Origin of the sequence: Gottfriedia sp. NPDC058432, assembly GCF_042721555.1 — a bacterium.
Taxonomy (GTDB): Bacteria; Bacillota; Bacilli; order Bacillales; family Bacillaceae_G; genus Gottfriedia.
On the sequence record NZ_JBHXLC010000007.1, the window covers coordinates 1 to 203501 of the forward strand.

General features: G+C 32.6%; 174 protein-coding genes, 3 pseudogenes, 2 riboswitches and 1 other annotated feature. Of the genes and pseudogenes, 129 read left to right on the forward strand and 48 right to left on the reverse strand.

Going from position 1 to position 203501, the window contains the following annotated elements; translation table 11 throughout:
* Positions 1–186 precede the first annotated feature (186 nt).
* The 3 genes from ACFWM3_RS08820 to ACFWM3_RS08830 all read right to left on the reverse strand — a co-directional run bounded on the left by ACFWM3_RS08820 (position 187) and on the right by ACFWM3_RS08830 (position 3303).
* The gene (locus ACFWM3_RS08820; RefSeq protein ID WP_390311093.1) at positions 187–606 is read right to left on the reverse strand and encodes a hypothetical protein; all 420 of its coding nucleotides are present in this window, start codon (positions 604–606) and stop codon (positions 187–189) included.
* A 433-nt stretch (positions 607–1039) separates the two neighbouring features.
* Positions 1040–1339, reverse strand: a complete 300-nt coding sequence (locus ACFWM3_RS08825; RefSeq protein ID WP_056474613.1) for a hypothetical protein — start codon at positions 1337–1339, stop codon at positions 1040–1042.
* A gap of 122 nt (positions 1340–1461) precedes the next feature.
* Positions 1462–3303, reverse strand: a complete 1842-nt coding sequence (locus ACFWM3_RS08830; protein WP_390311094.1) for a terpene cyclase/mutase family protein — start codon at positions 3301–3303, stop codon at positions 1462–1464.
* Positions 3304–3701: 398 nt separating this feature from the next.
* Here ACFWM3_RS08830 and ACFWM3_RS08835 point away from each other — a divergent pair, with 398 nt between their 5' ends.
* The 12 genes from ACFWM3_RS08835 to ACFWM3_RS08890 all read left to right on the forward strand — a co-directional run bounded on the left by ACFWM3_RS08835 (position 3702) and on the right by ACFWM3_RS08890 (position 18672).
* Entirely contained in the window at positions 3702–5036 is a 1335-nt protein-coding gene (locus ACFWM3_RS08835) for an aspartate aminotransferase family protein (RefSeq protein ID WP_390311095.1), read from the forward strand.
* On the forward strand, positions 5033–5731 hold the full coding sequence (locus ACFWM3_RS08840) for a CoA transferase subunit A (protein WP_390311096.1): 699 nt from the start codon (positions 5033–5035) through the stop codon (positions 5729–5731). Before ACFWM3_RS08835 ends, ACFWM3_RS08840 begins: the two co-directional genes overlap by 4 nt.
* Complete coding sequence (locus tag ACFWM3_RS08845; protein WP_056474604.1) at positions 5716–6378, forward strand: 3-oxoacid CoA-transferase subunit B; 663 nt, start codon at positions 5716–5718, stop codon at positions 6376–6378. Before ACFWM3_RS08840 ends, ACFWM3_RS08845 begins: the two co-directional genes overlap by 16 nt.
* 15 nt (positions 6379–6393) lie before the next feature.
* Positions 6394–7707 carry a peptidase gene (locus tag ACFWM3_RS08850; RefSeq protein WP_056474602.1) on the forward strand — a complete coding sequence of 438 codons (1314 nt, stop codon included), beginning with the start codon at positions 6394–6396 and terminating at the stop codon, positions 7705–7707.
* Positions 7685–8548 (forward strand): putative beta-lysine N-acetyltransferase, encoded by an 864-nt coding sequence (gene ablB / locus ACFWM3_RS08855; protein WP_390311097.1) that lies wholly within the window; start codon positions 7685–7687, stop codon positions 8546–8548. Before ACFWM3_RS08850 ends, ablB begins: the two co-directional genes overlap by 23 nt.
* 65 nt (positions 8549–8613) lie before the next feature.
* On the forward strand, positions 8614–10002 hold the full coding sequence (locus ACFWM3_RS08860) for a sigma-54 interaction domain-containing protein (protein WP_056474770.1): 1389 nt from the start codon (positions 8614–8616) through the stop codon (positions 10000–10002).
* 253 nt (positions 10003–10255) lie between these two features.
* Entirely contained in the window at positions 10256–11686 is a 1431-nt protein-coding gene (kamA, locus tag ACFWM3_RS08865) for a lysine 2,3-aminomutase (RefSeq protein WP_335407250.1), read from the forward strand.
* Entirely contained in the window at positions 11686–11964 is a 279-nt protein-coding gene (locus ACFWM3_RS08870) for a YokU family protein (protein WP_056474767.1), read from the forward strand. The genes kamA and ACFWM3_RS08870 overlap by 1 nt, the downstream gene beginning before the upstream one ends.
* 179 nt (positions 11965–12143) lie before the next feature.
* On the forward strand, positions 12144–13565 hold the full coding sequence (locus ACFWM3_RS08875; RefSeq protein WP_056474764.1) for an amino acid permease: 1422 nt from the start codon (positions 12144–12146) through the stop codon (positions 13563–13565).
* A 467-nt stretch (positions 13566–14032) separates the two neighbouring features.
* Positions 14033–14866 (forward strand): BglG family transcription antiterminator LicT, encoded by an 834-nt coding sequence (gene licT / locus ACFWM3_RS08880; protein WP_056474594.1) that lies wholly within the window; start codon positions 14033–14035, stop codon positions 14864–14866.
* A 409-nt stretch (positions 14867–15275) separates the two neighbouring features.
* Positions 15276–17138: a beta-glucoside-specific PTS transporter subunit IIABC gene (locus ACFWM3_RS08885; RefSeq protein ID WP_390311098.1), complete on the forward strand. Its 1863-nt coding sequence runs from the start codon at positions 15276–15278 to the stop codon at positions 17136–17138.
* Positions 17139–17229: 91 nt separating this feature from the next.
* The gene (locus ACFWM3_RS08890; RefSeq protein WP_056474588.1) at positions 17230–18672 is read left to right on the forward strand and encodes a glycoside hydrolase family 1 protein; all 1443 of its coding nucleotides are present in this window, start codon (positions 17230–17232) and stop codon (positions 18670–18672) included.
* Between the two features lie 86 nt (positions 18673–18758).
* On the opposite strand, the gene ACFWM3_RS08895 is transcribed toward ACFWM3_RS08890, so the two are convergent.
* Positions 18759–20192 carry an APC family permease gene (locus ACFWM3_RS08895; RefSeq protein WP_390311099.1) on the reverse strand — a complete coding sequence of 478 codons (1434 nt, stop codon included), beginning with the start codon at positions 20190–20192 and terminating at the stop codon, positions 18759–18761.
* A 529-nt stretch (positions 20193–20721) separates the two neighbouring features.
* Between ACFWM3_RS08895 and ACFWM3_RS08900 the strand changes: the two genes are divergently transcribed.
* The 5 genes from ACFWM3_RS08900 to ACFWM3_RS08920 all read left to right on the forward strand — a co-directional run bounded on the left by ACFWM3_RS08900 (position 20722) and on the right by ACFWM3_RS08920 (position 26725).
* Complete coding sequence (locus tag ACFWM3_RS08900; RefSeq protein WP_390311100.1) at positions 20722–22059, forward strand: APC family permease; 1338 nt, start codon at positions 20722–20724, stop codon at positions 22057–22059.
* Positions 22060–22426: 367 nt separating this feature from the next.
* Positions 22427–23719 (forward strand): Glu/Leu/Phe/Val family dehydrogenase, encoded by a 1293-nt coding sequence (locus tag ACFWM3_RS08905; RefSeq protein WP_390311101.1) that lies wholly within the window; start codon positions 22427–22429, stop codon positions 23717–23719.
* 20 nt (positions 23720–23739) lie between these two features.
* Positions 23740–24024, forward strand: coding sequence for an SAV0927 family protein (locus tag ACFWM3_RS08910; RefSeq protein ID WP_056474574.1), 285 nt, complete (start codon positions 23740–23742; stop codon positions 24022–24024).
* 106 nt (positions 24025–24130) lie between these two features.
* Entirely contained in the window at positions 24131–24379 is a 249-nt protein-coding gene (locus tag ACFWM3_RS08915; RefSeq protein ID WP_056474572.1) for a biotin/lipoyl attachment domain-containing protein, read from the forward strand.
* Between the two features lie 213 nt (positions 24380–24592).
* Positions 24593–26725: a sigma 54-interacting transcriptional regulator gene (locus ACFWM3_RS08920; RefSeq protein ID WP_390311102.1), complete on the forward strand. Its 2133-nt coding sequence runs from the start codon at positions 24593–24595 to the stop codon at positions 26723–26725.
* Between the two features lie 24 nt (positions 26726–26749).
* Here ACFWM3_RS08920 and ACFWM3_RS08925 read toward each other — a convergent pair whose 3' ends face one another.
* On the reverse strand, positions 26750–26884 hold the full coding sequence (locus tag ACFWM3_RS08925; protein WP_286131749.1) for a hypothetical protein: 135 nt from the start codon (positions 26882–26884) through the stop codon (positions 26750–26752).
* A gap of 262 nt (positions 26885–27146) precedes the next feature.
* Between ACFWM3_RS08925 and ACFWM3_RS08930 the strand changes: the two genes are divergently transcribed.
* The 6 genes from ACFWM3_RS08930 to ACFWM3_RS08955 all read left to right on the forward strand — a co-directional run bounded on the left by ACFWM3_RS08930 (position 27147) and on the right by ACFWM3_RS08955 (position 35518).
* On the forward strand, positions 27147–28640 hold the full coding sequence (locus ACFWM3_RS08930; protein ID WP_390311103.1) for an aldehyde dehydrogenase family protein: 1494 nt from the start codon (positions 27147–27149) through the stop codon (positions 28638–28640).
* A gap of 71 nt (positions 28641–28711) precedes the next feature.
* Positions 28712–30082, forward strand: coding sequence for a putrescine aminotransferase (locus ACFWM3_RS08935; protein ID WP_390311104.1), 1371 nt, complete (start codon positions 28712–28714; stop codon positions 30080–30082).
* An 84-nt stretch (positions 30083–30166) separates the two neighbouring features.
* The gene (gene gabT, locus ACFWM3_RS08940) at positions 30167–31537 is read left to right on the forward strand and encodes a 4-aminobutyrate--2-oxoglutarate transaminase (RefSeq protein ID WP_390311105.1); all 1371 of its coding nucleotides are present in this window, start codon (positions 30167–30169) and stop codon (positions 31535–31537) included.
* Entirely contained in the window at positions 31534–32991 is a 1458-nt protein-coding gene (locus ACFWM3_RS08945) for an NAD-dependent succinate-semialdehyde dehydrogenase (protein WP_056474559.1), read from the forward strand. The genes gabT and ACFWM3_RS08945 overlap by 4 nt, the downstream gene beginning before the upstream one ends.
* 111 nt (positions 32992–33102) lie before the next feature.
* Positions 33103–34287, forward strand: a complete 1185-nt coding sequence (locus tag ACFWM3_RS08950) for a CaiB/BaiF CoA transferase family protein (RefSeq protein WP_390311106.1) — start codon at positions 33103–33105, stop codon at positions 34285–34287.
* A gap of 13 nt (positions 34288–34300) precedes the next feature.
* Complete coding sequence (locus ACFWM3_RS08955; RefSeq protein WP_390311107.1) at positions 34301–35518, forward strand: acyl-CoA dehydrogenase family protein; 1218 nt, start codon at positions 34301–34303, stop codon at positions 35516–35518.
* Positions 35519–35578: 60 nt separating this feature from the next.
* Here the strand turns inward: ACFWM3_RS08955 and ACFWM3_RS08960 are convergent, their stop codons facing one another.
* On the reverse strand, positions 35579–35929 hold the full coding sequence (locus tag ACFWM3_RS08960) for a PH domain-containing protein (protein ID WP_390311108.1): 351 nt from the start codon (positions 35927–35929) through the stop codon (positions 35579–35581).
* Between the two features lie 315 nt (positions 35930–36244).
* On the opposite strand from ACFWM3_RS08960, the gene ACFWM3_RS08965 reads away from it, so the two are divergent.
* The 6 genes from ACFWM3_RS08965 to ACFWM3_RS08990 all read left to right on the forward strand — a co-directional run bounded on the left by ACFWM3_RS08965 (position 36245) and on the right by ACFWM3_RS08990 (position 42904).
* The gene (locus ACFWM3_RS08965; protein WP_390311109.1) at positions 36245–36790 is read left to right on the forward strand and encodes a hypothetical protein; all 546 of its coding nucleotides are present in this window, start codon (positions 36245–36247) and stop codon (positions 36788–36790) included.
* A 463-nt stretch (positions 36791–37253) separates the two neighbouring features.
* The gene (locus tag ACFWM3_RS08970; RefSeq protein WP_390311110.1) at positions 37254–39191 is read left to right on the forward strand and encodes a BglG family transcription antiterminator; all 1938 of its coding nucleotides are present in this window, start codon (positions 37254–37256) and stop codon (positions 39189–39191) included.
* A gap of 144 nt (positions 39192–39335) precedes the next feature.
* On the forward strand, positions 39336–39662 hold the full coding sequence (locus ACFWM3_RS08975) for a PTS lactose/cellobiose transporter subunit IIA (RefSeq protein ID WP_056476237.1): 327 nt from the start codon (positions 39336–39338) through the stop codon (positions 39660–39662).
* 83 nt (positions 39663–39745) lie between these two features.
* A complete protein-coding gene (locus ACFWM3_RS08980; protein ID WP_056476240.1) occupies positions 39746–40054 on the forward strand; it encodes a PTS sugar transporter subunit IIB in 309 nt (102 codons plus the stop codon).
* Between the two features lie 174 nt (positions 40055–40228).
* Complete coding sequence (locus ACFWM3_RS08985; protein WP_390311111.1) at positions 40229–41527, forward strand: PTS sugar transporter subunit IIC; 1299 nt, start codon at positions 40229–40231, stop codon at positions 41525–41527.
* A gap of 285 nt (positions 41528–41812) precedes the next feature.
* Positions 41813–42904 carry a DUF871 domain-containing protein gene (locus ACFWM3_RS08990; RefSeq protein ID WP_390311112.1) on the forward strand — a complete coding sequence of 364 codons (1092 nt, stop codon included), beginning with the start codon at positions 41813–41815 and terminating at the stop codon, positions 42902–42904.
* A gap of 301 nt (positions 42905–43205) precedes the next feature.
* Here the strand turns inward: ACFWM3_RS08990 and ACFWM3_RS08995 are convergent, their stop codons facing one another.
* Entirely contained in the window at positions 43206–44255 is a 1050-nt protein-coding gene (locus tag ACFWM3_RS08995; protein WP_056476251.1) for an NAD(P)/FAD-dependent oxidoreductase, read from the reverse strand.
* Positions 44256–44457: 202 nt separating this feature from the next.
* On the opposite strand from ACFWM3_RS08995, the gene ACFWM3_RS09000 reads away from it, so the two are divergent.
* The 4 genes from ACFWM3_RS09000 (at position 44458) to ACFWM3_RS09015 (ending at position 48385) form a co-directional block, all read left to right on the forward strand.
* Positions 44458–45303 (forward strand): ABC transporter ATP-binding protein, encoded by an 846-nt coding sequence (locus tag ACFWM3_RS09000; RefSeq protein ID WP_390311113.1) that lies wholly within the window; start codon positions 44458–44460, stop codon positions 45301–45303.
* Positions 45254–46174: an iron-hydroxamate ABC transporter substrate-binding protein gene (locus ACFWM3_RS09005; protein ID WP_390311114.1), complete on the forward strand. Its 921-nt coding sequence runs from the start codon at positions 45254–45256 to the stop codon at positions 46172–46174. Before ACFWM3_RS09000 ends, ACFWM3_RS09005 begins: the two co-directional genes overlap by 50 nt.
* A 193-nt stretch (positions 46175–46367) precedes the next feature.
* Positions 46368–47378: a FecCD family ABC transporter permease gene (locus tag ACFWM3_RS09010; RefSeq protein WP_390311115.1), complete on the forward strand. Its 1011-nt coding sequence runs from the start codon at positions 46368–46370 to the stop codon at positions 47376–47378.
* Positions 47375–48385 (forward strand): FecCD family ABC transporter permease, encoded by a 1011-nt coding sequence (locus tag ACFWM3_RS09015; protein ID WP_390311116.1) that lies wholly within the window; start codon positions 47375–47377, stop codon positions 48383–48385. The genes ACFWM3_RS09010 and ACFWM3_RS09015 overlap by 4 nt, the downstream gene beginning before the upstream one ends.
* Before the next feature lie 61 nt (positions 48386–48446).
* On the opposite strand, the gene ACFWM3_RS09020 is transcribed toward ACFWM3_RS09015, so the two are convergent.
* The 3 genes from ACFWM3_RS09020 to ACFWM3_RS09030 form a co-directional block, all read right to left on the reverse strand.
* Complete coding sequence (locus ACFWM3_RS09020) at positions 48447–49034, reverse strand: xanthine phosphoribosyltransferase (RefSeq protein ID WP_390311117.1); 588 nt, start codon at positions 49032–49034, stop codon at positions 48447–48449.
* A 101-nt stretch (positions 49035–49135) separates the two neighbouring features.
* A riboswitch (purine riboswitch) is annotated at positions 49136–49237 on the reverse strand.
* A 72-nt stretch (positions 49238–49309) separates the two neighbouring features.
* Complete coding sequence (locus tag ACFWM3_RS09025) at positions 49310–49876, reverse strand: HD-GYP domain-containing protein (RefSeq protein ID WP_390311118.1); 567 nt, start codon at positions 49874–49876, stop codon at positions 49310–49312.
* A gap of 34 nt (positions 49877–49910) precedes the next feature.
* On the reverse strand, positions 49911–51344 hold the full coding sequence (locus ACFWM3_RS09030; RefSeq protein ID WP_390311119.1) for a BglG family transcription antiterminator: 1434 nt from the start codon (positions 51342–51344) through the stop codon (positions 49911–49913).
* A gap of 387 nt (positions 51345–51731) precedes the next feature.
* Between ACFWM3_RS09030 and ACFWM3_RS09035 the strand changes: the two genes are divergently transcribed.
* From ACFWM3_RS09035 to ACFWM3_RS09060, 6 genes are all read left to right on the forward strand, one after another.
* Complete coding sequence (locus ACFWM3_RS09035) at positions 51732–52214, forward strand: hypothetical protein (protein ID WP_390311120.1); 483 nt, start codon at positions 51732–51734, stop codon at positions 52212–52214.
* A gap of 281 nt (positions 52215–52495) precedes the next feature.
* On the forward strand, positions 52496–52714 hold the full coding sequence (locus ACFWM3_RS09040) for a heterocycloanthracin/sonorensin family bacteriocin (protein ID WP_056476277.1): 219 nt from the start codon (positions 52496–52498) through the stop codon (positions 52712–52714).
* A 173-nt stretch (positions 52715–52887) separates the two neighbouring features.
* Positions 52888–54834, forward strand: a complete 1947-nt coding sequence (locus ACFWM3_RS09045) for a putative thiazole-containing bacteriocin maturation protein (protein WP_390311121.1) — start codon at positions 52888–52890, stop codon at positions 54832–54834.
* Entirely contained in the window at positions 54831–56774 is a 1944-nt protein-coding gene (locus ACFWM3_RS09050; RefSeq protein ID WP_390311122.1) for a TOMM precursor leader peptide-binding protein, read from the forward strand. Before ACFWM3_RS09045 ends, ACFWM3_RS09050 begins: the two co-directional genes overlap by 4 nt.
* A 24-nt stretch (positions 56775–56798) precedes the next feature.
* Positions 56799–58373 carry a SagB family peptide dehydrogenase gene (locus tag ACFWM3_RS09055; RefSeq protein ID WP_390311123.1) on the forward strand — a complete coding sequence of 525 codons (1575 nt, stop codon included), beginning with the start codon at positions 56799–56801 and terminating at the stop codon, positions 58371–58373.
* 1301 nt (positions 58374–59674) lie between these two features.
* Positions 59675–60454 (forward strand): M15 family metallopeptidase, encoded by a 780-nt coding sequence (locus ACFWM3_RS09060; RefSeq protein WP_390311217.1) that lies wholly within the window; start codon positions 59675–59677, stop codon positions 60452–60454.
* A gap of 49 nt (positions 60455–60503) precedes the next feature.
* On the opposite strand, the gene ACFWM3_RS09065 is transcribed toward ACFWM3_RS09060, so the two are convergent.
* On the reverse strand, positions 60504–61724 hold the full coding sequence (locus ACFWM3_RS09065; RefSeq protein ID WP_390311124.1) for a helix-turn-helix domain-containing protein: 1221 nt from the start codon (positions 61722–61724) through the stop codon (positions 60504–60506).
* Between the two features lie 425 nt (positions 61725–62149).
* Between ACFWM3_RS09065 and ACFWM3_RS09070 the strand changes: the two genes are divergently transcribed.
* Positions 62150–66304: a S8 family serine peptidase gene (locus ACFWM3_RS09070; protein ID WP_390311125.1), complete on the forward strand. Its 4155-nt coding sequence runs from the start codon at positions 62150–62152 to the stop codon at positions 66302–66304.
* Here the strand turns inward: ACFWM3_RS09070 and ACFWM3_RS09075 are convergent.
* The 4 genes from ACFWM3_RS09075 to ACFWM3_RS09090 all read right to left on the reverse strand — a co-directional run bounded on the left by ACFWM3_RS09075 (position 66297) and on the right by ACFWM3_RS09090 (position 70224).
* On the reverse strand, positions 66297–66476 hold the full coding sequence (locus ACFWM3_RS09075) for a hypothetical protein (RefSeq protein WP_390311126.1): 180 nt from the start codon (positions 66474–66476) through the stop codon (positions 66297–66299). The genes ACFWM3_RS09070 and ACFWM3_RS09075 overlap by 8 nt on opposite strands.
* Before the next feature lie 96 nt (positions 66477–66572).
* Positions 66573–68594: an acyltransferase family protein gene (locus tag ACFWM3_RS09080; protein ID WP_390311127.1), complete on the reverse strand. Its 2022-nt coding sequence runs from the start codon at positions 68592–68594 to the stop codon at positions 66573–66575.
* A gap of 247 nt (positions 68595–68841) precedes the next feature.
* Positions 68842–69714: an anti-sigma-V factor RsiV gene (gene rsiV / locus ACFWM3_RS09085; RefSeq protein WP_390311128.1), complete on the reverse strand. Its 873-nt coding sequence runs from the start codon at positions 69712–69714 to the stop codon at positions 68842–68844.
* Positions 69715–69738: 24 nt separating this feature from the next.
* On the reverse strand, positions 69739–70224 hold the full coding sequence (locus ACFWM3_RS09090; RefSeq protein WP_029715399.1) for an RNA polymerase sigma factor SigV: 486 nt from the start codon (positions 70222–70224) through the stop codon (positions 69739–69741).
* 442 nt (positions 70225–70666) lie between these two features.
* Between ACFWM3_RS09090 and ACFWM3_RS09095 the strand changes: the two genes are divergently transcribed.
* The gene (locus tag ACFWM3_RS09095) at positions 70667–71233 is read left to right on the forward strand and encodes a GNAT family N-acetyltransferase (protein WP_390311129.1); all 567 of its coding nucleotides are present in this window, start codon (positions 70667–70669) and stop codon (positions 71231–71233) included.
* Positions 71234–71330: 97 nt separating this feature from the next.
* Here the strand turns inward: ACFWM3_RS09095 and ACFWM3_RS09100 are convergent, their stop codons facing one another.
* The gene (locus tag ACFWM3_RS09100) at positions 71331–72626 is read right to left on the reverse strand and encodes a polysaccharide deacetylase family protein (protein WP_056476305.1); all 1296 of its coding nucleotides are present in this window, start codon (positions 72624–72626) and stop codon (positions 71331–71333) included.
* Positions 72627–73200: 574 nt separating this feature from the next.
* On the opposite strand from ACFWM3_RS09100, the gene ACFWM3_RS09105 reads away from it, so the two are divergent.
* From ACFWM3_RS09105 to ACFWM3_RS09125, 5 genes are all read left to right on the forward strand, one after another.
* On the forward strand, positions 73201–73956 hold the full coding sequence (locus tag ACFWM3_RS09105) for a DUF2087 domain-containing protein (protein WP_390311130.1): 756 nt from the start codon (positions 73201–73203) through the stop codon (positions 73954–73956).
* Positions 73957–73976: 20 nt separating this feature from the next.
* On the forward strand, positions 73977–74345 hold the full coding sequence (locus ACFWM3_RS09110) for a GIY-YIG nuclease family protein (RefSeq protein ID WP_390311131.1): 369 nt from the start codon (positions 73977–73979) through the stop codon (positions 74343–74345).
* A 59-nt stretch (positions 74346–74404) separates the two neighbouring features.
* Positions 74405–75733, forward strand: coding sequence for an MATE family efflux transporter (locus ACFWM3_RS09115; protein ID WP_390311218.1), 1329 nt, complete (start codon positions 74405–74407; stop codon positions 75731–75733).
* Positions 75734–76028: 295 nt separating this feature from the next.
* Complete coding sequence (locus ACFWM3_RS09120; protein WP_056476313.1) at positions 76029–77360, forward strand: cytochrome ubiquinol oxidase subunit I; 1332 nt, start codon at positions 76029–76031, stop codon at positions 77358–77360.
* Positions 77361–77438: 78 nt separating this feature from the next.
* Positions 77439–78455: a cytochrome d ubiquinol oxidase subunit II gene (locus ACFWM3_RS09125; RefSeq protein ID WP_390311132.1), complete on the forward strand. Its 1017-nt coding sequence runs from the start codon at positions 77439–77441 to the stop codon at positions 78453–78455.
* 193 nt (positions 78456–78648) lie between these two features.
* Here the strand turns inward: ACFWM3_RS09125 and ACFWM3_RS09130 are convergent, their stop codons facing one another.
* The 5 genes from ACFWM3_RS09130 to ACFWM3_RS24990 all read right to left on the reverse strand — a co-directional run bounded on the left by ACFWM3_RS09130 (position 78649) and on the right by ACFWM3_RS24990 (position 82216).
* On the reverse strand, positions 78649–78858 hold the full coding sequence (locus ACFWM3_RS09130) for a hypothetical protein (protein WP_390311133.1): 210 nt from the start codon (positions 78856–78858) through the stop codon (positions 78649–78651).
* An 80-nt stretch (positions 78859–78938) separates the two neighbouring features.
* Entirely contained in the window at positions 78939–79592 is a 654-nt protein-coding gene (locus ACFWM3_RS09135; RefSeq protein ID WP_056476318.1) for an amino acid ABC transporter ATP-binding protein, read from the reverse strand.
* A gap of 13 nt (positions 79593–79605) precedes the next feature.
* Entirely contained in the window at positions 79606–80247 is a 642-nt protein-coding gene (locus tag ACFWM3_RS09140; protein ID WP_056476320.1) for an amino acid ABC transporter permease, read from the reverse strand.
* Between the two features lie 16 nt (positions 80248–80263).
* On the reverse strand, positions 80264–81040 hold the full coding sequence (locus tag ACFWM3_RS09145) for an amino acid ABC transporter substrate-binding protein (RefSeq protein WP_390311134.1): 777 nt from the start codon (positions 81038–81040) through the stop codon (positions 80264–80266).
* A 65-nt stretch (positions 81041–81105) separates the two neighbouring features.
* Positions 81106–81367, reverse strand: a binding site (T-box leader).
* A gap of 744 nt (positions 81368–82111) precedes the next feature.
* Positions 82112–82216, reverse strand: a complete 105-nt coding sequence (locus tag ACFWM3_RS24990) for a putative holin-like toxin (protein WP_483295410.1) — start codon at positions 82214–82216, stop codon at positions 82112–82114.
* A gap of 291 nt (positions 82217–82507) precedes the next feature.
* Between ACFWM3_RS24990 and ACFWM3_RS09150 the strand changes: the two genes are divergently transcribed.
* The 3 genes from ACFWM3_RS09150 to ACFWM3_RS09160 all read left to right on the forward strand — a co-directional run bounded on the left by ACFWM3_RS09150 (position 82508) and on the right by ACFWM3_RS09160 (position 84943).
* Positions 82508–83389, forward strand: coding sequence for a radical SAM/SPASM domain-containing protein (locus ACFWM3_RS09150; protein ID WP_335408653.1), 882 nt, complete (start codon positions 82508–82510; stop codon positions 83387–83389).
* Positions 83390–83522: 133 nt separating this feature from the next.
* Entirely contained in the window at positions 83523–84137 is a 615-nt protein-coding gene (locus ACFWM3_RS09155) for an acetate uptake transporter (RefSeq protein ID WP_056476328.1), read from the forward strand.
* 170 nt (positions 84138–84307) lie between these two features.
* The gene (locus tag ACFWM3_RS09160; protein ID WP_056476331.1) at positions 84308–84943 is read left to right on the forward strand and encodes an FMN-dependent NADH-azoreductase; all 636 of its coding nucleotides are present in this window, start codon (positions 84308–84310) and stop codon (positions 84941–84943) included.
* Between the two features lie 60 nt (positions 84944–85003).
* Here the strand turns inward: ACFWM3_RS09160 and ACFWM3_RS09165 are convergent, their stop codons facing one another.
* Positions 85004–86230, reverse strand: coding sequence for an ATP-binding protein (locus ACFWM3_RS09165; RefSeq protein WP_390311135.1), 1227 nt, complete (start codon positions 86228–86230; stop codon positions 85004–85006).
* Between the two features lie 188 nt (positions 86231–86418).
* Complete coding sequence (locus tag ACFWM3_RS09170; protein WP_390311136.1) at positions 86419–87564, reverse strand: metallophosphoesterase; 1146 nt, start codon at positions 87562–87564, stop codon at positions 86419–86421.
* Positions 87565–87797: 233 nt separating this feature from the next.
* Here ACFWM3_RS09170 and ACFWM3_RS09175 point away from each other — a divergent pair, with 233 nt between their 5' ends.
* A complete protein-coding gene (locus tag ACFWM3_RS09175) occupies positions 87798–89072 on the forward strand; it encodes an ATP-binding protein (RefSeq protein ID WP_390311137.1) in 1275 nt (424 codons plus the stop codon).
* Between the two features lie 82 nt (positions 89073–89154).
* On the opposite strand, the gene ACFWM3_RS09180 is transcribed toward ACFWM3_RS09175, so the two are convergent.
* Entirely contained in the window at positions 89155–89931 is a 777-nt protein-coding gene (locus tag ACFWM3_RS09180; RefSeq protein WP_390311138.1) for a methyltransferase domain-containing protein, read from the reverse strand.
* 144 nt (positions 89932–90075) lie between these two features.
* On the opposite strand from ACFWM3_RS09180, the gene ACFWM3_RS09185 reads away from it, so the two are divergent.
* Entirely contained in the window at positions 90076–90396 is a 321-nt protein-coding gene (locus ACFWM3_RS09185; RefSeq protein WP_056476347.1) for a hypothetical protein, read from the forward strand.
* Positions 90397–90468: 72 nt separating this feature from the next.
* Positions 90469–91146 (forward strand): Dph6-related ATP pyrophosphatase, encoded by a 678-nt coding sequence (locus tag ACFWM3_RS09190; RefSeq protein ID WP_390311139.1) that lies wholly within the window; start codon positions 90469–90471, stop codon positions 91144–91146.
* A 258-nt stretch (positions 91147–91404) separates the two neighbouring features.
* Here the strand turns inward: ACFWM3_RS09190 and ACFWM3_RS09195 are convergent, their stop codons facing one another.
* Positions 91405–92394 (reverse strand): NAD-dependent epimerase/dehydratase family protein, encoded by a 990-nt coding sequence (locus ACFWM3_RS09195; protein WP_390311140.1) that lies wholly within the window; start codon positions 92392–92394, stop codon positions 91405–91407.
* 20 nt (positions 92395–92414) lie between these two features.
* Entirely contained in the window at positions 92415–92786 is a 372-nt protein-coding gene (locus ACFWM3_RS09200) for a DUF2500 domain-containing protein (protein WP_390311141.1), read from the reverse strand.
* Between the two features lie 649 nt (positions 92787–93435).
* Between ACFWM3_RS09200 and ACFWM3_RS09205 the strand changes: the two genes are divergently transcribed.
* The 3 genes from ACFWM3_RS09205 (at position 93436) to pheA (ending at position 96070) form a co-directional block, all read left to right on the forward strand.
* Complete coding sequence (locus tag ACFWM3_RS09205) at positions 93436–93873, forward strand: galactokinase (RefSeq protein ID WP_390311142.1); 438 nt, start codon at positions 93436–93438, stop codon at positions 93871–93873.
* 258 nt (positions 93874–94131) lie between these two features.
* On the forward strand, positions 94132–95118 hold the full coding sequence (locus tag ACFWM3_RS09210; protein ID WP_390311143.1) for a LacI family DNA-binding transcriptional regulator: 987 nt from the start codon (positions 94132–94134) through the stop codon (positions 95116–95118).
* Between the two features lie 103 nt (positions 95119–95221).
* Positions 95222–96070 carry a prephenate dehydratase gene (gene pheA / locus ACFWM3_RS09215; RefSeq protein WP_056476366.1) on the forward strand — a complete coding sequence of 283 codons (849 nt, stop codon included), beginning with the start codon at positions 95222–95224 and terminating at the stop codon, positions 96068–96070.
* Between the two features lie 49 nt (positions 96071–96119).
* On the opposite strand, the gene ACFWM3_RS09220 is transcribed toward pheA, so the two are convergent.
* Together ACFWM3_RS09220 and ACFWM3_RS09225 are read right to left on the reverse strand one after the other, a co-directional pair.
* Positions 96120–96395, reverse strand: coding sequence for a hypothetical protein (locus tag ACFWM3_RS09220; RefSeq protein WP_390311144.1), 276 nt, complete (start codon positions 96393–96395; stop codon positions 96120–96122).
* Between the two features lie 125 nt (positions 96396–96520).
* Positions 96521–97942 carry a sigma-54 interaction domain-containing protein gene (locus ACFWM3_RS09225; protein WP_056476372.1) on the reverse strand — a complete coding sequence of 474 codons (1422 nt, stop codon included), beginning with the start codon at positions 97940–97942 and terminating at the stop codon, positions 96521–96523.
* Positions 97943–98272: 330 nt separating this feature from the next.
* Here ACFWM3_RS09225 and ACFWM3_RS09230 point away from each other — a divergent pair, with 330 nt between their 5' ends.
* From ACFWM3_RS09230 to ACFWM3_RS09240, 3 genes are all read left to right on the forward strand, one after another.
* Entirely contained in the window at positions 98273–99484 is a 1212-nt protein-coding gene (locus ACFWM3_RS09230) for an ornithine--oxo-acid transaminase (protein WP_056476375.1), read from the forward strand.
* A gap of 14 nt (positions 99485–99498) precedes the next feature.
* Positions 99499–100785: a Glu/Leu/Phe/Val family dehydrogenase gene (locus ACFWM3_RS09235; RefSeq protein WP_056476377.1), complete on the forward strand. Its 1287-nt coding sequence runs from the start codon at positions 99499–99501 to the stop codon at positions 100783–100785.
* Positions 100786–101051: 266 nt separating this feature from the next.
* Positions 101052–102458: an amino acid permease gene (locus tag ACFWM3_RS09240; RefSeq protein ID WP_056476380.1), complete on the forward strand. Its 1407-nt coding sequence runs from the start codon at positions 101052–101054 to the stop codon at positions 102456–102458.
* Positions 102459–103036: 578 nt separating this feature from the next.
* On the opposite strand, the gene opp4A is transcribed toward ACFWM3_RS09240, so the two are convergent.
* The 7 genes from opp4A to ACFWM3_RS09275 all read right to left on the reverse strand — a co-directional run bounded on the left by opp4A (position 103037) and on the right by ACFWM3_RS09275 (position 110174).
* A complete protein-coding gene (opp4A, locus tag ACFWM3_RS09245; RefSeq protein ID WP_390311145.1) occupies positions 103037–104815 on the reverse strand; it encodes an oligopeptide ABC transporter substrate-binding protein in 1779 nt (592 codons plus the stop codon).
* A gap of 24 nt (positions 104816–104839) precedes the next feature.
* The gene (locus ACFWM3_RS09250) at positions 104840–105745 is read right to left on the reverse strand and encodes an ABC transporter permease (RefSeq protein WP_390311146.1); all 906 of its coding nucleotides are present in this window, start codon (positions 105743–105745) and stop codon (positions 104840–104842) included.
* 14 nt (positions 105746–105759) lie between these two features.
* Positions 105760–106725 carry an oligopeptide ABC transporter permease gene (opp4B, locus tag ACFWM3_RS09255; protein WP_390311147.1) on the reverse strand — a complete coding sequence of 322 codons (966 nt, stop codon included), beginning with the start codon at positions 106723–106725 and terminating at the stop codon, positions 105760–105762.
* A 15-nt stretch (positions 106726–106740) separates the two neighbouring features.
* Positions 106741–107667 carry an ABC transporter ATP-binding protein gene (locus ACFWM3_RS09260; protein ID WP_390311148.1) on the reverse strand — a complete coding sequence of 309 codons (927 nt, stop codon included), beginning with the start codon at positions 107665–107667 and terminating at the stop codon, positions 106741–106743.
* Positions 107648–108673: an ABC transporter ATP-binding protein gene (locus ACFWM3_RS09265; protein ID WP_056476395.1), complete on the reverse strand. Its 1026-nt coding sequence runs from the start codon at positions 108671–108673 to the stop codon at positions 107648–107650. The genes ACFWM3_RS09260 and ACFWM3_RS09265 overlap by 20 nt, the downstream gene beginning before the upstream one ends.
* Before the next feature lie 556 nt (positions 108674–109229).
* The gene (locus tag ACFWM3_RS09270; RefSeq protein WP_483867261.1) at positions 109230–109667 is read right to left on the reverse strand and encodes a Dps family protein; all 438 of its coding nucleotides are present in this window, start codon (positions 109665–109667) and stop codon (positions 109230–109232) included.
* 351 nt (positions 109668–110018) lie between these two features.
* The gene (locus ACFWM3_RS09275; RefSeq protein WP_390311149.1) at positions 110019–110174 is read right to left on the reverse strand and encodes a hypothetical protein; all 156 of its coding nucleotides are present in this window, start codon (positions 110172–110174) and stop codon (positions 110019–110021) included.
* A gap of 546 nt (positions 110175–110720) precedes the next feature.
* On the opposite strand from ACFWM3_RS09275, the gene ACFWM3_RS09280 reads away from it, so the two are divergent.
* Entirely contained in the window at positions 110721–112802 is a 2082-nt protein-coding gene (locus tag ACFWM3_RS09280) for a WxL domain-containing protein (protein WP_390311150.1), read from the forward strand.
* A gap of 132 nt (positions 112803–112934) precedes the next feature.
* Here the strand turns inward: ACFWM3_RS09280 and thiT are convergent, their stop codons facing one another.
* Positions 112935–113516 (reverse strand): energy-coupled thiamine transporter ThiT, encoded by a 582-nt coding sequence (gene thiT, locus ACFWM3_RS09285; protein ID WP_390311151.1) that lies wholly within the window; start codon positions 113514–113516, stop codon positions 112935–112937.
* A 118-nt stretch (positions 113517–113634) separates the two neighbouring features.
* Positions 113635–113739: riboswitch (TPP riboswitch) on the reverse strand.
* Positions 113740–114079: 340 nt separating this feature from the next.
* On the opposite strand from thiT, the gene ACFWM3_RS09290 reads away from it, so the two are divergent.
* The 3 genes from ACFWM3_RS09290 to ACFWM3_RS09300 are packed head-to-tail and all read left to right on the forward strand — an operon-like array spanning position 114080 to position 116008.
* On the forward strand, positions 114080–114556 hold the full coding sequence (locus tag ACFWM3_RS09290) for a low molecular weight protein-tyrosine-phosphatase (protein ID WP_098428186.1): 477 nt from the start codon (positions 114080–114082) through the stop codon (positions 114554–114556).
* A gap of 13 nt (positions 114557–114569) precedes the next feature.
* Entirely contained in the window at positions 114570–115109 is a 540-nt protein-coding gene (locus ACFWM3_RS09295; protein WP_056476408.1) for a hypothetical protein, read from the forward strand.
* Positions 115110–115126: 17 nt separating this feature from the next.
* Complete coding sequence (locus ACFWM3_RS09300) at positions 115127–116008, forward strand: YihY/virulence factor BrkB family protein (protein ID WP_390311152.1); 882 nt, start codon at positions 115127–115129, stop codon at positions 116006–116008.
* Positions 116009–116316: 308 nt separating this feature from the next.
* On the opposite strand, the gene ACFWM3_RS09305 is transcribed toward ACFWM3_RS09300, so the two are convergent.
* Complete coding sequence (locus ACFWM3_RS09305) at positions 116317–118236, reverse strand: heavy metal translocating P-type ATPase (RefSeq protein ID WP_390311153.1); 1920 nt, start codon at positions 118234–118236, stop codon at positions 116317–116319.
* A gap of 490 nt (positions 118237–118726) precedes the next feature.
* On the opposite strand from ACFWM3_RS09305, the gene ACFWM3_RS09310 reads away from it, so the two are divergent.
* The 6 genes and pseudogenes from ACFWM3_RS09310 to ACFWM3_RS09335 all read left to right on the forward strand — a co-directional run bounded on the left by ACFWM3_RS09310 (position 118727) and on the right by ACFWM3_RS09335 (position 124150).
* Positions 118727–119887: a C40 family peptidase gene (locus ACFWM3_RS09310; protein WP_390311154.1), complete on the forward strand. Its 1161-nt coding sequence runs from the start codon at positions 118727–118729 to the stop codon at positions 119885–119887.
* 161 nt (positions 119888–120048) lie between these two features.
* A complete protein-coding gene (locus ACFWM3_RS09315; RefSeq protein ID WP_390311155.1) occupies positions 120049–120993 on the forward strand; it encodes a DMT family transporter in 945 nt (314 codons plus the stop codon).
* Between the two features lie 149 nt (positions 120994–121142).
* Positions 121143–121253: pseudogene (locus tag ACFWM3_RS09320) on the forward strand (carbohydrate ABC transporter permease); the annotation flags it as partial.
* Positions 121254–121268: 15 nt separating this feature from the next.
* Entirely contained in the window at positions 121269–122543 is a 1275-nt protein-coding gene (locus tag ACFWM3_RS09325; protein ID WP_390311156.1) for an ABC transporter substrate-binding protein, read from the forward strand.
* Between the two features lie 215 nt (positions 122544–122758).
* Positions 122759–123649 (forward strand): hypothetical protein, encoded by an 891-nt coding sequence (locus tag ACFWM3_RS09330; protein WP_390311157.1) that lies wholly within the window; start codon positions 122759–122761, stop codon positions 123647–123649.
* A 156-nt stretch (positions 123650–123805) separates the two neighbouring features.
* On the forward strand, positions 123806–124150 hold the full coding sequence (locus ACFWM3_RS09335) for a DUF805 domain-containing protein (RefSeq protein WP_390311158.1): 345 nt from the start codon (positions 123806–123808) through the stop codon (positions 124148–124150).
* A 22-nt stretch (positions 124151–124172) separates the two neighbouring features.
* On the opposite strand, the gene ACFWM3_RS09340 is transcribed toward ACFWM3_RS09335, so the two are convergent.
* Positions 124173–124568: a VanZ family protein gene (locus tag ACFWM3_RS09340; protein WP_390311159.1), complete on the reverse strand. Its 396-nt coding sequence runs from the start codon at positions 124566–124568 to the stop codon at positions 124173–124175.
* Positions 124569–124828: 260 nt separating this feature from the next.
* On the opposite strand from ACFWM3_RS09340, the gene ACFWM3_RS09345 reads away from it, so the two are divergent.
* The gene (locus ACFWM3_RS09345; RefSeq protein WP_390311160.1) at positions 124829–125173 is read left to right on the forward strand and encodes a DUF805 domain-containing protein; all 345 of its coding nucleotides are present in this window, start codon (positions 124829–124831) and stop codon (positions 125171–125173) included.
* A 143-nt stretch (positions 125174–125316) separates the two neighbouring features.
* On the opposite strand, the gene ACFWM3_RS09350 is transcribed toward ACFWM3_RS09345, so the two are convergent.
* On the reverse strand, positions 125317–125661 hold the full coding sequence (locus ACFWM3_RS09350) for a hypothetical protein (RefSeq protein WP_390311161.1): 345 nt from the start codon (positions 125659–125661) through the stop codon (positions 125317–125319).
* Positions 125662–125900: 239 nt separating this feature from the next.
* On the opposite strand from ACFWM3_RS09350, the pseudogene ACFWM3_RS09355 reads away from it, so the two are divergent.
* From ACFWM3_RS09355 to ACFWM3_RS09380, 6 genes and pseudogenes are all read left to right on the forward strand, one after another.
* Positions 125901–126103: pseudogene (locus tag ACFWM3_RS09355) on the forward strand (DUF805 domain-containing protein); the annotation flags it as partial.
* Positions 126104–126219: 116 nt separating this feature from the next.
* On the forward strand, positions 126220–127161 hold the full coding sequence (locus ACFWM3_RS09360; RefSeq protein ID WP_390311162.1) for a YiiX/YebB-like N1pC/P60 family cysteine hydrolase: 942 nt from the start codon (positions 126220–126222) through the stop codon (positions 127159–127161).
* An 18-nt stretch (positions 127162–127179) separates the two neighbouring features.
* The gene (locus tag ACFWM3_RS09365) at positions 127180–128373 is read left to right on the forward strand and encodes a hypothetical protein (protein WP_390311163.1); all 1194 of its coding nucleotides are present in this window, start codon (positions 127180–127182) and stop codon (positions 128371–128373) included.
* A gap of 232 nt (positions 128374–128605) precedes the next feature.
* Positions 128606–129541, forward strand: a complete 936-nt coding sequence (locus ACFWM3_RS09370) for a carbohydrate ABC transporter permease (protein ID WP_390311164.1) — start codon at positions 128606–128608, stop codon at positions 129539–129541.
* Positions 129541–130371, forward strand: a complete 831-nt coding sequence (locus ACFWM3_RS09375; protein ID WP_390311165.1) for a carbohydrate ABC transporter permease — start codon at positions 129541–129543, stop codon at positions 130369–130371. The genes ACFWM3_RS09370 and ACFWM3_RS09375 overlap by 1 nt, the downstream gene beginning before the upstream one ends.
* A gap of 129 nt (positions 130372–130500) precedes the next feature.
* Positions 130501–131772, forward strand: coding sequence for an ABC transporter substrate-binding protein (locus ACFWM3_RS09380; protein WP_390311166.1), 1272 nt, complete (start codon positions 130501–130503; stop codon positions 131770–131772).
* An 80-nt stretch (positions 131773–131852) separates the two neighbouring features.
* Here ACFWM3_RS09380 and ACFWM3_RS09385 read toward each other — a convergent pair whose 3' ends face one another.
* From ACFWM3_RS09385 to ACFWM3_RS09395, 3 genes are read right to left on the reverse strand one after another with little or no spacing between them, the layout of a single operon-like run.
* Positions 131853–132032, reverse strand: coding sequence for a hypothetical protein (locus ACFWM3_RS09385; protein WP_390311167.1), 180 nt, complete (start codon positions 132030–132032; stop codon positions 131853–131855).
* Between the two features lie 16 nt (positions 132033–132048).
* Positions 132049–132474 (reverse strand): hypothetical protein, encoded by a 426-nt coding sequence (locus tag ACFWM3_RS09390; protein WP_390311168.1) that lies wholly within the window; start codon positions 132472–132474, stop codon positions 132049–132051.
* A 21-nt stretch (positions 132475–132495) separates the two neighbouring features.
* Complete coding sequence (locus ACFWM3_RS09395; RefSeq protein WP_390311169.1) at positions 132496–133398, reverse strand: DUF6973 domain-containing protein; 903 nt, start codon at positions 133396–133398, stop codon at positions 132496–132498.
* Between the two features lie 248 nt (positions 133399–133646).
* On the opposite strand from ACFWM3_RS09395, the gene ACFWM3_RS09400 reads away from it, so the two are divergent.
* The 3 genes from ACFWM3_RS09400 (at position 133647) to ACFWM3_RS09410 (ending at position 138069) form a co-directional block, all read left to right on the forward strand.
* Entirely contained in the window at positions 133647–135476 is a 1830-nt protein-coding gene (locus ACFWM3_RS09400) for a sensor histidine kinase (RefSeq protein ID WP_390311170.1), read from the forward strand.
* Complete coding sequence (locus tag ACFWM3_RS09405) at positions 135454–137001, forward strand: response regulator transcription factor (protein WP_390311171.1); 1548 nt, start codon at positions 135454–135456, stop codon at positions 136999–137001. Before ACFWM3_RS09400 ends, ACFWM3_RS09405 begins: the two co-directional genes overlap by 23 nt.
* Positions 137002–137103: 102 nt before the next feature.
* Positions 137104–138069, forward strand: a complete 966-nt coding sequence (locus ACFWM3_RS09410) for a phosphotransferase enzyme family protein (RefSeq protein WP_390311172.1) — start codon at positions 137104–137106, stop codon at positions 138067–138069.
* A 78-nt stretch (positions 138070–138147) separates the two neighbouring features.
* Here ACFWM3_RS09410 and ACFWM3_RS09415 read toward each other — a convergent pair whose 3' ends face one another.
* Positions 138148–139101, reverse strand: a complete 954-nt coding sequence (locus ACFWM3_RS09415) for a PstS family phosphate ABC transporter substrate-binding protein (RefSeq protein ID WP_390311173.1) — start codon at positions 139099–139101, stop codon at positions 138148–138150.
* 172 nt (positions 139102–139273) lie between these two features.
* Between ACFWM3_RS09415 and ACFWM3_RS09420 the strand changes: the two genes are divergently transcribed.
* On the forward strand, positions 139274–139960 hold the full coding sequence (locus ACFWM3_RS09420; RefSeq protein ID WP_390311174.1) for a winged helix-turn-helix domain-containing protein: 687 nt from the start codon (positions 139274–139276) through the stop codon (positions 139958–139960).
* Positions 139961–140501: 541 nt separating this feature from the next.
* On the opposite strand, the gene ACFWM3_RS09425 is transcribed toward ACFWM3_RS09420, so the two are convergent.
* The gene (locus tag ACFWM3_RS09425) at positions 140502–140660 is read right to left on the reverse strand and encodes a BH0509 family protein (protein ID WP_390311175.1); all 159 of its coding nucleotides are present in this window, start codon (positions 140658–140660) and stop codon (positions 140502–140504) included.
* A gap of 417 nt (positions 140661–141077) precedes the next feature.
* On the opposite strand from ACFWM3_RS09425, the gene ACFWM3_RS09430 reads away from it, so the two are divergent.
* The 6 genes from ACFWM3_RS09430 (at position 141078) to ACFWM3_RS09455 (ending at position 146792) form a co-directional block, all read left to right on the forward strand.
* A complete protein-coding gene (locus ACFWM3_RS09430; protein WP_390311219.1) occupies positions 141078–141221 on the forward strand; it encodes a Wzz/FepE/Etk N-terminal domain-containing protein in 144 nt (47 codons plus the stop codon).
* 309 nt (positions 141222–141530) lie between these two features.
* Positions 141531–142406: a UTP--glucose-1-phosphate uridylyltransferase GalU gene (galU, locus tag ACFWM3_RS09435; protein ID WP_390311176.1), complete on the forward strand. Its 876-nt coding sequence runs from the start codon at positions 141531–141533 to the stop codon at positions 142404–142406.
* A gap of 31 nt (positions 142407–142437) precedes the next feature.
* Positions 142438–142635, forward strand: coding sequence for a hypothetical protein (locus ACFWM3_RS09440; protein WP_390311177.1), 198 nt, complete (start codon positions 142438–142440; stop codon positions 142633–142635).
* Between the two features lie 151 nt (positions 142636–142786).
* Complete coding sequence (locus ACFWM3_RS09445; protein ID WP_390311178.1) at positions 142787–145084, forward strand: glycosyltransferase family 2 protein; 2298 nt, start codon at positions 142787–142789, stop codon at positions 145082–145084.
* 9 nt (positions 145085–145093) lie between these two features.
* Positions 145094–146665 (forward strand): chitinase, encoded by a 1572-nt coding sequence (locus tag ACFWM3_RS09450; protein WP_390311179.1) that lies wholly within the window; start codon positions 145094–145096, stop codon positions 146663–146665.
* 13 nt (positions 146666–146678) lie between these two features.
* Positions 146679–146792 (forward strand): hypothetical protein, encoded by a 114-nt coding sequence (locus ACFWM3_RS09455; protein ID WP_390311220.1) that lies wholly within the window; start codon positions 146679–146681, stop codon positions 146790–146792.
* Between the two features lie 528 nt (positions 146793–147320).
* Here the strand turns inward: ACFWM3_RS09455 and ACFWM3_RS09460 are convergent.
* The gene (locus tag ACFWM3_RS09460; protein ID WP_172795377.1) at positions 147321–147470 is read right to left on the reverse strand and encodes a BH0509 family protein; all 150 of its coding nucleotides are present in this window, start codon (positions 147468–147470) and stop codon (positions 147321–147323) included.
* Positions 147471–147908: 438 nt separating this feature from the next.
* Between ACFWM3_RS09460 and ACFWM3_RS09465 the strand changes: the two genes are divergently transcribed.
* From ACFWM3_RS09465 to ACFWM3_RS09600, 28 genes are all read left to right on the forward strand, one after another.
* Positions 147909–148628, forward strand: a complete 720-nt coding sequence (locus tag ACFWM3_RS09465; RefSeq protein ID WP_390311180.1) for a YveK family protein — start codon at positions 147909–147911, stop codon at positions 148626–148628.
* 1 nt (position 148629) lies between these two features.
* On the forward strand, positions 148630–149325 hold the full coding sequence (locus tag ACFWM3_RS09470; protein WP_390311181.1) for a CpsD/CapB family tyrosine-protein kinase: 696 nt from the start codon (positions 148630–148632) through the stop codon (positions 149323–149325).
* Entirely contained in the window at positions 149322–150095 is a 774-nt protein-coding gene (locus ACFWM3_RS09475) for a tyrosine-protein phosphatase (RefSeq protein WP_390311182.1), read from the forward strand. Before ACFWM3_RS09470 ends, ACFWM3_RS09475 begins: the two co-directional genes overlap by 4 nt.
* Positions 150096–150436: 341 nt before the next feature.
* Positions 150437–151312, forward strand: a complete 876-nt coding sequence (gene galU, locus ACFWM3_RS09480) for a UTP--glucose-1-phosphate uridylyltransferase GalU (RefSeq protein WP_390311183.1) — start codon at positions 150437–150439, stop codon at positions 151310–151312.
* Between the two features lie 24 nt (positions 151313–151336).
* Positions 151337–152008, forward strand: a complete 672-nt coding sequence (locus ACFWM3_RS09485) for a sugar transferase (protein ID WP_390311221.1) — start codon at positions 151337–151339, stop codon at positions 152006–152008.
* Positions 152009–152023: 15 nt separating this feature from the next.
* Positions 152024–152962 carry a GDP-L-fucose synthase gene (gene fcl / locus ACFWM3_RS09490; protein ID WP_390311184.1) on the forward strand — a complete coding sequence of 313 codons (939 nt, stop codon included), beginning with the start codon at positions 152024–152026 and terminating at the stop codon, positions 152960–152962.
* A gap of 27 nt (positions 152963–152989) precedes the next feature.
* The gene (gene gmd, locus ACFWM3_RS09495; protein ID WP_390311222.1) at positions 152990–154069 is read left to right on the forward strand and encodes a GDP-mannose 4,6-dehydratase; all 1080 of its coding nucleotides are present in this window, start codon (positions 152990–152992) and stop codon (positions 154067–154069) included.
* A gap of 2 nt (positions 154070–154071) precedes the next feature.
* Complete coding sequence (locus ACFWM3_RS09500; RefSeq protein ID WP_390311185.1) at positions 154072–155241, forward strand: glycosyltransferase family 4 protein; 1170 nt, start codon at positions 154072–154074, stop codon at positions 155239–155241.
* Between the two features lie 177 nt (positions 155242–155418).
* Positions 155419–156096 carry a CatB-related O-acetyltransferase gene (locus ACFWM3_RS09505; RefSeq protein ID WP_390311186.1) on the forward strand — a complete coding sequence of 226 codons (678 nt, stop codon included), beginning with the start codon at positions 155419–155421 and terminating at the stop codon, positions 156094–156096.
* Complete coding sequence (locus tag ACFWM3_RS09510) at positions 156074–157456, forward strand: oligosaccharide flippase family protein (protein WP_390311187.1); 1383 nt, start codon at positions 156074–156076, stop codon at positions 157454–157456. The genes ACFWM3_RS09505 and ACFWM3_RS09510 overlap by 23 nt, the downstream gene beginning before the upstream one ends.
* A gap of 134 nt (positions 157457–157590) precedes the next feature.
* A complete protein-coding gene (locus ACFWM3_RS09515) occupies positions 157591–158922 on the forward strand; it encodes an O-antigen ligase family protein (RefSeq protein WP_390311188.1) in 1332 nt (443 codons plus the stop codon).
* Positions 158919–159827: a glycosyltransferase family 2 protein gene (locus ACFWM3_RS09520; protein WP_390311189.1), complete on the forward strand. Its 909-nt coding sequence runs from the start codon at positions 158919–158921 to the stop codon at positions 159825–159827. Before ACFWM3_RS09515 ends, ACFWM3_RS09520 begins: the two co-directional genes overlap by 4 nt.
* Before the next feature lie 33 nt (positions 159828–159860).
* Positions 159861–160778 carry a glycosyltransferase family 2 protein gene (locus tag ACFWM3_RS09525; protein ID WP_390311190.1) on the forward strand — a complete coding sequence of 306 codons (918 nt, stop codon included), beginning with the start codon at positions 159861–159863 and terminating at the stop codon, positions 160776–160778.
* A gap of 165 nt (positions 160779–160943) precedes the next feature.
* Positions 160944–162140 carry a glycosyltransferase family 4 protein gene (locus ACFWM3_RS09530; RefSeq protein ID WP_390311191.1) on the forward strand — a complete coding sequence of 399 codons (1197 nt, stop codon included), beginning with the start codon at positions 160944–160946 and terminating at the stop codon, positions 162138–162140.
* Entirely contained in the window at positions 162130–162930 is an 801-nt protein-coding gene (locus ACFWM3_RS09535; protein ID WP_390311192.1) for a WecB/TagA/CpsF family glycosyltransferase, read from the forward strand. The genes ACFWM3_RS09530 and ACFWM3_RS09535 overlap by 11 nt, the downstream gene beginning before the upstream one ends.
* 12 nt (positions 162931–162942) lie before the next feature.
* Entirely contained in the window at positions 162943–164061 is a 1119-nt protein-coding gene (locus ACFWM3_RS09540) for a glycosyltransferase family 4 protein (protein ID WP_390311193.1), read from the forward strand.
* 64 nt (positions 164062–164125) lie between these two features.
* Positions 164126–165454, forward strand: coding sequence for a UDP-glucose dehydrogenase family protein (locus ACFWM3_RS09545; protein WP_390311194.1), 1329 nt, complete (start codon positions 164126–164128; stop codon positions 165452–165454).
* A gap of 79 nt (positions 165455–165533) precedes the next feature.
* Positions 165534–166907: a sugar phosphate nucleotidyltransferase gene (locus ACFWM3_RS09550; RefSeq protein WP_390311195.1), complete on the forward strand. Its 1374-nt coding sequence runs from the start codon at positions 165534–165536 to the stop codon at positions 166905–166907.
* Positions 166908–166925: 18 nt separating this feature from the next.
* Positions 166926–168002: a glycosyltransferase gene (locus ACFWM3_RS09555; protein WP_390311196.1), complete on the forward strand. Its 1077-nt coding sequence runs from the start codon at positions 166926–166928 to the stop codon at positions 168000–168002.
* Between the two features lie 53 nt (positions 168003–168055).
* Positions 168056–169021, forward strand: a complete 966-nt coding sequence (gene manA, locus ACFWM3_RS09560) for a mannose-6-phosphate isomerase, class I (RefSeq protein WP_390311197.1) — start codon at positions 168056–168058, stop codon at positions 169019–169021.
* Between the two features lie 66 nt (positions 169022–169087).
* The gene (locus ACFWM3_RS09565; protein WP_390311198.1) at positions 169088–170818 is read left to right on the forward strand and encodes a phospho-sugar mutase; all 1731 of its coding nucleotides are present in this window, start codon (positions 169088–169090) and stop codon (positions 170816–170818) included.
* Positions 170819–170997: 179 nt separating this feature from the next.
* Positions 170998–171951: a polyisoprenyl-teichoic acid--peptidoglycan teichoic acid transferase TagU gene (tagU, locus tag ACFWM3_RS09570; RefSeq protein ID WP_390311199.1), complete on the forward strand. Its 954-nt coding sequence runs from the start codon at positions 170998–171000 to the stop codon at positions 171949–171951.
* Positions 171952–172178: 227 nt separating this feature from the next.
* Positions 172179–173057 (forward strand): glucose-1-phosphate thymidylyltransferase RfbA, encoded by an 879-nt coding sequence (gene rfbA / locus ACFWM3_RS09575; protein WP_390311223.1) that lies wholly within the window; start codon positions 172179–172181, stop codon positions 173055–173057.
* 18 nt (positions 173058–173075) lie between these two features.
* Positions 173076–173636 carry a dTDP-4-dehydrorhamnose 3,5-epimerase gene (rfbC, locus tag ACFWM3_RS09580; RefSeq protein ID WP_390311200.1) on the forward strand — a complete coding sequence of 187 codons (561 nt, stop codon included), beginning with the start codon at positions 173076–173078 and terminating at the stop codon, positions 173634–173636.
* A 5-nt stretch (positions 173637–173641) separates the two neighbouring features.
* Positions 173642–174502 (forward strand): dTDP-4-dehydrorhamnose reductase, encoded by an 861-nt coding sequence (rfbD, locus tag ACFWM3_RS09585; RefSeq protein WP_390311201.1) that lies wholly within the window; start codon positions 173642–173644, stop codon positions 174500–174502.
* Between the two features lie 3 nt (positions 174503–174505).
* On the forward strand, positions 174506–175516 hold the full coding sequence (rfbB, locus tag ACFWM3_RS09590) for a dTDP-glucose 4,6-dehydratase (protein ID WP_390311202.1): 1011 nt from the start codon (positions 174506–174508) through the stop codon (positions 175514–175516).
* 491 nt (positions 175517–176007) lie between these two features.
* Positions 176008–177144, forward strand: a complete 1137-nt coding sequence (locus ACFWM3_RS09595) for a glycosyltransferase family 2 protein (RefSeq protein WP_082459297.1) — start codon at positions 176008–176010, stop codon at positions 177142–177144.
* A 1-nt stretch (position 177145) separates the two neighbouring features.
* Complete coding sequence (locus tag ACFWM3_RS09600; protein WP_390311203.1) at positions 177146–179326, forward strand: CDP-glycerol glycerophosphotransferase family protein; 2181 nt, start codon at positions 177146–177148, stop codon at positions 179324–179326.
* Positions 179327–179362: 36 nt separating this feature from the next.
* Here ACFWM3_RS09600 and ACFWM3_RS09605 read toward each other — a convergent pair whose 3' ends face one another.
* Positions 179363–180850, reverse strand: a complete 1488-nt coding sequence (locus tag ACFWM3_RS09605; RefSeq protein ID WP_390311204.1) for a DUF6270 domain-containing protein — start codon at positions 180848–180850, stop codon at positions 179363–179365.
* A gap of 438 nt (positions 180851–181288) precedes the next feature.
* Here ACFWM3_RS09605 and ACFWM3_RS09610 point away from each other — a divergent pair, with 438 nt between their 5' ends.
* The 4 genes from ACFWM3_RS09610 to wecB all read left to right on the forward strand — a co-directional run bounded on the left by ACFWM3_RS09610 (position 181289) and on the right by wecB (position 186264).
* Positions 181289–181705 (forward strand): hypothetical protein, encoded by a 417-nt coding sequence (locus ACFWM3_RS09610; protein WP_390311205.1) that lies wholly within the window; start codon positions 181289–181291, stop codon positions 181703–181705.
* A 10-nt stretch (positions 181706–181715) separates the two neighbouring features.
* Positions 181716–183830, forward strand: coding sequence for a CgeB family protein (locus ACFWM3_RS09615; RefSeq protein ID WP_390311206.1), 2115 nt, complete (start codon positions 181716–181718; stop codon positions 183828–183830).
* 12 nt (positions 183831–183842) lie between these two features.
* Positions 183843–184826 (forward strand): glycosyltransferase, encoded by a 984-nt coding sequence (locus ACFWM3_RS09620; RefSeq protein ID WP_390311207.1) that lies wholly within the window; start codon positions 183843–183845, stop codon positions 184824–184826.
* 334 nt (positions 184827–185160) lie between these two features.
* Positions 185161–186264 (forward strand): non-hydrolyzing UDP-N-acetylglucosamine 2-epimerase, encoded by a 1104-nt coding sequence (wecB, locus tag ACFWM3_RS09625; protein WP_390311224.1) that lies wholly within the window; start codon positions 185161–185163, stop codon positions 186262–186264.
* Between the two features lie 119 nt (positions 186265–186383).
* Here the strand turns inward: wecB and ACFWM3_RS09630 are convergent, their stop codons facing one another.
* Positions 186384–187310 (reverse strand): NAD-dependent epimerase/dehydratase family protein, encoded by a 927-nt coding sequence (locus ACFWM3_RS09630; RefSeq protein WP_390311208.1) that lies wholly within the window; start codon positions 187308–187310, stop codon positions 186384–186386.
* Between the two features lie 488 nt (positions 187311–187798).
* On the opposite strand from ACFWM3_RS09630, the gene ACFWM3_RS09635 reads away from it, so the two are divergent.
* The 9 genes and pseudogenes from ACFWM3_RS09635 (at position 187799) to ACFWM3_RS09675 (ending at position 199516) form a co-directional block, all read left to right on the forward strand.
* A complete protein-coding gene (locus tag ACFWM3_RS09635) occupies positions 187799–190489 on the forward strand; it encodes a CDP-glycerol glycerophosphotransferase family protein (protein ID WP_390311209.1) in 2691 nt (896 codons plus the stop codon).
* Positions 190490–190785: 296 nt separating this feature from the next.
* The gene (locus tag ACFWM3_RS09640; RefSeq protein ID WP_390311210.1) at positions 190786–191886 is read left to right on the forward strand and encodes a glycosyltransferase family 4 protein; all 1101 of its coding nucleotides are present in this window, start codon (positions 190786–190788) and stop codon (positions 191884–191886) included.
* On the forward strand, positions 191879–193207 hold the full coding sequence (locus ACFWM3_RS09645; RefSeq protein ID WP_390311211.1) for a glycosyltransferase: 1329 nt from the start codon (positions 191879–191881) through the stop codon (positions 193205–193207). Before ACFWM3_RS09640 ends, ACFWM3_RS09645 begins: the two co-directional genes overlap by 8 nt.
* Before the next feature lie 35 nt (positions 193208–193242).
* Positions 193243–194820, forward strand: coding sequence for a glycosyltransferase (locus ACFWM3_RS09650; protein WP_390311212.1), 1578 nt, complete (start codon positions 193243–193245; stop codon positions 194818–194820).
* A 242-nt stretch (positions 194821–195062) separates the two neighbouring features.
* Positions 195063–196349 carry a nucleotide sugar dehydrogenase gene (locus ACFWM3_RS09655; protein ID WP_390311213.1) on the forward strand — a complete coding sequence of 429 codons (1287 nt, stop codon included), beginning with the start codon at positions 195063–195065 and terminating at the stop codon, positions 196347–196349.
* Positions 196346–197158, forward strand: a complete 813-nt coding sequence (locus ACFWM3_RS09660; protein WP_056465280.1) for an ABC transporter permease — start codon at positions 196346–196348, stop codon at positions 197156–197158. The genes ACFWM3_RS09655 and ACFWM3_RS09660 overlap by 4 nt, the downstream gene beginning before the upstream one ends.
* A gap of 12 nt (positions 197159–197170) precedes the next feature.
* A pseudogene (gene tagH, locus ACFWM3_RS09665) lies at positions 197171–197935 on the forward strand (teichoic acids export ABC transporter ATP-binding subunit TagH); the annotation flags it as partial.
* 161 nt (positions 197936–198096) lie between these two features.
* A complete protein-coding gene (galU, locus tag ACFWM3_RS09670; RefSeq protein WP_390311214.1) occupies positions 198097–198990 on the forward strand; it encodes a UTP--glucose-1-phosphate uridylyltransferase GalU in 894 nt (297 codons plus the stop codon).
* 10 nt (positions 198991–199000) lie between these two features.
* Positions 199001–199516 (forward strand): VanZ family protein, encoded by a 516-nt coding sequence (locus tag ACFWM3_RS09675; protein ID WP_390311215.1) that lies wholly within the window; start codon positions 199001–199003, stop codon positions 199514–199516.
* 513 nt (positions 199517–200029) lie between these two features.
* On the opposite strand, the gene ACFWM3_RS09680 is transcribed toward ACFWM3_RS09675, so the two are convergent.
* Positions 200030–200440, reverse strand: coding sequence for a pyridoxamine 5'-phosphate oxidase family protein (locus tag ACFWM3_RS09680; RefSeq protein ID WP_056465273.1), 411 nt, complete (start codon positions 200438–200440; stop codon positions 200030–200032).
* Positions 200441–200698: 258 nt separating this feature from the next.
* Between ACFWM3_RS09680 and cax the strand changes: the two genes are divergently transcribed.
* The 3 genes from cax to ACFWM3_RS09695 all read left to right on the forward strand — a co-directional run bounded on the left by cax (position 200699) and on the right by ACFWM3_RS09695 (position 203285).
* Positions 200699–201757, forward strand: coding sequence for a calcium/proton exchanger (cax, locus tag ACFWM3_RS09685; RefSeq protein ID WP_056465271.1), 1059 nt, complete (start codon positions 200699–200701; stop codon positions 201755–201757).
* A gap of 25 nt (positions 201758–201782) precedes the next feature.
* Entirely contained in the window at positions 201783–202385 is a 603-nt protein-coding gene (locus ACFWM3_RS09690) for a YczE/YyaS/YitT family protein (RefSeq protein ID WP_390311216.1), read from the forward strand.
* A gap of 96 nt (positions 202386–202481) precedes the next feature.
* Entirely contained in the window at positions 202482–203285 is an 804-nt protein-coding gene (locus ACFWM3_RS09695; protein WP_056465269.1) for a YfkD famly protein, read from the forward strand.
* Positions 203286–203501: the final 216 nt, after the last annotated feature.

The following is a 203501-nucleotide window of genomic DNA, read 5'->3' on the forward strand; positions in this document are numbered from 1 at the left end:
GGCTTGGGTAGGCTTTTTAATCACTCCCATTATTGCCAACTGCAACCTACGTTAAGCAAAATGGAGCCGTTTCGTTCATTATGACTAAACTGCCATTTAGTTGAATAAGGGAATGAAAAAAGACCACAATTTGTGATCTTTACTTTTTGTTATGCAACTAATGCACTGTGTTAGTTGAATAAGACTTTATGCAGTTTTATGTTTTATTCTGGTTCCAATAAACGTAGTAACAAATAGAAAAATAGGAAAGAAAAATAAATAGAAAAATAATATCAACCCTGCTGCGAAATTATCATTGACTATATTTATGTTTGAAAACAAGCTACCTATTAATACAGTAAACAGGACAAAATACGGAAACCACAATATAGAGGAAAATAAAGACCATAATCTACTTTCTAACCATTTTCTAGTAACAAATGGAATAATAAAAAGCAATCCACACAATAGTGTTATTTCTGCTCCAATTGAAACATTCCATACGAATTCCGTAGTCAAACCTGTTAAGACTTGAATCCGTTCATAACTTAACAGAAAACTAAAAAATAAGGACGAAAGTAATCCATAAATTGCGCTCACTGCATTGAGTTTCAAAAAGTATTTCAACTGATTCAACTCCTAATACGATTTTTATTTATTATACCGCACAATTTTATAATGCAAATTGGGGGATTTTAACCTTTTCATATAGAATTTCAAGTATTCCTTATGTAACTAAACTGCCATTTAGTTGAACAAGGAACATAGTTTTTTTATGTATATGGCATGCAGCACTAGTTTATATAAAGATTCTTGACGGAAGTAAACAAAAAGCCAATCCCCTCTGGAACAAGGGACAGGATTTTATGTGTTTTATCTAGATATGCATAATTTTATACACGGTCGGTTGTAAGGAGCAATACAACTATTGTATTCCCCTATTTTTGTATAAAATCCCACAAACAAAAAGGCCTATAAAATCCTTCTTACAAATAATTCAAAAGAGGAATCTTATAGGCCATTTATTTAAAAAAATATAAAAATTACTGTCTGCAATTAATTAAAACCAAGAACGTCTTCTACTGCTTTTTATCATATTCCACATTTCTTTTTGGTGATCAGGATCTTGTGGGTTTACGTTACAATTCATTAGCCATTGAGCCGCGTTTTCACGTTGTTCCTCAGTTATGGATACACTGCAGCAATCCGATAGTCGGTCAATCATATGACATGCGCCTTCTCGGCTTTTTAAATCATTTTTGCGATATGAACGAAGAATACTATAAATACGTGGAAACTTGCGAGGATCACAAACTTTACCACAAAATTCTCTCATTAAGCTTGGGTCAAGATTTCCCATAAAGCCACTCCTTTATTGTTTAAACCATTAACTAAAATGACATACACACAAATATTTTTTCAACAATGTATTATATGCCGTCAAAGAAAATAAGGACGAGGCGTTTAACTAGATATCGCAAATTAGTCACTTGTCTCATATTTTTTTAGATAATGACTTAAAGTCAATAAGGGCCAAATATAACGATAGCTATGATAATTTATATAAAAATGACCTGGTAATCCTCCACCTGTTGGATAGGTCAATCGCTTATCATGGGTCTTTAACCAGTTCAAAATGTTTGCTATTCCATCATCAATTGCACTAGTAGGATAATCGTTGATCGAAATGAGTGTATCGACAGCCCATGATGTATGAACAATTGTCGAATAAGAAAGAGGGATATACTTTCTTTCTATGTCGCTTTTACAAGACTCACCCCATCCACCATCATCCTTTTTTATAGTAAGTAGCCAGTCGTTAGCTTTTTGAATACTTGGGTGGCTTGAGGGGATACCAACTGCTTTCATACCAGTAATAGCGGCCCACGTTCCATAAATATAAGAAATTCCCCAGCGGCCGTACCAGGAACCATCCTCGTGTTGATGATTGATTAACCAATTAACTCCATCTTCAATTCTTGGATGAACCATATTTAACTTTAATTTGGATCCTAGAAATTCGATTGTTCGACCAGTCAAATCTGCTGTAGATGGATCAACTGCAGTATCAACGAAATTTTGGATAGGGAAGATGATCTTTAAGTATTTGCTACTGTTTTTTTCAAATGACGCCCATCCGCCGTCTTTATTTTGCATATCAAGTAACCATCTCACTCCAGCGTTCCAAGATTTTCGATAATCGTCTTCTATTAAAGAGATAGCAGTTGTCGCTCTTAAGACTGCTTGCGTATCATCTACATCTGGATTTTGGGTATTGCTGTCGGAAAATCCCCATCCTCCTAAACAAATCCTATGATCTTTCTGAACTACTGTATGTTGGAGAGAGACTAAGAAGTTAGAAGCGGACGCGATTGCTTTATCATTTATTGGCACACCTGCTTCCTGCAATGCGTAACTAGTAAGTGCTGTATCCCATATTGTCGAAGGGGAATTTTGGATATGAAGGGAATCTTCCAATTCAAAGAGGAAAGATTTTATACCTAAAACAGCATTTTGAATTATAGGGGAAGTAACTTGATAGCCTAATGAAAGAAGGGCATAAATTCCAATAAAAGTTGCGCTGGCATAACTAGATAAAGTCCCATCTCCTTCAATATTTTGAAGAATATATTGTTCGGCCTTTTTAATAGCCACTTTGGATAATGATTTAGTAAAAGGCATTTTAATATTTGCGAATTTCCGCTTTTTACTAATCTCTTTGAACTTATTGTTTGTAAACAAATGTTGTATTGTAGGCGTCCATTTATTTTTAATCGTAAACTTTTTATGTCCCAATATTAAAAGTGGGGCAAAGTGGAATCGAACATAAGAACTAAATTTAAAGAAGGACAAAGGAAAAAACTTTGGCAAATTCATTAAAAGGAGAGGAACTGGAAAAAACCTAGGCCATGGATACAATTCATGTAAAGCAAGCATAAATTTTGTGGAGATGTGTACGCTTTCCAATCCCCCATTTTGACGAATGAACGCTTCTGCTTTCTTCATTTTTTCATCAGAAATCTCTATATAATTCGAGAATAATAGTGCAGTGTAAGCCTCAACAGTTACTGATAAATTACCTGAGTCATCATCAAAAAGCTTCCAAGCCCCACTTGAGTCTTGCTTTATTAATAAACGATTTACTAGTTTCTTAATTAATTCTTCATCATGACATTCAATCGTTCTTAAAATAATAATCATATAGGCATCTGTCATAGGACCACTTTCGAAACAATATCTCCATGATCCATCATCACTTTTATCTAATTTAATTTTATCTACTAGACTATCAATTTCAGCTCTAACTTTCTCTGATAAATCCATTTTTAATCTTCACCGCCAACTGATTGTGATACATATTCTTTTACGTTAAAAATTATAAATTGGCAGCAGGGAATCTTAATCGACTTTTTTGCCAATTTTTGGAGTTAAGTATAAGTGCAACTGCGCCTCTGACTCCACCTAAAAGGATCGTCAGTCGGCGAGTTTTCTTTATATAGATATGTAGATGGCTATCAATTGGGGCGGGCAACTATTTGTACAAATAGATTGTTGTGAAGTTAAATAACTAATTAAATTTTTAAATACAGGGGTTAAGTGTAAAAAAATAAAAAGGAAGTATGTCAGAAAGCAAGAATACTAAAAAATACCCTCTATTTAAATTTCCAATATTTAGTAGTGTGGCTTTTTGCGTTTTATATAAGGAAGGGTGGGGATAAAAAATGGAAAGAGATTATTTAATTAAACCATTACTTGGACAGCATTACCCTATGATTTCTCATGGAAAGGGTGTTTACCTATTTGATAAAGATGGTAATCGGTATATTGATGGTTCATCTGGTGCAATCACTGTAGGAATTGGTCATGGTGTTGAGGAAATCATTGATGTTATGACTGAACAAGCAAAACAAGTATCTTTTGTTTATCGTTCACAGTTTACTAGTGAACCTGCTGAGAAGCTAGCAAAGAAACTGAGTGAAATCACTCAAGGTGATTTAAACTGGACGTTCTTTGTTAATAGTGGTACTGAAGCAACAGAAACTGCTATGAAACTAGCGATACAGCATTACCAAGAAAAGGGAATGAAGGGGAAAAATAAAATCCTCTCACGCTGGATGAGCTACCATGGTATAACAATTGGCGCATTATCTATGTCGGGTCACCCTTTACGTCGCCAACGATTTGTACCAATCTTGGAAGAGTACCCTTCAGTTTCACCACCGTATTGTTATCGTTGTCCTTTTAACTTAGAGCACCCATCCTGTGATTTAGCGTGTGCATCTGAATTAGAAACAGCCATTGATCGAATTGGCCCTGAACATATTGCAGCATTTATTGCTGAACCAATTATCGGTGCTGCAGGTGGTGCGATTGTACCATCTAAAGGTTATTACCAAAGAATTAAAGCTATTTGTGAAAAGTACGATATTTTGCTGATTTCCGATGAGGTTATGACTGGCCTTGGACGTACTGGAAAAATGTTTGCAATGGAGCATTGGGGTGTTCAACCTGATATCGTTACGCTTGGAAAAGGATTAACATCTGGTTATACACCAATGGCTGCAACGATTGCTAGCGATCGAGTTATTGAACCAATTATGCAAGGTTCAAAGGTTGTAATGAGTGGACATACCTTTAGTGCCAACCCACTATCAGCTGCTGTTTCATTGGCCGTTATTGAATATGTTGAGAAACATAATTTAGTACAAGCCGCAGAAGAAAAAGGTAATTATCTGATGAATAAACTCCAAGGTTTAAAGGAGAAGTTTTCATTTATAGGAGATGTTAGAGGAAAAGGTTTGTTAATCGGTATTGAATTCATTCAAGATATAAAATCAAGTTCCTTTATTCAAAAAGTAATGAGTAAGGGGTTACTTTTATATCCTTCCGTTGCTGGAAAAAACGGAAAAGAAGATTCGGCTTTCATGATTGCACCACCTTTAACGATTACTTATGAAGAACTGGATGAATTGCTTCAAATTCTTACAGAGAGTTTAAAAGAATTGGAAATGGAACAATCTCAACTAATCTATGCAGCTGAGGGGGAAATCGTATGAATTTAGTTGAAAATACGTATAAAAAAATAGCAACAGTGGAACAAATTCTTCAATTTTTTCATGACGACATGACACTAATGGTTGGAGGCTTTGGAGGAGTCGGTTCACCGCCAACCTTACTTCAAACATTATTTGAAAGTGGAGTTAAGGATCTTCACTTGATTTGCAATGATACTGGATTTCCGGACATTGGCATCGGAAGAATGGTAAGGAATGAAAGAATCAAGTCAATTGTGACATCCCATATAGGATCGAATCCGTTTGCAGGAAAATTAATGACGGAAGGTAAGCTTAAAGTAGAATTTTCTCCGCAAGGCACTTTAGCAGAGCGTATCCGAGCTGGAGGAATGGGGCTTGGAGGAGTATTAGTAGATGTAGGTCTTGATAGTATGGCAGAAGACGGTAAAGAGAAGGTATCTGTAAAAGGTAGACAATATCTAGTTGAAGAAGCTCTTAAAGCAGAAGTCAGTATTATTTTTGCAAAGAAAGCTGATCCATTTGGAAATTTGGTTTTTGATAAGAGTGCAAGAAATATGAATCCACATATGGCTATGGCAGGAGATATTACGATTGTAGAAGCGGAAGAAATAGTTCCACTTGGATCGTTGAATCCTGAGGAAATCGTAACTCCAGGTGTGTTTGTTGATTACATAATTTCATCAGAAGGAGTGAACTGGAAATGGGCATGGGAATAGACTTTCGTCAAAAAATTGCAATGCGAGCTGCTAAGGAAATAAAAAACGGAATGATCGTAAATTTAGGGATTGGAATTCCATCCATTGTTCCAGATTACTTACCGGAAGATGTACATGTTATGTTCCATGCGGAAAATGGCGTTATGGGAATTGGACCAAGTCCCGAAAAAGGAAAAGAAGATGAAAATTTATGTAATGCAGGTGGTTTCCCGATTACTGTTTTAAAAGGTGCTAGCTATTTTGATAGTGCTACTGCTTTTGGCATTATACGAAGAGGTTTACTAGATTTAACGGTTTTAGGGGCATTACAAGTTAGTGAAAAAGGGGATTTAGCAAACTGGATTGTACCTGGAAAGCGCGTACCAGGAATAGGTGGAGCGATGGATTTAGCTCAAAAAGCTAAAAGAGTTATTGTCGTTATGAATCATACCGATAAAGCTGGGAATCCAAAAATTGTGAAAGAATGTAGTTTGCCATTAACTTCTAAATCTTGTGTAGATTTAATCATAACGGAAATGGCTGTTATTGAAGTAGTCAACAACAGTTTAGTGCTTAAAGAACTAATGAGTCCATATACTGTAGAGGACGTAATCGAAAAAACTGGTGCGAAATTAGAAATTAGTACGGATTTAAAAATGTTTATATAGAAAAGGGTGAAGAGGATGAGTCATTATAAAAAAGTTATTCAAGATTATATAAGCAATCATAAGGAAAAAACAATTGATCTTCTTAAACAGCTAGTAATGGAAAATAGCGTGTCTGGTAATGAGAGTAAGGCACAAGCAATTGTCCTTGAAAAATTGAGAGAACTTGAATTGGACTTAGACGTATGGGAACCAGATTTAAAAGAAATGAAAGAGCATCCTTATTTTATTTCAACTAGAGACAGTTTTACTGGTAGCCCTAATATTGTCGCTACGCTTAAAGGAACGGGCGAAGGAAAGTCCATGATTTTAAATGGACATATAGATGTTGTTCCAGAAGGAAATATTCAGCAATGGACTTATCCTCCTTTCAGTGCAACCGTAGTAGATAACAAGCTTTATGGACGTGGGTCAACTGATATGAAAGGCGGAAATGTTGCACTAATTTTAGCAATTGAAGCAATAAAAAGAAGTGGAATTACACTAAAAGGTAATGTGTATTTTCAAAGTGTAATTGAGGAAGAAAGTGGTGGCGCGGGTACACTTGCTACAATATTGCGAGGATATTCAGCTGATGGTGTTATTATCCCTGAACCAACAAATATGAAGTTTTTCATTAAGCAACAAGGATCAATGTGGTTCCGTCTTAAGGTAAAAGGTAAGGTAGCACATGGGGGGACTCGTTACGAAGGTGTAAGCGCTGTCGAAAAAAGCGTACTTATCATTCAACAAATCCAAAAACTTGAGCAATTACGAAATGAACGAATAGTTGATCCATTATATGATGGAGTACCGATTCCGATTCCAATTAATATAGGGACAATTCATGGTGGAACATGGCCATCTTCTGTATCTGATCTAGTAACTTTAGAAGGAAGATTCGGTGTAGCACCAAATGAAAGATTAGAAGATGCGAAAATTGAATTTGAGAATTGGATTGATCATATTAAAAATCTTGATGATTGGTTCGTAGAAAATCCCGTAGAAGTAGAGTGGTTTGGAGCAAGATGGGTTCCAGGTACTATTGAAGCTGATAGTGAATTAGTGCAAACTTTGCAACGAAACTATCTTGAAACAATGAAACAAAACCCAGTAGTTGAAGCTGCACCATGGGGTACTGATGGTGGATTATTTACACAAATTTTAAATATCCCGATGATTGTTTTTGGACCGGGGGAGACAAAAGTAGCTCACTACCCAGATGAATTTATTGATTTAGATCAAATGTTTTTAGCAGCAGAAATCATTGCCTGTACATTAATTGACTGGTGTGGAGTTGAGGGCCAACAACATGAAGGTGAGGGAGCATATGAAAACGAAAAAGTATTATGAATCAATTAAAGTTCAACAAGAAAATTATTATTTTGAAGGTGCTTTAGATTATTTTAATGAACGAATTCGGGTTGATTTTTACTTAGGAAATGTATCACTACTAATCGAGAGAATAGAAAAACTAGCAAAAGAAAATAAATTTACTAAGCTAATTATTAAAGCAAGAAGTGAACATTTATATGCCTTTTTACAATCAGGATATATGATTGAATCTGCACTGAAAGGCTATTTTCAAGGTAGTGATGGCTTTTTTGTTACGAAATATGCTAGCCAGGATAGAAGAAATAGTCTTTATTGGGCTGCTGGAGATGATATTCTAGATGCGGTTTTAAAGAGTGACAGGTCAAAAGAAAAAGTAATTCCTGACGGTTATGTTTTACGAAGAGCTGAAAAAAATGACTCAAATAAACTTGCTAAATTATATGGCCAAGTTTTTAAGGTATACCCTACACCTTTAAATGAATCCGCTTATGTTGAAAAAACGATGGATGAAGGGACTATTTATTGGGTTTATGAGAAAGATGGAAATATTGTAAGTGCAGCATCTGCTGAAGTGGACTTCAGTCAAAGAAATGCTGAGTTAACAAATTGTGCAACCCTTGAAGAGCATCGTAAGCATGGATTGATGAAGGAGCTAATGAAGAAGTTAGAACAGGATTTAGTAAGCCAATCAGTTTATTGCTCTTATACGATCGCGCGAGCATTATCATATGGAATGAACGCAGCCTTTCATCAATTAGGTTATAAGTATACTGGAAGAATGACAAACAACTGTTATATCTTCGATAAATTAGAAGATATGAATGTATGGGTGAAGGATCTTTCAAAAGTAGTCTTTTAATGTCAAACTGCCGAAAAATGAGCGTCAAATTGCTAAGTTTTCGGCAGTGAAAGGATGGTTATAAAATGAACGCAACAATTCCAACTAATCAAATGATTAGTGCCATATTAAACAGTATCGATGAAGCAATTCACGCAGTCGACAAAAATGGAATGACTATATTTTATAATCAAGTTGCGGCTGACCATGACGGTGTTTCTGTTGAAGAAGTTCTGGGAAAGCATGTACTAGAAGCTTTCCCTTCTTTAACGAAAGAAACAAGTACCTTACTTACAGTACTAGAAACAAGGAAATCGATTATTCAACAGCCTCAACGCTATGAAAATATTAAAGGTCAATTCATTGATACAGTTAACACGACAATCCCAATCATTTTGGATGATCAACTGATTGGTGCTGTTGAAATTGCAAAGGATTATTCAACTATTAAAACACTTGGCGAGAAGGTTTTAGACTTACAAGCGAGAATTAAACCACAAGTTAAACAAGGCAAAACTAAACAAATTTATTCATATACGATATCAGATATATTAACGGATGATCCTGCTTTATTAGCTGTTAAAAATCAGGTTGAGAAGGTAGCAAATGCAGGCTCCGCAGTACTGGTAGTTGGTGAAACTGGAACTGGAAAAGAACTTTTTGTACAGTCAATTCACCATAGTTCAAATAGAAGTGAAGGCCCTTTTATTGCTCAAAACTGTGCTGCTTTACCGGAATCATTACTGGAAAGTATATTATTTGGTACGACAAAAGGTAGTTATACGGGAGCAATCGATCGAGCAGGTTTGTTTGAACTTGCTGATGGTGGAAGCTTGTTTTTAGATGAGTTAAATTCGATGCCATTAGAGCTCCAAGCAAAGCTACTAAGAGTATTAGAGGATGGAGTTGTTCGCCGGATAGGTGATCAAAAGACCCGTAAAGTGAATGTAAGGGTAATCGCTGCAATTAATGAATCACCTTTAGATTGCGTTCAGAACGGTATCATGCGACCGGATTTATATTATCGTTTAAATGTGTTTTCTTTGTTCATACCTCCTTTAAGAGAAAGGAATTATGATATCGAACTTCTCACGTCTCATTTTGTTGAGCAATTTAATGAACGTTTCTCAAAGAATATTCGAAATGTAGAACATACTGTATTTGAGTTATTCCACCAATATAATTGGCCTGGAAATGTCCGAGAACTAAAGCATACGATTGAACATGCTATGATTATGGCAGAAGGGCATACCCTTACAGTTAAACATCTTCCGATTCAACTACAACAAATTAAGAAAAGCACTGAAACAAAAGGAGTTCAGCCTTTACGTACTGCAATGCAGGAAATGGAAATTTCACTTATTAAACAAGCTTTGCTACAAACGAATTCTAATATTCAGCAAGCCGCAGCGCTACTTGAAATACCTAGGCAAACTCTTCAATATAAGATTCAAAAGTTAAATATCGTAGTATAAACTACTTTTTAATCTTCTAAAAAATCTAGTTTTAGCACTTCATTCAATAGCCAAGCCGCCTAATTTTAGGCGGTTTTATTATTTTAGCTTCATCATAGATCAATCAAAACTTAAGATTTTAACTTTTTAAAAAAAATAACAGGCCAAATAGTTTGAATTTTCTATATTTGTGGCGTTTTTATTAAATAATTGTAAATTTTTGGCACGACTCTTGCTTTATATTAAAACAAACAGTTTGAAAGGGGATGTAAGTATGGTAAATGCAGTCTATGCACCTAAAAGACATTGGAAAGAAGTTGAATTGTGGAAAGATGTAACAGAAGAACAATGGAATGATTGGGTTTGGCAACTTACAAACACCATCAAATCACTGGATGAGTTAAAGCAAGTAATTAACCTCACGCCAGACGAAGAAGATGGGGTACGAATTGCGACAAAAACAATTCCACTAAACATTACCCCATATTATGCATCATTAATGAATCCGGATGACCCACGTTGTCCAGTTCGTATGCAATCAGTACCAGTCTCTGCGGAGATTCATAAAACTAAGTATGATTTAGAGGACCCTCTTCATGAGGATGAAGATTCTCCTGTTCCAGGTTTAACACATCGTTATCCAGATCGTGTACTATTTTTAGTAACAAATCAATGCTCAATGTACTGTCGTTATTGTACTAGACGTCGCTTCTCAGGACAAATTGGAATGGGAGTGCCAAAGAAACAACTTGATGCTGCTATTAACTACATTAGCAAAAATCCTCAAGTGCGTGATGTACTTATTTCAGGTGGAGACGGTCTTTTAATTAACGATAATATTTTAGAGTATATTTTAAAAAATTTACGTGAAATTCCACATGTGGAAATTATCCGTATTGGTACAAGGGCACCTGTAGTGTTCCCACAACGAATTACTGAAAATCTTTGTAATATCTTAAAGAAATATCATCCAGTTTGGTTAAATACTCACTTTAATACTTCAATTGAAATTACAGAGGAATCAAAACGAGCTTGTGAAATGCTTGCAAATGCTGGTGTACCGTTAGGAAACCAAGCCGTAATCTTAGCTGGAATTAACGACAGTGTACCAATTATGAAAAAGCTAATGCATGATTTAGTTAAAATTCGTGTTCGTCCATATTATATTTATCAATGTGATTTATCAGAAGGAATTGGACACTTCCGTGCGCCTGTTTCAAAAGGTTTAGAAATTATGGAAGGATTACGAGGCCATACTTCTGGATATGCAGTACCAACATTTGTAGTAGACGCACCGGGTGGCGGAGGAAAAATTTCTCTTCAACCAAATTACTTAATTTCTCAAAGTGCTGATAAAGTTGTTCTTCGTAACTTTGAAGGTGTAATTACTACTTATCCAGAACCACAAAATTATGTACCAGGTAGAGCAGAAGCATACTTTAAAGAAATTTATCCTAATATGGACGAAAAGCGTTCTAATGCAGGAATCGCGGGATTAATGAATGAAACAAAATTCAATCTTGTACCAGAAGGTTTACAACGTATGGAAGTACGTAAAACATATGCAACAAACCCAGAGCATGCTTCTTTAAAAGATAAGCGCGATAAACGCGACGAATTAAAAGAAAAGAAATTCCAAGCACAGCTTACAAAAATCCAAGTTAGTGAAAAGCTAGTAGGAAGTGCGCAAGGAGACGCTGAATGATGAAATGTCAGTGGTGTGAATCAGCTAACATAGTTGAATCAACAAATACGGTCTACTGGGAACTTCCTGATGGTACGAAAGCAATTGAGATTAAAGAAACTCCATGTATCCTTTGCTTAGATTGTAAAATAACATATCAAACAGATGATACTGTTGGTGCAATTGAGGAGCAATTATACTTAATCGACACAAAGCTGCTTGGTAAAACAACTTCATATAATGAGTTGATCCAGCAGCAAAGATTATTAAAGAGGAATTACTTTGATTTTTCCAAATAAGAAATGAGAAGCGACTATTCGCTTCTCATTTTCTCTAATGTTCAAGCTTTTCCTAATTCTTCCAATGGACATTAAAAGCAGAAAATGATCGAATCCAAAAAAGACTGAAAAGGAGTATTTTAATGAAAAATACGGTAAATACAATAACAGTCATTGATTCTAACAACCATATTCCTTCTATGCCTCAAGAGTTAAAGCGTGGATTAAAACCTCGTCATATCACAATGATTTCACTAGGGGGAACAATTGGAACAGGTCTATTTTTGGCAAGTGGAGGAGCAATCCATAATGCAGGACCAGGTGGTGTTCTGGCGGCTTATACAGCAATTGGAATAATGGTGTACTTTTTAATGACAAGCCTTGCTGAGATGGCAACATATATGCCAGTTGCTGGATCTTTTAGTACATATGCAACAAAATTCGTTGATCCTGCACTTGGTTTTGCGCTTGGTTGGAATTACTGGTATAACTGGGCAATTACAATAGCAGCTGAACTAGCTGCAGTTACGATGGTTATGAAATTCTGGTTACCACATACATCCTCACTCTTATGGAGCTCATTATTTTTAGCTATTATCTTTCTGTTAAATTACCTGTCAGTCAAAGGGTTTGGGGAATCTGAATACTGGTTTTCTATAATAAAAGTTGTTACAGTTATCATTTTTTTAATTTCTGGATTTTTAATGATTTTTGGAATTATTGGGGGAGAAGCAGTAGGGTTTAAAAATTTTACAGTTGGTGATGCTCCTTTTCATGGAGGATTCATGGCGACACTCGGAATCTTTATGGCAGCTGGATTTTCTTTCCAAGGTACCGAGTTACTAGGGATAGCAGCTGGGGAGAGCGAGGAGCCTGAGCGAAATATTCCTCGTGCGGCTCGCCAAATATTTTGGCGTATTTTATTATTTTACGTATTATCTATAGTTGTAATAGGTCTGCTAATACCATATACAAATCCTAATTTAGCAAGTGGCGATGTAGCTGTTAGTCCATTTACGCTAGTTTTTGATAAAGCTGGCATTGCATTTGCAGCATCTGTAATGAATGCAGTCATCTTAACGGCAGTTTTATCAGCTGGAAACTCAGGAATGTATGCTTCAGCTCGAATGCTGTGGGATATGGCTCGCCAAGGGAAAGCTCCAAAGGCATTAGGTAAGTTAAATAAAAGGGGTGTACCTGTTAATGCATTAATCATTACAGCGGCAGTCGGTACATTAGCGTTTTTAGCTTCTCTATATGGTGACGGAGTTGTTTACATTTGGTTACTTAATGCTTCAGGTATGTCTGGTTTTATTGCTTGGCTTGGCATAGCGATTTGTCATTACCGTTTCCGTAAAGCCTACGTTGCACAAGGGAAGGATTTAAATGACCTACCGTATAAAGCAAAATGGTTCCCATTCGGACCAATATTTGCTTTCGTACTATGTGGGGTCGTAATTCTTGGACAAAACTATTCAGCATTTATGGGAAATAAGATTGACTGGAACGGTGTACTCGTTTCATATATAGGTCTGCCATTATTCCTTATTTTGTGGATCGGATATAAACTCATAAAAAGAACAAAAATTGTTCGACTTAGTGAGTGTGATTTGGAGAAATAAAGCACGTGGACAAGTTTTAGCTTATGACTTTACAGCATTAGCAAAAGCAGTGATTCAAATCTCAGATAAAGATCAGAAAAAATATTTAGTTCGAAGGTAACACTAGATTAGTGATGATTTCAAAATGCACTATCATTCCTGTTTTGGAATAAACTAACAGAGAATATAGTAAAAAGTACCCTGTTCATTATAAGAATGTAGTAATCTTATACTCTTACAGAATCAAAAAATAAAAATATCTTGTTTATAAATATGATATTTTTTATAATTATCTGTATCTTATAAGTAAAAGGATTGTTACTGCAATGCAGGCAAAACCTAGATGATCAATGTCCTAATATTAGGCATTGGTTGTTTAGGTTTTTTTTAACGATAGATGTAGTGAAATTGACCTACAAAAAAAGAAAAGATAGTATAGAAATAATAAATGGTATCGCAAATAATCCTTCGCAAGAGAGGTGAAATAGATGATCATCCATAAAGTAATTAATAACAATGTAGTAAGCGTTTTGAATGAGCAAAATAAAGAAATGGTTGTGATGGGGAGAGGGCTGGCCTTTAAGAAAAAACCAGGTGATCCCGTTGATGAGCAACTGATTGAAAAGGTTTTCAAGTTGGAAAACAAGGATTTATCGGAGCATTTTAAGAAGCTGCTTGAAGAAATTCCTTTACAATATATGGAACTGTCAGATGAAATTATCCGCTTTGCTAAAGAGACATTGGGAAAAAAATTAAGTGAAAGTATTTATGTGTCTCTGACAGATCATATTCATTTTGCCTTATATAGACAGAAAAATGGGATGGAAATCAAGAATCCTTTACTTTGGGAAGTAAAACGACTGTATAAGGAAGAATTCTCGGTGGGCAAACATGCATTAAATATTATTGAGCAAAAAACAGGAATTCGTTTACCTGAAGATGAAGCAGGTTTTATTGCTTTGCATGTAGTAAACGCGGAATTGAATGAGGAAATGACGAACATTGTAAATATTACAAAGTTCATCCAAGAAATATTAACTATTGTAAAATATCATTTTAAAATTGAATTTGATGAAGAATCTTTGAACTATTATCGCTTTGTCACACATCTTAAATTTTTTGCTCAAAGGATTTTTAGTAAGACATATTTAAATAATGAGGAAGATTTTCTGTTCAATACAATAAAAGAGAAGTATAAAGATGCTTCCGTTTGTACAGAAAAAATCAAAGATTTCGTTCTAAAAAAATATGAGTATGAATTAAGCACAGAAGAGAAACTTTATCTAACAATTCATATTGCTCGCGTTGTAAATAGAAATTAATTTTTTGTGTGAAAGCGTTGACATCGTTAATTTACAGTGATATTATCAAGTTATCAATTAAATACATCCGATTTTATAGGATTGTTACTGGTCGTGCAGGCAAAACCTAAATTGTCGTCTCTTATGTTTTCCTGAGGCGTGCAGTTTAGGTTTTTTGTTTTCTTGGGACACTTTTGATCCGGACGAGGGGACTCAGGGATTGGCCGGTTTACATGTCGTTGTATTTAATTAAGTATTAAATATCAAAATTCAGGATTGTTACTGGTCACGCAGGCAAAACCTAAATTACAAGAGTGTATGATGATTTTTACATGCACCTGTAGTTTAGGTTTTTTATTTTACTAAAATAACAATTCAAATGATGTATTAATTATTTTTGGAATTTTCCATGATTTGAGGAGGGGTATTTATGGATTATAAGCGAACTGCTAGAGAGATTATAGATTTAGTCGGTGGGGAAAAAAATATAACCAATTTGATTCATTGTATTACTAGGCTTCGATTTAATTTGAACGACGATAGCATTGCAGATAAAAACAAAGCTAAAATCGAAGCAATTGATGGTGTCATGGGGGTAAACAGAAGTGGCACTCAGTTTCAAGTAATCATAGGAAACGATGTTATAAAAGTATTTGATGAAATTAATAAAATGGCCAATATTAATTCTGGTAATTCAGATGGTAATAAAAAGACAAAAGGAAAAGGGATCGGAAGTATTTTTGATGTAATATCTGGAACATTCGCACCAATATTACCTGCAATCACTGGAGCAGGTATGATCAAAGCAATCCTTGCTATTCTTTTGACATTCCACTGGATTTCAGACAAAAGCCAAGCATATATTATTATGAATGCGATCGGGGATGGTGCATTCTACTTCATACCGTTCTTAGTTGCTTTTAGTGCAGCGAAAAAATTTGGGTCCAATCAATTTGTTGCAGTTGCCATCGCTGGTGCTATTATGCATCCATCCATTACAGCGTTGTTAAGCAGTGGCAAACCAGTACACTTTATTGGTCTTCCTGTAACGGCTGTAACATATGCATCATCCGTTATCCCGATCTTATTAGCAGTTTGGATTGCATCTTATGTAGAAAAATGGACTGATCGGGTAACTCCGAGCATGGTTAAACTGATTATCGTTCCGACTATTACTCTATTGGTAATGGTTCCAATTACTTTAATTGCGGTTGGTCCACTTGGTGTAATCATTGGTAGTGGTCTATCTAAAGGTGTTACTTTCCTATATGCTCATACTGGTATTTTTGCAGGACTTCTGCTTGGAGGTACATTCTCTTTAATCGTTATGACTGGGATGCACTACGCGTTTCTTCCAATTGTAGTTGGAAACTTAAGCACAAAAGGATACGATACAATCCTTCCTGCAATGTTTATGGCTAATATGGGGCAAGCTGGAGCGGCCTTTGCAGTATTCTTAAAATCAAAAAATAAATCATTTAAATCATTAGCGCTTTCAGTTAGTATGACAGCTTTAATGGGTGTAACAGAACCAGCTATGTATGGTGTAAATATGAGGCTTAAAAAGCCATTCATTGGTGCTTTAGTTGGTGGAGCAATTGGTGGAGCTTACTATGCATTGATGGCCGTAAAACTATACGTTATTCCAAGTAATGCTGGTCTTCCAGGAATTCCGTTCTTTATTGGTGAAACATTCGTTTATGCATTGATTGGTTTACCAATTGCGTTTATCGCAGGTACAATCGCAGCGTACTTTATTGGCTTCGAGGATGTAGAAGTAAAAGAAGACAAAACGGAAGAAAAAGTTGTAAATGAAGTAAAAAACGTTGATCAAAACCGTATTCAAGAAGTAGTAAGTCCTATTAAAGGAAAAGTTGTACCTTTAACTGATGTTAAGGATGCTACATTTTCAAGTGAAGCTTTAGGAAAAGGTATTGCCATTGAACCTCAAGAAGGAAAAGTCGTTTCTCCTGTAAATGGAGTTGTTACAACTTTATTTAGAACGAAGCACGCGATTGGCATTACATCTGAAAATGGAATTGAAATTCTAATTCACGTTGGAATGGACACAGTTAAATTAGATGGAGAATTTTTTACAGCACACATTAGCCAAGGTGACGTCGTGAAAGCTGGAGACCTACTTGTTGAATTTGATTTAGTAAAAATTAAAGAAGCAGGCTACGAAGTTACAACTCCGATTGTTATTACAAATAGTACTAATTATCTAGAAATTAATGCAGTAAATAAAGAAAACGTTAAAGAAAATGAAACACTTTTAACGGTTTGTGGTTAATTTAGAATTTGATTCTGACTGTTGGATTTAAAGCCAACAGTCAGAACATTTAAATAAAAAAATTTTAATAAAAATTGTGGAGGGGACTATTATGTCAAAAAACTATTCATTTCCTAAAGGATTTTTATGGGGAGGAGCAACTGCTGCCAACCAATTAGAAGGTGCTTACCAAGAAGGTGGTAAAGGGTTAAATTTAGCAGATGTTATGCCTGGAGGAAAAGTAAGACTAAAAGTCATTCAAGAACCAGGATTTGATTTTAAAATAAATAAAGAAAAATATGTCTATCCAAATCATGATGGAATTGACTTCTATCACCGTTATAAAGAAGATATTGCACTTTTTGCAGAAATGGGATTTAAAACATATCGTATGAGTATTGCTTGGAGTCGTATCTTTCCAAAAGGCGATGAAGTAGAGCCAAACGAAGCAGGTTTAGCTTTCTATGACCGTGTGTTTGATGAACTGAAAAAATATGATATTGAGCCTGTTGTAACAATTTCTCACTACGAAATTCCATTACACTTAATTACAGAATATGGTGGGTGGCGTAACCGTAAAGTAATCGAATTCTTTAATCGATATGCAACAACATTATTCGAGTACTATAAAAATAAAGTAAAATACTGGTTAACTTTTAACGAAATTAATGGTGCTACACATTTACCGCTATTAGGTCTTGGTTTTTCACCTGAAAGTAAAGAAACACAATTGCAAGATAGTTTCCAAGGGCTTCATCACCAATTTGTAGCAAGTGCGTTAGCTGTAAAAGCAGGACACGAGATAATTCCAGGTAGCCAAATTGGTTGCATGCTTGTGTATGTTCCAACTTACAATTACGATTCAAACCCTGAAAATGTGATGTATGCTCTACAAGAGTCTCGCCTGTGGAATAACTATTGTGGTGATGTACAAGTTAGAGGAGCATATCCAGCATTTGCAAAACGCTACTGGAAAGAAAATGATATCAACTTAGATATTCAAGACGGTGACTTAGAAATCATTAAAGAAGGAACAGTTGATTTCATTTCGCTAAGCTACTATATGTCACGCACTGAGAAAAAACATAAAACGAACGAAGAAAATAGCCAAGGTAATTTAGTTGGTGGCGTTAAAAATCCATTTTTAAAAGAAAGTGATTGGGGATGGGAAATCGATCCAACTGGTCTTCGCATTGGATTAAATCAATTATATGACCACTACCAAAAACCACTATTCATCGTAGAAAATGGTCTTGGCGCATACGATCAAGTAGAAGAAGATGGCTCTATTAACGATGATTATCGTATTGATTATCTTCGTAGTCATATTGAGGCAATCGGTGAAGCAATCGAGGATGGTGTCGAACTGATTGGTTACACTCCATGGGGATGTATTGACTTAGTAAGTGCATCTACAGGTGAAATGTCTAAACGTTACGGCTTTATTTACGTAGACAAACAAGATGATGGAAGCGGAACTTTAGAGCGCAAAAAGAAAAAATCATTTTATTGGTACCAAAATGTAATTCAAACGAATGGGGAGCAACTTAATTAATTAAAGATATAAGAAATAACGTACATATTTGTAAGTGAATATGTACGTTATTTTTATATTAATCTATTATTTTATAATTCCAGACTTTAAACATCCAAATCCTTCTCTAAATTAATACCAATTTTACCTTCTTGTATTCTAGATCTGAATACAGCCCAATAAATAACAATTCCAGCAAGAAATAAATAAAGTATAACCTTAGTCGTTGGTAAAAAGTCTTTTGGTAGAGTTAAAATACCAACTTCAAATACTAACCAAATAATCGCAAGAATCGTAACAGGTAGTCGCCATTTTCCTAACTTAAAACCATCTGTATCCGGTAAGGTCTTAATTTTAGTAGCGTATGCGATTACCGTTATTAAGTAAATAATGGCCGGAAGTGCCGCAGAAGTACCTATTAATAATGAGAGTTTCCCAAAATAGAATACAGCAATAATACCTAATACAGAAACTAAAATTATCGCATTGTACGGTACATTATGTTTTTTATCTACCTTTTTAAACACATTTGAGGCGAAAAACACATTGTCTCTTGAAAGGGCATAAATAAGTCGAGAAGCAGAAGCCATAATAATTAATCCACAAGCAAAAATTGACACAATAACTAATGCAAGGAAGAAGTCAGCAACTGCAGTGCCCAAACGTGATTGTAAAATATCAGAAATAGGGGAAGCAGAAGCCATGATTCCGTTAATGTCTTTAATTCCCGCAGTAACAATGATTAAGAATACAAATCCAATTACACCTGCAAGTAACATTGAGTAAACGATGGCTTTAGGTACGGTTTTATTCGCATCAACTGTTTCTTCTGCTAAATTTGCCGCTGCTTCAAAGCCTACTAATGTATAAGAGCCCATTACGACTGCTAGTAAAAATGCTGTAAAATAGCTTCCATTTGAACCAACCTTATGAGCAGTATAAGTTAATAATGAAAAATCCGCCCCTTTGAAAAATAAGACAAAGCTTAAAATAATAATAATGCCAATAAATCCGATTACTTCTGTATAGACAGCTGAATTATTAATGAGTGTAGCAATCCTTACTCCGTAAATATTTAATAAGGCCTGTATAACGATTGTAATTAATACGACGGTTGTTAGAACTGTAGTAGTACTCTTAATACCAAGTAAATCAAGAAAAATTGGTGCGACACCATAATCAACAGTAGGTACAACAATAATTAAGTAACACAATGCTGCCCAACCTGTAAACCAACCAAATCCTCGATTCGTTAAACGGCTAACCCATTGATATACATAGCCACTTAAAGGGATTTTGCTCGATAAATCTGCAAAAATTAACGCTACAAGTAAATGTCCAACCATGACAAATGGCCACGTCCAAATTCCAGCAGGTCCGGCTGCTCCTAAGGCAAGACTATAAGAGCTAAAAATACCAGTTGTAATTGAAATGAACGAGAATGCAACCGCAAATGAACTAAAAAATTTTAATGATCGCTGTAATTCCTGTTTGTAATTAAACGATTGTAAACCATCTGAATCAAAACCTTGTTTACTCATAAATCATCTCCTCCAAATTTGAAATTTAATAACAGAATTTTCTTATAATTAAACTCGTAGTTAATGAGATTTGATTAACTAAAAGTTTTATTATTGATCGGGTACAAAATTTATAAATTATGCTCGGACTTAAAATTGGGCAGAGAGTGATATTTTACAGTTATCAATGCAACTTCCGTGCCAGTCTAATAGACGGGATTAATTTAGAGATTCATACAAAAAGAGAAGTAGTTCCTATGAGGTCTTGAATAATGTATGCAGGACTGAATAACAACCGGGCTAATTATAAAAGTTGATTTTAGTGAAAGGAATTTCGCTTTTTCAATCAATCCTTAATCATTTCAAAGCATTAGTAGGTGTTCTTTATAACGTTTACAAAAAATTAATATTTTGGCATAAAACTTGCAGTTCTAGAAAAAGACTTATTTAAATATTCAAAAAAAGGAGGTTTCTGTCGGAAAAGTAAGAATTATAGAGAAGTAGTAAATGTAGTGTAAGCGCTTAATCTAAAACGAAGGGGATATGATAGGTGGAAAATAAAACACAGTTAAAAAGATCCTTAAAGTTATGGCAAGTAGTTATGATGGGGTTAGCCTATATGACCCCTATGGTTGTTTTCGACACTTTTGGAATTGTATCTGATGTAACTAATGGTCACGTACCAAGTGCATATATAGTAGCTTTAATAGGAATGTTATTTACAGCGGTTAGCTACGGTAAGCTTGTAAGAGAATTTCCTGAAGCTGGGTCTGCTTATACATACACCCAGAAAGCGATTAGTGGACACTTAGGTTTTCTAGTTGGCTGGTCATCATTATTAGATTACTTATTCCTACCAATGGTAAATGCTTTATTAACTAAAATTTACTTAAACGCACTGTTTCCTAATGTTCCAACCTGGATTTGGGTAATTGGATTTGTAGGACTAGTTACTTTCTTAAACTTAAGAAGTATCAATATGCTGGCGAATTTCAATACCCTTTTTGTATTAGTTCAGCTTGTGATTATGGTTGTCTTTATTGTTCTTGTTATCCAAGGCTTACATCATGGAGAAGGTTATGGTGGCTTCAGTATAAAACCACTTTTTAATGCAGGAATGCATTTTGGCACATTAGTAACCGGTGCGACAATTCTTTGCTTCTCATTCTTAGGATTTGATGCCGTTTCTACTTTATCAGAAGAGGCAATAAACCCTGCAAAAACAATCCCTAAAGCAATTCTTTACACAGCACTTTGGGGAGGCGTAATCTTCACAGTTACATCATTTTTCATTCAATTATACTATCCGGACATATCTAGATTTAAGCATCCAGATGCTGCATCACCAGAGATTGCATTATATGTAGGTGGTAAATTATTTCAATCAATTTTCTTATGCATTACCTTTATTAATACACTTGCTTCTGCATTGGCTTCACATGCGAGTGTCTCACGTTTGTTATATGTAATGGGGCGCGACAAAGTTTTCCCAGATAAATGGTTTGGATTTGTTCATCCGAAATGGAAAACACCAGCATTTAACGTAATTTTCGTTGGTGTAATTTCATTATCAGCCATTTTTTTCAACTTGGTAACAGCTACTTCATTAATTAACTTCGGAGCTTTAATGGCATTTACTTTTGTTAATTTGTCAGTCATTAACCATTTTTACATTCGAGGAAAGCGTAGATCAGTCAAGGGCACCTTTTCTTTCCTAATTTTGCCTTTAATTGGGGCAGCATCTGTAGCAATCCTATGGTTCAACATTGAAAAAAGCTCATTAATAATGGGAACAATTTGGTTCGTCATTGGTTTATTATATTTAATTTACCTTACAAAGGCATTCCAAATTGCACCCCCTAAATATGAAGAAGAAGCTGCAGTGTAATTAACACGCAATGATGAAAAGTCACAAGGTAATTAATTTCCTTGTGGCTTTTTTCATGTTTGGGGTCTACATCTGTTCCACTTTCCTTAATAGAGCATATTAGGTAATTCAATTTTGAATAATGATTAATGCAAAATTGAATAATTCATGCATTCAATCATATATCCATTAAAAAATCGAATTTGGTTCTTGGAGAAAAAACGACTTTTAAGGATCGTTCGAAAAAATATAAAAAGTAATGAAAGTCTTATAACTGCCTATTTGATAAGCCTTTATCTGTTTTATCTCACCACAAAATTATGAAATGATTTCAAGTTGGCACAGGAATTGCTATTTAATTTTTAAAATAACTAATGAGGTGTGTAAAATGAGCACAAATTTAACTGAACAAAATGAAAAGAGTAGTGAACAGATTGAAATAGATGATTCCCTTCAGGAGTTTAGAGAAACGTTAAATGAAGCGATCGGCATAATGAACTATCCGAGCCAAGTATTTGATTTCCTTAAAACACCAATGCGATTTTTAGAATTTAGTATTCCCGTTCAAATGGATAATGGTGAGACGAAAGTGTTTCAAGGATATCGAGCACAACATAATGATGCATTAGGACCTACAAAAGGGGGAATTAGATTTCATCCTGATGTAACGCCAGAAGAAGTAAAAGCATTAGCTGGCTGGATGAGTTTAAAGTGTAGTATTACTGATTTACCTTATGGGGGGGCAAAAGGTGGAGTTGTTTGTGACCCAAGACAATTAAGTATGAATGAGCTAGAAAAATTAAGTAGAGGTTATGTAAGAGCTGTAAGCCAAATTGTAGGACCTACTAAAGATATTCCAGCACCTGATATGTATACAAACGCGCAAGTAATGGCTTGGATGCTAGATGAATATGACCATATTAGAGAGTTTGATTCGCCAAGTTTTATTACTGGTAAACCTCTAACTTTAGGAGGTTCAGTAGGTCGGGAGACGGCAACATCAAAAGGTGTATTTTATGCTCTCGAGCTAATTAGTGAAATACAGAAAATCGAGATTAAAGATATGAAAGTCATTATTCAAGGCTTTGGAAATGTTGGTAGTTACTTAGCGCAATACTTACATGAAGCTGGAGCAAAGGTTGTTGGAGTTTCAGATGTACTAGGCGGAATTTATGATCCAAAAGGTTTAGACATTCCATATTTATTAGACAATAGAGATTCATTTGGGGTTGTTTCTAGCTTATTTAAAAATGCGATTTCTAATCAAGAGTTATTAGAAAGAGAATGTGATGTCTTAATTCCAGCAGCAATAAGTGGGGTTATTAACAACCGTAATGCGGATAAATTGAAATGCAAGATTGTTGTTGAAGCAGCGAATGGACCGACTACTAAGGAAGCTCTAGAAATCCTTGATAAAAAAGAGATTTTAGTCGTTCCTGATATTTTAGCTAACTCAGGTGGAGTAGTTGTTTCGTATTTTGAATGGTGTCAAAATATGCAAGGTTATTATTGGTCTGAGAGTACTGTAGACGAGAGATTAAAAGAAAAAATGACAGATAGCTTTTTAAAAGTTTATAAAACATCGCAAAAATATAATGTAAACATGAAAATAGCAGCATATATCGAAGGCATTAGTAAAATTGCTGAAGCTTGTCGCTTGAGAGGTTGGATAAAATACTAAAACAAAAGGAGAGATCTAGAATGATCGATATTATTTCTGAATCAACTGAAAGACAGCTTGTACACCATTATTGTTTATTAACTCAAAATAATAGATATGATTTATCGATTGCCTTTTCAAGTCACTTTTATGGAAAATCAATGGTTACATCAATTCAATCTAGTAAAATGGCGTTATTATGTTTAGAAGATCTTCATTCTGAACATTATTGGGCTCCTAAGTTAGGTATTGCTGAGGAGGATATTTTAGAAATTCAAAACTTCTTTAGCATGGTTTTACCATCAAAACACATTTGCGAGTTATAATATCAGGAATTATTTTTAAAAGAAAACTCGCTGATTGGTGAACTTTCAAGCGAGATAGAGGCGTAGAAATTTAAAATATTCAATGTGCAAAAAAGGAGTGAGCTTTATGTATTATGGAGTCATTGTCAGTGACTACCATGGAACAGTTGAAGAGACTGCTATTCAGAAAGATTCAAGAATTTATGAATGGGAGCCGTTATTCTTTATTAAAACTACAGATGGAATTACAAAAGTTATTCATCAAGGAATAAGTGGTGAAGTTGTTTCATTGGAGGTCTCAATTGGAGACAAGATAGTTCCTGGAATGGTTCTTGCGTATGTTAAAGAGGATTTGTTTGTGACCGCTAGCGATTGAGTAGGGTTTGATTAGGCAACTTTGATTCAATTAACGCGTTCTCTTTTCTAATAAATAAAGGGGTGTCTCTGGTCGAAAAGACTTAAGAGACTGCCCTTTATTTTTGTTTAAGTTAAATAGATTAGTAAATTATAATTTTAGATTTTTGTGATAAATTTAAAAATTCTGCTAGAATAGGAATGTATAATGGTTTAGACATAAGGGGGGAAAGAAATGTTATCAATAAATGAGAAACAGATAAGACCAGTCATCACTATAGATATCGATCAATTTAAGGAAAATGATGAAATTGATTTATCTAAAATAAATGAACCCTTTTTATTCTTACGTAAGCAAAATCAGATTTTTGGTTATGTACAATTAAATAATATTTTTCAAGGTAGTAGTAAAAAGAAAAATATAGAAATTTCAAAGATTACTAGTTCTTCTCAATCAATAAATAGTGTATGTCGCCTAAGTGAGCAATTTTCTTTAACGGATCTATTTCAAATTATTGGTGAACCAATCTCGATTGTAAAAGAAGAGGAAGAAATGCCAATAGGTTACATACTTCGTGAGGATATATTAGCGGAGCTTTTTAAACAAGAAAATAAAAGTGTTGATTTATTAAAAAGCATTTTAACATCGATACCGATGGGAACATTTGTAGTTGATAAAAATAAAGTTATTGTAAATTGCAATGATGCTGGGTTAAAAATGATAAAATCAACATCGGAAAAGGTCATTAATATAAAAGCTGAAACTATTTTTAGTGGTGAACAAGTTGATAATGTATTTGCTACAGGTAAAACAATTCTTAATCAAATTCAAATAAGCGACGATATGGGTGTTCTTGTCGATTATAGCCCAATTTTCGTTGATAACGAGGTTGAAGGAGTTGTAATTGTCGTACAAGATCTCCCAATGGTTGAAGAAATGGCCTCCGAAATTGAATATGTAAAAGATTTAAATAAAGATTTGAATGCCATATTATCGAGTATTTATGATGAAATACTTGTAGTAAATCGTAAGGGTGAGCTAATTCGTTACAGTGAAAATATAATTCCTGGATTTTGGAATGTGGATTTAAAGGAACTACTTGGAAAGAGTATTTTAGAATTCGAAAACCAAGGACTTTTTACGCCATCTGTTACAAAATTAGTTTTAGAAAAAAAGAAGAAAGTATCAATTGTTCAAGAAACACTTAATGGACGTAAAGTACTTGCAGTTGGAAATCCAGTCTTTGATGAGAATATGGAAATTGAGCGTATTATTATTGCTTCTAGAGATATTACAGAAACTTCACGCCTTAAAACGGAATTAAAAGAGATGAAGAAGATTTCTGAGCAATATAAAAAGGAGCTTGAAGATATAAAGAGTAAGGATAGTTTTGTTAAAAAACTGATTTACTGCAGTCCTAAAATGGAGCAAATCATCAATCAAGCGAAAAAAATTGCTGATTTTTCTTCCACTGTATTACTGCATGGAGAGTCTGGTGTAGGAAAGGAAGTAATTGCACAGGCTATTCATCAATTAGGAAATCGTTCTGCAAAACCATTTTTGAAATTAAATTGCGGTGCAATACCTGAAAATCTTCTGGAAAGTGAGCTTTTTGGCTATATTAAAGGAGCGTTTACAGGGGCGGATCAAAATAAGGATGGTTATTTTAAGCAAGCAGATGAAGGCGTTTTATTTTTAGATGAAATTGGTGAAATGCCACTGCATTTACAAGTTAAATTGCTTAGAGTCCTTCAAGAACAAGAAGTTATTCCAGTTGGAAGTACAAAGCCAATTAAAGTAAATGTACAAATTATTGCAGCTACAAATAAAAGATTAGAAAAAATGGTTGAAGAACGTACATTTAGGGAGGATTTGTATTATCGACTAAATGTTATACCTTTAAACATTCCACCATTAAGAGAAAGAAATGAAGATATCTCATTATTAGCTTTCCATTTCTTACAGCAATTAAATGAAAAATATAATAAAAGTTTTCATCTTACACCAGATGCAATTAACGTATTAGAATTTTATTCTTGGCCAGGGAATGTCAGAGAACTCCAAAACATCATAGAAAGATTAGTCGTCTCTGCTGAAGATCAAATTATTAATGCTGAGGATGTTAATCAATTCTTACCAAATAGCTATGACTTTAATAAATCTAAACCAGTCATTAATAAAGTAATTCCTCTACAAGAAGCAGTTGATTATGTTGAGGAGCAACTTATTATGCTTGCGATGAAGCAATATAAAACAACAACGAAGGCTGCACAGGTGTTAGGGATTAGTCAGTCCTCGGTTAGTCGCAAGTATCAAAAAATAATGAACGAAAAGAATATGAATAGTGACTTTATGTCATTTAATTAGAAAAAACGCACAGGGTGCGTTTTTTTATTTCTCTAAATCCCCTATATTTTCAACATTGCTATCAATTACTTCAGTCATACTAACTTGGTCCCTCGAGAGACTAAATGCCATGAAGATGATGATGAGTCCTACCGCAATACATGTTCCTGCAAGCAACATAATATCTCCTCCTTTCATGGTGTTCTAGCCTATGCAATGAATTTTCTTAATATGTCGATTTACAGAAATAGTTTTAAAAACGTTTAATGATCGTAGATTTTTTACGAGTTTTAAAGATTATGCAAAGTGTAATAGAGTTATGCAAAATTGAATAATAATGTACAGGCTATTGAAGCAAAACCCTTATTTTTAGGTGTATTAAAGTTGGCACGGTTCTTGCAAATTATTAAATTGTTAAGAATTTAAGGAGGGTTTATATCCAATGGTCGATGTTCAATTTAAAACAATTGATTTAAAGATGTTTATTAATGGCGAATGGAAAGATTCTAGCAATCATGAGAAACGCCCTGTTATTAACCCAGCAAATGGAGAAATCATTGCATATGCTCCTGAAGGAACGGTTGAAGATGCGAAAGAAGCAATTGATGTTGCTCGTAAAGCATTCAATGATGGAAGATGGTCTGATTTATCTGCTCAAGAAAGAGCAACTTACTTATTTAAAATTGCAGACAAAATAGAAGAGTACCAAGAAGAATTAACTAAACTTGAAACGTTAGATAATGGAAAACCACATCGTGAAGCGGGCTTTGATGTGGCGGATGCCGCAGCTTGCTTCCGTTATTATGCAGGATTGATTACAAAGCCAGATGGGTTTACTTATCATGTAGCAGATCCTATGCAGGCGATGGTTGTTCGTGAACCAATAGGAGTATGCGGATTAATTGTTCCTTGGAACTATCCATTATTAATGAGTATATGGAAAATTGCTCCAGCGTTAGCGGCAGGTAATTCAATTGTTTTCAAACCATCAGAAGTAACACCAGTGACTCCTAAGAAATTATTTGAAATCTTTGAAGAAGTTGGTCTTCCACAAGGTGTAGCAAATATGGTTATGGGTGCTGGCCCGGTGGTTGGAAATGAAATCGCTGCCAACCCTGACGTTGATATGGTTTCATTCACAGGTGGAACAAAAACGGGCAAACATATCATGAAAACAGCGGCAGATACGATGAAAAAAGTATCACTTGAGCTTGGTGGGAAATCTCCGAATATCATTTTTGCAGATGCAGATTTTGAAACGGCTGTCGATTATGCTCTATTTGGAATTTATGCGGGTTCAGGTCAAGTTTGTTCATCTGGATCAAGAATATTAGTAGAAGAATCAATTTATGATCGCTTCGTAGATCGCTTTGTAGAGCGTGCTAGGAAAATTAAAGTCGGCCCTGGGGATGTAGCTGAAACAGAAATGGGTCCACTAGTTAGTAAAGAGCATTTAGAAAAAGTTTTAAGCTATATACAAATAGGTAAAGAAGAAGGCGCAACACTTGCTTGCGGAGGAAATCGTATCGAAAAAGATGGTTTAGAAAAAGGTTATTTTGTTGAACCAACTGTTTTTGTAGATGTTGAACAAAGTATGCGCATCGTCCAAGAAGAAATTTTTGGTCCAGTCGTATGTATCCAAAAATTTAAATCCGAGGAAGAAGCGTTAAAACTTGCAAATGGAACTGTATATGGTTTAGCAGGTGCTGTCTTTAGTAAAGATGGAGCGAAAGCTTTAAGAGTAATTAAAAAGCTACGTTCAGGCATTACTTGGATTAACTCATACCACCCAACATACAATGAAGCACCTTGGGGTGGCTACAAACAAAGCGGTGTAGGACGCAGCTTAGGTACATTTGGTCTTGAAGAATTCCAAGAAATTAAGCAAATTAACATTAACTTACAAGTTGAACCAATTGGATGGTTTGCAGAATAATTTTAGATAGTTTTAAGAAGAGACAGATAGGAAAGAAAAAAATAGATAAAACGACTATAGGAGTGAACAAAATGAGTATCAACTTAAAAAACGAATTAAAAAGTGAAGAAAAAAATGTAACCGAGTATATTAATAAGGTTTTAAGTTTAATAGAAAAAGAGACTGTTACAGAAGAAGACGCTGCATGGATTACAAAGGAAACAGTTGATGGTTTTAGAGAGCACGTAAACCCAGGTTTCCTTGCTTACCGTAAAACTGTTACAGAAGGCGGTCAATTTGCATCTGTTGAATGGTCTGATAGTGGCTCATGCTTTAAAGACGTAAATGGTAAAGAGTATATTGACTGTTTAGGCGGATTTGGAATTTATAATGTTGGACATCGTCATCCAAAAGTTATCAAAGCTGTTACAGATCAGTTAAAAAGACAGGCACTTCATAGCCAAGATTTATTAGATCCATTACGTGCAATGCTTGCTAAAATTTTAGCAGAAATTACACCTGGTGATTTAAAATATTCATTCTTTACAAACAGTGGTACAGAGAGTGTTGAAGCGGCATTAAAGCTTGCAAAAATGTATAGTGAGCGCAGTACATTTATTTCAACTACTCGTGCATTCCACGGGAAAAGCTTAGGTTCTTTATCTGGTACGGCAAAAGGCATGTTCCGTAAACCGTTTTTACCGTTAATTCCTGGATTCCGTCATGTTCCATTCGGTGACATTGATATGATGAGAAAAACATTTGAAACTTGCTCTTTAGTAGGCGAAGATGTTGCAGCAGTTATACTTGAGCCAATTCAAGGTGAAGGTGGAATTATTCTTCCTCCTCCAAACTACTTAAAAGAAGTTCGTGAACTATGTGATGAGTACGGAGCTCTATTAATTTTTGATGAAGTTCAAACAGGTATGGGCCGTACTGGTAAAATGTTTGCTGCTGATTTATATGAAGTAGTTCCAGACATTATTTGTCTTGCTAAAGCATTCGGTGGCGGAGTTATGCCAGCTGGAGCAGTAGTTGCAAAAGAAGAAGTATTTAAAAGCTGGTTCCCAAATCCATTTATGCATACAACAACATTTGGTGGAAATCCATTAGCATGTGCAGCTGCTATTGCTACAATCAGTGTACTTCTTGAAGAAAAATTACCTGAAAGAGCAGAAGTAGTTGGAGCGTACTTCTTAGATCAATTAAAAGAAGCAGCAAAAGGACATGAAGACAAAGTTTTAGAACTTCGTGGCCAAGGTTTAATGATTGGAATTGAGTTCCATCAAGATGAAATTGGTTATGAAGTTTCTAAAGGAATGTTTGATAAAGGGATCCTAGTTGCTGGTACATTAATTAACTCAAAAACAATTCGTATCGAGCCTTCTTTAAAAATTAGCTATGAAGAAGTTGATACTGTAGTAAATGCATTTAAAGAAATTTTATCTTCTATGGAAGTTTAATTTATTCATCAAGCATGTCATGACCGTTAATCATGACATGCTTTCATTACATTCAAAAATCGTTATAGTTAGGATGGTGCAATAATGGCAGATCGAAAATTCGTTAAAATCCAAACTTCAATTCCAGGACCAAAATCACAAGAGTTGGTTGCTCGAAGAAATAATGTGGTTCCAAAAGGGATTAGTAATAATAGTGAAGCATTTGTAAAAAAAGCAAAGGGTGCACTGGTTGAGGATGTTGATGGAAATACGTTTATTGACTTTGCAGGTGCAATTGGAACGATAAATGTTGGTCATTCCCATCCTAGAGTAGTAAGAGCGCTTCAAGCTCAAGCCGGTGATTATATTCACACGGGCTTTAATGTCATGATGTATGAATCTTATATTCAGCTTGCAGAAAGATTAGCAGATCTTTCACCTGGAAGTTTTGATAAACAAGTAGCATTTTTTAATAGTGGCGCGGAAGCTGTTGAAAATGCAGTGAAAATTGCAAGAAAGTATACAAAGCGTCAAGGAATCATTTCTTTTACTAGAGGATTCCATGGTCGAACACTAATGACAATGACGATGACAAGTAAAGTTAAGCCTTACAAATATGGATTTGGGCCATTTGCTCCTGAAGTGTATAAAGCACCATATCCATATGTTTACCGTCGTCCAGATCAAATGGATGAAAAAGAATATAGTAAATTTATCATTGAACAATTTGAACAGTTTTTGATTGCAGAAGTTGCACCAGAAACGATTGCTGCAGTCGTAATGGAACCAATCCAAGGCGAGGGTGGCTTTATTGTTCCTGATCTTGATTTTGTAAAAAGAGTTAGAGAAATCTGTACGCAATATGGAATATTATTTGTAGCAGATGAAATTCAAACTGGTTTTGCTAGAACAGGTAAATATTTTGCAATTGAGCACTTTGGAATTGAGCCTGATTTAATTACAATTTCAAAATCAATGGGTGCGGGAGTACCTATTAGTGGCGTGATCGGTAGAAAAGAAATTATGGAAGCTTCTGATGCTGGAGAAATAGGCGGAACATACTCTGGTAGCCCACTTGGATGTCGTGCAGCATTAGCAGTACTCGATATCATTGAGGAAGAAGGATTAAATGAGCGAGCTGTTGTAATTGGCGACAAAGTTAATGAGGAAATGCATAAATGGGCTAATCAGTTTGAACAAATAGGTGATATTCGCGGAATTGGCGCAATGTGTGCGATGGAGATTGTAACAAATAAGAAAGATAAAACACCAGATAAGGTGACAGTTGGAAAGATTGTAAAAGAAGCTAACAATAGAGGATTAATGTTGTTAAGCGCAGGTATCTTTGGCAATGTTATTCGTTTGTTAATGCCACTAACGATTACAGATGAACAGCTTGAAGAAGGACTAGATATTTTAAGAGAGTCAATCGAAGCTGTATTAGTTCCAGAACTTCAATTGGAGGTAAACTCATGAGCCAAATTAAAGAGAAATATGAAGTCTACCCAATGTATATAGATGGTGCATGGGTTGGGACCGATCATGAATATTATACGAAGGTTACAAATCCTGCAACTGGTGCAGTTGTAGGGGCAATTCCAACTGGTGGTACATATGAAGCGAAATTAGCTGTTGATGCTGCTCATACAGCATTTAAAACTTGGTCAAAAAAGACATCAGAAGAAAGATACCATTTATTAATGAATTGGTATCGTCTCATTGACGAAAAGAAAGAAGAAATTGCTAAATTAATGACAATCGAGCAAGGTAAACCATTAAAAGAAGCATTAGGTGAGACTGTTTATGCAAATGGTTTTATTTCATGGTATGCAGAAGAAGGCAAGCGCGTATATGGGGAAACAATTCCTGCATCACAACCTAATAAACGTATTCTAATTAGGAAAGAACCTGTAGGAGTTGTAGCAGCAATTACTCCTTGGAATTTCCCTGCAGCTATGATTACAAGAAAAGTTGCTCCTGCACTTGCAGCTGGTTGTACAACGGTTATTAAACCAGCTACTCAAACACCTTTAACAGCATTAAAACTTGCGGAGCTTGCTCATGAAGCGGGGATTCCAAAAGGGGTAATTAATGTCGTTACTGGTAAGTCTTCTGAAATTGGCGATGTATGGCTAAAAGATCCAAGAGTAACAAAGATTACATTCACTGGTTCTACTGAAGTTGGCAAAACGCTAATGAAAGGAGCAGCGGAGAATGTTAAAAAGGTTTCGCTAGAGCTTGGTGGAAATGCACCATTTATTGTTATGGATGATGCTAATTTAGCAAAAGCAGCGGTTGGCCTAGTTCAGTCAAAATTCCGCAATGCAGGTCAAACTTGCATTTGTACAAATCGTATTTATGTACAGGAAAGTGTAGCCGAAGAATTTACAGCGTTATTTACAAAAGAGCTAGAAAAATTAAAAGTGGGTAACGGTTTAGAAGAAGGAATTGATGTTGGTCCACTGATTGACGATGCAGCTTTAGAAAAGGTAAAAACGCTAGTTGAAGATGCTACTAATAACGGTGGGAAAATCGTATATAGTGGTAATAAACCTTCAGAGGAAAATGGATATTATTATGCACCAACTATTTTAACGGGTATTACGGATGAAATGGCATGCATGAAGGAAGAAATATTTGGTCCACTTGCTCCAATTACTACATTTAAAACTGAAGAAGAAGTAATTGAGAGAGCAAATAATTCAAATTACGGTCTAGCTGCATATGTGTATACGGAAAACTTAAGTCGTTCTTTCCGCGTTACAGAAGCACTTGAATACGGAATTATTGGACTAAACGATGGTACACCTTCTGCTGTACAAGTTCCATTTGGCGGTTATAAAGAGAGCGGTCTTGGAAGAGAAGGCGGTCACTTTGGAATTGAAGAATTTTTAGAAGTTAAATATATATCAATTGGGTTAGACATCTAATAAATCTACTGTTAATACAAAGCGCAGTTGTAAGCCAGTTAAACATTCAATTCAACTATTGTGATTGATCGTTTTACTGGCTTATTAACTAGATTAATAGAGGTGGAAAAATTGCCAGGTGCATTACATGGAGTAAAAATCATTGATTTAACAAGAGTACTAGCCGGGCCCTTTTGTACGATGATTCTTGGGGACTTAGGAGCAGAGATTATAAAAGTAGAAAGTATTAATAATGGCGATGAAACCAGGGGATGGGGGCCACCTTTCGTTGAAGGTGAAAGCGCTTATTATTTATGTGCAAACCGCAATAAAAAAGGCATGACTCTAAACTTAAAAAGTGAGCAAGGTAAAGAAATTTTAAAAAAGCTAGTTTCAGAGGCTGATGTAGTTGTTCAAAATTTCAAACCTGGAACAATGACAAAATTAGGTTTTGACTATGAGGAATTGAAAAAAATAAAAGAAGACATCATACTAGCGTCCATTAGTGGCTTTGGTAGTGTTGGGCCGAATTCAAGTTTACCAGGATATGATTATATCATCCAAGCGATGTCTGGATTAATGAGCATTACTGGTGAGAAAGAGGCAGAGCCAACAAAAGTAGGAGTAGCCATTTCGGATGTTTTAACTGGTCTATTTACATGTATTGGGATTCTTGCTTCACTTCAGAATCGAGATCGTACAGGAGAAGGTCAAGAAATCGATATTTCATTATTTGACTCTCAGCTAGCTGCTTTAGTAAATGTAGCTAGTAATTATTTATGTAGTGGAATTGTACCTGAACGAATGGGGAATCAACACCCAAATATCGTTCCATATCAAGTCTTTACTGCAAGTGACGGTGAATTAGTCATAGCGGTCGGTAATGATGAACAATTTAAGAGGTTTGCTTTACTTATTGATGAACCAATCTTATTAGATGAAGCATATAAGACGAATACTAGCCGTTTACAGCATCGAAAACAAATAGAGCAATTAGTTCAAAATAAATTAAAAATGAAAAGTAAAAATGAGTGGAAAGAATTATTAGATCAAATTGGAATTCCAAATGGACCAATAAATAATGTAAGTGAAGCTCTACAGTCTGTACAAGCTAAATCGAGAGAAATGGTGTTGGATGTAGACCATCCGTTTATAAAGGATCTAAAATTAGTCGGATCACCGCTAAAATTATCAAAAACGCCAATTGAAGTATTAAGACACCCGCCCTTACATGGTGAGCATACAGAAGAAATAATAAGTAAACTAGGATATTCCCGAATTGAAATAGAAGAAATGAAACGAAATAAAACAATTTGAGGAGGAAATAAGAATGGATTTTTCATTATCAGAAGAACAAGTTAGTGTAAGGAAGGTAGTTAGGTCATTTGTAGATAGAGAAATTATCCCATTTATTAAAGAATGGGATGAAAAAGGACATTTTGAAGCTAATATTCTAAAACGACTTGCAGATTTGCAACTTATGGGTGTATGTATTCCAGAACAATACGGTGGAGTAGGAATGGATTATAACACATTAGCGATTGTATGTGAGGAATTAGAACGTGGAGATACTGCTTTCCGCACAGCTGTTTCTGTACATACCGGTTTAAATAGTATGACATTACTACAATGGGGTACTGAAGAACAAAAGAAAAAGTATTTAGTACCACAAGCTGAAGGTAAGAAAATTGGAGCATTTGGATTAACTGAACCGAATGCAGGCTCAGATGTAGTGGCGATGGCAACAACAGCTGTAAAAGATGGGGATAGCTATATTTTAAACGGATCAAAAACATGGATTTCTTTATGTGATGTAGCTGACCATTTCTTAATTTTTGCGAAAACAAATCATGACCTAAAGCATCATGGTATTTCCTGTTTTATTGTAGACCGTACATTTGAAGGCGTTTCCACAAAAGCAATCAAAGGAAAAATGGGTATTAGAGCAGGGAATACAGGTGAAGTATTTTTAGATGACGTAAGAGTTCCTGCAGAAAACTTATTAGGTTTTGAAGGTGAAGGCTTTAAAATTGCAATGTCTGCACTTGATAATGGACGATTTACAGTTGCTGCTGGAGCTTGTGGATTAATCCAGGCATCACTTGAAGCGAGCGTAAAATACTGTAATGAGCGAAAAACATTTGGAAAAGAAATCGGTAAACATCAACTAGTACAACAAATGATCGCTAAAATGTCTTCTAACCTTGAAATCTCACGCCTATTAGTTTACAAAGCCGGTTGGTTAAAAAATAACGGAAAGAGAAATACAAGAGAAACTTCACTAGCAAAATGGATTTCTTGTAATGCAGCAAACGAGGCAGCTAATGATGCAGTTCAAATTCACGGTGCATACGGATTCTCAAACGAATTCCCAGTAGAGCGCTACTTAAGAAACTCAAAAGCACCTGTTATCTACGAAGGAACAAGAGAAATTCACACAATCATGCAAGCTGAATATGACCTTGGTTACAGAGAAGATAAAGTGTTAAGAAAAATGCTTCCAGCTTGGCCATTTGAAGAAGTTACGGTTGAAGCGGTGAAGTCATAAAATTGATTTTTGATTAAATACTAGTAATAAGACTGTCCGTCAAAGACAGTCTTATTTAAATTATTTAATATAAGTACTTAAAATATTTTGTAACGGTTGGAAAACATCATCAACGTGATCTAATTCTAAAATGATTTTATCGTATTTGTGGTTATTTAACGTTAAAACTAAATTTCCCTTATTAGTGCTTGAAGCTACAAAATAGTTCACTCCATCTTTTTTGAAATAGCCATATTTACTTGCTCCTAAATGTGTACCATACATTTTCCATAAAAATTGATGGGTATCCTCTATAGAAACATCCTTTATATTACTGTAGGGAACCTCGATTGTATGTTTTAATCCTAATATTGTTTCAAGACTAGAAAGTGAAATGATTAATTGATCTTCCTCAAATAAAATTGTTTTCATTAAAAATCCCTCCTTAATTCTTATACGATCCGGGACTGAATATCGTTCATTTATTTAATTTAATTATTAATACATTGGTATACTTTTTACTGAAACCATTTATTTCAAAAACTAAACAAACGTTTAATTAAATATATAATGCAACGATGATCGTGATTTTAAAGCATTCTGACTTATAATAGGTATGCTTAGTATTAGTAAAAATCGAAAAAAATTGAACGATAAGATAATTTTTTTTTTTAAGCTTGTAAATGCTAGGGAATGATATCATCTAGATAAAAGAATTATTTACTATTCTCAGGAGAGGTACGTGACATGGATCAACAAGTACAAACTTATTTTGAAAACCTTGAATCAAAAGACAAGAATTTGCAATATGAAGCCTTTGACTATATTATTTCGGTTACAAAAGAGAAAGTGGATTGGTCGTATGAAGTATGGGATCGATTAAAATCGGAGCTAACTCATAAAGAAAATCACAAAAGGTCAAGAGCTGCACAATTTCTCTCAAATCTAGCTATTAGTGATCCAGAGAAGAGGATGCTAAACGATTTTCCTGCAGTTTGGCAAGTTACATATGATCCAAAGTTTGTTACGGCAAGACACACTTTACAATCAATATGGCGAGTAGGTTTAGCTAGTCCAGAGCAAAGAGCAATCATCCTTGAACATCTAGTAAATCGTTATTTAGATTGTAAAGAAGAAAAAAACCATACACTAATTCGGTATGATATCATTCAATGTATGAGAAATCTGTATGACGCAGTTAAGAATGAGGAAATAAAACAAAAGGCCTTAGAGTTGATAGAAACAGAAGAGGATCCAAAATATCGAAAAAAGTATATGACAGTGTGGAAATAGAGGTCTATTAGGGACTGCTGACAAAATGAGAAAGGAGTTTTAACTCCTTTCTCATTTTGTCTTTTTTAGGTTAATTCATCTTTTTTAAGCGATTTAACCATGTTTTTTCTTTCGCTTGATCCCCAGCAATCCATTTATTTTTAGGTGCCCATCTCCTTTGAATAAACGTTATAACGTTATATTTACTAGGCTGATTTTCTATGATATTGTTTATATGTAAAAAAGAAATAGCAATTTCTTATGCTTGTTCAGTTCAAAGATTGAAAGCGTTTACTATATAACCTAAGTAACTTAAATAGACATATGTAACTTTGATGGATATCTAACCGGTAATAAGTCACTTTAGCGAAAAAGTCGTGCAAACAGTAAGCTTTTCCATATGGCTCTGAGCCATGTATTTTTACTTTTTAATAGCATATTTGTACCAAAATTTTTTATAAGTGAAATAGATAAGAAGGGAGGGATGATTAATATGCATCCTCGGTCAATTTTTATATTACAGGAATTTCTTAAAACAAAATCGGTAATTAATGGAAATTACCTTTCGAAATTTGCGAATGTATCATCTCGTACGATTCGAGCGGATATAAAAATGTTAAATGTGTTCATTCGTGAACACGGTGCGGTTATCCAATCCTATAGAGGAAATGGGTATCAGTTGGAGATCCTAGATGATCATTCATTTTATTCGTTTATACAAACATACCATCAAAAGAATATCGGGAACCATTCTGATGTCCCCATTGACCATAAAGGACGAGTACTATATATCTTAAGAAAATTGCTCGGTTCCCCAGATTATATAAAGCTTGAGGACTTGGCAGAAGAGATTTACGTTAGCAAATCTACAGTGAATAATTTAATAAAAGATGTGAAGAAGCTATTGGGAAAATATAAATTAATACTGGAAAAACGCCCAAACTACGGCGTATGCGTAAAGGGTGATGAATTTAATATCCGTTCTTGCATGTCCGAGTATTACTTCAATCGCGATATCCACACACCGCTTATGCAAAATGTACAATTTATGCTGAATCTGTTCAAATCCTTTGAAATAGAAATGGTCAAAGATATTATGCTTCGTTCCCTAAAGGAAAAAGGCATGGAATTATCCGACCAGGAGTTTGAAAACTTACTAGTTCACATTTTAATTTCTATTGAAAGAATACGGAGTGGCAGTGTAATAAAAGAAATAAATATCGATACGAAATATATAGAACATTCAAAGGAGTATCAGATTTCTTGCAAGATACTATCAGAGTTGGAAAAAGCATTTTCTATTCACTTTCCATATGTAGAAAGCATTTATATAACCATCCATTTAATGGGAACAAAGGTGGCAAGCTACCTGGCTTTCGAGCCTTCCAAAGAGGAAACAGTGGATCATATGATACAAGAAATTCTTCAGTCCATTTTTGAAGAGATGAATATAGATTTACAGCATGATGAAGAGCTAAAGCTTAATATGGCGGAACATTTATATGTAGCATTAAATCGTATCAAATATGGGCTGAATGTTAGAAACCCTATAATTCAGGATATCAAAACACAATATCCATTAGCGTTCGAAGCCGGCTTAATTGCAGCCAAAGTGATTAGCAGCAAGATAAAAAAAGAAATTGAAGAAGGCGAAACCGGGTATTTGGCCATACATTTAGGTGCGTCCATCGAGAGGCAGAAAAAGAACAGAGAACAAAAACGCTGTTTAATCGTTTGCGCAACAGGAAAGGGAAGTGCCCAACTGCTTAAATATAAATTAATTGAGCATTTTGGAGGATCATTGGATATTGTCGATGTTGCAAGCTATTATAATTTGAAAGATTTTGTATTAGAGGATCAGATTGATTTTATAATCAGTACTGTGACAATCGATAATGATATTTCTGTGCCTGTTATAAAAGTAAATACAATACTAGGTAAAGATGATGTAAGCAATATCAGGAAAAAATTATTCCAACAACACAGCGGGGACATCAGTAACCATGTAAAAAGTGAACTAGTCTTTTTACAGCAGCAAATGAATTCGAGAGAGGAAGTCATCCGATTTTTGAGTAGAAAAATCGTTGATTTACAGTTGGGAGACGATGCCTTCTGTGCTTCCGTGTTGGAGCGTGAAGTATGCTCTTCTACTGCCTTTGGCAACCTTGTAGCAATTCCTCACCCTATCAAAAATATGAGTCAAGAGACGTTTATCGCGTTTTGTACCTTAGCTAAGCCGATTGATTGGGGAGGAACACCTGTACAATTGGTTTGCTTATTTAGCGTAAAGCAAAACAATAAGAGTGATCTGCAATATTTATATGATTTCCTATACAACATTCTCGATAATAAAAGTACGGTAGATAAAATAATAGGCTGCACTAGTCAAAAAGAGTTTAATAAATTGATAGATGCTAAATAGGCTAGTTTATATATAGAAAAATTTTTGGCATCCTATTTCAAAACTTCCGTTACTAACGGAAGTTTTTTATATTTAGCGGAACTGGATTTCGAATTAAAATACAAATATCAAAGAAAACGCTTTTATAAATATCAGGAGGTAAATATGGAAACTAGCTTACCAATCAGTTTTCAAATTATTTTACATGGAGGGAATGCACGCAGTTTATCATTAGAAGCAATCAGATTCGCCAAGAACGGAAAGATGGAAGAAGCACTGGAAAGTTTGAAACAGGCGAAAGAGGAATTAGGCCTTGCACATCAAATACAAACTACTCTTATTCAAGATGAAGCCGCCGATAATAAAACTGAAATCAACTTACTCCTAATCCATGCGCAAGATCATCTGATGAATGCAATCACAGTAAGGGAACTTGCAGAGGAATTCATTTCGTTATACAAAAAAATAGATACAATGCAAATGCCTTTATAAAGTCTTTTTAAAACTACAGTTTTGTTACGTAAAGAAGAAATTATAGACTAATTATAAGTAATTTTTAAAAGGAGAGATTTACTATGAAAATTTTATTATGTTGTGCAGCAGGAATGTCCACTAGCATCATTGTTAAAAAAATGCAGGCTTCAGCCGAGAACCAAGGAAAACAATATATGATCAAAGCAGTTGACCAAGGCAAAGCAGAAGAAGAAATAAAGGACAGTGATGTCGTACTTTTAGGGCCACAAATCCGCTTTTCATTGCCAAGATTTCAAGAACTGGGCAAGCAATATAATGTACCGGTCGAAGTCATCAATCAAATGCACTACGGAATGTGTAACGGTGAAGCCATTCTGAAGCATGCTGAGTCTATGACTTCCAAAGCATAAGAAGTTGGTAACTTTTTGTAGATGCCTTGATATAACACAGCAATTTGGACAGCGCTTGATATCCTAAGCCTACGGTTTATTGGAATTTCAAGATAATCATCATCGAAAAACACACTAATGAAGTTAGATCGTTTTGATGAATCATTCAAATAATTAAAAGGAGATTACAAGGAGATGAATAAACTATTCGGCTTTTTGGAGAATAAGATAGCTCCATTCACTTATAAGATTGGATCACAAAGGCATTTATTAGCAGTACGGAATGGCGTGATGTCTACGCTCCCACTGACAATTGTTGGATCGTTTTTTGTGCTATTTCTAAACTTCCCAGTCGATGCGTTCAGTCAATGGATCGCACCACATAAAGCTGCTCTCGATATTCCATTTCGTTTTACGGTTGGCGCCATGTCATTATATGCGGCATTTGGGGTAGGATCAGCATTGGCGGAGTCATATAAATTGGATCAATTGAATGCTGGCTTTTTATCAATGCTTGCATTCCTAATTTCCTGTGTCGTACCTGTACAGGTCACACAGCCGGTAGAAGGGGTGATCGATGCTGGACGTTGGCTGCCTATCAGCAGTTTAAGTGCCGGATCATTATTCGGAGCAATTGTTACATCTTTAATTACTGTTGAAATTTATCGGTTTTTAATAAAACACAATATTACTGTAAAGATGCCGGACAGTGTTCCACCAGCAGTCGCAAAATCGTTTTCTGCCCTTATTCCTACTTTTGCAGTTGTGTTTGTTTTCTGGACTATTCGTTACGGATTAAATTTCAATATTAACTCATTCATTACAACTTTGATTTCTCCGCTTAAAAATATTTTAGTAGGCAATAGTTTACTTGGCGGATTACTAACAGTTTTCTTAATCGTATTTTTCTGGTCACTTGGCATTCACGGTCCAGCAATTTTGGATCCGCTCATTCGTCCGATGTGGGATACAGCAATCCTTGAAAATGCAGATAAATTTGCACAGACTGGAAATGCCCACCACCTACCATATTTATTCACAGAACAATTTCTTCAATGGTTCGTATGGATTGGCGGTGCGGGATCAACCTTGGCTCTTGTTGTTCTGTTTATGTTCTCGAAAGTAAAATATTTAAAGGATTTAGGAAGATTGGCTTTTGTTCCAGGATTATTCAATATTAATGAGCCTATTATCTTTGGTGCTCCTATTGTGATGAACCCTATACTTTGCATTCCATTTATTGTTGCGCCATTAGTGACAACGACGATTTCTTACTTTGCAGTAGTTTCTGGTTTCATTCCAATGATGATGGCAAAATTGCCATTCACCATGCTAGCGCCAATTGGGGCTGTTATTAGTACAAACTGGACTTTTTCGGCAGGTGCCCTTTCTATCCTAAACTTCTGTGTCGCATTAGTCATATACTATCCTTTCTTTAAAGTGTTTGAAAAAAAACAACTGAAATTGGAAGAAGAAGGGAGACAAGCAGCCTAAGATGATTCAAATGATAAGTGCCGTTTTCACCTTAATAATAGCTCATATTTTATTCGACCGTTCTAACTTAGGGAGGAAGGTTACTCCTTGGGGATCAATTGGCATTTCAATTTTAGCTATCGGTTTATCCATATTAGTATTTGTACTCATGGGCAGCAAGTTTGTTTCTATCATAATTGTCACAACTGTATTTTGCAGTGTGTTCGTTTCAACAAGATATAGAGACTATGTTACAAGGTTGACTGCTGCCAGAAAATTATAGTCAATTAGGAGGAAGAAAAGGTAATGACAAGAAAACTAGGTGTTTCCATATACCCGGAGCATTCAAAACCTGAAAAAGACAAGGAATATTTAGCACTAGCTTCTCAGTACGGATTCGAACGAGTTTTTACCTGTCTTCTTTCTGTGAATAAACCAAAAGAAATGATTATGGAAGATTTTATAAATATAATCGCGTATGCAAAATCCCTAGGGATGGAAGTTATTTTGGATGTAGCGCCAGCTGTATTCGATAAGCTGGATATCAGCTATGATGACTTAAGCTTCTTTGCTCAACTAGGTGCGGATGGAATCCGACTGGATCTTGGTTTTGACGGATTAAAGGAATCAAAGATGACATATAACTCATATGGGCTCAAGATTGAACTGAACATGAGTAATGATGTTGACTATCTAGAGAACATATTAACGCACCAAGGTAATAAGTCTCTACTGCTCGGTTGTCATAATTTTTATCCGCAAAAGTATACAGGTTTGCCATATGATTTCTTTATAAAATGCAGTGAACGATTTAAAAAGCATGGAATCCGTACAGCAGCATTTGTCACTTCTCATCACGGAAATATCGGCCCTTGGGACATTAATGATGGCTTATGTACATTAGAACAACATCGTTCCTTGCCAATTGATGTACAAGCAAAGCATTTATGGGCTACAAAGTTAATTGACGATGTCATAATCGGAAACGCATATGCAAGCCAAGATGAACTACAGCTACTTGGATCCTTAAATCGCGATTTTGTGGAACTAAAAGTAAAGCTTCAGCCGGAAATATCTGATACAGAAAAGAACATCTCACTGGAAGAGCTTCACATAAGACGTGGGGACATTAGTGAATATATGATTCGTTCGGTAGAGGTTAGGAAAAAATATGCTGCAGAAGATTTCCCAATTCGCAAGAGCATTAAGCAACAAAAAGGGAGAATCTTCATCGGAAACAATAGCTTTGGTAAGTATAAGGGGGAGCTCCAAGTTGTGTTGCAAGACATGCCGCTAGATAGTCGGAAAAACTATATTGGGGATGTTGTAGAGGAAGAGCATTTCCTTATTGATTACATTCAGCCTTGGGGTACCTTTGCCTTAAAGGTTGAGGAATAATACTATCTCGTAAATAGATTGATAGAACGTGCATTGTGATATAAGAGATAACGAATGAAGACTGCATTTTCAGAAGATGATTCAACTAGGACATCTCTTGAAATGCAGTCTTATTTATTCCAACGTTATTTTATTATCAGTATGTGTTAAATTCATTATCACTTAACTAATAAAAAAACGAATTCGGTTGGAATTCGTTTTTTGAGTATTTAGCCTAGCAAAAATTCGATAACATTACGCTTCCAGATAAATCCGCAATGTTGTAAGTAATCTTGAAAAAAAAGACATCATTTTTTCAAGATTAACTCATCATTTGTTTAATTAAATCACGATTTCGTTGTTTAAATACCTCATTATGTGATGAAACCATTGCTGATCCACTGGCATCTGGTTGGATATATTGCTTCGCTTTATTAACGGCATTAGCAGCATCTTGAAATGCGCCAGCAATTAATTGTAACTTTCCTTCATGCATTAAAATATCTCCAGCTGCGTAAATCCCTTCAATCGAAGTTTCACTCGTTGTATTCCCTTTAATATAGAAATCTTGAATCATTTCTACCTTTATTTCACTGTTATTTAACAAAGAAGTATCTTGTTCATATCCGTGGTTTATGATTACTTCATCAATTGCTAGATGAGATACTTCACCAGTTTCATTATTTGTCAGTTCAACCTTTTCTATTTCTTCATGGTTTTCACCAGCAATTAGTTTCGTAATAGATGTATTGAAAAGACATTCAACTGAACTATTCATTAATTGAGAAACCTGTGCTTCATGACCCTTAAGAGCATCTTTTCGGTAAGTTAAAAAAACTTTCTTAGCAATTGGCTCTAACTCATTGGCCCAATCAATTGCAGAGTTACCACCACCGGAAACGATTACAGTTTTATCTTTGAAATGCTTAAGTGATTTTACTGTATAGTTTAAATTTGAAACTTCGAATCTTTCTGCACCATCTATTTGAAGCTTTGTTGGATTTAAAATACCACTTCCAACTGCAACAATAACTGTTTTAGAATAATGTATTTGACCTGAAGCTGTATGTAAAACAAAAATACCATTATTGTCACGAGTGATTGTGTCAACTTTTTCATTTAACACAACAGTCGGATCAAACGTTAATCCTTGCTGAACAATTTGTCCGATAAATCTCTCGCCAGGAATTGGTGGTTGTCCTCCAACATCCCAAATCACTTTTTCAGGATAACAATGAACTTTGCCGCCTAATTCAGATTGAAATTCAATAATTTTTGTTTTCATTTCTCGTAAACCACTATAAAAGGCAGAGTAAAGTCCAGCAGGGCCTCCTCCGATTACTGTTACATCATAAAGATCGTTCATGTTCATTATGTTCTCACTCCAGAATATTCTGTCATTGATTATCATTCTCAATAAAATATAAACCATTTTTGAGAATTTTTCAATGATTTCACTAAAAAATAATGTTGACAATATTAGTAAATAGACTTATATTTACGTAGTAATAACGATTGATAATAATTATCATTATCACTAACGGTTGAAATATTAAATGAATGGAGGTCCGTTTATGGTACGGTTATACACTAATGAATTGACCATTGGTTATGGTGATCGTTTGATAGTAAAAGACCTTAATATAAAAATTCCGGATAAACAAATTACAACAATCATCGGTTCAAATGGATGCGGGAAGTCGACTCTTTTGAAGGCGATTACAAGAATAATCTCTCATCAATCCGGAACGATTATCTTAGACGGGGAAAACATTGCTTCAGAGAATACTAAATTACTAGCTAAAAAAATGGCGATTCTACCTCAAACACCAGAGAGTGCAAGTGGTTTAACAGTAGGTGAACTAGTGTCTTATGGTCGATTCCCATATCAAAGTGGTTTTGGCAGATTAACTCAAAAAGATATTGAAGTAATTGACTGGGCACTTGAGGTTACAGGTACAAAGGAATATAAGTACAAGTCAGTTGATTCGCTTTCAGGAGGTCAACGTCAACGAGTTTGGATCGCAATGGCGTTAGCACAAGAAACTGAAATCATTTTCCTTGATGAGCCAACTACATATTTAGATTTAGCTCATCAACTCGAAATTTTGGAGTTGTTACAAAAGCTAAATCAGGAACAAGAACGTACAATTGTTATGGTTTTACATGATCTAAATCAAGCTGCTCGATTTGCAGATTTTATCATCGCACTTAAAGATGGGGAAATCGTAAAAGCAGGCTCTTGCGAAGAAGTCATTACACATGAAGTTCTAAAAAAAGTTTTTTCAATTGATACAGTAATTGGAAGAGATCCAAGAACAGATAAGCCAATGTGCATAACATACAATTTACTTAAGGGAGAAGAGAAAAATGAAGAAAATCTTAATACCATTTCTTTTAATATTCGTGCTAATTATTAGTGCATGTAGTAAAGGCGCATCAAGTACAGAAGGCTCAAAGAATGAACCAAAAAAGTCTGGAACTATTACATATCAATCGCAAAATGGTCCAGTTAAAGTCCCAGCTAACCCTAAACGTGTAGTAGTGTTATCTTCGTTTGCAGGAAATGTAATGTCTTTAGGAGTTAACATTGTCGGTGTTGATTCTTGGTCTAAGTCGAATCCTCGCTGGGCTGAAAAATTAAAAAATGCTGAAGTTGTTTCAGATGATAATATCGAAAAAATTATTGAGCTAAACCCAGATTTAATTATTGGTTTAGATAATGTTAAAAACCTTGATAAATTAAAGAAAATTGCACCTACTGTAGTTTATACATACGGCAAAGTAGATTACTTAACTCAACATATTGAAATTGGTAAATTATTAAACAAAGAAAAAGAAGCTCAAGCATGGGTAGAAGATTTTAAAGCTCGTGCACAAAAGGCTGGCGAAGAAATTAAAGCTAAAATTGGTCCAAATGCAACTGTTTCTGTTATTGAGAAATTCGACAAGCAGCTTTATGTATATGGTAACAACTGGGGTCGTGGAACAGAAATTCTTTACCAAGAAATGAATTTGAAAATGCCTAAAAAAGTTGAAGAAAACGCATTAAAACCAGGATATTTTGCAATTTCATTAGAAGTACTTCCAGAGTTTATGGGTGACTATGTGATCTTCAGTAAATTTGATCAAACTGATACTTCAGTCGAAAAAACAGATACTTATAAAAATATACCAGCAGTAAAGAATAAGCACGTTTTCGAAGTAAATGGAAGTGAATTCTATTTCAATGATCCAGATACTTTAGACATGCAATTAGAATTCTTTAAAAAGCAATTTCTAGGTAACTAACAAAAATAAGAGTAGGAATTTTATTATTCCTACTCTTATTATTTAGACATTGTCCAAAGATTTTATTGTAGACTGTTTGAAAACATTTGTCTTTCGAGGCCCGAACTTATCCTAGTCGGTAATAAGCACTGCAGAAAGCGAGCGTTTGGAGGACAGCCTGAAAGACATTCTATATAGAGAAGATGAGAGGCTAATGAGACAAAAAAACAAAGGTTCTGTTCCATTCTTTTTTAAATTTATATTGGGGATGATCATTTTTATTATTATGTTTGTAATTGCGATTGTTTTCGGCGCAGCGGATACAACTGTTGGTGATGTATGGAATGCGATTTTTACAAACATGAATAGTCAACAGATTTCTATTATTAGGGAGTTGCGGTTACCTCGAGAAGTGGCGGCAATATTTGTAGGGGCAGCACTTGCGGTGGCAGGCGCTATTATGCAAGGGATGACAAGAAATCCGCTTGCAGATCCGGGTTTGCTCGGTTTAACGGCAGGAGCAAATGCAGCTTTAGCAATAACAATGGCTTTCCTACCAAAAGTAAATTATTTTGGGATTATGATCGCTTGTTTTATTGGTGCAGCGGTTGGTTCACTAATCGTTTTTGGTATTGCTACCGTGAAAAAAGGCGGCTTTTCTCCATTTCGTATTGTTTTAGCAGGGGCTGCTGTTACAGGCTTTTTAACTGCTATTTCTGAAGGTGTAGGGATTTACTTTAAAATATCTCAAAATATTTCAATGTGGACTTCAGGTGGATTAGTCGGTACTTCATGGGGGCAAGTAAAAACGATTACGCCTTTTATTATAGTAGGTGTTCTATTAGCAATTTTCTTGTCACGTCAATTAACAATACTTAGTTTAAATGAAGAGGTTGCAGTAGGTTTAGGTCAAAATATCCCAAGGATCAAAGCAATTTTATTTGTAGTAATCGTTTTACTAGCTGGAGCGGCAGTTGCTCTAGTAGGAAATATGGCATTTTTAGGTTTAATGGTACCTCATATGGTGCGTGGATTCGTCGGAACTGATTACCGATTTATTATACCGATGTCTGCTATTTTTGGTGCTACATTCTTACTTTTGGCAGATACACTTGGGCGAACAATTAATATACCTTATGAAACACCAGTTGCAGCGATTGTTGCAATGATTGGTCTTCCTTTCTTTCTGTTTATCGTACATAAAGGAGGCAAAGAATTCTCATGATCCAGCCTGCTATTATTAGAAAACAAAGGTTAATTCTATTGATACTCTTTATACTTATTCTATTAACAATGTTTATTGGAATGAGTTTGGGATATTCAGCAATACCATATAGTAGATTACTTCCAACATTTTTAGGTGATGGTACATTTAAAGAAGAGTTTGTAATCTTTTCAATTCGATTACCTAGAATGATTATCACTTTAATGGCAGGAATGGCCCTTGCACTATCTGGTGCCATTTTGCAAGGGGTAACACGAAATGATATGGCTGAGCCTGGAATATTAGGTTTTAATGCTGGTGCAGGTGTAGCTATTACAGTATTCTTTCTATACTTTCCAATTGAAGCAGGATCGTTTGTTTATTTAATCCCAATCGTTGGATTTTTTGGTGCTGTTATTACAGCAATTATTATTTACTTATTTTCTTATAAGAAAAATTCGGGTTTACAACCTATAAGACTAGTTTTAGTCGGTATTGGTTTCTCGATGGCTCTTTCAGGAATAATGATTGTATTAATTTCATCTGCGGAACGTGCTAAAGTAGATTTTATTGCAAAATGGTTAGCAGGTAATATATGGGGAACAGATTGGCCGTTTATTTGGGCATTCTTACCATGGCTAATTGTATTAATTCCGTTTACTTTATATAAAGCAAACACATTAAACCTTCTTAATTTAAATGAGCCTGTTGCAATAGGGGTAGGGGTCTCCTTAGAAAAGGAAAGAATTGTTTTAATGTTAGCAGCAGTTGCATTAGCAGCATCTGCCGTTTCAGTAACAGGAGGAATTGCGTTTATCGGATTAATGGCACCACATATAGCTAAAAGTTTAGTTGGCCCAAGAAATCAATTATTTATACCTATCGCAATTTTAATTGGTGGATTATTACTATTAGTTGCCGACACAATCGGAAGAAACTTAGTCGATCCGGAAGGAATACCAGCAGGGATTATAGTAGCCCTAATCGGTGGACCTTACTTTGTATATTTAATTCTAAAAAAGGCTTAATCAATAGAAAAAAGACATTGTGAACTACACAAAGTGTTCAAACAATGTCTTTTCTTTATTCTTAAACAGTTAATTCTTCATTTAAGTATTTAATTTGGCCGTCTTTTAAAGATTGAATACGAGCAAGAGATTCTACTCGATAACCACGATCACGCAGAAGCTTTCCACCATTTTGGAATGATTTTTCAATTACGATCCCAAAGCCAACTGTCTCTGCCTTCGCTTGTTCGATGATTGAAAGTAATCCAAGAGCTGCCTGTCCGTTTGCTAAGAAATCATCTATTATTAATACTTTATCGCCTTCGTCTAACCATTTATGAGAAATTGAAATTTCATTTTCTTCTTTTTTTGTAAATGAATATACTTTAGCAGTATAAACATCTTGCTGCATTGTGATTGATTTTTTCTTGCGAGCAAAAACTAGGGGAACATTTAAAGCAAGTGCTGTCATTAGCCCAGGTCCGATACCAGAAGATTCTATCGTAACTACCTTTGTTATTTTTTCTTCAGAGAATAAACGCGCAAATTCTTCCCCAATTTCTTTCATTAAAACAGGATCCATTTGATGATTTAAGAAAGCATCCACCTTTAATACATCATTTGCCAAAACGATTCCTTCTTGTTCAATTTTCTTAAGTAATAATTCCATAATGATCCCCCTTAATGTAAACAAAAAACTCAAAACATGTACTTCACTGTATAAAATGAGTGAAGTAACACATTTTGAGTCTTTGATTAGCAAGAGCTATAGACAGATGTGTTACCACTCATAGTCGGTAAATTTAAGGTTAACCGGTAGAAACTCGTGAGCCATATCCTCACTATTATACGAGTGAAATTTATAATTTTAATGAAACTATAACATGTTAATAGAATCTGGTCTAGCAATTAATAGGTGTAAATTATTAGCATTATTGAATATACCTAATACAGTTTACAAATAAACTTAGTGAACTCCTTTACTAAATCCTGGTCATAAACAGTACCACTTTGTTTTTGAATTTTTTTTAACGATAATTCAATTGAACATTTCTTTCGATAACAACGGTCATAGGTTAGAGCATCAAAACTATCAATTATTCTAACTACTTTCGAATTAAAATCAATTTCGTTACTACATAAACCTTCATAGCCAGTCCCATCAATATTTTCATGATGATAACGTACAGCTTTTAAGATATCTTTATGATATGAAAAATCTTTTAATAAATCATATCCATAAATTGTGTGATTCTTCATTAGATTCCACTCGGAATCAGTAAGAGGACCTCTTTTTGCAACGATTGAAATTGGTATTTTTAGTTTACCAATATCATGTACATAACCAATAAAATGTAACTGATTGGATTGATGTAATGAGAGATCTAAATATCTACTGAATTTATACGACATTTCTCCTACACGCATCCCGTGTAAAAAAGTATCATGATCAAGTTGCCTTAATAGATCAACTACCTCATTTGTGACGAATGTTTGCCTTTCTTTTATCATAAAATCACCTTTGAATGCTTATTCAAAATAAAATTTATTTTAATAAATGGGCGATATGATTAATATCGCGCTGTGAAAGTGTAGAACTAATTACCGCAATTGGAACAGTTTCTAGATCAATTTGAAAATCAGCAATGATAAAGTCTAAACGTAATTCACTGATCGTTTCCGGACTCAGATCGCCATTTTGGAGTTCAACAAACTGGATTTTATCTCCAAATTCCTTTATTAGTTTAGCTGTTAAATACTGCCGTACACCATAACCTTCACTACTTAACAGTAGGACCCTTTTTTTTACTAATGATAATTTAGTGATTATTGCTTGAATATTTAAAGTGATTTTAGCAATTACTTCATTATTTACTTCTGGGTATGAAAGGTTTTTGCACCATTTACGAAATACGGCTTTTACTTTATTAAATAACTCTGGATAACGCTTTTTAGCGTAATCAGATATGAGAGAAGATCGATCAATTCTACCGTTTATAAAAAGAAATAGGGAAAGGACTTTAAATTGTTTTTGAAGAGTGAGAATAAAGTCATTATGATCATGTAATTTTATACTAAGCTTTTTTTCGAGCATCGTAACAAGCTCTTGTAATTCTAAATATTGTTTTTCGGATTTATTATGGTAGCTATTTATTATTTCATCTTGAGGTTCATTATCGCTAGAAAAATAAGGGAATGCAGATATCATTAGAGAAAGAGCGTTAATCTCATCTAATGGAATAGATACTTTATAAATTTTTTCTAGTTGTACGCCTATATCAGTTGCAACTGAAAAAAACTTCGTATCCTTAATATTGTTAGAAGGATTTAAGTCCAATTGTACATCTCGATCAATTCTTTGAAGCATCGTACCAACATAATAAATATATTTATACATTGTAGGTGGAAATAAAAATAAATTATTATTTTCAGCAGACTTTGTCACTACTTCTTTAATTATAGAAAACGATAGTGAATCATAAGGCCACTTATTAGTATAGGAATATAGACCATATAATACGTCACAGCATAAGATTCTTTTTTGAAACTCATTACCTACAATTTCAAGAGGTGCACGCTTTAAACTTAAATTATATGATTTCAATAAAGTGTCTACTCGTTCGAGAATTTTATAAACAGTATTATGATGTGTGTATAAAACTTTTCCTAAATCACTAATGTATTCAATCTCTTTAATTAGAATAAACATGATTACTTGAAGCGATAGAGAATTCTTAACAAAAAGAGAACGAACTTGATCAAGCGAGGAATTAATTGGATTATTTATATAAATACCTTTTCCTTTTATCGTTTCAATATGCCATCCTTCTGGGAATGTTGCATTGATAATTTGTATATCAGTTCTTATTGTTTTCTCGGTGCAATTTAAATTTTTAGCAAGCTCCTCTGTTTTGAACCATTTTTCTTGACTACTTAAAAGATCGATTAAGTGTAATCTTCGTAAACTCGCCTTATCCATCTCATCTCCTACTTTGATCTAAAATAATTTTATTTAAAATAAACTAACATTTTTTGTGATAACACTCACATAAAATGTTGTTGAGATAATGTTTTCAAAATTATTGTAAACTTAGATGATGGATTAGGATATGACTATTTTTACCGTTAAAAACGGTAAAAATAAACACTAATCGACAATCTCCTTTTTATATAACGAAAGGCATACATCGTTTAGGGAAACTTTATATATTACTTGTTTTTACCTATCAAAACGGTAAAAAATAGCATTTGAAACTTTAATTAGCAAGACTATAATTTAATTTGAAAAGGAACTCGAGTTAATTTGGGATTGTATTCGGATGTGATCATGATTGGTGCTCTAAATTGAGAAATGAGGAGGGGAATGATGGGTACAGTGTTACTGTTTTTTATACTAGGAAAACTTTTGCTAGTTCAGTCTATGTTACATAGTCGAATTACTTTGTTAGGATTATTATTTAGTATTTTTATTGTTGTTTTGCTATATTTACTTCCAATCTTTTTAGAATTCAATAAAAGAGAACGAACTATTGGTTATAGTTTTACTTCAATAGTGGTAGGAACTATATTTTTAATCTGTACTATTTATGAAAGATATGCTGTTTTTGTATTTTCTACGCTTAATCAAACAGAAGAAATCTCCAATACTATATTCTCTTTTTTTATGATAGGGGACTTACTTTTCATTTTTGACTTTGTATTATTACTGTACCTCTTACTATTCAAAGTACTTAAAATAAAGACAACACAATTAATTTTCGGAAAAAAAATCAGGACAAATAAGATAGTATTAAAAAGGAATGTATATTCATATTCACCTCTTAAAAACATTACGCTTAATGAAGATTAAGGAATAACCGATATTAATGGATAGAGTTTAGAGACTAAATAAATGGCGTACGAAAAACCTCACTTTTGAAGTGAGGTTTTTTTTTGCACATTCAACCGGTGAATTCTTTTACTGAGGAGCAATAAATTGGGCAATTGAAACGGTAACATTGCCCAAGTCCTCAACATATTTTGTTGTTGAGAGTCTGCATTTTAGTAGATTCAAATTAGGGAATCGTATTTATTTTATTTAAGTGCGGTATGTTTTATTCGCTTTCAAATTTTATGTCGGAGGTTATAAAAATGTATGATTTTCAAAGAGAGCTTCAACAATTAAACGTTGGTCAGTTTCAATCAAGTCAATTAGTTCCATGGGACTATAATCAGTATCAAAATTTCGAAGCTAGAATGTGTGCATGTTTCTTTCCTTTCTTTAGTTGTTTTGGTTGCGGCGGTTGTGGAGGATGCGGCGGTTGTGGAGGCTGTTTCCGTTGTGGAGGATGCGGTCGCTGTCACCGTTAAATGTAATGTTTCATAAAAACTATTTGTCCATTTAGACAAACAGCCCCTACTAATCTTTGTAGGGGCTATAGAGTTATGTTATGACATAAGGAATAAATAATATACATAGGATTATGAAGAAAGTATTTATGCTATTTAATGAACAACTCACTGTATCGAAGGGGTTGAAAAGGATGTCAAAATTGAATCCATCTGCACGTCTAAAGGTTAACCGAGATACTTTTTTTGTACCTGATTCGAATGGAGGGGTCTATTTTAGGAATAACTTAAGTTCATTTCGCATGGAAGGTGCTTCTGTTTACCAGTGGATTGAAAAGTTAGTGCCTATGTTTAACGGCGAACACTCACTAGATAGCTTAACAAATGGTTTGCCTGACCAATACCGAGATAGAGTAATTGAAATTGGTGAGACTTTATATAACAATGGCTTTGCACGGGATGTAAGTAAGGATCAGCCACATCAATTATCTAAAGAGATTTTAAATAAGTATGCAAGTCAAATTGAGTTTTTAAATTGCTTCGGAGATTCTGGTTCATATCGCTTTCAAACCTATCGCCAATCCAAAATATTGGCAATTGGTTCTGGAACAATTGTCACTTCGCTAGTTTCAGCATTATTAGAGTCGGGATTAGCGAAATTCCATCTTTTAATAACGAACACGGAAAATACTGATAAAAAACGAATAAAAGAAATTGTAGACAACGCACAGAAGACGGATCGTGAAGTCGAAGTTGAATTAATGAAGAGAGAGAAGCTTTCGTTACAAGAGGTTGTATCGACTTTTGATTCGATTTTATATGTATCAGAAGATGATCGTGTTTATGAGCTTAAAATGCTTAATGAGATTTGTAAAAGGGAGAAAAAGAGATTTATTCCAGCGATTTCTTCCCAAAGGATCTGCATGACAGGACCACTAGTAACTTCAAATTCGGAAGCTTGCTTCGAGTCAGCATGGAGAAGCGTTCATCAAAACATACTCTGTGAAGAAGGAGTCAACCATCCATTGTCTTCAATTTCATCGGCAATGTTGGCAAATATAATGGTGTTCGAGTTATTTAAAGATATTACAAAATCACGCGAAACAGAAAAGAATAATCAAGTTTATATTATTAATCAAGAGACGCTAGAGGGCAGTTGGCACACATTCTCTCCTCATCCATTAGTGACTGGGAAAGCAAAAGCTAAAATAGTCCATAATTTTGAGGAAAAGCTAGAGCAAAACAAATCGAAAGGAGATCAAAGTAAGTTATTAACTTACTTAGGTCAGTTCAATTCACAAGAAACTGGATTATTTCACGTTTGGGATGAGGGCGAACTAAATCAACTTCCATTAGCTCAGTGTCGGATACAAGTAGTAGATCCTCTAACAGAAGGCCCAGTAAAATTACTAACGAGTACGATTTGTACTGAATTAACTCATGAAGAAGCAAGAAGAGAGGCGGGACTTACAGGAGTTGAAATGTATGTATCTCAAATCGCCAATCAACTCATTATGAATTCAGAGTCCGATGTTGTAGAGAGTATGGAACCTGGTGAATACATCGCAATAGCGACTGGTCAAACTTTTTCAGAAAGTATTTGCAGAGCTCTACAAAAATATTTATCTGAAGAGCTTAATAAACAAGCGAGTGATCATAAAAGTAAAATTCAGGAAATAAAAGCGATAAAAATTGAAGATGATTGTGCGCAATTTTATTTACAAACATTAAATACAATACATGAATCTCCAAAAATAGCATTAGGGAAAGAGATTTGTGGATTTCCAGTAGTTTGGATTGGTACACAAAAAGGTTGGTATAGAAGTGTTGGTTTAAATTTAACTATGGCCATACAAGATGCACTAAAACAAGTACTTAAGGAGTTGCAAAATAAGACTCCATTACCTGCATCAACAGCTATTCAAAGTTCGTTAGTTTTAGTGGAAGAAAAGCTAATACCTGAAATAATCATTCCTCAATCTAATCGCGCTCAACATACTGATTTATTAGTCTCGGCTATTGATACTTTAAAACAGAAAAATATTGAATTACTAACATTGGAGTTTATGCTTGAAGCGATTAATGTAGATGAACTAGCGGGAGTTTATGGTGTCTTGTTAAGAGAGGTGAACTCAATTTGAATTCAACGGTTACCATTTTTGGAGAGGGATTATTAAGTAAGTACACATCTGAAATCCTTTTAAATAAGTATAAGATCGTTCAACAGAAAGATTTAGAGTCGAAGGTTTCTGAGGATACTAGTTTAATACTTATTTTGGATGACGCATGGAACCCTAAGATTTATGAAAAAGCAGATGAAATCTTTAGAATAGGAACTGTTCCATGGCTACGTGCTTGTGTTTCGTTTGGGGAAGGTGTAATCGGACCTTTAGTACATCCAGGGCAAAAAGGATGCATAAAGTGTGCCGATTTTAGACGTTTAATGGCTGGTAGAGAGCGAAGAGAAATGCTAGAAATAGATGATCAGTTATTAGAAGGCGATGGAGTATCGGATGATGTATGGGGTACAAGAACGGGACTTTTACAAATGGCTTACTTAATTGCAGCTGAAGTAGATAAATTTATGAACGGTAAAGAAACACGTCTAGAGGAACGAATTTTTTTATTAAATATGAAAACATTCAAGAGCTCAAATCACTTTTTTTTACCGAATCCTTTATGTCCAATTTGTGGTGAATTAGAAGATGATACTTCTGATTCAGCGATTATTTCACTTGAGCCTAGTATGAAAGTTTCGCCAACTAGTTATCGTAGTCGCTCAATGGATGAATTAAAAAAAGTGTTAGTTAATGATTATTTAGGTCAAAAGACAGGTTTTTTAAATGGAAAGGCATTTGATCTATCTACGCCATTTGCAGATGTAGTTGTAAATCTACCGTTACTACAAGGGGATGAAGGAACAGCAGGACGTACACTTTCATATGAATCTAGTGAATTAACTGCCATATTGGAAGGGTTAGAAAGGTATTGTGGCCTCACTCCACGGGGAAAAAAAACGGTCGTACATGATAGTTATAACAACGTAAAAGATTATGCAATTAATCCTGAAATTGTCGGTACTCATTCGAAAGAGCAATATGCTCTGCCGCGTTTTCCATTTAAGGTGTTTAATCCTAAACGGAAGATTGATTGGGTATGGGGCTATTCATTTTTGAAGGAAGAGCCGATTCTTGTACCGGAGTTGCTTTCATATTATAGTCTAGGATGCGGACACGGTTATGTGTATGAAACTTCCAATGGATGTGCATTAGGGGGTAGCCTAGAAGAAGCTATATTCTACGGTATTTTGGAAATCGTTGAACGGGATTCATTTTTAATGACTTGGTATGCTCAGTTGCCTCTTCCTCGACTTGATCCAAAATCGGCTAAGGATCAAGAACTCGATTTAATGATTGAGCGAATGCGCTTAGTTGGAGGGTATGATCTTCATCTATTTAATTCGACGATGGAGAATGGAATTCCAAGTATTGTTGCCATTGCAAAAAATCGAAAAGAACATGGTTTAAATCTCATTTGTGCAGCAGGCGCTCATCTTGACCCGGTTAGGGCGGTTAAAAGCGCAGTACATGAATTAGCTGGGATGATGTTAACATTGGATAAAAAGTTTGAAGAAAATTATGCTAAAAATATGAAAATGCTTTTAGACAACACTCTCGTTAAACAAATGGAAGATCATGGAATGTTATATGGTTTACGTCAAGCAGAGGAGCGTCTGAAATTTTTATTAGATGATAACCGTCCATTAAAGACTTTTGAGGAAGAATTTAAATGGAATACAAACCATCTGGATTTGACGAATGATTTAAAGGATATTCTACAAGAATTTAAAAAATTAAATCTTGATGTGATCGTAGTTGATCAAACTACACCTGAAATCAAAAGAAATGGATTATCTTGTGTAAAAGTCTTAATTCCAGGGATGTTGCCAATGACATTCGGCAATCATCTAAAACGATTGAATGGACTTGATCGAGTGTTAGAGGTTCCTGTTAAAATGGGTTATACGAAGAAACCGCTAAAGCCGGAGCAGCTCAATCCATATCCGCACCCGTTCCCATAGGTGGTGTTTTAGGAGGTTGATTGGATGAGTTTACAAACATTTCTACACAATCTTCATTTTGATATTGAAAAGGCAAATCAATCAGATTGGGAAGTAGATTGGGAGGATGCGCCACTAACTTATAAGATTTATAAAGATTTACCTACTATTCCACTTTCTCATAACGTTCCATTATCCTTAAAAGGAAAAAAGGATGCAATTGAGCCGAATTTAGACGAAATAGGCTATTTTCTATGGTATGTATATGGAGTAACCCAAGTTGCTCAAACAGCAATTACTTCCGGCTCCAACGAAATGGTTAATATGATGTCTTCGAACCGAAGATTCATTCCCTCTGGTGGAGGATTATATCCGAATGAATTGTATTTATATATTAAGTCTGATCAAGTCTCTTCGGGGATTTATCATTATGATGTTGCTAGACATTGCTTAGTTTTATTAAGAGAAGGCAATTTTGATTCTTATGTATCAAGGGCTTTAGGGAATAGATGTGATCTTCCTAAGTGTTTTGGTACTATTTTTATTTCAACAATGTTTTGGAAAAATTTTTTTAAGTACAATAATTTTTCTTATCGGCTTCAAGGATTAGATTGCGGTGTGTTAATTGGACAGATTTTGGAGATGGCTAAACGCTTTGGATTTAAAGCGGGAGTATATTACCAGTTTCTAGATCAAGCGATTAACCATTTAATCGGTATAAACGAACGTGAGGAAAGTGTATACGGAGTAATTCCACTCTCTATTGAAGAATCTGCGTTGATTTCAAATGATAATGTAAAAAGTGAAAATTACAATTCAATTGATCTAAGTAAAGAGTTACAAGCAGTTACACATAAATATTTAGTAAAATCGAAAAAGATTAGAGAGTTCCCGATGCTAATTAAAGTAAATAAAGTATCGATGATCGAATCGACTCAAACATTTAGAAAAGTTGACGAAACTGTGGCTGCATTAGATGAACGGCATCGAATAATTTTACCTAAAGTAGAACGTCTATCCTATGATTTGGCCACAATATGTAAAGAAAGGTTTTCGCCTGAACTAGACTTTGTATTACGATCTATTAGTCAAAAAAACTTAGCAACACTACTTAAAGAGGCGACAGCATCCTTTTCATATGTAAATGATTTAGATGGTTCCCTTAAAAATAATAATAACCGCCCTAAATTATATTTATGTTTGTATAATGTCGAAGGGATTAACAATGGTGCTTATTATTATGATGATTTTACCCATACGCTAGTACAAACTAAATTAGGCGATCAACGAATGCAGCTTCAATTAGGAATGAATGCCCCTACCGTTAATTTATTCCAAGTGCCTATTTGTATACATGTAGTGGGGAATAAGGAACATATAAGATCGACACATAGTTATAGAGGCTACCGGATTCAACAGATGGAAGCTGGTATAATGGTTCAGCGTTTACTAATAGCCGCATCAGCGTTAGGATTGGGTGGGCATCCACTATTAGGATATAATGTAAAATTATGTGATGAGTTATACCAATTAGAAGAGATAGGAAAAACAAGTTTAATTCAAATTCCAATAGGTCATTATCGGAATCGACCTTGGCTAAAAGGAAATTTGCATAGTTGATCAATACAATTTTTATCATTATACGACAGAAGACTCCTTCCAAAATTACGTGAAGGTGTGATAACACCAGTAATAGGTGGGAGATGAATGACGGTTGGCATTAGCCAAAATGCTTTCTTCTTTTGCTACTATTCTGTACAATAGATAATGTAAATACTGTAGAAAAAGAATGAATTCAAGTGTAGTACTTGTTGCGTAAATAGAACTCGTCTGGTGGTTGTCATTCGCCTATACCATTCAAGAGTCGCAAATAGAACAACTGTAATACCCCTCAGTAAAAAACAGGCTGAGTACGTTTCACCTAGCGTTAGGTGAAACCAAACCGTAGGAACTACGGGGTTAGCTTGGTAAATAAAAGTAACCTCTGCTGGTAAAGAATCACTAGTAAGTATGCTTTGTTCCCAAGAATCTCCCACTTCAAACAACCTGTAAGGGCGTTAAGTGGTGAGTAGTTCAAGATTGTCATTTATCGTTTTTAGAATTTAAAAAGTTCAAAACTAAAAACAAGGATACTTTTGGGTATTCTTGTTTTTTTGTTCCAGTTATAACAAATAAAACCCAATGATGGCGCAGGTTAGTGCTCAATCGACACTTATTCGACATACAAAAGTCTCGAAAATTACATCGAATAGTTCTTTTGAATTAAAATTTTATAGTATAATTACTTTAGAAATTATTTAAATATAAAATAAAAAACCTTCCAAAAGAAGGTTTTTTTATTTTTGAAAATATTTAACGTAAATATCCCCAAAGAATAATTGGCGTAATTAAGAAAGTATATAGCAAAAACTGAAGGATAATAATTGGTGCAATTTCTTTAAAATCTTCAGCCCGAAATTTAGCAATACCAGCAGTTATAGCTAGAACTAATATGGGGCCAAAACAAATTAATATTTTTATTCTCCTGTAGATAGATTCTAAGATGGATTAGTCTGTTTAGACAAAATTATTCCTAAAAGTTCTTTATAAAATAGGTGTTTTATTTCTATTGATTAAATTATATTAACAAAATTTTAATGTTGTTATAAATACTATCTATTAAAATAACATATAATTAAAAAAAATGTCAGATTATAAAACTTTTTGTATAATTAAATCGTCTAATTTTAGTAAAACAAATTTAAATATTTTTATGGTTAGTTTTAAACGTTGATTATTAGTAGTTTGATTAAAAGAATTCGTGACGATACTAGAGTGAAAATACCTTTATTAATCATCCACCAAATTCTACGACAATAACCAATTAAAAAACGATAAAAAAGTATAGAAATTATAGGAGGAGAAAACCATTGTCCAGAAGTATGAAAAATCGTAGAAAAAAACCTATTATAGGGATTGTTATTTCTTTAGTTTTAGTTGCGGGTGTTGCAGGTACTCTTTATGAACAACATAAAGAACCTAAAACGGTAGTTATTAAGAAGAATGACAAAGTTAAAAATGACATTGTACTTAATTTTCCAGATTATTATAAAACTACAAAAGAAGATGAATCGGGATTATTAGAAGTGTTAAACGCTGATTCAAATTTAGTTTTAGTTAATAAAGATCGAAAGTTACCAGATGGTTATGAACCAAATGACCTGATCTACCCAGCAATTCCTTTAAATGGGACAGTAAAAGAAAAAACAAGAATGAGAAGTGAAGCTGGACATGCATTAGAGAAGTTATTTGCTGGTGCATCTGCGGAAGGTTATACATTAACAGCAATTTCTGGATACCGTTCTTATGATCGACAACTTTCTTTATACAATAATTATATTTCTGTACATGGTGAGGCATGGACTAAAGCATACAGTGCATATCCAGGAACGAGTGAGCATCAGACTGGACTAACGATGGATGTTTCATCACCGGCATTTGGTAATGCTTTAGAAGTCGGTTTTGCAAAAACTCCTGAAGGGACTTGGTTAGCAAAGCACGCTCATGAATACGGCTTTATTATTCGTTACCCAGAAGATAAAGTAGATATTACTAAATATCACTATGAACCATGGCATATTCGATACGTTGGAAAAGAATACGCTACTTATTTATATACGAATCATCTTGCACTTGAAGAAGCGATGCCGGCTAAAAAATAATAATAACAAAAAGGCATGTCTCAAACTAATGAGACATGCCTTTTAATATCTACTGATTTATTAGTGTATTCGCCATACCTAGTGCTTTACGAGTTTGTTTGCGTTTAAAATAATAGTTAAACAATTCTTTTTCCGATTGATTTATTAGATAAGCAAATCCTAGTTTTTTAAAAAATGGTAATGAATGTTCCGCTAAATATTGGTGATATTCTTGATCTTTTTCTAAGATTAAAAGGTCTAATAAGATGAATAAATTGATAAAAAGTTTGTCATTTTTTTGGGAAGCAATATCAAACCCTTTACCTACCCACTGTAATAATTCTCCTTTAGGTAATAGTTCTCCATAATAAGAACTTCGTATATATCCTTCTAGGGAAAGTAAATAGGGTATAGAATTAGAGTCCTTCAAATTCATTGACTCAAAATAGTATTTTTTTGCTAACTCATAATTTTTTCTTCGATAATATTCAAAGGCTAAGTTATGAAATACCCTTGCTTTTCGTTCTGATGATCTACAAATTTCACAGCTTTGGATTAAGTTTTCAAATCCTTTAATCGTCTCAGAAAATTCTTCATTATCCTTAACTTGTATTAACATAAGCATTTCGGAGTCGATTACTCGAAGATAGGAATTAATACTTTTGAAATACTGACGGGCTTTTTCAGCATAAAAGTAAGCCATAACAGGTAAATCGTTCGAATGGTAAGCAGAAGCTAAATGATAATAATATTCCTCATTTGCATATTCTTCATTATTAATTTTCTTTAAAACTTGAATGGCAAGTAAAGGTTCATGGTTCGTTAAGTGATAAATACCTTGCACATGGCTAAAAAGATTTATTTCATAAGGTGACAATTTGTGTTTTATTTTTTTTATTTCATCAATGAGCTCTTTTGCTTCATTCATTAAATTACGCATTAATAAATATCTGATGCGAAGTAATTTATATTGATTAATATAATTTGAAATTTGAATCAACTCTTCTTGCTCAAGTTCTAAGTTGATTTCTTCTATTTCGTCAAATAACTGCATTGCAATAGACTGCTGCCAACTATTTATACGCATTTTTATATTGTTTAATTTTAAAATCTCATTCTCGATTTTTATTCCAAGTCGTTCTGATAGTAGGGCTATAATTTCATGTGCATATTCGGTTTGAGATCTTTCTATTTTACTAATATGCGTACTAGAACAAATCCCTTTCCCTAGCTGTTCTTGTGTCATCTGAGATTTTTCTCGATAATATTTTATGATTTTCCCCTCATACATAACGAATTTCTCCCTTTTGTAAACCTTTTTATTAATAGTTTGAGTAGTTGAAAACCATCAATTCCCCCAAGTTAAAAATAAAAATTTCTATTGAATTTAAATGACTTTCTTGCCAAACACAATCTATACATCAATAAATTTAGTAAAATATGAGACTTTAATCCTGAAAAGAAAAATTGATTATGACGATTAATGTTGAAAAAAGGATTACAAATGAAAGTTCAGACTGAAATAACCCCCATTTACCAAGAAAAATAGCTAAATTACAATTAAATTATTAGATTTGTCTAACTATTCTAATTCTAATTTTACATCATTTTTTTAATTGGAGGAATGAAATAGAGTTACTTAATTTAATCATTTTTTCATGCAGTAAACTATTTTTCACTAAATTTAATTTAACCTAGTAGAAGGAGCGCATCGAAATGAAGATTAGAAATAAGAAAATGCTAAATGTAATGGTAACAAGTGTATTAACGACAAGCTTTATTACATCTTATTTATTGCCTCAAAAAAAATCTTATGCAACTTCGAACTCTGTAGAATCAATCTTAAAGAGACTGACAGATGAGCAAAGACAATCGATTAAGCGTTTAACTCCTCAAGAAGGCTTTGTGATCGACCCTAGTTTATTATCTTTAAAAGATAAAACTGCAAATATAGTTGTTGAGCTAAAAACTTCGCCAATTGAAAATGATCAAAATGGAACATTAAAAGAGATCTCTAAAGGTAAGAAAGAAAAAATTAAAGGTGAACAAGAGTTCTTTAAAAAACGATTAACGGAATTATGGAGTAAGAAAAATGAAAAAGTGGAAGTAAATCAACAAACAAAGGAAAAAACAAATCAATTTTATATCAAACAATCATTTAAAAATGTATTTAATGGAGTGGCTATGACTATTCCGACAGATCAAATTAATTTGCTTCTTCAAACCGGTGTTGTGAAACGAGTATGGAAGGATAACAAAGTTAGTGTACCAATCAATGAGCTTTCTGTTAATGAATCTACAAAAAACAAAAGTGTTCCACCAGCTTTACCCCTTTTGGGTGTAGATCGTTTACATAACGAGGATATAAAAGGACAAGGGATTAAAGTAGGAGTTCTTGATACGGGTATTGATTACAATCATCCAGATTTAAAGGATGCTTATAAAGGTGGTTATGATTTTGTAGATAATGACTCGGACCCAATGGAGTCTACACCTGCAGATCTTGCTGCTTCCGGTGAACCAGCAGAAATTAATGGTCGTTCATTTGTTACCGAGCATGGGACGCATGTTGCAGGTACGATTGCATCAAATCCACGAAATAACGTTGATTATGCGATGACCGGAGTTGCACCAAATGTTGATTTATATGCATATCGTGTTTTAGGTCATTACGGTTCAGGATATGATTCTTGGATTATTGCTGGTATAGAAAAGGCTGTAGAAGATGGCATGGATGTGATTAATCTTTCTTTAGGAAACAGTAATAATTATTCTTTAGATGCTACAGCAGTAGCGATTAATAATGCAGCTTTGCAAGGAGTAGTTCCCGTTGTAGCTGGAGGTAACGCAGGCCCAACGCCAGGGTCACTAGGATCTCCAGGTTCATCTCCTTTAGCAATTACTGTTGGGGCAAGCGATGTTCCTACAGATATACCAACTGTACAGACGAGTATTGGGAATGTTTCAGTTAAAAATGAGTTAATGGCACACGGATTAGGTAAAGATTATTTAAGTATTATTGATAAAGAATTGAAGGTAGTAGATGTCGGATTTGGTGCCGAAGAGGATTATGCAAATAAAGACGTAAGTGGCAAGGTGGCGTTAATATCACGTGGTACTTTATCTTTTGATGAAAAAATTCGCCGTGCTCATGAAAAAGGAGCAGTAGCGGTGTTAATTTATAACAATATAGAAGAAGAGATTCCTTTCTTCTTAGGTGAAAACTTTGGCTATGTACCAACCTTTAAAATGAGTCAAGAGGAAGGGAAAAGTATTGTTGATGAACTTAATAAGAATCCGGATGTTAAATTAAAAATGACAGATTTACAGTCAAATATGACATCTGGTGACGTATTAGCAGGCTTTAGTTCTAGAGGACCTGCAAGTAATAATTTTGATATTAAACCAGATGTTGTGGCACCGGGGGTTTCTATTTTCTCAACTGTACCAGAATATATTAATAATCCCGGGGAAGGAACGGATTACTCAACTAGTTACGCGAGCATGGATGGAACTTCGATGGCTACACCACATGTTGCGGGTGTCGCAGCATTATTACTACAATCTCATCCGGAATATTCTGTTGCCGATGTAAAAGCCGCACTTATGAATACAGCGGATCCATTAAAAGGAAGAACATATCATGTAAACGAAGTTGGAGCTGGACGAGTAGATGCTTATGAGGCAGTTCATAACATGACTTTAGTAGAAGTTCAAAATAAAACGTACACATTAGATGAAAATGGATTTAAAAAGCAAATCGATGATGTATCAGGTTCATTACCTTTCGGAAGTATTACACAAACAAGCGAGGAACAAAATCGAACAACATCCATTAGTATTAAAAATTTAAGTAAAAATAGTGAAACATATCATACCAAAGTAGAATTTTTAACAATCGATGATGTTTCAAAGGATGCTAGTAAAAATGGAGTAAAACTCGAATTGCCTTCTAATGTAACTGTTAATGGAAATGAAAATGTTAATATAGACGCCAAAGTAACAATTCCAAAATCTGCTGAGTTTGGCATATACGAAGGATATATTTATGTAGAAAATGAATCAAAAACACAGGAGTACCAAATACCATTCCACGTGAGGTATACGACAAGTGGCTTTGCAAAAGTTGATTTCTTTAAGAATGCAATTACAAGTGACTTAAGTAACTTCCATCCTGATATACTACCTTTTACACCAGTTACAATAAGATTAAATAGTGAAATGAAAAAAATCGATGTTGTTGTTAGCGATACATCTGGGAAACCAATCGGCTTGTATGGTACTTTCGATTTAGATGGCGCAAATGTTGATACAGACTACTTAATCATGTACGGTTTTTCAGGTGATGTAAAATTATTTACAGGTGACCCAAATAAGCCGTTATCACTAGAATATGAAACATTAGATGAGGGCAAATATATTGTTTCTTATATTGGTACAGATGCAGATGGAAAAACCTATAAAGTAGACAATGATATGGTAATTGATAATACACCGCCAAAAGTAGTATTTGATAAAAAGACAGGCATTAATGAAATTTCCGATGCAGATTTAACAACCGAAACAAACCCAATGGATGGTAAAGATTACAAAGCTTACTGGGTTCATGGAAATGTATACGACGATACAATTGATTATCTACAGAGTAGAGGACATGATCTAACTCAGGAAGCAAATTCAGTTTATGCTTATCAGGACTCTTCATGGCCGACAGCACAATTTTTCCCAACTAAAAATGGAGACTTCAAATTTGGTGTATTACCAGAAGAGTATGCAAATTACCCTACGAACATAGCAATTTATACTTATGATTATGCAACTGCAGGAAATCCGATTTTCCCAGATTTTACGATTATTAATAAAGGTGATCGATATTCAACAATTAATACAAAGTCTAAAGAAGTTACTCTAGGTTCGGAGTTTACAAGTACATTTACGGTCCACAATGCAAAAGATTTAACAAGTGCTAACGCGACAATAAATATTCCAAATTATTACAAAGTTATGAGTGTAAACCAATCGAAGCAATTAGATGAGTTAATGAAGAAAAATAATTGGAGTGTTCGCATTGGAAAACCACAAGTAACAGAGGATACATGGTCAAATATTACAACATTTTCAATTGATATTAAGGATAAAAAGACGAATTTACCAGTAAAAATTAATGGGAATATTGATTTATTAGATATTAATTTAAAAGTTGTGAGCGACCTTAACTATATGAGGGAGAGCGGATTTTATTATCAAGAATCAACTTATCAGACGAATGAAGGAAATAAAGTTACGTTACCCACATATGCAAATCACTTTAAATTCATAGCTCAACATTCAGTATTAGAAGGATATTTCCACGGTGAGGCAGTTAACTTTTATAACTACGATTTAGATTATTCTAAGTTAGGTGTAAAAGCATATGTTGTGGACAAAAAAGGTAAACGATATAAAGCGGATATTTCAGAAAATGGCTATATGACAATCTTTGATATTCCGGCAACAGAGGATGATTATACACTCGTAGTTAATATTCCAGGACACTATCAATATAGTAGAAAAATTAAATTAGGTAAATTAATAGATGGTAAAGTCCAAGGGATCGATTATATCGCTTATACTGATACTGCAGCGGCAGGAGACATTAATGGAGATAATGTGATCGACATTTATGATGCTAAGCTTATTGCAAATAAAGCTAAGGAAACTGGCGATCAGTTGAAGGAAGATCTAAATAAGGATGGAGTTGTTGATATACTGGACTTCAATTATGTTGAAAAGAACTTTATGACAACAAATCCATTTTTCCCTACATCTATTAAACCAGTTGAAAAAGCAGGTAAATTAACGTTAGAAGAATTAAAAAAGAAATTTAACTAAAGTGCAAGATTAAGTGATATTTCGATAAAAAGCCACCAGGAATGATCCTTGTGGCTTTTCTCTGTAATAAAGAGTTTATTTGACAGTTTAGTATGATGAAGCCATACTCACCGTTCCCTTCTAAATAACGTTTTACAACAATTAATTTCTCATCACTTGTAAATTTAGTCAAAAAAATGCACCTCCAAATGTTAGACTGTGTCTAACATTTGTGGTGCACTTCAAATTTATCTTGTGGTCTTTTATCATGTATCTAGATCAATCGATGTTACTTCCAAGATTCAATTGCATTTATTAGTAATGACGCAAATACTTTTGCACCATTCGGTTTTAAATGAACACCATCTGGAGAAAAATATGAATTATGATTGGCGCTAGCACTATACCAGTCTACAACTCTAGTATTTGGGTATTTACTTGAGCCTTCCCTTAAAGTTTTATTAACAAACGATTCCCAAGGTCTTGGTACTCGCGTATTAACAAATAAAATTTTTCGATCTTTTCCAATTAACTCTATAAGAGAAGACATTTGTTTTACGGTAAACGGACCGTTTGTACCTAGCTCTATGACAACAGTATTCCCAAGCGAATTTGTGCTTTTTGCTTGTTGAATAATTGCAGATGCTTCAGTAAATTGTCTTCCAATTTTAGCATTTACCGAAAGAGATGGATATGTTTTTTTAAGTTCAGGAATTGAATTAATAACGATAGAATCTCCTATAATAAATACACTATTATTTGAAACTACCGGCTTATTTGTTTCAACAGGTTTATTATTATTATTATTTGGAGTTTGATTGTTATTTACACCTGGCTTAGGATCTTCATTTGTTTGACCATTATTATTTTGCTTACTTGAATTGTCAGCAACTGGCTTTTGATCTTTATTTTCTGTTTTTACTTCATTATTTACTGTTTTTTCGACATCATTTTTCTGAATTGGTTTAGTTACCTTTTTATCGTGATCAACTATAGTTGTTGAAGGAGGTTTTTTAGTATCGTTTTTAACAGTTTCAGATGATTGCTTTGATACGGATTGAACTGATTCAACTTCTGAGCTTGCTTTTACATCATTGGCATCAGGAAGAACAGATAGTCCAAAGCTTGCGATACCAGATAATAAAATAAACGTGCTTATGATAACAATATGTTTATAAAAGAATTCTTTTAAATTAATATTTCCTGCTAGGAAGTTCTTCCAAAGTATGCCTAGTTTACCTTTTCTAATTGGATCTTCGATATAGCGATAGGATAGTGCTGCAAGAACAAATATTAAAGTAATTTGACAAATAGCTCTAAAGAGTGAAATATCGCCAGTGTTAACCTTAGGGGATAATAAAATAATTACAGGGTACTGCCATAAATAGATTCCATATGAACGTAATCCGATCCATTTCAATGGTCTCATTGCTAGGAATCTACCAATCTTACTTGTAGGGTGAGCGAGTGCTGCGATTAGCATTGCAGCAGAAATAGACAATAGGAACATTCCTCCGCGATAAAGGAAACTATCATATTGATTTGTTTTACCGACCATAAGTAGAAAAATAAGTAAACCCGTAATCCCAACTAGATCAATTAAAATCTTTCCAGAGGTTGTAACATTATTTGTAAGTTTTCGGCTAGGCCATACTAATGCTAATGAAGCTCCTATTAATAAAGAAAAAGCTCTCGTATCAGTACCGTAATAGACCCTACTAGGATCACTACCCGGATGGAATAATATAGCCATCAGTAATGCAGAAACGATTGCACCAACAAATGTATACAAAAATAGGCGATCTTTATTTTTAATATATTTTAAGCCTAATAAAGTAAGAATTGGCCAAATAATATAAAATTGCTCTTCAACTGCTAACGACCAAAAATGATTTAATATTGATGGATTTGCATAAGACTCAAAGTACGAAAGATGATGGAAAATATACCACCAATTACTGTAATAAAATATTGCAGCTACTGAATCTTGTTTTAAATTTCCGATCATTGATGATTTGAATAATGAAACAAATGCAATGACTATTAGTAGTAAGGTGAACATTCCCGGTAAAAGTCTTTTGGCGCGACGGTACCAAAAACTTTTTAAGTCGATCCTTTGATTTGTACTCCACTCGGCAATTAATAAATCAGTAATTAAATAACCTGAAAGTACAAAGAAAACTGTTACTCCTAGGAATCCGCCAGAAGCCCATGAAAAATTTAAGTGATATGCAATGACCGATAAAACTGCTAAAGCTCTAAGCCCGTCTAATCCAGCCATATAACGAAACTGTTTATTTTTATTAGACATAATAATAGCCTCTTCGTTTAAACACCTCATAAACGATTTCTTTTTCGAATAAATGTTGGGCTCTTATAAAATTTAATTTCTTAACCGTCTGAACCGCGAAGTTCATTGCTAATTTCCCCTTCCCCTAATTTAACTATTTATGTCAGCCTTCTTTATATATTTGGCTTTTTCTTTAATATTTTTGTTTTTCTTAAGAGAGCCAAATCTAATAAATTAAAAGTGGCTCTTTTATTCGTTTAATTAAAAGTTATCTAATATAATGATGTCCAACTAAAACTTTTGAAATAACGTCAGTTGGAATCGTAAATTCAACAACACCCATATAACCTGGGGCAACTTCATATTTATCAAATGAAATAACAAGCTTATGATCTTTATTTATATAAAAATTTTGATTCTCTTTAATGCTTACGAAAGGATCAATTGAATAGTCAAGATTTGCCTCAGGTATCCAGTATACCTTACTTTCATCCTTTTTCATTTGATCTTTCATTTGTTCTTTAATGTTTTCGCTAATTATTTTTACATATGATTTATCTTTAAAAAGAATAGGTAAAGACAATAAAATTTCCTTTTTCTTGTCAATTGTGTCAAATTTCATAGTTGTTGAAGAGGAAGCAGCAGTATTAACAACATATCTTTCAATGGACAATATGTCCTCATTATCTGTTTTAACCTCATAACCACTATCAATTCCTAAGTGTGCACCAGAATCTTTTTTTACAGATTCTGTTTCTTTCATAAACTGATCATATAGCTTCTTATTTTCGTCTAAGTATTTTTTGTTCAAGCTTTGCTCTAAATCTTTATTTTTTAAATTATTAACCGCAGGGACTTTTAAATCTGCCTTATAGGTTGGCTCGTCTACAGTATATTCAGTAAAAGTTAGCACTTTAGCAACATTTCCAAGTATTGGAACATTTGATAATGTCTTTGCAAAAGTCGAACTAGTATTTATTGATAAAACAAATAGTGCTGCAGTAAAAAAACCTGTAATTGACTTTAGAGGGAATCTTTTACGTATGGAACGTTTAATTGCTTTTTTAACAATAATGTCCAAATTATCAGGGATAGGGACATTTTTATAGTCCGATCTTAATTTTTCTAATTTTTTATCCAACTAATTGGCCTCCCAAAAATAAATTCATTTCATTTTAATCCGGAGTATTTCTAAAGCTTTATATAAACGAGTTTTTATTGTATTTGGACTCTCCTGTAAAATTTCAGCAACTTCTTCAATCTTTAAGTCTTCGAAATACCTGAGGACAATTACAGCCCGATATTTAGTTGGTAAAGATTCTAATGATCTTTCTAAATCAATATCTGTATAATTATCATCCTGTCCTGAAGAATATAACTCAATTGTTTCTTCATCCATTACAGTTACTTTTTTTTGTTTTCTTAAAAAATCTAATGATGTATTTACTACAATTCTATAAAACCAACTTTTTAAAGATTGTTCATTTTTTAATTTATCTTTTGAGGAAATGGCTTTATGAATAGAATCTTGTAATATATCCACCGCATCTTCTGAATTTTTAACGTAGCTATAAGCTAACCGATAAAAATCGTCTTTATTATTAATAATAAAATCTACAAGTTCCTTTTCTAAGTTAGATTTCCCCTTCATTTAAAGAGCTCCTTTTTTGAGATACGTATCTAAGAAGGTACACATTATAAAAGACGTATACCTATTCGAAAAAGTTTTATAAAAAGTAAAAATAAATTTAGGAAATTTTTACTAAAAATCATCCACACAGTTTAATGGAAATTTGGCCTAAGTTAGTAGTATACAGATGGCATACCTATTCGTAAACAAACTATAGACAATTAATCAAAAAAAAAGAGCAATGAGTACTTTGTTCCAATCAACAGGCGTTTTAAAGCATAAAAAGAAACAAAATAAAAAAAGCAAGAATTTTAAAATTTTGCTCTTTAATAGTCGGTTTATTTGAAATTGCTGATAGTACAAATGAATCAAATGGTTAAAATAGCTATTTATTTACATATTGAGATTATAGAAATATGTGTCAGCAAACTGTACTAATCTTACTATTTTAGTTGGAGGATATATGATAAAAGAACACTATAGTTTTAACCCATTTCCAAAAATAAACACGAACCGATTAGTTTTAAGACAAATGAATATTGAAGATCAATATGAAATATTTGCATTACGTTCAAATAAAAAAGTGTCTCAATATATTAACAGACCGATTGCAAAAGAAGTTGATGAAGCACTTCAATATATAAAAATGATTAATGAAGGAATTGAACGTAATGATTGGGTTCTTTGGGGAATTACTTTTAAAGAAAGTAATCAATTAATTGGTACAATATGCTTGTGGAATTTTTCGGTCGAGCAAAAAAAAGGGGAAGTTGGATATGAACTTTCACCAGAGCTTCAAGGAAAAGGAATCATGCAAGAGGCAGTAAAAGCAGTGTTAGCATATGGATTTAGTACACTTGAATTACAAGTCATTGAAGGAATTGTTCAGTCAGAAAATCAAAAATCAATCCAAATTTTAGAGAGAAATGAATTTATTAATAAAGGCTTAGTAATTAGGGAATCGACTAATGAAGAAGACATACATTCATGCATTTTTGAGTTAACGAAAGAAAGATATTTCGCTAAATAGAGTCGGATGGAACTTTTATTTCTTTATGAAATAAAGGATTTTAAAGTTTAAACAAACGTTTGAATAAAAAAATAGTCGCTAATAGCGACTATTTTTTTTAATTTAAACTTACAATTTTTAAATTTTTTGATTGAAGAAATTCAATAATTTGTGGTAAAGCATCTAAAGAAGGTTTAGTTTCGTGAAGTAGAATGATACTTCCAGATTCAGTGTGGCTTTTAACGTAATTTATTATTGTATTTGTATTGCGGTTCTTCCAGTCCTCAGTATCTTTATCCCATAAAACCATTTTAAATTGATGTTTTTGCATTAATTCAATAGTTGCTTGATTTTTTGCGCCATATGGTGGTCTAAAGAGGGTTGTTTCTTGTTTTGTAATATTTTTTATTAAGTTATTTGTTCTAACCAGATCATCTTCTTGATTTTTATAAGATAGTTTTATGAAGTCATCGTGGTGCATGGAGTGGCTTCCAACTGAGTACCCGTTAGAATATGCATATTGTACATTTTCAGGATATCTTACAACGTTATCTCCGATGTAGAAAAAAGTACCGCCAACTTTATATTTTTTTAAAACATTTACTATTTCCTTCGAATACTTTGAGGGACCGTCATCAAAAGTAATGGCTACACTACCTTGTGGGATACTATAGTTAACTACATTGTTTAATTTTACAGTCGGATAAATTGATTGAACAGGTTTATTAGGTTCTTGCTTAATTGCATATCTAACATCTGGTTCATTTGTGTGCACATTCGGTTGAGATACGTTTTTAATAGCAGTTTTATTTGGATCTTGTTTATCCTGATTAGGTTTTATTTGTTTCTCTGGAGTTTTTATCGTTTGTGCCTTTGAAACACTTTCAGCTTTTGCTGGTTTTTTTCCGCAAAATAAAGATTCTGATTTACAAGTTTGACTCTTATAAGCTATTAAACTAATCGATAGAATACTAATAGCAGCAACAGTAAGCCAACCATAAAGTTTATATCGTTTCGAATTAGCCTTTTCTTTTTTGGAACTGGATCGACTAATTGATAAATAAGGTAGATCAATTAAAATCCTAAGATCCTTCATATTTTTTATGGAATGAAGTTGAAGATGGAACTCTTCTGAACACGAAAAGTAGATTTTTTCACTCTCATTATTGTTTGATTTAGTTACAAAACTAGTAAACTGATTTTTATCCTCTTCCCAAGTACTACATAAAGAAAGGCTAAACTTATAGTTTTCATCAAAAATAATTTTTGATTTCATAAGATTGGCCGTTTCGTTGTCAATTTCCCAATGAAGTTCTATTTCTTGATTAAATAATAGTTTAATATGCAAAAAGGATTTTTCGAATTTTTGTTCGATTGATAAAAGCTCAATAAGTTTTTCATTGTAAATTGACATAACTTCCCCCTATCTTATAAAGAAATCACCCATTTGCGTTTATTTTAAGACATTTAAGACTGACCTAAATAGATATCTTTTGTCATGATTATTTCTACTGTCTACCTTAAAATATATTAGTCTATAAGGAAAATAATAAGTAAAGATTTTCCCTATTGAGAACAGGTTTTTTATTTACATTAAAATATGTCGAATATTAAATTTACCTTACAATTTAATTGTAAAGTACTGTAAGAAATTGTCAATTGAAGATTTGAAATTAGTCCCTTTGGAATAAAAGAATATGGTTGAAAAGGATAGAAAGTACTGTTTAATAAATTTTAACCAATTGAAATGACGTCTCGTTAGGAAGAAAGTACCTTTAAGACGCTTTTTTTTGTAAATTATGAGTTCAAACATCGTAAGAGGTCTTTTGAGGCATCCTTATTTATTAAATATGTAAGTACAAACAACTTGAGTTATTGTTTAGTAAAATTGACATTTTGCAAACAATAACATATTATGTTTGTAAATGAATAAACATTTTATAAAATTGTTTAGTAAATAATAAACAAAAAAGGGTTGTGTTTGTTAAATGGAAAATTTAGACGTTTTTTGGAATGCCGATATAGAAGAATTAAAACAAGGATATATCGAAGAGGAAAATCATTATTTATGTTTACTCTGTAATAAAAGAATTGAAAAAGGAATTATTTATCAAGATTCAGGAACTTTATATGAAGCCGAAAAATACATGAAAGTTCATATAGAACAAAGTCATGACTCCGTTTTCGATTATTTAATCCAACTTGATAAAAAGTTAACAGGATTAACAGAACATCAAAACCATCTTTTACGTCTTTTTTATCAAGGTAAGAGTGATACAGATATTCAAAAAGAAACGGGTGTCGGTAGCGCCTCTACGATTAGGAATCATCGCTTTGTTTTAAAGGAAAAAGAAAGACAAGCAAAATTATTTCTTGTCATGATGGAGCTTTTAAAGGAAAAGGATCAACATGCGCCAAGTTTTTTACCACTTCATAAAACAGCAAAAATGGTCGATGAGCGCTATAACATTACTGAGGATGAAATGGAAAAAAACTTAAAAAAATACTTTCCAGAAGGCATAAATGGGCCTTTGAAAAAATTTCCATTGAAGGAAAAACAAAAGCTTGTTGTTCTGAGAGAAATCGTTAAAAGATTTTCGCCAAATAAGACATATACAGAAAAAGAAATAAATGAAGTACTGACAGCTATTTATCCTGATTATGTCGTATTAAGAAGATACTTAGTTGAATATGGCTATATAGATCGAAAGTCGGATGGAAGTAGTTATTGGTTAAAAGCTTAGTAAAAGAAAGGTTGGTAAAAATGAGTAGAAAAAAACAATTAAAAATGCAATATAAAGAAACGAAAGTGCAAGCAGGTATTTATCAAATTAAAAACATAGTAAATCAAAAAATATTTATAGTAAGCACTAAAAATTTAAAAACGATTAATGGAAAGAAATTTGAATTAGAGGCAGGGTCTTGTACAAATAAAATTCTTCAACAAGAATGGAATGAATATGGTAAAGAGTCATTCGTATTTGAGGAATTAGAAATTTTAAAGGAAGAAGACATTAGTCCATTAGGTATTAAGGGAGATCTAAAGAGACTCGAGGAAAAATGGTTAGAAAAACTTCAACCTTATGGTGAAAGAGGATATAACTCAGACAGTAGCAAGGGTGATCAAACTTGATTACATCAGAGATTAATCCTCAGGAGCAAAAAAAAGTAAAATTTACTTTATTACGCCCTATGATTATGTTTCTAATTCCATTACTTTTAAGTAATATTATGCAGTCAATCGGTCAGGTTATTAGCATGATTATAGTAGGAAAATGGTTAGGGGAAAATGCTTTAGCTGCAATTTCAGCTTTCTTTCCAATATTTTTCTTCTTAGTATCATTTATTATTGGAATTGGTTCTGGTAGTTCAATTTTAATCGGTCAGGCACATGGTGCAAAGCTTGAAGAAAGAGTAAAAGCTATTGTTGGTACGACTCTTACATTTACTCTTTTCCTCGCTGTAGTGCTTGCGATAATCGGTAATATTTTTATTGAAAAACTTTTGAGATTAATAGGAACTCCTGAAAATATACTTCATGTTAGTACCCATTATGCTTCCATTTTATTTTGGTCGATTCCCGTGCTATTTATCTATATGGTTTATACAACTTTAATGAGAGGTATTGGGGACTCGAAAACACCGTTTTATTTTCTTTTATTAAGTACAGTTTTAAATGTTGCACTTTTACCACCATTAGTATTTGGTTGGGTAGGCATACCGAAACTAGGAATTTATGGGGCAGCTTATGCATCAATAGGTTCAACGGTTTTAACATGTATAGTTCTATTCATATACTTACACAAAACGAATCATCCTCTACGAATTGATGCTTCAGTGAGAAATTATTTGAAGATGGATCCTGAACTTTTAAAACTAATATTAAAATTAGGTATTCCAACGAGTATTAATATGGTTTTTCTTTCGATTTCAGAGATTGCCGTTATTTCTTTTGTTAATCAATATGGATCAGATGCGACTGCATCCTATGGGGTAGTAAATCAGCTAATAAGTTATGTTCAAATGCCATCAATTTGTATTGGAATCGCAGTATCAATTTTTGCCGCTCAGTCAATAGGAGCAAATCAGGTTGATCGATTAAACCAAGTTATTAAAATAGGATTATTCCTTAACTATGTGTTAGGTGGCGTAGTAGTATTACTCACTTATCTTTTCTCAAAGCCTATTCTAAACTTATTTCTAACGAATGATAGTACTGTACAAATAGCGAATAGTTTATTGATGATTACTTTATGGGGATATTTAATACTCGGACATTCATTTATTTTATCATCTACAATGCGTGCTAGTGGAGCAGTACTGTGGCCAACGCTCATGAGTATATTCGTAATATGGTGTATTGAAGTGCCTGTAGCCTATCTTTTATCTCATTACACGAGTCTTGGAATGAAAGGAATTTGGGTAGGATATCCGGCAGCTTTTATAGTTGGTCTCGGATTAAACTATTTATATTATAAATTTTCATGGAGAAAGAAACGTATAGTCCGTTTAGTAAATTAAATTTAATTTCTTAAGAAGGTTGATAAGCGATTGCAATTAGCCTAAAAAATCAAAGAAACATTGTCTAAACACTACAACCACAAGGTTATCCTTGTGGTTTTTGTTTTACCATTCACTTTGTTTGGACTTAAGATTCCCCGTATACCTTTATTGTTATAGGAACATACTTTTATAGATACAAATAAAAATGCAATTTTACTGATTGTGTTCATAAAAACGTAACATTATCGGTCATTTGATTAGAATAATTAATTCCATTGGACAATAAGATATTACATTATAGGGGGGATTTCGGATGGACTTGGATAATGTCACACTCAGTAGATTACTAACAAGTATGACACTAATATTTCACATTATTTTTGCAACAATTGGTGTAGGAATACCCTTAATGATCGCAATTGCAGAAGGGTTAGGAATCTTAAAAAAGGATCCACATTACACGCTTATGGCAAGAAGATGGGCCAGAGGTTACACAATTACCGTTGCAGTGGGAGTAGTAACTGGTACTTGTATTGGGCTACAACTATCCTTATTATGGCCGAGCTTTATGAGAATTGCGGGTCAAGCAATTAGTTTTCCATTGTTTATGGAAACATTCGCTTTCTTTTTTGAAGCGATATTCCTAGGGATCTATTTATATACTTGGGATCGTTTTAAAAAACCTATTTATCATTGGTTGATCATTTTACCTGTAATATTAGGCTCAACTTTGTCGGCATTTTTTATCACTACGGTAAATGCATTTATGAATACGCCACAAGGATTTACTTTGAAAAATGGAATAATTAAAACCGTCGATCCAATTGCAGCAATGTTTAATCCAGCTGCTCCTTCTAAAACTTTACATGTAATTGTTACTGCATATGTCGCATCTGCTCTTATATTAACTTCAATCGCCGCTATTCAATTATTAAGAGGAAAGAATACGGAGTACACACGAAAAGGGCTTCGATTAGCAGCAACACTAGGATTAATTTTTGCCATTTTAACAGGTATTACAGGAGATGTTTCAGCAAAATTCCTAGCTAGATACCAACCGGAAAAACTAGCAGCAATTGAATGGCATTTTGAGACAGAAAGAGGGGCAGATTTTGTCTTATTCGGAACGCTAGATGATAAAACACATGAAGTAAAATATGAAATTCGAATTCCTAAACTGCTGAGCTTTTTATCTTTCTCAGATTTTAATGCACCAGTAACTGGATTAAATGAATTTCCAAAAGATGAGTGGCCACCTTTGTTCATACATTATTTATTTGATATAAAGATGACCTTTGTTGGCTTAATTATATCGATGACCTTCATATTTGTTGTGTTTTCTATTAAGAAGAAAAATTGGATGCATAATAAGTGGCTTTTACGTGGACTAGCGCTGACTGGACCATTAGCGATGATTAATATCGAACTTGGATGGATGATTGCCGAAATTGGCCGCCAACCATGGATATTAAGAGGATATATGAAGGTTTCAGAAGGAGCCACAACTGCCAAAGGACTAGGCGGTATGTTTTGGTTATTTTTTGTATTGTATGTATTTTTAGGAGTCTTTTGTACAATTGTTATTCGAAAAATGTTCATTCATAATCCACCCGAAGATGAACTTAAATATCGTTTAAAAAAATAGGCTCTGTTTAAAATTCTATCAAAGCTTGAAAGAGTATTACTGGAATTTGAACAAAGCTAATGAATAGGAGGGTGAGCATTGAATATTGAGTTATTAGGAATAGTCGTTTTATGGATATTTCTATATGGATATATCATCATTGCATCAATTGACTTCGGTGCTGGATTCTTTGCTTATTTTGGAAAAGTAACGAAAAAAGATCACTTAATAAACAATTTAATTAGTAGATATTTATCTCCTGTTTGGGAAATAACGAATGTATTTTTTGTGTTTTTCTTTGTTGGCATTATAGGTTTCTTTCCTAGTGTTGCATTTTACTATGGAACGGCCCTTTTAATTCCAGGAAGTATTTCACTAGTCCTATTAGCCATTAGAGGCTCGTTTTATGCCTTTTCTAACTATGGTTCCAAGGAAAACAAAGTATATTTATTCTTATATGGAGCGACTGGCCTGCTGATCCCCGCTTCACTTTGTACGGTTCTGACCATTTCGGGAGGAGGGTATATAGTCGAAAAAAACGGAGTCATTCAATTTTTAGCTAAAAATTTATTAACAAGTATATACTCGTGGAGTGTTGTAATCATTGCTATCATCTCAGTTTTATATATTAGCGCGACATTTTTAACCTATTACGCAAGTAAAGCGAAGGATGAAAGTGCCCTAGAAATTTTAAGACAATATGCTTTATTTTGGACTGTGCCAACGATCTTATCAAGCTTTCTTGTATTTGTAGGATTAAGAGATAACAATGTTAGATTTTATGAAAATATAGTTAATCATTATTGGTGGATGTTTTTATTATCACTAATTTGTTTTCTAATAGCATCATCATTAATTTTGCTAAAACGAAATTACGGAACCGCCTTTATATTTGTTATGCTCCAATTTTTCTTCGCATTTTTCGGCTATGGAGCAGCGCACATGCCATATATATTAGATCCATTTATTACGATCTACAATGGATACACGAATCAAACATCCGGTACTATGCTAGTAACTGTATTTGTCTTAGGGTTACTACTGTTAGTTCCATCGCTATTGTTTTTATTTAAACTATTTTTATTTGATGCCGAATATGTTCAAGGTAAAAAGTAAAGTGGGGGAGATGAAATGCACTCTTCTAATAAACATGAAAAGCGGCTGGTGCTTTTATGTTTTATTGTAGCTTTAATAATGGGATTATCTTTTATTAGTAAGTTTTTTCATTGAATAATGTGTAGAGGGAGGCGCCAATAATATTGTGGCGTCTTTTTTTAATATGACTTTAGTTATATAGGCTGGAACTGAATTAAGGATGAGATTGCATATAAATTGTACGAAACTGCAAATAAACTGATGGAGCTGTAGTAAGGCGGTGGGGGTGCATATAAATCAGTTGGAACTGCAAATAAATTGATGGATCTGCAATTAAAAAAGTCATAACTGCAATTAAATTAAGTGAACCTGTAATTAAAAAAGTCAATACTGCAAATAAAAAAGGTGAATCTGCAATTAACATGCTAAATTCACCTGAAATTCCGTTCATATTATTTAGTTTTATAGAAAAAAGGGTAAATTTAAGCCTAGTTTCCGCTAAAATCACGCACTTTCTAAAACTTTTCCTTCTTTTACAAGCAGCGTACGAGTCGAAACATTACTTGCAAATTCCATATCATGCGTAATGACAAGGATGCTCATTCCGTCTTTTGCTAATTTTTTCATAATCTCAGCAATTCCGTTCGTTAGTTCAGGATCTAGTGCTGAAGTAGGTTCATCAAAGCAAAGAATTTTTGGCTGAAGTGCACACGCTCTAGCAATCGCTACACGTTGCTGTTGACCGCCTGATAATTCATCTGGTAATGAATTTGCTTTGTCACTTAGGCCAACTTGTTCTAACAAATCCATGGCTCTCTTTGTAGCTTCTTCTTTATTCATACTTAGTACTAAAATTGGAGCTTCAATAATGTTTTCAATTACTGTTTTGTGAGGAAATAAATTATAGTTTTGAAAAACGAGTCCAACGTTTTTTCTTACTTTTAAAAGATCTTTTTTAGATTTAATCATTTGGCCATCAATTTCAATTGATCCGCCATCGAAGCTTTCTAAACCATTAATACAACGAAGAATAGTCGTTTTACCAGCTCCTGATTGTCCTAATAGAGTAACGATTTCTCCTTTATTAACTTCAAAAGAGACTTCATTTAATACGGTTTGTTTATTAAATTGTTTAGTTAAGTTATTTACTTTTAACATTTTAAGTCTCTCCTTATTTATAATATGAATATCGATTTTCTAATCGTTTAAATAAATTAGTTAATATTGCTGTTAGTAGTAGATAAATAATACCAACAAAAACAAGAGGAAGTAGAGATGCGCTAGTATTAGATGCTATTTTTGCTACTCGAAGCATATCATCAAGTCCAACTACATATACAAGAGCTGAATCTTTTACTAGAGTAATTACTTCGTTTGAAACAGGAGGTAAAACTTTTTTAGTCATTTGAGGCAGAATAATTCTTTTAAATGTTTGACTGCGACTCAAGCCTAAAACCTCTGCTGCTTCATATTGGCCTTTATCAACTGATTGGATACCAGCTCTGAATATTTCCCCAAAATAAGCTGCGTAATTAAGTACAAATGCAATAATAACTGTTGTAAAACGGTCAAAGACAATTCCGACTAATGGTAAACCAAAAAAGATAAAGATTAATTGTAAAAGTAGAGGTGTACCACGCATTAATAAAATATAAGAACTAATAATTGATTTGATTGCTGTAATATTCGAAAGTCTACCAAGTGCAATGATGATTCCAAGTGGAATTGCTAACGCTAGAGTTATTAAGAAAACCTCTAGCGTTATTTTTAATCCATCAAGCATGGAAGGTAATAAAGATGTAATTTGATCCATGATCGTAAGCTCCTTTTTATTTCAATGTACCGAACCATTTTTTATAAATTTTGTCGTAAGTACCATCTTTTTTCATGGCACCAATTTGTTTGTTAATTTTTTTTAGTAAAGCAGTGTCATCTTTTCTAACGCCAACTCCATACTCTTCTTCACCAAAGTTATCTTTTAAAATTTTGTATTTGTTTTGGCCTCGTTTGTTCATGTAATATCTAGCTAATGTTTCATCTGCTACAACTACATCAACACGTTTTGATTCTAAGTCCATTAAAGCTTGGTTGTTATTTTCATATAATACAGGTTTACTACCGTTAAACGAATTTACTAATTTTTTATCTTTATTAACTGCATCTAAAGAACTTGATCCTTCTTGAATCCCAACATTTTTACCTTTTAAATCTGCTTTTGTTTTTATATTTGTATTTGCTAGGGTGATAATAACTTGTCTATTTTTTAAATATGCATCTGAGAAATTTACTTTTTTCTTACGCTCATCTGTAATTGAATAGCCGTTCCAAATTGCATCAATATTTCCTGATTTTAATTCAGTCTCTTTCATTGACCAATCAATTGGTTGGAAAGTTACTTTCATGTTTTCACGTTTAAATACTTCTTTTGCTAAATCAATATCAAAACCTACAACTTTACCTTTATCATCTTTAAAACCCATTGGAACAAAAGTATCATCTAATCCAACGACTACTTCGTTTGCATTTCGTTTTTCTTTTCCACAACCAGTTACTACTAATATTGAAATCATACAAATGATCATTGCTGACATTAATTTTTTATTCATTTTACTCTCTCCCTTAAAATTTTCTTGAAAAACAAAAAACTCCCGCCCTCTAGCTATATGAATAGCTAGAGGACGGGAGTAATACTCACGTGGTTCCACCTCTATTTTATTGATACCTCACGATACCAACCTCTTCAAGTGCAGCAATTAAGCTATACTCTAGCACGATAACGGGTGCAGGGAATCCGGAAACAGTCTACTACCAAAAAGGGGTTCGGTGCTCAGCTCAGAGATGTGTTCAAAATATTGTCTTACGCCCCTCGCACCAACCGGGAACTCTCTGTTTAAGAACTTAATACTTTTACTATTTCTCATCAATGCTTTTAAATTTAATTTTCAAATATGTTAAATACTGCAGTTTTTTTAAATTCAAACTAGTTTGTTTTGCGATGAACAAATAATATTACAGATTACAAACAACTGTCAACAAATTTTATTTTAAAAATCTTTGATTTTGTCAAAACTTGGGTTGGAAATTTCTCGGGAAATATGGAAAAATGTCGAATGAATGCTGATAAAACTGATTGGGATTGTAAAATATTATCAATTCACAAAAATAACATATACTTTATAAAATTCGATTGAAAAGTATGATAAATTTTAATTAAGAGCGAGCGGGAAATCATTCGTGCTTGGCAACTAAATGAGCAGAGATGGTTTTATCTGAGTAAATCAAAGAAGTAGTCCATGCGGAGCAAAAGCATAGGAAAGAACGAGTGCTCTAACACTCGTTCTAGGTAATTGAATAAGCTGAGATGGTTTTATCTAGTTATATCATAAGAAGTAGCCCATGCCAGGTCAAAGCATAGGGGCTATTCTTTTTTGTAGCGTTAATAATACTAACTATCAATTGGATCAATGTAAAGACAAAGGTCATTGTGATGATAATTTCTATATATTTAACAAAAAATTCATGCGCTCAAAGTATATCTAAAGAATCGTATGATATAATAAACATATATTAAAAAAGAACGAGTGCTATAGCACTCATTCTAGGTAATTGAATAAGCTGAGATGGTTTTATCTAGTTATATCATAAGAAGTAGCCCATGCCCGGTCAAAGCATAGGGGCTATTTCTTTTTTGTTGCGTTAATAATACTAACTACTAATTGAATCAATGCAACGACAAAGGTCATTGCGATGAAGATTAGAGTAAGTATTTCAAGTGTTTGCATTGGCATCACCACCTTTCTACAAAAATGCGTAGAAAAGAAGATAAAACCAATTCCCCTATGCTATTCAATTGCCTAGTTTTATTATAATAAAATAACTATAATCAAACTGTAGTTGTAATTATAAAATTTAAACAATTTCATGAAGTTTTAGAATGATTACAATTCTGTTCGGTTGGTAAAAATTGAACAGAGTGTTGAAATATTAATATCTTAAAAATTATTGTATGATAGGATTGTAGTTTTTTTAGAGCGAAATCTGTGGATATAGATAAATTAAAGTAGGAGAGTAGAATGAGAAAATTTAAGAAAGTTTATATAGAAATTACAAATATATGTAATTTGAAGTGTAATTTTTGTCCGAGCCCAACGTTGGAGAGACCGTTGAAGTTTTTGGACGAGAAAGCATTTACTCATGTTGTAAATTCGGTTAAACCTTATACGGATCATATTTATTTTCACTTGATGGGTGAGCCGTTTTTAAATACAAAGCTTGGTAGATTTTTGGATATTAGTCACGAAAATGGTTTGAAGGTTAACTTAACAACGAATGGTACGTTAATTAATAAAGTAAAGGATTTATTAATTGAATCTAAAGGTTTAAGACAAATCAATTTTTCACTTCATAGTTTTGAGGCGAATGATTTAACGAAGGATTTGCACGATTACGTTGAAAATATTACGAATTTCATTAATGAAGCGAATGAAAAAAGCGATATGATTTGTGCAATTAGGCTTTGGAATATGGATAGTGAAGAGTTAAGAGCAAGTAATTCATTGAATATTGATATATTAAATTTACTTGAAGAAAAACTAAACTTAGACTTTTCTTTAAGTGAGAGACTTCAAGAAACACATAATATTAAACTGCGCGATAAAATTTATTTAAATATGGCTGAAAAGTTCCAATGGCCTGATATGGGTAACGATATCATCGACGAAAATGTATTCTGCTATGGTTTAAGAGATCAAATCGGAGTATTAGTAGATGGAACGGTTGTACCATGTTGTTTAGATAGTGAAGGTAAGATTCCATTAGGGAATATTTATGAGACATCACTAGAAGATATTTTAAATTCTGAACGTGCAAGAGCGATTTATGATGGCTTCTCAAGACGATGTGCAGTGGAAGAATTATGCAAAAGATGCGGTTATGCAAAACGACATAAAAAGTAATTTTTGGTAAAAAGCGCTTTCTTTTTAAAAGAAAGTGCTTTCTTATTTAAAAGCGAAAAAAAGTTGTATTAATCCTCGAAATTTTATTGTAGTATAGTTTAGTCTGTTTAAAATTTTAGGAGGATTTACATCAATGAAAGACGTACAACAAATTAAAATAACTACTGCAGATCCATCTGCAATTGGTTTATTCGGTTTAGCGATGGTAACGCTTGTTGCCTCAACCCAAAAATTAGGAATTACTGATGGTGTTTCATTAATTTTACCGTGGGCGATTTTTTTAGGTGCTATTGCACAATTATTTGCGAGTATCCAGGATTTTAAACATAATAATGTTTTTGGCGCAACTGCGTTTGGTGCATATGCTTTCTTTTGGTTAGCTGTTGGTACTACTTGGTTAATTCAATTAGGTGTTTTTGGAGAAGCATTAATGAAAGCAGCCGATGTTAAACAACTTGGTTTTGCTTTTGTAGGATATTTAATCTTTTCAATTTTTATGACAATCGGTGCAATGGAAACTCATAAAGTATTATTTATTATTTTTGTATTAATTGATTGTTTATTTATTGGATTATCATTAAGCACTTTAGGCTTTATGGAAGAAGCTACACATACTTTTGCTGCATATAGTGAATTAGGAATTGCAATTATGTCATTTTATGGATCGGCTGCAGCTGTATTAAATAGTCACTTTGGAAGAGAATTTTTACCTGTAGGGAAACCTTTTGGGATTTTTAAAGCAAAATAATTAATATCAAGTTTTCGGACTTTGTTTATACACAAAAACCTTTACCATTAGAGTAAAGGTTTTTTTTTATAAATATTTGTATTGTTTGGTTAGTAATGACAGATGATAATATCGTGCTTCTAATAAGGTGAAGATAGTTTGGACATTTAATTTGAAAGGTGGAAATTCGTTTGACAACACTATTGTATATCACAGCACATCCACACGATAAGTCTACTTCATATAGTATGGCGGTTGGTGATGCATTTATCGAGAGTTATAAAGCTGCACATCCTAATGACCAAGTAGTACATATTGACCTTTATAATGAAAAGATTCCTCATATTGATGCTGAAGTGTTTGCAGGTTGGGGAAAACTTCAATCTGGAGGATCTTTTGATACACTTTCTTCAGGTGAGCAATCAAAAGTAGGAAGATTAAATGAGATTGTAACCCAATTTGCTGAAGCAGATAAATATGTCTTTGTAACACCTTTATGGAACTTTTTATTCCCTCCAATTATGAAAAACTATATTGATGCGATTTGCGTTGCTGGTAAAACTTTTAAATATACTTCTAATGGCCCTCAAGGATTATTAGGTGGTAAAAAAGCCTTGCATATCCAGGCACGTGGTGGAGTTTATTCAGAAGGTCCAGCAGCAGGTCTTGAAATGGGACATCGCTATATTGGAGTGATTATGAGCTTCTTAGGTGTTCAAGATTTTAATGGAATCTTTGTAGAAGGTCAAAATCAATTCCCGGACCGAGCACAAGAAATTAAAGAGCAAGCAATTCAAAAAGCTAAAGAAACAGCAAAAGACTTTTAAATTGCAACAAAAAAACTCACACTATTGTGAGTTTTTTTTGCGGAAAATGTTGGTTTTTCTTCATTCATTGTCATATTGCCAAATCGGTAAATAAATCCGGAATATGGATCCTTCGTTTTCCTTACTACTTACTTTAATTTTACCTTTAAATTTTTCAATGATATTAAAGCAGACGGTTAACCCAATTCCTGTGCCTCTTTCTTTTAGTGAGTAGAAGGGAGTGCCGAGCTTTTCAATGGTTTCTTGAGACATTCCAATTCCTGTGTCTATGATTTCAATTAGTGCATATTCATTTTCTTGTAAGAGATTGATCGTTATAAAACCGGCATCATGCATTGATTCGATTGCATTTTTCATCAAGTTAACGAGAACTTGTTTAAATTCAATCGGATTTATTTTCGTATGAAGTATTTGAGTTAAGTTTAAATGGAAACCGATGCATTGGCTATTTGCCATCGAGGCAAGTAAATCAGTTACATTTACTATTTCTTTATTTACTTCTACGACTTGTAGCGTTTCAGTTTGAGGTTTTGCTAGTGATAAATAATCATTAATAATAATTTGAGCGTATTCTAATTCTTTTAGCATCGTATCGACATAGTATTTTTCGTCTGGGCTCATTGTTTTTGTTTTTTGAAAAAGTTGTGCAAAACCTTTTACGACAGTAATTGGATTACGAATTTCATGTGCAATTGTTGCAGCTAGTTGACCAATCGAATTTAATTGTTTCGCTTGTTGTATTTCCTTGTAATTGGCTTCTAAAGCTATGACCTTCGTCTCTGTTTGTAAAAATACAAATAAGAGTATTAATTGAATTGATAGGAACTCCAATATATTGCCGACAGGGTCTAATGCTATATAAGAATATTTTTCTTTTAGATTGGTGAATGTGATTAGTAATACAAAAGTAGGACCAATTAGTATATTAAATGCCCAACCGATATAAAATGCTATGCGATTATATAAAAAGATCGTAAAAATTGGGATGATTGCTACAAAACTATACATTGTTGATGTGTCTGGGTACGTCCAAAATTTAATATATACATATAGTGAAGAAATAGTCGTAAATAATACTTTTGAAAATGTGTTATCTTTTTTAACAAAATTAAATAAAGCAAAAATAACAATGAACATTAAGATAACTTGAGTAATAAGTTCAAATGGATGATCCTTAAAAGTTAAAGGAGAAAGTGTAATTCCTACTAGTAATAAAGAAGTAAGTGAAGCCATAAAAAAAATATAAATTCGACGGCTCCTTTTGTTGTAGTACTCTGTATTTTTCATGCTTCAATCTCCGTTCTGAAAAGAAACTCTCAATAATATTTTACACTTTTCAGAAAACTATTTATAGATAAATTATGACATTAATAAAAAAGAGACCAAAAAATGTTTTTTGGTCTTTTCAATATGTATACAAAGTCCTATAAACTTGAGTTTCAGACTGATTGCAAGCGTTTGGCGGGCAGTCTGAATTAATTAGAAAATGAAACAGTAATCGTTACAATCTCAGAAGGGTTACCTGTTCTAATAGGAGGTCCCCAAGTTCCAAATCCTGATGAAACGACAAAGTGTGAGCGTTCTTTTTGTAAATAGCCCCAATCAACTTCATAAAGTCGACGGGTAATTAAGTGATTTGGCATAAATTGGCCGCGATGTGTATGGCCAGACACTTGTAAGTCTACGCCTAATTGAGTTGGAATTTCTAAATGATAGGGCTGATGATCAAGTAAGATAATTGGTTTTGTATGATCGATTCCTTCAAGTAGTTCATGTAAATCTAGGCGCTTTTTACTTGCAAGATCTTTACGACCAACGATATAGAAATTATGATCAACTAGTTCTTTCTCATCTAATAAAATATGAATACCAGCATCCTTTAAATGCTCTACAAGTAAATCTAAATGTCCACCGTAATAATCATGATTACCAGGGACCGCGTATGTTCCAATTTTTGGCTTTAACTTTTTTAATGTTTGAATCATATTTTCCTCAACAAAAGGAGTAATATCTTCATCAATAATATCCCCAGCAATTAAGACTAAATCAGGAGCAAGCTTATTAATCTTTTTAACAAGAAACTCTAATCTTTTATTCGTGACTAATGTGCTTAAATGTAAATCCGAAACTAGTACAATTGATAGTTCTTTATACTTTTCATTTGTTTTTTCAACATTGATGTCATAATGAACAATCTGTGTGTCTAGTGCACTTTTTCTACCTTTTGCGATAAGGATTGTTACACATAATATAACGATTGTTCCAAGTATCACAGTTATACTACTTGTTTTGAGAGAGGTAAATTCTTTTAAAATCAGTCCAATCAGATCAGCAACGATGACAAAGAAAATTAAATAATAAAAGATGGCTAACCAGTATGCTCCAATTTTATGGATCGGTTTAAAGAATGAAGTAGGGAGCTTACTCTTTAAAACTCTTGAAAGAATGTACGCAAAAGTTATTAACAGAAATACGATCCAATAGATTGTTTTTATTGTTGGATTCGTCCACCTACTTAGCAATGCATTAATATAAATCCATCCATTAAGACCTATGTAAAAATTAATTAAGAAAAAGAAAATCATAACGAAAATAATATTTAAGACTATTCTTTTATTCATAGTGATCCCTTTCATACGTTAGTGGTAAGGTACTTCTAGTATAAATGTTTAAACTTATAAACGCACCTAATTCACTGTCTAAAAAAGAGAAAATTAGCATAAAAATATTAATCGACAGAAAAGCAAAAATGGTGTTATTTGGTAGGGGAAAATAAAGGATTTTTGGAAGATTTGTCGTATTAATTTTAGGATAATATTATTTCGTAAATTTCGAATTTAGTGAGGATAAAAACGTGTTAATCGAAAAACTTTTGCTACATGTTTTAATCATATTAAGTCCCATATTAATATACAGTATTATCTTTGAAAGGCATGGCTATAAAGATAAAATTTATCTTTTTGGCATGTTTCAGGCTGTAGCAGGTTTTTTTTGCATGGCCTTTCCATATCCAGCATATGGTTTATTTTGGGATTTAAGATATATCCCGTTAACTCTTGCGTTTCTTTATTGTGGCTATCGCTGGGGAATAGTGACTTTTTTAGCGATCTTATTAGCTAGAATCATTCTAGGTGGAGACGCTATTATTTTTGGTATGATCAGTATTACCTTATCCTCACTAGGATCTTTAATTTTATTTAAATGGTTTTGGACATTTAAGCCTAAACAGAGAATAATTGCAACAACTCTTATTAGTTTATGGCCTGCTTTAGTTCAACTAGGAATCTTATTTACTTTTTTATTCGTAAATAAAATTAGTTTTAAAAGCGATTACAGACTATTTGGCTTAGTTCTGATCTTTATTGTAATAGAGTTAGTCGCAATTACTTTAGGAGCAAAGCTGATTGAAACACTAATTGAGAACAAAATACTGCATAAAGAAATCCAAAGAGCTGAGAAACTTAATACGCTAAGTGAAATGGCAGCTTCTATTGCCCACGAAGTTAGGAATCCACTTACAGTTGTTAAAGGTTTCCTACAATTAATGCAAGAAAGCAAAGACAATCAATCGATGGAATATTTGCCACTAGTATTAAGCGAATTAGGTAGAGCAGAAGGAATCATTAATGATTATCTAAACTTTGCCAAACCACAATTTGAAAAAGTGGAAACGTTTAGTTTAAAGCAATGCGTTTCAGATGTAGTCACCTTATTAGTTCCTTTAGCATTAAAGCAAAATGTTAAATTAAAAGGTGATACAGAAGTTGAAACATTTATAAATACAGATAAAAACCAATTTAAACAAGCATTAATAAACCTAATTAAAAACGCAATTGAGGCAACTAGCTCGGGTGGATTTGTACATACGAAGCTCCACGAGGAAAAAGATAAAACGGTCATTACGATTAGAGATAATGGAAAAGGAATGACGAAAGAACAGCTTTCACGTATTGGTACACTTTTCTATTCAACTAAAGAAAAGGGAACTGGCGTCGGAACAACTGTATCTGTTCGAATCATTGAAGCAATGAATGGAACAATCACTTTCGAGAGTAGCGTTGATGACGGAACAAAAGTAACGATTAAACTACCAAAAGTTGAGCCTAAGGATCCTATAGTGAATGAATAATTATTTAGCCTTGAATGGGAAATGAAAAAACGCTTAGAGTTTAGACTAAGCGTTTCTATTAATGTGAGTGGTGTCTATAATATTATTTCTTTCTAGCAAAACAAACTGTCCAACAATCTTTTTCAATAATAGAAGATTGATGCTGAAGCTTATTAGCGATGAATGTAACTAATTGGTTTAGCTCTTCATCAGTGAGTTCATGAAGAATTGATCGGCCAGTTCTAAGTAATAAATCACTATGAAGTGATTCTAGGTTAGTATAGGTACGTCTTGTTTCCCAAAGTTTTACTGTGTTTTCTATATGAAATCCAGCTGACTCTAATGCAGAGTGCATTTCTTGTATATCATATCTTCTAGCTATCTCTTTAGTTTTCAATTTTGGATATAGGTCAAAAAAATAACCCCGTATATGGCTTTCGTCTCCAGGAAGTAAACAATCTTCTGGTGTCCGATCTTGTACGATTAATAATCCATTCTTTTTTAGTAAACGATTTGCCTCATTGAAACAGACATTTAAATTATCTAAATGATGTATTAAAGCTCTTTCTAATATTACATCATAATTTGAAGATGGAAGTTTAGTATCATATGCATCTCCTTTACTAAAAGAAATGTTACTGTAGTCTTTACAATTTTCAGCAGCACCTTTAAGCATTTCCTCTGAAAAATCTACCGCCGTAACGTGGTTTACTTTTAACTTAGTGAGAGCTTTCGAGTAGATCCCTCCGCCACAACCAATATCAACGGCGTCTTTTCCAAATAAATCAATATTATCCCTCATTAACTGAAACCAAGATTGATCAGCCTCTCTAGTTGTATAAGTATTATTATTTTGTGCATCGTGGAAGTTGATTGCCATATGATTACCTCCCTAAAATTTGATTCAGTTGCGTCTATATTATTAGTATAGACGATGATATTACACTGAATAATATCAATAAGTTATTGGTAATAATAAGATATTTTTATTAAAAAAAGCTTCAGAAAAAAAGGAGTGATGAAAATGGAAGGTACAATAGAAAGATTTGAAAGCTTAAGAACTGAACTAATTAATCATTATGAGGCATCAAAAGGAAGTATCTTTGGACATAAAGGATTAAAAATACAAGGTAAAGTTTTTGTGTTCTATAATGAACCCAATATTGTTGTAAAGCTAAAGCCAGAAGATGTTGCAGCAGCTTTAATAATAAACGGAGCAAAAAACTTTGACCCAATGGGTGGGAAACCTATGAGAGAATGGGTTGAAATTCCATATGGGGATCAACAGTGGTTTGATTATGCAATAAAAGGAATGACATACGTTAAAAGTTTACTAAAAAATTAATAACGTTTGTTATAAACTATGGGTAGAAATTTAAACATTTCTATCGCTTTAATTTTAAGGGAGAATGATATAGTGAATAATCGTAAAGTAGCAGTTTCTTGGAGTGGTGGGAAGGATTGTTGTTTAGCATTAGATTTGCTAATTAAAAATAAATATGAAGTGGCATGTCTAGTATCAATGGTATCGAAAAAGGATGAAAGGAATCATGCGCACGGGACTCAGCTTAAATTTTTACAAATGCAAGCAGATGCAATTGGGATTCCTCTTGTCATGATTGACTCAGCAGGTAAATATGAGGAATCAATGATTAATGGACTAAAAACAATAAAAGAGCAATTTGATCTTTCTGCGATTGCATTTGGTACTTTATATGTCGAGGAAGATCGACAATGGAATGAACTAGTTGCAACTAAGGCAGGACTTGAACCACTTTTCCCAGTATGGATTGAGAAAAGTGAAACTACTAATTTACTAGACCAATGGCTTGCGACTGGATACGATGCAATTATTTGTAGAGCAAGGGAGCATATTTTTGATTCTACGATCGTAGGTAAGAGCCTAAATAAAGATTTAAAGGAACTATTCATTAGCAAGGAAATCTGTTTAATGGGCGAAAGTGGAGAATATCATACATTTGTCATTGATGGACCATTATTCAAAGAACGCTTAAATATAATAGAAGCAGATACCATTCTTAATAGTGGATTATGGTCTTTAAATATTAAAGAAATACAAACAATTATTAAATAGATTACTACTGGTTTTTATATATGTAGAGTAGAACAGGAAAAACTGGGGGCGTAAAAAAATCTGAAACTGCAAATAAAAGTGGTAAAAGTGCAAATAAAAATCAAGAAAACTGCAATTAAAAATGACAAAACCGCAAATAAACGCCAGTCAATGGACTTAATCAACATCAATTTACTAGATTCGAATTATGCCAATCAAAAACAAGCTAAAATCACTTAAATACAATTAATTTAGGTGACTTTAGCTTGTTTTTAGTTTTCAATCAATTGTAGTTAAGTACCAATCAGCATAACGCTTAATACCTTCACTAATTGATACTTTAGGTTCATAGTTTAAATCACTTTTGATTTTTTCGATATTTAGTGTATAGTCATAGCTTAAGAAATTGGCAATATGCTTGGAAACTTTAGGTGGTTTGTTAGTAATCCTCGCAATTATTTCCGAATTCAACGCGATAAATGACAGTAGATTTGGCGAGATATTTTTTGTATTCAACTCTTTATTTAAGGTAAAGAAGAGTTGTTTAAGTACGTCAATTAAATAAATGGGCTGGTCATTTGTAAGATTGTAGTATTCACCATTTAAGGCATTATCTGCATTCTTACAAGCTATGATCATATCAACAACATTATCGATATAAGTAAAATCCATTAGAACTTGTCCTTTATGAACTAATGGAATTCCTCCATTTTCATTAATCTGTATAAATCTCCCGAAAATCGTATGATCGAAAGGACCAAAAATTTGTCTAGGTCTTAATGAGATTGCAGGTAGCCCTTTTTCAATTGCATCTTCAATAATTAAATCTGCCATATGCTTTGTTTTAGCATAGTAATTAGAGTGTTTTGATGGCAGCGGATCACTTTCTTTAACATTTTTGCGACTCTCACTAGTAAAGTACACACTCGGGGTCGAAATATTAATAAACTTTTTTAAATCTGCTGAAAGTGAAGCTTTAACAATATTCCTTGTCCCTTCAACATTTGTTTTCTCAAATTCAGAAAAATGTCCAAAAGGTGCTGCAAGTGCAGCACAATGGATCACATAGTCTACATTCTTTATATTTTCTTCTAATAAGACAGAGTCATTCAAATCTCCTTTTACAAAGGTGACATTTTCCATCTTGTTAAAAAATTTAGCTTCTTCCTCATTTCTTCCAAAGGCTATAACGGAGTAGCCCATTTCACTTAATCTTTTTGTAGTATGTTTTCCTAAAAAACCTGTGGCACCACTTATGAAAACACTCATTATTCCACCCCGAAAAGAAATTATTGTCGCTCAAAGTTTATGAATCTCGTTCCTTGGAAAGTTAGTTTTCCAGTATCATTTTCTACTAATTGACCATAAATGAACCCATCAATTTGAAATTCAATTCTGTCTCCAGATTCGACCTCAAGTGTAACATAATAATGAGTAGAGGAATGAGCGAACTGATTCGTATTAGCACGCTGAATATAATCTATTCTTTTAGTAACTATTTTTGCCGGGACCATTAACTTGGGTTGTTTATTATTATAATTCCATTGCTTTAAACCTTTTATTAGTGCAAAAAATATACCTGCAAAAACGAACACGAAAATGATTGGAAATACGAACGCGATAATTTTAAAAATATCAAAACCTGCATCAAACCCTGACATCATTAAGACCCCCTTTAAATGTATTGTAAGGCTCTCACTTCTTAATCCTCTTTAAGTAGGACTATATATATAGTTTATTAAATTTTCTGAAAGTAATAAACTTATTTCTTTCAACTAGCAAATAAATTGTAGTTGTAATGTAAACATTAAAATATTTTAGTGAAATTTATTTCTTTTGTTATTTAGATATAATTCTAAAAAAGATCTGTTTAGTAAAAAAATGTAAAAAAATTACTATTAATAATCTAATAGAACTACTATCCAAAAACCTTTAAATTAAGGTGATTATCCCGTTATTTTACTTATACGAACTTTAATTGTGACAGAATAAAAAACTAAGTAAAAAATCTTCCCGTTTTAGTAAATTTTAATTGAATAATTATTGACCGATAATATCCATGAGAGTAGGATACTCTTAATAGAACTCTTTTATCTCTTTATAGTGTTCCTTTGCCAAGGTACTAGTGTTTAAAACTAGTAGGGTGATTAGTGCTAGTAAGCTTGTTATCTTCTAATGGTAAGAATTGAAATAAGGCTAGCGAGGAGATATAGGGTTAGATGATTTAATGTTTGGGTTAAATCTATGTCTATCTGACTGAATAGCGGGTAGGGATCATCATGGAAAATTAGTTATAGGAGTGATTAGGAAATGAATGTTAAAGATTTAATATCGGTTTACAATCAGTATTACAGTCATTCTAATTTACGCGTTTTTTTTGTATCAGGCCATACTGACGAAATCGAAGAAATTACGGACTTTGATGGAAATGATCAACATACTTCACAACCATTTGGCATTTATGTGATTTTGTCTAGAACAGAGACGCAATTAATTAAATTAGTATCCTTAAACTTTGAAGATTTAGGAATCATTGAAATTTCTTTAAATGATTTAGGTGACGAAATAAAGCATGACTGGGCTAGCTACTTAAAGAAAGTGATAAGTTATTTAAAACAAGCAGGGTATCGTATTAATAGGGGGATGGATATACTAATTTACAGTAATCTTCCAAATGAAGTAGGGCTATCCTCAACCAAATCAGTTGAAGCTTTAACGGATACAATGCTAAAAACTTTATACGAATAGAATCAAGAAACCACATCTATGATTTCAACAATTAAAAAACAGCTAAGTTTACTCCAGAAAAATTAAATTCTCCTCTTGTAAATTATAATATTTCAAATTTGCATAAATAAAACTTAATTATCCAATCTTGATTTAAGGAAAATAAAATATGTAAAAAATTCTCCATATTTAATAGATAATCATACAACCTTCAACTGTTAAAATTAAAGTAATAGTTTCGAAAACAATTCAGATTGGAAGGTTACGAGGAGAGTTGTAATGACTACAATTAAAGAAATTGCCGAAAAAGCAGGGGTATCGATTGCTACTGTATCAAGAGTGCTTAATTATGACCCGGCACTATCAGTAACTGACGATACAAAACAAAGAATTTTTGAAACAGCAGAAAAGCTTTCATATAGGAAAAAATCAAAAGTAAAAAAGAATATCGCTAAAATCGCACTTGTTAAAGGTGACAATGGACATGAAGAATTGAGTGATCTCTTTTATATGCTAATTCGTTTTGGAATTGAAAATAAGTGTGAACAAAATTCTCTGCACATTTCTACTTTTTTTCGTGGAAATGAAAAGGGGATGTTAGATGAGCAAATACTTGGTGTGATTGCATTAGGTAAGTTTGACAATCAACAAATTAGCTCATTGAAAAAAGTATCAAAAAATATAGTTTTTGTTGATTTTTCACCAGATGAAGAGCAATATGATTCAGTTGTTACAGATTATGAGAATGCTATTATTAAAGTTTTAGATCATTTTATATCACATGGACATCAAAAAATCGGATATATTGGTGGACGCGAGTATGATAAGAAGCAAGGTCAAAAAATGAATTCTCGAGTGAAAACATATAAAAACTATTTAGAGGAAAAGGGACTCTTTAGAAAAGAGAATCTGTACTTAAGTGAATTTACAGCTGAAGCCGGGTTTAATTTAATGAACAAGGCAATTCGAGAACAAGGTGGTGAATTACCAACAGCATTTTTAATTGGTTGTGATACGATGGCTGTCGGATGTCTAAGAGCACTTCATGAAGCGAAAATATCAGTGCCAGAGCGTGTAAATTTAATCGGGATGAATGATTTTGTGTTTTCAAAATATCTTTTTCCTAGTTTAAGTACCTTGAAGGTATACACTGAAATAATGGGTGAATCTGCAGTGGATTTATTAATGGAAAGACTTTTAGGTAGGAAAGTAGCCAAAAAAGTGATTGTTCCTACGACGTTAAAGATTCGTCAAAGTAGCCTGTAATGCAGATATTTGCGAAATTTGTAAGATAATTGCTAAAAATTAAATATTTTACTTTTAATCTTAACTCTTTTTAGTATAATTAAAAATTAAAAGGAGTGGGAACGTGAAGGTTGGGTATTTAGGTCCTGAGGCGACTTTTACACATGTTGCTGTACGGTCTGTTTTTAAGAATGATGAACATATTGCTTATTCTAGTATTCCAGTTTGTATGGATAATGTTGCTGAAGGTGAAGTTGATTTAGTCGTCGTACCAATAGAGAATTCGGTTGAAGGATCTGTGACTACAACTATTGATTATCTTGTACATGAACAGCCATTAAAAATGGTTGGTGAAATTATTATACCGATTAGACAACATTTATTGATGGCAAAAGGACAAGTACATCGAGTAAAGGATATTGAGGTGATCTATTCTCATTCTCATGCGTTAGCTCAGTGTCACACATTTTTGCATAATCAATATAAATATACAAAGTTAGAACCAGTTACTTCTACTAGTGCTGCAGCTAAAATGGTTAGTGAGCAATCTAATGAATGTATAGCTGCGATCGCTAATGAATTTGCTGCAAAGAAATATGGATTAGAAATTGTTGCTTCAGATATTCACTCTAACTCGTATAACCACACGAGATTTGTTGTTTTACAAAGACAAGATGCTGAATTAGAAACAAGTTATTTTCAATCTAAACATACTAAAGCAACTCTAGTTATTAATATGCCAGAGAATCATGCTGGTGCGCTTCACCAAGTGCTTTCTGCATTTGCATGGAGACAGATTGACCTTTCAAAAATTGAGTCCCGCCCGACGAAAACTGGATTAGGAAATTACTTTTTCATTGTTGATGTTGAGATGGGCTATGATGACGTATTATTACCTGGAGTAAAGCAAGAATTGGAAGCTTTAGGCTTTTCAGTAGATGTTGTAGGAAGTTATTCAACAATATCACTATAAAAAAAGAGAAGGATTACAATCCTTCTCTTTTATATTTTTTATTTTTACATTAATAATAGTAATAAGGTGGTGGACAATAGTATCCTGGCGGGCAATATGAATAGTAAGGATAGCCATAGCCATAACCATAACCATAAAATGGGAAAAATGGGAAAAATGGACGGAAAAATGGACGTCCAAATCCAAATCCAAACCCAGGTCTACCAAATCCAAATCCAGGTCTACCAAATCCTCCACCGAATCCTCCGTGGAAGCCTCCGAATCCTCCGTGTCCAAAGCCACCTCCACCAAATCCATGCGGACGATACTCATGTTCATTCGACATATAAAAAACCTCCTTTACTTATGAGTCTTACATAATCAAAATATGCAGGACAAAAGTGGAAGGTTTGGGCATATTGTATTTTAAACGTACTTGAAACTTAAAATTCGTTACTATTAATTTTTAACTTAATCATTTAATAAATTAAACTTGCGAATTCGGTATTGTAGGTTCTGTCTACTGATGCCTAGTTTTTTTGCAGCCTGTGTAATATTGCCATTATGCTCATTTAAAACATTTATAATATACTGTTTTTCATTATTTAATAAAGTATTTTTCAAATTTGATTTGTCATCTGTTAATTCCGATTGATTTATTTTAATTTCTCTATTTTTTTGAGCAGTCGGTGCTACGCTTATAATCCTATTTTCATTAAAGAATCTTGATGGTAAATGTGTAGTCGATATAATTGTTTCATCTTCTATTAAGTTCATTGCACCTTCAATCATATGTTCAAGTTCACGTATATTACCTGGCCAGTTATGTTTCAGGAAGAAATTTGCTACATTTTCATCTAAATTAGTTACCCGATGGCCGAAAAGACGATTATATTTTTGAATGAAGAAGTTTGCTAACAGCAATATATCTTCGAAGCGTTCACGAAGTGGTGGTAGAAATAATGAAACGACACTTAGACGGTAATATAAGTCTTTACGTAAATGATTATTCGCAATTGCTTCAATAGGGTCTTCATTTATCGTAGCGATAATTCGGACATCTAATTCTTTTTCGTTAATCTCACCAATTCTTCTAACTTTACGCTCTTGAATAACTCTTAAAAGTTTAGCCTGTAAATTTGGGCTAAGCGAGTTAATTTCATCTAATAATAATGTTCCACCATTTGCTTCTTCAAATAATCCAGGCTTATCAATTGCCCCAGTAAATGCTCCTTTTTTTGTCCCAAAAAGAATGCTTTCAATTAAGGATTCTGGAAGTGCGGCGCAATTTTGAGAAATGAAGGGCTTTGTTGCTCTTTTGCTAGCATTATGAATACTTTGAGCGAATAGTTCTTTACCTGTTCCGGTTTCTCCTACAATTAAAACGGATGATGAAGTTTTGGCAGATCTTTTTGCATCTTCAATTATGCTTTTAAATGCCCCAGATGTTCCGATTAATTGTTCAAATGTATAACGCGTATTTCGATTTTGGAGAATGCCTTCCTGCACAGATTGCTTTAATTCCGTCACGTCGCGAACCATTTCAATTGCTCCAATAATTTTATTTTCTTTCATTATTGGGTAAGTATCATTAATCGTCGTAACTTCTTTTCCTTTATTATTAAAATAAGATTGTTTAATGTTTTTTCGTACTTTACCTTTTTGGAGGGCTTCAAGTAAGGTGCTCGATTGGTTTTTTTGAAACGTGAAGACATCTAAAAGATTTTTATGTAAGACATCCTCTTCATTCATCATTTCGATTTCCATCATTTTGCGGTTATATACCATTGTATTTGCATCTTGATCAACTACATGTATACCGATATCTATTTCTTCTAATATTAATTGTAACAATTCATCAACAGCTAAATAGTTTTGCTTATCATTTTTCATATAATTCTCTCTTTTCATTATAACAATAGAAAAAATTTGCACTTCTAACTATTTTTGGTAAGATAAAAAGGCAGTTTTTTTCCGAATGTGCTAATTTTCTTTGTTAATCGTTTTTTTGCTGCAAATATTCTATGCATATTTTAATTAATTTTGCGCCTGAATGCAAAAATATTTTGCAGTAAATTGAAAACGGTATCATGCTTAATGATGAATAACGCTGAGAATAAGTACATTTTGTGAATTTAATTTTATTTAACATGTTTGGCACGGAAATTGCTTATTCTTTTAGTAAGAAACTAAATATTAATCAATAATATTGGGGGAACTCAAATGACAACTAATTCTCAAAAGATCATTGACCAAACAAATCAATATGGCGCAAATAACTATCATCCACTTCCAGTAGTAATTTCTAAAGCTGAAGGTATTTGGGTTACAGACCCTGAGGGTAACAGATATTTAGATATGTTAAGCGCATATTCTTCTGTAAACCAAGGACATCGTCATCCAAAAATTATTCAAGCTTTAAAAGATCAAGCTGACAAAGTTACATTAACTTCTCGTGCTTTCTATAGTGAAAACATGGGTGAGTGGTTTGAAAAGGTAGCAAAAGTTACTAACAAAGATATGATTTTACCTATGAACACTGGTGCTGAAGCTGTTGAGACAGCTATTAAAGCTGCTAGAAGATGGGCTTATGATGTTAAGGGTGTAGAAGAAAACCAAGCAGAAATTATTGCTTGTGTTGGAAACTTCCACGGTCGTACGATGGCTGCAGTTTCTTTATCATCAGAAAAAGATTATCAACGTGGATTTGGACCATTCTTACCAGGAATTAAGTTAATTCCTTATGGCGATATTGAAGCATTAAAAGCTGCAATTACACCAAATACTGCTGCATTCTTAATCGAACCAATCCAAGGTGAAGCTGGAATTAATATCCCTAGAGAAGGATTCTTACCTGAAGTAGCTGAAGTTTGTAAAAAAGAAAACGTATTATTTATTGCAGATGAAATTCAAACAGGTTTATGTAGAACTGGTAAAACTTTTGCATGTGATTGGGATGGAGTAATTCCTGACATGTACATTTTAGGTAAAGCACTTGGTGGCGGAGTATTCCCAATTTCATGTGTTGCTGCAAATCGTTCAATCTTAGGCGTATTTGAGCCAGGTTCTCACGGATCTACATTTGGTGGAAATCCATTAGCTTGTGCAGTTTCTGTAGCTGCTCTAGAAGTTCTTGAAGAAGAGAAGTTAGCTGAGCGTTCTAATGAGCTTGGAAACTACTTTATGGAAAAATTAAAAGAAATCGACCATCCTCATATTAAAGAAGTTAGAGGACGTGGATTATTTATTGGTGTTGAACTTCATGTACCAGCACGTGTTTATTGTGAAGCATTAAAGAAACAAGGTTTATTATGTAAAGAAACACATGATACAGTAATTCGTTTTGCACCACCATTAATTATTTCAAAAGAAGATTTAGACTGGTCAATTCAACAAATTAACGAAGTATTTAGCCAATATAAAGCAACTGTATAAATGGAGCGATAAAAATGACAACTACAATCCCACAAAATGAAGTACAAAACAAAATCAAAGAAGAAGGAAGAGAATTAATTGAGTCTACTCAAGAAGTAATCTCAGAAGCTCTTCATAAACTTGGTTATTCAAAAGAACTTTATGAGTTATTAAAAGAACCATTACGATTTTTAACAGTTCAAATTCCGGTAAGAATGGATGATGGCTCAGTGAAAATTTTCACTGGCTATCGTTCACAACATAATGACGCTGTAGGTCCAACAAAGGGTGGAATTCGTTTCCATCCTGAGGTTAATGAGGATGAAGTAAAAGCTTTATCAATGTGGATGAGCTTAAAATGCGGTATCGTTGATTTACCATACGGTGGGGGAAAAGGCGGTATCATTTGTGATCCAAGAAAAATGTCAATTTATGAGTTAGAGCGTTTAAGTAGAGGATATGTTCGTGCGATTAGCCAAATCGTTGGACCAACAAAGGATATTCCTGCTCCAGACGTATACACTAACCCACAAATTATGGCTTGGATGATGGATGAATATAGTAGAATTCAAGAATTTGATTCTCCTGGATTTATAACTGGTAAACCTCTAGTATTAGGTGGATCAGAAGGGCGTGAAACAGCTACAGCTCAAGGTGTTACAATTTGTATCGAAGAGGCTGCTAAACGTAAGGGAATCGATTTAAAGGGTGCTAGTGTCATTGTTCAAGGATTTGGAAATGCGGGTAGCTTCTTAGCGAAGTTCATGGTAGAAGCAGGTGCAAAGGTAGTCGGTATTTCTGATGCACTTGGCGCATTATACGATCCAGACGGTTTAGATATTCATAGCTTACTAGAAAAAAGAGATAGCTTCGGAACAGTAACTAACTTATTTACTGATGTTATTTCGAATAAAGAATTACTTGAAAAACCTTGTGATATTTTAGTTCCAGCTGCAATTTCAAATCAAATTACAATTGAAAATGCTCACAATATCCAAGCATCAATCGTAGTTGAAGCTGCAAATGGTCCTACTACTCTAGAAGCTACTAAAATATTAACAGAGCGCGGAATTTTATTAGTTCCAGACGTACTAGCAAGTGCTGGTGGAGTTTCTGTTTCTTATTTTGAGTGGGTTCAAAATAACCAAGGTTACTACTGGTCTGATGAAGAAGTTGCTCAAAAACTTCGTGAAAAAATGGTACGTTCATTTGATAGTGTTTACCAAACTTCAGTTAATCGCAAAGTAAATATGAGATTAGCAGCATATATGGTTGGTATTCGTAAAATGGCGGAAGCATCTCGTTTCCGTGGATGGGTTTAATAGACTAATAGGTTTGCTCCAGATGGAAATTTCATCTGGAGCACTTATATTTGTATTGACAGATAATAAAATCTATTTTTATAATTAAGTATTATTCCAATACAATGATTTGTATACGTTTTCATTTATTATCTGAAAATTTAGTCTTAAAATATGTTTATTTAAAGCTCTTTGGTGTTCGTTATGGGATTCGGGGGAGTCTGCATTCTGTTATATCAGAATATTTTAACTTATACGCACAATTTACATCTAGAGGAGGGACTTTCATGAAACAACAAGAACAGGGGTTAAAGAAAGAGCTTAAAAGCAGACACTTGTTCATGATTGCTCTTGGGGGAGTAATTGGGACAGGTTTGTTTATGGGATCAGGCTATACTATTAGTGAAGCTGGCCCAGGTGGAGCATTATTAGCCTACTTAGTAGGTGGAATCGTAATGTATTTAACAATGCTCTGTTTAGGAGAATTAGCAGTTAATTTACCAGATGCTGGTTCTTATCAAACTTATGCAACTAAATATATCTCACCAGCGTCAGGCTATGTAGTTGGATGGATGGCATGGTTAAACTGGTCGGTAACAATCGGTTTAGAGTTAATTACAGTGAGTATGCTAATGAAGAGATGGTTTCCAGATGTACCGACTTGGATCTGGTGTGTAGTATTTGGGGTAATATTATTCGCAATAAACGCACTTTCAACTAAGAGTTTTGCTGAAGTTGAATTTTGGTTTGCAAGTATTAAAGTAGTAACAATTGTTTTATTTATTATTTTAGGTGGAGCAGTAATGTTTGGCATTGTGCCAGTAGAAGGGTCAAAAGCTCCAATGCTTTCGAACTTTACAGACCACGGTGGACTTTTCCCAAAAGGCTTTTTAGCAATTTGCATAACAATGGTTGCAGTTAACTTCTCATTCCAGGGAAGTGAATTAGTAGGGATTGCAGCTGGTGAAAGTGAAGATCCAGCAAAAGCAGTACCTAAAGCAATTAATAACACTGTATGGCGAATTCTAGTATTCTTTATTTTATCAATATTTGTTTTAGCAGGCTTATTCCCTTGGGAGAAAGCTGGTTTAGTAGATAGTCCATTCGTAGTAGTATTTGATAACATCGGTATTCCATATGCGGCAGATATTATGAACTTTGTTATTATTACAGCAGTTCTATCAGTTGCTAACTCAGGTTTATACGCAACATCTCGTATGATGTATTCAATGGCTCAAAAAGGAATGGTTAGTTCGAAATTAGGAAAACTAACTAAAAGAGGTGTACCTTTAAACGCTTTAACTTTTAGTATGTTTTTTGGATGTTTATCTCTATTAAGTGGTATTTACGCAGAAGACACGGTTTATCTATGGTTACTATCAATTGCAGGGTTTGGCTGTTTATTTGTTTGGGCAAGCATTGCATTATCAAATCTTTTAGGTAGAAAGAAATACCTTGCAGAAGGTGGAAAATTAGAGGATTTAAAATACAAAACGCCTCTTTATCCAATCGTTCCAATCGTTGCTTTAGTTTTAAATGTGGCTGTAATTATTAGCCTTGCATTTATCCCAGACCAACGTATTGCATTGTACTGTGGAATTCCATTTATGATTGCATGTTTAATCTATTATCATTTCTCTGCTAAGCATAAGATTGAAAAACACGAGCAAGAAGTGAATAAAAAAGTAAGTTAATAATTGTTTTGAGAATGTCTCAAAAATTTGTGGAAACTCGCTAGTAAGTTATTACTAGCGAGTTTTTTTGTTTTCTTGAATTGTGGTTAACTTCTTGATTAGGTTTAGCAATAATTGAGATTTATTTAGTAAGGGAAGTTCACAACTTTATCAACAATGTCCACATACCGTTCATGCTTGTTAAGAGAGAACCTACTTATTTCGGCCCACTCAAAGCCAATATTAAATCGTTCCTACATTTTTTACGAGTAAAAATTACTGCTTTATTAACAAAGTTCACAATTTTATCAACAGTGTGCATATTTTCGTAAATATTTTTTTGTTTTTGCAGGGGAGAGCGGCTAGTTATCCACTGTTTTGGTGATCGTATTACTGTTTTTAAGTGATTCTGCATTAAATATCAACAAATGTTCGCAAGTTCTTGTTAATAACCTTTTTTAGAAAGGAATGGGGGAGTTACTTATCCACATTTTACTGTTATGGCTATATTTTCTTTAGAATCAGATATGAGTTATACACATAAAAAAAGAACTGTCCCAAAAGTACATTGACTTAAGGGACAGCTACATTTTTACAGCTTATTTATTTTTTTCAGACTCTTTACTTGTTACAGTGATGTCTTGTAAGTGACCTTGGAAGCCTTGACCAGCTGTTAAGTCGTAACCTTTAACACGCTTATTAACTCCATCTAAACCGAAGCGGAATAGGGTAGGGATAACTGGCACTTCGTCATTTACAAGCTCTTGCCATTTATCGTATACATCTTGACGGTATTTTTCATCAAACGCTTTTGCTGAAATACCTTCTTTTAATAGTTTATCATTGTCGTCATTTACCCAACGAACGTAGTTGAATGGTGCATTTTTCGACCAAATTCCAGATGGGTCTGGATCAGAACCTGTTCCCCAAGCTGCTGCGAAAATATCGATTTTTGGATTATCTTTTTCTACCATATCGTAGAATGAGTTGAACTCATGTAAACGTCCATCTAATAATTGAACATCTAAGCCAACTTCTTTCCAAGATTGTAAGTAGAATTGAGCTAATGGTTCAGCGATATCGCCACCACTCATAGAAGCGAAGTTGATTTTAAATGGTTTTCCATTTGGATCTTCACGTAAACCATCTCCAGTTACATCTTTGTAACCAGCATCGTCTAGTAATTTTTTAGCTTTTTCAGGATCATGAGTATATCCTTTTAATGCTTTATCAAAGTATTTAGGGAATGATGGTGGAATTACAGAAGTTGCAGGCACTCGTAATCCTTTGTATAATTTTTCCCCAACTGCTTTATTATCAAGGGCATAAGCCATTGCTTGACGTACACGCTTATCTTTGAATTTTGGATTATCCATTACGTTTACACCATTTTTCGCATCGTAATGGCCTAATTTAAATCCAATGTAAGAGTAAGCTAACTCAGTTTTACCGATTAATGAAATATTTTTTAATTTTTTAGCTTGATCATATTGGTCAGCTGAAACTGAAGCGATATCGATATCTCCGTTAGCTAGAGAAGATGTAGCAATAGTTGGGTTAACAACTTTTAAAAGTACACCGTCAAGTTTTGGAGCACCGTTCCAGTAATCTTTATTCGCTTCAAACTCTACAGCTTCACCTGGAGTGATCTTTTTAATTTTAAATGGTCCAAAGCCGATAGGCGCTTTACGAATTTGATCTGATGATGCTAATTTATCAATTGGAACATTGCCTAAGTATTTTTTAGGTAGTGGGTTAGTCCATAAGCCAGTAAGTACAGATGGGTTAGCTTCTTTAAATGTAATTGAAATTGTTTTAGGATCAATTACTTTAACACCGGAAATATTTTTTGCCTTTCCGTTATGGTAATCTTCCATACCTTCAATCATAGACATTTGTGAGTCATAACGCACACCTGTATATTTTGAATTACCAATTACAAGATAAGCATATTCTAAATCCTCTGCTGTAACTGGATCACCATTAGTCCAATTTACATTATCGCGAATTTTTAATGTGATTGTCTTTTTGTCGTCGCTTAATTTATATGTAGCAGCACCATCTTGGTCATAAATATAGTTTTCATCTGTTGAAAGAAGTGCTTCATCAAAGAATTGAAGAACTTGAGAGTCTGGATCGCCTTCATAGAAAACTGTATTTAAGATACCTTCAAATGGCGTATCTGAAACTAAACCATATTTTAAAATGCCACCTGAAACTGATTTTTTGTTATTTGTTACTTTGATAGGAAAAGCAGCTTGATCGACTTGTTTAGTAGTAGTCGTAGTCTTCGTGTCGCCGCCTTTACATGCTGAAAGAATCATCATAGATACTGCCATTGCGCTTAATACTTTAGTAAAGCTTTTTGCATTTTTCATATTTCCACTCTCCTTAATTTTTAATTATCCTCTTCTTTGTCTAGCATCAGCTGCACGCTTTAGCGCTTCACCGATGAAATTTATACTCAGCATGAGCACTAAAATCATGCACGATGCAGGTAACCATATCCACAGCTTATTTTGTAAAACATCAGGATTTGTTGCATAACTAACTAGTGTTCCTAAACTTGGTGTACTTTCTGGTAAACCAAATCCAAGGAAGGTTAGAGCAGACTCGATTCCAATATTTCCTGCTAGGTTTAAAGTGAATGCAACAATAATTAATGAGCTTACATTTGGTAAAACATGCGAGATAATGATTTTCCAATTCGGCGTGCCAATTGCTTTAGCTGCTGCCACATAATCTAATTCGCTCTCTGATAAAACTTTTGAACGAATTAACCTTGCTTTACCTGTCCATAAAAACAGGCTCATAATAAGGACAAAATTTATGATAGAGAATGTAGGTACAACTGTTACGAATACAATAATTAACATTAATGTTGGTAAGGATAAGAAAAAGTCGATAATACGCATAACGACACTGTCTACCCAACCACCGAAATAACCAGCTATTAAACCTAATACTAGGCCCAGTAGATTTGTAATAATTGTGATAAAAAATCCAATTGTAAAAGAATTTTTAGTCCCAATTATTAGTTGTCCAAATATATCACGACCCCCGTAGTCAGTACCTAACCAATGAGTAGAGGAAGGTGGCTGATAAATTGATAGAAAGTCGACTTTAACAATTTGATTTTGATCTAGAATAAGCGAAGTACCATACACACCTAATATTATTAGGCCAAGCACGATAAGAGAACCTAAAGCTAACTTATCTCGTCTAAATTCTGCCCAGATGACACTAAATCCAGATGGACTTTTTCGTTGCTCTGTAAAATGAGTTTGATTTTCAATTTTTAATTCCATAAATTTCACCTACCCTATTCAATCCGTATACGTGGATCTACGATGCTTAGAATGATATCTGAGATTAATGTTCCAAAAAGTGTTGCAAGACATGTCATTAAAACAAGTGCATTTACAACGGTAAAATCGCGTAACATTACGGATTTAACGAACAGTTGCCCAATTCCAGGATATCCGAAAATTGACTCTAAAATTACTGAACCTGCTATTAGACCGGTAATCTCATAACCTAAAAATGCAGCGATTGGTAAGAATGAATTTCGTAAAATATGTCTAGAATAAACCTTTGCTTCGGGAACACCTTTCGATCTAGCTGTTCTTACAAAATCTTTTACTTTTGTATCAATAATCTCACTACGTAAATATTGGGAAATTCCAACAGTTGAAATAAGTGCACCCGATAAAGTTGGTAAAACAAGATGATCTAATTTGCTTACGTAATAAGCAAAAGTTCCATTAGCAATCTGAGGGTCTACGCTACCGCCCGTAGGAAAAAGATCAAAATAAAATCCAAAAACAAACAGCATAACAAGTGCAAAAATAAATACAGGGGTAGCAAAACCTAAATAGTTATATCCGGTTATCAGCTTATCCGCCCAGGTGTCGCTATAACGTCCACTAATAATACCAAGTGGAATTGCCAGTAAATAAGTCACAATAAACACACAGAAGGCAAGTAATACAGTATTTCCAATACGGTCACCAATTACATCAACTACATTGATTTTGTGTGTATAGGAAACACCAAAATCTCCTTTTGCAACATTTTTAATCCAATGATAATACTGAACATATGCAGGATCATTTAAACCCATTTCTTCACGGATTTTTTCAATTTCTTGTGGATTAGCTTTTGGGTTAATCGATCGTCCAGTTAGTGCATCACCTGGCATTGCTTTAGCGAGTGCAAAGATTACTATACTCAGGATTAGAAGCTGAGGAATCATAATGAGTATACGGCGAATGATAAATTTCAACATATTCGTTACTCCTTTCTAGGGTAATGCTACTCGATGAGTATCTGAGATTGGTTTTAAATCAAATGGTCGACCATTTGCATCAAAGTAAGAAGAAGCATTTTGTTGATATTCTTGTCGAACTGCTTGTCTTTCTTTAATTTTTTCTTCTCGAACTTCTGGACGAATATCCGGTATTGCTGCAATTAAGCGTTTAGTGTATATATGTTGTGGGTTGTTTAAAATATCTTCAGTAGTGCCTTCCTCAACAAGTCTCCCTCTATACATAACACCAATTCGATCACATAAATGGCGAATAACGCCTAAGTCATGACCGATAAATAAATAAGTTAGTTTGAATTCTTCTTGTAAATCTTGTAAGAAGTTAAGTACTTGTGCTTGTACTGAAACATCCAAAGCAGAAACAGGTTCATCTGCAACAATTAACTTTGGTTGTAATGTTAAAGCTCTCGCAATCCCAATTCGTTGACGTTGCCCACCAGAAAACTCATGTGGATATTTATATAGTGATTCTGGAGATAATCCAACTTTATTAAGGTAGTAAAGTACTCTTTCACGTTCTTCTTCAGCAGTTAAAGTTTCATAGTTTCTTAGAGGTTCTGCAACTAAATCAATAATTCTCTTTTTAGGATTTAAAGAAGAGTACGGGTCTTGAAATATCATTTGAATCTCTTGTCGAAATGCTCGTAATTGCTTTTTGCCTAGCGTTATTAAGTCATTGTCTAAAAACTGAATACTTCCATTCGTAGCCTTTGCTAATTGAAGAATTGCCTTACCAGCAGTAGATTTACCACTACCTGATTCTCCAATTAGGCCATATGTTTCGCCTTCATTAAGTTCAAATGAAATTCCATCAACAGCTCGAACATGATCTACAACTGTTCGAAAAATACCACCACGAATAGGGTAGTGTACTTTTAAGTTATCAACCTTTAATAGAGACATTTACGATCGGTGCTCCTTTCTCGTTCTTGAAATGGAAATGCTTATAACAAGAACAACGTACATAATGATTTGGTTTAACTTCGTGCAAGATAGGTTGATTTTCATGAGCATAATTTTGAATCCAAGGAATACGGTGGCTGAATCGGCAGCCTGTTCTAGGTAGTTTGTCTAAAGGTGGAACTGTACCTTCAATAATATGAAGTCTTTGATTTTTTGAATGAGTAGTAGGAATAGAGTTTAATAGTGAGCGTGTATATGGGTGTAATGGATTATTTAGTATTTCTTCTACTGAACCAGTCTCTATAATTTGTCCAGCATACATAACAGCAACACGGTCTGCTACTTCTGCAACAACACTTAAGTCATGCGTAATTAAAATGATGCCTAATTTCGTTTTCTTTTGAATTTCTTTTAGTAAATCTAGTATCTGGGCTTGAATCGTTACATCTAAGGCAGTAGTTGGCTCGTCTGCAATAATGAACGAAGGGTTACATGCAATAGCAATTGAAATCATAGCACGTTGTCTCATACCACCAGATAATTCATGCGGGTACTGTTTATAAGTAACCTCTGGCTTCGGGATTCCAACTTGATCTAGTAGCTCTAATGCACGATCCTTTTTTTGTGAGCGTGAAAGATCAGTATGGAAATCTAGATTTTCTTCAATTTGTTTACCAATCGTCATTAACGGGTTTAGAGCAGTAAGAGGTTCTTGGAAAATCATTCCGATTTCCTTTCCTCGAATTTTATTCAATTTACTATCATTAAGCGTTAGTAAATTTGTGCCCTTGTAAGAGATCGATCCATTCATTTTTGTACGATTATTTGAATGTAGTCCTAGGATTGATAGGGCTAGTGCACTTTTACCGCAGCCTGATTCACCCACAATTGCAAGAACTTCATTTTCATGGACAGTAAGTGATACATCATCCACAGCAGGATAGTATTGGTTGTTTATACGAAACGATGTCGTTAAATGTTCGATTTCCAAAAGAGGTTTTGACATTTCGTGTCTCCTTTCGAGATTTCATGAGCTAAATTGTTGGTTTATTTAGAATTTTCATAAGTATAATATTATTACGCGAATGTTTCAATATGAAAACATTTTATGTAATATATAGTCCTTTTTGACTATAATTCATTCGAAATTCGGATTAACTAGTAAATTCATAGGGAAAAAATGTCACAGTGATTCGATGGAAAGGTTGATAGACTATATAAAATAAGGGAGAGTAAGGGAAATACAAAATGAAAACGTTTACAAAACAATTGTTAGAATAGATAAATAGTAGTGTTTGAAAACAATGGTGAAAAATAGAGGTTTTTGTCGGAAAATGCATTAATATAGGGAAAAAAATATATTCGGTGTGCAATTTGTAGTTTGATATTCCTAGTTCATATTACCTGTTTTTACACTGGAAAATAAGAATTACATTAAAAAATATTAATCTACTACATCTCATTTAGGCTTTAAATTAGAAAAAAAAGCAGTATAAAGATAAAAGGATGAATAAACCATTTTATTTTATACTGCTTTTCTTAATTTAATCTTAAGTTTTAACTTAATTTAAGTAGGCCGTTAACATCCAAACATGCTTTGCAAGCTGTTCACGAATGGCTAATAATAAATCATGAGTAACTGAATCATTTTCAGACTCTGCAATTTCCATGCCATCTTTTAATTCTTCAATTAAATAGTTATAGTCCTTAGTAATGTCCTGAACCATTTCATCAGAAGTAATATTCTTATTGGCTTCTTTAAGGCTTGAAGTATCAAGATACTCTCTCATTGTAGCTAGTGGTTTTCCACCAATTATTAACACTCGCTCTGCTAGTTCATCAATATGTAAACTTGCCTCGTTGTAAAATTCCTCAAATTTAGTGTGTAGAGTGAAAAAATTTGGACCTTTTACATACCAATGATAGTTATGTAACTTTACAAATAGAATATTCCAGTCTGCTATTTGCTTATTTAGCACATCAACAGTCGTTTTTGAGATGGATGATGTATCCATTAAAATCCCTCCTCTAAATGATGTAAAAGATTAAAAAACCATATAACCCATCTTAACTGATATTGAGTAAGAATAGTCATGGTAATATTTGATAGCTAAGACAACAATTAGTAAAATTAACGTTAAATTGTAAATAGCATTATATTGAAATAAAAAAACCTCATCCTATTGGAGGGGTGGATGGAGATAGGATTTTTGGTTACATAAGAAAAGATCATGAGTAATTAAAAAACATATAGACGAAAATACTTACTCAAAACAGGCTTATATTTAAGGAAAAACAAAAAAGAGGATGCCCCAAAAAGTTTATACTTTTGGGACATCCTCTTATTTTAGCTATGAATGTACGCTCTCTTCAGGAAGGGCGGGCTTAGGTTCAATTCTAAGTGCATCATCCTCATTTAAAGCTTTCTTCAATAATAAGAATAATGACCCAATCATACCAAGAAGAATAATGACAAAAAAGAAAAAGATGATTACATCATAGACCAATGTTAAAACCCCCTTCAAAACTTTTCTATATTCATATATATGATTGAAGAAAAGGACAGATAACCAAAATTCACAAAGTGTTCAAAATTTAAATGCATATTTAAAATGTGGATAAAATATTTTTACTATTTGGTTGGATCGGTTTAACTAAAAGCAAGTGACATCTTCATTTGTAGCAGTTATACCTAAAAAATTAAGAAGAATTACCAAAACAAAAAACAAGTTAAAACTCAACGCTATTACCGTTGACAAAGGTAAAAAATGTCGTTGAACGATCGATTATAATCATGTTACATTTTTCACATATTTAACTATGAGTTCAACAAGAATCAAAGTTTTGAAATAAAAGGCAACTAGTGTTTACATTAAGGACGTCAGCGGAGGAATTTAAGAATTCAGATTGGGAAAAAGATCAAAAAATTTGGTACTTCATTGGCGGTATTTAATTCCTATTACTCGTCATACTTATGTTTAATTTTAAGTAGACGTTTCATGAAAATAGAAAAAGAGTGAAAAAAATTATTATTTTGGAAATGGAGAAACATAATGGTAAAAAAAAGAAAACGATTTTTTAAAGCGATTGTTTTAGCATCCATTTTTGTCATCATGACGAGTGGGATGCAACCGAGACTACTTGGATTAAAGGGACTACTTAAACCAACTATTACAGAAGCGGCAACATTTCCAAACTTGGTCCAAAACCCTACATTTAATTTTGATCGTCAAACAACTACTTTTCCAAATTGGTCATTTGTGGCGTATTTAAATAAAAGCCAAATTCAAGGTCCTTATAGCTCCAATTTAGAGGATCAAGGTGACGGCTGGTATAAGGTTTTTGGTGAAGTCAACCCAAAAAGTTATGTTAAACCTGTTCCAGGGGGTGGGATTTTATTAAAAGTATTAAACACTGTAGATTCCCAAGAGTATATGGTTATGAGGCAATCGATTAACACAATTCCAGGACAAACTTATATCTTAAAGTTTCCTTTTAAACTTATTGAACATACGAATACCCATCCTAGGTATACTTGGTTTGTAACTGACACAGCAAGTGGTACCTCTATAACGACAGATAGAGAATGGAGAGACTACACAGGTCCTCAAAATGTAACGACTACTTTCACTGCAATCGGAACTAAAGTAAATTTTAGCATTGCTTTTGAAGACGGTATAAAAGATGCTCTTGATGGTAGTGGATTTCAAATCTTTCAGGTTGATCATGTTTCTGTTACAGTACTAGATACTAAGGCACCAAAAATAACGGATGCTACTATTACCATACCAGAAGGCTACACAGGTGGTGCATCATGGACCAATAAAAACACGACAATTCACTTTACAGCAACTGATGATCATGGGGTCGATCCAGCATCGTACGAAGTTTCAACAGATAATGGTGACACTTGGAGTAAAGCTGGTTTAAGTAATGCTACCTCAACAGGCGTTGATTATACTGTTTCAACCCAAGGTACGACAAATATTCTAATTAGAGCAAAAGATGATTCTGGAAACCAAAGTAATCCACTAACTGATCCAGGAGCTAAATTTTCAGTAAGGATTGATAAAGAAGCACCTATTACCAACTATGCTGACGGACAATTATATAATAAAAAAACAGCAACAAACATTACATTCAGTGATGCACTAAGTGGTATTGATACAGCTAAATTAAATGGGACAACCATTTCTTCTGGCACAATAAATCCAGCTGATGGTGAATACACATTAGTCATCACTGATAAAGCAAGTAATCAAACAATTCTACACTTTACAGTAGACAAAACTATTTTACCGCCAGTTGTAAATCCGATTACAGATATCAGTACAAGTATAACGGGAACAACAGAGGCGAATAGTACTGTGAAAATAACGTTACCTGACCAATCATTTTTAACGACAAAGGCAGGAGCGGATGGTTCATTCTCCGTACACGTACCACAGTGGGCATTGTATGCTGGGGATGTAGTACGTGCAACTGCAACAGATGTCGCAGGTAATACGAGTACAGATACAAATGTAACAGTAACGGCAGAAACGAAAAATCCAGTCGATCCAACAAACCCAACAAGTCCAGTTGAGCCAGTTAACCCAACTGATCCAGAGAATCCTCATGAACCAGGAACAAAGAGTTCATTAAGTATTGACTATGTGTCAAATTTCAATTTTGGTGTGCAGGAAACTTCAGGTAAAAATGAAGTTTATACTGCTCAATTAGATGAAGTAAAACAAACTTCAGATGGTTCAATCATTAAAGTACCAAATTTTATTCAAGTAACAGACCATCGTAGAACAAAAACTGGATGGAAACTAACAGTACAGCAAAATGAACAATTCAAGAGTGGTAATAATGAATTAACAGGTGCGGTTTTAAAATTAAATAATCCTTTTTTAAACTCATCCACTGAAGCTCAGTATAAACCAGTAGCTAATACATTGACATTGGTTCCCGGTGGCGGTGCCCAGAATCTAGCTTACGCAGATGAAGGGAAGGGACTTGGAACATGGACAATTGCATATGGACAGAATTCATCTAGCATAACCCTTTTTGTGCCTGGTGCAGCTTATAAAGAAGTAGGTGCCAAATATAAAACAACATTAACATGGACATTAGTAGATGCACCACTATAAAATTAAGAAACTTCCTATATAGATGTTAAAATGAAAGTAAATACCCCATCGAGTAAGTAAAAAATGACTACTCGGTGGGGTATCTTGTACTTACTTATTTGTACGCTTTGGAACTTTAGACTGGCTAAAAACTTATGCTGCTTGATTTCGATTCTTTTTAACATGTACAAGTACTGGTGCAGAAGAAAGTAAAATGATTAATAGAACTGCACTAATAATAAAAGAAGGAACCATGTACCAAGCATTATATACTAATGAATAAAGTGATACTGGTGTTCCTTTTGGAGCGTATGAACCGTAAAATACGATTCCAGCAATAAAATGGGAGATGAAACGAGCTAGTGAGCCGATAAAAGTTCCTAAAATTATATAGGCTGCTGCACTTTTTTTATTGCCATTTGCTAAACTAATTTTTATTTGTTGATATACAAGTCCAGCTAATCCGAGACTTGTAAATGCTAGAATATAGTCTAAAAATACTTGGATTGGATGAACAAAATATAGCTTTGTAACGATTTGTAATGCTGCTAATAATAGACCAGTAATTAAACCTTGCTTTAATCCCCAACGAAAAGCAATTAGAAAAACTGGAATCATTGATAATGATACAGAACCACCTTGAGGAGCAGTAAACAATGGTAAGAAATCAAAAACGATTGCTAGAGCTGCACACATCGCTATTTCTGTCATTAATTGAATCTTTGATGTCTTCATATATATATTTCCCCCTTTATCTCATGGACAACTTATGTAGTGAAACACTTTGTAAGGAGATATCAGTAGGAATAAATAAAAAAAGCAATACTGGGTAGCATGATGATCCCGGCGTTGCTTTTTCATCGTGCCACATCCCTACGTTAGTCCTAACTAACAGGTTCAGAGGGTAAGAATAGTTAATCTATTCACTCTCAGCCAAATGGCTCCCCTTGTGGTTTAGCTTACATTTAGTTGTCTTTACTAAATATAGTCAAGGTCATTTAAAAATACAATTAATTTATCCGTAAAAATTAAAAAAATTTTGCCTATTGTTAATGGTACTCACGTAGAACACTAATAAAGTTAACTATTTAGTTAGTAATTAAAATTATTTTTAAAAAATGAGTGTAATCATAGCTATTATGTAAAAAATAAGCATTATAACCATTATCTTATTTATCCTTGCCATAAATTATTCACAATGGCTTGCTTTTCATTTTAAAATTTACCGTGTAGAATGAATACGAAAGAACAGCTAAATTTTGGCAGAAAGTGTAAATAATTTGAAGGAGACATTTTAGATGATTCAAGTATTATTTGTCTGTTTAGGTAACATTTGTCGATCGCCAATGGCTGAGGCTGTTTTTCGTCATTTAGTGACAGAAAAAGGGTTAGATAAACAATTTATGATAGACTCAGCTGGTACTGGAGATTGGCATTTAGGTCACCCTCCACATAAGGGAACACAAGGTTTATTGAGTGAAAAAGGTATAACTTGCGAAGGTATGAAAGCTCGAAAAGTGACAGAAAATGACTTTAAATATTTTAGTTATATTGTTGCTATGGATGCACAGAATAAAGAGGATTTAATGAATTTAGCAAGAAATAATTGTATAGGAGAGATTTCACTACTTTCAGATTATGTTCCAGCATCAATGTGGAAGGAAGTGCCTGATCCATATTATACGGGTAATTTTAATGAAGTATATGACATCCTTACAGAAGGATGCTCTCATTTACTTCAGCATATTTTAAAGCAACACCAATTAACAGTTTAGAGGAGGATGTAGAATGTCAAAACGTAACAAAGCTTTACGCAATATTCTAGTCGGAGTCGCAATTGGTGCAGGAGTTACTCTACTTAACAAGGAAAATCGTGAGAAGATCTCACGTAAAGGAAGAAGTGTAACGAACAAATTAAATCAAATTAAAGATGATCCAGAAATCGTAAAAGGTGCTGTTCGAAATCAATTGAGAGTAGTACAAAGCTCAGTTGAGAAATTAGAAGGCAATGTACAGCTTGTAAAAGATAAATGGATCGAAATTAAAGATTCTACATTAAATAAGTTTGATAAAGGCTCTTCTAAAGTATCAGAAAAAGCAGTTGAAGCTGTAGAAGCGAAAATTGAAGATTCAATTGATCTAGAAGAAGGTAAATCGCAAATTTCAGCGACTTCACTAGAAGTAAATCATGAAAATGAATCTTCTGAAACTGACGAGCAGTTAGAAGCAACTCTTGAAGGTATTGAAGATATAACTGATGAAAATGCAGATGAAGTACAAGAGAAAGTAGAATCAATTTTATTGGCAGGTAATACATCTAAAGAATAACAATTGAAGGTGTCAATTTGATTAAGAAAAAGAATTCTATTGTAGCATTTGTTTGGGATTTAGTGAAAAAGTGTATGGAAGACGAAATAGTATCTCGTTCAGCGGAGCTAGCATATTACTTAATGCTATCTCTTTTTCCATTTCTACTTGTTCTAACTCAAGTCGTAACCTATTTACCACTTTCTACTGATCAAATATTGTCATTTTTGAGTCAATATGCTCCGCCAGATGCAATGGCGATTATACGAAGTAACTTGCAGTTAATAATCGGGCAATCACATGGTGGAGTTTTATCAGTAGGGTTAATTGCGACTATTTGGGCTGCGTCCAATGGGATTAATGCAATCATCCGAGCACTTAATGATGCGTACGATGTAGAGGATAAACGAAATTACTTTGTTACAAGAGGAATTTCAATTCTTTTAACAATTATTATGATTTTTGTAATTGTATTCGCATTATTAATACCAGTGTTTGGGAAAGTCATTGCTAAGTCTGTATTTCAATTTTTAGATATATCTCAGGATTTCTTGTCTACTTGGAGCCTAATTCGTTGGTCACTAAGCTTTGTGATTCTGATGATTGTATTTACTGTTCTATATTCAATTGGACCTAGTAAAGTAGTTCACATTAAAAAGGTATTTTTTGGTTCGCTATTTGCAACATTTGGATGGATCATTTCTTCATTTGGATTTGCATTTTACGTTGATAATTTTGGTAATTACACAAGTCATTACGGTAGTTTAGGTGGAATTATTGTTTTAATGATCTGGTTTTTTATTTCGGCAATGGTTGTGATTATTGGTGGAGAGCTCAATGCATTAATAAAGCAAAAACAATATGGTAAGCACAAAGCTAAACCAAAATTAATTGACCCTAATAAGCCAAATCCAAAATAATTTCTTCTATAATATAATGGAGTTTTCTTCCATGAGTAGTCTTATTTAAGAAAGGTAAACTAATAAAGACTTCAAAAAGGGAGGAACTTCAAATGAGTAATAATAAGAAAAACCATAATGATAAATCAAATAAGAAACAAAAGAGTAGCTCTCACCCAAAGGGCAAAACTAGCGGTTCTGCAAACGGGCATAATGATTACCATTGATTTTTAGGCTGACTAGAATACTTGCTTTTCCTGCTAAAAGGCTCATTACTAGTTCAGTTTAGAAGAAAAAAGCATCGTACATTTGTGTACGATGCTTTTTTTTTAATCTCTTAATAATCTTAATGAGTTAAGAATAACTAAAATTGTACTTCCTTCGTGACCGATTACTCCATAAGGTAAATCAATGATTTGTAGGAAATTCGAGCAGATTAGGAATGCGATTACGGTTAGTGAAAAAATAATATTTTGTTTTACAATCCTGTTCATGCGTTTTGATAAAGTGATTGCTTTTGAAATTTTTGTTAAGTCATTTTTCATTAAAACGACATCTGCAGTTTCTAAAGCAACTCCAGTTCCTCCGCCCATTGCGATCCCTACATTTGCAGTCGCTAGAGCAGGGGCATCGTTTATGCCATCACCAACCATTGCAACTTGACCATAGTTATCTTTTAGCTTTTTGACAATCGAAACTTTTTCATCCGGTAAGCATGATGCAAAGTATTCATTGATTTCACTTTCTGCAGCAATTGCTTTCGCCGTTTGTTCTGAGTCACCTGTAATCATGACTGTTTGAACACCTAATTTATTTAAAGTAGATAGGGCTTGCTTTGATTCGTTACGAACTAAATCTTTTAATGAGAATATCGCAACAACCTGATCTTGAGTACCTACATAAACAATTGTATTTCCTTCTTGTTCCCACTGTTGTTCAAAATGAATAAGAGGATTTTGTTTCATCGTTACGAATTCTTTTTTACCGACTCTGTACTCTGAACCATTTAAAATCGCTGATACACCGAAACCAGGGTGGTCATCAATTTGTTCAAATGACGAAGATATTGTGATTCCTTGTTTCGTTGCGTATTCAACAATTGCTGCAGCTAGTGGGTGAGTTGAAAATCTTTCAATTGAAGCAACGATTGACAATAACTCTGTACGATCAAAATCTTCAATTTTCTCAAAACCAGTTACCTCTGGCTTACCAATCGTTAAAGTACCCGTTTTATCGAATGCGATTGCTTTTAATACACCTAATCGCTCTAAATGAATACCACCTTTAACAAGAATTCCCGACTTTGCTCCATTCGAGATTGCTGATAAAACAGCTGGTGTAATCGATGCTACTAATGCACAAGGTGATGCAACAACTAGTAAAATCATTGCTCGATAAAATGTTGTTGTCCATGACCAATCTAATGCAAAATGCGGTAAAAACATCATGAATAATACGGCAATTAATACGCCTTTAACATAAACACCTTCAAATCTCTCAATAAATTGTTGAGAAGGAGTTTGTTCACTTTGAGCTGTTTGAACAAGATTAATGATTTTTTGGAAAAGAGTCTCATCACTATGTTTCGTAATTTCTACTACTAGCGTTCCTTTAATGTTAATCGTTCCAGCAAACACTTCATCATTTAAGTTTTTTACTACTGGAATTGATTCACCAGTAAGAGCAGCTTCATCTACTAATGTTTCTCCTTTAACGATCTGACCATCAGCAGGAATACGTTCTCCAGCTTTAATTAAAATATAATCACCAATGTTTAGACTTTTAATGCTGACGACTTCTTCAACTTCATCGACTAATCGAATTGCCGTTTGTGGCTGAAGTGATAATAATGAAGAAATTTCTTTATTTGTTTTATTTAACGTATATGTTTCAAGTGCGCCACTTAAAGCAAATATGAAAATCAGTACGGCACCTTCAGTCCAATAGCCAATTGCAGCTGAACCAACTGCCGCAATAATCATTAGCATTTCAACATTTAGTTCCTTTTCAGCAATCGTATCTTCAATACCTTCTTTTGCCTTTGCATATCCTCCAATACAAAATGCTAAAACATATAAAATAATCGACATGATTGAATGATCGTTCTTAACGAATGAAGCAATTAGAATTAATACACCAGAAACTAAAGCGGCAATTAATTCTCCATGTTTTGAAAGAAATGATGTAGATTCCACATGGTCGGCTTCATATGTAGCATGAATCGTAGTAACTTTTGGACTTGCTTCCATAATAAATACCCCTTTCTTATTTTCAATTGAGAAAAATAATCAAATTCACTATCCTTATAAAACGACGAAAGCTGCCGTCCTAGGACAGCAGCGTACATTTTATAAGACCTTACTATTTATTTAATCTCTTAGTTGTGTAGTTTACAGATTTCTTAATTAAAATAATTCTTATTAAATATATATTACCACATTCCTTTAAATGTGAAGAAAAAATTTGCTTTTAAATTAAAAAAATTTTAATGATGTGATCGAGTTGTGAAATTAGATGTAGGTGTGGGGTGGACAGGAATTCAGTCTGCCCTATTAAATTTTACCGGTTCTATCAAATAATAAAATTTTTGACGTTCATTAAAGAATTTTAAGCATCCAACCGATATTTATACAGTAAGCACATAAATACATATTTGTTACTACATTAAAAGCTAATTCATCTATTTCAAACTCATAAAAGTATAGCAAATATAAATAAAAATAAAAGCTGGTGAAGATTTTGAAGAAAAAAATTATACAATCAATTGCAATCATAGGATCTGTTTCATATATTAATTCAATGGATCTATTAGAAGCGGATGCAGAAAGTACTACTGTAAATCAACCTAAAGCATCGATCTCATACGTGGATCACTATATCTCAACTGGGAACGGAGTACGTATTCGTTCAGGGGCAGGAACGAATTATAGTATTTTAGGAAGTGTAAATAAGAATGCTAAATTAGATGTCATATCTTCCTCAAATGGTTGGTATAAGATTAATTATAAGGGGAGAATGGGCTACATAAGCGGTACTTATGTTAAAAAACAAAGTAGTGATGTTGAAAATGAAAAAATAGAAAACAATACTTCCAATTATATCTCAACAGGGAACGGGGTACGTATTCGTTCGGGAGCAGGAACGAATTACAGTATTTTAGGAAGTGTAAATAAGAATGCTAAATTAGATGTTAAATCTTCCGCAAATGGTTGGTACAAGATTATTTATCAAGGAAGAATTGGCTACATAAGTGGCACTTATGTTCAGAAGCAAAAGAATATTGAAGATGAAAAACCAGTATACGATACGACTAAATATATTGTAACTGGGGCCAAAGTTAATATTCGCTCAGGTGCGGGAACGAATTACAATATAATAGGTAGTGCGACAAAAATGCAGAAGTTAGACGTTATTTCAACTTCAAATGGTTGGCGCAAAATAAACTATCAAGGAAAAATCGGTTATATAAGTGCTGGATATACTGAAAAAGAAATTGATCATTCAAATGGTTCGACTAGCAATATTGATGAAAAAAATATGATTTCTTTTGCAAAACAATTTTTAGGAGTTCCCTATAAGTGGGCAGGAGTATCGCCTACTGGTTTTGATTGCAGTGGCTTTATTTATTATGTCCTTAAGGAAAATGGTAAGCCATTTGGAAGAACAAATGTATCAGGTTATTGGCAGAACAATACTTCATTCCAAAAAGTAACAACTTCACAGCCTGGTGATTTGATATTTTTTCAAAATACATACACATATGGACCATCACATATGGGGATTATGTTAAATCAAAATGAATTTATTCAAGCTGGTACAAGTAAAGGTGTTACAATTTCAAATCTAAATGACTCATATTGGCAAAAGCATTTTTTAGGGTATAAACGAATAAAATCATAAAAATTTTAAGTTCAAATCCACATAAATTACTTTTATAAAGATTTCCAACAATTGTCTTTACCTTCAGGCCTTTCTTATAATAAAACGAATAGAAGGAATGCCCTATTGATGATAGAATAAACTGTATTCTATAGAGAGAAAAAGGCTTATGGAGGGAAACAATGTCTGCAAAGAGATTTTTTACACATCCTTTGGGAGTGATTGCATCAGCGGTTATTACAACTTTTTTATGGGGAAGCGCATTTCCGTTTATTAAGCTAAGTTATGAGCACTTGCATATTGAGAAGAATGAAATTTGGAAGCAAATGATTTTTGCGGGTTATCGTTTCTTTTTGGCCTCATTATTAATTTTAATATTTTTTACGATAATTGGTAGAAAGTTAACTTTTAAGAGAGATACTTTTTTTGTAGTAGGAAAAGTAGGTTTGTTTCAAACGTTTTTACAATATGTGTTGTTTTATATTGGATTGAGTTTTTCGACGGGAGTTCAAGGCTCGATTATTGCTGGAACTACTTCGTTTTTTCAACTTTTAGCAGCGCATTTTATGTATAAAAATGATCGTTTAAACATGCGTAAGATTCTTGGTGTAACGGTAGGGTTTGCGGGTGTCATTATCGTGAATATTACAAAGGGCACGCTTTCTTTACATTTAGGAATTGGCGAGATTTTATTATTGTTTGCAATGGCATTTGGTGGATATGGTAATGTACTTGCTAAGGAAGCTGCAAAGAAAGTGGATGTTGCCTATTTAACGGCTTATCAAATGATGATCGGTTCGATTGGATTGTTATTAATTGGTGGTTTAACGGCAGGATTTCTACCGTTCCACTTTGATTTAAAAACGTTTGGCATGTTAGTTTATTTATCAATACTTTCATCTGTAGGATTCATACTGTGGAACAATGTCATGAAATATAACCAAGTTGGAAAAGTATCAATGTACTTATTCTTAGTTCCTGTTTTTGGTGTAATTTTATCATCAATCATGCTGAATGAAGTGTTATCTTATCTTGTATTTATTGGTTTAATTATGGTTACGTCAGGTATTATCATTGTGAATTATCAAAAGGATCAACGCAGCACTCATATGAAGAGTGCGTCTTGACTCGAATAGAATGCATCCCGAATAAAAGCAACTCCACTTTTTAATAATAATGTGGAGTTGCTTTTTTTTGTAGATCGTTGTGAAGGTAGGTACATAGTTGTCAAAGATTGATAAAGCAGTTGAAACAGTTGTAGATGATGCTTCCATTATGGAATTTAGCACTTGCCGAATTAGTTTTAGGCATTATGCCATTATTTATCTTTTTCTTCGATGCCCAAAAGCAAATTATCCGTGGTATTACGAGTGGTTCAATAAAGTAAGGTAAGGAGAATCATATGAATAAAAAACTATTCAAGTCGATTGCCGTTTTATCAACTAGTATGTTGTTGTTTACTGGATGTAATAATAAAAAAGAAGAAACAAAAAAGCCTGCTACTGGTGAAAAAATCACATTAAATATTTTTCAGTTTAAAGCTGAAATTGCAAAAGATCTAGAGGCTTTAGCAAAGGAATATCAAAAGGAAAATAAAAATGTTACGGTAAAGGTTCAAACAGTAGGTGGAGGTGCAGATTATGGAGCAGCATTGAAAGCTCAATTTGCATCAGGAAATGAACCCGATATTTTCAATAATGGTGGTTACCAGGAGGCTGTTACTTGGAAAGACAAACTTGAGGACTTGTCGGATCAAGATTGGGTGAAGGATTTATATCCGGAAACCGAAAAACCGATGACAGTTGGTGGGAAATTACTTGGAATGCCTATGAACACAGAAGGCTATGGATTCATTTATAATAAAGATTTATTTGATAAAGCTGGTATTACAAAATTGCCAAAAACATTAACTGAATTAGATGCAACAGCAAAAAAATTAAAAGACGCTGGCATTACACCGTTTTCAGTTGGATATGGTGAGTGGTGGATTTTAGGAATTCATTTATTAAATATTCCATTCGCACAACAACCGGACCCAGATAAATTTATCGCCGATTTAAATGCAGGCAAAGTAAAAATCCCTGATAATGATAAGTTTAAGGAGTTTATAAAATTATTTGATTTAACGATTAAATATGGAAATAAAAATCAATTAACAACGGATTACAATACGCAAGTTACAAATTTTGCATCTGGAAAAACAGCTTTGATGCAACAAGGAAACTGGACACAAGGTATGATTGATGGCATTACGCCAAATATGAAACTGGGTCTTTTACCAATGCCGATTAATGATGACAAAAACGCAATGGATAAAATACCTGTCGGTGTACCAAATAACTGGGTAGTTAACAAAAATTCAAAAAACAAAGAAGAAGCGAAGAAGTTTTTAAATTGGATGGTTTCTTCTGATACAGGTAAAAAATATATCGTTGAAAAGTTTAGATTCATTCCAGCAGTTAAAACAATTGAAGGAAAAGGCCTAGGACCAATAGCTGACGATATTCAAAAGTACTCAACTGAAGGAAAAGTACTTTCATGGAACTGGTTTAAATATCCAAATGGTGCAACAAACGAATTTGGTGCCTCAATGCAAGCTTATGTTGGAGGACAAAAAAATCCACAGCAATTACTGCAATCGTTTCAGGATTCTTGGGATAAGTTAAAAAATCAGTAGACTAAGTAGGAATTTAAGACAAACCTTATTTCGAAATAATTTCGAATGAGGTTTGTTTTTTTGTAAAGTATTTTGTTGAAGATTTACTGATTGGAAGATTTTATGTGATGAACAGAATTAATTATCGTGATATAGTAATTATCGTTGCGAATATAAATGAAATTCCTGAGTTTAACCTAGATAAATAGATTAATAGTAAGGGAGAGTAATCAAATATGAAAAAATCGATTAAAAATGTTATTTTATCAACTGCGATTGTCTTTTCTTTAGGAACAGTAGTCGGGCCAGCGAATGCTGCTTCTGTTAATTATAAAGTTAAAACGAATAGTCCCGTGAAGCTTCCAGCAAGTGAATCAGTTAAAAAAATGTCACTAGAAATCACTTCGTGGTATGAAACATCATCATCTGAAGCTGATGCATTTGGAGCAACAAGTGGTAATTTCGACGGTGCCGGTTTATCTTTTGGCGCGCTTCAAGAAAACTTTGGAACAGAAACTTTACAACCAATTATGAAAAAAATGTTTGCGAATCATAATGATGCTGTCCTAAAAGCTTTCAAAGGAGATACGGATTCTTATAATACATTTAAAGATGTAATTATGAACAAAACGACAAAAGAACAGGTAGCTTGGGGAGATTCAATCAGTAACCCTAATAATAAATACGAACTTAAAGAGCCTTGGAAGACTTATTTTAAAAATCTAGGAACAAGTAAAGAATGTATTGATGAACAAATTAATGCTTCAAAATCGTACTTTGATCAAGCAGAAAAGTATTACAAAACATTCGGATTATGGACAAAAAGAGGATATGCATTAATGTTTGATATATTTGTTCAAAGTGGTGGAATATCGGATAAAACGAAAAATTTAATATTAAACGACTTTAAAAAAATTGATACAAAAAATATGACAAAAGAACAAATCGAAACGAAAAAAATGAATATTATCGTTAATCGTCGTGCTGCAGATGTAAAAGAACAATGGAGAGAAACATGGAAATCTAGAAAATCAGTCATTGCGAACGGCAGCGGTACAGTTGTTGGTTATGGAGACTTCTTTGATGTAACTCCTTATGGTGCTACGTTAACACATGTTAATAAGTAATTTCTTTGATGAGGGAGTCCCAGATTTTGGGCTTCCTTTTTTTATTTGGGCACTGATCTATTTCATTTTTTTATGTAATTTGATTTTCTTATGGGAATAGTAAAAAGGAAGTATACACTAGCTTTTGGATAAAATAATTTTTAGGAGAGATCAATTGTGCATTGGTATTTAAAAGTATTAAAGAATTATGTAGGATTTCATGGTAGAGCGAGTCGAACTGAATTTTGGATGTTTTTGTTGATTAATGCAATTATTACTTTTTTACTTAATTTATTAGATAACTTTGCAAATACAGATAACATGATTTCAGGAATTTATGGTTTGCTTACCTTACTGCCATTAATTGCAGTCGGTGTTCGTAGATTACATGATATTGGTAAAAGTGGTTGGTGGTATTTAATTAGTTTAATTCCGTTTATAGGATCAATTATTTTATTAATACTTGCTTGTTTTAAAAGTGAAGATCACGAGAATCGTTTTGGACCAGTTCCAAGATATTAGGAAAAGACTTAAATGTCTCATATTATTTCTTAAATTTGATCTTTGAAATCTTATACCCAATGTATGTCCCTATAGTATTTAAAATAACATCATCTATATCCGAGGTTCTAAAAGACATCATAAATTGGACAACTTCTATGCTTACCGATAAAAATAAGCCAATTAGTATAACTTTTTTTGTTCTCTTAATTGAAGTCAAAATAAACCCAAATGGCATAAAAAGAATGATGTTTCCAAAGATATTAACTATAAATTGATTAATGGTGCTAAACTCATTAAACATTTTAATTAATGGGATTAAATTTAATCCACCTTCAGAAACACCTATTCCTAAAGAAGGAACTGGAAAAAATGTAAACCTAAAAATAAACAAAAGTGAAAAAATTAACAGTAAATATTTTATGATAATAGGTTTCAAAATAAATCTCCCAAAAAATGTTTTAATTAATAATAAGTTATTATACATTAATAATTTTGTATATCCTCAATAAACTTTTCATTAAATAATGTCACTTTGGCCCAACACCGAGATAATTTAAGCTTAATACCCGCCTAATTTTAGGCGGGTTTTTGTGTTAATTCAAAATAAATTGTCCTATTATTAAAAATTAATAATGTTACCTAGGTATTAAGAATAGACTTAAATGTACCGTATTTACTTCTTGGGAGGGATCCATCGTGGAATGGTATTTAAAAGTATTAAAGAATTACGCAGTATTCAGCGGAAGAGCTAGAAGAACAGAGTATTGGATGTTTTTCCTGTTTAATGCCATTATCTCGATTATACTTTCAATTTTACAAAGCATTGCAAATATAGGGGAAGTATTAACTATAATTTATAGTATTTTGGTTTTTTTACCTTCTTTAGCAGTAGGAGCTCGTAGATTACATGATTCAGGTAGAAGTGGTTGGTGGCTGTTACTTGGATTAATACCGTTTATTGGTACGATTATTCTTTTGATTTTCTTCTGTTTGGATAGTGAAGAGGGAGATAATCGATATGGGGCGAATCCTAAGTATTAAATTGATGTCTAAATTGTCTAGATATTAATTCTAAGGGTCAATATGGAAACCGTCTTGAAAAGGGCGGTTTTTTGTTATTTTTCCGTATTTCTTTTAGTGAAAAAATAAGAGTGTTCTAATTAGAACATTCTTTAGCACGTTAATTAATTATTTATAAAATGTATTTCAATCTTATCATTTAAAGAAACAATATGTACTATTTCAGCGTTCTTTGTGAAAACCTCTCGTATACCATCGGCTTCTTCTTTTACTTCATTCCATCCCCAAAATTTTAAAATTAATTTATAAGAATTTGGTAAACCATGTATTTCAGATGTCATTTTCCATTTGTAGACTGCGTATTGATGTTTGTAGTCAATCTTGGACTGAATTGCAGTTAACGGAATTGGGAAACCCTTATGTAATTTAGATGGTTTGTGAGCAATGAAAAATATAATAACGATCAAAAAAACGAATAGTAATAAAAACTTCCTATGCAATTTATTCATTCGAAATTCCCCCTATTTTCTAGGTTTATAAACATTTTATCATTATTAATAACGTGTCTATTTAGAAGTATCGAGGAGATTATGAAACTTTTATGAATATAGTTTCAGGGCAAAGTGTTTTTATCAGAAATAAACAGATCAAAGACTAAGTAGAAATTAATGAATTATTTAAACCTAAAAATTAATCTAGTCAGCATATTCCACCCTACTGTTCAAGGAGATCGGTCGTGGAATGGTAATTAAAATTATTAAAGAATTACGCAGTATTCAACGGAAGAGCTAGAAGAAGAGAGTATTGGATGTTTTTCCTGTTTCAGGTAGAAGTGGCTGGTGGCTGTTAATTGGAATAATTCCGTTTATTGGTACGATTATTCTTATTATTTTCTTCTGTTTGGATAGTGAAGAGGGAGATAATCGATTTGGGGCGAACCCTAAGTATTAAATTTTGAAGGTTAGTTTTAAGGGATAAGATGTAAACCGCCTTATATGAGGGCGGTTTTTTTGCGTTCACCAGATTGTTAAATTTTGTACTAATTTTCTTCAAGTGTAAAACAGAATATGATGGATAAATTTGCTAAGCTAAGTTTATTAGGAATTTCTAATGAAGTTTCTAATAAAAAAATTAGAGGAGGATATATTGTGTATTTCAAAAAAACATTAAGTATTTTATTATGCACAGCTTTTTTGACGGTGCCAATTAGCACAAATGCACAAGAAAAAAGTAATTCCACTTTGGAGGATATTGAGTATGGATTAGAAGAAAAACTATCTAAAGTAAATACCTTATTAGAAAAAGATGTTGGCATTGAATTTAATAGTAGGGAAAATTTTTTTAATGAGGTCAATCAAATACACATTGAAATTGAAGATTATTTAAAATCTTTGGATTCAGATAACTTTTATAATACACAAGTTCATATCGAGTTGATTGATAAACTTGGAGAATTAGATTTAAAAGTAGAGCAATACAGTAATAAAAATATGCTGCGAGCATCAAAAAGCTGGCGATATGGTGATATTCTTTATTATGGGATAGGTAATAATAATGCTGCTGGAGATAAATCATTAACAGGACATACTGCAGTATTATCAACAAAAGACTATTTTGTAATTGAAGCAGCTAGAACAAAAAATAATGGAGCAAAAGTTTTTCATTGGAACAGGGATAAATTGTGGAGTGGGGCTAGCGGCATTAAACAATATAAAGTAACAACTAAACTGGGTAAAGATGCAACAGCTACCGAAAGAAATAAAGCTGTTCAATTTGGTTTAGAACAGAAAGGGGAGCCATATGCTCTAAAAACATCAATTTGGTCTACTGATGCATGGTATTGTTCTAAGTTAACAAATGCAATGTGGAATCATGTCGGCTATAATTTACAATCATCAAATGCTTATACTATTGACGGAGTTATAGCGGTACTCCCTAGAGATATAATTGCTGACGCCAATGTTCGCCTTATTAAAAATTGGGGAAAAACATTACCTGGAAATTTGTAATAAATATCAGGTGATACTATGAAAAGAAAATCTATATTTTTATTGATGGTACTATTAATCGCAGGAATAATTATTTCAGCATTTTCAATTTTTAGAAATACAGAGTATGAAAACCGTACTATAATCAATGGAATTGAAAATTTCAAACCAAAATATTCCGATAAAAAAGAGAATTTTTTATTATTTTATCCAGCTGACCCAAGGGTTTCACAAGAATCTACCATTGTAAAAGAAGTGACTAAAAAGGGTAAAATTGTTCGAGAATACGCAATTAAGGATCGTGATTTTGGCAGAATGTTAATTCATCAAAAGCCAAATAACTTAAATAAATTATTTATATCATTTTTTGGAGACGCTTCAATAGATAACTATTTTTTTACTTACGATATGACAAAAAGAAAGTTCGATAAAGTAAAACTTGAGTATTTTAAATATCCTGTTGGAGTAGACCATATTCAACATTATGGTGAAGACACTTTGTTTCAAACAATTGCCTCTCATAAAACAGGTGATCAAAATATTGATCAAAAGACAAATGATTTCAATATGTCTATTTCAAATTATACATCAGAAAAAAGCTTCGAAACTGAATATGGATATGAGCCTAAATGGACACCCTTATTAGGTTTTAAAAATAAGATATTTTATGGAACGAGTGGAGAAGTTAATGAAAAGGAGATAAAAGTGTATCCTGGGATTGGTATTATAGACTTAGAAAATCAATTAATTAATTACGAATCACCAGAATCTAACGATGTTGACTTATTTCCTGTTTATTCAACTAAAGATCATGTCTATATAGTAAGTGATACAGGAAAATTGTATGTGTATAATAATGAACTTATATATGAAGTTTTTGAACCCTTTAAAAATCTGCAAAAGCAGGATCTCTATTATTATCAGGAATTTCGACCAATAATGATTAATGAAAAAACTGCATTATATAATTTGTATAGTTACGAATATGGGAACACACTTGGTCTACTTACATTTGAGCCTGTACCAACTTTCAAGCCATTAAAAAAGAGCTATGTAAATAATAAGAACAATTACAAGTTTATTTATCAAGATATTGATAAGGAAGAAATATATGTACTATCTAATAACGAAGAGAGTTATAAAGTATTAATATTAGATAATAAAACTTTGGATTTAAAAGTAGAATTTCTGGTTGAGTATGGTCATCTGCTTGATTTTATTGTACGGATTTAGAATAATATTAACTAATTTGTGACTGCGAATCTTCAATAGGAGATTCTTTTTTTTATAAAAAATAGCTAGTCCCCTTAAAAACATAGTGGAACTTTCGAATTTTATCTAAAATTTAAAGTCATCAAAAACAATCATCAAAATCAATCTAGTCAATATATTCCACCCTACTGTTCAAATGAATACGTTTTCACAACCCCGGAGGTATTTTATGATGATAGTGGAGGTGTTACAGATGATTGAAACGAAAAAAGTGATTGATTCAAATTTATCAGATGCCAAGACAAAGAAGTCATCTAAAAAATTAAGAGATTTTTTAAATTATCTTACGTTTGTAGGACCAGTAAGTATTGTTTTTGCAGCGATCGTGTTAACGCCATTTTTAATCGGCTTTTTCTATTCATTTACTCAGTGGGATGGTGTAGCTGATTCTGCTAAGTGGGTCGGACTTGAAAATTATAAATACATTTTTACGAAAGATACGGATTTTATCCATTCGTTTATATTAACCGGTAAATATACATTATTCGCTGTGATCTTAACCAATGTGATTGGTTTTGGTTTAGCGTTAATCGTAACGCAAGCATTAAAGACTAGTAATATTTTAAGAACAATCTTTTTCCTTCCAAATTTAATCGGTGGATTATTATTAGGTTTCATTTGGCAGTTCATTTTTAATAAAGGTTTAATTTCTATTGGACAATTATTACATTCAGACTTTTTACAAAGAGCACTTTTAGGTGAAGAAAAAGGTGCGTTCTGGGCAATTGTCATCGTGGCAGTTTGGCAAGGTGCAGGTTACATAATGGTTATTTATGTAGCGGCTCTGCAAGGTGTACCACAAGAATTAATTGAAGCAGCTCAAATTGATGGTGCAAATAAATTCCAGGTGTTACGTAAAATCATTATTCCAATGGTAGCACCAGCTGTAACAGTTTGTTTATTCTTAACAATTTCATGGTCATTTAAAGTATTTGATACAAACCTTTCATTAACAAATGGTGGACCTTTTAAGTCTACTGAGATGTTAGCTTTAAACATTTATACTGAGGCTTTTGTAAATAACCGTTATGGATTAGGTGAAGCAAAAGCGATTGTATTCTTCGTAGTCGTTGCGTTAATTTCAGTGATTCAAGTGTACATTACGAAGAAAAGGGAGGTTGAGGCATAATGCTAAAAGAACGATATACAGGCTTTACTTTTATATTAGAAATAGCGGCAATTATACTTGCTCTCATCTTCTTAGTTCCTTTTTATTATGTGTTAGGTAACTCATTTAAATCATTTGCTGATATTTTACAAAATACATCTTCGCTTCCAAAAAGCTTAGATTTTACAAACTATCAACAAGCAATTGAAGTTATGAATTTCTGGAAAGCGCTAATGAACTCGTTAATCGTGACAATTGCTAGTAATGTTATAATCGTATTTTTCTGTTCGATGACGGCTTATAAACTAGTTCGTTCAAAAAGCAAAATTTCAAATATTATTTTCTTTATCTTTGTAGCGACAATGGTTATTCCGTTCCAATCAATCATGATCCCATTAGTGAAAGTTGGAAGTACACTTCATTTAATGAATAGTCATTGGGGATTAGTAATCATGTATTTAGGTTTTGGGTCAGCATTATCAATCTTCCTATATCATGGATTTATTAAAACAATCCCAATTGAGTTAGAGGAAGCAGCAATTATTGATGGATGTTCACCGACTATGGTTTTCTGGAAAGTTGTTTTTCCTCTATTAAAACCAATTACGGTTACAATTGTTATCCTAAATACGTTATGGATTTGGAATGACTTCTTATTACCATCACTTGTATTAAGAGATATGGAGTTAAGAACAATTCCTCTTGCTACATTCTACTTCTTTGGAGCATATACAAAACAGTGGAACTTAGCGTTATCTGGACTTGTTTTAGGTATAACGCCACTATTAATTTTCTACTTTGCAGCACAGAAACATATTATTAAAGGGATTACGAGCGGTTCAATTAAATAATGTGATTGGGTGGAAGCTATCAATATATTCCACCCATCATGTCAATATAGGCTATCCATAGTTGTTTATTTTTAAATGTATAATGAAAGCGTATTCAAAATAAAGAATATTGAGACGGGGGTTTTTAGGATGAAAAGGATGCTAAAGGTAGCAGCAGCATTAACAACATCAGTAATGTTATTCTCTGCATGTTCTGGAGGATCTTCAGACAAAGGGTCAAATGATTCAAAGGATAAAAAAGTAACATTAAACGTATTCCAGTTTAAAGCTGAGATTGCGAAAGATTTAGAACAAATGGCTAAGGATTACCATAAGGAAAATCCAAACGTAACAGTTAAAATTCAAACTGTTGGTGGCGGTGCTGATTACGGTGCTGCATTAAAAGCTCAATTTGCTTCAGGTAATGAGCCTGATATCTTTAACAACGGTGGATTCCAAGAGGCAGTAACTTGGAAAGATAAATTAGAAGATCTATCTGATCAATCATGGGTAAAAGACTTATATCCAGGAACTGAAAAACCAATGACAATTGACGGCAAACTTTACGGTATGCCAATGAATACTGAAGGTTATGGCTTTATTTACAATAAAGATTTATTCGCGAAAGCTGGTATTACTGAAGCACCAAAAACATTAAGCGAATTAACTGCTGCAGCTGAAAAGCTTCAAAAAGCAGGTATCACACCATTCTCAGTAGGTTATGGTGAGTGGTGGATTCTAGGAATTCATTTATTAAATATTCCTTTCGCTCAACAACAAGATCCAGACAAATTCATGGCTGACGTTAATTCTGGTAAAGTGAAAATTCAAGACAACGAGAAATTCAAACAATTTATGAAACTGTTTGATTTAACGATTAAATACGGAAATAAAAATCCTTTAACAACAGATTACAACACTCAAGTTACTAACTTTGCTCAAGGTAAAACTGCTATGATCCAACAAGGTAACTGGATTCAAGGTATGGTTGATGGAATCACTCCAAACATGAACTTAGGTGTGTTACCAATTCCAATCAACGATGACAAAGCAGCTATGGACAAATTACCAATGGGTGTACCAAATAACTGGGTAGTTAACAAAAACTCTAAAAACAAAGAAGAAGCTAAAAAATTCTTAGAGTGGATGGTTACTTCTGACACAGGTAAAAAATACATTGTAGAAAAATTCAAGTTTATCCCAGCATTAAAAACAATTCAAGGTAAAAACTTAGGACCAATCGCAGACGACTTACAAAAATACTCTGCTGAAGGTAAAACATTATCTTGGAACTGGTTCAAATACCCAGATGGAGCTACAAATGAGTTTGGTGCATCAATGCAAGCTTACGTTGGAAAGCAAAAATCTGCTGACGAAATGTTAAAATCTCTTGAAGATACTTGGATGAAATTAAAGAAATAATCTTAATTTGAGGCTTCCCTAAAATAGCTCCATAGATTAAGGTAACCCACAAGGAATAATCCTTGTGGGTTTTCTTTTTCTCATTCATAAACAAGAAACTGTTCTCTTTCTTTTTCTGTCAAATCTTTAGGATTTAATCCACTTTTCCTACAGTGTTCATACAATGCCTTAACCTTTACTTTAGGTTCACTTGTGCAGTTTGGTTCTACATAAACTCCGTCAGGAAATCCATTTTCGAACTTTCTCATTTCATCAAGCATAGCATTACTCACCTTATTATTTTTTTATAATTGTTAATGTTGTTTTCTTCCCGTTTAAATAGACTTCTAATTCATTGAAAGGAATTTCGCTCTTCAATTCACCAAAATATTCATCTGTTACTTCAGAATCTTGTACAGCATTTTGTTCTTCAATATTGATTCGATGTTTATCATTAAATTTATCAACATTAACCTCGATTAGTGAATAAAAGTGTTTATTATTTTTTAATTTAACATAAAGAATTGCTTCTTGTTTATTTAATTCTTTAAGATAAATTCCATTAGCTAAATCGTTAGTCCAATTTGTTTCTGTTTTAGATAGTTTTTGATTTTGCTTAATAGAAAGTTCAGTAGTTTGGGAGCAACCGTTTAAAAAAGGTATACTAATCAGAAACATAACTATTACGATCATTAACAAATAATTAATTTTAAATAATTTCAAAAAAAATCTCCTTTTTCATTTTTATTTATGTAACCAGGTCAATTCTCCATTATTTAATTTTTTATTTACTCTGCTAATTAATGTATCATTTGAAGTCCATAATATTCCACTATTCCAATACCAACAATCTCTTCCTTTTTGGTTATTATGCAAATCCATATTTCGATGTTGACTTTCTAAATAACCATCTGCAGCTTTTTTTTTCAGTTCAGCAGAACTTTTATCTTCATGAGCAGTTGCATATAAATATGCCCAGGACTTATCAACGTATCTGCACATTAGAGCATTCCAAATAGCATGACGAAATGCATCTGATTTATCACCTAAGCCATTATAACTAAATTTATTTCGAGTGTATTCAAAAGCTTTACTTTGTGTTGTTTTTGTTAAAGCAGCTGCCTTAGGATTGCTAGCTACGAGAACTTTTTCTTTAGTATTTAATTTTGTCCATTCACTATAGATTTCTTTATATGCGGCATTAGCTGTAATTCCAATAGTAGTAGGTTCATTTCCAAACTTTTTATCAAAATATTGAATAGTTTCCACAATAGAATCCTTTTCATTCTCTTTAATATAATCTTCAATTTCTATATACATTTCAATTTCTTCCTGTTTTATATCTAGTGCTTTAAAATATATATTTGTACTTAATTTGTTTAGATCCACGTTTTCTAAATAGGTGTCATCAAATTCATCCAAATCTTCTACTATAGCTGGTATCTTTTCCGTATCAATAAATTCTTCTTCAGTCGGTTGTTCAATTGTTGTATCTTCATTTTCTAAGTTAATTTTCAATTGATTTTCAGCTTTAATTATTTCACTACTAGAAGTCATCTCGGTACTTCCTAATGTAAAGGAAGGAAATATCATCAATATAAGAGTAGTAGTTAGAACGATATTTAATATTTTAATCTGCCATTTCATTATAATTTTTTCCTCCTTTTTTTATAAGTTAATTTTAGACTAACAAAAAAATGGAGGGTTTCTTGGAAATAAAATGAAATATATATGAATTTTTTTAAAATTTGATTTGATATCTTTCAACGGTAAACTAAAAGTTCAAAAGGTCGCGAACTTAAGGAGTTATTTAAATGGTATAAGGGTGTTATTCGCTCTTTATCTTTGATAAACTAATAATAGAAAGTGCAAACGTTTCCGCAAAGGATGTTATCATGAAAAACAGTATTAGAAGTAAGCTGATTACCTTATTGTTAATCGCAACCATTATTCCATTTGGCTTATCGATTATAGCAAGTTATTTTTATACGAAAAACACCGTTACGAAGGAATTTGTAAATACGAATTATGATTTATTGAAGCGTAGTGGAAATGATTTAATGAATTATTTTAATGAAATTTACGGTATTCCATTGTCCATTTATAGTAATAGACCGTTTTTGTCGGTGTTAGAAAATGGTGCTACAGCCTACATCGAACAAAATTCTGCTGAAATTCAACGGAGTTTACTAGGACTGTATTTTTCAAGAAGAGAAATCGAGCAGTTGCATTTATATTTAACAAAGGGTAAGGACGATTACACCGTATACAATGCAAAGGTGAGTAGTCGAGGGAAAATGTATAATTTCAATCAAATTCCCACATATAGAAATTTAAGTTTTTCAAGGGACTCGTATTATATTCAACCGACTCATCCGATTCAAAATTATAATAATTTATCGGATTTTCGAATAGAGCCAGTTAAGCAAGTTGTATCATTTCATTATTTTTTAAATAATGTTACATCCGACCAGTGGCTCGGCTTTTTATCAATCGATATTGAATTAAGTAGAATTAATGAGATTTTTGATCGTATTTATAAAAAAGGAGAGGAACATCTTTTCGTTGTTGGCGATGGGAATGTTGTCCTTTATTCATCTGAAAAAAAACTGATTGGTAAAAAACTAGAAACAAAATGGTATAAAAAAATTAGCTCGGATCGGTCAGGTGAAACTAGTTTTGAATGGAAGGGTAAGGATTTTAGTGGGGTCTATGTGTATGACAAAATAAAAAGCAATCATCAACAATGGACAATCATTAAAAGCATTCCTTATAAGAATCTCTATCATAATTCGAACCAATTATTGAAAATTACAGTTACACTCGGGGCAATTTCAGTCTTATTAGTCATCATTTTAACCATTATCGTATCCTTCAGGTTTACAAGACCAATTCGAATCTTAATTCGAGATATGCAGCGAATTGAGAAGGGAGAACTTGCTGTTTCTTTTGATACGTTAGGAAATGATGAGTTTGGTCAGTTAGGTAAACATTTTACTTCAATGGTCGAAACGTTAAATGATTTATATATAAAAGAATACAAGCTTCAAATAGAGAATAAAACGAATCAATTAAAAGTACTTCAGTCTCAAATAAATCCGCACTTTTTATACAATGCCTTGCAGTCAATTGGAACTCTTTCATTAAAAAATGACGGAATTAAAGTGTATCGATTAATTATGTCACTTTCAAAAATCATGAGATATAGCATGAAAAATAATGAAGATTTTGTAACGCTTAAGGATGAATTAAACCATATAAAAGATTATTTATCGCTTCAAAATGAACGTTATGATGGCAGATTTGTTTATAACCTGGAAGTGGATGAAGGGTTAAACAAAGTAAAAATGCCAAAAATGATTTTACAGCCAATCGTAGAAAATTTCTTTAAACACAGCTTTGAAAAGCAACAAAGGCTTGGTGAATTAAATATTTCGATTCATAGACAAAAAGATGATCGTTTAAAAATAGTCATTGCTGATAATGGTGAAGGTGCATCAGAAGAGGAATTAGAAATCATCAATTCATCGCTGTCAGAAGGTGGATTAAATACTAACGAGAGTATCGGTTTAAAAAATATTTCTGATCGCATTCAATTCTATTATGGTAAAAAAGCAGAAGTAAAAATAGAAAGTGTGAAGCATGAAAACTTTGTTGTAACGATAATCTTACCGATTGAAATGACAAGAGGAGAAGTTAATCATGAAGGTTCTACTAATAGATGACGAAAAGCATGTACGAGAAGGTGTAAAACTTCTTGCAGAGTGGGATGCAATTGGAGTTACTGAAATATTAGAAGCAGAAAATGGAGCGATCGCGCAAGACATCATTCTAAAGGAAAGACCGACAATTATATTTACTGATTTAATGATGCCAGAGTTAGACGGTAGAGGATTATTAAAGTGGCTTCATTCAGAAAACATTAATTGTAAAGTAATCGTTGTAACGGGATATGATGACTATCATTATATGAGAGAAGCCATTCAGTTCGGTGCGTCTGATTATTTATTGAAACCAATTGATCCGGATATATTGAATGAAACTTTAGTAAAAGTAGCTTCAGATTGGAATGAAAAAGAAAAAGAGAGAATTGATGCATTAAATGATTTTCGTTTGCTTCAGGAAGTTTTACCTGTTTATAGAGATAAACAATTAACAAATGCGATTTACGATAAAGAATATAATCAGAACATGTTAAACCAATTAGGATATGAAGAAGGGCAAACTTTACATGTATCTTTACTAAAATTACGAAATCTAGAGACATTCAAAGATATTTGGCCAGAGGATTTATGCTTCTTTGCCCTTTTGAATATTGTAAATGAAGTTCTACAAAACCGAGGAATTGCGTTTCGTAATTTACAAGGTGCGAAGGAGATTTGTTTACTATATTGGGGCGAGCAAGTAACTGATAGTATTCAACATATAGCTAAAATTTTATCGACAGTTGTGCCTTTTCCGTTTCATTTTGCGATCAGTAGGAAGTTACCAATTGAGTCGATCCAGTCGGGGTACGAAGAGGTTGTAAATGTCCTACAGCATGTAAATATTTTAGAAAAGCGAGATGTGCCAGTTTATTCTTATGAAGATATAAAAGGGTATAATCCGATTAATCTAGTAGAAATCATCAACTTATTTGAACAAATGGTTGAGAAGCAGGATATTTATATTTACGATGAAGTCATTCAACTTTTTAGTAAACGAATCGCACAGAAAAATTATCTTCCTTTTGCACAGTTACTTTCATTGCATCAGGAGTTTTTAATCTTCTTAAATCACTGGATTAATAAACTTTCGCTTCAAACCATTCAAGAAGTGAATCTAGAATTGTTCTGGAATGCGAAAGGGCATTTTGAAATTGGTGATTATGTAGCGACTCAAAGAGAAAGAGTACAGTCGATTATTCAAGAAAAAAATCAAACGAACCAAGAACTGAATAGTATTGAAGCAATCGCAAATTATATTCAACTGAACTATGCTGAAGAGATTTCACTTCAGGAGTTTTCAGAGAAATTTTATTTAAGCCGAGAATATATATCCCGTAAGTTTAAACAAATTTACGGTGTGAATATATCAGATTATATTGTTTCAATTCGGATTGAAAAAGCGAAGGAATTATTGAAGTTTCCAAATTTAAAAATCTATGAAATAGCTGGGAAAATTGGCTACCAAGATGATAAATACTTCCGAAAAGTGTTTAAGAAAATCGTTGGGATGACCCCAAATGAATACCGAAATATGAATGATTAGTCATTATTTAGTAAAAAAGTTGCAGGAAATCTTTGGAAACTGGGGAATAAGTAATTAGATATTTATTCTACGCTTTTATTTTATGTTTCGGGGGATTAAAAAATGGAACAGGCAGTTGAAAGAGTTTTTACTAAAGAGATTTTAACGAATGCAGCATCACAATTTGGTATTACAGTAGAAGAAAAACCAGTCGGAGAGTTCGAGAACTATCTATTTAAAGGTAAGCTGGCAGATGGTACTGATCGCATTTTACGATTAACGCATTCATCTCATCGCTCAAAGGATGAAATTGAGGCAGAGCTTAAGTTTTTACAATATGCAAGAGAAAATGGAGCAAATGCAGCAGGTTCTTTAACTTCTTTGAACGGTAATTTAGTAGAAGTTCAAAATGCAAGTGATGGCACCAGTTTTTACGCATCAATGTTTGAATGGGCAGATGGTAATTTAGTTGATCGTACAAACCCAGCTGTTTGGAATGATGACCTAATGTACACATGGGGGAAAACAATCGGAAAACTTCATGCGTTAACAGTTGATTATCCTGTCACAAATCATCGTGAACATTGGGACGAAGAAGCTTATTTAAATGAAATGTTAGCTGACGAAGAACTTGGCATTTTTACGAAGGAATTAATAGAAGAAATCAAAGCTTATGACAGAAAGAAAGATTCATATGGATTAATCCATAGTGACTTGCATCTCCAGAATTTCTTCGTAAATGATAAAGGTGAAATTACGGCTTTTGATTTCGATGATCTGCAATATAATTATTTCATTTCAGATATCGCAATTGTCCTATACTATACTGCTTGGGGTAGTAAGGCATCATTCGAAGAAAAATCGAATTTCGCAAAAAGACAGTTAGAAATCTTTCGAAAAGGTTATGAAACCGAATATGTTTTAGATGAAGAATGGTATAACCGAATTCCTTCATTTTTAAAATGTCGTGATATTACGCTTTACCATGTACTAAATATGAAATATGAAGAGAAAACGCAGAGAGTCATTGAACTTTGTGAAGAGTTAAAAGAGCGAATCATAAATAAGAAATCAATCATTGATCTTTAAAATTACAGTAAACAAAAAGCTACGATTCAAATACGAATCGTAGCTTCTTTTTATATTTAAATTGGGGGGTGAGTAAGGTTATTTATGTGTAGCTTCTTCTATTTTAGTAATATTGCTCTCATATAGATCATCTTGTAATGGAATATAGCCAACCTGCTCAGCTAAAGTTGGAGCATTTTCATTGGCAAATTTCAAATAGTCCAAAACAACAGGACGTTTAAGTGAGTCTATATTTACATATGTGTAGAGTTCACGAGAAAGTACGTAAGTCCCATTTTTGATTGTCTCCTCAGTTGGTAAAACTGCTTTACCTGTTTTAGGATTTACGATTGGTACGATTTTTAATTGATCTTTGTTTTCTTCATAGTAAGCATGACCAAAGTATCCAATTGCACCTTTTTCACTAGCAACATCAGCGACAAGATTTTTGTCATCTTCAGATGTTTCAGCATCTTTCCGTTCGCCAGCTTGATTTAAAATTGTTTTATTAAAGTATTCGTAAGTTCCTGACTCAGTACCAGGGCTAAAGAATTTAATTTCTTTCTTTGGCCAAGCAGAGTTTAGTTCGTTCCAAGTTTTTATTTTACTTTTTACTGACCATAACTTTGCTAATTGTTCAACTGTTAATTGATCCACAAAATCATTGTCTTTATTTACTACGACTGATAGACCGTCATAAGCTAATTTTAATTGAATATAATCGACGTTATTTTGTTTAGCGATTGTAGCTTCTTCATTTGATATTGGACGAGATGCGTCGTTTATATCAGTTATTCCATTTGCGAATTTTTTAAAACCATCAGCTGTACCACTATTACCTATTGAAATAGTTACCTCGGGTTGTGCAGATCTATATTGTTTCGTTATTGTTTGCATAATCGGGAAAACGGTAGATGAACCATCGATTAGTATGCTACCAGTTAATTGTTTTTCAGATGTACTTGAATTAGGATGATAGGCAATTCCACAAGCTGCTAAAGATAATATAGCTGTGATTGCGACGACTAATATAATTACTTTCTTTAGTTGCATCTACAGTTCCTCCCCTCGTTGTTTTTGCTACATTTCTTACAATATCCCACAAAGATTAACTTGCTTTTAACGCTACGTAAAGAATTTGTAAAGGTATAGTGAAAGTCCCCCTTTTTTGTTAATAACCAATTAAAATGACCGTATAAACAGTAAAAAATGGGAGAGATATAAGGTGGAGCAAATTGTCATCATCCAAGATCAAAACGAGATTGAACATGTGCTTCAACAAAGTAAACAATTCGGATTAATTAAAATCAGCACATATCGATATGGAGAGTTTAATGAAGAAACACATTTAGGTTTCTTAAAAGGTTGCATAGTATTAATGAAAAGCCAAGTTTTGGACGAGTTTATTCCATTGATAATGAGAATAAGACGGATAACAGAAATACCGATCATATTATTAGTTGAAACTTATGATTCATACGAAGCAGCAATATGTATCGAAGCTGGAGCGGATCAATATGTTAAATATCCGATTCATCCTAGAGACTTGTCCGCAAGAATAAAAGCAGTTATGAGGAGAGCAGGCAATGAAAAAAATGAAGAAGACAGAGAAAAAGTTTTATATTTTGGAGAAATTTCCTTCTATTTAAATCGAGAAGAGGTTTATAAAAACAAAATGAGAATCGAACTAAATGGTAGGGAATACGCAATTTTACTTTTTTTAATAAAAAAAGCTGGTTTCATTGTAACGAGAGAAGAATTAATGGAAGTCATTTCTGTTTATAAAAATAGAAGATTAATCGATATTTATATCCATAGTTTACGACATAAAATTGAGGAACTTCCGAATTATCCTAAATATATTAAAACGATTAAGGGAAAAGGTTATCGGTTTGAAACGCTTGTTAATTGAACACGTGTGTAAAAAGCTAGGTGCATTCTTTTTTAAGGATGACATTTAGCTTTTTTATTTTTATATGGCAGAGCTTTGGGGAGAGTAGGATGTAATCTTATGTTTTTATTTAAAAACAGTTTTTTCTATAATAAGAGACAACTTTTTTTATTAAAATTAAAAAAAATTTATTTTTCGTATAAACCCAAGTAGACCAAAAAACTAAGTTAAAAGCGGGTGGATTTAAACGCTTTCGCAACTTGAACAACAAAAATACCTAATTTGTTTATTTACCACATTATGGTAATATTAGAATTTTAATATAACAAAAAGATGCGTAGTAAATACTCTTTCTTAATTTTTTTGTCTCAATTTGAGGAATATAGTCGAAGAAGTAGGGCTTTTGTTGTCTTTTGTAAATTCGAAAATAGAGGATATATAAGTAATTAGATACAGCATTAACGATCGAAAAATTGGCAAATGAAAAAGCTAGGTGAATCCAGATAAGGATGTACATCTAGCTTTTTATTTTATAAGTGTAGTAAACCCAACTTGTAAGATCTTACTCAGCGTGATGTAACATATAAGTATACGCCGTGTCAAAAAGGTGCTTTAAATCAGCATTCGTCATGAAAATTAAGTCCTCAAGTGAAAATCCATTTGTTAATTCAAAAAATTGAACCATGTTTTTACGCTCTTCTCTCCTAATTATTAACAACATTCCCTTTGATTTAGAATGACTAATTTGTTTTCAATCTGTTTTAATGCAGTGTATTTATATTTTAACTATTATATAACAATAAAATTAAAATATGCTAGAAATTTTTACTGAAAAAGTAAAAAAGATAATTTAATCATTTCATTAATTATTATTCAAATTACAACGTATTAATTATTCTAGAAAAATATCTAATATTACAATTTTCATTAATGAATGTAACAGAAAAAGACCAGTTTGTAAGAGTTTCAATAAGTTAGGTAAAAAATTCGACAAAAAGCGATATATTATGGTAAATTTAACTAAAACTTCCTATTATAGGTTAATTTCTACTTAACTTTTTGTTAAGTAATTGTTATACTTGGCATTGTTGAATCTGATAGTATATTTTAATAGAATAATAAATGGATTACAGGAGTCATTAGCTATTTATTTATACCCCCAATTTATCAATCTTCAACTCAATTATTAGTTAACCAAAAAGAAACAAATGATTCTTTGATTTATCAGAATAATCAAATACAAACAAATGTTCAATTGATCAACATACAATGTCGTTATTAGGAGTCCATCTATTTTAGACGAAGTTATTAATCAATTAAATTTAGATTCTCAAATGCATGAACAATATGATGAGATTCTGTTTGATGCTCCGAAAGAGCGTCTAAGCAGATCATTACCAGTCATCACACACTTGTGAAATGATTTTTTGCATCAGTAACTGCTAACAATTAGTGTGAGGAGGGGTTAGATGCCCTAAATTATATTTAGTTTAAAAGAAAATAGAGTTTCTTCTTGTGTATTTAATCACATGAATATAGAAGTGGAAACTTTATTCATTTGGGGAAGGAAAGCAATGGAGGGAATTTGGAAATGAAGAAAGTAAGAAAAGCAATTATACCAGCAGCGGGTTTAGGGACACGCTTTTTACCTGCAACAAAAGCAATGCCGAAAGAAATGCTACCAATCGTAGACAAGCCAACAATTCAATACATTGTTGAAGAAGCAATTGAATCAGGCATTGAAGATATCATTATCGTAACAGGTAAAGGTAAACGCGCAATTGAAGATCATTTTGATTTTTCATATGAGCTAGAACAAAATTTATTAGAAAAAGAAAAGTATGCGTTATTAGAACAGGTTAAAGCTCCATCTAATATCGACATTCATTACATAAGACAAAAAGAACCTAAAGGATTAGGTCATGCTGTATGGTGTGCGCGTAATTTTATCGGCAACGAACCATTTGCGGTATTACTTGGTGACGATATTGTAGAAGCTGAAACACCAGGATTAAAGCAGCTAATGGACCAGTATGACAATACATATTCTTCAGTAATTGGTGTTCAAACAGTACCAGAAGAAGAGACGCATCGATATGGCATTGTTGAACCGATTATGCAAGAGGGTAGAAGATACGAAGTTAAAAACTTTGTCGAAAAGCCAGCACCAGGTACAGCACCTTCTAATTTAGCAATTATGGGTCGTTATGTATTTACACCTGAAATCTTTATGTACTTAGAAGAACAAAATATCGGTGCAGGTGGCGAAATTCAATTAACGGATGCAATTCAAAAATTAAATTCAATTCAACGTGTGTTTGCATATGACTTTGAAGGAAAGCGTCACGACGTTGGTGAAAAATTAGGGTTTATTAAGACAACAATTGATTTTGCATTAAAGCATGATGATTTAAGAGATGATTTATTGAAGTATTTACATGACATGTTAACAGTCAATATTAAATAAAGTTGGATGATCAGATTGAAAGCAATGAGATTTGAACAATCAGAATATGCTTCTAAAGCCATTCTTATCGAAAGAAACAATTGAAAAAAGAAGGATCTATTTATTTACTAAGCGCTTAGTGGATTTATCTGGCGCTTTTTTGGGTCTTATACTACTATTACCAGTTCATATGATTATTGCTATTATTTTAACGTTAGAAGATCCTAAAGGTCCAATTTTCTTTTTTTAAACTTCGGTAAAAATGGAAAAGAGTTTATTCAAAAAAAGGATGGGAGATTTTTGACGTGACAATTTAATCTGCCCATCCATAAATAGTTGAAACATTGTATTTTTTTATTTACCCAATAATAGGGACTTGACTAACAAGAGGGATGAACAAAATGAAAAGACAACGGTACACTGAAAGCAATATGGAACCATTACCAAGAGTGCATGAAAAACCATCCACTGCAAAATTGACATTGAATCGAATCTATATTTTGTTTACGATTTTATTTTGGCTGCTTTATGTAGCATCCACAATTTTTGATCAACTGCATAATGGCAATGGTAGTTTTAAACAAGTCGTTGAAGCGGGATTATATATCTTAATTGTTACGACACTATGTTTTTCCGCATTGATGTATCTTTATTCTAGACAAGGGGCATTGATCCGCTTTAAAGAGCATACTCGGATCCCACGTGAAACCTTATCTGCTTATTTTTCTGAGAATCAACCAGGAATTACTGTTTTGGTTCCTTCGTATGATGAAGAGGTTGACGTTATTCGAAAAACATTACTATCAGCTGTTTTACAAGAATATCCGACAATCGATGTACAACTTCTGATTGATGATAAGCCGAATCCAACAGATCCGCAAAAAAGGGAAAAATTGCAAGCAACTATGAATCTTGCAAAAGAAATTACAGAGCTTTTGGAAGTCCCTTATACTAAACTAGCAAAAGCTCGTGACGATTTTGAAGAGACTTATAACAAAACTGGGGAAATCTCTTCTTCTACTTTAAATGATTTAATAAAGCAATATAATTATGCTGCCAAATGGATTAATAAATTTGCTGATGATGAACCAGATGAGACTCATGTAGATGATTTCTTTAATAATCAAGTTTTAAGAGATTTAGCTAATGAATTAACCGTAACGGCAGTAGCATTAGAGAAATCCTCAAAAGAAAATTATGGCATGAGCTATGAACGAATCTATCAGTTTTATTCTCGATTAGTATGGATTTTTACCGGAAAAGTAGGGTATTTCCAACGAAAACAGTTTGTTTCTTTATCTGATGAAGCCAATAAAGCTATGAATCTTAACTCTTATATTGATTTAATGGGAGGGAGTTACAAGATTCGCCAAACACCAGCTGGTAAAGTATTGCAGAGAGTATCTTCTGAGGCAGAAGCAGATTTAGTCATTCCAGATACTGAATTTTTACTAACGCTCGATGCCGATTCTATTCTGCTAAAAGAGTATTGTTTACGTCTTGTATATCTATTGAATCAAGAAGGAAATGAAAATGTAGCTGTAACACAAACTCCTTATTCTTCTTTCCGTGGATGTCCAACTCGAATCGAACGAATTGCTGGTGCTACAACAGATATTCAACACACTTTACACCAAGGAACAACGTATTATGGCGCGACCTTTTGGGTAGGGGCGAACGCGGTCATCCGAAAACGTGCGATCGAGGATATTGCTGAAACAGAATATGTAAATGGATTTAAGGTTCGCCGTTTTATCCAAGACCGTACAGTAATTGAGGATACGGAGTCTAGTATTGATTTAGAAAAAAATGGTTGGACCTTGGCAAATTATCCGGAGCGTTTGAGTTACTCAGCAACTCCACCAGATTTCGGTTCTCTAGTTATCCAACGTCGTCGTTGGGCCAATGGTGGATTATTAATTATGTCGAAACTATTTGCTACTATTCGTCAACGCCGTCAGGAAGGGAATCCAATCAAGTTAATGGAAATCGTGTTGCGAGTCAATTACATGGCATCGATTGCTTGGTCTAGTTTTGGCTTAATCTTCCTTTTAGCCTATCCCTTTGACGATCGTTTATTGAGTATTTTTATTGTTGGTGCTGCTGTCCCTTACTTTACTGCAATGGCGAGTGATTTAAAATACAATCGTTATAAACGAATGGACATCTTCCGAATTTATGGTCTTAATCTAATCTTGTTGGCTGTTAATACGGCTGGAGTGCTAAAATCGATCCAACAGATATTAACAAGTGAAAAAATTCCTTTTGCACGAACGCCTAAGGTTAATGATCGAACTGGCACGCCAACACTTTATATCTTAGCGCCGATCATTATTATTGCTTACTCTGTTTTTATTTGCTGGCGCTCTTTCATGCTCGGAAATTGGCCGAATGCTATATTTTCCTTTTTTAACGCCTTTACTTGTGCGTGGGCTGCATTAACATTTATCGGACCTGTCAATATGATTGTGGATTTAATTCATAACTTTAAAGATTGGATATTTGTAGAAGTAAAACCTAAGCAAACTGAAAAAGCTGAAAAAGATCAATCAGAAATCAATTGGCAATCAGTTTTATACTATGGTGATGAGAAGGGGCAAACAGAAGTTCCTTTAAGCATATCACTTGGTAAATGGGAAAATACAGAGACAACTGAAGTTGAAGATAAACCTAATTTCAGCAATAAAAAAATAGGATGAAAATAGATTATGCAAAATAAAAAGAAATTGTCAATGCCGCGTTTAATGTTGGTATGTTTAGTTGTGGTAGCTGTAGGAGTTAGTTATTTTTATCGAGATAATATAGTCGTAGTTAGTAAAATAGAAAAAACAAAAAAAACAGAAAAAACAGCGGCAGAATCAAATCCTTGGTTTGCCCCTTATGTCGATGCTACACTGACACCGCAATATGAATTTGAAAAAATTGATGGTAATGTTGTGCTTTCTTTCGTAGTAGCTAAGAATAAAAATAGTGCTGTTCCTAGTTGGGGAGGCGCCTATTCGTTGGATCAGGCATCTGATGATTTAGATATCGATCGACGAATTGCTCGCCTACGACAAAAAGGAGGGGAAGTCATTGTTTCATTTGGTGGCTTATCCAATTCAGAATTAGCAATTACAACAACAGATGTTGGAAAAATAAAAAATGCATATGCTAAAGTTGTAAAGCGTTATGATCTGAATACGATTGATGTGGATTTAGAAGAAGAAGGATTGAGAAATAAGCATGCTGCTAAACTTCGTGGGGAAGCTTTGGCAAAATTGCAGCAAGAACGGAAAAAAGATAAAAAAGAGTTAGCTATTTGGGTAACATTACCAGTAACCCCGCAAGGTTTGACTGAGGATGGTACGGATGCCGTAACAACATTATTGAGAGCTGGAGTAGATTTAGCTGGCGTCAATATCATGACAATGGATTATGGGGGAAGTCGTAATTCAGAACTTTCTATGGCAGACAATTCGATTAATGCCTTGAAAAAAACCCATCGCCAACTAAAGATTATTTATCAAAAACAAGGAGTTAACTTGAGTGATAAAGCATTGTGGAGAAAACTCGGCGCAACACCAATGATTGGCCAAAATGATATCCAAGGTGAAGTTTTTGGTTTAGAAGATGCTGCTAAGCTGAATCAATTTGCCGTAGAAAATGGTTTGGGACGATTGTCTATGTGGTCAGCAAACCGTGACAGAAAATCCAGTGAGAATAGTGTTGGAATTCAAAGTGTTTCCAACTTTTACAGTGGTGTTAAACAAAACAATCAAGAGTTTGCAACGATTTTGAAACAGAATATGAATGGTAGTGTTTCTAGTGATGCAAAACGGACAACCAAGTCAGATGTAACGGATATAGATTTGAATAAACCGGATGATCCGAAAACTTCTCCGTATGAGATATGGAATGAATCTACAACCTATTTAAAAGGTACTCGTGTTGTATGGAAGCACAATGTGTATAGAGCTAAATGGTGGACAAAAGGAGATGCTCCTGATGCACCTATCTTGGATGAAAATACAATTCCTTGGGAACTTGTTGGTCCGGTATTGCCTGGAGAAAAACCATTGCCAAAAGTTAGCTTGCCTAAAGGAACCTATCAGGAATGGGAAGAAGGAGCAGTCTATGGAGCTGGTGATCGGGTAATGGTTAATGGCATCCCGTATGAGGCAAAATGGTGGAACAAAGATGAAAATCCTGAAAAACCCCTTGCTAATGATGATGCAGCACCATGGGAACAGTTGACTCAGGATGAAATTAAGAAAGTGTTGAAGGAAATTAGGAAATAATAATAGAAGATTAATTGATCTTTATAGTCATAGTTTACGACATAAAATCGAAGAACTTCCGAATTATCCTAAATCTATTAAAACGATTAAGGGAAAAGGCTATCGGTTTGAATCGCTTCTTAATTGAATAGAGTAAAATTAAAAAGCTAGGTTAATTCTTTTAAAGGATTCATTTTAGCTTTTTTATTTTTATAAGGCAGAGGCTTGGATAGAGAAATGCACTTTTATTGTTTTTAATAAAAAAATAGACAAATTTTTTTATTAAAAATTAAATAAAAATTTTTTTTTTGTACTAACCCTATTAAACAAAATGCTAGGGGAAAAACGTACAAATTGTATACAATTTTTATAACTAAACAACAAAAATAACCAATCTGTTTATTTACCATATATTGGTAATATTAAAATTTCGATATAACAAAAAGATGCATAAGAAATACTCTTTTAAAATTTTTGTATCTCAAGTTGAGGTAAAAAGTCAGAGAAGTAGGAATTTTGTTGTCTTTTGTTTTATCGAAAAAAGGAGGAAATATAAGTAATTGGATACAGTATTTACATATGAAACATTGGTAAATGAAAAAGCTAGGTGAATCCAAATTAGGATGTTCACCTAGCTTTTTATTTTATAATTGCAGTAAACCAAAGTTGTAAGATCTTACTCAGAGTGATGTAACATATACGTATAAGCTGTGTCGTAAAGGTGCTCTAAATCAGCATCCGTCATGAAAACTAAGTCCTCAGTTGATAATCCTTTTGTTAATTCCAAAAATTGAACCATGTTTTTACGCTCTTCTCTACTCATCATTAACAACACTCCCTTTGATTTAAATGATTGATTAATTTGTTTCCAATCTGTTTTAATACAGTATATTTATTTATTAGTTATTATATAACAGTAAAACCAAAATGTGCTAGTGATTTTTACTAAAAAGGTAAAAAAACATTTCTACCATTTCATTAATTATTATTCAATTTACAACATATAAATTATTCTAATATAATATCTAATGTTACAATTTTCGTTAATGAATGTAACATAACTAGACCAGTTTGTAAGGGTTTCCATAAAGTGGGTAAATAATCCGACAAAATACCTTGTTTTATGGGAAATTTAACCAAACTTCCCTATTTCTTGATTAATTTTTACTTAACTTTTCGTTAAGTAATTGTTATACTAGGCACTGTTGAATCTGAGTGTATATTTTAATAGAATAATAAACGTATAGAATTTAAGGAGGAAGCGATGGAAGAGACGATTAGTTTACAGGAATTATTCGGCGTTATTAAGAAACGTCTTATCATGATAATTTGTATTACAGTTGTAGCCACAGTGGTTACAGGAGTTATTAGTTTTTTATTTTTAACCCCGATTTATCAATCTTCAACACAATTATTAGTTAATCAAAAAGAAACAAAAGATTCTTCGATTTATCAGAATAACCAAGTGCAAACAAATGTTCAATTGATCAATACATACAATGTCGTTATTAAGAGTCCAGCTATTTTAGACGAAGTTATTAATCAATTAAATTTAGATTATACAGCTGCAGAACTGACAAATAATATCACAGTTGTAAGTGAAAAAGATTCACAAGTATTTACGGTTTCTGTACAAGATCCTGATCCAAGGCAAGCTCAAGCGATTGTGAATACAATTGCAAGTGTATTTCAGGCAAAAATTAAAACAATTATGAGTGTAAATAATGTAACTGTTCTAGCTAAAGCGGATTTAAGTGAAAATCCGATTAAACCAAATAAGAAATTAAATGTTGTGATTGGATTTGCAGTTGGGTTAATGATTTCAGTTGGTATTGCATTCTTACTTGAGTTTTTAGATAACACAGTTAAGACTGAAAAACAGCTTGAAGAATTATTGGAGTTACCGATACTAGGTGTTATTTCTGAAGTAACAAAGGGAAAGATCACTCCGAAAATAAATTTAAAATTGGGAAAGGGTGCGTAAAATGGTTAAAAAGACGACTAAAGAAAAATTAAAAAGATTTCTTATTACATTAACAAACCCTAAATCACCATTTGCAGAGCAATATCGAACAGTTCGTACGAACATTCAATTTTCTTCGATTGATAAAAAAATAAAATCAATTTTAGTGACATCTTCTGAACCTTCAGAAGGTAAAACAACGACAATTGCCAATCTTGCTATTACGTATGCTCAGCAAGAAAAGAAAGTACTTTTAGTAGATGCTGACTTACGTAAACCTCAATTGCATTCTGATTTTAAATTAGAGAATTTTAAAGGTTTAACAACTGCTATTGCACAAGAAAAGTCCTTTAAGGACGTTATACAAAAAACTGATATTAGCAATCTATCAATTCTAACTTCGGGTCCTATTCCACCAAATCCATCTGAACTATTATCTTCAGAGAAAATGAAGAAATTGATTGCACAAATGCATGAACAATATGATGTGATTCTTTTTGATGCTCCTCCATTGTTAGCAGTTACTGATGCTCAAATCATTTCACAAGTATGTGATGGTACGATTTTAGTTGTCCGTAGAGGATACACGGCAAAAGAAAAAATTAAAAAAGCAAAAGAGCTATTAACACTAGTAAACGCAAATATCCTAGGTGTTGTATTAAATCGAGCAGAACAGGATAAAGACGGTTATTACGATTATTATGGTAGCGAAAAATGATTGATCTTCACTGTCATATTTTACCTGGCCTAGATGACGGTCCAATAACAATGGAAGATAGTATTAATATGGCTCGAGCAGCTGTGGACAATGGGATTCATACAATTGTTGCATCACCTCATCATCAGAACGGACGTTACAATACAGACAGAAAAGTGATCTTAGAAAAAGTAGAAGAGTTAAATAAAGTATTAAAGGAAAAAGCTATACCTTTAACGATTTTACCAGGGCAAGAGGTAAGACTTTATGGAGAATTGATTCAAGACTTTGAACTTAATCGAATTGTTTCAATTAATGATGGAAGGCGCTATTTACTATGCGAACTTCCGTCAGCCCATATACCGCGTTTTACTAATAAGTTGTTTTATGAGATACAAGCAAATCGAATTATACCGATTCTTGTACATCCTGAACGCAATAAAGTTCTTATAAACGAACCAGACATTCTTTTTGAATTTGTCCAAAAAGGAATATTAACTCAACTAACTGCTTCATCCATAACAGGTAAATTCGGTAAAAAAATACAAAAGTTTGCTTTTAAATGTATTGAGGCAAATTGGGTACATATTATTGCGTCAGATGCACATAACACGAAAAATCGGAATTTTGAGTTAATTGATGCATACGAAATCATCCGAGAAAAATTTGGAATAGAAACCGAGTTCCAAATGAGAGAAAATGCACAATCAATTGTGAATGGTGACATTCTTTATCCAGAAGAACCTCTTAAATTAAAACAAAATATTTTTAGTCGTTTACTAGGAATCTAATAAATGAAAGGTGATATCTCCTTACCGTTATCAATGGGGGTACTCGGCTATATTGTGGTAGATGATTAAATTGATTAGTTTTCCGTTTATCTTAGTGCACAAATAGACCCCATAAAATAACTCAAACTAAAGGGCTATGTGTATTCGAGAAAAGGAATAACAAATTTGAAATGAATCTGCTTAGACGCTTGTCGTCAGAGGTATAGTGTGAGGAGGGGTTAGATGCCCTAAATTATATTTAAATTAAAAGAATATAGAGTTTCTTCTTGTGTATTTATTCACATGAATATAGAAGTGGAAACTTTATTAATTTGGGGAAAGAAAGCAATGGAGGTTAGAAAATGAAGAAAGTAAGAAAAGCAATCATACCAGCTGCGGGATTAGGAACACGCTTTTTACCTGCAACAAAAGCAATGCCGAAAGAAATGCTACCAATCGTAGACAAACCAACAATTCAATACATTGTTGAAGAAGCAATTGAATCAGGCATTGAAGATATCATTATCGTAACAGGTAAAGGAAAACGCGCAATTGAAGATCATTTTGATTATTCATATGAGCTAGAACAAAATTTATTAGAAAAAGAAAAATATGCATTATTAGAACAGGTTAAAGCTCCATCTAATATCGACATTCATTACATAAGACAAAAAGAACCTAAAGGATTAGGTCATGCAGTATGGTGTGCGCGTAATTTTATCGGCAACGAACCATTTGCAGTATTACTTGGTGATGATATTGTAGAAGCTAAAACACCAGGATTAAAGCAGCTAATGGACGAATATGACAATACATATTCTTCAGTAATTGGTGTTCAAACAGTACCAGAAGAAGAAACGCATCGATATGGCATTGTAGAACCGATTATGCAAGAGGGTAGAAGATACGAAGTAAAAAACTTTGTTGAAAAGCCAGCACCAGGTACAGCACCTTCTAATTTAGCAATCATGGGTCGTTACGTATTTACACCTGAAATTTTTATGTATTTAGAAGAACAAAATATCGGTGCAGGTGGCGAAATTCAGTTGACAGATGCTATTCAAAAATTAAATTCAATTCAACGTGTATTTGCTTATGACTTTGAAGGAAAGCGTCATGACGTTGGTGAGAAATTAGGTTTTATTAAAACGACGATTGATTTCGCATTGAAGCATGAGGATTTAAGGGATGATTTATTGAAGTATTTACATGACATGTTAACAGTAAATATTAAATAAGGATGGATGATCAGATTGAAGGCAATGAGATTTGAACAATCAGAATATGCTTCTCAACCACTCTTATCGAAAGAAATAGTTGAAAAAAGAAGAATCTATTTAATAACAAAGCGGTTAATTGATTTAATCGGAGCAGTTTTTGGTCTTCTATTATTATTACCAGTCTTTATAGTAGTAGCAATTTTTATTAAATTAGAAGATCCGAAAGGTCCGGTTTTCTTTTATCAAACTAGAGTCGGTAAAAATGGAAAAGAATTTAAAATGTATAAGTTTCGTTCAATGGTAACGGATGCAGAAGAACGGTTAAAGGAACTTGTAAAATACAATGAAGTTTCGGGTGCAATGTTTAAAATGAAAGATGATCCTAGGATTACTAACATTGGCAAATTTATTCGAAAAACATCGATTGACGAGTTACCGCAATTCATAAATGTTTTATTAGGTGATATGTCACTTGTTGGTCCAAGACCACCACTTCCCCGAGAAGTTGATGAATATACAGATTATGATAAACAGAGATTACTAGTGACTCCCGGCTGTACTGGATTGTGGCAAGTAAGTGCTCGTAACAGTGTAGGTTTTGATGAAATGGTTCAACTAGATATAACTTACATAAATAATCAATCTATTATTTATGACATTAAGATTATCTTAAAAACGATTGGTGTATTATTCGGTTCAAACAACGCGTTTTAATGAGGAGAGAGAAAATTGAAGAAGGATTCGAAAATATATGTAGCTGGCCATCGTGGTTTAGTAGGCTCAGCTATTTTGCGTAAATTACAAGAAGAAGGTTATACAAACTTAGTTTTTCGTACTAGTAAAGAACTAGATTTGCGTGATTTTAAAGAAGTTGAAGATTTTTTTGCTGAAGAAAAGGTAGAATATGTATTTCTTGCTGCTGCTAAAGTTGGAGGGATTGTTGCAAACAATGAATATCCAGCGGATTTTATACGTGACAATATATTAATTCAAACTAGCGTCATTGATGCTGCTTATAAAAATAATGTGCAAAAACTTTTATTCTTGGGAAGTACATGTATATACCCAAAAATGGCACCTCAGCCATTGAAGGAAGAATACTTATTAACAGGTGAGTTGGAACCAACGAATGATGCCTATGCAGTTGCAAAAATTGCAGGGATTAAAATGTGCGAATCATATAACCGTCAATATGGTACAAAGTATATTTCTGCAATGCCAACAAATATGTACGGTCCTAATGATAACTTTGATTTACATACATCACATGTATTACCAGCGTTATTACGCAAATTCCATGAAGCAAAAGAAAACAATGATCAAACTGTAACTGTATGGGGAACAGGTACACCTTTACGTGAATTCTTATACTCAGATGATTTAGCAGATGCTTGTATTTTCTTAATGAACAATTATGAAGGAAATGAAATTGTAAACGTTGGGGTAGGGAAAGATATATCAATTGGTGAACTAGCAGTGAAAATTAAAAATGTAGTGGGCTTTGAAGGTGAAATCGTATTTGATACAACAAAACCCGATGGTACGCCACGTAAACTAGTAGATACAACAAAAATTAATTCTTTAGGTTGGACGGCAAACACCCCTTTAGTTGAAGGATTAGTGAAGGCATACGAAGCATTTTTAGCACAATATCAACTAACGAAGTAATTAGACAAGGAGAACAGAGAAATGACAATGAAGAAAAAAGCTTTAGTAACTGGCGTAACAGGACAAGATGGGTCTTACTTAGCAGAATTTTTATTAGAAAAAGGGTATGAAGTACACGGTATAATTCGTCGAAGTTCTTCTTATAACCAAGAGCGTTTAGAAGATTTATTTAATGATGAAAAATATTCGTTTATGGCTCATGAGAATTTTAACTTACATTACGGTGACGTAACAGATACATCAAATGTAATCCGTTTAATTAGCGAAATTCGTCCTGATGAAATTTATAATTTAGCTGCACAATCACATGTTCGTGTTTCTTTTGATGTACCAGAATACACTGCAGACGTTGACGCTGTTGGTACACTTCGTATATTAGAAGCAGTTCGTATGTTAGGTTTAACTGAAACTACTAGAATTTACCAAGCTTCTACTTCAGAATTATACGGAAAGGTACAGGAAGTTCCACAAAAGGAAACAACACCGTTTTATCCGCGTTCTCCATATGGAGTAGCTAAAATTTATGGTTTCTGGATTACTAAAAACTATCGTGAATCTTACAATATGTTTGCAGTTAACGGGATCTTATTCAATCATGAATCAGAACGTCGTGGTGAAACATTTGTAACTCGTAAAATTTCACTTGCAGCTGCGCGTATCGCTCAAGGTAAACAAGAAAAATTAATGTTAGGTAATTTAGATTCTTTACGTGACTGGGGTTATGCAAAAGACTATGTAGAATGTATGTGGTTAATTCTTCAACATGACAAACCTGAAGATTTCGTAATTGCAACTGGTGAAATGCATACAGTACGTGAGTTTGCTACATTAGCATTTAAGCATGCTGGTATTGAAGTTGAGTGGCAAGGTGAAGGAATTAATGAAAAAGGTATCAACAAATCAACTGGCGATGTAATTGTTGAAGTTGATCCAAAATTCTTCCGTCCAGCTGAGGTTGAACAATTATTAGGTGACCCTACAAAGGCAAGAACATTATTAGAATGGAATCCGACTAAAACTTCTTTTGAACAGTTAGTTGAGATTATGGTTACTCATGACATGAAGAAGGTTGAGAAGGAAGAACGAGTTAAGAGGATGTTTGATTAAGTATGAGTAAGGAAATGAGAATAGGATATATTTCAATGGGAGATTCATATGATACAAATACATGGTCAGGGACAACATATTATTTTGCTGAAAATTTAGAAAAACTTGTGCAATTGGAACGAATTTCAATTTGTGATGATAACGTAACCAAGTTAATAAATAAATATTATTCCTTGAAGAGTAAAATAACTAAAAAACGTTATATCGGTGGGAGAAGTAAACTTGCGTGTAAATACTACTCATTAAAAGCTAAGAAGTCTATCTCTAAAATTGGTAATTTAGATGCGATAATTTCTGTAGGTACATTACCTATTGTATATCTAGATATAGATATACCAATTATTAATTATACTGATGCTACTTTTAACCAAATGGTAGACTATTATAGTGAATTTTCAAACCTCTCATATCAAACTATCAATGATAGTAATAAGTTAGAGAGAAAAGCACTAGAAAAAAGTAGTTTATTGTTTTATTGCTCCACTTGGGCAAAGGAATCTGCCGTTAATGATTATAATATAGCACCTAATAAAGTTTTTTCTATTCCATTTGGCTTAAACATGAGTAATATCCCCCATAAAGATGAAGTATCTAATGAGATAGAAAAGAAACTTAAAATTAGTAAATGTAATTTGGTGTTTGTAGGAAAGGATTATAAGCGAAAGGGCGGAGAAATTGCTTATAGTACTGTACGTTATTTAAACGAAAAATTAAATATTGATGCTCACTTAACGATTATAGGATCTAGCCCAAAAATTAATGATACTAGAGTTTCAATTATTCCATATATTGATAAGAATATTGAAGAGCAACAGAAACTGTATCAGAATATCTTAAACGAGTCTCATTTTCTTATTCTCCCAACAAAGGCAGATTGTTTCTCGATGGTTGGGATCGAAGCTAACGCTAATGGTATACCGGTAGTGACTACAAATACTGGCGGACTTCCATCGTTAATAGAAGAAGGAATCAATGGATTTCAATTAGACGTTGAGGAGGATTCAAAAGCATACTCATTAAAGATTTATGAAAATTTTATTGATAAAGAAAAATATAGAAAACTATGTATAAATAGTAGAAATCATTATGAACAAAAAACTAATTGGCTTAATACTTGTTCTTATATAGTGAATAAGATTAGTGAAAAGGTGATTTTAAAGAATAAAAAATAACTGTACGAATGATTACTATTAAATTTTTTATTTCCTTTAATTAAAAAATTTTAATAGGTGTTACTGTACATGAAAATTTCTTGTATCCCATTTCTATCATTAAATTTTTATTCTTTAATATTATTAAGTTAGTATCTTATAGTGAAATGAGAATTAATATAGAAAAGAGGAAAATAAGTGCAGAAAATTAAACAAGAGTTCAAGAGAATATTGTTTAATTATAGAAATAGAGAAAAGAAAGCTATTATACATCCAAATGTAATATTTAATAATAAAACAATATTACATGGAAATAATGTAATTTATCATAACACTCAAATAAATGATAGTGTTATTGGGTATGGTACCTATATTTCAAAAAATTGCAGGTTACCCAATTCTATAATTGGAAATTTTTGTTGTATTGGATCAGATGTTAAAATCGTGTTCGGGCAACATCCAATTAAAAAGTATGTTAGTATGCATCCCGCGTTCTATTCAACAAAACGTCAAGCAGGTTTTACTTATGTAAGTAATGATAAGTTTGAAGAGCATAAATACGTAAACAAAGAATCAAAAAAATCTATAAGTATCGGAAATGATGTATGGATTGGACAGAATGTTTTAATAATGGAAGGCGTACAGATAGCTGATGGCTCAGTGATTGGATCTGGTGCAATAGTAACTAAAGATACTGAACCTTTTAGTATAAATTTAGGAATACCTGCACAAATAAGGGGATATCGCTTTAGTGAAGAGCAGCGACAATTTCTATCTACTATTAAATGGTGGGAAAATTGCGAGAGTTGGTTAATTGAGAATAATAAATATTTTGAGGATGTAGAATTATTTTATGCTAAATTCGGTGATTGCTAAAGTCAAAAAAACAAATAAAGAATCCCTATCTACTGTTGTAAAAAAAAATGCCTTTTATTCATTATTACTTAAGGTACTTTCTGTATTATTAAGTTTTTGGAGTATAAGAGTAGCTTTTGAATTTACGGGTTCTCAACAAATTTATGGGTTGTGGTTAACTATATTATCTGTAATTAGCTGGTTAGGATTATTAAATGGTGGTCTTGGGAACGGGTTAAGAAATAAACTTTCTCGTGCAATTGCAACTAATAATATAGAGAATGCAAAAATATATGTTTCTACAAGTTATGTAATTATTTCAGTAATTGCTACTACGTGCTGTTTAATATTTACTATTGCTACCCTATTTATTGATTGGAGACATATTTTTAATGCAAATTATGTTTCAAAAGAAGAATTTTTATTGTTGTTTTTAATTGTGGTTGTTTCTTATTTACTTCAGCTTATTTTAATGACTTTAAATGCTATATGTTTTGCTTATAATCAATCTTCTTTACCTTCGTTATTCACTTTAGTTTCTAATTTTCTATATGTTATTTGTTTATATGTTTTAAAGTTATTTAATTTTAAAGGGATACTTATATTAGGTTTTGTTTACAGTGTGACCATTTTGGTTGTTCTAATATTGGCTAACTTATATTTATTTTCCAGTAAATATCAACAAATTAAGCCAGAGTTTAAGTATTTCAATAAATTGTATATAAATGAGCTTATGGGGAATGGAATAAAGTTTTTCTTACTCGAAATATCTGCAGTAATTATTTTTACAACAGATACTATGGTAATTACTAATGTTGTAGGTAGTAAAGAAGTTGCTGTATATCAATTAGTTATGAAATTATTTAGTGTATTTACTATTATTGCAAGTACAGTAATGGTCCCTTTGTGGTCTGCCTATACACATGCATATAGTAAAGGGGATGTAATTTGGATACGAAAAACTATGAACAAAATATTACTAATGCTAATACCATTTGTAATAGGAGTAATTATATTCTCATTTTTTGTCAATCCGATACTTAGGATATGGATTGGAAATGGGATTATAGCATCCAATTTGCTCATTTTTGTAATAGCTATTTATATAATTATTAATGTCTGGAGTAATATTTTTGCATACTTGTTAAATGGTATTAATAAAGTTAATGGGCAATTAATAGCTGTAGGTATTGGGGCAATATTAAATATTCCCTTTTCAATATATTTTGCTAAAGACCTTGGATTTGGAACAGTTGGAGTAGTTTTAGGTACTATTTTATGTTTAGCTCCCTTTGCATTAGTTGGACCAATTATAAGCTTTAAAAAAATGAAGGAACTAGAATCATATAATTCAAGTATTAAACATCAAAATTCTGTTTAATCAAATAAAACTGCATATGAGATCAACGATTGAAATATTTTCATAGGAATTCACGTAGATATTTTTTGTGAAGACTCGAATATAGAAAAACTATAATAGTGAGAATTATATAACTGAGGGGACACAACTTTCTAATGAGTAATAAACTAGTATTTCCAATTAGTATATTGGTAGGTATAGGAGCAGCAATTTTAAGTATTAATTTTAATTTATTGATTTTTTTTATTGGATTAATTTTTTTAGTATTAATATTTATAAAAAAGGAGTTTTTTTTTATTGGATTAATTTTATCGGTGGACAATATATTATATTTAGTATCCAATGATCTAGGCGAAAAAATTAATCTGTTTTTTTCATTTTCAGTATTATTTTTAATAATATCTTATTTAATTAGAGCTAATTCTCATAAATTAAACACTAGTTTAATGAATTTTAAGTTTCCAATTATCCTATTTATTTTATTGGTTATGGTTGAACCACTTAATAGCTATTATCTTTATGATCAACCTATATTATTAGGCATAAAAGCCACTAAATGGTATTTAGTTGTACTAACTTATATATTGGTAAGTTATTTATTAGTTAATAATCTCATATCTAAAAGGAAAATTGAAAATATAATAATTTATATAGGTTTTATTGCTGCATGCGTTTATATAACTCAATTTGTAATGTACGATAAAATTCAGTTTTTAAATGTTAACTTTTTAGAAAGATTTGGTGAGGTTCGTTTTTATCAGGGTGTAAATATTGTAATTCTCAGCTTATTTATGAGTTTCAACCGTTTAATTACTGGGAAAAATGTTAGTTTAATAATGATATTAATATGTATAACAAATTTGTTTTACATAATTATTGTAGCTAATTCTAGAACTCTAACCATTCCAATTATGGTTGCAATAATGTTTATATTTATTATACAAAGAAAGTTTAATAGATATATTGTTTTTTGTTTAGCAGTAATATCGTTTTTTTATTTTTTTATTCTGAATGAAAACAATTTATTGAAGAGTATCTTTACTTTACTTGTTGAAGATATTTCCAACAAAAGTGGTACTTTTGACGTAAGATTACATGAAATTGAGTTTTATCTTACAGAAGTTTTTAAAAGTCCAATATTAGGAAGAGGATTACTAATTGAATCTCATTATCCGTCTTATATTGCTTTAGGTAAGCAGATGGAATATTTTTTATCGGATGTAGGAATAATTGGGTTCTTTTTTAAGTTTGGATTAGTAGGGTTAATGATTATTTTTAGTTTAATTGTTCTTATGATAAAAAATATTAAGTATTTAAGGAAAAATCATATTAGTAAATTTGATTTTATAGGATATTTCATTTACTTATTAATTTCTATATGGTTTGTTCCTTTATTTGATAATACTGGTTCATTATTATGTTTAGCTTTTGTATTATCTTTAATAGATTACGAAGTGCTACAAATTAAGTTAAGGAGTACAAAATGATTAATGAAGCATTGAATATCGAAAATAGCGAAAAAGTAATTATTTTAATTCCAATATACAATGGCGTAAATGAAACAATTAGATGTTTAAATTCTGTATTTAAATCTACTTATACCAACGTAGATGTAGTAATAATAGACGATGGCTCAACTGATAACTCCCAAGAAATAATTCACCAAAGATTTAAAATGGTTAAATTTATTGAAGGGGATGGAAATCTTTGGTGGTCAGGAGGAATGAATGAGGGAATTAGGTATGTATTAGAAAACTATAATAAGGATGACATAGTTATTCTATTAAATAATGATAATATCATTAAACCAGATATGATAGAAAATTTAATGAAATCGGTAAAAAAACATCCTAATAGTGTAATTTGTTCTAAGGTTTTTATTGATGGTGTTGACAATCAAATATTGTTTGCAGGTGGATATGCAAGTATTGGAAGAGCGGGATTATATATAAAAGGGTATTACGAAATGGATAATGATGCATTTAACAAAGTAGCTGAGGTTAATTGGTGTGGTGGAATGGGAGTGGCAATTCCAATTAATATTATAAAAAATGTAGGTCTTTTTGATAATAAAAATTTTCCTCAGTATTTTGGAGATGCTGATTATATGTATAGAGTCAGAAAAAAAGGTTATAAAATAATTTATGATCCATCGTGTGTTTGTTGGAATAATAGGGAACAGACAGGGTTTAGTATTGCCGATAATAAAGTTTCAATAGAAATAATAAAAAAAATATTGTTTAATATAAAATCCAATTATGATTTAAATAAGAATTATAAATTTTATATTAAATATTTTGGTGTAATTAAAGGATTTTCAATGTTATTCATGAAATATTCAATTTTATCATTAAGTCTTCTAAAGAAGTCAATTTATTCTATTATAAGATGAATCATTTGATTTAATTTAACAGGAGTATGTGTTATGGAAAATAAAGTAGGAATTTGCATATGTACATTTAAAAGACAGTTTGATCTTACTAGATTATTAAATAGTTTATTAGATTTATCAAATACTATAAAATTTACTACCATCGTTGTTGATAATGATAAAAATGGCTCTGCTCATAATACCTATAATAGTTTTAAAGATCAAATACAAATTATATATGAAATAGAAGAAAACCAGGGATTATCAAATGCAAGAAATAAATGTATTAAGATTGCGAGAGAACTCAACTTAGATTATATTGTTTTTTTAGATGACGATGAGGTCGTAAAAAGTAAAGATTGGTTAAAAAATTTACTAGATATGGAAAATAAAAGTAATTCAGGAATTGTTACAGGTCCAGTCTTACCATTATACCATCCTAAAGTTAAGGAACATATTAGGCAATCTGGCTTTTTTTCTCCAACTAGACATAAAGATGGAGCTAGATTACCTTATACTGGTACAGGTAATACTTTAATAAAAATGGCCATTTTAAGTGAAATGGAAGAAGTTTTTAATCCTAAGTTTAATCTTTCTGGTGGAGAAGATACCTATTTATTTTCCCAGTTAGTAAAAAATGGTAATGAAATTATTTGGTGTGATGATGCGGAAGTACTAGAGTATATTCCATTAGAAAGAGGTAACATGCGTTACGTATTTAAAAGATCATTTTACTCGTCTATAAATTTTACTAAAATAGAACCTACTCTTAACTTGAATGATAAGAAGGTAACAATAAGACTCTTACGTATAGGAAAAGGGATAATAAAATTATCAAAAGGATTATACTATATTTTACTTTCACCATTTATTGGTTTGTATAAATTTGTTCAAGGTATAAGTTTTCTTGGAAATGGTTTTGGAGACATTATAGGTGTATTAGGCATGAACTCTTATCTATATAAAAATTAGGTTGTTTATAATATTTTAGAAGATTTGGTGCTAGGGAAGGTTTGGACAAGCATGAAAAAAAGCAAGAAATAAAATTTTCGCGGTAATGGAAAGTTTTAGAACGTTATTGAAAAAAATTTAATAAACTAGAATAATTGGAGAGAATAAAAGTGGAAGTGAGTATCGATGAAGGTATTATTCGTTCATAACTATTACCAATTGAGTGGTGGAGAAGATAAAGTAGTTGGTGAAGAAATTAAGTTACTTCAGAAAAATGGAGTAGAAGTTGTAAATTATTTTGTTAGTAATGATGAGATACAACAGAATGGGATAATAAATAAGGTGAAATTAGGTTTAAATACCATATGGTCTAATAAACAATACAAAAGGTTACAAGTCACTATTGAAAGAGAAAAACCAGATGTTGTACATTTTCATAATACATTTCCATTACTTTCTCCATCGGTATACTATGCATGTAAAAATTTACAAGTACCGGTTGTACAAACTCTTCATAATTATCGATTGGCATGTCCTGGAGCAATGTTATTGAGAGATAGTCAGGTTTGTGAAAAATGTATTGAGGGCAGTTTAATTAATTCCTTAAAATATGGTTGTTATCGTAATTCTCGCATTCAGACCGCACCTTTAAGTACAATGCTATTTACTCATAGATTTTTAGATACTTGGAATAAACAAGTAGATAAATACATCGCACTTACACATTTTGCTAAAAAAAAGTTTGAGAATATTGGCATAGTTAGTGAAAAGATTATCGTAAAACCCAACTTTATTCAGAGGAATAATATTGGGGTAGATATAAAAAAGAGTAATCGTATTGTTTTTGTTGGTAGAATTTCTGAAGAGAAGGGTTTGCATCTTTTACTTGAAGCTTGGGCTAATATCGGTGATCAAATTGATACTAAATTAGATGTCATTGGTGATGGGCCATTAAAAGATGAATTACAAGGAAAGTATGGACATATACAAAATATTATTTTTAGAGGAAAATTAAGCAGTAACGATGTTTTAGAATTTATGTCTAAAGCAAAGTATGTAATAGTTCCTTCAGTATGTTACGAAGGGTTCCCGATGACAATAATAGAATCTTATTCTGTAAATACACCTGTTATAGCATCAAATATAGGCTCTTTAAAGGAGGTTGTTATTGATGGGGTAACAGGTTTTCATTTTGAAAATAGTAATGTAGAACATTTAAAAGAAGTTTTACTAAAAGCATTATCTTATCCAAATTACAATTACATTGGGCTTCAGAAAAATGTAAAAGAGCAGTATGAAACAAAATATACCGCTGATACTAATTTTAATTTACTTATGAGTATATATGAAGAAGTAATTGGGAGAGAAAAAAATGAAGAATAACCCTTATGCATATATTTTAAGTTCGAAGGTTACGGCATTAAATTTTAAAGATACCGTTAATAAAATAAAAGAATGGATAAATACAAATGAAATGCAAAAATATGTGTGCGTTTGTAATACACATTCACTTGTTACAGCGAGTAATGAAGAAAAGTTTAGTAGGGCCTTGGATAATGCAAATATATGCACGCCAGATGGTATGCCTCTTGTTTGGGCATTAAAAATGTTTGGATATAGCACACAAGATCGCGTGGATGGACCTAATTTAATGTTAAAACTATGTGAAGAGGCTTCTAAGAAAAATTACAAGGTATATTTTTATGGTGGAACTGAAGATACTTTAATACAGTTAGAGGAAAAATTAAAAGAGCTTTATCCAGATATAAATATCGTCGGTAGTTACTCACCACCATTTAGAAGTTTAAGTGAGTTAGAGACTAAAGAAATACAAAATAATATAAATCTGTCAAAAGCAGATCTTATTTTTGTTAGTTTAGGTTGTCCGAAACAAGAAATTTGGATGTACGAAAATAGCCCTAAAATTAATGGTATTCTACTAGGTGTTGGAGCGGCATTTAATTTTATTATTGGTGATATTAAAAGGCCACCATTATTTATTCAAAAATTGGGTTTTGAATGGTTTTTCAGGCTTTTAACAGAACCAAAGCGATTATGGAAAAGATATCTATATAATAATTCAGCTTATATTTATAAATTTGTTAAGTCTTATCATAAAAACAGACAAAAAAATTACAAACGTCAAAATATGAATTTTTCTAAAAGATTGTAGAGGTAGCAAGAAATGAATAAGAGAGTATTAATTATTAGAAATTTTGCATCTCAAGTTAACGCTGACTCCTATAATTTACAAGAAGTTGGGTTAGGAAAAGCTCTTGTAAAAAAAGGTTTTGATTGTGACATAGTTTATTATAGTGATAGTAATACTTTTGATGAAGTTATTTATGAATATCAGAATAGGAAACTAACTATAAAATGGACAAAAGCAATTAAATTTATGAGTAACAGTATATTCTATTCTATGCTAAAGAAATCTGTTTTGAGCCAATACGAATTTATTATATCGACTGAATATAATCAAATTATGACATTATTACTAGCTATATTTTGCAAGGATAAGGTTTATTTATATCACGGTCCATATCTGGACAATAATAAGCGAATAGTTCAAATATTCTACGATACTTTCCTAACTCCAATTATAAAACGACTAGTAGTAAAAGTGTTTACGAAGTCAGATTTAGCAAAAGAATACTTAATAAATAAAGGTTTTAAAAATGTTAAAACTATAGGTGTAGGATTAGATAGTGAAAAATTGGATACAAATATTAAAATTACTATGAATGATATTTGTAGAAAAATTGATTTAAATAAAAAAAATCTACTCTATATTGGCGTACTCGAAGAGCGTCGAAATATAGAGTTTTTATTTAATATAGTTTCAAAACTAGTAAAGAAAGATTCAAATATCAATTTAGTTGTAGTTGGAAATGGAAGAGAAGAGGACACTAAAAAATATTTTAATCTGGCAAGAGAATTAGAGGTTGAAAATAATATTTTTCATTTAAAAAAATTAAAACAATCAGAGTTAAAATATTTATATCAGAATTTAGATTTATTTATATTTCCTACTAATTACGATATATTTGGAATGGTTTTACTAGAAAGTATGTATTTTAAATTACCAGTAATATCAACATTTAATGGTGGAGCACAAACACTATTAAATAAAGAGAATGGATTAGTGTTAAATAATTTGGATGAAAATACATGGGTAGAGTCAATATACAGTATTTTAAATAATCAAACTCTAAGAGGAAAATTAGGAGAAAATGCTCGTAATAAAATTCTTGAAGGTTATACATGGGATAAAATCGTAAAAAAAATATTGAGTGAATCTTAATTAAATAGATATAATTTCCTGCGTATAAATTTTAAATAAGAATTTATTAAGAAAGGAAAATAATATGAAAATAGCAATAGCAGGAACAGGCTATGTAGGTTTAGTAACTGGTGCTTGTCTTGCAGAGGTAGGCAACACTGTAGTATGTGTAGATATTAACAAAGAAAAAATTGAAATGATGAAACTTGGGCTATCTCCAATATATGAAGAAGGACTTCAAGATTTAATGAGAAATAACTATGATTTAGGGCGAATTGATTTCACAGTTGAATTTGAGAATGCATATAGAGATGCAGATATTATTATGATTGCTGTTGGAACGCCTGAACGAAGTGATGGTTCAGCGAACTTAGATCATGTAAAAAAAGTGGCTATTCAAATTGCTGAAAACGCAGAGAAAGACGTATTAGTGGTTGTTAAATCAACTGTTCCAATAGGTACAAATGATGAAATTGAAACACATTTAAGAAAGCATTTAAAAAATGATGTTCATATTGAAGTAGCATCAAACCCTGAATTTCTAGCACAAGGAACTGCAGTAAATGACACTTTATATGCTTCAAGAATAGTAATTGGTGTCGAAAGTGATTGGGCTCGTGAGCTATTGGAGAAAATCTATCAACCTTTTAATCAACCAATTGTTGTTACGAATCGTCGTAGTGCGGAGATGATTAAGTATGCATCAAATGACTTCTTAGCTCTGAAAATTTCGTTTATGAATGATATAGCAAATCTTTGTGAAATTGTTAGTGCAAATGTTGAAGATGTAGCTAAAGGGATGAGCTATGATGAACGAATTGGTAATAAATTTCTAAAAGCAGGACTAGGCTACGGTGGATCATGCTTCCCTAAAGATACGAAAGCATTACATTGGTTAGCAAGTGATCATGATTATGAGTTAAAAACAATCAAAGCTGCAATTGAAGTGAATCAAAATCAAAAAATGAAACTAATTAAAAAGGCACGAAATATGGTTGAAAGTTTCGAAGGAATGAAAATAACGGTGTTAGGCTTAACTTTTAAACCGGGCACAGACGATATGCGAGAAGCACCTTCGATTCCAAATATTAATTATCTTATTGAACGTGGTGCAAATGTTGTAGCATACGACCCAGTTGGAATAGAAAATGCAAAAAAACATTTTGGTGACAAGATTATGTATACTACATCAATAGTTGATGCACTAGAAGAAAGTGAAATGTGCTTCATTATGACTGAGTGGAAAGATGTTATGGATTTTGACATTAAGGAATTTAAAAATTTAATGAAGAATCCGATTGTTTTTGATGGTAGGAATTGTTATAAACCTAGAGATATGGCACAAGTAGGGGTTGAATATCATTCAATTGGTCGTGAAGTGGGAGTACCTGTTCTAGAGAGTATATTAAATTAGATAAAGTTCTATTTTCTATTTATGAAAAAAAGGGCTATTTTTATTGGAATTAATTATGTAAATAGTAAGGAGAGATTTGATGCGTTTAGTCCTTTTATCAGGCGGTTCAGGTAAACGATTATGGCCATTATCTAATGATTCACGTTCAAAGCAATTTTTAAAAGTATTATCAAACGAACATAACGAGCTAGAGTCAATGGTTCAAAGAGTCTGGAACCAATTAGAAAGCTTAGGGGTAGCAGAAAATACCGTAATTGCTACTAGTAAAACACAAACAGAAATGATAAAAAGTCAAATAGGTGAAGAAGTTAAAATAATTGTTGAACCAGAACGACGAGATACGTTCCCAGCAATTGCATTAGCTTCTTCATTTTTATTTTCAGAAGAACTTATTGACGAAAATGAAATTGTTGCAGTATTACCAGTTGATCCATACGTTGATAAAGCATTTTTTAAACGTGTTTTAGATTTAGAAAATGTATTGAAAAATTCTGATGCAGATTTAGCTTTAATGGGAATTAATCCAACCTATCCATCATCCAAATATGGTTACATTGTTCCATCAACTGTGAATGATGGGGTTATCCAAGTAAGTCATTTTAAAGAAAAACCATCTGAAATTGAAGCGGAAGAGTTAATTCATGAGGGTGCAATTTGGAACAGTGGTGTATTTGCATTTCGTTTAGGATCAATGTTAAAAATTCTTGAAGAAAAAGATTTACCGTTAGTTTATAGTGAGCTTTCTTCAAATTATAGTAAACTTCCAAAAATAAGCTTTGACTATGAAGTTGTTGAAAAAACAGACAAGATTGTTGCGATTAGCTACGAAGGCTATTGGAAAGATCTTGGAACTTGGAACACATTAACTGAGGAAATGGGTTCTGATACTTTAGGGCAAGTTTTTAAATGGGGTAATTGTGAAAATACTCATGTCATTAATGAATTGCATATTCCTGTAACAGTAATGGGGATTCAAGATGCAATTGTTTCAGTTAGTCCTGATGGCATATTAGTATCTGAAAAAATGGCAAGTCAGAAGATTAAAGAAGTTGTAGAAAATTTAGATCAGCGTCCAATGTTTGAGGAGCGTCGATGGGGTTCATATCGTGTACTTGATCAAATGGTATATGATAATGGGACACACAACGTTACTAAGCGAATCAACATACTACCTGGAAAGAACTTAAGCTATCATCGTCATCAACACTGTGAAAAAGTTTGGACGATCGTAAAGGGTGAAGGAATATTTGTCATTGATGGACAAATTAACGTTGTTCGTGAAGGGGATGTATTAACCATTCCTGTTGGATATTTCCACACATTAAAAGCAATAACTGATTTAGAATTTATTGAAGTCCAAACAGGCTATCCAGTTGTTGAGGGTGACATTGAACGTAAATATTTAGAATGGTTAGATATTGAACGTGAGTGTTATCACAAGGTGAAAAGATAATATTTTATGAGGTAATCGATGAAAACAATCGCATATTATATTTCAGATTACGGATATGGTCATGCTTCTAGAAGTATTGCCGTTATCCGTAATTTATTAAATAGAACATCAGATGTTAGAGTAATTATTTGTAATTCGTTCGCTATAAAATTTTTAAAAGAATCATTAGCTGAATATGGTGAACGTGTTGTTTTTCATGAAGTTCAGACGGATATTGGATATGTGCTTAAAAAAGATTCACTTGAACCAGACCCAATTGCACTTAAAAGTAGACTTTTTGATTACTATCAAAATTGGGAAGAAATAGTTGAAAAGGAACTAGAATACTTTAATAATAAATGTATTGCAGGTATTCTATCTGATATATCTCCGATTGGAATAGAAGTAGGATCTATTCTCGATGTTCCTACAATAGGTATTTCTAATTTCACTTGGTATTCTGCATACAAAGATATGCTAAAAGAACAGGATTTAGAAAGATTAAGAAAATCATATGAACAACTAGATTACTATTTTTCTCTTGCTACAAATCAAGAAAAATGGGGTAGAGTTGGACAACTCAATTTTTCATTTTTCAGTAGAACAGTTGATCAAATTGAAGTAAATAGAATAAGACAAATTGTAAATTCATCTGGCAACAAAAAGATAATTTTTGTTGGAATAGGTATGAAAATAGATATGCCATTAATGGATTTACCTATATGGTCGTATGCTAATAATGTCTATATTGTTTCATCCAATGTTCAAGCTGAAGGCAACAATATATATAAGATACCTTTCGACTATACAGAGTCACAAAACTATATCGCAGCAAGTGACATCATCATTACGAAAGCAGGCTGGGGTACAGTTAGTGAAGCTGTAAACCAAGGTAAGTCACTGTATGTCATTGAAAGACAATCATTAAATGAAGATCGAAATACTATTTCATATTTAAAAGAATATAATTTAGCTGAAACGATTACATTAGAAGAATTATATTCAGTTAAAGATTTACCAATTAGAGAAGAAGTTAAACGTGAAAATGAAGTGGGACTTATTGTAGATAAAATTTGTGAAATTTTAAACTTAAAGATTAATCCTGAATCCATCTAGAACTTCTAGATGGATTTTTATTATTAGAATAATTAAGGGGAAGGTTTTTGTAAATGAACGTATTAATAGAAAAACAGGATCTTTTCTTTTTTAGACCGGTCTTTCAAGAACGTATTTGGGGTGGAACTCAACTAGAAGAAATTTTTGGTTACGAGATTCCAAATGACAAAACTGGAGAATGTTGGGCAATTTCAGCACATGGTAATGGTCCAAGTGTTGTAGCTAATGGAGAGTTTAAAGGTTTAACTTTAAGCGAACTATGGAGCCAGCAAAAACACTTATTTGGAAATTTACAAGGGGAGAAATTTCCACTATTAACAAAAATTCTAGATGCAAAGGCCGATTTGTCTGTACAGGTTCATCCTAACGATACATATGCTCAAATCAATGAAAACGGTGAGTTAGGTAAAACTGAGTGCTGGTATGTTCTTGATTGTGAAGAAGGTGCTGAATTGATAATTGGGCATAATGCTCAGTCAAAAGTTGAATTTCTCAATGTAATTGAGGAGAACAAATGGGATGAAGTTCTTCGCAGAATTCAAATAAAGCCCGGAGACTTTTTCTATATACCAAGCGGAACAGTACATGCAATTTGTAAAGGAACATTAATCCTAGAAACGCAACAAAACTCAGACACAACTTATCGTTTATATGATTATGATCGACGTGATGATAGCGGTAATTTAAGAGAGTTACATATAGAAAAATCAATGGATGTCATTACTTTTCCCCATGCTGATGCCAATCCAATAAGGAATGAATATCAACAAGAAGGTACCTTAATTACAGAATTTATAGACAATGAGTTCTTCTCCGTGGAAAGATGGAAAGTTACTGCAACTACAAATCTACTAAATAATAATCCTTTCATTTTAGGTAGTGTTATTGAAGGTGAAGGAAGTATTACTATTAATGAAGAAACTCATTCTCTAAAAAAGGGAATGCACTTTTTAATCCCATGCTACGTAAAAGAATTCTCTCTTAATGGCAAAATGGATTTAATTACTTCTCATGTTTAAGAATTCGTAGTTTAAAATATACGCTTAATTTTTTGATTTTCTATCATTGTAAAAAGGGGGAACGACATGAATTTTATAAATCAATTTGAAAGATGGTACAACCATCCGACATTAGATACTGAATTAAAATCATTACTAGAACAAATGAAATCAAATAAAAAACTAATAGAAGACAGCTTCTACAAAAACCTTGAATTCGGTACAGGCGGAATGCGAGGAGAATTAGGCGCAGGAACAAACCGTCTTAACATTTACACAGTAAGAAAAGCATCAGAAGGACTAGCACGCTTCATTGAGAACCAAGGTGAAGAAGCAAAACATCAAGGTGTAGTAATCGCATACGACTCTCGCCACAAATCACCTGAATTTGCAATGGAAGCTGCAACAACTCTAGGTGCACATGGAATCAAAACATATGTATTTGAAAGCTTACGTCCAACACCAGTATTATCATTCGCTGTGCGATATTTATGTGCATTTAGTGGCATCGTTTTAACAGCAAGTCATAACCCACCAGAATATAACGGATACAAAGTATACGGTCCTGATGGTGGTCAATTACCTCCTACAGAAGCAGATTCATTAACTAGTTTCGTAGACCAGGTTGAAGATGAATTAACAGTAGAAGTAGCTTCAAAAGAACATCTACTAGATAATGGTTTACTGGAAATAATAGGCGGGAAAGTAGATTATGCTTATTTAGAAGAGTTAAAAACAGTAGTTGTGAATGCTGAAATTGTAGAAAAGCATGCGAAGGATTTAAATATTGTTTTCTCACCATTACATGGGACATCTAATATTCCTGTTCGTAATGGATTAAGTATGCTAGGTTATACAAACGTAACTGTAGTCAAAGAACAGGAGCTTCCAGATCCAAACTTTACAACTATAAAATCTCCAAATCCAGAAGAACACGCGGCATTCGAACTAAGTATTCAGTACGGTGAGCAAGTAAATGCAGACGTATTAATTACAACTGACCCTGATGCAGACCGTTTAGGTGTTGCTGTACGTAACTCTGAAGGAGAGTTTACGATATTAACAGGGAATCAAACTGGTGCATTAATGCTTGAGTATTTATTATCTCAAAAGAATTCACTTGGAACTTTACCTGAAAACGGGGTAGTTTTAAAAACAATCGTTACGTCTGAAATTGGACGAGTAATTGCCCAAAACTATGGTATTGATACGATTGATACACTTACTGGCTTCAAGTTTATTGGCGAGAAAATTAAAGAGTTTGAACAAACAGGTGAATACAAGTTCCAATTTGGCTATGAAGAAAGCTATGGCTATTTAATTCGTGATTTTGTAAGAGATAAAGATGCAGTTCAATCTGTTATTTTAGCTTGTGAAGTAGCTGCATATTATAAGTCTCAAGGTAAAACATTATATGATGGATTACTAGAAATCTTTGAAAAGTATGGTTTCTTTAAAGAAGATCTAGTTTCTATGACATTGAAGGGGAAAGATGGAGCGGAGCAAATTCAACAAATGATGAATGATTTCCGTATGAACCCACCGAAAGAGTTTGCTAGTCTTGAAGTTTCAGTAATTGAAGACTATAAGGAAAGTACTAAAACAAGTCTTGAAGATGGTACGACAGTTGAAATTAATCTGCCAAAATCAAATGTTCTAAAATATATTTTATCAGATGAATCATGGTGTGCATTACGACCATCGGGTACAGAGCCGAAAATTAAATTCTATTTTGGCGTAAAAGGAAGTTCTTTAGAAAATAGCAGTGAAAAATTAGAAGCTATTAAAAAAGATTTATTAAGTCGTTTTGAACAATAGTGAATAGATGCGGATATATTTAAATACACGACCTTTTTAAATGAGGTCGTGTATTTTTTTTATTTAAGTTTATTAAAATTAGTTAACAAACAAATGCAAAAAGTTGTCTAATCAAGTAAGATAGAAATTAGTAATGTTAAATTTTTACAAATTAAATTCCTAATCAAAGGAGAAAAATCTTGTCCAGATCAGAAAAAAGCTCATCTAAAAAAATGTCCACAACAAAAAAAGTACTATTAATCCTAGTTAGTGTAGTAGTCCTAATCGGTCTAGGAATAGGCGGTTATGCGTATTCAATTTACCACAATGTAAATAAGACAACAGACGCAATCTATAAAGACATAAAGAAAACAGATAAACGAAAAGAAGAAGTAAATGTTGAAAAGAAAGAACCTTTCTCTCTTTTACTATTAGGGGTTGATCATCGCCCTGGTGATAAAGGTCGTTCGGATTCAATGATTGTGATGACGGTTAATCCGAATACACATACAACAAAAATGGTAAGTATTCCGCGTGATACAAGAACTGAAATTGTTGGAAAAGGTAAAGAGGATAAAATTAACCATGCATATGCGTTTGGTGGAATTCAAATGTCTGTTGATACGGTTGAAAACTTCTTGAACATTCCAATTGATTATTATCTTGAAGTTAATATGGAAGGCTTTAAAGATATCGTTGAAGCAGTAGGTGGAGTTGATGTAAATAATGACTTAGACTTTACTTATGATGGTGTTCACTTTACGAAAGGACCAATTCATTTAAATGGTGTAGATGCCTTAAAGTTCTCTCGTATGCGTAAGTTAGATCCTCGTGGTGACTTTGGTCGAGAGCTTCGTCAAAGAGAAATTCTTGAAGCGGTTATTAAACAGGGAGCTTCAATTTCTTCTTTAACAAACTATCAATCTATTTTACAAGCAATTCAAAAGAACGTTGTGACGAATATTACTTTAAGTGATATGGTTTCGATTCAAAAGGATTACCGTGAGGCTGCACAGAATATTAGTAAAACTCAGGTTCAAGGTGAAGGCAAGATGATTGATAAAATTTATTATTTTATTGTATCTCAACAAGAAAAGGATAGTATATCTAATGATCTTCGCCAGCATTTAGAACTACCTGCGGAAACAAAATAACGTCTAAATCTTTGATGTAACATTTTTTAGGATCCATCGTTAAAAGATAACCTTTTAACGGTGGTTCTTTTTTTATGTCTTTTTTACCTCTAGGCCCCTACTTTATTCTACTTAGATTTCAACTGAATTCGTCATTCATTCCAATCTCCTAAGAATTTAACCTACACATCCATTTAATCACCAACATAATAATATATATATTCCTAAATGTTTAGGAGGTCTTTGCGATAAAAGGAATTATACTTGCAGGTGGTAGTGGTACTCGACTTTATCCATTAACGATGGTGACTAGTAAGCAGCTATTGCCTGTGTATGATAAACCAATGATTTATTATCCGTTATCTACTTTAATGCTGGCGGGTATTAGGGAGATTTTAATTATATCGACTCCAGAGGATCTGCCTCGTTTTGAGGCACTATTAGGTGATGGTTCTCAGTTTGGAGTTTCGTTGAAATATAAAGTACAGCCAAGTCCAGATGGATTGGCTCAAGCGTTTATTATTGGTGAAGAGTTTATTGGAAATGATTCTGTTGCGATGATATTAGGTGACAATATTTATTATGGCAGTGGGTTACGTAGTATTTTGAAGAAAGCAGCGATGAAGGAAAAAGGGGCAACAGTATTTGGTTATCATGTCCATGATCCTGAGCGATTTGGTGTTGTAGAATTTGATGAGTCTGGGAAAGTGTTGAGCATTGAAGAAAAGCCAGTGGCTCCAAAATCAAATTATGCAGTAACGGGATTGTATTTTTACGATAATCGTGTCATTGAAATTGCTAAAAACGTAAAACCATCTAATCGGGGAGAATTGGAGATTACTTCTGTAAATGAAGCTTATTTAAATTTAGGTGAACTAGAAGTGGAGTTACTTGGTCGTGGTTATACATGGTTAGATACTGGAACGCATGAAAGTTTAGTGTCGGCAACAAATTTTGTCAAAACAATTGAAGAGCATCAAGGAATTAAAATATCTGCTCCAGAAGAAGTCGCTTATATTAATGGGTGGATTGATAAAGAACAATTAGTACGTTTAAGCGAATCACTTAGTAAAACAAGTTATGGTAATTATTTACGAAAAGTTGCAAATGGTGAGATTAAATATTAGCTTAAGGGGTCATTATCAATGAAAATTACAGAAACTTTTATAAAAGGAATTGTAGTTATTGAGCCAACTGTTTTTGGTGATCATCGTGGTTGGTTTATGGAAACATATAATGATTCTAAAATGAAAGATTTTGGAATGGATTTAAATTTTGTTCAAGATAATCAATCATTTTCTGCATCGAAGGGGACCTTACGTGGATTACACTATCAATTGTCTCCAAAAGCACAAACGAAATTAGTCCGTTGTACAAGGGGTTCCATTTTTGATGTGGCTGTTGATATTCGAAAAGGGAGTCCGACATACGGAAAGTGGCTCGGTATCGAGTTAAGTGCAGAAAATAAAAAACAATTATTCATACCAAAAGGATTTGCTCACGGTTTTATGACTTTAACAGATGATGTGGAAGTCCAATATAAAGTTGATGAGCTATATTCACCTGAATGTGATCGAGGCATTCTTTGGAACGACCCGATTATTCAGGTACAATGGCCAATCAATATTTCACCATTATTATCTGCAAAGGACAAAATCGCACCATTATTAAAGGATGCTGAAAATAATTTTATCTATAAGGAGTAAGATAAATGAAGGTTTTAGTAACTGGATACGGTGGGCAACTAGGATATGATGTCGTCCAAGAATGTGAGCGGCATGGCTTAAATGTTAAAGGCTGCGGTCGACAAGAGCTGGATATTACTAAAAGAGAATCAGTATTTTCTATAGTAGATTCATATAAACCTGATGTTATTATTCACTGCGCTGCCTATACAGCAGTTGACAAGGCTGAAGATGATAAAGAGAATTGCTGGAAAGTGAATGTTGAAGGAACGAGATATTTAGTTGAAGCTGCGAAAAAGCATCATTCAAAGTTCATCTATATTAGTACGGACTATGTATTAAACGGGAAAGGTGAAAGTCCTTTTAATGAAGATGACCAAGCAGACCCAATTGGTTATTATGGATTAACAAAGTATGAAGGTGAAAAAGTTGTTCAATCATTAATCGAAAACTATTTTATCATTCGGGTTTCGTGGGTATTTGGAGTTAATGGGAATAATTTTATTAAAACAATGTTAAGACTATCAGAAACTAGAAATGAATTAAATATAGTCGAAGATCAAATCGGATCGCCAACCTATACAGTTGATTTGGCTATATTAATAGTAGATTTAATTAAATCAGATAAATATGGAATCTATCACGCAACAAATGAAGGCTTTACTAGTTGGGCTGATTTTGCAAAAGAAATATTTAAACAAACCGACAGTAAAACTTTAGTAAAATCGATTGCATCCGAGGACTATCCTACTAGAGCAGCTAGACCGAAAAATTCGAGATTATCAAAACAAAAGCTAGTAGATAATGGCTTTCAATCCTTACCTTCATGGCAAGACGCATTAGCTAGGTATTTACTTCAATTAAATAAAAGAGACGAGGTACAATAAAACATGAAAGTAGCTGTTACAGGCGGTGCCGGGTTTATCGGTGGAAACTTTGTTCAATACATGATAAATAAATACCCGTCCTATTGCCTATATAATCTGGATGCTTTAACCTATGCAGGTGACTTAACAAAGCATAAAAATATCGAACAAAATGAAAACTATCATTTTATCAAAATTGATATTTCAAACCATGAAGAAATCATGACGTTATTTAAAAAAGAAAAGTTCGACTATGTCATCCACTTCGCAGCAGAAAGTCATGTTGATCGTTCAATAACTGACCCGGGTATATTCGTGACAACAAATGTATTAGGAACTCAAGTTTTACTAGATGCTTCAAAAGCGATAAACGTTAAGAAATTTGTACATGTATCTACAGATGAAGTGTATGGTGATCTAGATTTTGATCCTACAACTTTTTTTACAGAAGATACACCTCTACAACCAAATAGTCCGTACTCTGCAAGTAAAGCCTCATCTGACTTATTAGTTCGTGCATATCATGAAACGTTTGGATTTCCTATGAATATCACACGTTGTTCAAATAATTACGGACCATATCATTTTCCAGAGAAGTTAATTCCATTAACCATTTCTCGTGTATTAAATGGCCAAAAAGTTCCTGTTTATGGTACTGGTGAAAATATTCGCGACTGGTTACATGTTTATGACCATTGCTCAGCGATTGATCTAGTAATGCATAAAGGAGAAAATGGGGAAGTTTACAATGTAGGTGGCCATAACGAACGGACAAATTTAGAGGTCGTTAAGCAAATCATTTCTACTCTAGGTAAATCTCAAGATTTAATCCAATTTGTACAAGATCGCTTAGGTCATGACAAAAGATATGCGATTGATCCAAGTAAATTAGAAAGACTAGGCTGGAAACCAACTTATAATTTTGATACAGGGATTGTTCAAACAGTTCAATGGTATGTAGATAATAAGGAATGGTGGGAAACGATTGTTTCTGGTGGGTATAAACAATATTTTGAAAAACAATACGGTAAATAATTAGAAATGAACATGATGAGGGAATTTCATTAAAATAATAAGAGTAATTTAGACGGTTTCTTTTAATTTGAAAACGTCTTTTTTAATTTCATATGTATAGTAATTTAGACTTCTTAATATATGTGATTTATGAGTAATTTTAACTAAAACTAATAACCTAGTTAATTCCAAAAAAATTCTAATGTTTCGGTAAATATTCCTAAATATGATTCTTTTAATCATTTTCTAACTATAATGTTACTTACCATTTATAAGTAACATTTTTTTATGTTATAATACATTTTGTATCAATAAATGACAATTTCATTACAAAATTGTAAGTTTTTTTTTGCGAAATTTACAATTTTTTTATGTTCAAATATGTTTCATTAATGTTATGTTTTTTCAGAAAAATATAATGTTGTAGATTACTAGTTTCACCATTAAAAACTGATTAGAAAAAAATACTTATTCTAATGAAAAATTAATTATTAATTCAAGGAGGACAAGGGATGAATCAACCGTTAATCTCGGTAATTTTACCTATTTATAATGTAGAAAATTATATTCATGAATGCTTAAATTCATTATTAAACCAAACCATTGGCTATGAAAATTTAGAAGTAATTATGGTAAACGATTGCTCTAAAGATCGTACTCCTCTAATTATTGATGAATATGCAACGAAATATGAAAATTTTAAAGCCATTCATTTCACAGAGAATTCTGGTGCTCCAGGTAAACCAAGGAATGTTGGAATGGAAAATGCCACAGGTAAATATACAATCTTTTTAGATCCGGATGACGTATTACCATTGGATGCATATGAAAAACTAATTAATATCATTGAAAACAGTGAGTCTGATTTTGTAATGGGTAAGATGATCAGCTTTGATGATGAAACAAAGCGCAGACATGAACACGTTACATTTAAACAATATCAATTACAAAAGAAATATATCGATGTAAATATAGAGAATGTTCCATTTTTCTATCAAGTTAAAACGGCTGTTTATTTAAAATTAGTGAAAACTGAGTTTCTATTAAAAAATAAAATTAACTTTATTGAGGGTATGAAAAACGGTGAAGATAAGTATTATGATATTCTATTATTCTCTAAAGCAAAAAAATTCAGCTATATACCTGAAGTAATCTATCTATATCGAGGAAGAAATGATGTGAAAAATTTATCTCTAACACAAAGAGATATTATTAGTACAGTTGAAAATGATGTGAAATCTGCTTTAACGATTAAGCCTTTACTTTCAAAAAGCGATTACAAGTATTTTCAAATAAATGTATTTAGATCAATTTTTTGGAAAACCGGAGATGCAGACTTTAAGCGTTTAAAAAAAGAACAACAACTTTATCTTTTTAATTTAGTAAAAGATGTAATGGTGGGCTATGATCCAGATTTAGCGAAGGACTATATGGAAGTGGAAGAACCAATTCTTAGTCTGATTAGCTCGGGCCATATTGAAGAAGCTTTAGAATATAATCTTTTATTAATTGCTAGAAGATGGTGGTTTAAAAGAAGCAAAGAACTAGAGAAAGACTATAAAAAGTCATCAAAAATAAGAAATAGTAATTTTTGGAAAGTGACAAGTCCATTAAGAAAAGTGATCAGACTTGTGAAGAGGGTGTCGTAAGTTGCAATTTAGCATCATAATTCCATTTGGAAAAGAGGAGATCAATCAAGCTCTTGATTGTATTAATTCAGTTAAGGATCAAAGTATTAAACAAAATCAAATTGAATTAATCCTTTTTAATACAGAAAATGAAGTACTGAATGAAGAGACTGAGAAAACATTAACTAATCAGTTTAATGACCTAAGTGTAATAAATACAAAATTGAAGCCAGAAGACTTAAATGGCAAATATGTCTTTATTTATGATCGTAAAATCAATATTAATAAGCATTTATTAGAAGTATTTTTGAGAATAGCAGATTCTGGTAAATATGATTGCATTTTTCCTACTGAAAATACAAAAAAATTAGAAGTGAATCCAGTAAATATAAATGATTTTACTTATTCAGATCTAATGAGTATGAATTTACTGAGAACTGTTACCTTAAAGGATTATCTTGTAAAAAATAAAATTCAAGCGTTCAATTATTTTGAATTAAAGTATTTTCAATTAAAGCAATATTTTAAAAATAAAAATATTGGAACGAATGATGTATTAGAGATTAAAAATACTGAGATTAATGATGAGTATATCCATAATCAAGTTCAAGAAATTAACTATTTATTTGTAAAAGTAAGAGAAGAATCCGATAAAGACCTTCAAAAATTTACATATGATATGTTCATTAAGCAACTAATGATTTTAGTTGATAAAAAGATATTTGTTGATGAATTAGATGAAGGGCTTCAAATTCAATTATTAGAACTATTACATTTAATAACAAAAGAAGTCAATTTACCTGAAACTTTAAAGAATATAAAACTAGAAGGCTATAAAGGTTTTTTTGCAATCTTAAATATGAAAAAGTATTCTGAAGCCAATAGTTATATGAAGTTGTTCAGGAGTAAGAGATACCAATATCAAACGGCAAACAAATATAGCAAATATTTAGAGAAGCATCCAATCGATCCTAGTGAAGACTTAACATGGAAAATGACGAAACCATTACGTTTAGCAAAACCAACAATGCGCAAAGTAAAAGGATTTATATTTAAATATTTATTACTGCTAATTGTATCTTTCTATAAACTTCTATATTTAAATAAAGAGGTTTGGTTAGTTTGTGAAAGAGCTGATCAAGCTGAAGATAATGGATATTTCTTTTTTAAGTATTGTAGAGAGCAACATCCAAACAGAAAGATTTATTATATAATTGAGAAAAATTCTCCGCATTATGATAAAGTAGCTAAATTAGGAAATGTTATTCATCACTCTTCCTTTAAACATAAAATTTACACACTATTAGCGGATGTATATGTTAGTGCTTGGACATTTAGTGAAAGTGGTTTTCCAAATCCTTCAAAATATTTCACCTCAAGATTTAGAAAGCAATTAAAGAATAAATTTCAAGTATGTATCCAGCATGGCGTTATTATTCATAATATTTCTCCGTATTTATCAAAGAAAAAGTATCAACAAAATTTAATTATAGCTAGTTCAGAATTTGAAAAAGAAATTATTATGGAAACTCTAAACTATTCAAAAGATGAAGTTGAAGTAACAGGATTAGCAAGATTTGATAATTTACATGATGCGATTACGAAGAGACAAATATTAATTATGCCAACTTGGAGACGTCATTTATTTAAAATAAATAAAAAACAATTCTCTAATTCGGAATACTTTAAGACGTATAAAAACTTGATATCAAATAAAAAGTTTCAAGATTTTATTAGTAAGGAAAATATTCAAGTTAAGTTCTATATTCATCATCAGATGCAGCGCTTCTTAGAAAACTTTATTGTAGAGCATCCAAACATTGAATTCTTATTAAAAAAAGATGCCAAAGTTTCAGATCTACTAAAAGAATCGAAGTTATTATTGACTGATTATTCATCAGTTTCAAGTGATTTCTTTTATATGAATAAACCAGTAGTATTTTATCAATTTGATCCACATAAAAATCATCATGCACCTACTGAACAAATTAAATATAGCGATCTTGGAATTATTGTTAATAATGAAGAAAAGTTGCTTGATGAAATCATTAAAATCTCAAATAGAGATTTTACAGCAGATCAACTATATCAACAAAATTCGAGAAGAATTTTTAAATATAAAGACACAAATAACTCACAGAGAATATTTGATGCAATTGAAACATCTTATCACAATTTCAAAATTAATAAGAACGTTGAATAAATCAAAAAGAGGGTGATTGAAAATCACCCTCTTTATTTATTTCGTTAATTTTATTAATTGAGCTAGAAAATTCTTATAATAATTTGGTTCAAAATGTAAATGGAAAATACCCCAAGCATGATCTGCAATAGAAATATAGTTTTGTTTTACATTTATTGTTGAAACCTCGTAATTTGAAATCACGTATTCATCCAATTGGTCCCAAAAGGCATTTAATAATTCGATATCAGTGTCGGAATTAATTTTCTTAATGTTTTGTTCCTGATCGTAGTACATCCCAGTAAATCTAGCTTTGTGAAGTATGATTTTACAATTCGGAATTTCTCTATTAATAATTTGTAAAAATTTATCAATCGATTGCTTCCAAAGTGTAAAGTATTCGCTAAGATTAGTAATCAAATTAAATGTAGTGACTTCGTTTAATTCTCTATAGAATGAAGTTTTATTGATCTTCCAACGATTATTAGTAATATATGAACTATTCGTCTTTAAACAGCCAAAATAAACATCCCCAAAGAAATCAAGAATGAGAGCTTCAGGTTGCTTATTGATTAGATCATTTAAAAAGTTCTTTTCTAAGTCATCGAAAACATCATTTTGCTCATATTGATTTAGGTTGTCAATTTTCTCTCTATTATATGGAATCGGATTACCCATTAAACTAATGATTGACGATTGGTTTTGGTAGCGAATTAATTCGAAATGATTTTTATAATTTAAGTTAAATTTACTATTAAAATTATCGCGTGTAACACACGATCCAAATGCAGCGACTTTTAATTTCTTTTCATTACTATTAATTGAAATAACGTTCTTATTTAGTAAAAGTGAAAAGTGTTTAGTTTGATGATTAGATTCATTCTCGGTTAATAAGTTAATTAAAACTTTAATATTTTTGTTTAAGGTAATTTGAGCATATAGTTCTAATTCAGTCGATTCAGGATAGCTATTTAATAAATCAAATACATTAAACGTTGAACACAAAATTTCATTGTTATTTCCACTACGCGCACTATATGAATGAGTATTAATCGCTAGTTCGGTTTTGATTTGATTATATTGCTTTTGATCAGAAATAGAGAGTTGAACAAAATCTTCAAAACAATCTGCTTTAACTAGATTAAAATGTAATTTATCTTGTGTTAAGTAAAGCGCAATACGATTATCATTTGTTATATATGTCTTTACATAATAAATGTTTAGTAGTTTCGTGCTCATATATTTAGCTGGCATTTCAAGATTACGACTAATTTCTAATGGTAATAATTCAGCATCTTTAGCTAAATATAAATCAAAAATCTCGATTGGATATAATGTGATATTTTTCAAATCAGAAAAGTTAATATCTACTATATATTGGTTATCAATCTTTTTTATTAAGCACTGCAATATTTCATTGCTTACTTTCACATGTTTATTTGACCTCTGTTTTACGACTAATGAAGATGCTTCATTTATTTTCTCATTTAGATCTTCTATGCATAGTCTAATTCCATCATTTAAGTATTCAATTTTTTTAAGCATAAAACAGCCCATCCCATTTAATTAAAATATTTTTTGAATTCGTAAAAAAATTTACGAAATGCTAACAGATATTAACATTAACATAATGATTATAATTATTAAACAAGGCATTAGTTTTTTTAGTATTAAATGAACGAATGTTAACAAGAATTTAAGATTATGTATCTATGGATCATATTTTACAAGAAATTAGACCCCGGTTGTAGCACTCACTTTCCATTGGAAAGGAACGTTACAGTTGGGGATTTTTTATATTTTAACACTTTCTGATACATTACTAATTTGGAAAATCATCTTATTATATCTTTTACATACTTTTAACATGGATACTCATTAAGATTCACAAAAAATCGTTAATCTCTAATTAATAATAATATTTTCCTTTTTAATAAACACGTCTTACTTAAGGTGTTTATCTTATTGTTCTGGAGGTTTGAAATGAAGAATAGTGAATTATTGAATAGTAGTCATGTTGATTCAACAACTGTAAATTTTAAACCAAGTTTAATAGAGGTTTCGAATGAAGATTTCGGTGCTAATATTCTACAAAAAAATGAATTATTAATGAAAGAAAATGAGTGCCTTTCTAATAAGGTGATGGAATTAGAAAAAAGAATGGAAGAGCAATTATTTCGGCAGTTGGATTTAATCGTAGAGCATGAGGAATTTATGATGGGACTCGATGATTATGTTCTTGTAAACGAAGTAAAGCAGTCATTTGGTTCGTATGAATATGAAAAATTACAAGAGGAATATCAAAAGCTTCAAATAAATTACGAAACGTTTAGGAACTCAAAATTTGGAAAATTGGCAAGGAAGTATTGGAAGCTCTTAAAGTATTTAAAAAGAAAATGAGGGGTCATATATGTTAAAAGAATTAATCGAAAAACAAATAACTAGATTACGTAATGAAAAATATGACACAAAAATGATGCTGCAAGAATTAATGAATGTGGATGAACCCTTCTATTTTCAAAACCATGAGTTACTTCCATTTTCAGCTGATGATTTTACAGTTAGTAAAGGTATTCAAAGGTTTCAAAAGGAAAAGAAAACGCTATTTCACAACAAACTAATAAAGCAGACTGCGGTTATTGATTATAAAGACGAAAAAAAATTAATGGAACTACTTTTTAATGAAGGAAGAAGTCAGTTATTTACTAAATTTGGCATCACAGGCTTTGTCAGCGGTAAGTGTGAGGTTGTTTGTGAATTGCGATTTATAGATTATGAGCATAACGCTAGCACAATCAGTTTTCATATGGACGAGTTAGTTGATCTATCTCAATTTAATCAAAATGAGATACAATCGGCTTCTTTTTCAATTTACATGACAGGTGCTGCCACACTTCATTTATTTCATGCTAAATTAATGGGTTCATATAAAAATAGTTCGATAGACAATAGTCACTTGAAGAAACAAAAGAAAGAAATTAAGGACTTTCGTGTTGGTTTTATTGCAGACGAATTTACGACACGATGCTTCGATTATGAGTTTCAACTTGTAAAAATCACGCCAGAGAATTGGTTGACTGAATTTAAAAAGCATCGAATTGATGTATTCTTTTGTGAGTCTGCGTGGCTTGGAAACGATGGAGCTTGGAAGGATAAAATCGGTACAAAAAATCACAGAAATCATACGAAACTATTAAAACTGGTTTATTGGTGTAAAGAACACAATATCCCGACCGTCTTTTGGAATAAAGAAGATCCGTTTCATTATCAAGCTTTTATTGATACGGCAAAGCATTTTGATTATGTATGTACGACTGATTTTGAATCAGTTCAGAACTATGTGGATGAAGGCTGTGAAAATGTTTATTGCTTACCTTTTGCAGCTCAACCGAAAATTCACAATCCAATTGAATATATTCCACGTAAAGAGAAAGTAGTTTTTGCTGGAGCTTATTATGGAAAAAAGTTTCCTGAGCGTACGAGTGCGATGGAGAAACTAGTAAATTCTTCGAAGGAATACGGACTGGATATATATGACCGAAACTATCATAATCCAACAAGTCCTAATCAATTTCCAGATGAGTATAAACCATTTATTGTTGGAAACTTAAAACAAAATGAAATCGATCTTGCATATAAAGGATATAAAGTAGCACTAAATGTAAATAGTATTACGAAATCTCCGACAATGTTTGCCCGGAGAGTATTTGAGTTATTGGCAAGTAATACGCCAATTATTAGTTCCCATTCAGAGGGGATTCATCGAATGTTTGGTGAAATTGTAACGGCTACAGACGATGAAAAAATAATGAAACAACGACTATCTAACTATTATTCAGATGAGACCTTTTATAAAAAAAATCGTTTACTCACATTACGAAAAGTATTAGAAGAACACACTTATACGAATCGAGTGGAAGATTTATTCAACATTATAAATCTGCCGTACGAAAAATATGAAGAAGCTGCTACGTTAGTAGGGATTGTTCGAAGTAAGGCCGACTATGAAAAGTTAATTGCGATTTACAATAGACAAGGTTTCAAACAAAAAAAGCTAGTGATCTTACTCGATTTGTTTGAAGGCTATTTAGACATTTTTAATCAAAACAATCATGGGGAAGTAAAAACTTACCTAATTGATTATTGCCATCATTACTTCAGCTTGAATGATCTTGTTGATTCGAATTATATTGCTCCAATTAATCTAGATCATTATTATGGAGAAAATTATTTAAGAGACTTAATGTTAGCTATTAAGTACACGAATGATACGATTATCGCAAAAGGGAATGGAAATAGCTATAACTACGTAAATGATTGCCAAATTGATGAAGCATTGATTTGTAAAAAGGCGACTAGATTCCTTCATCCAAATGAATTTATAAAGCTTTTAGATGATAAATCATCAATTGGACATTTCTCAAAAGCTGGCGTTCAATTTTTTGAAATTGATGAGTTTAATTTTTATCGAGATGCCTATGAACAAGCCATTAGCCAAGACAAAATTGAGAGAATTTTAGTATAAGGAGCTGTTTTTATGAAACTGGCGATTATAGGGCATGATTTAAAATTTATAAACGATGCCATTAAGAGGTTTGAAGCTAGAGATGACATTGAAATAAAAATTGATTTATGGGAAGGTCATACAATTCATCAAGTTGCAAAAAGCTTAGAGGTCGTTAATTGGGCCGATGTTCTTTTTTGCGAGTGGGGACTTGGAAATGTGATATGGTACCAGGAGCATAAAAAAGATCATCAAGTATTAATTGTTAGAATGCACCGTTTTGAAATGAATACCCCGTTTCCAGAGCAATTTGATTTTACGAAGATTGATAAGATTATTGCCATTTCTTCTTATATATATGAGGAATTTCATCGTGTTGCAAAGATTCCTAGAGAAAAGATGATTGTCATTCAAAATGGTGTTGATGTAGAACGATTCCATTTGCCTAAGCAGTATGATGCAGATTTTCGAATTGGATTACTTGGTTATGTACCGAAGTTAAAACGGTTAGATCGAGCGCTTGAGATATTTGAAAAGTTATACGAAAAAGACAGCCGATATACTCTTTCGATAAAAGGAAAGCATCCGAAAGAGTTTCCGTGGGTATGGAATAATCAACAAGAGCAGGATTATTATACAAGTTTATTCCGAAAAATTGAGAAATCTCACTATCGAAATCAAGTTCAGTTTGAAGAGTGGGGAGATTCAGCTGAATGGCTCGAGTCGATTGGTTTTGTCTTATCAGTCAGCGATTATGAAAGTTTTCACTTAGCACCCGTTGAAGGGATGGCCTCTTGCGCTGTGCCAATTGTTTTAAATCGTGAAGGAGCTCGAACAATATTCCCTGATGAGTATATTTTTGAATCACTCGATCAAGCAGCGCAGTACATTGCGGATAGTAGAAAAGGTTCTAGGAAAGAGCTAGTTGAATTTGTGAAGGAAAATTACTGTATGGATAAAATGTGTTCAGAGATTTTGAGTCTAATTGATGAGTTACAAGTAAAATTAGTTCATTAAGTATTTCGGAGAGCACAGTGTATCCTTTTAGTAGAAGGAACTGTGCTTTTTTCTTCTATTATTATTTACATCGGGTATGAATGATTTCAATATGTGGGAAACTAAGTATATAAGACTATGTCGTAAGTGATGAATAATCGAATAATTACTAGTTAAAGAACTTATTAGGGATAAGACGATCAATTTTTGCAATTAACCATGTAAATAGAGGAATAAAACGGTATTTTTCATGGTAAAAAATGTCTTTATTTCCTTAGTTAAGATACAATAGATAGATATATTTCAATAAGCCGATTTGTTTTTGAAAGGGGAAAGAATTTTGACTGTTAAAGTAATGACAATTTTTGGAACAAGACCAGAAGCGATTAAGATGGCGCCACTTGTGCTTGAATTAGCTAAACATCCGGATGAAATCGAATCCATTGTGACGGTTACAGCTCAGCATCGACAAATGTTGGATCAAGTTCTCGAAATTTTTGAAATCACGCCTGATTATGATTTAAATATAATGAAAGATCGCCAAACTTTAATCGATGTAACAACTAGAGGTTTGGAAGGTTTAAATAAGGTTATGCAAGAAGTGAAACCGGACATCGTATTAGTTCATGGTGATACGACAACGACTTTTATTGCTAGTCTTGCAGCTTTTTATAATCAAATTTCAATTGGGCATGTAGAAGCTGGTTTACGTACTTGGGACAAGTATTCACCATACCCAGAAGAAATGAACCGTCAATTAACTGGTGTCATGGCGGATTTGCATTTTTCTCCTACAACAAAATCAGCACAAAATTTATTAGCTGAAAATAAAAAGGAAGAAACAATTTTTATTACTGGTAATACTGCAATCGATGCCCTAAAAACAACAGTAAAGGAAGAGTATGCTCATCCTGTTCTTGATCAGATTGGTAATGACAGATTAGTCTTAATGACTGCACATCGTCGTGAAAATCTAGGGGAACCTATGAGAAATATGTTTAAAGCGATTAAGCGTTTAGTCGAAAAACATCATGATATTCAAGTTGTGTATCCTGTACATATGAATCCTGTTGTTCGCGAAATTGCAAATGAAGTTTTAGGAAATGACAATCGAATCCATTTAATCGAACCACTAGATGTCATTGATTTCCATAACTTTGCTGCAAGATCGCATTTGATTCTAACTGATTCTGGTGGTGTGCAGGAAGAAGCACCTTCACTAGGCGTACCAGTACTTGTTTTACGCGATACGACAGAACGCCCAGAAGGTATTGATGCTGGTACATTAAAGCTTGCCGGAACTGATGAAGAAGTGATTTTCTCATTAGCAGATGAACTATTATCAGATGAGGAAGCTCACGCAAAAATGTCGAGAGCATCAAACCCATATGGAGACGGTGAAGCTTCAAGAAGAATTGTTGAAGTGATTATTCAACATTTTAAAAATAAGAATAAATAAGATTGAACGTTGAACGACTATTTTTGCAAATTTTGCAGGGATAGTCGTTTTTAATCTTTTTTTTTTTGTCAAAATAAAAAGCTGATTTTTGAAATAGATCAAAAATCAGCTTTCTTTATTTAGCGTGTTTTGTAATATTGAATTGTTTTATCTAAACCTTCTTTAAGTGTATTACTTGGCTTCCAGTTTAGTAATTGAATTGTTTTTTCATTGTTTAAGTAACTGTGTTTAATATCGCCAGATCTTTCTTCTGCAAATACCATTTCAATTTTATTATTAATAACTTCCTCTGAAATTTTTAATAAATCAATTAAAGATGTTTGTGTATTTGTCGATACGTTACAAATCGTATTGACTGGATTTTTACTTGCAAGAAGATTAGCTGCAACGATATCATCTACAAAGATAAAGTCACGAGTTTGCTCACCGTCTCCAAAAATAGTAAATAATGAATTAGATGTTATACAATCCACTAAAATACTAACAACTCCGCCTTCACCTTTTGGATCTTGGCCAATTCCATATACATTTGCATAACGGAATACAGTATATTGAATGTTGTGTAGTTTATTATACATATCAAAATAAAATTCAGGAGAAAACTTAGAAGCACCATAAGGTGACAGTGGTTGAATTGGATGCTTTTCATCTACACCAAGATAGTGAGGTTCTCCGTATACAGCTGCGGATGAAGCATAGACAAGCGTTACATCCTTTAATTGTTTTAATTGACGAGCTGATTCCAGTACATTGATTGTTCCTAAAATATTGATGCTAGCATCTTCCATAGGATTTTTAACAGAGAATTGTACATCAATTTGTGCAGCATGATGATTAATAATATCTGGTTGCTCTTTTAGAACTATTTCAGCAAAGTTATTACTTCTAATATCCTCTTCATAAAAAGTTACATCTGAAGGAATATTATGTATAGAACTTGTCGATAAGTTATCAACGACAACTACTTTATAACCTTCATTTATATATGCTTTTACTAAATTAGAACCAATGAATCCGGCCCCACCAGTAACTAATACCTTTTTCATACTTATTTCTCCTTTTGATCTCTAGTTTATCAATATATGTAAAATTAACTTAGGAAAACAATGGAAGTAGATTGTAAACATAATTAATCATTTTTAGTCTATCAAAAATAAATAAAAATATCCATATTCATCTATTGAGATAGGGCATATAGAGTTGTGGTTAGACAAAAAAATTAAAACATCAAAAGGTTAAAATGTTATTAATTTTTTCCAATTGTGCAGAAATATTTGTGACAAGAATTAAAAATGGTTATTAATTTATTGTTCATTTTAAAAATGGTATGATAGACTAGATTTTTTGAAAAAATAATAATATTACAATTCGCTCTTTTAATGAAAGCCTTATATTGGCAAAACAAGCAATCATTAGAATAATGAATCGTTCTTTTATACAGTATGATATAATAATTTGGCAATTGATGAGTAAAACATAATATGAAAATCATATTGCGAATTAAATTTAAACAAATATAGGAGTGCAGTACTAAATGAATTCTATTGATAAAAGTCATGACTATCTATTTTCAATCATTATGCCAATATATAATGTTGAAAAATTTCTTGTAGAGGCTATTGATAGTGTAATAAACCAAACAATAGGTTTTGAAGAAAATATACAACTTATTTTAGTTAACGATGAAAGTCCAGATGATAGCGAAAAAATCTGTTTAGATTATCAAAATAGATATCCTAAAAATATTCAATATTTAAAGAAGCCAAACGGTGGAGTAAGTAGCGCTAGAAATTATGGAATAGATTATATCAAAGGAAAATATGTTCAGTTTCTTGATCCAGACGATACGATTTCAATTGATACATTGTTAAACGTGTATACATTCTTTGAAGAGCACGAAGAAGAGATTGATCTTGTTGCGATTCCAATTAAATTCTTTGAAGCTAGAACGGGTAATCACACATTAAACAATAAATTTGGTAGAACTCGAGTGATTGATATCATTGAACAACCAAATCTATTATTAACTCACGCAGCTTCAGCTTTTATTAAAAGTGATTTAATGAAGAAATATCAATTTGACCGTAATTGTAGAATTGGTGAGGATTGTAAGTTAGTAAGCCATGTTATTTTAGAGAAAAATAAATATGGTGTTTTAAAAAATGCTAGTTACAACTACCGTTTAAGAAATGACGGTACTTCAGCAATGCAAAATGCTATGAAAAATGACTGGTTTATCCATTCATTAGATACGTTTAGTTTAGATCTTATTCATAAAAGTATTGAACAAGTCGGGGAATTACCTGAGTATATTCAATATATAATCATGCATGATTTAAAATGGAAGTTTTCTATTAAAAGCCAAGCAGATACTCCATTAAGTGATGAAGACTATATTGAATTTAAAAATAAGATAAAAGAAATTTTAGCTTATATCGACGACGAAGTTATTTTAAAAACGAAAAAGATTAGTCAGTTCTATCTACATTTTGCACTAAGTCTTAAACACAATATACCTTTAAAAGAAGTTTTTACAAAATCGATTGAAGAACTAGAGCAAGGTCAAGATATAGGATTATATCGTGACGAGTACTTAGTTACTAAGCTATCTAAAAACAAAGTTACAATCGAATTTATTGAAGAAAAGAATTCAAACCTTATGATTGAAGGGTTCTTTGGATCGTTATTTGATCGTGAAGAATGTAAAATTATCGCTAAGATCAATGGTGTTGATTATGTAGGCGAAGATGTAGATCGTACGGTTAATCAATATAAAAGTTTAGATGAAATTATAAAACAATATAAGGGATTCAAAATTTCAATTCCTTTCTCTAAACTTCCAAATGAATATAAAATCGAATTTTTTGTAGAAGTTGATGGAGTACAAGTTCAAGTAAATTATAATGTGAATAAATTTACAGGTCTTTCAAAAAGAATTAGAGGTTCTTATTCAGCAAAAGAAAGATATATCTACTCTTGCAGAACGCATCATATAAAGGTAACGAAAAGAAGTGGTGCCAAAAAACTTATTAACGAACTTAAGTTTATGCGTGGTTTATGGAAACTTGGATCAGTTCATGCGAAAAAGGCAATTGTTACGCGACTTGTCGCAAAGACATTGAGAAAGCTAGAGTCAAAACCAGTATGGTTATTCATGGATCGACAAGATAAAGCAGATGATAATGCAGAACGATTATTTAAATTTGCTAATTCTCAGCAAAAATCAATTAAAAATTATTATGTCATCAAAAAAGACGCACCTGATTTTGAAAGAATTTCAAAAGTAGGAAATGTCGTTCCTTATGGATCATATAAGCATAAATTCCTAATGTTAAGAGCGTCAAAAGTTATTTCGTCCCATGCAGACCAATGGGTAACGAATCCTTTCTTTAAAGCGGAGATTTATTATCGAGATTTGATGACGTTTGATTATATTTTCTTACAACATGGTATTACAATGGCCAACTTAACACATTGGTTAAATAGATTTAATAAAAACATTCGTAAAATGTTTACTTCAGCTCACTTGGAAGCTCAATCTTTAATTGAAGGTGACTATAGCTATACAAGTGAAAATATAAGATTAACTGGTTTTCCAAGATATGATGGTCTAGTTAATAATGACCAAAAACAAATTTTAATTATGCCTACTTGGAGACAGAATTTAGTTCTAAGAAAAAACCAGGCTTTAGGGGTAAGACCTTATAATGAAGCATTCAAAAAATCAGAGTATTTTAAGCGTTACAATGATTTGATTAATGATCCGAGATTAATCGATTTTGCGAAAAAGAATAATTACAAAATTATCTTTTTCCCACATCCAGAGATTCAAATTCAAAACAGAGATTTTGATAAAAATGATTATGTTCAATTTGCTGAATATAACACAAGTTATCAAAAACTATTTAATGAATCGAGTATCTTACTGACAGATTATTCTTCTGTTGCTTTTGATTTTGCATATCAGAAAAAACCAGTTATCTACTATCAATATGATTACTATCATTTTGAAAAAGGTTATTTTAACTTTGAGACGATGGGCTTTGGGGATATTATCGATAACCACGATGTGTTAGTGGATAAATTTATCTCATATATGGCTAATCAGTGTGAAATGGAAGACAAATACAAAGAACGTGTTGATTCTTTCTATGCTTATACAGATCGTCATAATTCTCAAAGGGTATTTGATGAAATTTTAGAAATTGAAAATGGTTTAAAGTAATCGATGTGATCAACGAGGGACTGTTCAAATTTGGACAGTCTCTCTTTTATCGACAGAGTTTGTCAAACTGTAACATGAATACAATGGGCATTTAATGGAATTATAGGTCTAATTATGTTACAATACCTCTTGTTTTGTAGTTTCCGAATGTAATATTACTGTTTAGGAGGTGTATTAATATTACAGCTAACAAAAAGAAAATTTTATTAATTACTCAACACTTCTATCCTGAAATTGGGAGTGCTGCAAATCGATTAAAAAATATTTATCTAGAATTAAAAGAAAAAAATTACGATGTGAAGGTACTTACTTTACACCCTAGATATCCAAGCCGCGAACTTTATGAAAATAAGCGATTCTGGAATGAAAAGCTAATCGATGAAGATGATATTATTCGAGTTGATACATCAATTAAGACTCATTCTACAAGTATCATTAAGAGACTTTATTTATACTTAGAAGTTATGTTCCGTTTTATAGGAGCTATTTTTAAATATAAAAAGGAATTCGATTATATTTTTGTAACATCACCACCAATTTTCGTTGGAATTGCTGGATTAATCGCAAAGTGGAGATTAAAAGCACCTTTAATATTAGATATTAGGGATTTATGGCCAGAATCCTTAGTAGGTGTAAAAGTATTCTCCAATAAATTAATCCTATCTACGGCATATAAAGTAGAAAAACTATTATATAAAAAAGCAACAAGAATCATTGTTAATAGTCGTAGCTTTATTAACTATATGACAAATAAAAATGTCCCGGCTGACAAAATCAAGTTCGTTCCAAACTCACTATCTGAAGAAGAACTTTCTATTGAAGTTCCGAATAATGAGGATCGCAAAAAAATTGAAGTTACTTATACAGGTAACCTAGGTTTTGCTCAAGACTTGAACAAACTTTTAAGTGTTGCTGAAATGTTCAAGGAAAATCAAAATATATTTTTTACGATTGTAGGGTACGGTAAAAATACGAATGAAGTAAAAAAATATATTGAAGATAAAAAATTAGAAAACGTAACATTACACACTGCAAAGTCTCGTAATGATACACTTAAAATCGTATCAGAATCTGATATTGCATATGTCAGTCTTGTTGAACAGGAAGTTTTTAAAACTGTATTACCTGGAAAAATCATCGATTATATGAGCGTAAAGAAACCTATTATTGGAAATGTATCAGGTTATGCAGGTGAAATTATTGAAAGTGCAAATTGTGGTATTGCTCTGAAAGAGGGATCAGTACAAGAGTTGTATGAAAAAATAATTGAATTAGCAAATAATCCTACAGCAAGAAAAACTCTTGGTGAGAATGGATACAATTATGCTTATAAAAATTTAAGATGGAAAACGAATATTAATGTGTTAATTCAAGTGATGGAGGAAATCCATGAATAAGAAAGTTTGTGCATTTGTGTTTAACCACTTTACAAATGACGCGCGTGTATTACGTGAGTGTTCAGCATTAACCGAAGTAGGTTATGATGTAGATTTAATTGCATTACACGATGATTCGGATACATTACCGAAGAGAGAAAGATATGAAGAAGGTTTTAATGTCATTCGTGTAAATAATCGTTTACCATTTGGAATCTATCATCTAATCAACTTTTGTGCAAAGCTCATCATTTTCTTTAAATCAAATATAATGACAAAATTACTTGCGGCAATCTTATTAGTTGCTGGGTTATTTTTTAACATTATTGCAACGATTATTATTGCAGCCGTTATTATATTATTTGGGAATCGTTATGTAAGAGTAATTTTAACGAGGGGTTATAATATTCTTCAAATGATCTACCATGGCAGTAAAAAGAAATATGATATATACCATGCAAATGATTTAAATACATTACCACAAGGTATTTTATGTGCTAAAGTATTTCATCGTAGTAAATTAGTGTATGATTCACATGAAGTACAATCTAGTCGATCTGGCTACGAAAATCCAATCTTTGGTAAGATTGAAAAGTTTTTAATACGCTACATCGATATTATGATTCATGAAAATTATACTCGTGCGAAATACACTCAAGATTTATATCATATTGATTTACCTGAGGTGATCCATAACTATCCATTCGTTTCAAAACCTGAAGAAAAAAAGGCAATCAATTTACATGAAGTGCTTGGATTAGATCCGAATGAACCTATTTTGTTGTATCAAGGTGGGATTCAAAAAGGGCGTGGCTTAGAGCTAATCGTTAAGGCTACTCCTCAGTTTAAACGAGGGACAGTTGTATTTATCGGAGATGGTAAAATTAAGCCTGTACTTTTAGATTTAGTAGATCAATTAAATTTAGAAAATCGAGTGAAATTTATCGATAAAGTTCCAGTAGATGAGCTTTTAAATTATACTCGAAATGCTTATCTAGGTTTTCAAGTATTAAATAATATTAACTTCAATCATTACTCTGCATCTTCTAATAAGTTGTTTGAGTATTTGATGAGTGGTGTACCAGTTGTAGCATGTAGCTTTCCTGAGATTCAAAAGGTTGTTGAAAAAGAATATGTCGGTGTATGTGTTGATTCACATGAAGTAGATTCAATTGCTGAAGGTGTGAACTATCTTTTAGATCACCCAGAAAAAAGGGATAAAATGAGTGCGAATTGTTTAGAAGCACGTCATCATTACAACTGGAATAATGAGAAAAAGATTTTTATCGATATTTATGACAAAGTCTTAAATGGTCAAAAGTTAGCGACTAACGTAGGATAAAAAACTATTTACTTCCTAATATGGGGTGTAATTTAATGACAGTTTACAGTCTAAGCGTAATCTTAATTAATTTTAATAACGAAATGTTTATTAAAGATACAATTGAATCAGTTCTAAATCAACGAATGAATAATTTAGAGTTGATTATAGTAGATGATGGTTCGACAGATGGTAGTTTAGAAATAAGTAGAAATTTTACTGAAAGACACCCTAATGTCAAACTCATTTCTCAAAAAAATAGTGGTCCTAGTGCTGCTAGAAATAAGGGGATTCAAGAAGCAACTGGAAAGTATATCACCTTTCTAGATAGTGATGACCTGGCAATTAAAGGTGCTTATGAAAAATTACTTGCAGTAGCAATTGAAAATGATGCTGATACAGCAATCGGAAATTTTATTTGTTTTAATGATTTAAAAAAGTGGCGCCTATCATATATGGGGAAGGTTTTTAAGAAAAATCTATCTTCGATTAGACATGTAAGAAAAAATAGCGAACTACATTTTACACCTGCTGTTTGGAATAAACTTTATAAAAGAGAGTTTATTTTACAAAAAAATATTCAATTTGATGAATCATTAAGAATAGGCGAAGATTTACTCTTTACAGAGAAAAGCTTATTACTTTCGAATAAAACAGTTGTGAAAGATATTGATATGATTCAATATCGTGTAAATGATTTAGATAGTAGTTTAGTAAAAAAAGTAAGTCTAAGTTTTTTCGAACAATTATTAAAAACGCAAAACGAACTAAATAACCTTTATAATGAATTAGAGTTAATACAAGAGATAAAAACGATTGAAAATAGACAATTAAGATTCTTTTTTGACTCAATTTATCTTAAAGCTTCTAAATTAAGTAAGGAAGAACAATTTTCTTTATATAATATTTGTGTTGATTTTATTAACATAATTAATAATAAGGAGATCTTTACTAATTTAAAAAATCGGGATTTGTTATTACTTCAATTAATATTAGATGAAAACAAAGATGGCTTTTTGAAGTTTTTAAATGTATTAACAAACAGTGATGTTCCAAAAGACCAAATAAGAATGAATAGTGAGTATCATAAATACTTGATCGAGCATTTTCCAGATTATGCTGTTAATTTATCGAAAAATACTTTTCTTATCGGTCAAAACATCAAAAATATTAGTTTAGAAAAAGGGATCTTTACATTTGGTGGTTCCATTTATTACGCGAATATCCCATCAACAATTAAAAGTATGGAAATAGTTTTTACTAATAAAAAAAGTAATGAAAAAATCAACATTAAACTAGTAGATAATGCAACGAATGAACGTAAAGAAACGCATTCCAAACAATATAAATACGTTGATTTTAATACAGTAACGATTCCCATTCTATCGTATTTGTCATCAGGTGATTGGAAAGTCTCAATTAAGACGGAAGTAGAAGAATTATCCTATCAAACTGATCTTCAAATTTCTAAAAACGATAGAATTCACTTAAAATCGTCAATTATAGGTAAACAACAAATTACACCTGTTTATGTAAATCATGAGTTAACTTTATCTATTAAAGAAGTAAGTACTAGTGGTAGAATTAAATTTTTAGGCAATAAGCTTAAAAGTTTTACTAAAAGATTTGTATAAAGATATAAAATCTATTTAAATGATAGGGACCAAATAATTTGTATTAAACATTTTATAAAAGTTTTGTTAAGTGGATATAAAATTGTAAAATTTATATTATATTTCGCATTTGGGTAATACTGAAAATATTAATTTATTGTATTATTATTGTTACGGTGTATATCTATTTTAGAAAATAATTATAAAATAGCATTAATGTAATTAATACAAATTAAGTGATTTTATTGAAAGAGGTAATCTAAATGAAAATTTGTACAATTGGTCTAGGATATATTGGTTTACCAACATCAGCAATGTTTGCGAAACATGGGGTAGAAGTAGTTGGGGTAGATATACATCAAAGTGTTGTAGATAAACTAAATGCAGGGGAAATTCATATTGAAGAACCTGGATTGGCAGAAGTAGTGAAAGATGTAGTGTCTAAAGGTTTATTTAAAGCTTCTTTAACACCTGAAGCTGCTGATGCATTTATTATCGCTGTACCAACACCAAATAATGATGATGAGCATAAATCTTGTGATTTAACTTACGTATTAAGTGCAGTTAAATCGACAATTCCTTACTTACAAAAAGGGAATGTATTGATTGTGGAATCAACAATTGCTCCACGTAGTATGGATGACTATGTAAAACCATTAGTAGAAGCATCAGGTTTTACAGTTGGTGAAGATTTATTTTTAGTACATTGTCCAGAACGAGTATTACCTGGTCAAATTATGCACGAATTAATATATAATAACCGTATTGTTGGTGGAATTACACCTCAATGTTCTGAAGCAGGAGCAAAAGTATATAGTACTTTCGTACAAGGTGAAATTATTCGTACTGATGCAAAAACAGCAGAAATGTCTAAGTTAATGGAAAACACATTCCGTGATGTAAACATTGCACTAGCAAATGAACTGACAAAAGTATGTAATACGCTTGATATCAATGTACTAGATGTAATTGAAATGGCAAATAAACACCCACGAGTTAATATACATTCACCTGGTCCAGGTGTTGGGGGGCATTGCTTAGCAGTAGACCCTTACTTTATTGTGGCAAAAGCACCTGATCTTGCTAAAATAATTAATCTTTCTCGTGAAACAAATTCATCTATGCCTAGCTATGTTGTTGAAAATGTTAAGAAAATTATTGGAAATGTTGATCATCCAAAAGTTGCTGCTTTCGGTGTAACGTATAAAGGTAATGTTGATGATATGCGTGAAAGTCCAGCAATGGATATCATTGAACTATTAAAAAATGAAGGCATTACTGTAGCAGCTCATGATCCACACGTTGCTAGTACAGAAACATTTACACTTCTATCTGCAGAAGATGCAGTAAAAGATGCTCATTTAATTTTAGTATTAACTGATCATAATGAATTCAAAAACATGAATTATGATGAATTAGCACCTTTCATGAAAAACCCAATCGTTTTTGATACTAGAAACTGTGTTAATCCTTCAAATAGTTCAAAAATGAATTTTGTAAACTATGGTAATATAAATAAAGTAATTAAAGAGAATGTGGTAAATCTATGAATAGTATAAAAACAGTTTTGCAAGAACAGATTAATAATCTATCACTCATATTCCGATTATCGTCATATGAGACGCGTAAAGAGTATGCTGATAGCCAACTTGGCGTTATCTGGGTTTTCTTAAACCCACTATTTCAAATTGCAGTATATTGGATAACTTTCGGTACAGGTATACGAGGCGGTGCTCCAGTTAATGGTATTCCATTTCTAATTTGGATGCTTTGTGGACTTATTCCTTGGTTTTTTATTAGTAACTCAATCATGCAAGGATCAAGTTCTATATTCAATCGTATTGGGACCGTTTCAAAAATGAATTTCCCATTAAGTATCATTCCTACTTATGTAGTACTTTCAAGATTTAATACCCATGTATTTATGATGGGAGTTCTATTTATTGGGGTTGTTGTAAGCCAAGGTTTTGATCAAATGAATATTTTTGCTTTGATTTATTTTATGATTGCAGGTTTAATATTCAATATTGTATTAGGGCTATTTACCTCTACACTTTCAACAATGATTAGGGATATTCATCTTTTTATTCAGTCCTTTACTAGAATGCTCTTGTATTTAACTCCTATTCTTTGGGAGCCATCTAGAGGTTCTGGTGCATCAAAAATTTTATTTTTTATAATGAAATTAAATCCTTTTTATTATATTGTAGAAGGTTATCGTGGAGCTCTTTTATATGGTCATTCTGATATTATTTTCTCAAAATATACAGTATATTTTTGGGCAGTGCTAATAATCATCTTTACAATTGGCTCTATTTTCCATATCAAGTTTAGAAAGCAATTTGTTGATTTCCTATAGAAGGTGAACACAATGACAAAAAAAGTTATTTTTAAAAATGTTACAAAAAAGTTTAAAATGTATAGTAAGCCGACCGACAAGCTAAAGGATTTATTCTTTGGCGGTAAAGGTGGCGAATTCTTTCATGCCCTTAAAGATGTATCCTTCGAGGTTGAACAAGGTGAAATCGTAGGGATAATTGGATTAAATGGATCTGGTAAAAGTACCATGTCAAACTTAATTGCGGGTGTGACAATGCCAAATGAAGGTGAAGTCGAAGTAAATGGTGTTGCTTCACTAATTGCCATTCAAGCTGGTTTAGATAATCGACTAACTGGTTTAGAAAATATTAGACTTAAAGGTTTAATGATGGGTCTAACGGTAAAACAAATTGAAAAAATTACGCCTGACATTATTGAGTTTGCTGAAATTGGTAAGTTTATTAACCAACCAGTTAAATCATATTCAAGCGGTATGAGATCAAGATTAGGATTCGCAATTTCCGTTAATATTGATCCAGACATTATGGTAATTGACGAAGCATTATCTGTTGGTGACCCAACATTTACAAAACGTTGCTTAGATAAAATGAATGATTTTAAAGAACAAGGAAAAACAATCTTCTTTATTAGTCACTCATTAGGACAAGTAAGGGATTTTTGTACAAAAGGATTATGGATTCATTACGGAAAAGTGGTAGAGTATGGAGACATTAGTCCTGTATGCGATAACTATCAAAAGTTCCTTACTGAGTACAATAAATTATCTACTGAAGAACGTACAAAAGATCGTGAAAAAAATATGCATTATAATTAATTAAATAGTTTATGGGATACCTAAGTTTGAAAAGCTTAGGTTTCCTTGCATTATATATGTGAAATACTTTATTATTCACTTGAGTGATGATTAAAAGCTTAATCTTTATTAATATAGACTATAAAAAATATTAGGTGATTATTGTGGAAAATAATAACAAAGTAAAAAAAGTACGTAAAGCCATTATCCCAGCAGCGGGATTAGGTACTCGTTTCTTACCGGCTACAAAAGCAATGCCAAAAGAAATGTTACCAATCGTAGACAAACCGACAATTCAATATATTATTGAAGAAGCAATTGAAGCTGGAATTGAAGACATTATTATCGTAACTGGTAAAGGTAAACGTGCAATCGAGGACCATTTTGATATTTCATTCGAATTAGAACAAAATCTATTAGAAAAAAAGAAATATGACATACTTGAAAAAGTACAAGAGCCTTCAAAGGTAGAGATTCATTATATTAGACAAAAAGAGCCAAGAGGATTAGGACATGCTGTATGGTGCGCTCGTAAATTTATTGGAGATGAGCCATTTGCTGTACTACTTGGTGATGATATTATTCAAGCAGAAGTACCAGGTGTTGAACAATTAATTCAGCAGTACGAGTTAACTCATTCATCAGTGATCGGTGTGCAAGAAGTTCCTGAAGATGAAGCGTATCGTTATGGAATTGTTGACCCAGTTGAGAAAGATGGTCGTCGTTATCAAGTTCGTAATTTTGTTGAAAAACCAGCAAAAGGAACTCAACCATCAAACTTAGCAATTATGGGCCGTTATTTATTAACTCCTGAAATTTTTGAATTCCTAGAAGAACAAGAAGTTGGAGCGGGTGGAGAAATCCAATTAACAGACGCAATTCAAAAGCTGAATAAAATTCAGCGAGTATTTGCATACGACTTTGAAGGTAAGCGCTATGATGTTGGTGAAAAATTAGGATTTATTACAACATCGATCGACTTTGCACTCCAACGTGATGATTTAAGAGATGACTTATTAGACTACTTAAAACAAAAAATTAATGAATTTGACCAATAGATCAAATAGAATGAAAAATTCTAGTCCTTTTAAAACATTTATTAAATATTGGTTACCTGTGATCCTTATAGCTGGCATTATTTTTTATTCATCGGCGACACCATATGAAAAACAAGATATAAGACCAGAAATAAATCATTTTACATTTTTATATGATCTAATGAAACATTTCACCTTTGTCCACTTTAACTACGCTGGACATGAAGTAAGTATAAAAGAACTTGGAGTAGCAGGATTTACAGAATTCTTTATTCGTAAACTATCCCATTTCTCAATCTATCTCTTACTTTGCTTTTTTGCTACAAGATTAGCAAAGCTCTATGTAAAGAGAGCCTATTTAGTAGGCGTAATTTTTTCAATCCTTTATGCAGCTTCGGATGAATTCCACCAATCCTTTACTGCAAATCGAACTCCGTTAGTTCAAGACGTAGTAATTGATTCAATTGGTGCTCTAGTAGGGGCATGTTTATTTCTATTAATAAATAAGAAACTTAAAGCAAAAGTTCAAAAATCCATTCGAGTTTAATCGAATGGTTTTTTTTTGTATGAAATAATAAATGGTCAATTGAGAATACGCAAATTAAGTGAATATTATTCTTGATAAAAATATCTTTTTTTATGATTATTAAATGATTTTAAATATTTGTATGTTTAGGAAGTTTTATTATAAATAAACACTAGTAACTGTTTAAAGTTTCGGAATTTTAAATATTATAAGTTAAAGTTCGAAAATCTGATTAATGATCTGTTATTACTCTAAGTAAAAGATATTAACGTAGATTTTTATGCAGACTTATTTTAATGAATAAGTTGATTGGAACGGAGGGATGCTCGACTCCTATGGGATAAGCGGGAAGGCTGAGACCCCACAGGCTCGCCGAGGAGGCTCAGGTCCCGCCCCATGGAAAGCGAGCATCCTGCAGTGGAAATCAACATCACTGCACTCCTTTTACGAAAATTTGAATTATTAAATGACAGAATTGTTTTTCAACAAAACATAAAAATCTTATCTAAATTCAATTAGATAAGATTTCGTTTTTCACAGCTTTATAAAAGTAGGTTCTGTACCTGCTTTCTCTACATACCCGATTTTAACTGGATTCATTTGAATCAATACATAGTTCGGATCTTCGGGACCTTCAAGCCATCTAGACAATTCCTCTGTCCATACTTTCTCTTCAGGACTTGCATTTTCAATTACCTCAGCTCTTGCAAACATCTCAACAAAGTTATCATCTAATCGGTCACCATCATGGCCAAGAAGTATATGTACATTTGGATTATTTTTTATATCTTCTACTTTTTGTGAATTCTTATTTGTAGCGATATAAGGCGTTAAGCCTTTAAAGAAAAATACCATATAACAACTATGCGGAAAGTCTTCACGAATGGTTGTAAATAGACCTAATTGTTTCGCTTTAAGTACTTTCATAATATTTTGTTGAATCATTTTTTTAACTCCCTCCTAGTTCAGAAGAAGGGAAGGTAGAAATCTATTCTACCAACCGAATCTCCAACATAAGTAATTCTATTTCTCGAGGTCATAATCCTCCTGAGCAATATAGGTGAAAACGAAACTTTTATCCAAGTGATTGAAATCATTTAGCCAACAACACTTTAAGTGTTTGTTAATTGTTTTGCATTTAAACCTATTTTTTTAAGTCTTTTGCATATGATATTTATAAGGATATTTATTTAGGAGGTTTTTATGGCTCATCGTTTATTTTTTATTGTTACATTTATCGGTGTACCATTATCGGTAATCGGCAGCTTGATGCATTGGAGCGAGATTTTATTATTTATCATTTTCTGTTTAACGATTATTGCATTAGCTGGCATTATGGGAAGAGCTACTGAAAGTTTAGCGATTGCAGCTGGCCCAAGAATTGGGGGACTTTTAAATGCGACATTTGGGAATGCAGTAGAGTTAATTATCGCGATTTTTGCATTACAAAATGGTTTATCGGAAGTAGTTTTAGCATCATTAACTGGTTCTGTAATAGGAAACTTACTTTTAGTAGGTGGACTATCCTTTTTTATTGGTGGATTAAAATATAAACGCCAAAGCTTCAATGTTTACGATGCGAGACATAATTCAGGATTGTTGATCTTTGCGGTCGTACTAGCCTTTGTTATACCTGAAATTTTTTCAGTTAAAATGACTGCAAATGATAAGATGACACTTAGTGTAGGCGTTTCGATTGTTTTAATGGTTTTATACTTAGCTGCACTTTACTTTAAATTAGTTACACATCGAGGGGTTTACGTAGCTAAAAATCAAGAAATCGTAGAAGAGCATGAAGAAGCTGAGTGGGGAACAGGGAAAGCCATGATTGTTTTAGCGTTAGCTACTGTAGCGGTTGGATATGTTTCAGAAAAGCTAGTTCACACGTTTACAACAGTCGGAGATAAGTTCGGATGGACTGAATTATTTATCGGTATCATCGTTGTTGCAATCGTTGGTAACGCGGCTGAGCATGCATCTGCAATTGTAATGGCATATAAAAATAAAGTAGGGGTTTCAGTAGAAATTGCTGTTGGTTCATCATTACAAATTGCTATGTTCGTAGCACCGGTATTAGTGATTTGTTCATTGTTTATAGGGGAAAGAATGCCATTAATATTTTCTATGCCTGAATTAATTTCCATGATCACTTCCGTATTTTTAACAATTGCCATTATGAATGATGGAGATACAAACTGGTTTGAAGGATTAACATTATTAGCAGCTTATTTCATTATGGGGATTGGGTTCTATTTATTATAAAAACGAAAGTTGAAGGTGGTAATACTTGAAAATAATAATAAGAGTTCTATTTTATTTAATTGGATTACTATTTTTAACTTTAGGAATCAGTTTAGCGATTAAAGCTGGCCTAGGAGCTAGTGCATGGGATGCATTAGCAGTTGGAGAGTCAAAAACCTTTGGCTTATCTGTTGGAAATTGGATTATCATAAACTCATCCGTACTATTGTTTGTAAATGCTTTTTTGCAAAAGAAAAGACCGGATTGGCTTGCAGCGATTACGTTTATTTTAATTGGACGATTTCTAGATTTTTGGCTAACTGTAGAGTCGGAGCATTTATTTGATTCAAATATAGTCACTAGATATATCCAATTAGTACTAGCCATTTTAAGTATGACGATTGGTATTGCGATTTATTTGCAAGCAAAGTTTCCATTAAGTCCAATAGACGATTTAATGATCTCGCTCAATAAGCGGTTCGGGGTAAGTTTAGGAGTAGCAAAAACGATTGGTGAAGTGTTTGCTTTAATATTGGCATTTCTACTACAAGGTCCAATTGGAATCGGAACCGTCTTAATTACATTCAGTATAGGCCCTATTTTGCAGAAGTTAAGAGGTCCAATTGAGAAACTATATAGTAAGCTTTAGTTCATAGCAAAATTTTCATTTTAAGGAATACATATATTTACATAAAATGTTCATGCTAAGAGTAATAATTTCCTTATTTGTGAAAGGGGCATGAATATGTCTAAATGGTTTAAGCCATTCGTTCTTATTACTATAGCTATTTTAATTATTTCTTTAAATAATGGACAAACAACTTTTGCAGCTAATTCAGATATTAAAGTCCCACGTTCGGCTGCAAATGTGACAAAAGAGAATACTTACCCTAATCCAACTCAGGACCTTCCAGAACTTCAACCAGGGGGATTAGCTAAGCAGTTGTTAAATTCATCAAATGTCAAAATTGAGAATCCAAATCTCATTCGTATGTTTAATGAATCCTATGTCAGTAAAGCACCATTTGCAATAGGCTATAATGCGAAAATTTTCTTAGGGGTTTGGCCTTTAAATTACGAGTCAAATGAGACAACAATTAATTGGCAATATAAAAAAATTAATACAAACTTTCTAGATAATAGAGGAGAAAGAGCGTACAAACGAATAAAATACTACCAAAATTCGCAACAGATTGTTAAAGGTGGCTTAACTGCTAAAGTAAGAAATTCGGATGACGTGATTAATTTAATGATGCATGATGCATCAGAAAAAACAACTCTTCCACTAGCATTCCAAACAGTAGTTGGAGCTGGAACTAAAAACGAAAGAGTATATAATGTTCCTCCAAAGCAACTCGGCTATTTATATGCTTATGCTCCTGCAGTTAATGAAAAAGGGAAAGTTACATTTGGAGAAGTGTACTTAATCTTAAAAGGGAATAAAAGAACTCTACAAGTTAAAAATGTAGTATCACAAGGTGTAGGTGCATGGATTCCTGTTCAGGATTATGTTTCATTTGGTTATTTTGCTTCTCCACACCCTAGATAATAGAGAGATCCACAAGGTAGATTATTTTCCTTGTGGTTTTTTGTGTTTGAAAAAAAGTACATAAAAAAACATGCCATCAATTAGACTGCACCCCTTAAAGTAGATGTTGAAAAAACCCTCCGTTGGGCAACATTGAATTTAAGGGGTGTTTTTTATGGCAAAAAAAGGGCAAACGTTTCAAAAATATACATTAGAAATTAAGAGTGAAGCAATTCG

Bases quoted from the DNA above. Each gene is read 5' to 3' on its own strand.
- ACFWM3_RS09080 (WP_390311127.1), bottom strand. From the start codon at position 68,594: ATGTCTAATAAAAATAAACAGTTTCGTTATATGGCTGGATTAGACGGG.
- ACFWM3_RS09220 (WP_390311144.1), bottom strand. From the start codon at position 96,395: ATGTCGAATGAACATGAGTATCGTCCGCATGGATTTGGTGGAGGTGGC.
- ACFWM3_RS09290 (WP_098428186.1), top strand. From the start codon at position 114,080: ATGATTCAAGTATTATTTGTCTGTTTAGGTAACATTTGTCGATCGCCA.
- ACFWM3_RS09635 (WP_390311209.1), top strand. From the start codon at position 187,799: ATGAATTCTATTGATAAAAGTCATGACTATCTATTTTCAATCATTATG.
- ACFWM3_RS09595 (WP_082459297.1), top strand. From the start codon at position 176,008: ATGAATCAACCGTTAATCTCGGTAATTTTACCTATTTATAATGTAGAA.
- ACFWM3_RS09530 (WP_390311191.1), top strand. From the start codon at position 160,944: ATGAAGGTATTATTCGTTCATAACTATTACCAATTGAGTGGTGGAGAA.
- ACFWM3_RS09385 (WP_390311167.1), bottom strand. From the start codon at position 132,032: ATGCTTGATGAAATGAGAAAGTTCGAAAATGGATTTCCTGACGGAGTT.
- ACFWM3_RS08995 (WP_056476251.1), bottom strand. From the start codon at position 44,255: ATGAACATGAACGATCTTTATGATGTAACAGTAATCGGAGGAGGCCCT.
- ACFWM3_RS09260 (WP_390311148.1), bottom strand. From the start codon at position 107,667: ATGTCTCTATTAAAGGTTGATAACTTAAAAGTACACTACCCTATTCGT.
- ACFWM3_RS08985 (WP_390311111.1), top strand. From the start codon at position 40,229: ATGAATAAACTATTCGGCTTTTTGGAGAATAAGATAGCTCCATTCACT.
- ACFWM3_RS09020 (WP_390311117.1), bottom strand. From the start codon at position 49,034: ATGGAATTATTACTTAAGAAAATTGAACAAGAAGGAATCGTTTTGGCA.
- ACFWM3_RS09035 (WP_390311120.1), top strand. From the start codon at position 51,732: ATGGGTACAGTGTTACTGTTTTTTATACTAGGAAAACTTTTGCTAGTT.
- ACFWM3_RS09105 (WP_390311130.1), top strand. From the start codon at position 73,201: ATGGAAAATTTAGACGTTTTTTGGAATGCCGATATAGAAGAATTAAAA.
- rfbB (WP_390311202.1), top strand. From the start codon at position 174,506: ATGAAAGTAGCTGTTACAGGCGGTGCCGGGTTTATCGGTGGAAACTTT.
- ACFWM3_RS09470 (WP_390311181.1), top strand. From the start codon at position 148,630: ATGGTTAAAAAGACGACTAAAGAAAAATTAAAAAGATTTCTTATTACA.
- ACFWM3_RS09145 (WP_390311134.1), bottom strand. From the start codon at position 81,040: ATGAATAAAAAATTAATGTCAGCAATGATCATTTGTATGATTTCAATA.
- galU (WP_390311176.1), top strand. From the start codon at position 141,531: ATGAAGAAAGTAAGAAAAGCAATTATACCAGCAGCGGGTTTAGGGACA.
- ACFWM3_RS08835 (WP_390311095.1), top strand. From the start codon at position 3,702: ATGGAAAGAGATTATTTAATTAAACCATTACTTGGACAGCATTACCCT.
- ACFWM3_RS09195 (WP_390311140.1), bottom strand. From the start codon at position 92,394: ATGAGTGTTTTCATAAGTGGTGCCACAGGTTTTTTAGGAAAACATACT.
- ACFWM3_RS09410 (WP_390311172.1), top strand. From the start codon at position 137,104: ATGGAACAGGCAGTTGAAAGAGTTTTTACTAAAGAGATTTTAACGAAT.
- ACFWM3_RS09645 (WP_390311211.1), top strand. From the start codon at position 191,879: ATGAATAAGAAAGTTTGTGCATTTGTGTTTAACCACTTTACAAATGAC.
- ACFWM3_RS09330 (WP_390311157.1), top strand. From the start codon at position 122,759: ATGAAAAAATCGATTAAAAATGTTATTTTATCAACTGCGATTGTCTTT.
- ACFWM3_RS09475 (WP_390311182.1), top strand. From the start codon at position 149,322: ATGATTGATCTTCACTGTCATATTTTACCTGGCCTAGATGACGGTCCA.
- ACFWM3_RS08915 (WP_056474572.1), top strand. From the start codon at position 24,131: ATGTATTATGGAGTCATTGTCAGTGACTACCATGGAACAGTTGAAGAG.
- ACFWM3_RS09460 (WP_172795377.1), bottom strand. From the start codon at position 147,470: ATGATGAGTAGAGAAGAGCGTAAAAACATGGTTCAATTTTTGGAATTA.
- ACFWM3_RS24990 (WP_483295410.1), bottom strand. From the start codon at position 82,216: ATGCAAACACTTGAAATACTTACTCTAATCTTCATCGCAATGACCTTT.
- ACFWM3_RS09350 (WP_390311161.1), bottom strand. From the start codon at position 125,661: ATGAATAAATTGCATAGGAAGTTTTTATTACTATTCGTTTTTTTGATC.
- ACFWM3_RS09415 (WP_390311173.1), bottom strand. From the start codon at position 139,101: ATGCAACTAAAGAAAGTAATTATATTAGTCGTCGCAATCACAGCTATA.
- ablB (WP_390311097.1), top strand. From the start codon at position 7,685: ATGAAAACGAAAAAGTATTATGAATCAATTAAAGTTCAACAAGAAAAT.
- ACFWM3_RS09680 (WP_056465273.1), bottom strand. From the start codon at position 200,440: ATGATTCAACAAAATATTATGAAAGTACTTAAAGCGAAACAATTAGGT.
- ACFWM3_RS09695 (WP_056465269.1), top strand. From the start codon at position 202,482: ATGTCTAAATGGTTTAAGCCATTCGTTCTTATTACTATAGCTATTTTA.
- opp4B (WP_390311147.1), bottom strand. From the start codon at position 106,725: ATGTTGAAATTTATCATTCGCCGTATACTCATTATGATTCCTCAGCTT.
- ACFWM3_RS09545 (WP_390311194.1), top strand. From the start codon at position 164,126: ATGAAAATAGCAATAGCAGGAACAGGCTATGTAGGTTTAGTAACTGGT.
- ACFWM3_RS09250 (WP_390311146.1), bottom strand. From the start codon at position 105,745: ATGGAATTAAAAATTGAAAATCAAACTCATTTTACAGAGCAACGAAAA.
- ACFWM3_RS09315 (WP_390311155.1), top strand. From the start codon at position 120,049: ATGTCTGCAAAGAGATTTTTTACACATCCTTTGGGAGTGATTGCATCA.
- ACFWM3_RS08850 (WP_056474602.1), top strand. From the start codon at position 6,394: ATGAGTCATTATAAAAAAGTTATTCAAGATTATATAAGCAATCATAAG.
- manA (WP_390311197.1), top strand. From the start codon at position 168,056: ATGAACGTATTAATAGAAAAACAGGATCTTTTCTTTTTTAGACCGGTC.
- ACFWM3_RS09610 (WP_390311205.1), top strand. From the start codon at position 181,289: ATGAAGAATAGTGAATTATTGAATAGTAGTCATGTTGATTCAACAACT.
- ACFWM3_RS08965 (WP_390311109.1), top strand. From the start codon at position 36,245: ATGGATCAACAAGTACAAACTTATTTTGAAAACCTTGAATCAAAAGAC.
- ACFWM3_RS09180 (WP_390311138.1), bottom strand. From the start codon at position 89,931: ATGGCAATCAACTTCCACGATGCACAAAATAATAATACTTATACAACT.
- ACFWM3_RS09525 (WP_390311190.1), top strand. From the start codon at position 159,861: ATGGAAAATAAAGTAGGAATTTGCATATGTACATTTAAAAGACAGTTT.
- ACFWM3_RS09045 (WP_390311121.1), top strand. From the start codon at position 52,888: ATGTCAAAATTGAATCCATCTGCACGTCTAAAGGTTAACCGAGATACT.
- ACFWM3_RS09150 (WP_335408653.1), top strand. From the start codon at position 82,508: ATGAGAAAATTTAAGAAAGTTTATATAGAAATTACAAATATATGTAAT.
- ACFWM3_RS08885 (WP_390311098.1), top strand. From the start codon at position 15,276: ATGGATTATAAGCGAACTGCTAGAGAGATTATAGATTTAGTCGGTGGG.
- ACFWM3_RS09305 (WP_390311153.1), bottom strand. From the start codon at position 118,236: ATGGAAGCAAGTCCAAAAGTTACTACGATTCATGCTACATATGAAGCC.
- ACFWM3_RS08875 (WP_056474764.1), top strand. From the start codon at position 12,144: ATGCCTCAAGAGTTAAAGCGTGGATTAAAACCTCGTCATATCACAATG.
- ACFWM3_RS09040 (WP_056476277.1), top strand. From the start codon at position 52,496: ATGTATGATTTTCAAAGAGAGCTTCAACAATTAAACGTTGGTCAGTTT.
- ACFWM3_RS08925 (WP_286131749.1), bottom strand. From the start codon at position 26,884: ATGTTGCTTGCAGGAACATGTATTGCGGTAGGACTCATCATCATCTTC.
- ACFWM3_RS08990 (WP_390311112.1), top strand. From the start codon at position 41,813: ATGACAAGAAAACTAGGTGTTTCCATATACCCGGAGCATTCAAAACCT.
- ACFWM3_RS08840 (WP_390311096.1), top strand. From the start codon at position 5,033: ATGAATTTAGTTGAAAATACGTATAAAAAAATAGCAACAGTGGAACAA.
- ACFWM3_RS08825 (WP_056474613.1), bottom strand. From the start codon at position 1,339: ATGGGAAATCTTGACCCAAGCTTAATGAGAGAATTTTGTGGTAAAGTT.
- ACFWM3_RS09155 (WP_056476328.1), top strand. From the start codon at position 83,523: ATGAAAGACGTACAACAAATTAAAATAACTACTGCAGATCCATCTGCA.
- ACFWM3_RS09185 (WP_056476347.1), top strand. From the start codon at position 90,076: ATGGAAGGTACAATAGAAAGATTTGAAAGCTTAAGAACTGAACTAATT.
- ACFWM3_RS09500 (WP_390311185.1), top strand. From the start codon at position 154,072: ATGAGTAAGGAAATGAGAATAGGATATATTTCAATGGGAGATTCATAT.
- cax (WP_056465271.1), top strand. From the start codon at position 200,699: ATGGCTCATCGTTTATTTTTTATTGTTACATTTATCGGTGTACCATTA.
- ACFWM3_RS09200 (WP_390311141.1), bottom strand. From the start codon at position 92,786: ATGTCAGGGTTTGATGCAGGTTTTGATATTTTTAAAATTATCGCGTTC.
- ACFWM3_RS09365 (WP_390311163.1), top strand. From the start codon at position 127,180: ATGAAAAGAAAATCTATATTTTTATTGATGGTACTATTAATCGCAGGA.
- wecB (WP_390311224.1), top strand. From the start codon at position 185,161: ATGACAATTTTTGGAACAAGACCAGAAGCGATTAAGATGGCGCCACTT.
- ACFWM3_RS08930 (WP_390311103.1), top strand. From the start codon at position 27,147: ATGGTCGATGTTCAATTTAAAACAATTGATTTAAAGATGTTTATTAAT.
- ACFWM3_RS09070 (WP_390311125.1), top strand. From the start codon at position 62,150: ATGAAGATTAGAAATAAGAAAATGCTAAATGTAATGGTAACAAGTGTA.
- gmd (WP_390311222.1), top strand. From the start codon at position 152,990: ATGAAGAAAAAAGCTTTAGTAACTGGCGTAACAGGACAAGATGGGTCT.
- ACFWM3_RS09615 (WP_390311206.1), top strand. From the start codon at position 181,716: ATGTTAAAAGAATTAATCGAAAAACAAATAACTAGATTACGTAATGAA.
- licT (WP_056474594.1), top strand. From the start codon at position 14,033: ATGATCATCCATAAAGTAATTAATAACAATGTAGTAAGCGTTTTGAAT.
- ACFWM3_RS09515 (WP_390311188.1), top strand. From the start codon at position 157,591: ATGAGTAATAAACTAGTATTTCCAATTAGTATATTGGTAGGTATAGGA.
- ACFWM3_RS09130 (WP_390311133.1), bottom strand. From the start codon at position 78,858: ATGTTAATTGCAGATTCACCTTTTTTATTTGCAGTATTGACTTTTTTA.
- ACFWM3_RS09565 (WP_390311198.1), top strand. From the start codon at position 169,088: ATGAATTTTATAAATCAATTTGAAAGATGGTACAACCATCCGACATTA.
- rfbD (WP_390311201.1), top strand. From the start codon at position 173,642: ATGAAGGTTTTAGTAACTGGATACGGTGGGCAACTAGGATATGATGTC.
- ACFWM3_RS09210 (WP_390311143.1), top strand. From the start codon at position 94,132: ATGACTACAATTAAAGAAATTGCCGAAAAAGCAGGGGTATCGATTGCT.
- ACFWM3_RS09360 (WP_390311162.1), top strand. From the start codon at position 126,220: ATGATGGATAAATTTGCTAAGCTAAGTTTATTAGGAATTTCTAATGAA.
- ACFWM3_RS09655 (WP_390311213.1), top strand. From the start codon at position 195,063: ATGAAAATTTGTACAATTGGTCTAGGATATATTGGTTTACCAACATCA.
- ACFWM3_RS09120 (WP_056476313.1), top strand. From the start codon at position 76,029: ATGGACTTGGATAATGTCACACTCAGTAGATTACTAACAAGTATGACA.
- ACFWM3_RS09535 (WP_390311192.1), top strand. From the start codon at position 162,130: ATGAAGAATAACCCTTATGCATATATTTTAAGTTCGAAGGTTACGGCA.
- ACFWM3_RS09450 (WP_390311179.1), top strand. From the start codon at position 145,094: ATGCAAAATAAAAAGAAATTGTCAATGCCGCGTTTAATGTTGGTATGT.
- ACFWM3_RS09540 (WP_390311193.1), top strand. From the start codon at position 162,943: ATGAATAAGAGAGTATTAATTATTAGAAATTTTGCATCTCAAGTTAAC.
- kamA (WP_335407250.1), top strand. From the start codon at position 10,256: ATGGTAAATGCAGTCTATGCACCTAAAAGACATTGGAAAGAAGTTGAA.
- ACFWM3_RS08890 (WP_056474588.1), top strand. From the start codon at position 17,230: ATGTCAAAAAACTATTCATTTCCTAAAGGATTTTTATGGGGAGGAGCA.
- ACFWM3_RS09510 (WP_390311187.1), top strand. From the start codon at position 156,074: ATGCTAAATTCGGTGATTGCTAAAGTCAAAAAAACAAATAAAGAATCC.
- galU (WP_390311183.1), top strand. From the start codon at position 150,437: ATGAAGAAAGTAAGAAAAGCAATCATACCAGCTGCGGGATTAGGAACA.
- ACFWM3_RS08910 (WP_056474574.1), top strand. From the start codon at position 23,740: ATGATCGATATTATTTCTGAATCAACTGAAAGACAGCTTGTACACCAT.
- ACFWM3_RS09010 (WP_390311115.1), top strand. From the start codon at position 46,368: ATGAGACAAAAAAACAAAGGTTCTGTTCCATTCTTTTTTAAATTTATA.
- ACFWM3_RS08870 (WP_056474767.1), top strand. From the start codon at position 11,686: ATGAAATGTCAGTGGTGTGAATCAGCTAACATAGTTGAATCAACAAAT.
- ACFWM3_RS09065 (WP_390311124.1), bottom strand. From the start codon at position 61,724: ATGTATGAGGGGAAAATCATAAAATATTATCGAGAAAAATCTCAGATG.
- ACFWM3_RS09325 (WP_390311156.1), top strand. From the start codon at position 121,269: ATGAATAAAAAACTATTCAAGTCGATTGCCGTTTTATCAACTAGTATG.
- ACFWM3_RS08945 (WP_056474559.1), top strand. From the start codon at position 31,534: ATGAGCCAAATTAAAGAGAAATATGAAGTCTACCCAATGTATATAGAT.
- ACFWM3_RS09015 (WP_390311116.1), top strand. From the start codon at position 47,375: ATGATCCAGCCTGCTATTATTAGAAAACAAAGGTTAATTCTATTGATA.
- ACFWM3_RS09165 (WP_390311135.1), bottom strand. From the start codon at position 86,230: ATGAAAAATACAGAGTACTACAACAAAAGGAGCCGTCGAATTTATATT.
- ACFWM3_RS09110 (WP_390311131.1), top strand. From the start codon at position 73,977: ATGAGTAGAAAAAAACAATTAAAAATGCAATATAAAGAAACGAAAGTG.
- ACFWM3_RS09115 (WP_390311218.1), top strand. From the start codon at position 74,405: ATGATTATGTTTCTAATTCCATTACTTTTAAGTAATATTATGCAGTCA.
- ACFWM3_RS09265 (WP_056476395.1), bottom strand. From the start codon at position 108,673: ATGTCAAAACCTCTTTTGGAAATCGAACATTTAACGACATCGTTTCGT.
- ACFWM3_RS09100 (WP_056476305.1), bottom strand. From the start codon at position 72,626: ATGTCAATTTACAATGAAAAACTTATTGAGCTTTTATCAATCGAACAA.
- ACFWM3_RS09660 (WP_056465280.1), top strand. From the start codon at position 196,346: ATGAATAGTATAAAAACAGTTTTGCAAGAACAGATTAATAATCTATCA.
- ACFWM3_RS09370 (WP_390311164.1), top strand. From the start codon at position 128,606: ATGATTGAAACGAAAAAAGTGATTGATTCAAATTTATCAGATGCCAAG.
- ACFWM3_RS09095 (WP_390311129.1), top strand. From the start codon at position 70,667: ATGATAAAAGAACACTATAGTTTTAACCCATTTCCAAAAATAAACACG.
- ACFWM3_RS09650 (WP_390311212.1), top strand. From the start codon at position 193,243: ATGACAGTTTACAGTCTAAGCGTAATCTTAATTAATTTTAATAACGAA.
- ACFWM3_RS08970 (WP_390311110.1), top strand. From the start codon at position 37,254: ATGATTAATATGCATCCTCGGTCAATTTTTATATTACAGGAATTTCTT.
- ACFWM3_RS09630 (WP_390311208.1), bottom strand. From the start codon at position 187,310: ATGAAAAAGGTATTAGTTACTGGTGGGGCCGGATTCATTGGTTCTAAT.
- ACFWM3_RS09605 (WP_390311204.1), bottom strand. From the start codon at position 180,850: ATGCTTAAAAAAATTGAATACTTAAATGATGGAATTAGACTATGCATA.
- ACFWM3_RS09395 (WP_390311169.1), bottom strand. From the start codon at position 133,398: ATGAAATGGCAGATTAAAATATTAAATATCGTTCTAACTACTACTCTT.
- ACFWM3_RS09230 (WP_056476375.1), top strand. From the start codon at position 98,273: ATGACAACTAATTCTCAAAAGATCATTGACCAAACAAATCAATATGGC.
- ACFWM3_RS09205 (WP_390311142.1), top strand. From the start codon at position 93,436: ATGAATGTTAAAGATTTAATATCGGTTTACAATCAGTATTACAGTCAT.
- ACFWM3_RS09555 (WP_390311196.1), top strand. From the start codon at position 166,926: ATGAAAACAATCGCATATTATATTTCAGATTACGGATATGGTCATGCT.
- ACFWM3_RS08920 (WP_390311102.1), top strand. From the start codon at position 24,593: ATGTTATCAATAAATGAGAAACAGATAAGACCAGTCATCACTATAGAT.
- ACFWM3_RS08980 (WP_056476240.1), top strand. From the start codon at position 39,746: ATGAAAATTTTATTATGTTGTGCAGCAGGAATGTCCACTAGCATCATT.
- ACFWM3_RS08975 (WP_056476237.1), top strand. From the start codon at position 39,336: ATGGAAACTAGCTTACCAATCAGTTTTCAAATTATTTTACATGGAGGG.
- ACFWM3_RS09090 (WP_029715399.1), bottom strand. From the start codon at position 70,224: ATGAAGGGGAAATCTAACTTAGAAAAGGAACTTGTAGATTTTATTATT.
- ACFWM3_RS09425 (WP_390311175.1), bottom strand. From the start codon at position 140,660: ATGTTGTTAATAATTAGGAGAGAAGAGCGTAAAAACATGGTTCAATTT.
- gabT (WP_390311105.1), top strand. From the start codon at position 30,167: ATGGCAGATCGAAAATTCGTTAAAATCCAAACTTCAATTCCAGGACCA.
- ACFWM3_RS09140 (WP_056476320.1), bottom strand. From the start codon at position 80,247: ATGGATCAAATTACATCTTTATTACCTTCCATGCTTGATGGATTAAAA.
- ACFWM3_RS09550 (WP_390311195.1), top strand. From the start codon at position 165,534: ATGCGTTTAGTCCTTTTATCAGGCGGTTCAGGTAAACGATTATGGCCA.
- thiT (WP_390311151.1), bottom strand. From the start codon at position 113,516: ATGAAGACATCAAAGATTCAATTAATGACAGAAATAGCGATGTGTGCA.
- ACFWM3_RS08895 (WP_390311099.1), bottom strand. From the start codon at position 20,192: ATGAGTAAACAAGGTTTTGATTCAGATGGTTTACAATCGTTTAATTAC.
- ACFWM3_RS09465 (WP_390311180.1), top strand. From the start codon at position 147,909: ATGGAAGAGACGATTAGTTTACAGGAATTATTCGGCGTTATTAAGAAA.
- ACFWM3_RS08905 (WP_390311101.1), top strand. From the start codon at position 22,427: ATGAGCACAAATTTAACTGAACAAAATGAAAAGAGTAGTGAACAGATT.
- ACFWM3_RS09445 (WP_390311178.1), top strand. From the start codon at position 142,787: ATGAAAAGACAACGGTACACTGAAAGCAATATGGAACCATTACCAAGA.
- ACFWM3_RS09375 (WP_390311165.1), top strand. From the start codon at position 129,541: ATGCTAAAAGAACGATATACAGGCTTTACTTTTATATTAGAAATAGCG.
- ACFWM3_RS09280 (WP_390311150.1), top strand. From the start codon at position 110,721: ATGGTAAAAAAAAGAAAACGATTTTTTAAAGCGATTGTTTTAGCATCC.
- ACFWM3_RS09405 (WP_390311171.1), top strand. From the start codon at position 135,454: ATGAAGGTTCTACTAATAGATGACGAAAAGCATGTACGAGAAGGTGTA.
- ACFWM3_RS08830 (WP_390311094.1), bottom strand. From the start codon at position 3,303: ATGGATTTATCAGAGAAAGTTAGAGCTGAAATTGATAGTCTAGTAGAT.
- ACFWM3_RS09030 (WP_390311119.1), bottom strand. From the start codon at position 51,344: ATGGATAAGGCGAGTTTACGAAGATTACACTTAATCGATCTTTTAAGT.
- opp4A (WP_390311145.1), bottom strand. From the start codon at position 104,815: ATGAAAAATGCAAAAAGCTTTACTAAAGTATTAAGCGCAATGGCAGTA.
- ACFWM3_RS09295 (WP_056476408.1), top strand. From the start codon at position 114,570: ATGTCAAAACGTAACAAAGCTTTACGCAATATTCTAGTCGGAGTCGCA.
- ACFWM3_RS09485 (WP_390311221.1), top strand. From the start codon at position 151,337: ATGAGATTTGAACAATCAGAATATGCTTCTCAACCACTCTTATCGAAA.
- ACFWM3_RS09380 (WP_390311166.1), top strand. From the start codon at position 130,501: ATGAAAAGGATGCTAAAGGTAGCAGCAGCATTAACAACATCAGTAATG.
- ACFWM3_RS09240 (WP_056476380.1), top strand. From the start codon at position 101,052: ATGAAACAACAAGAACAGGGGTTAAAGAAAGAGCTTAAAAGCAGACAC.
- ACFWM3_RS09055 (WP_390311123.1), top strand. From the start codon at position 56,799: ATGAGTTTACAAACATTTCTACACAATCTTCATTTTGATATTGAAAAG.
- ACFWM3_RS08845 (WP_056474604.1), top strand. From the start codon at position 5,716: ATGGGCATGGGAATAGACTTTCGTCAAAAAATTGCAATGCGAGCTGCT.
- rfbC (WP_390311200.1), top strand. From the start codon at position 173,076: ATGAAAATTACAGAAACTTTTATAAAAGGAATTGTAGTTATTGAGCCA.
- ACFWM3_RS09025 (WP_390311118.1), bottom strand. From the start codon at position 49,876: ATGATAAAAGAAAGGCAAACATTCGTCACAAATGAGGTAGTTGATCTA.
- ACFWM3_RS09520 (WP_390311189.1), top strand. From the start codon at position 158,919: ATGATTAATGAAGCATTGAATATCGAAAATAGCGAAAAAGTAATTATT.
- ACFWM3_RS09000 (WP_390311113.1), top strand. From the start codon at position 44,458: ATGGTACGGTTATACACTAATGAATTGACCATTGGTTATGGTGATCGT.
- ACFWM3_RS09225 (WP_056476372.1), bottom strand. From the start codon at position 97,942: ATGAAAAATGATAAGCAAAACTATTTAGCTGTTGATGAATTGTTACAA.
- ACFWM3_RS08935 (WP_390311104.1), top strand. From the start codon at position 28,712: ATGAGTATCAACTTAAAAAACGAATTAAAAAGTGAAGAAAAAAATGTA.
- ACFWM3_RS08955 (WP_390311107.1), top strand. From the start codon at position 34,301: ATGGATTTTTCATTATCAGAAGAACAAGTTAGTGTAAGGAAGGTAGTT.
- ACFWM3_RS08960 (WP_390311108.1), bottom strand. From the start codon at position 35,929: ATGAAAACAATTTTATTTGAGGAAGATCAATTAATCATTTCACTTTCT.
- ACFWM3_RS08860 (WP_056474770.1), top strand. From the start codon at position 8,614: ATGAACGCAACAATTCCAACTAATCAAATGATTAGTGCCATATTAAAC.
- ACFWM3_RS09620 (WP_390311207.1), top strand. From the start codon at position 183,843: ATGAAACTGGCGATTATAGGGCATGATTTAAAATTTATAAACGATGCC.
- ACFWM3_RS09235 (WP_056476377.1), top strand. From the start codon at position 99,499: ATGACAACTACAATCCCACAAAATGAAGTACAAAACAAAATCAAAGAA.
- ACFWM3_RS09400 (WP_390311170.1), top strand. From the start codon at position 133,647: ATGAAAAACAGTATTAGAAGTAAGCTGATTACCTTATTGTTAATCGCA.
- ACFWM3_RS09135 (WP_056476318.1), bottom strand. From the start codon at position 79,592: ATGTTAAAAGTAAATAACTTAACTAAACAATTTAATAAACAAACCGTA.
- ACFWM3_RS09675 (WP_390311215.1), top strand. From the start codon at position 199,001: ATGAAAAATTCTAGTCCTTTTAAAACATTTATTAAATATTGGTTACCT.
- ACFWM3_RS09060 (WP_390311217.1), top strand. From the start codon at position 59,675: ATGAAAAATCGTAGAAAAAAACCTATTATAGGGATTGTTATTTCTTTA.
- ACFWM3_RS09170 (WP_390311136.1), bottom strand. From the start codon at position 87,564: ATGAATAAAAGAATAGTCTTAAATATTATTTTCGTTATGATTTTCTTT.
- ACFWM3_RS09005 (WP_390311114.1), top strand. From the start codon at position 45,254: ATGAAGAAAATCTTAATACCATTTCTTTTAATATTCGTGCTAATTATT.